The organism is Rhizobium sp. BK591, from assembly GCF_014195045.1.
GTDB classification, from domain to species: domain Bacteria; phylum Pseudomonadota; class Alphaproteobacteria; order Rhizobiales; family Rhizobiaceae; genus Rhizobium; species Rhizobium anhuiense.
In genome coordinates, this window is the sequence record NZ_JACIAZ010000001.1 from 511,023 (window position 1) to 734,583 (window position 223,561).

212 protein-coding genes, 1 tRNA gene and 2 other RNA genes (1 of these 215 running past the window's edge) are annotated in these 223,561 nt (G+C 61.9%); 121 read left to right on the forward strand and 94 right to left on the reverse strand.

The window, feature by feature from the left end; genetic code table 11:
* A protein-coding gene (gene metH / locus FHX10_RS02415) for a methionine synthase (RefSeq protein ID WP_184389085.1) crosses the window boundary here: on the forward strand, positions 1-1,493 show its end. It extends 2,281 nt beyond the left edge of the window; the window shows 1,493 of its 3,774 coding nt (coding positions 2,282-3,774); its start codon lies off the left edge, out of view; its stop codon occupies positions 1,491-1,493.
* Between the two features lie 133 nt (positions 1,494-1,626).
* Here metH and FHX10_RS02420 read toward each other — a convergent pair whose 3' ends face one another.
* Together FHX10_RS02420 and FHX10_RS02425 are read right to left on the reverse strand one after the other, a co-directional pair.
* Positions 1,627-2,391 carry a GntR family transcriptional regulator gene (locus tag FHX10_RS02420; RefSeq protein WP_011652849.1) on the reverse strand — a complete coding sequence of 255 codons (765 nt, stop codon included), beginning with the start codon at positions 2,389-2,391 and terminating at the stop codon, positions 1,627-1,629.
* Positions 2,388-3,272 carry an N-acetylglucosamine kinase gene (locus tag FHX10_RS02425; RefSeq protein WP_047611011.1) on the reverse strand — a complete coding sequence of 295 codons (885 nt, stop codon included), beginning with the start codon at positions 3,270-3,272 and terminating at the stop codon, positions 2,388-2,390. The genes FHX10_RS02420 and FHX10_RS02425 overlap by 4 nt, the downstream gene beginning before the upstream one ends.
* A gap of 525 nt (positions 3,273-3,797) precedes the next feature.
* Between FHX10_RS02425 and FHX10_RS02430 the strand changes: the two genes are divergently transcribed.
* The 5 genes from FHX10_RS02430 to FHX10_RS02450 all read left to right on the forward strand — a co-directional run bounded on the left by FHX10_RS02430 (position 3,798) and on the right by FHX10_RS02450 (position 9,135).
* On the forward strand, positions 3,798-5,057 hold the full coding sequence (locus FHX10_RS02430; protein WP_047611009.1) for an ABC transporter substrate-binding protein: 1,260 nt from the start codon (positions 3,798-3,800) through the stop codon (positions 5,055-5,057).
* 214 nt (positions 5,058-5,271) lie between these two features.
* The gene (locus tag FHX10_RS02435; protein ID WP_028755804.1) at positions 5,272-6,219 is read left to right on the forward strand and encodes a carbohydrate ABC transporter permease; all 948 of its coding nucleotides are present in this window, start codon (positions 5,272-5,274) and stop codon (positions 6,217-6,219) included.
* A 9-nt stretch (positions 6,220-6,228) separates the two neighbouring features.
* Positions 6,229-7,068, forward strand: a complete 840-nt coding sequence (locus tag FHX10_RS02440) for a carbohydrate ABC transporter permease (protein ID WP_028755805.1) — start codon at positions 6,229-6,231, stop codon at positions 7,066-7,068.
* Entirely contained in the window at positions 7,065-8,123 is a 1,059-nt protein-coding gene (locus tag FHX10_RS02445) for a Gfo/Idh/MocA family protein (protein ID WP_028755806.1), read from the forward strand. The genes FHX10_RS02440 and FHX10_RS02445 overlap by 4 nt, the downstream gene beginning before the upstream one ends.
* 10 nt (positions 8,124-8,133) lie before the next feature.
* Positions 8,134-9,135: an ABC transporter ATP-binding protein gene (locus FHX10_RS02450; protein WP_028755807.1), complete on the forward strand. Its 1,002-nt coding sequence runs from the start codon at positions 8,134-8,136 to the stop codon at positions 9,133-9,135.
* Positions 9,136-9,204: 69 nt separating this feature from the next.
* Here FHX10_RS02450 and FHX10_RS02455 read toward each other — a convergent pair whose 3' ends face one another.
* The 6 genes from FHX10_RS02455 to FHX10_RS02480 all read right to left on the reverse strand — a co-directional run bounded on the left by FHX10_RS02455 (position 9,205) and on the right by FHX10_RS02480 (position 14,694).
* Positions 9,205-9,510 (reverse strand): NIPSNAP family protein, encoded by a 306-nt coding sequence (locus FHX10_RS02455; RefSeq protein ID WP_028755808.1) that lies wholly within the window; start codon positions 9,508-9,510, stop codon positions 9,205-9,207.
* 193 nt (positions 9,511-9,703) lie between these two features.
* Positions 9,704-10,765, reverse strand: a complete 1,062-nt coding sequence (locus tag FHX10_RS02460) for an ABC transporter ATP-binding protein (protein WP_028755809.1) — start codon at positions 10,763-10,765, stop codon at positions 9,704-9,706.
* Positions 10,766-10,777: 12 nt separating this feature from the next.
* A complete protein-coding gene (locus FHX10_RS02465; protein WP_029867940.1) occupies positions 10,778-11,566 on the reverse strand; it encodes an ABC transporter permease in 789 nt (262 codons plus the stop codon).
* The gene (locus tag FHX10_RS02470; protein WP_028755810.1) at positions 11,563-12,456 is read right to left on the reverse strand and encodes an ABC transporter permease; all 894 of its coding nucleotides are present in this window, start codon (positions 12,454-12,456) and stop codon (positions 11,563-11,565) included. Before FHX10_RS02470 ends, FHX10_RS02465 begins: the two co-directional genes overlap by 4 nt.
* A 71-nt stretch (positions 12,457-12,527) precedes the next feature.
* The gene (locus tag FHX10_RS02475; protein WP_028755811.1) at positions 12,528-13,631 is read right to left on the reverse strand and encodes an ABC transporter substrate-binding protein; all 1,104 of its coding nucleotides are present in this window, start codon (positions 13,629-13,631) and stop codon (positions 12,528-12,530) included.
* A gap of 190 nt (positions 13,632-13,821) precedes the next feature.
* Complete coding sequence (locus FHX10_RS02480) at positions 13,822-14,694, reverse strand: MurR/RpiR family transcriptional regulator (RefSeq protein ID WP_028755812.1); 873 nt, start codon at positions 14,692-14,694, stop codon at positions 13,822-13,824.
* Positions 14,695-14,871: 177 nt separating this feature from the next.
* Here FHX10_RS02480 and FHX10_RS02485 point away from each other — a divergent pair, with 177 nt between their 5' ends.
* The 6 genes from FHX10_RS02485 (at position 14,872) to FHX10_RS02510 (ending at position 22,546) form a co-directional block, all read left to right on the forward strand.
* Complete coding sequence (locus FHX10_RS02485) at positions 14,872-15,645, forward strand: N-formylglutamate amidohydrolase (RefSeq protein WP_028755813.1); 774 nt, start codon at positions 14,872-14,874, stop codon at positions 15,643-15,645.
* Between the two features lie 112 nt (positions 15,646-15,757).
* Positions 15,758-17,314, forward strand: coding sequence for an amino acid permease (locus FHX10_RS02490; RefSeq protein ID WP_184389086.1), 1,557 nt, complete (start codon positions 15,758-15,760; stop codon positions 17,312-17,314).
* Positions 17,315-17,461: 147 nt separating this feature from the next.
* Entirely contained in the window at positions 17,462-18,826 is a 1,365-nt protein-coding gene (locus tag FHX10_RS02495) for a glutamine synthetase family protein (protein WP_028755815.1), read from the forward strand.
* 244 nt (positions 18,827-19,070) lie between these two features.
* Positions 19,071-20,456 (forward strand): aldehyde dehydrogenase family protein, encoded by a 1,386-nt coding sequence (locus FHX10_RS02500; protein WP_028755816.1) that lies wholly within the window; start codon positions 19,071-19,073, stop codon positions 20,454-20,456.
* Positions 20,453-21,604, forward strand: a complete 1,152-nt coding sequence (locus FHX10_RS02505) for an iron-containing alcohol dehydrogenase (protein WP_029867941.1) — start codon at positions 20,453-20,455, stop codon at positions 21,602-21,604. The genes FHX10_RS02500 and FHX10_RS02505 overlap by 4 nt, the downstream gene beginning before the upstream one ends.
* A 228-nt stretch (positions 21,605-21,832) precedes the next feature.
* Positions 21,833-22,546 carry a ParA family protein gene (locus FHX10_RS02510; protein WP_028755818.1) on the forward strand — a complete coding sequence of 238 codons (714 nt, stop codon included), beginning with the start codon at positions 21,833-21,835 and terminating at the stop codon, positions 22,544-22,546.
* Positions 22,547-22,617: 71 nt separating this feature from the next.
* On the opposite strand, the gene FHX10_RS02515 is transcribed toward FHX10_RS02510, so the two are convergent.
* Positions 22,618-24,018, reverse strand: coding sequence for a L,D-transpeptidase (locus tag FHX10_RS02515; RefSeq protein ID WP_183844621.1), 1,401 nt, complete (start codon positions 24,016-24,018; stop codon positions 22,618-22,620).
* 254 nt (positions 24,019-24,272) lie between these two features.
* Here FHX10_RS02515 and FHX10_RS02520 point away from each other — a divergent pair, with 254 nt between their 5' ends.
* From FHX10_RS02520 to FHX10_RS02530, 3 genes are all read left to right on the forward strand, one after another.
* Complete coding sequence (locus FHX10_RS02520; RefSeq protein ID WP_183844622.1) at positions 24,273-25,112, forward strand: aldose 1-epimerase family protein; 840 nt, start codon at positions 24,273-24,275, stop codon at positions 25,110-25,112.
* A gap of 71 nt (positions 25,113-25,183) precedes the next feature.
* Positions 25,184-25,522 (forward strand): TIGR01244 family sulfur transferase, encoded by a 339-nt coding sequence (locus FHX10_RS02525; protein ID WP_047610991.1) that lies wholly within the window; start codon positions 25,184-25,186, stop codon positions 25,520-25,522.
* Positions 25,523-25,596: 74 nt separating this feature from the next.
* Entirely contained in the window at positions 25,597-25,941 is a 345-nt protein-coding gene (locus tag FHX10_RS02530; RefSeq protein ID WP_028755822.1) for a RidA family protein, read from the forward strand.
* A gap of 39 nt (positions 25,942-25,980) precedes the next feature.
* Here FHX10_RS02530 and FHX10_RS02535 read toward each other — a convergent pair whose 3' ends face one another.
* From FHX10_RS02535 to FHX10_RS02550, 4 genes are read right to left on the reverse strand one after another with little or no spacing between them, the layout of a single operon-like run.
* On the reverse strand, positions 25,981-27,639 hold the full coding sequence (locus FHX10_RS02535) for a thiamine pyrophosphate-binding protein (protein WP_029867943.1): 1,659 nt from the start codon (positions 27,637-27,639) through the stop codon (positions 25,981-25,983).
* 13 nt (positions 27,640-27,652) lie between these two features.
* A complete protein-coding gene (locus FHX10_RS02540) occupies positions 27,653-28,855 on the reverse strand; it encodes a CaiB/BaiF CoA-transferase family protein (RefSeq protein ID WP_183844623.1) in 1,203 nt (400 codons plus the stop codon).
* A 17-nt stretch (positions 28,856-28,872) separates the two neighbouring features.
* Positions 28,873-29,829: a DMT family transporter gene (locus FHX10_RS02545; RefSeq protein WP_183904878.1), complete on the reverse strand. Its 957-nt coding sequence runs from the start codon at positions 29,827-29,829 to the stop codon at positions 28,873-28,875.
* A gap of 32 nt (positions 29,830-29,861) precedes the next feature.
* Complete coding sequence (locus FHX10_RS02550) at positions 29,862-30,791, reverse strand: alpha/beta fold hydrolase (protein WP_183844625.1); 930 nt, start codon at positions 30,789-30,791, stop codon at positions 29,862-29,864.
* Between the two features lie 157 nt (positions 30,792-30,948).
* Between FHX10_RS02550 and FHX10_RS02555 the strand changes: the two genes are divergently transcribed.
* The 4 genes from FHX10_RS02555 (at position 30,949) to metF (ending at position 35,527) form a co-directional block, all read left to right on the forward strand.
* Complete coding sequence (locus FHX10_RS02555) at positions 30,949-31,689, forward strand: ribonuclease T2 family protein (protein ID WP_183844626.1); 741 nt, start codon at positions 30,949-30,951, stop codon at positions 31,687-31,689.
* 98 nt (positions 31,690-31,787) lie between these two features.
* Positions 31,788-33,437: an energy-dependent translational throttle protein EttA gene (gene ettA / locus FHX10_RS02560; RefSeq protein WP_028755828.1), complete on the forward strand. Its 1,650-nt coding sequence runs from the start codon at positions 31,788-31,790 to the stop codon at positions 33,435-33,437.
* Positions 33,438-33,597: 160 nt separating this feature from the next.
* Positions 33,598-34,623, forward strand: a complete 1,026-nt coding sequence (locus FHX10_RS02565; RefSeq protein ID WP_183844627.1) for an ArsR/SmtB family transcription factor — start codon at positions 33,598-33,600, stop codon at positions 34,621-34,623.
* A gap of 1 nt (position 34,624) precedes the next feature.
* Positions 34,625-35,527 carry a methylenetetrahydrofolate reductase [NAD(P)H] gene (gene metF, locus FHX10_RS02570; RefSeq protein ID WP_028756318.1) on the forward strand — a complete coding sequence of 301 codons (903 nt, stop codon included), beginning with the start codon at positions 34,625-34,627 and terminating at the stop codon, positions 35,525-35,527.
* Between the two features lie 462 nt (positions 35,528-35,989).
* Here the strand turns inward: metF and FHX10_RS02575 are convergent, their stop codons facing one another.
* From FHX10_RS02575 to FHX10_RS02595, 5 genes are all read right to left on the reverse strand, one after another.
* The gene (locus tag FHX10_RS02575) at positions 35,990-36,895 is read right to left on the reverse strand and encodes a DMT family transporter (protein WP_183844628.1); all 906 of its coding nucleotides are present in this window, start codon (positions 36,893-36,895) and stop codon (positions 35,990-35,992) included.
* A gap of 130 nt (positions 36,896-37,025) precedes the next feature.
* Positions 37,026-38,243 (reverse strand): lytic murein transglycosylase, encoded by a 1,218-nt coding sequence (locus FHX10_RS02580; RefSeq protein WP_183844629.1) that lies wholly within the window; start codon positions 38,241-38,243, stop codon positions 37,026-37,028.
* An 81-nt stretch (positions 38,244-38,324) separates the two neighbouring features.
* Positions 38,325-39,122 carry a GH25 family lysozyme gene (locus tag FHX10_RS02585; protein WP_047610975.1) on the reverse strand — a complete coding sequence of 266 codons (798 nt, stop codon included), beginning with the start codon at positions 39,120-39,122 and terminating at the stop codon, positions 38,325-38,327.
* A gap of 129 nt (positions 39,123-39,251) precedes the next feature.
* Entirely contained in the window at positions 39,252-39,923 is a 672-nt protein-coding gene (locus tag FHX10_RS02590; RefSeq protein ID WP_183844630.1) for a class I SAM-dependent methyltransferase, read from the reverse strand.
* A complete protein-coding gene (locus FHX10_RS02595; RefSeq protein ID WP_132572603.1) occupies positions 39,920-41,164 on the reverse strand; it encodes a DUF3419 family protein in 1,245 nt (414 codons plus the stop codon). Before FHX10_RS02595 ends, FHX10_RS02590 begins: the two co-directional genes overlap by 4 nt.
* Positions 41,165-41,382: 218 nt before the next feature.
* Here FHX10_RS02595 and FHX10_RS02600 point away from each other — a divergent pair, with 218 nt between their 5' ends.
* Positions 41,383-42,807, forward strand: a complete 1,425-nt coding sequence (locus tag FHX10_RS02600; RefSeq protein WP_132572600.1) for a serine hydrolase domain-containing protein — start codon at positions 41,383-41,385, stop codon at positions 42,805-42,807.
* A 31-nt stretch (positions 42,808-42,838) separates the two neighbouring features.
* Here the strand turns inward: FHX10_RS02600 and FHX10_RS02605 are convergent, their stop codons facing one another.
* From FHX10_RS02605 to FHX10_RS02615, 3 genes are all read right to left on the reverse strand, one after another.
* Positions 42,839-43,780 (reverse strand): lytic transglycosylase domain-containing protein, encoded by a 942-nt coding sequence (locus FHX10_RS02605; RefSeq protein WP_184389087.1) that lies wholly within the window; start codon positions 43,778-43,780, stop codon positions 42,839-42,841.
* Between the two features lie 115 nt (positions 43,781-43,895).
* Positions 43,896-44,531, reverse strand: a complete 636-nt coding sequence (locus tag FHX10_RS02610) for a LysE family translocator (protein ID WP_029867949.1) — start codon at positions 44,529-44,531, stop codon at positions 43,896-43,898.
* 57 nt (positions 44,532-44,588) lie between these two features.
* On the reverse strand, positions 44,589-45,800 hold the full coding sequence (locus tag FHX10_RS02615) for a pyrophosphate--fructose-6-phosphate 1-phosphotransferase (RefSeq protein WP_029867950.1): 1,212 nt from the start codon (positions 45,798-45,800) through the stop codon (positions 44,589-44,591).
* A gap of 409 nt (positions 45,801-46,209) precedes the next feature.
* On the opposite strand from FHX10_RS02615, the gene FHX10_RS02620 reads away from it, so the two are divergent.
* The 18 genes from FHX10_RS02620 (at position 46,210) to murB (ending at position 65,747) form a co-directional block, all read left to right on the forward strand.
* Entirely contained in the window at positions 46,210-46,917 is a 708-nt protein-coding gene (locus FHX10_RS02620; RefSeq protein ID WP_029867953.1) for a J domain-containing protein, read from the forward strand.
* Positions 46,914-47,675, forward strand: coding sequence for an N-acetylmuramoyl-L-alanine amidase (locus FHX10_RS02625; RefSeq protein WP_029867954.1), 762 nt, complete (start codon positions 46,914-46,916; stop codon positions 47,673-47,675). The genes FHX10_RS02620 and FHX10_RS02625 overlap by 4 nt, the downstream gene beginning before the upstream one ends.
* A gap of 263 nt (positions 47,676-47,938) precedes the next feature.
* Positions 47,939-48,466, forward strand: coding sequence for a lytic transglycosylase domain-containing protein (locus FHX10_RS02630; RefSeq protein ID WP_029868443.1), 528 nt, complete (start codon positions 47,939-47,941; stop codon positions 48,464-48,466).
* Between the two features lie 99 nt (positions 48,467-48,565).
* Entirely contained in the window at positions 48,566-49,753 is a 1,188-nt protein-coding gene (locus tag FHX10_RS02635) for an NAD(P)/FAD-dependent oxidoreductase (protein WP_029868444.1), read from the forward strand.
* A gap of 9 nt (positions 49,754-49,762) precedes the next feature.
* The gene (locus tag FHX10_RS02640) at positions 49,763-50,938 is read left to right on the forward strand and encodes an NAD(P)/FAD-dependent oxidoreductase (protein WP_063474583.1); all 1,176 of its coding nucleotides are present in this window, start codon (positions 49,763-49,765) and stop codon (positions 50,936-50,938) included.
* 53 nt (positions 50,939-50,991) lie between these two features.
* An RNA gene (rnpB, locus tag FHX10_RS02645) (RNase P RNA component class A) lies at positions 50,992-51,389 on the forward strand.
* A 427-nt stretch (positions 51,390-51,816) separates the two neighbouring features.
* The gene (mraZ, locus tag FHX10_RS02650; RefSeq protein WP_024320776.1) at positions 51,817-52,254 is read left to right on the forward strand and encodes a division/cell wall cluster transcriptional repressor MraZ; all 438 of its coding nucleotides are present in this window, start codon (positions 51,817-51,819) and stop codon (positions 52,252-52,254) included.
* A 17-nt stretch (positions 52,255-52,271) separates the two neighbouring features.
* On the forward strand, positions 52,272-53,297 hold the full coding sequence (gene rsmH / locus FHX10_RS02655) for a 16S rRNA (cytosine(1402)-N(4))-methyltransferase RsmH (protein WP_063474584.1): 1,026 nt from the start codon (positions 52,272-52,274) through the stop codon (positions 53,295-53,297).
* 1 nt (position 53,298) lies between these two features.
* The gene (locus tag FHX10_RS02660) at positions 53,299-53,817 is read left to right on the forward strand and encodes a hypothetical protein (protein ID WP_063474585.1); all 519 of its coding nucleotides are present in this window, start codon (positions 53,299-53,301) and stop codon (positions 53,815-53,817) included.
* Positions 53,817-55,577 (forward strand): peptidoglycan D,D-transpeptidase FtsI family protein, encoded by a 1,761-nt coding sequence (locus tag FHX10_RS02665; protein WP_047610954.1) that lies wholly within the window; start codon positions 53,817-53,819, stop codon positions 55,575-55,577. Before FHX10_RS02660 ends, FHX10_RS02665 begins: the two co-directional genes overlap by 1 nt.
* 6 nt (positions 55,578-55,583) lie before the next feature.
* Positions 55,584-57,104 carry a UDP-N-acetylmuramoyl-L-alanyl-D-glutamate--2,6-diaminopimelate ligase gene (locus tag FHX10_RS02670; RefSeq protein WP_063474586.1) on the forward strand — a complete coding sequence of 507 codons (1,521 nt, stop codon included), beginning with the start codon at positions 55,584-55,586 and terminating at the stop codon, positions 57,102-57,104.
* Positions 57,101-58,534, forward strand: coding sequence for a UDP-N-acetylmuramoylalanyl-D-glutamyl-2,6-diaminopimelate--D-alanyl-D-alanine ligase (locus tag FHX10_RS02675; RefSeq protein ID WP_063474587.1), 1,434 nt, complete (start codon positions 57,101-57,103; stop codon positions 58,532-58,534). The genes FHX10_RS02670 and FHX10_RS02675 overlap by 4 nt, the downstream gene beginning before the upstream one ends.
* 22 nt (positions 58,535-58,556) lie before the next feature.
* The gene (gene mraY / locus FHX10_RS02680) at positions 58,557-59,657 is read left to right on the forward strand and encodes a phospho-N-acetylmuramoyl-pentapeptide-transferase (RefSeq protein WP_003541415.1); all 1,101 of its coding nucleotides are present in this window, start codon (positions 58,557-58,559) and stop codon (positions 59,655-59,657) included.
* A 7-nt stretch (positions 59,658-59,664) separates the two neighbouring features.
* A complete protein-coding gene (gene murD / locus FHX10_RS02685) occupies positions 59,665-61,077 on the forward strand; it encodes a UDP-N-acetylmuramoyl-L-alanine--D-glutamate ligase (RefSeq protein ID WP_063474588.1) in 1,413 nt (470 codons plus the stop codon).
* 1 nt (position 61,078) lies between these two features.
* Complete coding sequence (gene ftsW, locus FHX10_RS02690; RefSeq protein WP_047610942.1) at positions 61,079-62,233, forward strand: putative lipid II flippase FtsW; 1,155 nt, start codon at positions 61,079-61,081, stop codon at positions 62,231-62,233.
* Between the two features lie 6 nt (positions 62,234-62,239).
* A complete protein-coding gene (murG, locus tag FHX10_RS02695) occupies positions 62,240-63,364 on the forward strand; it encodes an undecaprenyldiphospho-muramoylpentapeptide beta-N-acetylglucosaminyltransferase (RefSeq protein ID WP_047610941.1) in 1,125 nt (374 codons plus the stop codon).
* Positions 63,361-64,776, forward strand: a complete 1,416-nt coding sequence (gene murC / locus FHX10_RS02700; protein WP_063474589.1) for a UDP-N-acetylmuramate--L-alanine ligase — start codon at positions 63,361-63,363, stop codon at positions 64,774-64,776. Before murG ends, murC begins: the two co-directional genes overlap by 4 nt.
* Positions 64,773-65,747 carry a UDP-N-acetylmuramate dehydrogenase gene (gene murB, locus FHX10_RS02705; protein WP_063474590.1) on the forward strand — a complete coding sequence of 325 codons (975 nt, stop codon included), beginning with the start codon at positions 64,773-64,775 and terminating at the stop codon, positions 65,745-65,747. Before murC ends, murB begins: the two co-directional genes overlap by 4 nt.
* Before the next feature lie 3 nt (positions 65,748-65,750).
* Here the strand turns inward: murB and FHX10_RS02710 are convergent, their stop codons facing one another.
* Together FHX10_RS02710 and FHX10_RS02715 are read right to left on the reverse strand one after the other, a co-directional pair.
* Positions 65,751-66,680, reverse strand: coding sequence for a UDP-glucose 4-epimerase family protein (locus tag FHX10_RS02710; protein WP_063474591.1), 930 nt, complete (start codon positions 66,678-66,680; stop codon positions 65,751-65,753).
* A gap of 114 nt (positions 66,681-66,794) precedes the next feature.
* Positions 66,795-68,108: an MFS transporter gene (locus FHX10_RS02715; protein WP_063474592.1), complete on the reverse strand. Its 1,314-nt coding sequence runs from the start codon at positions 68,106-68,108 to the stop codon at positions 66,795-66,797.
* A gap of 210 nt (positions 68,109-68,318) precedes the next feature.
* Between FHX10_RS02715 and aqpZ the strand changes: the two genes are divergently transcribed.
* From aqpZ to ligA, 10 genes are all read left to right on the forward strand, one after another.
* Entirely contained in the window at positions 68,319-69,020 is a 702-nt protein-coding gene (aqpZ, locus tag FHX10_RS02720; RefSeq protein ID WP_280178063.1) for an aquaporin Z, read from the forward strand.
* A gap of 272 nt (positions 69,021-69,292) precedes the next feature.
* Positions 69,293-70,219: a D-alanine--D-alanine ligase gene (locus FHX10_RS02725; RefSeq protein WP_047610935.1), complete on the forward strand. Its 927-nt coding sequence runs from the start codon at positions 69,293-69,295 to the stop codon at positions 70,217-70,219.
* Entirely contained in the window at positions 70,207-71,139 is a 933-nt protein-coding gene (locus FHX10_RS02730; protein ID WP_063474594.1) for a cell division protein FtsQ/DivIB, read from the forward strand. Before FHX10_RS02725 ends, FHX10_RS02730 begins: the two co-directional genes overlap by 13 nt.
* Positions 71,136-72,467 carry a cell division protein FtsA gene (ftsA, locus tag FHX10_RS02735; RefSeq protein WP_047610931.1) on the forward strand — a complete coding sequence of 444 codons (1,332 nt, stop codon included), beginning with the start codon at positions 71,136-71,138 and terminating at the stop codon, positions 72,465-72,467. The genes FHX10_RS02730 and ftsA overlap by 4 nt, the downstream gene beginning before the upstream one ends.
* A gap of 55 nt (positions 72,468-72,522) precedes the next feature.
* Complete coding sequence (gene ftsZ, locus FHX10_RS02740) at positions 72,523-74,241, forward strand: cell division protein FtsZ (RefSeq protein WP_047610929.1); 1,719 nt, start codon at positions 72,523-72,525, stop codon at positions 74,239-74,241.
* A 262-nt stretch (positions 74,242-74,503) separates the two neighbouring features.
* On the forward strand, positions 74,504-75,460 hold the full coding sequence (gene lpxC, locus FHX10_RS02745; RefSeq protein ID WP_047610927.1) for a UDP-3-O-acyl-N-acetylglucosamine deacetylase: 957 nt from the start codon (positions 74,504-74,506) through the stop codon (positions 75,458-75,460).
* Between the two features lie 257 nt (positions 75,461-75,717).
* Positions 75,718-76,587, forward strand: coding sequence for an outer membrane protein assembly factor BamD (locus tag FHX10_RS02750; RefSeq protein WP_174824440.1), 870 nt, complete (start codon positions 75,718-75,720; stop codon positions 76,585-76,587).
* A gap of 5 nt (positions 76,588-76,592) precedes the next feature.
* The gene (gene recN / locus FHX10_RS02755) at positions 76,593-78,266 is read left to right on the forward strand and encodes a DNA repair protein RecN (protein WP_063474596.1); all 1,674 of its coding nucleotides are present in this window, start codon (positions 76,593-76,595) and stop codon (positions 78,264-78,266) included.
* A 91-nt stretch (positions 78,267-78,357) separates the two neighbouring features.
* Positions 78,358-78,894 carry a DUF6886 family protein gene (locus FHX10_RS02760; RefSeq protein WP_063474597.1) on the forward strand — a complete coding sequence of 179 codons (537 nt, stop codon included), beginning with the start codon at positions 78,358-78,360 and terminating at the stop codon, positions 78,892-78,894.
* Positions 78,895-78,996: 102 nt separating this feature from the next.
* Positions 78,997-81,153: an NAD-dependent DNA ligase LigA gene (gene ligA / locus FHX10_RS02765; protein ID WP_063474598.1), complete on the forward strand. Its 2,157-nt coding sequence runs from the start codon at positions 78,997-78,999 to the stop codon at positions 81,151-81,153.
* 34 nt (positions 81,154-81,187) lie between these two features.
* On the opposite strand, the gene FHX10_RS02770 is transcribed toward ligA, so the two are convergent.
* Positions 81,188-81,724: a GNAT family N-acetyltransferase gene (locus tag FHX10_RS02770; RefSeq protein ID WP_063474599.1), complete on the reverse strand. Its 537-nt coding sequence runs from the start codon at positions 81,722-81,724 to the stop codon at positions 81,188-81,190.
* A gap of 281 nt (positions 81,725-82,005) precedes the next feature.
* Between FHX10_RS02770 and FHX10_RS02775 the strand changes: the two genes are divergently transcribed.
* Together FHX10_RS02775 and FHX10_RS02780 are read left to right on the forward strand one after the other, a co-directional pair.
* A complete protein-coding gene (locus FHX10_RS02775; protein WP_047610917.1) occupies positions 82,006-82,596 on the forward strand; it encodes a 3'-5' exonuclease in 591 nt (196 codons plus the stop codon).
* A gap of 76 nt (positions 82,597-82,672) precedes the next feature.
* Complete coding sequence (locus tag FHX10_RS02780; RefSeq protein ID WP_063474600.1) at positions 82,673-83,164, forward strand: CreA family protein; 492 nt, start codon at positions 82,673-82,675, stop codon at positions 83,162-83,164.
* Positions 83,165-83,394: 230 nt separating this feature from the next.
* Here the strand turns inward: FHX10_RS02780 and FHX10_RS02785 are convergent, their stop codons facing one another.
* Complete coding sequence (locus FHX10_RS02785) at positions 83,395-83,862, reverse strand: chemotaxis protein CheW (protein ID WP_017965084.1); 468 nt, start codon at positions 83,860-83,862, stop codon at positions 83,395-83,397.
* A gap of 2 nt (positions 83,863-83,864) precedes the next feature.
* Positions 83,865-85,829: a methyl-accepting chemotaxis protein gene (locus FHX10_RS02790; protein ID WP_063474601.1), complete on the reverse strand. Its 1,965-nt coding sequence runs from the start codon at positions 85,827-85,829 to the stop codon at positions 83,865-83,867.
* Between the two features lie 392 nt (positions 85,830-86,221).
* Here FHX10_RS02790 and FHX10_RS02795 point away from each other — a divergent pair, with 392 nt between their 5' ends.
* Together FHX10_RS02795 and FHX10_RS02800 are read left to right on the forward strand one after the other, a co-directional pair.
* Entirely contained in the window at positions 86,222-86,824 is a 603-nt protein-coding gene (locus FHX10_RS02795; protein ID WP_047610910.1) for an SCO family protein, read from the forward strand.
* Positions 86,825-86,892: 68 nt separating this feature from the next.
* Positions 86,893-87,771, forward strand: a complete 879-nt coding sequence (locus tag FHX10_RS02800) for a 50S ribosomal protein L11 methyltransferase (RefSeq protein ID WP_047610908.1) — start codon at positions 86,893-86,895, stop codon at positions 87,769-87,771.
* A 310-nt stretch (positions 87,772-88,081) separates the two neighbouring features.
* Here the strand turns inward: FHX10_RS02800 and FHX10_RS02805 are convergent, their stop codons facing one another.
* A complete protein-coding gene (locus tag FHX10_RS02805) occupies positions 88,082-88,255 on the reverse strand; it encodes a hypothetical protein (protein ID WP_012758267.1) in 174 nt (57 codons plus the stop codon).
* A gap of 278 nt (positions 88,256-88,533) precedes the next feature.
* On the opposite strand from FHX10_RS02805, the gene FHX10_RS02810 reads away from it, so the two are divergent.
* The gene (locus tag FHX10_RS02810; RefSeq protein WP_063474602.1) at positions 88,534-90,369 is read left to right on the forward strand and encodes an aminopeptidase P family protein; all 1,836 of its coding nucleotides are present in this window, start codon (positions 88,534-88,536) and stop codon (positions 90,367-90,369) included.
* Between the two features lie 31 nt (positions 90,370-90,400).
* Here FHX10_RS02810 and FHX10_RS02815 read toward each other — a convergent pair whose 3' ends face one another.
* Complete coding sequence (locus tag FHX10_RS02815) at positions 90,401-90,709, reverse strand: AzlD family protein (protein ID WP_047610903.1); 309 nt, start codon at positions 90,707-90,709, stop codon at positions 90,401-90,403.
* 3 nt (positions 90,710-90,712) lie between these two features.
* Positions 90,713-91,444, reverse strand: a complete 732-nt coding sequence (locus tag FHX10_RS02820) for an AzlC family ABC transporter permease (RefSeq protein WP_063474603.1) — start codon at positions 91,442-91,444, stop codon at positions 90,713-90,715.
* A 133-nt stretch (positions 91,445-91,577) separates the two neighbouring features.
* Here FHX10_RS02820 and FHX10_RS02825 point away from each other — a divergent pair, with 133 nt between their 5' ends.
* Entirely contained in the window at positions 91,578-91,841 is a 264-nt protein-coding gene (locus FHX10_RS02825) for a DUF2164 domain-containing protein (RefSeq protein ID WP_047610898.1), read from the forward strand.
* A gap of 92 nt (positions 91,842-91,933) precedes the next feature.
* On the opposite strand, the gene FHX10_RS02830 is transcribed toward FHX10_RS02825, so the two are convergent.
* The 3 genes from FHX10_RS02830 to FHX10_RS02840 all read right to left on the reverse strand — a co-directional run bounded on the left by FHX10_RS02830 (position 91,934) and on the right by FHX10_RS02840 (position 94,156).
* On the reverse strand, positions 91,934-92,599 hold the full coding sequence (locus FHX10_RS02830) for a dihydrofolate reductase family protein (RefSeq protein WP_063474604.1): 666 nt from the start codon (positions 92,597-92,599) through the stop codon (positions 91,934-91,936).
* Between the two features lie 95 nt (positions 92,600-92,694).
* On the reverse strand, positions 92,695-93,321 hold the full coding sequence (gene pncA / locus FHX10_RS02835; protein WP_063474605.1) for a bifunctional nicotinamidase/pyrazinamidase: 627 nt from the start codon (positions 93,319-93,321) through the stop codon (positions 92,695-92,697).
* A gap of 331 nt (positions 93,322-93,652) precedes the next feature.
* A complete protein-coding gene (locus tag FHX10_RS02840) occupies positions 93,653-94,156 on the reverse strand; it encodes an EF-hand domain-containing protein (protein ID WP_063474606.1) in 504 nt (167 codons plus the stop codon).
* 397 nt (positions 94,157-94,553) lie between these two features.
* Here FHX10_RS02840 and FHX10_RS02845 point away from each other — a divergent pair, with 397 nt between their 5' ends.
* Positions 94,554-94,901, forward strand: coding sequence for a membrane protein (locus FHX10_RS02845; RefSeq protein WP_047611758.1), 348 nt, complete (start codon positions 94,554-94,556; stop codon positions 94,899-94,901).
* Positions 94,902-94,917: 16 nt separating this feature from the next.
* Here FHX10_RS02845 and FHX10_RS02850 read toward each other — a convergent pair whose 3' ends face one another.
* On the reverse strand, positions 94,918-97,410 hold the full coding sequence (locus FHX10_RS02850; protein WP_047610891.1) for an ATP-dependent helicase: 2,493 nt from the start codon (positions 97,408-97,410) through the stop codon (positions 94,918-94,920).
* Positions 97,411-97,670: 260 nt separating this feature from the next.
* On the opposite strand from FHX10_RS02850, the gene FHX10_RS02855 reads away from it, so the two are divergent.
* The 9 genes from FHX10_RS02855 (at position 97,671) to FHX10_RS02895 (ending at position 111,244) form a co-directional block, all read left to right on the forward strand.
* Complete coding sequence (locus FHX10_RS02855) at positions 97,671-98,147, forward strand: VOC family protein (RefSeq protein ID WP_063474607.1); 477 nt, start codon at positions 97,671-97,673, stop codon at positions 98,145-98,147.
* A gap of 412 nt (positions 98,148-98,559) precedes the next feature.
* On the forward strand, positions 98,560-100,503 hold the full coding sequence (locus tag FHX10_RS02860) for a PrkA family serine protein kinase (protein WP_047610888.1): 1,944 nt from the start codon (positions 98,560-98,562) through the stop codon (positions 100,501-100,503).
* Between the two features lie 12 nt (positions 100,504-100,515).
* Complete coding sequence (locus FHX10_RS02865; protein ID WP_047610886.1) at positions 100,516-101,790, forward strand: YeaH/YhbH family protein; 1,275 nt, start codon at positions 100,516-100,518, stop codon at positions 101,788-101,790.
* A complete protein-coding gene (locus FHX10_RS02870) occupies positions 101,787-103,337 on the forward strand; it encodes a SpoVR family protein (protein ID WP_047610884.1) in 1,551 nt (516 codons plus the stop codon). Before FHX10_RS02865 ends, FHX10_RS02870 begins: the two co-directional genes overlap by 4 nt.
* Positions 103,338-103,497: 160 nt before the next feature.
* Positions 103,498-104,418, forward strand: a complete 921-nt coding sequence (locus tag FHX10_RS02875) for an adenylate/guanylate cyclase domain-containing protein (RefSeq protein ID WP_063474608.1) — start codon at positions 103,498-103,500, stop codon at positions 104,416-104,418.
* 266 nt (positions 104,419-104,684) lie between these two features.
* Positions 104,685-105,896 carry an efflux RND transporter periplasmic adaptor subunit gene (locus tag FHX10_RS02880; RefSeq protein WP_047610881.1) on the forward strand — a complete coding sequence of 404 codons (1,212 nt, stop codon included), beginning with the start codon at positions 104,685-104,687 and terminating at the stop codon, positions 105,894-105,896.
* Positions 105,893-109,048, forward strand: coding sequence for an efflux RND transporter permease subunit (locus tag FHX10_RS02885; protein WP_063474609.1), 3,156 nt, complete (start codon positions 105,893-105,895; stop codon positions 109,046-109,048). The genes FHX10_RS02880 and FHX10_RS02885 overlap by 4 nt, the downstream gene beginning before the upstream one ends.
* Before the next feature lie 269 nt (positions 109,049-109,317).
* Positions 109,318-110,316 carry a flagellin gene (locus FHX10_RS02890; protein ID WP_063474610.1) on the forward strand — a complete coding sequence of 333 codons (999 nt, stop codon included), beginning with the start codon at positions 109,318-109,320 and terminating at the stop codon, positions 110,314-110,316.
* Positions 110,317-110,578: 262 nt separating this feature from the next.
* Positions 110,579-111,244, forward strand: coding sequence for an OmpA family protein (locus FHX10_RS02895; protein WP_047610874.1), 666 nt, complete (start codon positions 110,579-110,581; stop codon positions 111,242-111,244).
* Positions 111,245-111,311: 67 nt separating this feature from the next.
* On the opposite strand, the gene FHX10_RS02900 is transcribed toward FHX10_RS02895, so the two are convergent.
* Entirely contained in the window at positions 111,312-111,719 is a 408-nt protein-coding gene (locus FHX10_RS02900) for a DUF2000 family protein (protein WP_063474611.1), read from the reverse strand.
* A 40-nt stretch (positions 111,720-111,759) separates the two neighbouring features.
* Here FHX10_RS02900 and FHX10_RS02905 point away from each other — a divergent pair, with 40 nt between their 5' ends.
* A complete protein-coding gene (locus FHX10_RS02905; RefSeq protein ID WP_063474612.1) occupies positions 111,760-112,671 on the forward strand; it encodes an AraC family transcriptional regulator in 912 nt (303 codons plus the stop codon).
* On the opposite strand, the gene FHX10_RS02910 is transcribed toward FHX10_RS02905, so the two are convergent.
* Both FHX10_RS02910 and FHX10_RS02915 read right to left on the reverse strand, forming a co-directional pair.
* Positions 112,631-113,725 carry an AbrB family transcriptional regulator gene (locus FHX10_RS02910; RefSeq protein ID WP_063474613.1) on the reverse strand — a complete coding sequence of 365 codons (1,095 nt, stop codon included), beginning with the start codon at positions 113,723-113,725 and terminating at the stop codon, positions 112,631-112,633. The genes FHX10_RS02905 and FHX10_RS02910 overlap by 41 nt on opposite strands.
* Positions 113,726-113,983: 258 nt before the next feature.
* Positions 113,984-114,886 carry a LysR family transcriptional regulator gene (locus tag FHX10_RS02915; protein WP_063474614.1) on the reverse strand — a complete coding sequence of 301 codons (903 nt, stop codon included), beginning with the start codon at positions 114,884-114,886 and terminating at the stop codon, positions 113,984-113,986.
* A gap of 92 nt (positions 114,887-114,978) precedes the next feature.
* Here FHX10_RS02915 and FHX10_RS02920 point away from each other — a divergent pair, with 92 nt between their 5' ends.
* From FHX10_RS02920 to FHX10_RS02930, 3 genes are all read left to right on the forward strand, one after another.
* Positions 114,979-116,013 (forward strand): aldo/keto reductase, encoded by a 1,035-nt coding sequence (locus tag FHX10_RS02920; RefSeq protein ID WP_063474615.1) that lies wholly within the window; start codon positions 114,979-114,981, stop codon positions 116,011-116,013.
* Between the two features lie 264 nt (positions 116,014-116,277).
* Positions 116,278-117,690: an FAD-binding oxidoreductase gene (locus tag FHX10_RS02925; RefSeq protein ID WP_047614158.1), complete on the forward strand. Its 1,413-nt coding sequence runs from the start codon at positions 116,278-116,280 to the stop codon at positions 117,688-117,690.
* A 191-nt stretch (positions 117,691-117,881) separates the two neighbouring features.
* A complete protein-coding gene (locus FHX10_RS02930; RefSeq protein ID WP_063474616.1) occupies positions 117,882-121,592 on the forward strand; it encodes an AsmA-like C-terminal region-containing protein in 3,711 nt (1,236 codons plus the stop codon).
* A gap of 95 nt (positions 121,593-121,687) precedes the next feature.
* Here FHX10_RS02930 and FHX10_RS02935 read toward each other — a convergent pair whose 3' ends face one another.
* The 4 genes from FHX10_RS02935 to ssrA all read right to left on the reverse strand — a co-directional run bounded on the left by FHX10_RS02935 (position 121,688) and on the right by ssrA (position 123,270).
* A complete protein-coding gene (locus tag FHX10_RS02935; RefSeq protein ID WP_047610860.1) occupies positions 121,688-121,912 on the reverse strand; it encodes a ribbon-helix-helix domain-containing protein in 225 nt (74 codons plus the stop codon).
* Between the two features lie 106 nt (positions 121,913-122,018).
* Positions 122,019-122,213, reverse strand: coding sequence for a DUF4169 family protein (locus tag FHX10_RS02940; protein ID WP_047610858.1), 195 nt, complete (start codon positions 122,211-122,213; stop codon positions 122,019-122,021).
* A gap of 50 nt (positions 122,214-122,263) precedes the next feature.
* The gene (locus tag FHX10_RS02945) at positions 122,264-122,779 is read right to left on the reverse strand and encodes an SspB family protein (protein WP_047610856.1); all 516 of its coding nucleotides are present in this window, start codon (positions 122,777-122,779) and stop codon (positions 122,264-122,266) included.
* 128 nt (positions 122,780-122,907) lie between these two features.
* Positions 122,908-123,270, reverse strand: a transfer-messenger RNA (tmRNA) gene (gene ssrA, locus FHX10_RS02950).
* 111 nt (positions 123,271-123,381) lie between these two features.
* Between ssrA and FHX10_RS02955 the strand changes: the two genes are divergently transcribed.
* From FHX10_RS02955 to FHX10_RS02975, 5 genes are all read left to right on the forward strand, one after another.
* On the forward strand, positions 123,382-124,176 hold the full coding sequence (locus tag FHX10_RS02955) for a thymidylate synthase (protein ID WP_063474617.1): 795 nt from the start codon (positions 123,382-123,384) through the stop codon (positions 124,174-124,176).
* 13 nt (positions 124,177-124,189) lie between these two features.
* Positions 124,190-124,708 (forward strand): dihydrofolate reductase, encoded by a 519-nt coding sequence (locus FHX10_RS02960; RefSeq protein ID WP_047610853.1) that lies wholly within the window; start codon positions 124,190-124,192, stop codon positions 124,706-124,708.
* Positions 124,709-124,857: 149 nt separating this feature from the next.
* Positions 124,858-125,940 (forward strand): FtsH protease activity modulator HflK, encoded by a 1,083-nt coding sequence (hflK, locus tag FHX10_RS02965; RefSeq protein WP_047610852.1) that lies wholly within the window; start codon positions 124,858-124,860, stop codon positions 125,938-125,940.
* Positions 125,941-125,943: 3 nt separating this feature from the next.
* Positions 125,944-126,900 (forward strand): protease modulator HflC, encoded by a 957-nt coding sequence (hflC, locus tag FHX10_RS02970; RefSeq protein ID WP_047610850.1) that lies wholly within the window; start codon positions 125,944-125,946, stop codon positions 126,898-126,900.
* A gap of 206 nt (positions 126,901-127,106) precedes the next feature.
* Positions 127,107-128,837 carry a Do family serine endopeptidase gene (locus FHX10_RS02975; RefSeq protein ID WP_063474618.1) on the forward strand — a complete coding sequence of 577 codons (1,731 nt, stop codon included), beginning with the start codon at positions 127,107-127,109 and terminating at the stop codon, positions 128,835-128,837.
* A gap of 93 nt (positions 128,838-128,930) precedes the next feature.
* On the opposite strand, the gene serB is transcribed toward FHX10_RS02975, so the two are convergent.
* A complete protein-coding gene (gene serB / locus FHX10_RS02980) occupies positions 128,931-129,821 on the reverse strand; it encodes a phosphoserine phosphatase SerB (RefSeq protein WP_047610846.1) in 891 nt (296 codons plus the stop codon).
* Between serB and miaA the strand changes: the two genes are divergently transcribed.
* Entirely contained in the window at positions 129,820-130,716 is an 897-nt protein-coding gene (gene miaA, locus FHX10_RS02985) for a tRNA (adenosine(37)-N6)-dimethylallyltransferase MiaA (protein ID WP_047610844.1), read from the forward strand. The two genes, serB and miaA, sit on opposite strands and share 2 nt — an antisense overlap.
* Positions 130,717-130,719: 3 nt before the next feature.
* Here miaA and FHX10_RS02990 read toward each other — a convergent pair whose 3' ends face one another.
* Entirely contained in the window at positions 130,720-132,210 is a 1,491-nt protein-coding gene (locus FHX10_RS02990; RefSeq protein WP_063474619.1) for a PLP-dependent aminotransferase family protein, read from the reverse strand.
* A 141-nt stretch (positions 132,211-132,351) separates the two neighbouring features.
* Here FHX10_RS02990 and FHX10_RS02995 point away from each other — a divergent pair, with 141 nt between their 5' ends.
* Positions 132,352-132,966 (forward strand): LysE family translocator, encoded by a 615-nt coding sequence (locus FHX10_RS02995; RefSeq protein ID WP_063474620.1) that lies wholly within the window; start codon positions 132,352-132,354, stop codon positions 132,964-132,966.
* Between the two features lie 20 nt (positions 132,967-132,986).
* Positions 132,987-133,913 (forward strand): dihydrodipicolinate synthase family protein, encoded by a 927-nt coding sequence (locus FHX10_RS03000; protein ID WP_063474699.1) that lies wholly within the window; start codon positions 132,987-132,989, stop codon positions 133,911-133,913.
* Here FHX10_RS03000 and FHX10_RS03005 read toward each other — a convergent pair.
* On the reverse strand, positions 133,898-135,922 hold the full coding sequence (locus FHX10_RS03005; protein ID WP_063474621.1) for an ATP-binding protein: 2,025 nt from the start codon (positions 135,920-135,922) through the stop codon (positions 133,898-133,900). The genes FHX10_RS03000 and FHX10_RS03005 overlap by 16 nt on opposite strands.
* A gap of 323 nt (positions 135,923-136,245) precedes the next feature.
* On the opposite strand from FHX10_RS03005, the gene FHX10_RS03010 reads away from it, so the two are divergent.
* Positions 136,246-138,036, forward strand: coding sequence for an acetolactate synthase 3 large subunit (locus FHX10_RS03010; RefSeq protein ID WP_047611753.1), 1,791 nt, complete (start codon positions 136,246-136,248; stop codon positions 138,034-138,036).
* 83 nt (positions 138,037-138,119) lie between these two features.
* Complete coding sequence (gene ilvN, locus FHX10_RS03015; protein WP_063474622.1) at positions 138,120-138,692, forward strand: acetolactate synthase small subunit; 573 nt, start codon at positions 138,120-138,122, stop codon at positions 138,690-138,692.
* An 80-nt stretch (positions 138,693-138,772) separates the two neighbouring features.
* Here the strand turns inward: ilvN and FHX10_RS03020 are convergent, their stop codons facing one another.
* Positions 138,773-139,621, reverse strand: a complete 849-nt coding sequence (locus tag FHX10_RS03020) for an aldo/keto reductase (protein ID WP_063474700.1) — start codon at positions 139,619-139,621, stop codon at positions 138,773-138,775.
* Between the two features lie 150 nt (positions 139,622-139,771).
* On the opposite strand from FHX10_RS03020, the gene FHX10_RS03025 reads away from it, so the two are divergent.
* A complete protein-coding gene (locus FHX10_RS03025) occupies positions 139,772-140,365 on the forward strand; it encodes a LysE family translocator (protein ID WP_063474623.1) in 594 nt (197 codons plus the stop codon).
* Here FHX10_RS03025 and FHX10_RS03030 read toward each other — a convergent pair.
* Entirely contained in the window at positions 140,357-140,833 is a 477-nt protein-coding gene (locus FHX10_RS03030; protein WP_063474624.1) for a DUF2269 family protein, read from the reverse strand. The genes FHX10_RS03025 and FHX10_RS03030 overlap by 9 nt on opposite strands.
* Positions 140,833-142,107, reverse strand: a complete 1,275-nt coding sequence (locus tag FHX10_RS03035; protein WP_063474625.1) for an SDR family oxidoreductase — start codon at positions 142,105-142,107, stop codon at positions 140,833-140,835. The genes FHX10_RS03030 and FHX10_RS03035 overlap by 1 nt, the downstream gene beginning before the upstream one ends.
* A gap of 97 nt (positions 142,108-142,204) precedes the next feature.
* Here FHX10_RS03035 and nthA point away from each other — a divergent pair, with 97 nt between their 5' ends.
* The 3 genes from nthA to FHX10_RS03050 are packed head-to-tail and all read left to right on the forward strand — an operon-like array spanning position 142,205 to position 143,869.
* Entirely contained in the window at positions 142,205-142,858 is a 654-nt protein-coding gene (gene nthA, locus FHX10_RS03040) for a nitrile hydratase subunit alpha (RefSeq protein WP_063474626.1), read from the forward strand.
* Positions 142,855-143,514 carry a nitrile hydratase subunit beta gene (gene nthB, locus FHX10_RS03045; protein ID WP_063474627.1) on the forward strand — a complete coding sequence of 220 codons (660 nt, stop codon included), beginning with the start codon at positions 142,855-142,857 and terminating at the stop codon, positions 143,512-143,514. Before nthA ends, nthB begins: the two co-directional genes overlap by 4 nt.
* Positions 143,501-143,869, forward strand: a complete 369-nt coding sequence (locus FHX10_RS03050; protein ID WP_063474628.1) for a nitrile hydratase accessory protein — start codon at positions 143,501-143,503, stop codon at positions 143,867-143,869. The genes nthB and FHX10_RS03050 overlap by 14 nt, the downstream gene beginning before the upstream one ends.
* Before the next feature lie 3 nt (positions 143,870-143,872).
* Here FHX10_RS03050 and FHX10_RS03055 read toward each other — a convergent pair whose 3' ends face one another.
* The 5 genes from FHX10_RS03055 to FHX10_RS03075 form a co-directional block, all read right to left on the reverse strand.
* Entirely contained in the window at positions 143,873-144,655 is a 783-nt protein-coding gene (locus FHX10_RS03055) for an anti-sigma factor family protein (RefSeq protein WP_063474629.1), read from the reverse strand.
* Positions 144,652-145,167 (reverse strand): RNA polymerase sigma factor, encoded by a 516-nt coding sequence (locus FHX10_RS03060; protein ID WP_063474630.1) that lies wholly within the window; start codon positions 145,165-145,167, stop codon positions 144,652-144,654. The genes FHX10_RS03055 and FHX10_RS03060 overlap by 4 nt, the downstream gene beginning before the upstream one ends.
* A gap of 46 nt (positions 145,168-145,213) precedes the next feature.
* Positions 145,214-145,594, reverse strand: a complete 381-nt coding sequence (locus FHX10_RS03065) for a lipoprotein (protein WP_047614143.1) — start codon at positions 145,592-145,594, stop codon at positions 145,214-145,216.
* A gap of 150 nt (positions 145,595-145,744) precedes the next feature.
* Positions 145,745-146,161 carry a VOC family protein gene (locus FHX10_RS03070; RefSeq protein WP_063474631.1) on the reverse strand — a complete coding sequence of 139 codons (417 nt, stop codon included), beginning with the start codon at positions 146,159-146,161 and terminating at the stop codon, positions 145,745-145,747.
* A 45-nt stretch (positions 146,162-146,206) separates the two neighbouring features.
* On the reverse strand, positions 146,207-146,542 hold the full coding sequence (locus FHX10_RS03075; RefSeq protein ID WP_047610811.1) for a cupin domain-containing protein: 336 nt from the start codon (positions 146,540-146,542) through the stop codon (positions 146,207-146,209).
* Positions 146,543-146,685: 143 nt separating this feature from the next.
* On the opposite strand from FHX10_RS03075, the gene FHX10_RS03080 reads away from it, so the two are divergent.
* On the forward strand, positions 146,686-147,258 hold the full coding sequence (locus FHX10_RS03080) for a MarR family winged helix-turn-helix transcriptional regulator (protein WP_063474632.1): 573 nt from the start codon (positions 146,686-146,688) through the stop codon (positions 147,256-147,258).
* Positions 147,259-147,375: 117 nt separating this feature from the next.
* Positions 147,376-147,864 carry an RrF2 family transcriptional regulator gene (locus FHX10_RS03085; protein ID WP_063474633.1) on the forward strand — a complete coding sequence of 163 codons (489 nt, stop codon included), beginning with the start codon at positions 147,376-147,378 and terminating at the stop codon, positions 147,862-147,864.
* A gap of 114 nt (positions 147,865-147,978) precedes the next feature.
* On the opposite strand, the gene FHX10_RS03090 is transcribed toward FHX10_RS03085, so the two are convergent.
* The 4 genes from FHX10_RS03090 to FHX10_RS03105 all read right to left on the reverse strand — a co-directional run bounded on the left by FHX10_RS03090 (position 147,979) and on the right by FHX10_RS03105 (position 151,327).
* Entirely contained in the window at positions 147,979-149,460 is a 1,482-nt protein-coding gene (locus FHX10_RS03090) for a mechanosensitive ion channel family protein (protein ID WP_063474634.1), read from the reverse strand.
* Between the two features lie 93 nt (positions 149,461-149,553).
* A complete protein-coding gene (locus FHX10_RS03095; RefSeq protein ID WP_063474635.1) occupies positions 149,554-149,970 on the reverse strand; it encodes a cupin domain-containing protein in 417 nt (138 codons plus the stop codon).
* Between the two features lie 53 nt (positions 149,971-150,023).
* The gene (locus FHX10_RS03100) at positions 150,024-150,779 is read right to left on the reverse strand and encodes an SDR family oxidoreductase (protein WP_063474636.1); all 756 of its coding nucleotides are present in this window, start codon (positions 150,777-150,779) and stop codon (positions 150,024-150,026) included.
* 68 nt (positions 150,780-150,847) lie between these two features.
* Positions 150,848-151,327: a carboxymuconolactone decarboxylase family protein gene (locus FHX10_RS03105; RefSeq protein WP_047610801.1), complete on the reverse strand. Its 480-nt coding sequence runs from the start codon at positions 151,325-151,327 to the stop codon at positions 150,848-150,850.
* 132 nt (positions 151,328-151,459) lie between these two features.
* On the opposite strand from FHX10_RS03105, the gene FHX10_RS03110 reads away from it, so the two are divergent.
* Positions 151,460-152,386 (forward strand): LysR family transcriptional regulator, encoded by a 927-nt coding sequence (locus FHX10_RS03110; RefSeq protein ID WP_063474637.1) that lies wholly within the window; start codon positions 151,460-151,462, stop codon positions 152,384-152,386.
* 90 nt (positions 152,387-152,476) lie between these two features.
* Entirely contained in the window at positions 152,477-153,604 is a 1,128-nt protein-coding gene (locus FHX10_RS03115; protein ID WP_047610798.1) for an ATP-dependent RecD-like DNA helicase, read from the forward strand.
* 40 nt (positions 153,605-153,644) lie between these two features.
* Here the strand turns inward: FHX10_RS03115 and FHX10_RS03120 are convergent, their stop codons facing one another.
* A complete protein-coding gene (locus tag FHX10_RS03120) occupies positions 153,645-154,337 on the reverse strand; it encodes a MerR family transcriptional regulator (protein ID WP_063474638.1) in 693 nt (230 codons plus the stop codon).
* Between the two features lie 451 nt (positions 154,338-154,788).
* Between FHX10_RS03120 and FHX10_RS03125 the strand changes: the two genes are divergently transcribed.
* Positions 154,789-155,541: a pyridoxine 5'-phosphate synthase gene (locus FHX10_RS03125; RefSeq protein WP_063474701.1), complete on the forward strand. Its 753-nt coding sequence runs from the start codon at positions 154,789-154,791 to the stop codon at positions 155,539-155,541.
* A 246-nt stretch (positions 155,542-155,787) separates the two neighbouring features.
* On the opposite strand, the gene FHX10_RS03130 is transcribed toward FHX10_RS03125, so the two are convergent.
* A complete protein-coding gene (locus FHX10_RS03130; RefSeq protein WP_063474639.1) occupies positions 155,788-156,696 on the reverse strand; it encodes an SDR family oxidoreductase in 909 nt (302 codons plus the stop codon).
* 123 nt (positions 156,697-156,819) lie between these two features.
* On the opposite strand from FHX10_RS03130, the gene FHX10_RS03135 reads away from it, so the two are divergent.
* Positions 156,820-157,236 (forward strand): winged helix-turn-helix transcriptional regulator, encoded by a 417-nt coding sequence (locus tag FHX10_RS03135; RefSeq protein ID WP_028757540.1) that lies wholly within the window; start codon positions 156,820-156,822, stop codon positions 157,234-157,236.
* Positions 157,237-157,245: 9 nt separating this feature from the next.
* Here the strand turns inward: FHX10_RS03135 and FHX10_RS03140 are convergent, their stop codons facing one another.
* The 4 genes from FHX10_RS03140 to FHX10_RS03155 all read right to left on the reverse strand — a co-directional run bounded on the left by FHX10_RS03140 (position 157,246) and on the right by FHX10_RS03155 (position 161,103).
* Complete coding sequence (locus FHX10_RS03140) at positions 157,246-158,454, reverse strand: MFS transporter (RefSeq protein WP_063474640.1); 1,209 nt, start codon at positions 158,452-158,454, stop codon at positions 157,246-157,248.
* Between the two features lie 127 nt (positions 158,455-158,581).
* A complete protein-coding gene (locus tag FHX10_RS03145; protein WP_028757542.1) occupies positions 158,582-159,205 on the reverse strand; it encodes a TetR/AcrR family transcriptional regulator in 624 nt (207 codons plus the stop codon).
* A 59-nt stretch (positions 159,206-159,264) separates the two neighbouring features.
* Complete coding sequence (locus FHX10_RS03150; RefSeq protein ID WP_063474641.1) at positions 159,265-160,182, reverse strand: helix-turn-helix domain-containing GNAT family N-acetyltransferase; 918 nt, start codon at positions 160,180-160,182, stop codon at positions 159,265-159,267.
* Between the two features lie 201 nt (positions 160,183-160,383).
* Positions 160,384-161,103 (reverse strand): aspartate/glutamate racemase family protein, encoded by a 720-nt coding sequence (locus FHX10_RS03155; RefSeq protein WP_028757544.1) that lies wholly within the window; start codon positions 161,101-161,103, stop codon positions 160,384-160,386.
* Between the two features lie 147 nt (positions 161,104-161,250).
* Between FHX10_RS03155 and FHX10_RS03160 the strand changes: the two genes are divergently transcribed.
* The 5 genes from FHX10_RS03160 to FHX10_RS03180 all read left to right on the forward strand — a co-directional run bounded on the left by FHX10_RS03160 (position 161,251) and on the right by FHX10_RS03180 (position 166,959).
* Positions 161,251-161,715, forward strand: coding sequence for an Lrp/AsnC family transcriptional regulator (locus FHX10_RS03160; RefSeq protein ID WP_047610791.1), 465 nt, complete (start codon positions 161,251-161,253; stop codon positions 161,713-161,715).
* Between the two features lie 26 nt (positions 161,716-161,741).
* Positions 161,742-162,287, forward strand: coding sequence for a PH domain-containing protein (locus FHX10_RS03165; protein ID WP_063474702.1), 546 nt, complete (start codon positions 161,742-161,744; stop codon positions 162,285-162,287).
* A gap of 127 nt (positions 162,288-162,414) precedes the next feature.
* Positions 162,415-162,924, forward strand: coding sequence for a BA14K family protein (locus FHX10_RS03170; RefSeq protein WP_080759837.1), 510 nt, complete (start codon positions 162,415-162,417; stop codon positions 162,922-162,924).
* Between the two features lie 366 nt (positions 162,925-163,290).
* Positions 163,291-164,556 (forward strand): NAD(P)/FAD-dependent oxidoreductase, encoded by a 1,266-nt coding sequence (locus FHX10_RS03175; protein WP_063474703.1) that lies wholly within the window; start codon positions 163,291-163,293, stop codon positions 164,554-164,556.
* 447 nt (positions 164,557-165,003) lie between these two features.
* Entirely contained in the window at positions 165,004-166,959 is a 1,956-nt protein-coding gene (locus FHX10_RS03180) for an elongation factor G (RefSeq protein ID WP_063474642.1), read from the forward strand.
* A gap of 137 nt (positions 166,960-167,096) precedes the next feature.
* On the opposite strand, the gene FHX10_RS03185 is transcribed toward FHX10_RS03180, so the two are convergent.
* On the reverse strand, positions 167,097-168,143 hold the full coding sequence (locus tag FHX10_RS03185; RefSeq protein WP_028757485.1) for an NAD(P)-dependent alcohol dehydrogenase: 1,047 nt from the start codon (positions 168,141-168,143) through the stop codon (positions 167,097-167,099).
* A gap of 204 nt (positions 168,144-168,347) precedes the next feature.
* Here FHX10_RS03185 and FHX10_RS03190 point away from each other — a divergent pair, with 204 nt between their 5' ends.
* The 3 genes from FHX10_RS03190 (at position 168,348) to FHX10_RS03200 (ending at position 172,089) form a co-directional block, all read left to right on the forward strand.
* A complete protein-coding gene (locus FHX10_RS03190; protein WP_028757486.1) occupies positions 168,348-169,256 on the forward strand; it encodes an AraC family transcriptional regulator in 909 nt (302 codons plus the stop codon).
* 92 nt (positions 169,257-169,348) lie between these two features.
* A complete protein-coding gene (locus FHX10_RS03195; protein WP_063474643.1) occupies positions 169,349-170,407 on the forward strand; it encodes a glycosyltransferase family 2 protein in 1,059 nt (352 codons plus the stop codon).
* Positions 170,407-172,089 (forward strand): hypothetical protein, encoded by a 1,683-nt coding sequence (locus tag FHX10_RS03200; RefSeq protein WP_063474644.1) that lies wholly within the window; start codon positions 170,407-170,409, stop codon positions 172,087-172,089. The genes FHX10_RS03195 and FHX10_RS03200 overlap by 1 nt, the downstream gene beginning before the upstream one ends.
* 11 nt (positions 172,090-172,100) lie before the next feature.
* Here FHX10_RS03200 and FHX10_RS03205 read toward each other — a convergent pair whose 3' ends face one another.
* Complete coding sequence (locus FHX10_RS03205) at positions 172,101-172,466, reverse strand: DUF4087 domain-containing protein (RefSeq protein ID WP_063474704.1); 366 nt, start codon at positions 172,464-172,466, stop codon at positions 172,101-172,103.
* A gap of 23 nt (positions 172,467-172,489) precedes the next feature.
* Positions 172,490-172,936 (reverse strand): hypothetical protein, encoded by a 447-nt coding sequence (locus tag FHX10_RS03210; protein WP_028757490.1) that lies wholly within the window; start codon positions 172,934-172,936, stop codon positions 172,490-172,492.
* Between the two features lie 174 nt (positions 172,937-173,110).
* On the opposite strand from FHX10_RS03210, the gene FHX10_RS03215 reads away from it, so the two are divergent.
* Both FHX10_RS03215 and ilvC read left to right on the forward strand, forming a co-directional pair.
* The gene (locus FHX10_RS03215) at positions 173,111-173,776 is read left to right on the forward strand and encodes a TetR/AcrR family transcriptional regulator (RefSeq protein WP_028757491.1); all 666 of its coding nucleotides are present in this window, start codon (positions 173,111-173,113) and stop codon (positions 173,774-173,776) included.
* A 49-nt stretch (positions 173,777-173,825) separates the two neighbouring features.
* The gene (ilvC, locus tag FHX10_RS03220) at positions 173,826-174,845 is read left to right on the forward strand and encodes a ketol-acid reductoisomerase (RefSeq protein WP_047611747.1); all 1,020 of its coding nucleotides are present in this window, start codon (positions 173,826-173,828) and stop codon (positions 174,843-174,845) included.
* A gap of 49 nt (positions 174,846-174,894) precedes the next feature.
* On the opposite strand, the gene FHX10_RS03225 is transcribed toward ilvC, so the two are convergent.
* The 6 genes from FHX10_RS03225 to FHX10_RS03250 all read right to left on the reverse strand — a co-directional run bounded on the left by FHX10_RS03225 (position 174,895) and on the right by FHX10_RS03250 (position 178,181).
* Positions 174,895-175,482 (reverse strand): class I SAM-dependent methyltransferase, encoded by a 588-nt coding sequence (locus tag FHX10_RS03225; RefSeq protein WP_047610778.1) that lies wholly within the window; start codon positions 175,480-175,482, stop codon positions 174,895-174,897.
* On the reverse strand, positions 175,472-175,807 hold the full coding sequence (locus FHX10_RS03230) for a type II toxin-antitoxin system RelE/ParE family toxin (protein WP_047610777.1): 336 nt from the start codon (positions 175,805-175,807) through the stop codon (positions 175,472-175,474). Before FHX10_RS03230 ends, FHX10_RS03225 begins: the two co-directional genes overlap by 11 nt.
* Positions 175,791-176,042 carry a type II toxin-antitoxin system ParD family antitoxin gene (locus tag FHX10_RS03235; protein WP_047610776.1) on the reverse strand — a complete coding sequence of 84 codons (252 nt, stop codon included), beginning with the start codon at positions 176,040-176,042 and terminating at the stop codon, positions 175,791-175,793. Before FHX10_RS03235 ends, FHX10_RS03230 begins: the two co-directional genes overlap by 17 nt.
* A gap of 105 nt (positions 176,043-176,147) precedes the next feature.
* The gene (locus tag FHX10_RS03240; protein WP_047610774.1) at positions 176,148-176,525 is read right to left on the reverse strand and encodes a type II toxin-antitoxin system VapC family toxin; all 378 of its coding nucleotides are present in this window, start codon (positions 176,523-176,525) and stop codon (positions 176,148-176,150) included.
* Positions 176,525-176,734 (reverse strand): AbrB/MazE/SpoVT family DNA-binding domain-containing protein, encoded by a 210-nt coding sequence (locus FHX10_RS03245; RefSeq protein WP_047610772.1) that lies wholly within the window; start codon positions 176,732-176,734, stop codon positions 176,525-176,527. Before FHX10_RS03245 ends, FHX10_RS03240 begins: the two co-directional genes overlap by 1 nt.
* 346 nt (positions 176,735-177,080) lie before the next feature.
* A complete protein-coding gene (locus tag FHX10_RS03250; RefSeq protein ID WP_063474646.1) occupies positions 177,081-178,181 on the reverse strand; it encodes a branched-chain amino acid aminotransferase in 1,101 nt (366 codons plus the stop codon).
* Between the two features lie 268 nt (positions 178,182-178,449).
* On the opposite strand from FHX10_RS03250, the gene FHX10_RS03255 reads away from it, so the two are divergent.
* Positions 178,450-179,670, forward strand: coding sequence for a PLP-dependent aminotransferase family protein (locus FHX10_RS03255; RefSeq protein ID WP_047610768.1), 1,221 nt, complete (start codon positions 178,450-178,452; stop codon positions 179,668-179,670).
* Between the two features lie 22 nt (positions 179,671-179,692).
* Here the strand turns inward: FHX10_RS03255 and FHX10_RS03260 are convergent, their stop codons facing one another.
* The 3 genes from FHX10_RS03260 to FHX10_RS03270 form a co-directional block, all read right to left on the reverse strand.
* Positions 179,693-180,736, reverse strand: a complete 1,044-nt coding sequence (locus FHX10_RS03260; protein ID WP_063474647.1) for a DUF2278 family protein — start codon at positions 180,734-180,736, stop codon at positions 179,693-179,695.
* Positions 180,737-181,077: 341 nt separating this feature from the next.
* Entirely contained in the window at positions 181,078-181,533 is a 456-nt protein-coding gene (locus FHX10_RS03265; RefSeq protein WP_244604775.1) for a c-type cytochrome, read from the reverse strand.
* A gap of 323 nt (positions 181,534-181,856) precedes the next feature.
* On the reverse strand, positions 181,857-182,915 hold the full coding sequence (locus FHX10_RS03270; protein WP_063474649.1) for an aldo/keto reductase: 1,059 nt from the start codon (positions 182,913-182,915) through the stop codon (positions 181,857-181,859).
* A gap of 297 nt (positions 182,916-183,212) precedes the next feature.
* On the opposite strand from FHX10_RS03270, the gene FHX10_RS03275 reads away from it, so the two are divergent.
* From FHX10_RS03275 to FHX10_RS03285, 3 genes are read left to right on the forward strand one after another with little or no spacing between them, the layout of a single operon-like run.
* Entirely contained in the window at positions 183,213-184,190 is a 978-nt protein-coding gene (locus FHX10_RS03275; RefSeq protein ID WP_063474650.1) for an ABC transporter substrate-binding protein, read from the forward strand.
* Between the two features lie 7 nt (positions 184,191-184,197).
* Positions 184,198-185,892 (forward strand): ABC transporter permease, encoded by a 1,695-nt coding sequence (locus FHX10_RS03280; RefSeq protein WP_063474651.1) that lies wholly within the window; start codon positions 184,198-184,200, stop codon positions 185,890-185,892.
* Entirely contained in the window at positions 185,880-186,935 is a 1,056-nt protein-coding gene (locus FHX10_RS03285; protein WP_047610757.1) for an ABC transporter ATP-binding protein, read from the forward strand. The genes FHX10_RS03280 and FHX10_RS03285 overlap by 13 nt, the downstream gene beginning before the upstream one ends.
* 21 nt (positions 186,936-186,956) lie before the next feature.
* Here FHX10_RS03285 and FHX10_RS03290 read toward each other — a convergent pair whose 3' ends face one another.
* Positions 186,957-187,313 (reverse strand): DUF4189 domain-containing protein, encoded by a 357-nt coding sequence (locus tag FHX10_RS03290; protein WP_047610755.1) that lies wholly within the window; start codon positions 187,311-187,313, stop codon positions 186,957-186,959.
* Between the two features lie 198 nt (positions 187,314-187,511).
* Here FHX10_RS03290 and FHX10_RS03295 point away from each other — a divergent pair, with 198 nt between their 5' ends.
* Positions 187,512-188,621, forward strand: a complete 1,110-nt coding sequence (locus FHX10_RS03295) for an endonuclease/exonuclease/phosphatase family protein (RefSeq protein WP_063474652.1) — start codon at positions 187,512-187,514, stop codon at positions 188,619-188,621.
* An 8-nt stretch (positions 188,622-188,629) separates the two neighbouring features.
* A complete protein-coding gene (locus tag FHX10_RS03300; protein ID WP_063474653.1) occupies positions 188,630-189,400 on the forward strand; it encodes an NUDIX hydrolase in 771 nt (256 codons plus the stop codon).
* A 149-nt stretch (positions 189,401-189,549) separates the two neighbouring features.
* On the opposite strand, the gene FHX10_RS03305 is transcribed toward FHX10_RS03300, so the two are convergent.
* From FHX10_RS03305 to FHX10_RS03325, 5 genes are all read right to left on the reverse strand, one after another.
* On the reverse strand, positions 189,550-189,852 hold the full coding sequence (locus tag FHX10_RS03305; RefSeq protein WP_097594224.1) for a hypothetical protein: 303 nt from the start codon (positions 189,850-189,852) through the stop codon (positions 189,550-189,552).
* An 86-nt stretch (positions 189,853-189,938) separates the two neighbouring features.
* Positions 189,939-190,235, reverse strand: a complete 297-nt coding sequence (locus tag FHX10_RS03310) for a hypothetical protein (RefSeq protein WP_047610748.1) — start codon at positions 190,233-190,235, stop codon at positions 189,939-189,941.
* Between the two features lie 154 nt (positions 190,236-190,389).
* Positions 190,390-190,465: transfer RNA gene (locus FHX10_RS03315), tRNA-Lys, on the reverse strand.
* 218 nt (positions 190,466-190,683) lie between these two features.
* A complete protein-coding gene (locus FHX10_RS03320; RefSeq protein ID WP_063474655.1) occupies positions 190,684-191,595 on the reverse strand; it encodes a PhzF family phenazine biosynthesis protein in 912 nt (303 codons plus the stop codon).
* 456 nt (positions 191,596-192,051) lie between these two features.
* Positions 192,052-192,360 (reverse strand): hypothetical protein, encoded by a 309-nt coding sequence (locus FHX10_RS03325; protein WP_047610744.1) that lies wholly within the window; start codon positions 192,358-192,360, stop codon positions 192,052-192,054.
* A 284-nt stretch (positions 192,361-192,644) separates the two neighbouring features.
* Here FHX10_RS03325 and FHX10_RS03330 point away from each other — a divergent pair, with 284 nt between their 5' ends.
* Both FHX10_RS03330 and chrA read left to right on the forward strand, forming a co-directional pair.
* Positions 192,645-193,460 carry a chromate resistance protein ChrB domain-containing protein gene (locus tag FHX10_RS03330; protein ID WP_063474705.1) on the forward strand — a complete coding sequence of 272 codons (816 nt, stop codon included), beginning with the start codon at positions 192,645-192,647 and terminating at the stop codon, positions 193,458-193,460.
* A 1-nt stretch (position 193,461) separates the two neighbouring features.
* On the forward strand, positions 193,462-194,883 hold the full coding sequence (chrA, locus tag FHX10_RS03335; protein ID WP_063474656.1) for a chromate efflux transporter: 1,422 nt from the start codon (positions 193,462-193,464) through the stop codon (positions 194,881-194,883).
* 77 nt (positions 194,884-194,960) lie between these two features.
* On the opposite strand, the gene FHX10_RS03340 is transcribed toward chrA, so the two are convergent.
* Both FHX10_RS03340 and FHX10_RS03345 read right to left on the reverse strand, forming a co-directional pair.
* Positions 194,961-196,292: a hemolysin family protein gene (locus FHX10_RS03340; RefSeq protein ID WP_063474657.1), complete on the reverse strand. Its 1,332-nt coding sequence runs from the start codon at positions 196,290-196,292 to the stop codon at positions 194,961-194,963.
* 128 nt (positions 196,293-196,420) lie between these two features.
* Positions 196,421-196,804, reverse strand: coding sequence for a VOC family protein (locus FHX10_RS03345; RefSeq protein ID WP_047611743.1), 384 nt, complete (start codon positions 196,802-196,804; stop codon positions 196,421-196,423).
* Positions 196,805-197,121: 317 nt separating this feature from the next.
* Between FHX10_RS03345 and FHX10_RS03350 the strand changes: the two genes are divergently transcribed.
* Positions 197,122-197,445, forward strand: coding sequence for an RcnB family protein (locus tag FHX10_RS03350; RefSeq protein ID WP_184389088.1), 324 nt, complete (start codon positions 197,122-197,124; stop codon positions 197,443-197,445).
* A 142-nt stretch (positions 197,446-197,587) separates the two neighbouring features.
* On the opposite strand, the gene FHX10_RS03355 is transcribed toward FHX10_RS03350, so the two are convergent.
* The 3 genes from FHX10_RS03355 to FHX10_RS03365 all read right to left on the reverse strand — a co-directional run bounded on the left by FHX10_RS03355 (position 197,588) and on the right by FHX10_RS03365 (position 200,141).
* Complete coding sequence (locus tag FHX10_RS03355) at positions 197,588-197,767, reverse strand: hypothetical protein (RefSeq protein WP_063474659.1); 180 nt, start codon at positions 197,765-197,767, stop codon at positions 197,588-197,590.
* Complete coding sequence (zigA, locus tag FHX10_RS03360) at positions 197,764-198,969, reverse strand: zinc metallochaperone GTPase ZigA (RefSeq protein WP_063474660.1); 1,206 nt, start codon at positions 198,967-198,969, stop codon at positions 197,764-197,766. The genes FHX10_RS03355 and zigA overlap by 4 nt, the downstream gene beginning before the upstream one ends.
* Before the next feature lie 143 nt (positions 198,970-199,112).
* A complete protein-coding gene (locus tag FHX10_RS03365) occupies positions 199,113-200,141 on the reverse strand; it encodes a zinc ABC transporter substrate-binding protein (protein ID WP_063474661.1) in 1,029 nt (342 codons plus the stop codon).
* A 102-nt stretch (positions 200,142-200,243) separates the two neighbouring features.
* Here FHX10_RS03365 and FHX10_RS03370 point away from each other — a divergent pair, with 102 nt between their 5' ends.
* The 5 genes from FHX10_RS03370 to FHX10_RS03390 all read left to right on the forward strand — a co-directional run bounded on the left by FHX10_RS03370 (position 200,244) and on the right by FHX10_RS03390 (position 203,678).
* Entirely contained in the window at positions 200,244-201,179 is a 936-nt protein-coding gene (locus FHX10_RS03370; RefSeq protein WP_063474662.1) for a metal ABC transporter ATP-binding protein, read from the forward strand.
* Positions 201,172-201,987: a zinc ABC transporter permease subunit ZnuB gene (gene znuB, locus FHX10_RS03375; protein ID WP_063474663.1), complete on the forward strand. Its 816-nt coding sequence runs from the start codon at positions 201,172-201,174 to the stop codon at positions 201,985-201,987. The genes FHX10_RS03370 and znuB overlap by 8 nt, the downstream gene beginning before the upstream one ends.
* Positions 201,984-202,382 (forward strand): Fur family transcriptional regulator, encoded by a 399-nt coding sequence (locus tag FHX10_RS03380; RefSeq protein ID WP_047610731.1) that lies wholly within the window; start codon positions 201,984-201,986, stop codon positions 202,380-202,382. Before znuB ends, FHX10_RS03380 begins: the two co-directional genes overlap by 4 nt.
* A gap of 85 nt (positions 202,383-202,467) precedes the next feature.
* Complete coding sequence (locus tag FHX10_RS03385) at positions 202,468-202,866, forward strand: ester cyclase (RefSeq protein ID WP_047610729.1); 399 nt, start codon at positions 202,468-202,470, stop codon at positions 202,864-202,866.
* A gap of 410 nt (positions 202,867-203,276) precedes the next feature.
* Complete coding sequence (locus tag FHX10_RS03390; protein ID WP_047610727.1) at positions 203,277-203,678, forward strand: hypothetical protein; 402 nt, start codon at positions 203,277-203,279, stop codon at positions 203,676-203,678.
* A 287-nt stretch (positions 203,679-203,965) separates the two neighbouring features.
* Here FHX10_RS03390 and FHX10_RS03395 read toward each other — a convergent pair whose 3' ends face one another.
* Positions 203,966-204,496 carry a gamma carbonic anhydrase family protein gene (locus tag FHX10_RS03395; RefSeq protein ID WP_063474664.1) on the reverse strand — a complete coding sequence of 177 codons (531 nt, stop codon included), beginning with the start codon at positions 204,494-204,496 and terminating at the stop codon, positions 203,966-203,968.
* Positions 204,497-204,506: 10 nt separating this feature from the next.
* The gene (locus tag FHX10_RS03400) at positions 204,507-205,202 is read right to left on the reverse strand and encodes a fumarylacetoacetate hydrolase family protein (RefSeq protein ID WP_063474665.1); all 696 of its coding nucleotides are present in this window, start codon (positions 205,200-205,202) and stop codon (positions 204,507-204,509) included.
* 284 nt (positions 205,203-205,486) lie between these two features.
* Between FHX10_RS03400 and FHX10_RS03405 the strand changes: the two genes are divergently transcribed.
* On the forward strand, positions 205,487-206,239 hold the full coding sequence (locus FHX10_RS03405; protein WP_063474666.1) for a nucleotidyltransferase domain-containing protein: 753 nt from the start codon (positions 205,487-205,489) through the stop codon (positions 206,237-206,239).
* A gap of 44 nt (positions 206,240-206,283) precedes the next feature.
* Complete coding sequence (locus FHX10_RS03410; RefSeq protein ID WP_063474667.1) at positions 206,284-206,820, forward strand: GNAT family N-acetyltransferase; 537 nt, start codon at positions 206,284-206,286, stop codon at positions 206,818-206,820.
* A 32-nt stretch (positions 206,821-206,852) separates the two neighbouring features.
* On the opposite strand, the gene FHX10_RS03415 is transcribed toward FHX10_RS03410, so the two are convergent.
* Complete coding sequence (locus FHX10_RS03415; protein WP_063474668.1) at positions 206,853-207,749, reverse strand: DMT family transporter; 897 nt, start codon at positions 207,747-207,749, stop codon at positions 206,853-206,855.
* A gap of 171 nt (positions 207,750-207,920) precedes the next feature.
* On the opposite strand from FHX10_RS03415, the gene FHX10_RS03420 reads away from it, so the two are divergent.
* Positions 207,921-208,811, forward strand: a complete 891-nt coding sequence (locus FHX10_RS03420) for a LysR family transcriptional regulator (RefSeq protein WP_097542209.1) — start codon at positions 207,921-207,923, stop codon at positions 208,809-208,811.
* A 118-nt stretch (positions 208,812-208,929) separates the two neighbouring features.
* On the opposite strand, the gene FHX10_RS03425 is transcribed toward FHX10_RS03420, so the two are convergent.
* The 3 genes from FHX10_RS03425 to FHX10_RS03435 all read right to left on the reverse strand — a co-directional run bounded on the left by FHX10_RS03425 (position 208,930) and on the right by FHX10_RS03435 (position 215,828).
* On the reverse strand, positions 208,930-209,910 hold the full coding sequence (locus FHX10_RS03425; protein ID WP_063474670.1) for an SDR family oxidoreductase: 981 nt from the start codon (positions 209,908-209,910) through the stop codon (positions 208,930-208,932).
* Between the two features lie 159 nt (positions 209,911-210,069).
* Positions 210,070-212,055, reverse strand: a complete 1,986-nt coding sequence (locus FHX10_RS03430; protein ID WP_063474671.1) for an adenylate/guanylate cyclase domain-containing protein — start codon at positions 212,053-212,055, stop codon at positions 210,070-210,072.
* Positions 212,055-215,828 carry a FecR domain-containing protein gene (locus FHX10_RS03435; protein ID WP_063474672.1) on the reverse strand — a complete coding sequence of 1,258 codons (3,774 nt, stop codon included), beginning with the start codon at positions 215,826-215,828 and terminating at the stop codon, positions 212,055-212,057. The genes FHX10_RS03430 and FHX10_RS03435 overlap by 1 nt, the downstream gene beginning before the upstream one ends.
* Before the next feature lie 129 nt (positions 215,829-215,957).
* On the opposite strand from FHX10_RS03435, the gene FHX10_RS03440 reads away from it, so the two are divergent.
* The gene (locus tag FHX10_RS03440) at positions 215,958-216,497 is read left to right on the forward strand and encodes a Pycsar system effector family protein (protein WP_047610710.1); all 540 of its coding nucleotides are present in this window, start codon (positions 215,958-215,960) and stop codon (positions 216,495-216,497) included.
* A gap of 59 nt (positions 216,498-216,556) precedes the next feature.
* Here the strand turns inward: FHX10_RS03440 and FHX10_RS03445 are convergent, their stop codons facing one another.
* Both FHX10_RS03445 and FHX10_RS03450 read right to left on the reverse strand, forming a co-directional pair.
* Positions 216,557-217,045, reverse strand: coding sequence for a RidA family protein (locus tag FHX10_RS03445; RefSeq protein ID WP_063474673.1), 489 nt, complete (start codon positions 217,043-217,045; stop codon positions 216,557-216,559).
* On the reverse strand, positions 217,039-217,764 hold the full coding sequence (locus FHX10_RS03450) for an SDR family NAD(P)-dependent oxidoreductase (RefSeq protein ID WP_047611738.1): 726 nt from the start codon (positions 217,762-217,764) through the stop codon (positions 217,039-217,041). Before FHX10_RS03450 ends, FHX10_RS03445 begins: the two co-directional genes overlap by 7 nt.
* A gap of 194 nt (positions 217,765-217,958) precedes the next feature.
* Between FHX10_RS03450 and FHX10_RS03455 the strand changes: the two genes are divergently transcribed.
* Positions 217,959-218,861 (forward strand): LysR family transcriptional regulator, encoded by a 903-nt coding sequence (locus tag FHX10_RS03455; RefSeq protein WP_063474674.1) that lies wholly within the window; start codon positions 217,959-217,961, stop codon positions 218,859-218,861.
* A gap of 113 nt (positions 218,862-218,974) precedes the next feature.
* Positions 218,975-219,751 (forward strand): DUF1194 domain-containing protein, encoded by a 777-nt coding sequence (locus tag FHX10_RS03460; protein ID WP_063474675.1) that lies wholly within the window; start codon positions 218,975-218,977, stop codon positions 219,749-219,751.
* A gap of 60 nt (positions 219,752-219,811) precedes the next feature.
* Here FHX10_RS03460 and ampC read toward each other — a convergent pair whose 3' ends face one another.
* On the reverse strand, positions 219,812-220,969 hold the full coding sequence (gene ampC, locus FHX10_RS03465; protein ID WP_063474676.1) for a class C beta-lactamase: 1,158 nt from the start codon (positions 220,967-220,969) through the stop codon (positions 219,812-219,814).
* Between the two features lie 125 nt (positions 220,970-221,094).
* Between ampC and FHX10_RS03470 the strand changes: the two genes are divergently transcribed.
* Entirely contained in the window at positions 221,095-221,979 is an 885-nt protein-coding gene (locus FHX10_RS03470; protein ID WP_063474677.1) for a LysR family transcriptional regulator, read from the forward strand.
* 70 nt (positions 221,980-222,049) lie between these two features.
* On the opposite strand, the gene FHX10_RS03475 is transcribed toward FHX10_RS03470, so the two are convergent.
* Positions 222,050-222,418 (reverse strand): antibiotic biosynthesis monooxygenase family protein, encoded by a 369-nt coding sequence (locus tag FHX10_RS03475; RefSeq protein WP_174824441.1) that lies wholly within the window; start codon positions 222,416-222,418, stop codon positions 222,050-222,052.
* Positions 222,419-222,516: 98 nt separating this feature from the next.
* Between FHX10_RS03475 and FHX10_RS03480 the strand changes: the two genes are divergently transcribed.
* Complete coding sequence (locus tag FHX10_RS03480; RefSeq protein WP_063474679.1) at positions 222,517-222,993, forward strand: MarR family winged helix-turn-helix transcriptional regulator; 477 nt, start codon at positions 222,517-222,519, stop codon at positions 222,991-222,993.
* Positions 222,974-223,507 (forward strand): cytochrome b, encoded by a 534-nt coding sequence (locus FHX10_RS03485; RefSeq protein ID WP_082849687.1) that lies wholly within the window; start codon positions 222,974-222,976, stop codon positions 223,505-223,507. The genes FHX10_RS03480 and FHX10_RS03485 overlap by 20 nt, the downstream gene beginning before the upstream one ends.
* Positions 223,508-223,561: the final 54 nt, after the last annotated feature.

Below are 223,561 nucleotides of genomic sequence, written 5' to 3' on the forward strand. Positions count from 1 at the left end.
AGTCGGCCGGCAAGATCCTGATGGCGACGGTCAAGGGCGACGTGCACGATATCGGCAAGAACATCGTCGGCGTCGTGCTGGCCTGCAACAATTACGAGATCGTCGACCTCGGCGTCATGGTGCCGGCGACGAAGATCCTCGAAACGGCGATCGCCGAGAAGGTCGATGTCATCGGCCTTTCGGGCCTGATCACGCCGTCGCTCGACGAGATGGTGCACGTTGCGGCCGAGATGGAGCGGCAGGGTTTCAAGATCCCGCTCTTGATCGGCGGGGCGACGACCAGCCGCGTGCATACGGCCGTGAAGATTCACCCCGGCTACAACAACGGGCAGACGATCTATGTGACCGATGCCAGCCGCGCTGTTGGCGTCGTCTCGGCGCTGCTCTCGCCGGAGACCCGCCAGGGCTATGTCGACGATATAAGAGCCGAATATGCCAAGGTGGCGGCCGCCCATGCGCGCAGCGAGGCCGAGAAGGTGCGCCTGCCGTTGCCCCGGGCTCGCGAGAATGCGCACAAGATCGACTGGTCTGCCTACCAGCCGGTGAAGCCGCAATTCTTCGGCACGCGGGTGTTCGAGGATTACGATCTGGCCGAACTTGCCAAATATATCGACTGGACGCCGTTCTTCCAGACCTGGGAACTGCGCGGCCGTTACCCCGCCATTCTCGAAGACGAGAAGCAGGGCGAGGCAGCGCGCGCGCTCTGGACCGATGCGCAAGCCATGCTCAAGAAGATCATCGACGAGAAGTGGTTCCGCCCGCGCGCCGTCATCGGCTTCTGGCCGGCCGGCGCCGTCGGCGACGATATCCGGTTGTTCACCGACGAGAGCAGGACGCAGGAGCTTGAGACCTTCTATACCCTGCGCCAGCAGCTTTCGAAGCGGGACGGGCGGCCAAACGTGGCGCTCTCCGACTTCGTCGCGCCTGTCACAAGCGGGGTTCAGGATTATGTCGGCGGCTTCGTGGTGACGGCCGGTATTGAGGAAATCGCCATTGCCGAGCGTTTCGAACGGGCGAACGATGATTATTCTTCGATCCTGGTCAAGGCGCTGGCCGACCGTTTCGCCGAAGCTTTTGCCGAGCGTATGCATGAGCAGGTGCGTCGAGAATATTGGGGCTATGCCAAGAACGAGACGCTCAGCAAAGAGGATCTCATCACCGAAGCTTATGCCGGCATCCGCCCCGCGCCCGGTTATCCCGCCCAGCCTGACCACACCGAAAAGGCAACGCTCTTCAAGCTGCTCGACGCTGAAAAAGCGGCCGGCGTGAAGCTGACGGAAAGTTATGCGATGTGGCCGGGTTCCTCGGTCTCCGGCCTCTATATCGGCCACCCTGACTCCTATTATTTCGGTGTCGCCAAAATCGAGCGCGATCAGGTGGAAGATTATGCCAGGCGCAAGGGCATGGAGGTTTCCGAAGTCGAGCGCTGGCTCGGACCGGTGCTGAACTACGTGCCGCGCAAGGCGGATGAGGAGATCGACGACGCGGCGTAACCAGCCGTTTGGCGTCTTCCGCTGATAAAATAATTCAAGAAAGGAGGGAGCCGGAAGTGAATCACTTTCCGGCTCCATGCTTTTGAAAATCAAGAAGATTTTTCTTTTGAGCCGATGATGTCGGCCTTGCGGTTCAAGTCACCGCGATCGTCAGCTCCGCGACGAAATCATAGGCGTCGCCGCGATAGAGCGAGCGGGTGAATTCCACGGCGCGGCCGGAGCCAAGATAGGAGATGCGCTCGATCGACAGGCCGGCCGCACCGACCGAGACGCCGAGAAGCTGGGCGTCGGCTTCCTTCATATTGGTTGCCGAGATGCGCTGCACCGCGCGTACCGGGCGGACCTGGAGGCGTTCGAGTTCAGCATAGAGCGAATTGGTGACGGCCGAGGGATCGGGCAGGAACTCGCCGGAAACGCTGGCATTCTCGATCGCCAGCGGCTGGTCGTCGGCGATGCGCAGGCGGGAGAGGCGCGAAACCTTGACGTCGGTGCCGAGGCCGAGAATCATCATCTCGTCGGGCGAGGGGGTGTGGATGCCCTTGTGCAGCCATTCGGAGCGGGAGGACATGCCGCGGCGCGCCATATCCTCGGTGAAGGAGGTCAACTGCGACAGGCGTTGCTCGACCTTGGAGACCGGCTTGGCGACGAAGGTGCCCGAGCCGTGGCGGCGCACCAGCAGGCCGTCGGCGACCAATTCGTCGATCGCCTTGCGGACGGTGACGCGGCTGACGGCGGCGAATTCGGCGATGTCGCGTTCCGGCGGCAGCGCATCGCCGTGGCCGAGCGTGCCGGTGCGCACGGCCTCTTCGAGCATGCGGCGCAGCTTGACGTAGAGCGGGCCGGTACCGGCAGCCTGCAGGCGCTCCAGGGATAGGATGGTAGCGAGGTCGTCGCTCATGCCGCACCTCTCTGCCTGTTGTTCAGGAGCTTCACCGCAAGTCCCACCGCGCCCTGCAGGGCATCGCCCTTCGGTTTGGCGAGCAGCAGCCTGTAACGTTCGGCAAGCCAGGGTTCATAGGCTTCGGCAAGGCCGCCGAGCAGGCAGATCGACGGGCATTCGGGCCAGAGCAGCGCCTCGAGGCTTTCGCCGATCGCGGTCGCGGCGTCGGTGACGATGCCAACCGCAACAGTATCGCCCTTGGCCGCATGTTCGAAGACAACAGGTGCGTAGCGGGCAAAGTCCTTCGGTCTTGCCGAATGCGCGAATTCGACGATGCGCTCGGGATCGTTGCCGTATTCGGCCATGACCGCTTCGGTGATCGGCGATGCCGGCCGCACCCCGTCATGGGCGAGCAGCGATCGTTCCATTAGGTCGCGGCCGAGGCGGGCGCCGCTTGCCTGGTCCCCAACGACGAAACCCCAGCCGCCGATGCCGTTCAGCCGGCCATCCCTACGGGCATTATAGACCGAGCCGGTGCCGAAGGCGCCAACGATACCGTCGGCATCGCCGAGCGCACCCTGCAGGGCAATCAGCGCATCGGTGACGACGCGACCTTCGGTAAAGGGCAGGGCCGTTTCGATTCGTCTGCCGTAATCGCCGACGTTGGCACCGGCGACGCCGACGACGGCTGCGACGGAGGAGATGGTTTCAGCAGCAAGCCCGGCATCGCACAGCGCCTGCCGGGCGGATTCGACGATATTGAGAAGAGAGTTTTCGAGATCCGACAGAATGTTGGCAGGGCCTGATTTGCCGCGGCCGATGACATTGCCGTTTCCGTCCGCGACTGCGGCCCGGCAGCTCGTTCCGCCGCCGTCTATGCCGATTGCAAGCTCCGTCATCGGGCCTCCGAATATACCGTTCCCTATGTTTTTTAATACAATACCAAAAAAATACCATTTACCAAGTGGGAATGAGGGAGAAAATCAATCTTTTTATCTCATTGATTTCACTGGATTTAATTTTTTAACGAATTTTCTCAGGCCGAAAAGTTAAATTCGGCTGGACAATTGGTATTTTTTTGGCATTAATTCCGCAAAAGGGAACAGCACTTCGAAGCCCACGAAAACCGGCAGTTAAGCCAAGCCGGAACCGCTACGAAGGTGATCGAGATGACGACCCACTGGCCTATCGGGCTTGTGGCGAATTCGGGCATTCATCGGCTTTCCCCATCATTTCGCCGCCCCGGTGTAGCCGCTGGGAAGGTGCGCAGTCCGGCCGCAGGCGATCCGCCTTCGTGTCCGTCGAGCTTTCGGGACCGGCATTGCTGGCGGTCCTCCAAGGGGCGTTGGGTGTTGCCTCAGGCACGCCAATTGCTTGTTTCAGATCGAAAACAGCGCCTCGCGGCGCTTAAACAGGAGAGGGAAATGAAAAACACTGCTCTGAAAAGCTTCCTGCTTGCATCCAGCCTGCTGACGTCAGCAGGCCTCGTCCATGCCGCCGACGTCACGCTGACGATCGAAAGCTGGCGCAATGACGACCTGCAGATCTGGCAGGAGAAGATCATCCCGGCCTTCGAAGCCAAGAACCCGGGCATCAAACTCGTCTTCTCGCCGACAGCACCGACCGAATACGATGCTGCAACGTCTGCCAAGATCGATGCCGGCAGCGCCGGCGACATCATCACCTGCCGTCCCTTCGACAAGTCGCTGGCCCTGTTCAAGAGCGGCAACTTGACGAGCCTGAATGATCTGCCGGGTATGGAGAACTTCTCGCCGGTCGCAAAGGCCGCCTGGACGACCGACGACGGCAAGTCGACCTTCTGCGTGCCGATGGCTTCGGTCATCCACGGCTTCATCTACAACAAGGATGCCTTCGACAAGCTCGGCATCTCGGTGCCGAAGACGCAGGACGAGTTCTACGCAGCGCTCGACAAGATCAAGGCCGACGGCACCTACATCCCGCTCGCCATGGGCACGAAGGACCTCTGGGAAGCCGCCACCATGGGCTACCAGAACATCGGCCCGAACTACTGGAAGGGTGAGGACGGCCGCGCCGCCCTGATCGCCGGCAAGCAGAAGCTGACCGACGCCGACTGGGTCAAGCCCTATGAAGAGCTTGCCAAGTGGAAGCCCTATCTCGGCGACGGCTTCGAAGCTCAGACCTACTCCGACAGCCAGAACCTCTTCACGCTCGGCCGTGCCGCGATCTACCCGGCCGGCTCGTGGGAAATCGCGCTGTTCAACAGCCAGGCACAGTTCAAGATGGGCGCCTTCCCGCCGCCGGTTCCAAAGGCTGGCGACACGGGCTACATCTCCGACCATCCTGACATTGCGGTCGGCCTGAACGCGAAGAGCGCGCATGCTGAGGAAGCCAAGAAGTTCCTCACTTGGGTTGCTTCGCCTGAGTTCGCCGATATCTACGCCAACGCGCTGCCGGGCTTCTTCAGCCTGAACTCCAACCCGGTCAAGATGTCCGATCCGCTCGCTCAGGAATTCGTTTCCTGGCGCGGCCCGTACAAGTCGACGGTGCGCTCGACCTATCAGATCCTGTCGCGCGGCACGCCGAACCTCGAAAACGAGACCTGGGTCGAATCGGCCAACGTCATCAACGGCACGGATACGCCGGCGGTTGCTGCCGAAAAGCTCCAGAAGGGCCTCGACAGCTGGTACAAGCCGGCCAAGTGATGTGATCAGGGGCGGCGTTTGCTGCCCCTCATCCAGCCTGCCGGCCACCTTCTCCCCGCGTGCGGGGAGAAGGAGATTCGCAGCGACCTCCCAGCCCGACATAGCATCCCAGCAGGGCGTTCCTTTCTTCCCAGGTGGTGGAGAGTCCGGGTGAGGCGCAACGTTTTCCACCTGTGCTGCCCTTGCAGCCAGTCGACATGAACAGGCAAAAGCCATGAGCGAAACCAACAACGCGGCCGATATCGTCCCGCTCAAGCGCCCGGTGCGCTGGCACATTTTCGTCTTCATGCTGCCAGCCCTGATCGTCTATTCCGCCGTCATGGTGCTGCCGCTCATCGAAACCCTCCGGCTGTCGCTTTACAATATGGTCGACGGGCAGCCGGCCTTCGTCGGACTGGCGAATTTCAAGGTGCTGTTCGGCGATGCGCGCTGGGCGCGCGATTTCTGGAATGCCCTTGTCAATAACCTGATCTTCTTTGCCATCCACATGTGCGTGCAGAACCCGATCGGCGTGGCGCTTGCCGCCCTGCTTTCGGTGCCGAAACTGCGCGGCGTTGCCTTCTACCGCACGGCGATGTTCCTGCCGACGCTCTTGTCCTTCGTCATCGTCGGCTTCATCTGGAAACTGATCCTCTCGCCGATCTGGGGCGTGGCGCCCTGGATGCTCGATCTCATCGGCTTGAAATTCCTGTTCGCGCCCTGGCTCGGCAAGTCCGGTTCGGCGCTGATCGCGGTGTCGCTGATCTCGAACTGGCAATATATCGGCATTCCGATGATGCTGATCTATGCCGCACTTCTCAGCATCCCTGAAGAGGTGATCGAGGCGGCCGAATGCGACGGCATTACCGGCTGGGCGCAATTCTGGAAGATCAAGCTGCCGCTCATCCTGCCGGCGATCGGCATCATCTCGATCCTGACCTTCGTCGGCAATTTCAACGCCTTCGATCTGATCTACACCGTGCAGGGGGCGCTCGCCGGGCCTGACATGTCGACCGACATTCTCGGCACCTTGCTCTACCGCACCTTTTTCGGTTTCCAGCTTCAGCTCGGCGACCGCTCGATGGGCGCGACGATCGCTACGGTGATGTTCCTCATCATTCTCGCCGGCGTCTCGCTTTATCTCTTCGTCATCCAGCGGCGCATGCGTCGCTACCAGTTCTGAGGAGCGCGCATGTCCAAGGCACGCACATCTCCCATCCGCACCGGCCTCGTGCATCTGGCGCTGAGCGCCTATACGCTGGTCGCGTTGTTTCCGGTGTTTCTGACCATCGTCAACTCGTTCAAGGATCGCGCTTCGATCTTCCGCGAGCCGCTGATGATCCCGACGCCGTCGACCTTCAGCCTTGTCGGCTATCAGACGGTGCTGGGGCAGGGCGATTTCGCCACCTATTTCCAGAACAGCTTCATCGTCACGATCGTCTCGATCCTGCTGGTGCTGCTCTTCGGCGCCATGGCGGCCTTCGCCCTGTCGGAATATCGTTTCCGCGGCAATACGCTGCTCGGGCTCTATATGGCGATCGGCATCATGATCCCGATCCGTCTCGGCACGGTGGCGATCCTGCAGGGCATGGTGGCGGCCGGCCTCGTCAACACGCTGACGGCGCTGATCCTCGTCTATACCGCGCAGGGCATACCGCTGGCGATTTTCATCCTGTCGGAATTCATGCGCACGGTTTCGGATGACCTCAAGAATGCCGGGCGCATCGATGGGCTTTCCGAATATGCGATCTTCTTCCGGCTGGTGCTGCCACTGGTGCGCCCGGCCATGGCGACGGTCGCCGTCTTCACGATGATCCCGATCTGGAACGACCTCTGGTTCCCGCTGATCCTGGCGCCGTCGGAGGCCACCAAGACGGTGACGCTCGGCTCGCAGATCTTCATCGGCCAGTTCGTCACCAACTGGAATGCGGTGCTGGCGGCGCTGTCGCTGGCGATCCTGCCGATCCTCGTCCTCTACGTCATCTTCTCGCGGCAGCTGATCCGCGGCATCACGTCAGGAGCCGTCAAGTGACCGTAAAACCGATCCGCGTCCTCGTTGCCGGCCTCGGCAATATGGGCCGCAGCCATGCGCTCGCCTATCACAACAATCCAGGCTTCGAGATCGTTGGTCTCGTCAACCGCTCGACGCCGAAGCTGGAGCCCGAGCTGCAGGGCTATACGATCCATCCCGACTTCATGACGGCGCTCGCCGAGCTGAAGCCGGACCTCTGCTCGATCAACACCTATTCCGACAGCCATGCCGATTATGCCGTCGCCGCCTTCGAGGCCGGCTGCGACGTCTTCGTCGAAAAACCGCTGGCGACCACCGTCGCCGATGCCGAGCGCGTGGTCGCGGCGGCTGGGAAGGCCGGGCGCAAGCTGGTGATCGGTTATATTCTTCGCCATCACCCTTCCTGGATGAAGCTGATCGAGGAGGCGCGCAAGCTCGGCCCGCCTTACGTCTTCCGCATGAACCTCAACCAACAGTCCAGCGGCCCGACCTGGGCGACGCACAAGTCGCTGATGCGCACCACCTCGCCGATCGTCGATTGCGGCGTGCATTATGTCGACGTCATGTGCCAGATCACTGATGCCAGGGCTGTCGAGGTGCGCGGCATGGGGCTGCGCATGTCCGACGAGATTGCCGCCGACATGTATAATTACGGTCACCTGCAGGTGCTGTTCGAGGACGGTTCGGTCGGCTGGTACGAAGCCGGTTGGGGACCGATGATCTCGGAGACCGCCTTCTTCGTGAAGGACGTGATGTCGCCGAAGGGTGCGGTTTCCATTGTCATGGATCCGAACGCCAAGTCCGACGATATCGACACGCACACCAAGACCTCCGTGATCCGTCTGCACACGGCCGAGACCGGCGCGGACGGCAAGTTCATCCGGCCCGACCAGGATATGAGGATGACCGGCGAGCCCGGCCATCAGGCGCTTTGCGACCTGGAACAGGCCTTCATGCTGAGGGCGATCCGCGAGGATCTGAACCTCGACCGCCATATGGCGGATGCGGTGGCATCGCTGCGCATCTGCCTTGCCGCCGACGAGAGCGTGCGTACCGGCCAGCCGGTCAGATTGTAAGGGAAAGACAGTGGGATCGCTTCAACTCAAATCCATCCGCAAGACCTACGGCACGCATGAAGTGCTGAAAGGCATCGACCTCGAAGTCAAGGACGGTGAATTCGTCATCTTCGTCGGTCCGTCGGGCTGCGGGAAGTCGACGCTGCTGCGCAGCATTGCCGGTCTCGAGGACGTCACGTCGGGCGCCGTCGTCATCAACGGCCGCGACGAGACGCTGACGCCGCCGGCCAGGCGCGGAATCGCCATGGTGTTCCAGTCCTACGCGCTCTATCCGCATCTGACGGTCAAGGACAATATGGGGCTCGGCCTCAAGCAGGCCGGCACCGCAAAGGACGAGATCGAAAAGCGTGTCAGCAAGGCATCCGGCATGCTGTCGCTGGAGCCATATCTAGCGCGGCGGCCGGCCGAGCTCTCCGGCGGCCAGCGCCAGCGTGTCGCGATCGGCCGCGCCATCGTGCGCGAACCGGAACTCTTCCTGTTCGACGAACCGTTGTCGAACCTCGATGCGGCGCTACGCGTCCAGACCCGCCTCGAAATCGCCCGGCTGCACCGCAGCCTGAAGGCGACGATGATCTATGTGACCCACGATCAGGTCGAGGCGATGACGCTTGCCGACAAGATCGTCGTGTTGAATGCCGGCGCGATCGAACAGATCGGTTCGCCGATGGAGCTTTACAACCGTCCGGCCAATGTCTTCGTCGCCGGCTTCATCGGCTCACCGCAGATGAATTTCATCGCGGCCGAGAAGGTTGGCGATCACAGCGCCAAGACGATCGGCGTGCGGCCCGAACACATGACGCTGTCGCGTGAGCAGGGGAGTTGGGCGGCGAAGGTCGTGCATGTCGAGCATCTCGGCGCCGATACGATCATCTATCTGGAGTCCGACCAGTGCGGCCTGCTGACGGCACGCCTGTTCGGCGAGCATCAGTACGAGCCCGACGAGATCGTCTATGCGACGCCGGATCAGGCGCGTGTCCACCGCTTCGATGTCGACGACCAGGCGATCCGCTGAGGGCATGATAGAACGAAAAAGCCCCGTGTTGCGGGGCCTTTCACTTCCCGTTGGCGTGCAAGAGTTCGATCAGCCAAGCACGGGCCGCATGAAGCTACGTTCATAGCTGACGATACTGCGGTTGCGTTTGTCGAGTTCGAAAGCGGCCTGACATTCCGGATCACTCGCCATGCGCGTGCGATAGTCCTCATAGGCGGCAAGGCTCGGGAAGGAAAACAAGGCAACGGCAATGTCGTTGGCGCCTTCGGATGGCAGGAAATAACCGTGATGGGTGCCGCCCATCCTGTTGACGATCGGAATCCAGAGCCGGGCATATTCCTCGAATTCGGCAAGCTTGTACGGATCGATCACATAACGCAGGTGGCAGGTAATCATTGACATATCCCATTGCGTAAAACACCGAGCGGAGGGGTGCGGCTCATTTGGTTTGCTCACCTTCTGGCATCGCGTTGAGAGAGTTCAAGTGCTTTGCAGTGATGACAGCATCACGATTGCTGACGTGTCGGCCAGCCTGAAATGAAAAAGGCGCCGTTTCGCGGCGCCTTTTGCGTGAACGGTATCGGCGAAATCAGTCGCGGATGATCAGCAGGTCGGCCGCCATGAAGCGCAGCGTCACCGTTTCGCCGGCCTGCGGCGGGGTGATGCCCGGGCTGTTGAACATGTCGAAGGAGATGACGTTGCCGCCGACATTCATACGGGTGCGGATGACCGATCCCAGGAAGTGGGCCGAGACGACCTGGCCGGTTAGCGCCGTATCGCTTTTGACGTTGTCAGAGAGGGAACCGGCTTCCGGACGCAGCGCCAGCGAAATGGTTTCGCCAGCCTTGTGGGCGGCGACCGACTGCTTGAGCGTCACGCCCTGATCGCCGATCTGGATGCGGTTGGCGCCGGGGTCGATGACCTTGGCCTCGATGAGGTTCAACGTGCCGACGAAGGAGGCGACGAAGCGTGTCGCCGGCGTGTTGTAGATCTCGAAGGGCGAACCGATCTGGTCAGCCTTGCCGGCATTCATGACGACAATGCGGTCGGAGATCGACAGAGCTTCTTCCTGGTCGTGGGTGACGAAGACCGTGGTGATGCCGAGCTGCTGCTGGATCTGGCGGATTTCCTCGCGCAGCGACACGCGGATCTTGGCGTCGAGCGCGGAGAGCGGCTCGTCGAGCAGCAGCACCTGCGGCTTGACGGCAAGCGCGCGGGCAAGGGCGACACGCTGCTGCTGGCCGCCCGATAGCTGATAGGGGAAGCGGTCGGCCAGGTGATCGAGTTTGATCAGGCCGAGCATTTCCTTGACGCGGGCGTCAATCTCAGGCTTCGGCGCGCCGGCGACCTTGAGGCCGAAGGCGACATTGTCGTGCACGGTCATGTTGGGGAACAATGCATAGGCCTGGAAGACCATACCGATATTGCGCTGGTTCGGCTTCAGGGCGCTCTGGTCCTTGCCGTTGATGGTCAGCGTGCCGCCGGTCGGTGTCTCGAAGCCGGCGATCATGCGCAGAACAGTCGTCTTGCCGCAGCCTGACGGGCCGAGGAAGGAGATGAACTCACCCTTCTCGATGTTCATGTTGAAGTTCTTGACGACCTGAACCGGGCCGAAGGATTTCTGAATGTTGGTCAGTGTGAGAAAGGACATGAGCCAGTTACCTTAAGCCTTTGCCGGGCGGGCTTTACCGAAGCGGGAAACGAGGTTGAGCAGGCCCATGCTGAGCCAGGTGATCGAGAAGGCGATGACGGCGAGCGCCGAAGGCTCATAGGCCTTGTTTGCACCGACGAGCTGCAGATAGGGACCGAAAGCCGGACGGTTGAGCAGCGCGGCGAAGGTGAATTCGCCCATGACGATTGCCAGCGTGATGAAGGCGCCGGAGAGCACGCCGCTCATGACGTTGGGGAAAATGCACCTGAACATGATGGTCGTCCAGCGGGCGCCGAGACTTTCGGCCGCTTCCGTCAGCGTGCGGACGTCGATGGCGCGCATGGCGGTATCGACGGCGCGGTACATGTAGGGCAGGGACAGCGTGATATAGGAGAAGACCAGCAGGGCGTTGGTGCCGGTCGTCGAACCCGTCAGGGGCAGGTAGGACGACGAATTATACATCCTGAGGTAACCGAAGACGATGACGATCGCCGGAATGACAAGCGGCAGCAGCGTGATGAATTCGACGACGGGACGCATCTGCGGCAGGCGCAGCCGCACCCAATAGGCCGTCGGCACGACGAGCAGCATGCCGAAGACGATGGTGAATAACGCCATCAGCATGGAATAGCCGAAGGTCTCGCGGAACTGAATGTCTGAGAAGACCGATTCATAGGCATCGAGGCTGTATTCGCCGCGGCGCATGCGCAGCGAAAATTCGATCGTGCCGATCAACGGAATGACGAAATAGGATGCGCCCAAGATGACGGCGATCCAGGCCCCAAGACGTTGAGCTTTCATTTCTGCCACCGTTCGGCGCGCATGCGCAGCATGAGATAAAGGACGTTGGAGACGCCTGTAATGACGATCATGCCGAGCGCGATGGCGTAGCCGAGGTTGGCATTGTGCAGAACGTCGCCGCGGATCTGCGCATAAAGCAGGATCGGCACGATGTTCAGCGAGCTGCCGGTCAGCGCAAAGGCGGTGGCGATGGCGCCGAAGGCATTGGCGAAAAGCAGCAGCGTCGTGCCAAGCAGGCTCGGCCAGAGGATCGGAAGGGCAACCATCGTCCAATATTGGCGGTTGGTGGCGCCGAGGATCTGCGATGCCTCGCGCCATTCCTTCTTCATGCCGTCGAGGGCCGGCGTCAGGATCAGCACCATCAGCGGGATCTGGAAATACATGTAGGTGATGGTGAGGCCAAAGAAGGACAGCAGGTTGAAACCGGTGCCGTAGAGATTGAAGCCGAACCATTCGCGCAGGAAGATCGTCACAAGGCCGGTACGGCCGAGCGTTGCGAGAAAGGCGAAGGCGAGCGGCACGCCGGCGAAATTCGAGGCGACGCCGGAGAAGGTCAGCAGCGTCGAGCGCACGGAGGCGGGCAGGCCGCCGAGCACGACGGCCCAGGCGAGGAAGAAGCCGATCAGCGCGCCGCCGAGAGCGGAGGCGACCGAGACGCGGATACTGATCCAGTAAGCGCTCATGATCGATGGCGTAAAGAGATCGCCGATATTCTTCAGCGTGAAATCGCCCTCGGGCGTCAGGAATGCGCCCGCCACAAGATAGAGCGTGGGGATGATCAGGAATAGCAGGGAGAAAATGATGAAGGGTGCAATGCCCAGCCAGTCGATCACACGGTCTTTGTTGATCAAGGGGGCACTGCTCGCCATCGGCGTAGAAACGGTGCTCATGGAAAAGCTCATCCTGGGGCGTCGGAGTAACAAAACCTCCCCGCCTTGCGGCGGGGAGGCAGGAGCAGAGATTACTTGACGTTGGCGCCGACGACGGAATCCCAGTTCTTGGTGATGGCTTCCTTGCCGGCGGCCTGCTCTTCGAGCGTCGGGAAGACGGCCTTTTCGTAGGCCGCTGCCGGCGGCAGCTTGTCGAGCAATTCCTTCGGGATCTTGTTGTTCTTGGCAAGATCGTTGAAGCGGATCGGGTGGCAATAGCCCTTCAGCCAGCCGAGCTGACCTTCGTCGGAATAGAGGTATTCCATCCAGAGCTTGGCAGCGTTCGGGTGCGGAGCGAAGGCAGAAATCGCCTGAACGTAAACGCCGGCAACGACGCCGGTCTTGGGAACGACAACCTCGAACGGAGGATTGCCCTTCAGGCCTTCGCCCCAGGACATCGCGTTGTAGTCCCAGGCGACGATGATCGGCGTGGAGCCCTGCGCGAAGGGAGCAGCCTTGCCGACGACCGGCACGAAATTGCCGTTCTTGTTGAGCTCGGCGAAGAACTTCAGACCTTCTTCACCTGCCTTGGCTGCGTCACCGCCAGATGCGGAAAGACCGGCGGCATAGACGCCCTGGACAGCCTGGTTGGCCGTGCGCGGGTCGCCTGCCAGCGCGACGCTGTTTGCGTAGTCGCTCTTTTTCAGATCGGGCCAATCGGCCGGCGATTCCTTGACGAGATCCTTGTTCACGAGGAACGAGAGAACGCCGTAATAGTCGCCATACCAATAGCCTTCGGCGTCCTTGGCGGTATCCGGGATGGAATCCCAGGTAGAGACCTTATAAGGCTGGATCAGGCCGTCTTTCTTAGCGGACGGGCCAAAGGAGAGGCCGACGTCGATGACGTCAGGAGCCTGCGGGCCGGTATTGCCCTTGTTGGCCTTGATCGCTTCGATTTCGTCGCCGGAGCCGGCATCCGGGTTCAGTTCGTTGACCTCAAGACCGTATTTGGCCTTGAAGCCGGCAATGACGTCGCCGTAGCCGCACCAGTCGTGCGGAAGTGCGATGGTCGTCAGGGTGCCTTCCTTCTTGGCGGCGGCGATGAGTTCAGCGCTCGGCTCAGCGGCGGCAATCGCGGTCGAAGCCACGATCATCGCAGTAGAAAGCGACAGCAGTCGAGAAATGTTAGAGATCACTGTTGTTCTCCTTCGGGTTTTCAGTGTCTGGCGATGCTGTTAATGAGCTTACATGAAGCTTGTATGACGTTTGGATGACGTTCATTTCACCCTGAATATCAGGCCTTTGCGACAAATATTCTATTTGCGACAGCGCGGTCTGTTTCCGTGAAAATCCGTCATTGTCTTTCTTCTGTTTAGTCTTGTCCTCCTAACCCGGTTTACGGAAAAGCCTGGTCTGCTCAAACAGGCCTTCCAGCGTCTTCATGCGCTCCTTCGTCTCGTCCCAGGTCGAATTCTGAACGGCCTCGATCAGCGCTTCGACGATGAACAGGGTGACGACGGAGGAATCCCAGGCCGATGGCGCTTCGATCCGGACGCGGAAGGTATGTCTGGCGAGCTTGGCCGCGGGCGAGCCCCACTGGTCGGTGAAGACGACGATCTCGGCGCCGCGTTTGCGGGCGGCGGTGGCAAGGCTCACCATTTCCTGCTCGTAGCGGCGGATGTCGAAGATGATCAGGATGTCGCCGGCATTCATGTTGAGGACATATTGCGGCCAGCTGCTGGAATTCGACGACAGCAGCGTCGTTGCTGGCCGGATCACCTGCATGTGGGTGAAGAAATACTCGGCAAGCGCGCCGGTGATGCGGCCGCCGACGAAATAGAGGCCGCGTTTGCGGTCGGAGAGCAGCGAGGCGACGCTGTCGAAAGTCGCGGTGTCGAGATCGGTCAGCGTCTGGCGCAGATTGCCCATGATGGCATCGGCAAAGCGATTGAGGATATGGGTGCCCGGCGCGTTCTGCGCCCAGCGATCGTGCTTGGCGATGGGGTTCGAGATCGTCGCCTCGACCTCCTGATGCAGATGCGCCTGAAAGTCCGGATAGCCCTTGAAGCCGAGTTTCTGCACCATGCGCACGACGGTCGGCGTCGAGACGCCGGCATTCTCGGCGATCGTGGTGATGCTGCCGAGACCGGAAACCGGATAATTGTCGAGAAGGCTTTCGGCCAACTGCTTCTCGGCGCGCGTCAGCACCCCCAAATGCGAATGTATGACGTCCGAAACCGTCTTCGACGCAACTGTCACGTAACTATGCTCCCCGGGATGGTCTGGCGCCACTTTCCCACTCAAAGTTAACAACGCTGTCATAATCCATGTCAACTACTGTCATGAAAAGAAATTTTCAGTCGATGCTTGACAGTCATCGAAACCTGAAGAATTCTTTTCTTATAAGAATTTATTAATGGATAAGGAGTGGCGCTTTTGGTGCTGGCTCGACCGAACATCCTCAGCGAAGCGGACGGCGACTGCGTCGGGATCGAGCGCATCCGTGGCGGGAGCCCGGTGCTCTTCGTCTGTGAGCATGCCTCCAGCACTCTTCCTGAACGTTTCGGTGATCTCGGTCTTTCGCGTGAAGCGCTCTCCAGCCATATTGCTTGGGATCCAGGCGCACTTGCGGTTGCCCGCATCCTATCCGACGCCCTTGACGCGACGCTCATCTATCAGCGGTTTTCACGGTTGATCTATGATTGCAACCGCCCACCCAGCTCGCCGGGGGCGATGCCCGAGACAAGCGAGATCTATGCCATTCCCGGTAACAAGGATTTGACCGCGGAAGAGCGGCTGGCGCGCACCGAGGCGCTCTACGTGCCTTTTCACGATGCCGTTCGTGGATTGATCCGTGACCGTCGGGCGCGGGGCCAAGACAGCATCATCGTGACGATGCACAGTTTCACGCCGGTCTATCACGGCCGAGAGCGGGCCGTCGAACTCGGCATATTGCACGACAAGGACAGTCGGCTGGCCGACGGCATGCTGAAAGCTGCCGCTGAGGCACCGCTCTTCAGGACGGAACGCAACGAGCCTTACGGACCCGAGGATGGCGTAACCCACACGCTGATCCTGCACGGGCTTTCGAACGGGATTCGCAATGTTATGATCGAGGTCCGAAACGATCTCATCGCAAACGATGCCGGCCAAAGGGTCATGGCCGACTATCTAAAGGGGCTGCTCCAGCAAAGCCTGGACGCCCAATAAAAAGACCCGAGGGAGCAGTCTAACTGCGAACGTCTGTACGGCGCAAATGCCGCGGACAATTGGCACTGAACCGGCCCGCAATCCCGCGGCCGATCGTGAACAGGGGGAAGTCATGTCGGATTATACCGAACTGGACAAGAAGCAGGATGTGCACATCCTGCATTCCATGGGCTATGCCCAGGAACTCGAACGACGCATGAGCTCGTTCTCGAATTTTGCCGTATCATTCTCCATCATCTGCATTCTGTCCGGCGGCATCAATTCGCTGGCGCAGGCGACCTCCGGTGCCGGCGGAGCGGCCATCGGCATCGGCTGGCCGATCGGGTGCTTCATCTCGCTGGTCTTCGCCGTTGCCATGGCGCAGATCAGCTCCGCCTATCCGACGGCCGGTGGGCTCTATCACTGGGGTTCGATCCTCGGCAACCGCTTCACCGGCTGGCTGACCGCATGGTTCAACCTGCTCGGGCTCGTCACCGTGCTCGGCGCCATCAATGTCGGCACCTACTATTTCTTCATGGGCTCCTTCGGCACCACCTATCTCGGGCTGACGGATTCGACGGTAGTACGCATCGTCTTCCTCGTCATCATCACCGGTGCGCAGGCGCTCGTGAACCACATGGGCATCGGGCTGACAGCGAAGCTGACCGACTTTTCGGGCTATCTCATCTTCGCGAGCTCGATTGCGCTGGCAGTCGTCTGCCTTCTCGCGGCACCCTCGTATGAATTCGGCCGTCTCTTCACCTTCGCCAACTATTCCGGCGAAGTCGGCGGTAACGTCTGGCCCTCCACCTCGGGTACCTGGGTCTTCCTGCTCGGTCTGCTGCTGCCGATCTACACCATCACCGGCTATGACGCCTCCGCGCATACGTCGGAAGAGACCGTCAAGGCTGCTGAATCGGTCCCGCGCGGCATGGTCGCGTCGGTGCTGTGGTCGGCGCTTTTCGGTTATATCATGCTGTGCGCCTTCGTCCTGATGCTGCCGAACATGGACGATGCGGCAAAGCAGGGCTGGAACGTGTTCTTCTGGGCGATGGACAGCCAGGTCAACCCGATCGTCAAGGACATTCTCTACCTCGCCATCCTGGTCAGCCAGTGGCTGTGCGGTCTTGCGACCGTCACCTCGGTCTCTCGCATGATCTTCGCCTTCTCGCGTGACGGCGGTCTGCCGGCATCGAAGGCATTGTCGAAGGTCAGCCCGCAGTACCGCACGCCGGTAGCTGCGATCTGGACAGGCTCGATCTTATCGGTCCTGTTCGTCTGGGGCTCTTCGCTCGTTTCGATCGGCGACACGCCGGTCTACACGATCGTCGTCTCGTGCACCGTCATCTTCCTGTTCTTCTCCTTCGCGATTCCGATCACGCTCGGCCTCTTCGCCTGGGGTACATCGAAGTGGGACAAGATGGGTCCGTGGAACCTCGGCGAAGGCGTCTTCAAGCTCTTTGCCGTGCTGACGATCATCGCGATGATCCTGATCTTCATTCTCGGCATTCAACCTCCGAATGAATGGGCGCTCTATATCACCGTCGGCTTCCTCGTGGTCACCGGGATCGTCTGGTTCGGCTTCGAAAGCCGGCGCTTCAAGGGGCCGCCGATCGGCGCCGAAGTGGCAAAGCGTCAGGCCGAGATCGCGGCCGCCGAAGCGGCGGTCGGCGAGAGCGGCGAAAAGTAAGCATCGAGGCTTCCCTCTCAAATGGCGGGGCCGCATCCTGCGGCCCCATCACCGGTTCAACGAAAAGGCATCGGGCTGGGAGGTCCGGCCGAGCGTATGCGATTTCGTTGCCCCGATTTTCTCAATCCCAATTCAGGCGGATCAATCATGAGCAGCTACACGATCGACGATCTCAGGAAGGATGTTGCCGAAGGGCGCATCGACACGGTTCTGGCCTGCCAGGTGGACATGCAGGGCCGGCTGATGGGCAAGCGGTTCCAGGCGGAGTATTTCATCGAGAGCGCCTGGAAGGAAACGCACAGCTGCAACTACCTGATTGCCACGGACATGGAGATGGAGACGGTCTCCGGCTACAAGGCGACGAGTTGGGAGAAGGGTTACGGCGACTACACCATGAAGCCGGATCTGGCGACGCTGCGCCGCATTCCCTGGCTCGAAGGCACCGCGCTGGTGCTCTGCGACGTGCTCGACCATCATACGCATGAGGAGGTCGCCCACTCGCCGCGCGCGATCCTGAAGAAGCAGGTGAAGCGCCTCGAAGATATGGGCATGAAGGCCTATATGGCCTCCGAACTCGAGTTTTTCCTGTTCGACCAGACCTATGAGGCGGCACAGGCCTCGGGCTACCGCAACCTCAAGCTCGCCAGCGCCTATAACGAGGACTACCACATCTTCCAGACCACCAAGGAGGAAGAGGTGATGCGGGCGATCCGCACCGGGCTGCAAGGCGCCGGCATCCCGGTCGAGAACTCCAAGGGCGAGGCTTCGGCCGGCCAGGAAGAGATCAACGTGCGCTACGCCGATGCGCTCGCCATGGCCGACCGGCACGCGATCATCAAGAACGGCTGCAAGGAGATCGCCTGGTCGAAGGGCAAGGCCATCACATTCCTCGCCAAGTGGAACTACAACGCCGCCGGCAGTTCCTCGCACATCCACCAGTCGCTCTGGAGCCTGGAGGAGAAGCCGCTTTTCTTCGACCATACCGGCAAATATGGCATGTCGCCGCTGATGCACAATTACGTCGCCGGGCTTCTCGCCCATGCGAGCGAGATCACCTATTTCCTGGCGCCCTACATCAACTCCTACAAGCGCTTCATGGCCGGTACCTTTGCGCCGACCAAGGCGATCTGGAGCAAGGACAACCGTACCGCCGGCTATCGGCTCTGCGGCGAGGAGACCAAGGGAATCCGTATCGAGTGCCGCGTCGGCGGCTCCGATCTCAATCCCTATCTCGCCTTCGCCGCGCTGCTTGCGGCCGGCATTGACGGCATCGAGAACAAGCTGGAGCTCGAAGCCCCCTTCGTCGGCGACGCCTATGGCGGCAAGGGTGTCCGCGAAATCCCGCGCACGCTGCGCGCAGCCACGATTGAGATGACGGAATCGGCAATGCTGCGCAAAGCCTTCGGCGACGACGTTATCGACCATTACACCCGTACTGCCGAATGGGAGCAGGAAGAATACGATCGCCGTATCACCGACTGGGAAGTGGCGCGCGGTTTCGAAAGAGCTTAATAGGCAATCAGAGGCGGCTTGCCCCTCACGCTAACCGTTGCCGGGGTCGAGCCACTGGTCTCGACCCGTCCTTCGGACCCCCGCTTGCGGGGAGAGGGGACGTGCCCTGTGCGGGGTTTGCGGTTGGGGAAAACGGTGCTGTGTATTCCCTTCTCCCCGCGAGCGGGGAGAAGGTGCCGGCAGGCGGATGAGGGGCTATGGCCCTCGACGAAATTTTTGATCAATACGAGGACGGAAATCGATCATGGCAATGATCCAATGCATTTCACCGGTTGACGGGTCGGTCTATGCCGAACGCGCCGCACTTTCTCTCGATGCCGCCAAGGATGTGGTGGCGCGCGCCCGCAAGGCGCAGAAAGCCTGGGCGAAACGGCCGCTCGAAGAGCGCGTGCAGCTGGTGCTGAAGGGTGCTGCGCGGCTGAATGAGATGTCTGATGTCGTCGTCCCGGAGCTTGCCTGGCAGATGGGCCGGCCGGTCAAGTATGGCGGCGAATACAAAGGCTTTAACGAGCGCTCCAACTATGTCGCCTCCATCGCGGCGGACGCGCTGGCGCCTCTCGTCGTCGAGGAGAGCGAGCGTTTCGAGCGCCGCATCGAGCGCGAAGCCCATGGCGTCGTCTTCGTCGTCGCGCCGTGGAACTATCCCTATATGACGGCGATCAACACGATCGCGCCGGCGTTGATGGCCGGCAATACCGTGGTGCTGAAACATGCCTCGCAGACGCTTCTTGTCGGCGAACGGCTGGTGCAGGCCTTCATCGAGGCCGGCGTTCCCGAGGATGTGTTCCAGAACGTCTTTCTCGACCATGAGACCACGTCGGCGCTAATTGCCGCCGGCAGCTTCAATTTCGTCAATTTCACCGGATCGGTCGAAGGCGGGCGGTCGATGGAGCGGGCGGCCGCCGGCACCTTCACCGGCCTCGGTCTCGAACTCGGCGGCAAGGATCCGGGTTATGTCATGGAAGACGCCGATCTTGATGCGGCCGTCGATACGCTGATGGACGGCGCGACCTACAATTCCGGCCAGTGCTGCTGCGGCATCGAGCGCATCTATGTGCATAAATCGCTCTATGACGCCTTCGTCGAGAAATCGGTTGCCTGGGTGTCGAACTACAAGCTCGGCAATCCGCTCGATCCCGATACGTCGCTCGGGCCGATGGCAAATAAGCGCTTCGCCAAGGTGGTGCGCGAGCAGATTACTGACGCGGTTTCCAAGGGCGCCAAGGCGCTTGTCGATCCCAAGCTTTTCCCTCAGGATGACGGCGGCGCCTATCTCGCACCGCAGATCCTCGTCAATGTCGACCACTCCATGGCCTTCATGCGCGAAGAGACTTTCGGTCCGGCAGTCGGCATCATGAAGGTGAAGGGCGACGAGGAGGCACTCGCTTTAATGAACGACAGCCAGTACGGGCTGACGGCCTCGCTCTGGACCAGGGATGTCGAGCGGGCAGCGCGGCTTGGCCGCGCAATCGAAACCGGCACCGTTTTCATGAACCGCGCGGATTATCTCGACCCGGCGCTTTGCTGGACCGGCGTCAAGGAGACCGGCCGCGGTGGCTCGCTGTCGATCATCGGCTTCCAAAATCTGACGCGTCCGAAATCTTTCCATCTGAAGAAGGTCACAGCATGAGCAGCAACATCACCGCAAACTGGAGCTATCCGACATCGGTCAAGCTCGGCCGGGGCCGCATCACGGAACTGGCCGACGCCTGCAAGAGCCTCGGCATCAAGAAGCCACTGCTCGTCACCGACCGCGGCCTCGCCTCGATGGCGATCACCAAGACTGCGCTCGATATCCTCGAAGATGCCGGTCTCGGCCGGGCGATCTTCGCCGATGTCGATCCGAACCCCAATGAGAAGAACCTCGACGCCGGCGTCAAGGCTTTCAAGGACGGCGGACATGACGGTGTTGTCGCCTTCGGCGGCGGCTCCGGCCTCGATCTCGGCAAGTGCGTCGCCTTCATGGCCGGTCAGACGCGGCCGGTCTGGGACTTCGAAGATATTGGCGACTGGTGGACGCGTGCGAGCCTCGAGGGCATCGCCCCGATCGTCGCGGTGCCGACAACGGCCGGCACCGGTTCGGAAGTCGGGCGTGCCAGCGTCATCACCAATTCCGAAACCCATGTGAAGAAGATCATCTTCCATCCGAAGTTCCTGCCTGGCGTCGTCATCTCCGATCCGGAACTGACGGTCGGCATGCCGAAGATCATCACGGCCGGCACGGGCATGGACGCCTTTGCCCATTGCCTGGAGGCTTATTCCTCGCCCTTCTATCACCCGATGTCGGCCGGCATCGCGCTTGAAGGCATGCGGCTCGTCAAGGAGTTCCTGCCGCGCGCCTATAGGGAAGGCACAGACCTCGAAGCCCGTGCCAATATGATGTCTGCGGCCGCCATGGGCGCGGTTGCCTTCCAGAAGGGGCTCGGCGCCATCCACGCGCTGTCGCACCCGATCGGCGCCGTCTACAACACCCATCACGGCATGACCAATGCAGTCGTGATGCCGGCAGTGCTGCGCTTCAATCGCAAGGCGATCGAGGAGAAGATCGGCCGCGCCGCCGCCTATCTCGGCATTTCGGGCGGTTTCGACGGCTTTTACGACTATGTGCTGAAGCTCCGCTCCGAACTCGGGGTGCCGGAGACGCTGTCGGCGATGGGAATCGCGCCTGATCGTATCGATGAATTGTCGGCCATGGCGATCGAAGATCCGAGCGCCGGCGGCAACCCGGTCGCAATGACGCTCGAAAATACCAAAACTCTGTTCAAGGACTGCTTCTGACAATACGAGCGGACCAACTGACTGGCCGGAAAACCTTGGTTTTCCGGCCTTTTTTCATTCCGGCGGCATCCCCAATTTTAGGGATGTGAAAAATACCGGCTGCAATTTCGCCGCGCGTGTTTGGAATTTGTTAACCATGATTAGAAAGGATGGATTAACCGCACGATGCTCCCGAGGGTGCGTAAAAGAGCGATTCCGGCTCGCACCATCTCCTTCCGAGGACCGAACATGCCTGTCATCACATTCGCAAATACCAAGGGCGGCGCCGGCAAGACGACCGCTGTTCTCCTGCTCGCCACCGAGCTTGCCCGCAAAGGCTATCGCGTCACCATTCTCGACGCCGATCCGCAGCACTGGATTTCGCGCTGGCACGAAATATCGGGTCATGTTCCCAATCTTTCGGTGATCGATTTCGTGACCACCGCCTCGCTGCCGCAGCATATCAGCGAGAACAAGCACAATACCGACTATTTCATCGTCGACCTGCCGGGTGCGCGCAATCCGCTGCTTGCGACAGCCGTCGGCCTTTCCGACCATGTGCTGATCCCGATCCAGGGCTGTGCGATGGATGCACGCGGCGGCGCGCAGGTGCTCGAGCTGCTGCAATATCTGGACGAGAAGGCCGGCATCAAGATCGGCCATTCGGTGGTGCTCACCCGCGTCAACTCGATGGTGACGACGCGGGCGCTGCAACTCGTCAAGTCGCTACTCAGCGAACGGCATGTGCCGGTGCTGGACACCGCAATTATCGAACGCTCCGCCTTCCGCGACATCTTCGACTGTGGCGGCACGCTGCACACGATCGACCCCACGCGCGTCAGCAATCTCGACAAGGCGCGTGAAAACGCCACCTGTTTTGCCGAGGAAATGATGCGCAAGCTGCCGGTCAGGCTGACCGCCTCCGCCCGCATGGGAAACCCGCTGGTCCGCTCGGCGGCCTGATTTCCCCGTGATGAAACGAAAAGGCCGCCGGAGCGATCCGGCGGCCTTTTCTATCAGCGAAATGAAGCGGCTCAATCGACGAATTCGACCGTGACGCCCGGCTTGACCATCTTGGCCAGTTCGGTGGCATCCCAGTTGGTCAGTCGGATGCAGCCGTGGCTCTGGGTGCGGCCGATCTTCGAAGGCTCGGGCGTGCCGTGGATGCCGTAGGTGGGCTTGGAAAGCGCCATCCAGACGGTGCCGACGGGGCCGTTCGGGCCGGGCGGGATGTTGAGGATCTTGTCGTTTGCGCCCTGTTGGAAATTGATCTTCGGATTATAGGTGTAACCGGGATTGAGGGCGACACGCTCGACATTTACCAAGCCCGACGGAGAGGGAGTGTCGGTGGAGCCGATCGATGCCGGATAGGCGGCGAGGAGATTGCCGGCGCCGTCATAGGCGAAGACCTGCTTGCGGCCCTTGTCGGCGATGATGCGAGCGACTTCACCGGTCTTCGGCTCGCCGGGATTGACGACCTTGATCACCGTGCCTGGAACGCTGAAATCGGCGCCGGGGTTCATCTCCTTGAGGAAGGCTTCATCCATATGGAAGCGCTCGGCCAGCATTTCGGTGGTCGAGGTATAGGCAAGCGACGGCAGCAGCGCCTTCTGCGAATAATCTTCCGGGATCTGGGCGACGAAGGGACCGGCGGCATCGGCCGGCGTGATCGTGTAGCTGACGACGGGCAGGCCGCCGTTCAAGCGCAGCTCTTCGAGAATGGCATCGGTGTCGTTGGGATCGAGCTTCGACCCGGTCATCTGGTCATAGGCATAGATGCCCTTGGTGACGTTCGAGCCCATATGGCCGTCGATGACGCCGGGGGAGATGCCGGCGCGATCGAGGAAGACCTGCAGCGCGACGATCTCCGGCTTCGACTTGTTCTTCAGCGTGATGACGGGCTCTTCGGGTGCGGCCTTCGGCTGATCGGCAGGCGGGATCTGCTGGTCGGGGTCGATCGAGGCGTAGTCGTCGCCGGGCTGCGGATTGCCGATGCTGTTGTCATCAGGATAGGGCTGGTCGTCGAGCGGCTGCCGTTCGATCGCGGCATCGCGTGGAACGCCGCCGGTCACGGCGCCGCGCTCGGAATAACGCGTATCGCCATAGGGATTGTTGTCGGAATAATAGGGGTCGTTGCCGCCCTGGTCGTTATAGACTTCGCGCGGGCCGGGTCGCGGCGGATAATAGCCGCGGGCGCGCATCTCGGTGGCAACGACGTTGCCGTAGTCGTCGATCAACACACGATTGCCGCTGCGGTCGCGAGCATAGATATAACCTGCTGGTACATAGTCGAGGATTTCGCCGGTCGGCGTCACGAGCACGATATCGCTCTGGCGGCGATCGCGGAATTGCTGCGCGCCTGCCTCCGGCGCTGCAGCTGCAAGCGCAGCCAGGACGGCCGTAAGGCAAAATGCCGATCTCAAAAAGCGATTCACGTCTCACACCTCGAACAGTGACTGGGCAGACACACACCTGCGAATTTTGACGCTAGTGTGGAATTTATGAAAGCGTACTGAACAAAATATGAAAATCACTAAGATTTCCTTTTACTCATAAACGTTTGCGCCCTTCTGTCCGTTCCGCAAAATCCACGGTTGCTGCAAAAACACAAGATGAGAGCGGCGGCGATTGACGAATGGAGGCGTGAAACCTAACGCTACAGGCCGATAATTCCCTCAAGGAGACCGTGATGATCGAATTTGCCGCCGCAAGCGGGCCGCGCCTGATGCTGGACCAAACATCGGTGCTGGATATCGGCGGATGCATCGTCGACGGCGTCGATATCGCGCCGAAACGCGCCATTCCCGACGACGGCGATCCGCGAATCGATCACTCGCTCGAAGGCTTCCTCTTTACCTGCGGGCCGGATCACATCCGCCACCGTCAGCCGATTCCCGACCGGGGCGACGGCAAAGTCTATCCGCTGCACGGATCGGCCTCTGGCCATGCGGCAAAGGTGCTGTGGACGAAATTCGAGAACGGCAATGCCGAATGTCGCGCCGATATCGACATCACCACTGTCGAAGGACTGCCGCAGCGCATCGAACGGCTGTGGCGGATCGACGGGGCGACGGGCGAGGTGCTGCTCGAAGACCGGGTCGTCAATACCAGCGATCGGACGGTGCCGACCTTCCTGATGTATCACATGAACGTTGGCGGCAAATGGCTGGACGACGGCACGCGGCTCGAAGGCCGGATGCTGGAGAATGGTGGTTTCCCCTGGGCATTCGGCGAGGAGCCGGGCGGCATCTTCTGCGTCGCGGCGCCGGCGGTGGAGGAAGGTTTCGCGGAGGTCCGCCTCGGGCCGATCGCCGCAATCGGCGGCAGGACGCTCAGCGTGCGTTTCCGCGCCGACACGCTGCCCTATCTTCAGGTCTGGCGGAACCAGAAGCCGCCGGCCCATATCATCGGCATCGAGCCGGTGTCGCATCGCTGGGTGCTGCGCGACGAGCTCGAGGCAGCCGGTGAGTTCAACATGCTGGCGCCAGGCGAGAGCCGCAGCTATGCGCTGACCTTTACCTTTCTGTGAGCGAAGTGTTGTTGACGCTGGCAGACCTCCGTCGTAGACCTTCACCCCACGATTTTTGAGGAGACAAGACGATGGATATTCGCCAGATCGACGATGAATATTCGGTTTCGGGCCAGATCACGCTCGAGGAACTCGACGAGATCAAGGCGCTGGGGTTCAAATCGATCGTCTGCCACCGTCCCGACCACGAAAGTCCCGACCAGACGTCGTTTTCCGTCATCGAGGCGCGCGCCAAGGAGATCGGCCTCGAGATCGCCCACGTGCCTGTCGGGCCGATGGGCGTGACCGAAGAAGCCGTGCAGGGCATGGTCGACGCGCTCGACGAATTCCCGCGGCCGATGTTGGGCTATTGCCGTTCCGGCGCACGCTCGACGGCGATTTACCAGAAGACCCACCATATCCGTAACTGAGCCCCATTCCCGGGCGCAGATTTTCCGGCGCTGACCTTCAGCGCCGCCACCTTCCATTCACTCAGGAGACTATGATGAGCATTAAGCGTATCGACGTCGGCGCGCGCATGAGCGGCGCCGTCATTCACGGCAACACGGTCTATCTCGCGGGCCAGGTCGGCGAGGGCGAAAGCGTCACCGATCAGTGCAAGTCCTCGCTTGCCGAAGTCGACCGCCTGCTGGCTGCATCAGGCAGCAACAAGTCGAAAATCCTGCAGACGATCATCTACCTTGCCGACATCGCCGATTTCGCCGAGATGAACGCCGTCTGGGAAGGCTGGATCGATCCTGCCAATCCGCCGGCCCGCGCCACCAGCGAAGCCAAGCTCGCTGCGCCGAAATACAAGGTCGAGTTCATCGTCACGGCGGCCATCGACTGAAGTCGCAGCGTCCCTATCCTTCAAGGCCGGTGAGTTTTCTCACCGGCTTTTTGTTTGCGCGATTTCCGAGAGCGTACGCGTCGGCGTGATCGCCTCAGGATCGAGCTTGACTTCGATGATCGAGGGTTTGCCGCTGGCGCGCGCCCGCTCGAAGGCCGGGGCGAATTCGTCCGTCCTTTCCACCGTCTCGCCATGGCCGCCATAGGCGCGGGCAAGGGCTGCGAAGTCGGGATTGGTCAGATCGGTGCTGCTGACACGACCCGGATATTCACGCTCCTGGTGCATGCGGATGGTGCCGTAGATGCCGTTGTTGACGACCACCGCGATGATCGGCAGATCGTGGCGGATGGCGGTGGCGAATTCCTGGCCGTGCATCAGGAAGCAGCCGTCGCCGGCAAAGCAGATGACCTCGCGCTCGGGAAAGAGACGCTTGGCGGCAACGGCGGCCGGCAGGCCGTACCCCATCGAGCCGGAGGTGGGGGCGGCTTGAGTGTTGAAGCGCCGGAAACGATGGAAGCGATGCACCCAGGTGGCGTAGTTGCCCGCACCATTGGTGAAAATCGTCTCCGGCTTCGTATTGGCCTCCAGCCATTCCATGATCGGCCCCATGTGGACGGCACCTGGCCCGGTCGCCGGCGGGGTCGACCAGGTGAGATAGGCCTGGTGCAGGCGCGCGGTGCGCTCGGTCCAGTGCGGTTCGGCCGGCGCTTCCAGGTCGGCGAGTGCTGCGACGAAATCGGCCGGCGCGGCGCAGATGGCAAGATCCGGGCGGTAGATGCGGCCAAGCTCGGAAGCGTCGGGATGGATGTGCACCAGCGATTGCTGGGGGTAGGGGATATCGATCAGCGTATAGGACGAGGACGGCATTTCCGACATGCGGCCGCCGAGGAGGATCAGCAGGTCGCTCTCCTTAATCTCCTTTGCCAATGCCGGATTGATGCCGATGCCGACATCGCCGGCATAAGAGGGATGGAGGTGATCGAACAGCATCTGCCGGCGGAAGGAGCAGCCGACGGGGAGCTGGAAACGCTCGGCGAAGCTCTGAAAATCGGCGACGGCATCGGCATCCCAGCGCGTGCCGCCAAGGATCACCATCGGCCGCTCGGCCTTCAGCAGCCTTATATAGAAATCGTCGATCTGCCGGCGGCCGGGATGGGCCTCGACATTGGCATAGTGCCTGGCGCGGGGTGCCTCGACCTCGTCGCGCAGCATGTCTTCCGGCAGCGTCAGCACGACCGGGCCGGGACGGCCGGAGGTGGCGACCGCAAAGGCGCGGGTGACGAATTCGGGAATACGGGCGGCATCGTCGATCTCGCCCACCCACTTGGCGAATTCGGTGAAGGCGCGGCGGAACTCGACCTCCTGGAAGGCCTCGCGCTCGCGTGCTTCCCGCTGCACCTGGCCGATGAACAAGATCATCGGGATCGAGTCCTGCTTGGCGATGTGCAGGCCGGCGGAAGCGTTGGTGGCGCCGGGGCCGCGAGTCACCATGCAGATGCCGGGTTCGCCGGTCAGCCTGCCCCAGCAATCCGCCATCATCGCCGCGCCCCCCTCCTGGCGGCAGACGAGAACGTCGATATCGCTGTCACGCAGCGCATCGAGAACGGCGAGGAAGCTCTCGCCGGGAACGCAGGAAAGCCGCTTGACGCCATTCGCCTTCAGCGCCTCGACGATCAGTTCTCCGCCGGTCTTCTTCATGACAATGCCTTCTTCATGATGATCTCTCCCCATCACGCTCAGCGAGTTCCGCCAGAATTTCCGCCTGGTGTTCGCCGAGGCGCGGGCTCGGCCTGTCATAACGCAGCGGCGTCTCCGACAGTACGACAGGCGTCCTCACTCCGGGGATCACGGTGCCGGCGGCGTCCGCAAGATCGATGCGCAGGCCGCGGGCCTGCACCTGCGGATCGGCGAACATTTCCTCGATCGTGTTGATTGCGCCTGATGGAACGGCATTCTCCTCGCAGGCCTTCAAGAGATCCGCCTTCTGCCATTTCAGCGTTTCGGTGGAGATGAGGCGGCGCACCTCGCCGCGATTGCCGACCCGAGCCTTGTTGGTGGCGAAACGCTCGTCGCAGGCCACGGTCTCCAGGCCGAGGAGGGTGCAGAGGCGACGGAACTGGCCGTCATTGCCGACCGCGAGGATGAGATAACCGTCCGCCGTCGGCACGACCTCATAGGGCGAGATATTGGGATGGGCATTGCCAAGGCGGGTCGGTGCGGCGCCGGAGACGAGGTAATTCATGTTCTGATTGGCGAGCACGGCCGATTGCACATCGAGCAGGGCCATGTCGATCAATTGGCCTTCGCCCGATTTGAGGGCGTGGATCAGGGCGGCTTCGATTGCCGAGACGGCATAGATGCCGGTGAAGATATCGGCGATGGCGACACCCGCCTTCATCGGCTGGCCGCCCGGTTCGCCGGTGATCGACATGAAGCCCGACATGCCCTGGACGATGTAATCATAGCCGGCGAGGCTGGCATAGGGGCCGGTCTGGCCGAAGCCGGTGATCGAACAATAGACGAGCTTCGGGTTGATCTTGCGCAGGCTGTCGTAATCGAGCCCGTATTTGACGAGGCCGCCGAGCTTGAAATTCTCGATCAACACATCGGCGGTGGAAACGAGGCGGCGGACGAGATCCTGGCCTTCGGGGCTTTTCAGGTCGGCGGTGACGGAGCGCTTGCCGCGATTGGCGGCGTGGTAATAGGCGGCCGAGAGGTTCTCGCCATCGGCGCCCTCGACGAAGGGCGGCCCCCATTGGCGCGTGTCGTCGCCGCCCTCGGGATTTTCGACCTTGATGACGTCGGCGCCGAGATCGGCGAGCATCTGTCCCGCCCAGGGGCCGGCGAGCACGCGGGCAAGCTCGATCACCCGGATTCCGACAAGCGGCGGCTTCTTCGTCACGGTCTCTGTCATGTTCCTCCCGGCAATGTCTACGGCGCCATCGTCACCTCAGATGTATCGGATACAGGCTTTGAAGCAAAGCGGCGCTCGCGCCAGAGGATGTAGATGCCCGATGCCACGATGATGGCAATGCCGAGCCATTTGACGGCATCCGGAAAGTCGCCGAAGACCAGCCAGGCGAAGATCGTCGCCGAGACGATCTCGAAATATTGCAGCGGCGCCAGCGTCGAGGCCGGTGCTGCGCGATAGGCGTAGACGCCGACGATGCCGGTGATTGCGGCCATGGCGCCGACGCCGGCGACATAGAACCAGGCGCGGCCTTCCGGCATGACGGGATCGAAGAGGTCGGAACCGGTTCCCTGACCGAGGAAAAGCAGGAGGACGCAGAAGAGCAGGCCCCAGATGCTCATCTGGAACTGCATCGACCAGGGGTCTTCCCTGCGCGAGAGGGCGCGGGTCATCAGCACGAAGATGGCGATGCAGAGCGCGCTGACGACAGGCAGAAGCGCGATGTAGCCGACCTCTTCGAAACTTGGCTGAATGATCAGCATCGCCCCGAAGAAGCCGACGCCGCAGGCGGTATAACGTCGCCAGCCAATCGTCTCCTTCAGGAAGATGCCGCCGAGGATCGTCACCATGATCGGCTCGACGAAGAAGATCGCGATCGCGTCGGCGACCGCCATATATTTCAGCGTGGTGACGAAGGAGATCATCGAGATGGTGATGATCGCGCCGCGGATGGCATGGAAGAGGCTCTGGCGCCAGGCGAAATCGGCGAAGCTGCGCCGCCATATCACAAGCGGCAGCATGCAGAGCGCCTGGACGACGAAACGGCCGGCGGTGATCTCCCCGGATGGCACGGTGGTGATGGCAAGCTTGGCGAAGATATCGATGAGCGGCGAGACCATCACCGAAAGAACCATCAGCGCAAGCCCCGTCGTCACGTCGGAGGCGGACGAAACGGGGCGGGCGGAGGTGCTGCTCATGATGAAATCCCCGTACTCAGCATATTGGTCGCTCAGGATCTTGCGACCACCTCGTCGCACCAGTCGGCGAAAGCTGCGATCGCCGCATCCGCGCCGATCTCATTCAGCGTCTCGTGTCGCAAGTCCTGATATATCTGAGTGCTGATACGGGAGAAGCCCAGGCCTTTCAAATGGTTTGACAGCCAGAGCACGGCTTTTCCCCGCTCCGTCGCCGGGTCTTCTCCGCCGCCGACCAGATGAACCGGCATATCGCGCGGCAGCCGGTCGAGATGGATTTTCTGCGGTCCGCGGAAGGTCAGCTCGAAGAGATCGAGCCAGAGAGAGACCGACGCGTCGAAGCCGCAAAGCGGATCGGCGACATATTTGTCGACTTCATCAGGTCTGTGCGACAGCCAGTCGAACTCGGTGCGGCGGCCGGGAATGGATTTGCCCCAGGCGCCGAAGGTGAGCTTCGGCAGCAGGCCGCTCGGCACGTCGGAGCCCTTCAGCATGCGCTCGGCCAGCAGGATCGCCTGGGCGGCGCGGCCGGCGAGGCCGACGGCGAAATTCGAATTCCAGACGGCGACGGCGTCGAAGTCGGCCGGAGCGGTGACGGCTGCATTGAGGGCGATGAGGCCGCCCATCGAATGGCCGAAGAGGATGATCGGCAGGCCGGGATGGCGGGATGCCGCATGGCCGCGCATGGCGATGAGGTCGCCGATCACCCTTTCGACGCCACCTCGTCGGGCGAAGCGGCCGATCGGCGCATCGGGCGCCGTCGTTTCGCCGTGGCCGCGGTGATCATGGGCATAGACATGATAGCGGCGCGCCGCCATCGTCTCGGCAAAGGCGCGATAGCGTTTCGAATGTTCGGCGAGGCCATGCGATATCAACAGGATGCCGCGGGCCGGACCAGCAGCTTCAGCATGGTGATAAGCCAGCGACGCCCCCGCTACGGCGAGCTTCTGCGTTTCAGCAAACATATGGATCCTCCCTGCGGCAACAGACCAGATTGCCTGATAAAAGCAACATGGGGGTTTGGTTTATCCGATAACAAAATACGACGTTGCTGCGATTCAGGGTTGCGCCCGTTTGAGCTTCATGCTTATTTGTTCCCGTATTGTTCTTTTGGGGGTTGAAATGAGCAGCATGCAATTGCGTACCCTGGCGTTTGCCTTGTCGATGGTTGTTTCCGGCGCCGCTACGGCCCAGGAGGGCGGTGGGCGCACCCGTTTCATTCTGGCGGCGAGCTGGCAGCCCACCTTCTGCCAGACGAACCAGAAAAAGGCCGAATGCGCGACGCAGGCCGTGGAGCGCCATGATGCGACGAACTTCTCGTTGCACGGGCTCTGGCCGATGCGCCAGGATTATTGCGGTGTCAGCGCCGACCAGAAGGCCGCCGATAAGGATGGCAACTGGAACACATTGCCGGAGGTCGTGCTTTCGGCCGAGACGAAGACGGCTCTGGCAAAAGCGATGCCCGGCACGCAATCCGGCCTGGAACGGCATGAATGGACGAAGCACGGCACCTGCACGAAAATGAGCGCGGACGACTATTTCGGCGTCGGCGTGCATCTGGTCGGCGCGCTCAACGCCTCGGCGGTGCGCGAGCTCTTCGCCGCCAATATCGGCAAGCCTGTCAAGGCCGAGGCGATCAAGGCGGCTTTCGACAAGAGCTTCGGGCCTGGCGCCGGCGACCGCGTTAAGATGAGCTGCCGGCGGGCCGGCAATATCCGGATGATCAGCGAGCTGACGATCGGGCTTTCGGAAGCCGCCGGGGCGGTATCGGCGAAAAGTGCCGGGCTTGCCGATCTGATCCAGGGCGCGGGAAAAACCTCCTTCGGCTGCGACGAAGGTGTGGTCGACGCTGCGGGCTTTTGACCGGAAATCCGGAGTAAACCGGGTTTCGGCGTTGCCCGCAGGCGCTGTTTCGCCTACATAGCGGCACAATCGAAGTTTCCCGCCCGGAGCAGCGCAGTATGGCACGTCAGTTCATCTATCATATGTCCGGCCTCAACAAGGCCTATGGCAACAAGAAGATCCTGGAGAACATCCATCTTTCTTTCTACCCCGATGCCAAGATCGGTATCCTCGGACCGAACGGCGCGGGTAAATCCACCGTGTTGCGCATCATCGCGGGCCAGGACAAGGAGTATACCGGCGAAGCCTGGCTCGCCGAAGGTGCGACGGTCGGCTACCTCGAGCAGGAGCCGCACCTCGATCCCAACAAGACGGTGTTCGAGAACGTCATGGAGGGCGTTGCCTCGAAGACGGCGATCGTGGATCGCTACAATGAATTGATGATGAACTATTCCGACGAGACCGCGGAAGAGGGCGCCAAGCTTCAGGACGTCATCGACAGCCAGAACCTCTGGGACCTGGAAAGCCAGGTCGAAATGGCGATGGAAGCGCTGCGCTGCCCGCCGCGCGATTCCGATGTCACCAGCCTATCCGGTGGTGAGCGCCGCCGCGTCGCGCTCTGCCGCCTGCTGCTGTCGCAGCCGGATCTGCTGCTGCTCGACGAACCGACCAACCATCTCGACGCCGAAACCATCGCCTGGCTCGAAAAGCATCTGCGCGACTATCCGGGCGCCGTGATGATGATTACCCACGATCGCTACTTCCTGGACAACGTCACCGGCTGGATCCTCGAACTCGACCGTGGCCGCGGCATTCCCTACGAAGGCAACTACTCGGCCTATCTGCAGGCGAAAGCCAAGCGCATGCTGCAGGAAAATCGCGAAGAAGCATCGCGCCAGAAGGCGATCAGCCGCGAGCAGGAATGGATCGCTTCCAGCCCGAAGGCCCGCCAGGCCAAGTCCAAGGCGCGTATCAAGTCCTACGAGCAGCTGGTGGATGCCGCCGAAAAACAGCGTCCCGGCGATGCACAGATCATCATCCCGGTCAGCGAGCGCCTCGGCCAGGTGGTCATCGAGATGGAAGGCATCACCAAGGGCTTCGAGGGCCGGACGCTGATCAATGACCTGTCGATCAAGCTGCCGCCGGGCGGCATCGTCGGCATCATCGGCCCGAACGGCGCCGGCAAGACGACGCTGTTCAGGATGATCACCGGCCAGGAAAAGCCGGATGGCGGCTCGATCCGCATCGGCGAGACCGTGCATCTCGGCTATGTCGACCAGAGCCGCGACGCGCTCGCGGCCGACAAGACGGTCTGGGAGGAAATCTCCGGTGGCGCCGAAATCATCAAGCTCGGCAAGTTCGACATGAACTCCCGCGCCTATTGCGGCGCGTTCAACTTCAAGGGTGGCGATCAGCAGCAGAAGGTCGGCAATCTCTCCGGTGGTCAGCGCAACCGCGTTCACCTCGCCAAGATGCTGAAGGCCGGCGGCAACGTTCTGCTGCTCGACGAACCGACCAACGACCTCGATACCGAAACGCTGGGTGCGTTGGAAAACGCGCTGGAGAATTTCGCCGGCTGCGCCATCATCATCAGCCACGATCGCATGTTCCTCGACCGTCTGGCGACGCATATTCTCGCTTTCGAAGGCGATGGCCATGTCGAATGGTTCGAAGGCAACTTCGAGGATTATGAACAGGACAAGGTGCGCCGCCTTGGTCCCGATGCCCTCAACCCGGGCAGCCAGGCCCATAAGCGCCTGACGCGCTGATCCATCTTTTTTCCTTGCGAAAGCCCCGGTTCGGCCGGGGCTTTTTCATGTCGATCTCTGTCGCAATTTGAGCAGGCAATTTCGCGGAGAGTGCGAATTGTCGCTTGCCACGGCATTTCAAATCACATAAAGATATCTTTATATCTTGATTGGATCGAAGATGAGCGAACCTCTGAAGCTTGGACTGGATGCGCTGGTAGACGTCTTGAAGGCGGCTGGCGAACCCACGCGCCTGCGTCTTCTGGCTCTTCTTGACGGTGGCGATCTGACGGTGACCGATCTTACCGAAATTCTCGGCCAATCCCAACCGCGCATCTCCCGTCACCTGAAGCTGCTCGGCGAGGCCGAACTGATCGAACGATACCAGGAGGGTGCCTGGGCCTATTTCCGTCTCAAGCAGGACGGCAAGGCGGCCTTGCTGGTGCGGGCGCTGCTGAAGCATGTCTCCGAGAACGATCCGACCATCCTTCGCGACGGCGAGCGGCTGTCGCAGGTCAAGCGCCAGCGGGCCGAGCGGGCGCAGGCCTATTTCAGTCGCAACGCGGCCGAATGGGACGAGCTTCGCCGCCTACATGCCGCCGATGAGGAAGTCGACGCCGCCGTCATCCGGCTGCTCGGCAACCAGCCGATCGATTCGCTGCTCGATCTCGGCACCGGCACGGGCCGCATCCTCGAACTGCTGTCCGGGCTTTACCGCCGCGCCATCGGTGTCGATGCCAGCCGCGACATGCTGAGCGTGGCGCGCGCCAATCTCGACAAGTCCCGCATCACCAAGGCCACCGTGCGCCATGCCGATATCCTGAACCTGCCGTTCGAGGGGCAGGATTTCGACCTGGTGACGATCCACCAGGTGCTGCATTTCTTCGATCAGCCGGAAATTGCCATCGCGGAAGCGGCGCGCATGCTTCGGCCGGGCGGCCGGCTGGTGGTCATCGACCTGGCGCCGCACACGCTCGAATATCTCCGCGACGAACATGCGCATGTCCGTCTCGGCTTTTCGCACCAGGCGATGTCCGACTGGCTGCGCAAGGCCGGGCTCGACGTCGAGCAGGCCGTCGATCTTCATCCGGGTCAGCAAAGCGGGCAGGGCTTGACGGTCACCGTCTGGCTCGCGCGCGATCCGAGGCGCCTCATGGCTTCGCAGACGAACGAAGGCGCCGAACCTACATTTGCCGGGAGGATATGACATGGCTTTGAAAAACGAAGCACGCGGCCGCAACATCAGGATCTCGTTCGAATTCTTCCCGCCGAAATCGGAAGAGATGGAAGGGCAGCTCTGGCATACTGTCAGCCAGTTGCAGGATTGGGACGCGGATTTCGTGTCGGTGACCTATGGCGCCGGCGGCACCACCAAGGCGCCGACGCTGTCGACCGTCACGCGTTTCCTGTCGCAGACGCCGTTTGCCACCGCCTCTCATCTCACCTGCGTCGGCGCGACGAAGGAGGAGACGCATCAGGTGGTCGACACCTTCCGCAAAGTCGGCGTGACGCATTTCGTGGCGCTGCGTGGCGATGCGCCCGGCGGCGCCGGCGCGCCCTACCAGCCGCATCCCGGCGGTTACGCCAATGCGGCGGAGCTGGTGGCCGGCCTCAGGGAAATCGGCGATTTCGAGATTTCGGTCTCCGCCTATCCGGAAAAACACCCGGAAAGCCGCGATACGGCCGCCGATATCGACATGCTGAAGCGCAAGGCCGACAATGGCGCCAACCGGGCGCTGACGCAGTTCTTCTTCGACAACGACAATTTCGAGCGTTACCTGGAGCGGGTGCGCGGCGCCGGCATCTCGATCCCTGTTGTGCCCGGCATCATGCCGATCCAGAACCTGACGCAGTTGAAGCGTTTTGCTGGGGCCTGCGGCACGATCATCCCCGCCTTTCTCGACGAGCGCTTCGCCGGCTTTGACGACAAGCCCGAGGAGCGGGCGAAGGTGGCAGCCGATGTCGCTGCCGAGCAGATCGAGGATCTCGTCCGGCGTGGCATCCATGATTTCCATCTCTATACGATGAACCGTGCGCCGCTGGTTTCCGCCGTGCTCGACAATCTCGGCGTGTCGCGCCGGGAAACAAAAAGTGCGGGCGCAGCCGCCTGATCCTTTCGGGATGTTCAAAAGTAAAAGCGCATGTCGGGCGGGACATGCGCTTTTTCGTTGGCGGATTGATCAGCTACTGGGGAGTTTAGGCACTATCAGTCGTTACGCTTTCGTCGGCCGGCTCAGATGAAGAGCATGGACAAAACGAAAGCAAACGCTGCACTGACCAACAGAACATTCAAGGATTGCGTGAGTCCCATGTCTGTCTCCTCGCGTTAACCGGCCAATAATATGTCTGAAATATGTCGGTTGGAAAGCGGATTTTATGCTGCGCTGCAGAAGGGATCAGTGGATAAGTCGAGTGCAGTTTCGGTAAGCCTCTGAAATAAATCGATAATTTTCGATGAATTTTTGTTCACAGATTTTAACATGCCGTTAAATCAGGCGATTTCGGATTTACTTATGCGCCCAAAACATGGCGGACCGGCAACCGGTTGAAAACATGCGGAATTCGCAACCGGTTCAGGCGGTTCTCAGCAGCAGGCGATAGGCGCGGCCGTCGAGAATGACGAGGCCGAAACCGATCAGCGCCATACCGGCAAATTCGCCAAGTGCAAGCCTTTCGCCAAGGAAAAGCACGCCGAGCAAGATGGCGCTCGGCGGCACCAACAGGGTGACAAGCGAGGCGTTGGTGGCGCCGGCCGCCGCCATGATCCGGAAATAGAGGATATAGCCGAAGGCGGTCGACAACAGCGCCAGCGCCAGGATGGCAAGCAGCGCTTCAAGCGGCGGTGCGGCCAGCGCCCAGGGGCGATCGGTGAGCAGCGACAGCGGCAGTGCAATCAGCGAGGACGCGGTCAACTGGCCGGCTGCGGTGACAGGGGCTGGAACATCCCTGAAGCGTTTGCCATAGGTGGCGGCGAAGCCATAGGAGATGGCGGCAAGCACGGGAAGCATCAGCGCCCAGAGCGGCGCTTCGCCACCAGCCGAGATGCCGGGGCCGATCAGCACGATCGTGCCGAGGAGGCCGACGAGGCAGCCGACGATCTTTGCCGGGGACAGTTTCTCGTCCGAGGTGAAGTGGTTGGCGATGAGCACGGTCCAGATCGGCGTCGTCGCATTCAGGATCGCCGCAAGGCCGGCGCCGATGCGGGTCTGGCCGAAGAAGATCAGCGCGTGCGGCAGAGCATTGTTGATGAGCCCGAGGATCAGGAACTCGCGCCATCGGGCCTTCAGGATCGCATAGAGGTCGAAACGGCCGGCGACATAGACATGCAGCGCCAGCGCTGCCAGCAGCAGCCTGAGGAAGACGAGGGTCAGGGGCGGCACGTGCTGGACGGCAATGCGGGCAAAGAAGAAGGAGGCGCCCCAGATCAGGCCGAGCAGGACCAGCAGGCCCCAGGTCCAGGCATTCATTCTGCTGTCCACGCCGGTTCCTCCACCGCAAGCCGTTCGTTTCGCCGAAAACCGGCACCGGTTTTCGGCGTGAAGCTTTAGCGCAGCAGGCGGATCGCGCCACCCGTTTCTTGCGAAACGGGCGGCAAGGTGTCAGCGGGGATCAGAGGGCGTTGAGAAGGGCAGGCGTCGCCCAGCCGTCGGCCGGCATGCCGAGGCGCTGCTGTTCCTTCTGGATCGCGACACGCGTGCCGGAGCCGAGGATGCCGTCGATCTCGCCGACATCATGGCCGAGCGACTGCAGCTTGGTCTGCAGCGCCTTCATCTGGTCGCTGGCGAGCCCCTGTTCCGGCACGCCCTTGAGATAGGGCTCGGCGCCGGAAAGACGCGTGCCGAAATAGGCGGCAGACGTCGTGTAGATAAACGACTTGTTCCATTCGAGATAGATTTTGAAATTCGGATAGGCGATGAAGGCCGGCCCCATGCGGCCCTGCGGCAGGACGAGGTCGCCTTCGAGGTTGCCGAAGGCGGTATTGCCGTCACGCGGCTTGACGCCGAGCGCAAACCATTCTCCCGCTTTCATCGTGCCGCCGAGGCCGGATTTCTCCCAGGGCAGGTTATCGGGCAGGGTCACTTCCTGCAGCCAGGGCTGGCCGCGCTCGAAGCCGAGATGCTGGATGAATTTGGCCGCCGTCAGAATGGCGTCCGGGCTGCTCTGCTTCAGGCGGATATGGCCATCACCATCGCCGTCCATGCCATAGGCGATGATGTCGCGCGGCAGCATCTGCACCTGGCCGATCTCGCCGGCCCAAGCGCCGGTATTGGTGGCGGGGTCGAGGTCGCCGTGTTGAACCATCTCGACCAGGGCGATCAGCTGCGGGCGAAAGAGTTCCGGGCGGCGGCAGTCATGCGCCAGCGTCACCAGGGCGTTGCGGGTGTTGAAATCGCCTTGGACGGCGCCGAAATCGGTCTCCATCGCCCAGAAAGCGGTGATGACGCCCGGGGGAACGCCGAATTCCTGCTCGGCGCGGGCAAAGACGTCGGCATATTGCTTCATCTTCTGGCGGCCGATGTCGAGGCGGCCCTGGCTGACGGTGCGCTGGGAGAATTCGAGGAAGGTCTGCTTGAAGACGCCCTGGGCGCGATCCCGGCTCAGCACCTTGGGGTCGATCTCGGCGCCGGCAAAAGCCTCGTCGGCGGCCGCCGCGCTGGCGCCGGCTGCGACCGCATCTTTCTTGACACCTTCGAGGAAGGCGGAGAGATCGCCGCCGCAGGGCGCTGCCGGGGCTGCGTCCGTGGCCTGCTGGGCGGCCGCGCCGCCTGCGAGGGCGAGGACAAACAGAAGGGCGAGTGCAGAGCGGCTTGCGAGCGAGCGGTGCATGGATACGGTCCTTATATCAAAAAGATTGCCGTCGCTTTCACAGATGAATGTGACGGAAGCAAGAAACATCGCAGGACGTTACTAAGAATTTCTATCCTTGGAAACGGCCGCGACCCAGTTGTTCCAGTTCTTTGCGCTGCCGGCAAAGACATTGATATCTGTGGGACCGCTGATGCCGGGGATAACGCCGGTGGAGGTATATTGCCAGAAGGCCCAGCGGCGGTCGGTATAGGTCACCTCAGGGTGTTTTGCCACCGAACGGACCCAGAAATGATAATCCTGGAAGTAGCCGGCGAGATTGTCGCGGTGGAAATCGACCGAGGTGTAGATGATCGGGCGCTTGCCGTAATAGGCCTCCAGCCGGTCCATGAAACGCTGCATTTCGGCGCGTACGGTTTCCGGATCGGGACGGTAGCGGCAGGTCTTCGATTCGGCGTTCCATTCGACGTCGAGCACCGGCGGCAGGCGCATGGCCTCCTTCGGCACGTTGCGGATGAACCAGTCTGCCTGCTGATCGGCCGAAGAGCAGAAATAATAGAAATGATAGGGAGCGTGCGGGATGCCGGCGGCGCGGGCTTCGCGCCAATATTCGTCGAAGCGCGGATCGACCCTGTCCTTGCCTTCGGTCGCCTTGATGAAGGCGAAGGCGACGCCGGAATTCTTGACCGTGCCCCAATCGATATCGCCCTGCCATTTGGAGATGTCGATGCCGTGGATCTGGTTCTGCTGCGGATGCTTCGGGCCGAAATCCTGCGGATCGGTGTCCTTGAAACGCGTCTTCGGCTTGATCGACGCCGTTTCGAGATAGTCGTAACCGGAAGAGGTGCAGCCGGCCAGCATGATAGCCAGGGGCAAAACGCAAAACAAAAGCCGGCGCATGGGCGTCCCGTCGTAACTCGAATGATCTCTTTGCCCCACAGCCTGACCTTCGAAAAAGACGAGTCGGCAGAGGAATAACCCTCTTTTCACCATATCAACGTAAAAAATCGGTTAGTTTCAAGCGAATTATCAGCGCTTGCTGATAATGGCCGCCCGCCAGGCATAACCGCCGCCAACGGTATCGAACAGCAATCTCGCGCTGTTTTCATGGGCTTGCGCTTCCAGGACCTCGCGCAAATCGGGCCGTGGAGTGACGTGGAATTTCGCAAGCCAGGCCTGCAGCATGCGCCGGAACCAGCCCGGCAGGCCTTCCTGCTGGCCGAAATCGACGATGTGCAGCTGGCCGCCGGGATTGAGTGCGGCGATTGCTGCATCGACGGCGCGTTCCCAGTCGGGGATCATCGACAGGGCATAGGAAATCAGGATGCGGTCGAAGCCGCTGACACCGAATTCGCGCGGCGTGAACGCCGTGGCGTCGGCGACGCGGAAGTCCGGGATCGTCGCCTTGGTGGCGAAGGTCTTGCGGGCCGAAATCAGCATTTCCTGAGAAATGTCGAGGCCGAACAGCTTGGCGGTCGGGAAATGCCGATGGGCGAAGGCCATGTTGCGTCCGGTGCCGCAGCCGACTTCGAGCAGCGTGCCGCCCTCCGGCACGTCGAGCTTGCGGATCGTGCTGTCGCGGCCGAGAAGGTAATATTTGCGGGTGAGGTCGTAGATATGGCGCTGATAGCGGTACATGCCATCCATCAGGCTGGCATGTTCGTCGCTCTTTCCTGCCGTCTCAGTGCCGACCTTGCTCACGCCTTCTTCCCGTAAATGTGGAAGCCGCCATAGATTGCCGAGCGATCGAGCGCCGTCAGCTCACGCGACTTCTCCTCGAAATAATCCCACTGGTCGCGGATCACCGGCGCCAGGCGGCCTTCGATGATGCTCTTTTCAGCGGCGGTGCGGAAAATCACGCGGGCGCCTTCGCGCGCCGTGCGAGTGATTTCCCGCCAGACGTCGTTCAACTGCTCGTCCGTCATCCAGTCCTGTGCGTCGAGCAGGATATAGCGGTCGCGCGAGGCGGCCGGCTCGCGGGCGAGCAACTCGGTGAAGCTGGCGTGGTGGACGTTGACGCGGTCGACATTGGCGCGGATCACCTGATAGTGTTCCGACTTCAGATAGGTCGGCAGCGGGCCTTCCTCTTCGGTGCCGTAGCGGCGGCCGAAGGCCTGCCAGGCGAAATAGTTGTCGCTCATCGGGAAATGACAGGCGAGCTTTTCCAGGCGGTGCTTCAGCACCGGCGCGATCGAATGATCGGCGGCAAGGCTTGCGAGTTCGTCATATTGCTGCGGCGGAATGCCGAGGCCGAAGAGCGAGCTCTTGCGGCCGGTAATCCAGCGCACGACCGGCTTTTCGAACAGCGGCGCGATCTGCTCGTCGAAGAACTGGCGCTGCTCGCGGATCGAGCGGGTCTTGGTCATCTCGCGCAGCTTGACGCCGTGCAGGCGGGCAAGAAGATGGGCCGCGCCGATGAAGCGGCCGAGCAGGCCGGTTTCGTAGATGTTGCGGTCGAAGACGGTGACGCGGCGACGGCCGAATTTGCGGCCGTTCCAGTAGCTGCGGGTCGCCTCATCGAGGCGGGCAGCGAGATGCTGGTCATAGGCGCGGCTGTTCGACTTCTCGTTCGGCATGGCCAGGAAGCGGACGAGATCGGCGTGGCCGGGAAGATGTTTGAAGGCCGCAAGCTTCAGGCGGTTCAGAGCGATATGGTGCGGGTTGAGGTCGACGACGTCGATCGAGGCCGGCGCCTTGGAGAGATAGGCGAGCATGTTGCAGCCGCCGGAGCCGATGGTGACGATGCGATGGTTGGGCTTCAGCTCCATCGCCTGCATGTCAAGATCCGGATCCTCCCAGATCTGCGGGTAGACGAGGCCGGAGAAGAGAAGACCGAAGAGACGTTCGGAAAAGCCGTCCTTCGAAAAAGCCTTGTGGCGGAGAAGGGCGTCCTTGAGTTTCCGGTTCTTGCGGAAGCCGGCATCCGGTGCAAATTCTGACATGAGTCTGTCACCTTTTTAGCGTTCAGGGCGTGTAGCGCGCCTCTGCTACAGTTTGATGACGTGGGCTGTGGGGCGCCGTTCTTCGGAGACTTCGACCGGCTCGGAAGACCGACCGGGATGGCTCTCCTGGGAAAGTGATCGGGACGACAGGCCTTCTTGGCTTTGGCCCCTTTTCGGCGCCTGCGATTCCTGCTTCTCTCCCGGCATGGAGGAATGCCATGCGATTTGTCCTGCGTATCCTGAAGGCGCTTGCTCTCCTTGTCGTTCTCGTCGTCTTCGTCGCCGCCGGCTGGCTTTTTATTCAGCCGCCGGAACTGCTGCGTGTCGGTGACGGTTACGCCGCCAAGATCGTCTGCTCCAACGTCTTCATCGCCGGTCGCGGCGCCGAGGATGTGCTCCATGACGACGTTCAGGCGCCCGGAAATCCGCTGCTGCGGCTGATACGCGTCAGCGTTGACCACGACAAGGAACGGGTGACGGCGCGCTTCATGGGGCTGTTTGCGCCAAGTTATGCGCTCTATCGCGGCGCCTTCGGCTGTACGAGCGTGCCGGACGGCGATTTCGAGGCGGCGGCGAAGGCCGTGCCCTTCGATGCGCCTGTTAAAATGGAGACGAGCGACGCCTTGTGGCCGGAGGGCGAGGGCACCGGCAATCCGGCGGACGGGAAGATTGCCGCACTGCTTGCCGATCCCGGAATTGCCGGCCCGGCAATGCGGGCGATCGTGGTGGTGCACAATGGCCGCGTCGTCGCTGAAGCCTATGGCCCCGGTTTCTCGGCGAAGACTCCGCTGATCGGCTGGTCGATGACGAAGACGGTGAACGCTGCGATTCTCGGCCGGCTGATGCTCGACGGCAAAATCTCCTTCGACGACGACGAACTGCTGGCGCAGTGGCAGAAGGATGCGCGCGCCAAGATCAAGGTGTCCGACCTGCTCGGCATGGAGAGCGGCCTTGCCTTCAACGAGGATTATGGCGATGTCGCCGATGTGACGCGCATGCTCTATCTCGATCCAGACATGGTGTCGCTGCCGGCCAATGCACCGATGGAGGCGCCGCCCGGCCAGCGCTTCCGCTATTCGAGCGGCACGGCCGTGCTGTTGTCGCGCATCTGGATGGACAGGGTCGGCAATCCACAGGCGGGCTTTTCCTATCCGCACGACGCGCTGTTTTCGCCGCTCGGCATGACGAGTGCGGTATTCGAACTCGATGCGCGCGGCACGTTTGCCGGCAGCTCCTATCTCTATGCGACGGCGCATGACTGGGCGCGCTTCGGGCAGTTCCTGCTGCAAGACGGCGTGTGGAATGACCGGCGACTGTTGCCGGAAGGGTTCGTCGGCGCCATGCGCACTCCGACGGTGGCTTCGAACGGACGTTATACGCAGGGCCAGGCCTGGCTCGCTCCTGGCGGCTCAAGCGCGGCGTTCGGACTGCCGGAGGATACGTTTTGGTTGACGGGGCATGACGGGCAGAGCATGGCGATCGTGCCCTCCGCCAATCTGGTCGTCGTCCGGCTCGGCCTGACGCCGAGCTGGCTCGGCTATCAGCCGCAGGTGCTTCTCAAGAAGATCCTGGCGGCCTTGCCGCAAGCGGGGGAGCCACAACAGCAGGCTGGGTCGCAGCAACAGGCGCAGCCGCAGCCATAGGCTGCGATCGCCGTCTCAGCAATGCTCGATGTCAGTAATTACCCTGGGCGATGTCGGTCATGCCCTTGCGCTTGGCGTCGTAATAATAGCCGCGCGCATAGAGGCGGACGGCATCGTCTTCCTTGCTGTCGGAGACGAGCCAGGCGCCACGCAGATATTTGGCGGCATATTTGATGTTGGTTTCGGCATCGAAGAGCCCGCCCGGGGCGCCGTCATAACCCATTGATTTGGCGGTGTTGTATTTGATCTGCATCAGGCCGAAATAGCCGCGCTTGTTGTAGGCCTTCGGATTGTAGCGGCTCTCGCGATGGACGATGCGGTGGAGCAGCGTCTCGGGAATTTCGTAGATCTTCGAGTATTTCTGGATGAGCTTGGTGACGAAGCTCTTCTCCACTGTCGGCGCGTCGTCTTTGTCGTCGTCGCTGAACATCGGGGGTGCCGTCGGCGGATCGATCGGCCCGGATTCGTCGAAACCGTAGTCCATGCTGGCACGCGGCGTGGTGTCGACGGCGGCAAGTGCTGCAAGCGCGCTGTTCTGCGGTGTCGCGGCAAAGGCAAGCTGCGTCGTCGGCTGTGCCGGCGTTCCCGGACGCGGCGTCGGCACGACGGACTGGATTGCCGTCATCTCGGGCGTCAGCGGGATCTGCGCATAGGCTGCAGGCTGTATGCCTGCCTGCATGGCGAGGTCGGTAGACTGAGAGCCTGTTACGGTTGGCATCGCCGTCGCAGTCAGGGAGGGGGATGGCTGGGGAATGGTGGCGCCGGCAACCGCCTGACCGGCAGCACCTTCGGCTGTCGGGATCGCGGCGAGTGTTTCATCTTCGCCGGGTTTCGGCATCGGCACCACGGTCTGGGCGGCAGTCAGTTCGGCCTGCGATGTGTATTCGACGCTCGTGCATCCCGTCATCACACCGCAGAGTATCGTGGAAACGACAAGACTGCGTTTCAGGCCGGATAATCCGATCGCTACCATTCCGCCACTTTCGTGAAATCGCGCCGCCCCGGCTGCGTATAAAAGTTACCAAAAACCTTAAGCCCTGGTGACCCCATTAACCTATTCGTGGCATTCCGGCAACCACGCAATATTTCTATGCTGCAATACGGCGATACCCGGCGGTTACGGCGCCTGCAGCGATCAGCAGGGTGCCTCCCGTTCGGTTTACGGCGCGCTGGATGCTCGCCTTGCGAATCAGTCCGCGCGCGGTATGGGCGAGAAACGCGTAGGTGGAGGCGTTGAGGATCGCCAGCACGAGGAAGGTCGCTTCCATGATCGCCATCTGGCCGACGAAGGGCAGGGCCGGATTGAGGAACTGCGGCACGAAGGCGACGAAGAAGATGATGCTCTTCGGATTGAGGGCGGTGACGACATAGGCGTGGAGGAAGATCTTGAGCGACTTTTCCTCCGGCAGATTGTCGTTGTCGGCAACCGGTTCGCCGATGATGGGAGCCCGCCAGAGCTTGACTCCCAGATAGATCAGGTAGGCGCCGCCGATCCACTTCAACACGGTGAAGAGGGTGGCGGAGGCGGCCAGAACGGCACCGAGACCGAAGAGGGAAGCCGTCATCGCGGTGAAGTCACCAAGCGCCACGCCGCTCACCGTCGCAAACGCCGTCCTGCGCCCATGACCGAGCGCATAGGAAACGACGAGCAGTATCGTCGGCCCCGGTATGGCCAGCATGATGGCCGATGCCGCCGCAAAAGCGAGCCAGGCTTCAAATGACATGGTGTCTCCTCCTATTCCTCAGGAACAAGCAAAGACATCATATTAACCATCCGTCAATCACGCTTCTTTGTATTTCTGACCTATATTGTCCATGACTTCGGCAAACCATGCCGTCGACAGGTCAAAAGCCTTGCCGCCCTTGATGCGCGGGAATTCTATAGTGCGCAACTTACCGTTCTGCGCTTCGTCATGGCCGGTGACGCCGGAGACTTTATTGAGCGCGCTTTCGACGGCGAGATCGACCATGCTCTGGATCAGCCTGAGGTCGTCGCCGTTGGCCGGCGCCGAGCGGGCGAAATAGCCTGATTTCTGCACAAGGGAACGTTCGGCATTCAGGAGGTTGGCGAACTGCTTCTGGAACCAGGCGCCGACATTGATCGTGTCGATCTTCACATGGCCGAAGGCGTCACGCTTGACGGTTTCGCCGGCGGCTTCCCGCTCGGCGACGATGGCGTCGAGGCAGGCGCCTTCCGAGACGAAGACCGTGGCGTGGCCGTTGCGGTCCATGCTTTCCTTCAGGCGGGCGGCCTCGGCGTCGAGGTCGAAGGCCATCTCAGGCAGGTAGACGGCGTCGATGCTCTTCAGATGCGCATCCATCATCAGGCCGTCGACATACTGGTTGCGGCTGGTGCGCTGGAGATAGGCGCGGGCGGTGGCGGCCGTCAGCCAGCCGCAATGGCGGCCCATGACTTCGTGGATGACGAGGGTGCGGGGTGCGGCCGTCTGCTCGTTGCTGACATTGTCGAAGAAATGCGCGCCGACTTCGGCGGCCGTCCAGGCGCCGAGCGACTGGCGGATCGGGACGACGTCGTTGTCGACCGTCTTCGGCAGGCCGACGACGGTGAGATTGTAGCCGTTGGCGGCGAGGTAGGCGGCAAGGTCGGCGGCTGTGGTGTTGGTGTCGTCGCCGCCGATCGTGTGGAGAATGGTGATGCCGTCATTGGCAAGGCGTTCGGCGGCGACCCGCAGCGGGTTCTCGCCTTCCTTGACCAGGCCGCGCTTGACGCAGTCGGCGGCATTGGTGAGCTTGACGCGGCTGTTGCCGATCGGCGAGCCGCCGTAACGGTGCAGCAGCGGCGCCTTTTCGCGCATCTCGCGGGTGATCGCGATGCTGTCGCCGGTGAGCACGCCCTGGTATCCGGACTTGTAGGCGACGATATCGAGATCGGGCGCGACGTCGCTATAGCGTTCGATGAGACCGCCGACGGCGGAAGAAAGACAGGGTGCCAGGCCTCCGGCGGTCAGCATTGCGACTTTCTGCTTGGCCATGATCCCTCCTATGGCGTTTCGGTGCGGTGGCGTTAGCTAACGCATGGATGCGGCAGGGAAAGGGGCCTGTAAAGTAAAGAATTTACGAAAAATGCGCCTTTATGCCGAGTTGGGCCGCGAAGATGGCAGGAAGTAATGATATAATCGTTTCAAGCCCGATCTGCGTGTCGGGAACTGTTGTGGAAATTTCCGTCGCGCACTCCGGATTCACCTGCACGGGCGATGCGCCGGCGATCGTCAGCCGTTGCCATACGAGATGAAAGCGGGCGCCGTGAATCGTTTGCTGCGGTGCGACAATTACCAAATCGTGAAAACTGTGTTCGGCCCTACGACCAATAGTCGCCTTGCAAAGGCTGCGATTCTTTGGTCAAGCTGTTTGCTATAAGTTGACAAGTCTGTGAGATTTTCGATGTCCTTCTGGGAAAAACTGTTGAATGCCATTGGCAATACCGCGGGCAATGCGTTGTCTGCGGTGGTCGAGGCTATCCGTACGGTTTTCGAAGGCGATCCCGAGACCCGGCGTAAGGTGGCTTTCTCCGTGGCGATCATCGCGCTGTCGGCCAAGATGGCCAAGGCCGACGGCATCGTCAGCGAGAAGGAGGTCGAAGCCTTCCGCGAAATCTTCGAATTCCCTGAGGATCAGGCCAAGAACGTCGCCAGGCTTTACAACCTCGCTCGCCAGGATGTCGCCGGCTACGAAGCCTATGCCGAACGGCTCTCCACGCTCTGCGTTACCTGTGCGGCCAATTGCCCGGTGCTGGAAGACGTGCTCGACGGCCTCTTCCACATCGCCAAAGCCGATGGGCTGATCCACGAGAAGGAACTGAATTTCCTGCACCATATCGGCGAGATCTTCCAGATGAGCGAAACCCGCTTCGAGCAGATCGCCGCCCGCCACGTCTCGTCCGGCGGCGATCCCTATAAGGTGCTCGGCGTCTCGCCTTCGGATGATTTCCCGACCATCCGCCGCCGTTACCGTGGCCTCGTCAGCGAACATCATCCCGACAGGCTGATCTCGCGCGGCGTGCCGAAGGAATTCCATGTCATCGCCAATGAACGCATGGCGGCGCTGAATGCGGCCTATGCGGCGATCGAGAAGGAACGCCGCGCCGCATGACCTCTTTCGAGGCCGATTGCAGGAGCGCCCGCGTGCAGCCTTCGCCGAACCACGGCGAGCGGGCAGACGGGCGCCGTCCGGATATGATCCTGCTGCATTATACCGGCATGCCGACGGCAGATGGTGCGCTCGACTGGCTCTGTCGCGCCGAGAGCCAGGTTTCCAGCCATTATTTCGTGCATGAGAACGGCGAGGTGGTGCAGCTCGTGCCGGAAATACGGCGTGCCTGGCACGCGGGAAAAAGTAGCTGGCACGGCGAGACGGATATCAATTCGCTGTCGATCGGCATCGAGATCGCCAATGCCGGCCATCCCGGCGGGCTCCCGGATTATCCAAAAGAGCAGATCGCCGCGGTGATTGAATTGTGTCGCGACTGTGTCAAACGTTGGTCGATCGCGCCGGAACGGGTGCTTGGGCATTCCGATGTCGCCCCGATCCGCAAGGTCGATCCGGGCGAGAAATTCCCCTGGGCCGAGCTCCACCGGGCGGGTGTCGGGCACTGGGTCGAGCCGGCAAAGATCACCGGTGGACGGTTCTTCCAATGCGGCGATGCCGGCCAGCCTGTCGAAGCGCTGCAGTCGATGCTGTCGCTCTATGGTTACGGCACTGAAATTACAGGCGAATTTTCCGAAAAAATGGCGGGCGACGTGGAGGCTTTCCAGCGCCATTTCCGGCCCGAAAGGGTGGATGGCATCGCCGATTTCTCGACGATCGACACGCTGCACCGGCTGCTATCGACGCTGCCGCGTTATTCCTGATCGGAACAGCCTGATATCAGGAGCGGATTCCTCGCGGCCGGCGAGAAAACCGCCTCGCCACATCATTTCCCTATTATCTCCTCATTGCGATGGTCTAAGGACGCCCGCTGAACGGCGCTCACGGCTGTTTTCAAGTGTAACCATGAGCGCCAAATGAAACGATAAGAATTGCTACGGAACGCGATCAGTCCTTGCTCGCGTGTGACCGAATGACGGCGAGGCGCGCAGTCCTGCAATTCTTTGGGTCGGAGTGAAGAGACTATATGAAGAAGTTGATTGTTGGCGCTGCGGCGTGCTTCGGCATGCTGCTGGCGGGGTATAACTTTGCCTCGGCGAATGATGATTGGGGCGTCAGGGCGCAAACCATCCCGCTGAAGACCGTCGACCGCCAGAGTGGCTATGCCATGCCCGACTTTTCCGCCAGCATTCCCTATGCCGCGCTGATCAATAAATATGCCGCCGAATACGACGTGCCCGTCGCACTCGCCCAGGCTGTCGTACGCGTCGAGAGCAATTTCAATCCGAATGCCCGCGGCAGTGCCGGCGAAGTCGGCCTGATGCAGATCAAGCCGGCGACGGCGCGGATGATGGGATATTCCGGCACGAGGAAGGGCCTGTTCGATCCCGAGACCAACATCAAATACGGCATGAAATATCTGGCGGCCGCCCATCAGCTCGGCGGCGGGCAGACCTGCAACACGATCCTGAAATACAATGCCGGCCATGCCGCCACGCGCATGAACCCGGTGTCGAAGACCTATTGCGGCAAGGTCCTGGCGATGCTCGACTGAGCATAGCTCGGCGCGTCCCGGCAAAATTGCCTTGCGGCAATTTTGCCGTATGATGGAGCGCACTTGCCGTGATATTCCGCCTTGAAAACAAGGTGGGACATGGCAGTCGATTTCAGCTTCATCATCATCGGACGCGGCATGATGGGTGCCGCCGCCGCACGGCATCTCTCCTCAATGGCCGACGGCATCGCGCTGATCGGCCCGCGCGAGCCGGAAGAGCGCAAGGCCCATCATGGCGTCTTCGCCAGCCATTACGACGAAGCCCGCATCACCCGCACCTTCGATGGCAATCTGGCCTGGGGAAGCTTCGCCGCCCGCGCGCTCGACCGCTACCGCGAGATCGAGGCAAAGAGCGGCATTTCCTTCTATTCTGAGGTCGGCTGCCTTTTTGCCGGCCCGACCCCGACGGATGAGCAGGACTATATCAACCGGGCGCTGTCCGTCAGCCGGACGCTCGGCAGCGATATCGAGACCATCGCGCCGTCGGAACTTCGCCAACGTTTTCCCTATCTTGCCATCGATCCTGATTTCACAGGATATTTCGAGCGCAGACGCGCCGGCTACATCAACCCACGGGCGCTGGTGCGGGCGCAGGTTACGCTTGCCGAGCAGGGCGGCGTCTCGCTGATCGAGGCAATCGCGACATCCGTGCGTGATGCCGGTTCCCATGTCGAGGTGACAGCCGGCGGCAGATGCTACAGCGCCGAGCGCGTGCTGGTGGCCGCCGGCGGTTTCAGCAATTTCCATGCCCTGCTGCCGCGTCCGGTCGATACCAGGGTCATGGCGCGCACGGTGGCCTTCTACGAGATCGGTGAACGCGAGATGGCTGTTTTCGCGGACATGCCGTCGACGATCGTGCTCGGTGACCGGGAAGAGGATCACATCTATATCCTGCCGCCGGTGCGTTATCCCGATGGCAAAACCTATCTGAAACTCGGCGGCGACACCGAGGCGCTTTCTTTCGAGCGGTTGGAGGATGCCGGCGCGTGGTTCCGTTCCGACGGCAGCGCCGCTGAGCGCGATCATCTCTCGCGTGTCGCCTTGCAGTTGATGCCGGAGCTTGCCGGCTGCCGCGTGACCTCGGCGCCCTGCGCGGCGAATTTCACGCCGACCGGTTATCCCTATGTAGGATATACGCAGTCGCCGCGTATTGCGGTGCTGACCGGCGGCAATTTCGTTGCAGCCAAATCCTCCGACGAACTCGGGCGCCTCGGAGCGGTGCTGCTGGCGGAAGGGCAGCTCGGGGATGAGGATTTCGGCCGCGAACTGACGCCCGTTTTCGCCTAGGAGGACATGATGGCAGTCGATTTCAAATATATCGTCGTCGGCCGCGGGCTGATGGGGGCGGCGGCGGCGCGGCATCTGGCGCGGCAGGCGGACGGCGTCGCGGTGATCGGCCCGGACGAGCCTGGTGATCGCAAGGCGCATCAGGGCGTCTTCGCCAGCCACTACGACGAGGGGCGCATCACCCGCACCATCGATCCCGACCGCAATTGGGCGCTGCTCGCCAACCGCTCGATCGGCCGTTATGGCGAGATCGCCCGCGACAGTGGCGTCGACTTTTATCGCGAGGCAGGCTGTGTTGTCGTCGCGCCGAGGGCAAGCGATTATCTCGAGAGAACCCGGCAGGCGGCCGTCTCGCTCGGCGTCGAGACCCGCCTTCTCGATGGAGCGGGCCTGAAGGCTGCCTTTCCCTTCTTCGCCTTTCCTGATGATGGCGCCGGTGTCTTCGAGGTGAGAGGGGCCGGCCATATCAGCCCGCGCAAGCTGGTGAAGGCGCAGTCGCTGCTGGCGGAAAAGGCGGGCGCCACCATCATTCGCGACCACGTCGTCTCGATCCGCAGCGAGGGCGGCTTTGCCGTCGTCAAGACATCAGGCGGCCTGACCTATCGTGCTGAAAAGGTGCTGCTGGCGGCGGGCGGATTTTCCATTGCCGAGAATCTGTTGTCGCGGCCGGTTGCCCTGACGGTTTATGCCCGGACCGTGACGCTGTTCGAGGTGAGCGAGACGGAGGCGGCGCGCCTAGCCGCCATGCCGTCGCTCATTGTCGATACGCCCGACATCCATATCTACCTGCTGCCGCCGATCCTTTATCCCGACGGCAAATTCTACCTGAAGATCGGTGGCGACCCTGACGATGTGACACTCAGCGACGATACGGAAATGCGTGCCTGGTTCAAGACGGAAGGGCGCGACAGCGTGCGCGCGCATCTTCAACGCATCGTTGCCGGTCTGGTGCCTGATCTGGCGCCGCTTTCGATATCGACGGCGGCCTGCGTCGTGTCGCAGACGGAAAGCGGCTATCCGATGATCGGCTACACCTCGTCGCCTGAGATCGCGGTGTTGACGGGCTGCGCCGGCACGTCGGCCAAGAGCTCCGACGAAATCGGCCGGCTTGGGGCTGAGCTGCTTTTGTCGGGCAGAATCAGCGAACAAGGCTACTCCACGGATTTCACACCGCAATTTCGATAAATAATTTTTGATTTCGATAGCAATTGCCATCTCTCTCGTTTATGGGACCCCTGCCAGTTGGCCGGGCAGCCGCGCTTTACCAATGCCGAAAGGCGGTAGGGTGAGGAAAGTCCGGGCTCCACGGAAACACGGTGCCGGATAACGTCCGGCGAGGGCGACCTCAGGGAAAGTGCCACAGAAAGCAAACCGCCTGTCATGACAGGTAAGGGTGAAAGGGTGGGGTAAGAGCCCACCGCATCTCCGGCAACGGAAATGGCACGGTAAACCCCACCGGGAGCAAGACCGAATAGGGATGACGCGGCGGGCCGAAAGGCCTTCCGGCCGGTTTCCAGGCCAGTCATCCGGGTGGGTTGCGCGAGGCAGCGTGCGAGCGCTGTCCCAGAGGAATGGCTGCCACGTTCCGGTTCACGCCGGAGCCATACAGAACCCGGCTTACAGGCCAACTGGCGATTAACTTTTGTGGCGCGGAAAACCCACGATTTCAGACATCACTTCCATATAAGCCTCTGAAATCGAATGATTTCAAGCGGATGCTCATGCAACCCCGCGAGTGGAAATTCTTTTTGCGAAAGTGTGGTTGCGCGCCTCCTGCGGGAGGGTGATCCTAACCCTTTGTTAAACTTAACGGCTTATAAATTTTTGATCATGCGTCTATTGCAAAACGGGCGCATCCCATTGACGCCCATATGGTCCCATGCTATCCCAAATGCGCACTGCACCAGGGCAATCATTTGCCCATTCATCGCAAAGCAAAGGCGTCTTCCTCTCCGGAAGCGTCGGACGGGTTTTTGCTCATCCGGCTTGCGAAGCTGTGTCTGATATTGGGAGTTTCGGGCGTCTTTTTGTCCGGATCCCTGCGGGAACGGATGTTTCGTGTAATGAGCCGCTTCCTATCGAACGCGACCAACAGGATCGATGCCAAGGGCCGGGTTTCCGTGCCGTCGGCGTTCCGTTCCGTGCTGGCGCAGCGCAATGTCCAGGAGCTCTATTGCTTTCAGGATTTTGTGTTTCCGGCGATCAGCGTCGGCGGTCCGGATCTTCTCGAGAGATTCGAACGGCAGATTGCTGCGGAGGATCCGTTTTCGCCGGATGCGAACGAGATGTCGCTTCTCATTCATGGAGGCGGGGTCTTCATGAAGCTCGACGCCGAGGGGCGGCTGATGGTCACGGATTTCATTCGCGGCTTTACCGGCATCTCGGACGAAGTGACTTTCGTCGGTCGGGCGGATCATTTTCAGCTGTGGCAGCCGCAGGCTTTTGTGGCTGCGCAGGCGCAGGCACGAGGGGAACGCAAGCTGGCGGGCAAGCGTTCCTGAAAGAACGAGGAAACGGAATGGTGGCGAATCCTGGCGGAGGTTCAACTGATGCCGGTGGCGGATCGGTTCGTCACATTCCCGTTCTTCTCGAAGAGGTCCTTGCGGCGCTGGCGCCGGCTTCCGGCAAACTCATCCTCGACGGTACATTCGGTGCGGGCGGTTACAGCTCGGCCATCCTGGCGGCCGGCGCCGAGGTGATCGCGCTCGACCGCGACCCCACGGCGATTGCGGCTGGCCAAGCAATGGTCGCCGCCCATGGCGGCCGTCTCAAGCTTATTCATTCGCAGTTCTCGCATCTTGCCGATCATGCGCCGCGAGGCGGGCTCGACGGCGTCGTGCTCGATATCGGCGTCTCCTCCATGCAGATCGACGAGGCGGAACGCGGCTTCTCCTTCCAGAAAAACGGACCGCTCGACATGCGCATGTCGGCGACAGGCGTTTCGGCCGCCGATGTCGTCAACCGCGCCAAGGTCGCCGATCTCATCCGCATCTTCCATTTTCTCGGCGAGGAAAGCCAGGCGCCGCGCATCGCCCATGCGATCGAGAAGCGCCGCGCCGAAAAGCCGTTCGAAACGACACGCGATCTCGCCGGTCTCATCGAGCTCGTCACGCCGCGCAAGATGAAGGACAAGATCCATCCGGCAACGCGCGTCTTCCAGGCGCTGCGCATCTTCGTCAACGACGAGCTTGGCGAGCTGGCGCAAGCGCTGTTTGCGGCGGAGACGGCGCTGAAACCCGGCGGGCGGCTCGTCGTCGTCACCTTTCATTCGCTCGAAGACCGCATCGTCAAGAAATTCTTCTCCGACCGCGCCGGCAAGGCGTCGGGTTCGCGGCATCTGCCGGTCGCGCATGAACGGGCGGCAACCTTTGCGGCCATCGGCAAGCCGATGGTTTCGGCAAGCGAGGCGGAGGCGGAGATCAATCCGCGCGCCCGCTCCGCCAAGCTGCGCGCCGGCCTGAGGACGGACGCTGCGGCCGAGGCCGCGGATATGTCGCTCTTCGGGTTTCCCAATCTTGCCAGCCTCGGAAAGCTTGGTGGTTGATATGCTGAAAACCTTCGATCTCGTGCTCATCGGCGTCATGACGGCCACCGCCGCCGTGACCTACACGATCAAACATCGCGCCGAATTGAAGCTCGAGGAGGTTCATCGCCTCGAAGCCGAGATCAAGCTCGAGAAGGATACGATCGACCTCCTCAAGGCCGACTGGGCGCTGCAATCGCAGCCGAACCGGCTGGAGCGGCTGGTCAAGGCCTATAATGACGAATTGCAGCTGCAGCCGACGGCGTCGACGGCGCTGGTGCATGCCAAGGAATTGCCGATGCTGAAATCCGAGGTTCCCGTGCCCGACGTGACGGAGGCCAAAGCCAACGGCGCGGCCGGAGCGGGCGCCAAGGGCGCGACCGTGGCCAGCGCCAAAGGCGCGACTGGTACCTCCAAGATACAGCCCATTCCCCAGCCTGCGCCGCGTGGCGCGGCGGAGCCGCACGGCGCAGTGGCGCCTGATGGCGGGGCGGAGGACGACGCAGGCGCAGACGAGATCGAAACGGGGTCGGTGGAATAATGTCGTTTCTTTCCCGCATCATGGTTTTGAAGAGCCAAGCGCATTTCTCCGCCGGCGTCTATAACCGGTTCGGCGGTCCTTCGCCCGCCGGCCTGGCGATCGAGGGATCGCGCAAGAAAAAATCAGGACAGGCGAAAAGCCGCGTCGGCCTGCTGATTCTTGGCTTCATGGGTGTCTACGTCATTATCGGCGGACGTCTCGTCGAATATGCGATGAAGGATCAGGAGGTCGTCTCCAGCATCCTGCCGCCCGACCGGCTGATGGCCTCGCGCCCCGACATTCTCGACCGCAACGGCGAGGTGCTGGCGACCGACATCCGTACCGTCTCGCTGTTTGCCGAGCCCAACAAGATCGTCGATGCCGATGAGGCGGTCGAGAAACTTGCAACGGTGCTGCCCGAACTCGACGTCAGGGACACCTATAAGAAGCTCTCGGTCAAGACCTCGCATTTTGCCTGGCTGCGCCGGCAGCTGACGCCGAAGCAGCAGAGCCAAATCCTGGCGCTCGGCATTCCCGGCATCGGCTTCCGTCCGGAGAAGCGCCGTTTCTATCCGGGCGGCTCGACCGCCGCGCATATCCTCGGCTACGTCAACATCGACAACCGCGGCGTCGCCGGCATGGAGAAATATATCGACGACCAGGGACTTGCCGATCTCGCCTCGGTCGGCATGACCAGTGACCAGCCGCTCGAGCCGGTGCGGCTTTCGATCGACCTGCGCGTGCAGAACATCGTCCGCGACGCGGTCGTCAACGCCGTCAACAACTTCCAGTCCAAGGGGGCGGGAGCCGCCGTCATCGACGTGCACACGGGAGAAGTGCTGGCGATGGCGTCGGCGCCGGATTTCGATCCGAACGATCCGCAGGAAGGCGCCAAGGAAGGTTGGCTCAACCGGATGACCAACGGCACCTTCGAAATGGGCTCGACCTTCAAGACCTTTTCGCTGGCCATGGCGCTCGACACCGGCAAGGTCAAAATGACCGACAGTTTCGACGCCAGCAAATCGATCTATATCGGCGGCTTCACCATCCACGATTTTCACGGGCAGCGCCGCTGGCTGACCGTCCCCGAGATTTTCCAGTATTCTTCGAATATCGGTACGGCGCGCGTCATCGACATCGTCGGCATCGACGCGCAGAAGGACTACCTGACCAAGTTCGGCCTGTTGACGAAGATGCAGACCGAGCTGCCCGAAGTGAAGATGCCGAGCCAGCCGCGTGTCTGGAAGAAGATCAATTCGATCACGATTTCCTTTGGCCACGGCGTCTCGACGACAGCGCTGCAGACAGGGGTCGCCGCCGCCGCCCTCGTCAACGGCGGCAAGCTGATCGAGCCGACATTCCTGCCGCGCACGCGCGAACAGGCCGATCAGATCGCCACGCAGGTGATCAAGAAGTCGACCAGCGACAACATCCGCTATCTCCTCGACTTCAACGGATACAAGGGATCCGGACGTGTCGCCCGCGTGCCGGGCTTTGCCGTCGGCAGCAAGACCGGTACCGCCGACAAGGTGGTGAATGGGCGTTATTCGGCGACGCTGAATTTCAATTCCTTCATTGCCGCATTCCCGATCAATGATCCCAGATACGCCGTGATCACCTTCTGCGACGAGCCGAAGACCGGTGAGAAGCAATATGGCGGAACGATCTCTGCCGGTACGGCCGGCCCGATCGCTCGTGAGATCATCAGCCGCGCAGCCCCCATTCTCGGCATCGAGCCGAAATTCGGGGAGGGCGGTTCGGCCTTGCTGGTGTCTTATTGAGTGTGAATGAATATCGACGCCGATTCGCGAGGGGTGAACCGGCTTCAAGAGAGAAAAGTGCATTCGATGAAATTGCGAGACCTGGCCGGAGATCAGTTTCCGGAACTTGAAGCACAGCTCGAAGGCCCGGCAGGCTTGATTGATATCTCAGGCCTGTCTTCGGATAGCCGCAAGGTGACGCCGGGCAATGCCTTCGTCGCAGTCGCCGGCACCAAGGCGGACGGCGTGGGTTTCATCGCGGATGCCGCCGGCCGCGGCGCTGTTGTCGCGATCGCCTCTCAAGCTATCGATGCTTCCATCCCGGTGCTTGCGGTCAAGGAACCGCGCCGCTTCCTTTCCATCGCCGCCTCGCGTTTCCACGGCAGGCAGCCCGATACCATGGTCGCCGTCACCGGCACGGCGGGCAAGACTTCCGTTGCCTCCTTCGTCAGGCAGATCTGGGCGCATGCGGGCCATGCGGCCGCGATGATCGGTACGACGGGGGTCGTCTCGCCGACGCGCAACGAATATGGCTCGCTGACGACGCCCGATCCGGTGTCGTTGCACGAGCTGCTGGCGGAACTCGCCGAAGAAGGCGTGACGCATGCCGCGATGGAAGCTTCCAGCCACGGCCTCGACCAGTGCCGTCTCGACGGCGTCAAGCTTGCCGCCGCCGCCTTCACCAATCTCGGCCGCGACCACATGGATTATCATCCGACCGTCGAAGCCTATATGGCCGCCAAGATGCGGCTTTTCGATACGCTGCTGCCGAAGGGGTCGCCGGCGGTGATCTTCGCCGACGATCCGTGGTCGGCGCAGGCGATCAAGTCGGCGACCGATGCCGGTCACGACGTTCGTACCGTCGGGCGAAAGGGCAATTATCTTTCCTTGAAGCGCGTCGAGCACTTCCGCCACAAGCAGACGGCCGAGATCCATATCGGCAGCGAGATCTTCGAGGTGGACATTCCGCTGGCCGGCGATTTCCAGGTCGCCAACGCGCTTGTTGCGGCAGGGCTTGCCATGTCGACTGGCGTGGCCGCGAAGGTTGCGATGGCGGCGCTGGAGAAGCTCGTCGGCGCCTCCGGCCGTCTCGAACTCGTCGGCCATACGAAAGATGGCGCTCTCGCCTATGTCGACTATGCCCACAAGCCGGATGCTCTGGAAAACGTGCTGGGCTCGGTGCGACCCTTCACCACCGGCCGCGTCGTCGTCGTCTTCGGCTGCGGCGGCGACCGTGACCGCGGCAAGCGGCCGATCATGGGCGAAATCGCCTGCCGGCTTGCCGACGTCGTCATCGTCACCGACGATAATCCGCGTTCGGAGGAACCGGCTTCGATCCGGGCGGAGATCATGGCGGCAGCAGGCTGCGCCTCGGAAATCGCCGATCGCGCCACGGCGATCCGCGAGGCTGTGGGCATGCTGAGATCCGGCGATACGCTGATCGTCGCCGGCAAAGGGCATGAGGAAGGGCAGACGATCGGCGGCGTCACCTTGCCGTTTTCCGATCATGCGGAGGTGCGCAAGGCCTTGGAGGAACTGAAATCTTGAGCTGGCTCTGGACGACCGAAGACATGATCGCAGCGATGGCGGGGCGCCCCTTCGGCACTCTGCCCGAAGGCATCACCGGCATTTCCATCGACAGCCGCTCGATTACTCCAGGAGAGGCTTTCTTCGCGATCAAGGGTGATCGTGTCGACGGTCACGATTACGCGTCGATGGCGATGGCGAACGGTGCCTCCCTTCTTGTCGTCAGCGAGGCGAGGCTTCCGGCCATGGGTCGGCTGACGGTGCCGATGATCGTCGTGGAAGATGTGCTTGCGGCACTCGGCCGTCTCGGCCTTGCCTCGCGCGAGCGCTCGAAGGCCCGGATCATCGCGGTGACGGGATCTGTGGGCAAGACGACCACCAAGGAAATGCTGCGGCATGTGCTGTCGCCTTCCGGCAAGGTGCATGCTTCCGTCGCCTCCTTCAACAATCATTGGGGCGTGCCGCTGACGCTGGCGCGCATGCCTGCGGATACGGATTACGGCGTCTTCGAAGTCGGAATGAACCATCCCGGCGAGATCCGGCCGCTGGTGGCGATGATCCGTCCCGATGTCGCCATCATCACGACGATCGCGCCGGCGCATCTCGGCAATTTCAAGAACATCAAGGAAATCGCCGCCGCCAAGGCCGAGATCTTTGAGGGACTTGAACCCGGCGGCCATGTTGTGCTCAACCGCGACAACGACCAGTTCAATTTCCTCGACCGCACGGCGCAGTCGCTCGGCATCGAGCATATCCATTCCTTTGGCCAGCATGCCAAGGCCGAATTCCGGCTCGCAGAGTTCAATGGCTCCGACGAGAATTCGACGCTGTGGCTGACGATCGGCGGCGAGACGCTGGAGGTCGCGATCGGCGCGCCCGGCCGCCATATCGCCGAGAATGCGCTGGCAGCCCTCGGGGTCGTCAGGATCGTCGGCGCCGACATGGAGAAGGCGATCGAAGCGCTTGCGACGCTGAAGCCGGAAAAGGGCAGGGGCAAGCGCCACCGGCTTTCGATCGGCGGCGGCAGCTTCACGCTGATCGACGAGAGCTACAATGCCAATCCGGCCTCGATGCGTGCGGCGATCGCACTCTTGGCTGCCTCCGAGCCGACCGGCCGCGGACGCCGTATCGCCGTGCTCGGCGACATGCTGGAGATGGGCGACTATGCGCAGAAGGTCCATACCGACCTCGCCGTGCCGCTGCTTGCTGCCGGCATCGAATATGTCTGGCTCGCTGGAGCCGAGATGGCTGCGCTCAAGGAATCGCTGCCGGAGAGCGTCCATGTCGAATATCGCGAGAACACGAGCGAATTGACGGATTATGTATTGAACTCGGTCGCGCCAGGCGACGTGTTGATGGTGAAATCGTCTCTGGGCATCGGTTTCGGCAAGATCGTCGCCGCGCTCCTTGACAAGTTCCCGTCATTTGCCGACACGCAACGCGAACTTTGATCGGGTAAACAAGGGGCCCTGAATGCTGATCTGGCTTGTCGAACTGTCGGAATATTTCAAGTTTCTGAACCTGTTCAGATATATTACCTTCCGCACAGGGGCCGCTCTCTTCACCTCAGCGCTGATCGTCTTCCTGTTCGGACCGACGATCATCAACTCGCTGCGCATCCGGCAGGGCAAGGGCCAGCCGATCCGCGCCGACGGGCCGCAGACGCATTTCAAGAAGGCCGGCACGCCGACCATGGGCGGGCTGATGATCCTCGCCGGCATCGTCGGCGCGTCGCTGCTCTGGGCCGATCTTTCCAACGTCTACGTCGTCGCCACCTTGCTGGTGACGCTGGGCTTCGGTGCGATCGGCTTCTACGACGATTATCTGAAGGTGACGAAGCAGAGCCATATGGGCTTTTCCGGCAAGGCGCGCCTCGGCATCGAATTCGTCATTGCCGGCATCGCCGTCTATTTCATGATGCGCACCGCTCTTGCCTCGGGAATTGCCGGTTCGACCTTCGGCTCCTCGATCGCGTTTCCCTTCTTCAAGGACTTCATGATCAATATCGGCATCATGTTCGTCGTCTTCGGCGGCTTCGTCATCGTCGGCGCCGGCAATGCCGTCAACCTGACGGACGGCCTCGACGGGCTTGCCATCGTGCCTGTCATGATCGCCGCCGCCTCCTTCGGCGTCATCGCCTATCTCGCCGGCAACGTGGTGTTTGCCAACTACCTGCAGATCAATTTCGTGCCCGGCACCGGCGAGCTTGCCGTCGTGCTTGGCGCCGTCATCGGCGCCGGCCTCGGCTTTCTCTGGTTCAATGCGCCGCCGGCCGCCATCTTCATGGGTGACACCGGGTCGCTGGCGCTCGGCGGCACGATCGGCACCGTCGCCGTCGCCACCAAACACGAGATCGTCATGGCGATCATCGGCGGCCTTTTCGTCATCGAAACGCTTTCGGTCATCATCCAGGTCGGCTTCTTCAAGATGACCGGCCGGCGCGTCTTCCTGATGGCGCCGATCCATCATCACTTCGAGAAGAAAGGCTGGACCGAAAGCCAGGTGGTGATCCGCTTCTGGATCGTCGCCGTCGGCCTTGCCATGCTCGGCCTCTCGACGCTGAAGCTGCGGTGAGGCGGCGATGATCCCGGTCACGACGCTCAAGGACAGGAAGGTCGCGCTCTTCGGGCTCGGCGGCTCCGGCTTTGCCACCGCCCGGGCTCTGATATCAGGCGGCGCCGATGTGACCGCCTGGGACGACAATCCCGACAGCGTCGCCAAGGCCGCGGCCGAAGGCATCCGGACGGAAGACCTGCACACCATCGATTGGAGCCAGCAGGCGCTGTTCGTGCTGTCGCCCGGCGTGCCGCTCACCCATCCGAAGCCGCATTGGACCGTCGATCTTGCGCGCGCGGCGGGCGTCGATATCGTCGGCGACGTCGAGCTCTTCGTGCGCGAGCGCCGCGCCCATGCGCCGGATTGCCCCTTCATCGCCATAACAGGCACCAACGGCAAGTCGACCACCACGGCGCTGATCGCCCATATCCTGAAATCATCAGGCTACGACACGCAGCTCGGCGGTAATATCGGCACGGCCGTGCTGACGCTCGATCCGCCGAAGACCGGGCGTTACTACGTCGTCGAATGCTCCTCCTACCAGATCGATCTGGCGCCGACGCTGAACCCTTCGGCCGGAATCCTGCTCAACCTGACGCCCGATCATCTCGACCGTCACGGCACGATGCAGCATTATGCCGATATCAAGGAACGGCTGGTCGCCGGCAGCGATGTCGCGATCGTCGGTGCCGACGACAGCCATTCTGTCTTGATCGCCGACCGCGTCGAGCGGGCGGGTGTCAAGGTGGTCCGCATTTCGCGCCGGAACGTGGTGGCTGACGGCATTTATGCCGAGGGCACGAGGCTCATCCAGGCCGCCGGCGGCGCCATGCTGCCTTTCGCCGATCTCGACGGCATCCAGACGCTGCGCGGCAGCCATAATGCGCAGAATGCCGCCGCCGCCGTCGCCGCCTGCCTTGCCGTGGGAGTTTCCGCCGCCGACATCCGCGCCGGGCTCACCTCGTTTCCGGGACTGAAACACCGCATGCAGCCGGTCGGCCAGCGTGGCCGCGTCGTTTTCGTCAACGATTCCAAAGCCACCAATGCCGATGCCGCCGCACCCGCGCTCTCGAGCTACGATCGCATCTACTGGATAGCCGGCGGTCTGCCGAAGGCAGGTGGCATTACGACGCTTGCTCCCTATTTTCCACGCATCGCCAAGGCCTATCTGATCGGTGAGGCGGCGGCGGAATTCGCTGCGACGCTCGGCGAGGCCGTGCCTTACGAGATCTCGGGTACGCTGGAGCGCGCCGTCGCGCACGCTGCAGCCGATGCCGAGCGCGACGAAAGCGGTGCTTCGGCCGTGATGTTATCCCCGGCTTGCGCAAGCTTCGATCAGTATAAGAATTTCGAAGTCAGGGGCGATGCCTTCGTCGGCCACGTGGCAGCGCTTGACGGGATTGCGATGCTGATCGGTCCGGCAACAGGAGAGAAATGACATGGTAAGCCGTGCGGAGCGTGGGCCTCTGGCCGATTGGTTCTGGACCATCGACCGTTTCTTCCTGGCGATGTTCATCTTCCTGATGGGCATCGGTTTCATGCTGTCGTTCGCGGCTTCTCCAGCGGTTGCCGAGCGCATCGGGCTCGAACCCTTCCATTTCGTCAAGCGCCACGCAGCCTTCATGATCCCCTCGATCGCCGTCATGCTCGGGCTGTCGTTCCTGACGCCACGCCAAGTGCGGCGAACCGCGATCCTGATCCTGATCATCTCGATCGCCATGATGGTGCTGGTGCTGTTCGTCGGCCAGGAGGTCAAGGGCGGCAGGCGCTGGATCTGGATCGCTGGCCTTTCCATCCAGCCGTCGGAATTCATGAAGCCGGCCTTCGTCGTCGTCTGCGCCTGGCTGTTTGCCGAACATGCGCGCCAACCGGAAATCCCCGGCAATCTCTTCGCCATCATCCTGTTCGGCATCGTCGCCGCCCTTCTCATCGCGCAACCCGACCTCGGCCAGACCATCCTGACGACGGCCGTCTGGGGCGGGATGTTCTTCATGGCCGGCATGCCGTGGATCTGGATCATGCTGCTCGGCATCGGGGGCGCCGGCGGCCTGCTCAGCGCCTATTACGTCTTCCCGCACGTCGCCGGCCGAATAGACAAGTTCATGACCGGCGAGGGGGACACGTTCCAGATCGATACCGCCCGCGAAGCGATCATCCGCGGCAGCTGGTTCGGCCAGGGACCGGGCGAAGGTATCGTCAAGCGCATCATCCCGGATGCCCATACCGACTTCATCTTCTCGGTCGCGGCCGAGGAGTTCGGCATCGTCTTCTGCATGGCGCTCGTTGCGCTGTTTACGGTGCTGGTCTTGCGCGGCCTCTCGCATGCCTATCGGGAGCGGAACGATTTCAACCGTTTCGCCGTCGCCGGCCTGGTGCTGCAGATGGGCATCCAGTCGATCATCAATATCGGCGTCAATCTCGAACTGCTGCCGGCCAAGGGCATGACGCTGCCGCTGATTTCCTACGGCGGCTCGTCCATGGTGGCGATCTGCGTCACTGCCGGCTTCATTCTGGCGCTGACGCGCCATCGACCGGAAAAGCGTGCGCAGGACCGGAGCCTCTTCCGCGTCCCGCACGGCATGCCGGCGGAGTAGAGGACTATGAGCAAAGGCATCGTGCTGCTTGCCGCCGGGGGAACCGGCGGCCATGTATTCCCGGCTGAGGCGCTGGCCTTCAAGCTGAAGGAGCGCGGCTATTCGGTGCATCTCGTCACGGATAGCCGGGCCGAGCGTTACGCCGGCAAGTTCCCGGCCGAGGAAATCCATGTCGTGCCGTCGGCGACGATCGGCTCGAAGAACCCGGTTGCCGTCGCCCGTTCGCTGTGGACGCTGTGGAGCGGCATGCGCGCGGCGAAGAAGCTGATCCAGCGGCTGCGGCCTGTGATCGTCGTCGGTTTCGGCGGTTATCCCACCGTGCCGCCGCTGCTTGCCGCCACCCGGCTCGGCGTGCCCTCGATGATCCACGAGCAGAACGCCGTGATGGGCCGCGCCAACAAGGCCTTAGCAACCCGCGTGCAGGCCATCGCCGGCGGCTTTCTGCCCGAAGGCGGCGCCGCTTTCCCGGACAAGACGGTGACGACGGGCAATCCGGTCCGCCCGGCGATCATCGCCGCGGCCGAGGTACCTTACACGCCATCGCATCCCGGTGAGGCCTTCAACCTCGTCGTCTTCGGCGGCAGCCAGGGCGCGCAATATTTCTCCAAGGCGCTGCCGACGGCGATCAGCCTGCTCGACGATGCGCTTCGCGTGCGGCTGCGTATCACCCAGCAGGTGCGTCCCGAAGATATGGAAATGGTCAGCGGCTGCGTCGCCAAGCTGGAGATGGGGGCCGATATCGCTCCCTTCTTCACCGACATGGCGGAACGGCTGGCGAAAGCGCATCTCGTCATCTGCCGTTCGGGCGCCTCGACGGTTTCGGAAATCTCGGTCATCGGCCGGCCGGCGGTGCTCGTGCCTTACCCGCATGCTCTCGATCACGATCAGGCGGCCAATGCCGCAGCACTCGCTGCGACCGGCGGGGCGAAGGTGATTGCCCAGTCGGAACTATCGCCGGAGAAAATCGCGGCGATCCTGACGGCTGTCATGAACGATCCGGAAAAGCTTTCGCACATGGCAGCGGCGGCGAAACTCGCCGGCAAACCCGATGCCGCGAACTTGCTTGCCGACATGGTTGAGGCTATTGCCGCCGGACGGACAATTGCGGAATTCAAGAGGACACGCGCATGAAACTGCCAAAGGCGATCGGTCTCGTCCATTTCATCGGCATTGGCGGCATCGGCATGAGCGGCATTGCCGAGGTGCTGCACAATCTCGGCCACAAGGTGCAGGGATCGGACCAGGCCGACAGCGCCAATGTCCAGCGCCTGCGCGAGAAGGGCATCGAGGTGTCCGTCGGCCATCGGGCGGAAAACCTGGGTGACGCCGAAGTCGTCGTCGTCTCGACGGCGATCAAGAAGAGCAATCCGGAGCTCATCGCCGCGCGCGAAAAGCTGCTGCCGGTGGTGCGCCGCGCCGAAATGCTGGCAGAGCTCATGCGCTTCCGCAATGCGATCGCCATCGGCGGCACGCATGGCAAGACGACGACCACCTCGCTGGTCGCGACGCTGCTCGAAGCCGGCGGGCTCGACCCGACCGTCATCAATGGCGGCATTATCAACGCCTACGGCACCAATGCCCGCATGGGCGAGGGCGAGTGGATGGTGGTCGAGGCCGATGAATCGGACGGCACCTTCCTGAAGCTTCCGGCCGATGTCGCCGTCATCACCAATATCGACCCGGAACATCTCGACCATTACGGCAATTTCGATGCGGTGCGCGCCGCCTTCCGGCAGTTCGTCGAGAATGTGCCGTTCTACGGTTTCGGCGTCATGTGCCTCGACCATCCGGAGGTGCAGTCGCTGGTCGGCCGCATCGAGGACCGCAAGATCATCACCTATGGCGAGAATCCGCAGGCCGACGTGCGCTTCACGAATGTGCGCATCGACGGCACGCGCTCGATCTTCGACGTCGAAATCCGCCGCCGCCGCACCGGCCAGGTGATCGAGCTCAAGGGGCTGGTCATGCCGATGCCCGGCCGGCATAATATTTCCAACGCCACGGCGGCGATTGCCGTTGCCAACCGGCTCGGCATATCGAGCGCCGATATCGCCAAGGGGCTTGCTTCCTTCGGCGGCGTCAAGCGGCGCTTCACGCTGACCGGCGAATGGAACGGAGTGCAGATCTTCGACGATTACGGCCACCATCCCGTCGAGATCAAGGCGGTGCTGCGCGCTGCCCGCGAAGCCTGCAAGGGGCGCATCATCGCGGTTCACCAGCCGCACCGTTATAGCCGTCTTGCCAGCCTCTTCGAGGAATTCGCCGCCTGCTTCAACGATGCCGACAGCATCTTCCTCGCGCCTGTTTACGCAGCGGGCGAGGATCCGATCGAGGGTATCGATTCCGTGTCGCTGGTTTCGCGCATAAAATCGGGCGGCCATCGCGACGCCCGCTTTCTCACCTCGGCGGAACTTCTGCCTCAGATGGTCTCGGAGGTTGCAAAGCCTGGCGATTTCGTGGTTCTGTTGGGGGCTGGGAGCATCACATCCTGGGCAGCGGCGCTGCCCAAACAACTGGAAGGCCTTTCGGGAAAGTCCGTATGAAACAGGTGAATGGGGAAAAGCTTCTCGCGTCTCTCGGAGACGGTGTAAAGGATATCCGCGGCCGTATCACGCCGGATGCCCCCATGGACCGCGTCACCTGGTTCAGGGCCGGCGGCCTGGCCGAATTGATGTTCCAGCCGCATGACATCGACGATCTCATCGCCTTCCTGAAAATATTGCCGGAAGAGGTGCCGCTGACCGTGGTCGGCGTCGGCTCCAACATCCTGGTTCGCGACGGCGGCATTCCCGGCGTCGTGCTGCGCCTGTCCGCCAAGGGGTTCGGCTTCGTCGAGCTTGCCGGCGAAAACCGCATCCTGGCCGGCGCCATCTGCCCTGATAAACATGTGGCGGCGATGGCGATGGATAACGGTATCGGCGGCTTCCATTTCTTCTACGGCATTCCGGGCAGCATCGGCGGCGCGGCGCGAATGAATGCGGGCGCCAACGGCGTGGAAACGCGCGAGCGGCTGATCGAGGTCCATGCATTGGATCGCAAAGGCAACAAGCATGTGCTCAGCAATGCCGAGATGGGCTATTCCTATCGCCATTCGACCGCATCCAGCGAGTTGATCTTCACCTCCGTGCTGTTCGAGGGCTATCCGGAAGAGCGGGCGCAGATTCGTGCCGAGATGGATGCTGTGCGCAATCACCGCGAGACGGTGCAGCCGGTGCGCGAAAAGACCGGCGGCTCGACCTTCAAGAACCCGCCTGGCCATTCGGCCTGGAAGCTGATCGACGAGGCAGGCTGCCGCGGCCTCGTCATCGGCGGAGCGCAGATGTCGTCGCTTCACTGCAACTTCATGATCAATATGGGGCAGGCGACCGGCTACGATCTCGAATATCTCGGCGAACAGGTGCGCCGCGAAGTCTTCGAGAAAGAGGGCATCAAGCTCGAGTGGGAAATCAAACGCTTCGGCGTCTTCATGCCCGGCCGGGAAGTGCGCCCATTCCAGGGTGTCACGAGCGAATAACGGTTAATTCACCGCAAGCTTCAGGCCCTCGCGCGGCGTGACGACGGGCGACCAGCCGAGCACGTCGCGGGCATGGGATATGTCGACCTGCAGGGAGCCGCAAAGACGCTGGTAGACGGCGCTCTTTCCCGTCACTCTCGCCCCCATCTGCAACAAGGCGGGAGGGAAGGGAAGCAGCATCGGCTCGACGCCCAAGCCTGCGGCAATTCCTTCGATAAGCCCCGGGGTCGACAGATCTTCCCCATCGCCTGCAAGAAAGGTCTGGCCGGCAGCGTCCGGATGCGTCATGCCCGTGACGATCAGATCGACGAGATTGGGAAGCGCGACCAATGTCCGGCGGTTCTTCAGCGAGGCGAAGGGGAGCGGTATCTTCTTCCGGACAAGTCCGACGAGCAGGGCGAAGTTGCCCCTGGCACCGGGCCCATAGACGAGCGGCGGTCGAATGACGACAATTTCGATGCCTGTTCGGGCGGAGATTTCCTGCAGCCCGATTTCGCATTCCAGCTTCGAAATACCATAGGGATCAACCGGCATCGGCGTGTCGTCGTGCCGGAAAGGCCGGTCGTTCTCTTCACCATTGACCTTGATGCTGCTGATGAAGACGAGCCTTTTTACGCCCGCGCGGGCGGCTTGCTCGGCGAGATTCAGCGTGGCGGCAGTGTTGATTTGGCGGAATTCCGTCAGAGGATCGGCCGCGCGGTCATCCATGATGTGAACGCGGGCAGCGAGATGGACAATGACATCGACACCGTCGAGAGCTGCCGTCCAGTCGGTTTCGCTGGTTATCTCGATGGGAAAATGCCGCACATCCGCCGGGAAGCTGGCGGCGGCCGAGCGGGTGGTTACCGCAAGCTCCCATATCCGCTCTTTATGCAGCCTTTCGACGAGGGGGCCACCGACAAAGCCGGCCGCGCCGGTAATGAGGCATCGCATCATCTGTTCCCCGTTTTGCCGTGACTGCTCCGGTTAGCCTGAAGTGCCCACGGTATCAATAAAAAAGCCGCGACGGTGGCCGTCGCGGCTTTTCGTTGATTGGTTATCCGAGGCTCAGACTTCTTCGCGGCCCGACAGCAGGATGCAGACCAGCGAGATCACAGCCGAGGCGGCAAGGTAGTAACCGACATAGTTCAGGCTGTAGTGGGTGGCGAGCCAGGTGGCGATATAGGGGGCGAGCGAGGCGCCGAAGATGCCACCGAGGTTGAAGGTCATCGAGGCGCCGGTGTAGCGCACCATGGTCGGGAAGGGCGCTGCAAGAGCCGCGCCGATCGGACCATAGGTGAAGCCCATCAAAGCGAGGCCGATGATCGAGCACAGGAAGGCGCCTGTGAGACCGCTGGTCAGCAGCGTCGCGTAGAAGAAGCCGAAGATTGCGATGGCAATCGTCGTCAGCGACAGAATGATGCGGCGCGAATAGAGGTCTGAAAGCCAGCCGGAAAGCGGGATCGTCAGGCCAAAGAAGACGACGCCGACAAGCTGGACGACCAGGAACTGCTCTCTGGTATAACCGAGCCCGCCCTTTTCCAAAGGTGTCGTGCCCCAGGAGAGCGTGAAGACCGTCATCAGGTAGAACAGCACGAAGGTCGCCACGGCGATGAAGGTACCGAGGATCAGGCTGCGCAGATGGCCGCGGAAGACCACCTCGATCGGCACGGCGACGCGCTCGTGCTTTTCGACGGCTTTGCGGAACTCCGGCGTTTCGGCGATCTTCAGGCGGACATAGAGGCCGACAGCGACAAGGGCGAGGCTGGCGATGAAGGGAATGCGCCATCCGTAGTCGAGGAAATCCTCGTTGCTCATCGTTTCCGCCAGGATGAGGAAAAATCCGGAGGAAAGAATAAAGCCGATCGGCGCGCCGAGTTGCGGGAACATGGCGTACCAGCTGCGCTTGCCGGGAGGAGCGTTTTCGGTGGCGAGCAGAACGGCGCCGCCCCATTCGCCGCCGAGGCCAAGCCCCTGGCCGAAGCGGCAAAGCGCCAGCAGCAAGGGTGCTGCGATGCCGATCGAATCATAGCCCGGCAGCATGCCGATCAGGACGGTCGAAAGCCCCATCGTCATCAGCGCGGCGACGAGCGTTGCTTTGCGGCCGATGCGGTCGCCGAAATGGCCGAAGACCACGGCACCGATGGGGCGGGCGAAGAAGGCTATCGAGAAGGTGACCAGCGACTGCAGCGTTGCGGCGTTCGAATCGCTTGCCGGGAAGAAGAGATGCGGGAAGACGAGGACGGCTGCCGTCGCGTAGACGTAGAAGTCGAAGAATTCGATGGTGGTGCCGACAAGGCTGGCGATGAGAACGCGAGCCGGAGAATTGACTTGCGCGCTGTTCGAGGCAGGTGTCGGCGATGCGGAGATCGCGTCTGTCATTTTCATTCCAATCAGTCTGTCTATGGAACGCCTTGGGAGGCCGGCGGGTCTTAACGCAATTTCAGATCTAAGAAAACGTCTCCTCGCGTCGCAAGCATCGCGTCTCGAACCTGCGGTTTCTCGCTCCTTGCGTGAAGCTTGCTGCGCGCATGCCGGCGCGCTTGACCGGAATCAAATTGTGGCTGAAGCATTATTAACCCTTTGGTTGAAATGGAGGAGGCGCGCATGCAAAAGAGTCTTGTTGCCGAGTTTCTTGGCACATTCTGGCTGGTCTTCGGCGGATGCGGCAGCGCCGTGCTGGCAGCGGCCTTTCCCGAACTGGGGATCGGTTTTGTCGGCGTGGCCTTTGCGTTCGGCCTGACCGTGCTCACCATGGCCTATGCCGTGGGCGGCATTTCGGGCGGTCACTTCAATCCCGCCGTTTCCCTCGGTCTGACGGTCGCCGGCCGGTTTCCCGCCGCGCGCCTGGTTCCCTATATCGTCGTCCAGGTTGTCGGCGCCGTCGCCGCGGCCGCAGTGCTCTATCTTATCGCCAGCGGCAAGGCGGGTTTCGAGCTCGGCGGTTTTGCCGCCAACGGTTATGGCGATCATTCTCCGGGCGGCTATTCAATGCTTTCGGCGCTGCTGATCGAAGTGCTGCTGACCATGTTCTTCCTGATCATCATCCTGGGATCGACCAGCAGCCGGGTGCCTGCCGGCTTCGCGCCAATTGCGATCGGCCTCGGGCTGACGCTGATCCATCTCATTTCCATCCCGGTGACGAACACCTCGGTCAATCCGGCACGTTCCACCGGCCAGGCGCTTTTCGTCGGCGGCTGGGCGCTGCAACAGCTCTGGCTGTTCTGGATTGCGCCGCTTGCGGGTGGTGCGCTCGGCGGACTGGTGTGGAAATTCCTCGACGACGCCGACTGACTGCAAGATATCGAACTATCCCATTGAGCCCGCGTGGTTTTTCCGCGCGGGCTTTTCTCTTTCCGCGGATCGGCGGGCATCCTCGCTCGACATTTCCGAAGAGGTGAAAGTTAAAAAATGAAGGGCGCAGCAAGACGGAGTTAACGAAAGTAAACACTTCATTAACCATAATGATGCTCTAATGCGTGCAGGTCGGACAAAGGCCTGAAACGGAGCAGACAGCTTCGCGCAAGCGTCGCTTTCGAGAATGGAAGTTATTTTTGGGGGTGTTGATGAGTCGCAAGCATGTCGCTGTCCTGATGGGCGGATTTTCCTCGGAAAGGCCGGTCAGCCTTTCCTCGGGAAAGGCTTGCGCAGAAGCCCTCGAAGCTGAAGGCTTCGACGTGACGACGATCGACGTCGCGCGCGATGTTTCCGAGAAACTCGCCGCGCTGAAGCCCGATGTCGTCTTCAATGCGCTTCATGGCCCGTTTGGCGAGGACGGCACCATCCAGGGCATCCTCGAATATCTGGAAATTCCCTATACGCATTCCGGCGTGCTTGCCTCGGCGCTGGCGATGGACAAGGACAAGGCGAAGCTTGTTGCAGCCGCCGCCGGCATTCCGGTCGCCGAATCGCAGGTGGTCAATCGTTTCGCCTTCCCCGCGACGCACCCGATGAAGCCGCCCTATGTGGTGAAGCCGGTCCGCGAGGGCTCGAGCTTCGGCGTCGTCATCGTCACCGAAGACCAAGCGCATCCGCCGCAGGTCGTCAGCTCCCCCGAGTGGCGTTACGGCGAGGAAGTACTCGTCGAGCGCTATGTCTACGGCCGCGAGCTCACCTGTGGTGTCATGGGCGAAACGCCGCTCGGTGTCACGGAAGTGGTGCCGCAGGGACACAATTTTTATGATTACGACTCCAAGTACGCGGCGGGCGGTTCAAAACACGTCATCCCTGCGAAAATTTCACCGAATATTTACCAAAAAATACAAACATTGGCCCTAAGGGCGCATCAGGCAATCGGTTGTCGCGGCGTCAGTCGGTCCGACTTTCGTTACGACGATCGTTTCTCCGAAGACGGCGAAATTATCTGGCTGGAGGTCAATACCCAGCCAGGCATGACTCCAACTTCGCTCGTGCCCGAAATGGCCGGTCATGCCGGCTATTCCTTTGGTCAGTTTCTCCGGTGGATGGTGGAGGACGCGTCTTGTTTGCGTTGACGGTCAAGAGGTTAGGGCGTCCCAGCCATCATGCCGTGCTTCCGATGATGGAAGCCGAAGAGCGGTTCGTGCTGCCGCGCCCGCTGCGCCGGGTCACGCGCTTCCTGATCAGCCTCTGCAGCGGCCGCATCTACATTCCAGCCCATACCGGCACGGTCTCGGCGCTGGCTTTCCTGGCTGCGACAGGGCTTTACGGCATGTCGCTCGGCGGCCACACCGAAGCCGTCGCCCAGGCGACAACGACGGCGGCAGGCTTTGCGATCGAGGACGTGAAGGTCTCCGGCAATTCGGAGACGTCCGAAATCGAGATCCTGCAGCTGATCGGCCTCGACGGCACGACCTCGCTGGTCGCTCTCGACGTCGATGCCGCCCGCCGGAAAATCGCGCATCTTCCCTGGGTCGAAAATGTCGAGGTTCGCAAGATCTATCCGAAGACGATCGAAGTGAAGCTCAAGGAGCGCCAGGCCTATGCGATCTGGCAGCACGGGCAGGAGCTTTCCCTGATCGAGAAGAACGGCAGCGTCATTGCGCCGCTGCGCGACAACAAGTTTTCGGCGCTGCCGCTCGTCGTCGGCCGCGATGCGGAAACGGCGGCGGCATCACTCGACGACGCCTTCTCGAAATGGCCCGACGTAAAGGCCCGCGTGAAGGCCTACGTCTGGATATCCGGCCGTCGCTGGGACCTGCATATGGACAACGGCGTCGTCGTCAAGCTGCCGGAAGACGGTATCGACCAGGCACTGGCGACGCTTTCGACGTTCGACAAGGAGCATCAGCTGCTCGAGCGGGACATCGCTGCGGTCGATCTGAGATTGCCTGACAGAACCGCGATCCAGCTGACGCCGGAAGCGGCGGTTCGCCGGCAGGCGGTTGTGACGGAGCGTACGAAAGAATTGAAGAAGGCGGGGCAGAATATATGAGCTTGTTCGGTTCGTCCCATTTCGGATTGCCGCGCCTGAAGCCGCTTTCGTCGAAGCGGTCGCATATCGTTTCGGTGCTCGACATCGGCTCGACCAAGGTCGTCTGCATGATCGGCCGGCTGACGCCGCGCGAGGAAAGCCAGATCCTGCCGGGCCGCACCCATAATATCGAGATCATCGGCATCGGTCATCAGCGTTCCCGCGGCATCAAGACCGGCGTCATCGCCGATCTCGACGCGCTGGAAGGCGTCATCCGTCTTGCCGTCGACGCGGCCGAGCGCATGGCGGGGCTGACCGTCGAGAGCCTGATCGTCAATCTGACGGCCGGCCGCCTCGGCAGCGACATCTACACCGCGACCATCGATCTCGGCGGTCAGGAAGTCGAACTCAACGATCTGAAGAAGGTGTTGTCGGCCGCCTGCCAGCAGTCGCTGCGTCAGGACCGTTCGGTGCTGCATTCCCTGGCAACCGGCTTCTCGCTCGACGGCGAGCGGGGCATCCGCGATCCGCTGGCGATGTACGGCGACGCGCTCGGTGTCGACATGCATGTCGTCACGGCGGAGCGCTCGGCGCTGAAGAACCTCGAACTCAGCGTCAACCGCGCGCATCTGTCGGTCGAGGGCATCGTTGCGACGCCCTATGCATCCGGCCTTGCGGCTCTCGTCGACGACGAGGTCGAGCTCGGCTGCGCGGCGATCGACATGGGCGGCGGCACGACGACGATCTCGGTCTTTGCCGAAGGCAAGCTCGTTCACACGGATGCCGTCGGCCTCGGCGGCCATCACGTGACCACGGATCTCGCGCGCGGCCTTTCGACCCGCATCGAGGATGCGGAGCGGCTGAAGGTCGTGCATGCCACGGCCCTCTCGAATTCTTCCGACGAGCGAGAGCTGATCTCGATCCCGCCGATCGGCGAGGACGATCGCGACCAGCCGTCGCAGGTGCCGCGGGCGCTGGTTTCGCGCATCGTATCGGCCCGAATCGAGGAGACGATGGAACTGATTCGCGACCGTATCCAGCGCTCCGGCTTCAGCCCGATCGTCGGCAAACGCGTCGTGCTGACGGGCGGGGCGAGCCAGCTGACCGGTCTTGCCGATGTGGCGCGGCGCATCCTTGCCCGCAACGTCCGCATCGGCCGCCCGATGGGCGTCTCGGGGCTGCCGACGGCGGCCAAGGGCCCGGCCTTTTCGACGGCCGTCGGCCTGATGATCTATCCGCAGGTCGCGGACATGGAGACACATGCGTCACAGAGCGGTCTGCTCATGTCGCTTGGGGGAAATAACAGCCGGATAGCCCGCATGGGCCAGTGGCTGAAGGAAAGCTTCTGAAATTGAGTAATTGGCCGGCGTGGCGATGCGGCCAGAGAGAGAAGGAACAGGTACCATGACCATCAAGCTGCAAAAGCCTGACATCACAGAGCTGAAGCCGCGCATCACCGTGTTCGGCGTTGGCGGCGGTGGCGGCAATGCCGTCAACAACATGATCACCGCCGGCCTCCAGGGCGTCGACTTCGTCGTCGCCAACACGGATGCGCAGGCGCTGACGATGACGAAGGCCGAGCGCATCATCCAGCTCGGCGTCAACGTCACCGAAGGCCTCGGCGCCGGCTCGCAGCCGGAAGTCGGCCGCGCGGCTGCCGAGGAGTGCATCGATGAGATCGTCGATCACCTGAACGGCACGCATATGTGCTTCGTCACCGCCGGCATGGGCGGCGGCACCGGCACGGGTGCGGCTCCCGTCGTCGCGCAGGCAGCCCGCAACAAGGGCATCCTGACGGTCGGCGTCGTCACCAAGCCGTTCCATTTCGAAGGCGGGCGCCGCATGCGTCTGGCTGAGATGGGCATTCAGGAACTGCAGAAGTCTGTCGATACGCTGATCGTCATTCCGAACCAGAACCTCTTCCGCATTGCCAACGACAAGACGACCTTTGCCGATGCCTTCGCCATGGCCGACCAGGTTCTCTATTCCGGCGTTGCCTGCATCACCGACCTGATGGTGAAGGAAGGCCTCATCAACCTCGACTTCGCCGACGTCCGCTCGGTGATGCGCGAGATGGGCCGCGCGATGATGGGCACCGGCGAAGCCTCCGGCTCCGGCCGCGCTCTCCAGGCCGCAGAGGCTGCAATCGCCAATCCGCTGCTCGACGAAACCTCGATGAAGGGCGCTCAAGGGCTGCTGATCTCCATCACCGGCGGTCGCGACCTCACCCTCTTCGAAGTCGACGAAGCCGCGACCCGCATCCGCGAGGAAGTCGATCCGGACGCCAACATCATCCTCGGCGCCACCTTCGACGAATCGCTCGAAGGCATCATCCGCGTCTCGGTCGTCGCAACCGGCATCGACCGGGCGATGAACGAAGCCGCCGAGCGGAACCTCCAGCCGGCAGCAAGGCCCGCTATCCGTCCCTCCGCGGCTGTTGCTCCGGCAGCGGCCGCAGTTCAGCCTGCCCCCGTGATGCAGGCACCGAAGGCCATGGATCCGATCGCGCAGACCATCCGCGAAGCCGAGATGGAACGCGAGCTCGAAATTCCGGCCCCGCGTGCTGCCGCACCGCTGCAGCAGCCGGCTCCACAGCAGGAAACCTTCCGTCCGCAGAGCAAGATCTTCGCGCCTGCGCCGGAAGCTCCGGCAATGCGTCCTGCCCCTGTGCAGCAGCAGGCTCCGGCACCCGTCATGAGCCAGCCGGTGATAAGCCAGCCGGTTCAGCAGCAGCCGGTCCGGCAGGAGCCGATCATCCGCCAGGCGCCCGAACCGGTGCGCATGCCGAAGGTCGAGGATTTCCCGCCGGTCGTCCAGGCCGAACTCGACCACCGCACGCAGCCGGCCTCCGCGCATGCGGCGGAAGAGCGCGGTCCGATGGGCCTGCTCAAGCGAATCACCAATTCGCTTGGCCGCCGTGACGACGACGCCGTTGCCGCCGACATGACCGCCGCACCGCCGGCTGCTTCGCAGCAGCGCCGTCCGCTGTCGCCGGAGGCAAGCCTCTACGCACCGCGTCGCGGCAACCTCGACGACCAGGGCCGCGCGGTTCCGCAGGCCCGGATGATGCAGGAAGACGACCAGCTGGAAATCCCGGCATTCCTGCGTCGCCAGTCGAACTGATACCGTGCTTCGGCACCGTTCATGCCCGGGATCAAGGTCCCGGGCATTGCCGTTTTTCTGGCTGCGATTCGCAAGTGATTTCAATTGCGTGACTTCGTAACAAAGCGAAAGAAACAGTGATTTGGATTGGAGCGCCGGCGCACGTAAGTATGGTGCAAGGAAACTGCCCTAGGAGACCTTTCGACAGGCTCCTGCTGCAGAATGAACGATGACCGTGCCGATCGGACAGGCCGCCGGTACGGAAGAATAAAAGGCAGAATTTATGGCAATTGGCTTGCTGGGTTTTCAAACGACGGTATCGCGTCCCGTAACGCTCTCAGGCATCGGAGTGCATTCGGGCGCTGATGTCTCGATCACCCTGAACCCGGCCGAATCGGGCACCGGCGTCGTTTTCCAGCGCCTGCATGACAATGGCGACATCACCGAACTCAAGGCCGTCTCCTCGCAGGTCGGCAATACCGACCTCTGCACCGTGCTCGGCTTCTCGCCCGCCCATTCGGTCGCGACGATCGAGCATGTCATGGCCGCCATCTATGCGCTCGGCCTCGACAATGTGGTGATCGAGGTGCAGGGCTCCGAAATGCCGATCATGGATGGCAGCTCGCTGCCCTTCGTCGAGGCAATCGAGCAGGTCGGTCTCGTCTCGCTCGGCGTCAAGCGCCGCTATATCCGTATCACCAAGCCGGTCAGAATCGAGCATGGCGGCTCCTGGAGCGAATTCCGTCCCTATGACGGGACGCGCTTCGAAGTCGAAATCGATTTCGAGTGCCCGCTGATCGGCCGGCAGAAGTGGGCCGGCGACATGAACGCCGCCGTCTTCAAGGCAGAGCTTTCCCGCGCCCGCACCTTCGGTTTCATGCGCGATGTCGAGCGTCTCTGGGCGTCGGGCCACGCGCTCGGCTCCTCGCTTGAAAATTCCGTCGTCATCTCGGACGACAATACCGTCATCAATGTCGAAGGGCTGCGTTACGCCAAGGACGAATTCGTCCGCCACAAGACGCTCGATGCCGTCGGCGATCTGTCGCTTGCCGGCGCGCCGTTCATCGGCTGCTACCGTTCCTATCGCGGCGGTCACAAGATGAACGCCAATGCGCTGAAGGCGCTGCTCGCCGACCCCTCCGCCTACGAGGTCGTGGAGACGTCGACGCCGCGCCAGCGCGTCGCTGCCCGCGAATTGATCGCAGTTAGCGCTTCGGAATTCGCTCCCTGGTCGGCATGACCTCCAGCACATTCTTAAGACCAGGCCGCCTCTTTCCCAGAGGCGGTTTTTTTATATCCGCCGCGTCGTCGGCAATAGGCAGATGCATGACTGCCACAGGTCGGGAAGAAGATGAAAAGCCCGGTCATTCTGCGGCGGCTGCCACAAAAATGCGTTAATGCCTTATCATTGCGTTGCTCTTGATGCACATTTGTGGCTAGAAACGCCAGCGAGGCGTGGCTGCCGTGGAGCGAGCGGCGGCAGTGGGGTTCTTTCGAATGGGTTATGCAGGATCTGAAGGTATGATGAAGACAGCGCGTGCTTTGTTCGCATCGCTTCTGGTGCTCAGCGCAGGCGCCGCGATCTCCGGTTGCCAGTCGGACCCTGATATCGACATCACCAAGCTCGGCCTCGAAACCGATCCGCCTGATGTGCTCTACACCCAGGGCCTTGCCAATATGAAGGCCGGCAACATGGCGGAAGCGGCGCGCAAGTTCGACGCGATCGACCGCGAGAACCCGTTCTCCGAATGGGCGCGCAAGGCGCTTGTGATGAGCACCTTCGTCAAATACCGCCAGGGCCGTCTGGACGATGCGCTTGCGTCGGGCAACCGCTACATGTCGCAATATCCGAAGTCCCAGGATGCCGCCTATGTGCAGTATCTCATCGGTCTCACCTATTCCAAGCAGATCGTCGACGTGACGCAGGATCAGCGCGCCTCGGCCAAGACGATCGAGGCGATGCAGGCTGTCATCGACAACTATCCGAACTCCGAATATGTCGACGACGCGCAGGCGAAGATCCGCTTCGCGCGCGACCAGCTCGCCGGCAAGGAAATGCAGATCGGCCGCTACTACATGGAGCGGAAGGAATATCTCGCCGCGATCTCACGCTTCCGCATCGTCGTCGAGAAATATCCGAACACCAACCAGATCGAAGAGGCCCTAGCGCGTCTCGTCGAAGCTTATTACGCCATGGGCATCGTCGACGAGGCGCAGACGGCGGCTGCCGTTCTGGGTCACAATTATCCCGACAGCCAGTGGTACGCCGATTCCTACAAGCTGCTGCAGACCGGTGGTGCCGAGCCGCGTGAGAACAAGGGCTCGTGGATCGCTGCGGCAGGCAAGAAACTTCTTCTCGGTTCCTGAGGCCAATGCTGATCCAGCTTTCGATCCGCGATATCGTCCTGATCGAGCGGCTGGATCTTGCCTTCGAGACCGGCCTCTCCGTGCTGACGGGGGAGACCGGGGCGGGCAAATCCATCTTGCTCGACAGCTTGTCGCTGGCGCTCGGCGGGCGCGGCGACGGCGACTTGGTGCGCCATGGCGAGGACAAGGGCCAGGTGACGGCGGTGTTCGACGTCGGCATGGATCACGGCGCCCGCACACTCCTGCGCGAAAACGGCATCGATGACGAGGGCGATCTGATCTTCCGTCGCCAGCAATCGGCGGACGGGCGCACCAAGGCCTATGTCAACGACCAACCGGTCAGCGTGCAGCTGATGCGCCAGGCCGGTCAAATGCTGGTCGAAATCCATGGCCAGCACGACGACCGCGCTTTGGTCGACACCAATGCCCACCGCACTCTGCTAGATGCCTTCGCCGGCCTCACCGACGAGGTTTCGGAGGTTTCCCGGCTCTATCGCCTGTGGCGCGACAGCGAGCGGACACTGAAGAAGCACCGCGAGAAGGTGGAAAGTGCGGCGCGCGAAGCCGACTATCTGCGCTCTTCCGTCGAGGAACTCGAGAAGCTCTCGCCGCAGGATGGCGAGGAGGAAGAACTCGCCGACCGCCGGCAGAAAATGATGAAGGCCGAACGAATCGCCGGCGATATCGCCGAGGCCTCCGAGTTCCTGAACGGCAATGCCTCGCCGGTGCCTCACATCGCCTCGCTGGTGCGCCGGCTGGAGCGCAAGAGCCATGAGGCGCCGGGACTGCTCGAAGACACGGTGGCGCTGCTCGATGCCGCGCTCGACCAGCTTTCCAACGCGCAGATGGAAGTCGAGGCGGCGCTGCGCAAGACCGAATATGATCCGAGGGAACTGGAGCGCGTAGAGGAGCGGCTTTTTGCGCTCAGGGCCGCCTCGCGCAAATATTCCGTGCCCGTTACCGAGTTGCCTGCGCTTGCCGTCCGCATGATCGCCGACCTTGCCGATCTCGACGCGGGTGAGGAGCGGCTGGCGCGGCTCGAAGCCGAGGTCGGCCTGGCCCGTGAAAACTACGATACGGCGGCGCGCTCGCTCTCCGACAAGCGCCATCATGCCGGTATTGCCTTGGCTGCGGCTGTCATGGCCGAGCTGCCGGCGCTGAAGCTCGAACGCGCCCGTTTCATGGTCGAGATCACCACGGATGCGCACGAGGCCCTGGCTGAAGGCATCGATGTGGTCGAGTTCCATGTCCAGACCAATCCCGGCACGCGGCCGGGCTCGATCATGAAGGTTGCCTCCGGCGGCGAACTCTCACGTTTCCTGCTGGCGTTGAAGGTGGCGCTGGCCGATCGCGGATCTGCTCCGACGCTGGTCTTCGACGAAATCGACACCGGCGTCGGCGGTGCGGTGGCCGATGCGATCGGCCAGCGGCTGAAGCGGCTGTCGGAGCGGGTGCAGGTGCTGTCGGTCACGCATGCGCCGCAGGTCGCAGCAAGGGCGGCGACGCATCTGTTGATCTCCAAGGGACCGGCGGCCGAGGGATCCGAAAAGATCGCTACGCGCGTCGCGACGATGGCGCAGAAGGACCGAACCGAGGAGATCGCCCGCATGCTGGCCGGGGCATCGGTGACCGAAGAGGCGAGGGCCGCGGCGAAGCGGCTGCTGGCCGGCAACGGCTGATCGCAACTCGGCTGTCGGTAAGGCCGACGGCGGTGACGAACATCTCGCTTTGCGCTATCCGTAACATTCCGATCCGCGCCGATCTGTTGCCATGCGCCTTTTCCATTTCAGCGACGATCCCGACATTGCGGTGTTCGAACCGCACCCGGTTCGCGTACCCTCGATTCGCCCGGCGGGCCGGGAATGGCTGAACGGTCCGCTCGTTTGGGCAATCGATGGCGACCATGACTTCATGTATCTCTTTCCGCGCGACTGCCCGCGGATACTGATCTGGGCCACACCCGAGACGCCGGAGGCCGAGCGACGGCACTGGCTCGGGGATTGCAGGGCCGCGGCCTATGTCGAGCGTCACTGGTTGGAAAGGCTCTCGGCGGAGACGATCCATCGCTACGAGCTGCCGGCTGGGGATTTCGAGGATCTGGATGATGCCGGCATGTGGGTGGCCCGCAGACGCGTTGTTCCCATCGAGCGCACCGCCGTCTCGCGGCTCGACCGGGAGTTTGCCCCGCGCGGCGTGGAGCTCAGGGTGGTCGATAGTCTTGCGCCGTTGAAGAGCCTTTGGGACACGGGCTTGCATGTCAGCGGCATCCGGCTGCGCAATGCGCGGGATTGGGAACAGGATGGGTAGATCGATCTTCGCAGCGCGGCATGCGCGGCCTCCCTTTTCATCCGGAATTTTTGCTCTAAAAACAATCCAGATTTCTGGCCAGATTCCCTGGAGTGTTATTCCATGTCCATCGAAGGTTCCGCCGTCGACACGTTGACGATCGAAGAGGCTGCCGCCGAGCTCGAACGGCTGGCAAAGGAGATCGCGCATCACGATGCGCTCTATCACGGCAAGGACCAGCCGGAGATTTCGGATGCCGATTACGACGCGCTGAAGCGCCGCAATGATGCGCTGGAAGCACGCTTTCCCGAGTTGATCCGCGAAGACAGCCCATCGCGGCATGTTGGTGCAGCGCCCTCCGTGACGTTTTCGCCTGTCGTCCATGCGCGGCCGATGCTGTCGCTCGACAACACCTTCTCGCAGGAGGACGTGCAGGATTTCGTCGCCGGCGTCTATCGCTTCCTCGGCCGTCTGCCGGACCAGTCGATCGCCTTTACCGCCGAGCCGAAGATCGACGGTCTCTCGATGTCGATCCGTTACGAGAACGGCAGGCTGGTGACGGCTGCGACGCGCGGAGACGGGACGACGGGGGAGAACGTCACCGCCAACATCCGGACCATCTCCGAGATCCCCAACGAGCTGCCGAAGGGCGTGCCCGCCGTCGTCGAGATCCGCGGTGAAGTCTATATGGCCAAAAGCGATTTCCTGGCGCTGAACCGGCAGATGGAGGCGGAGGGCAAACAGACCTACGTCAATCCGCGCAACACCGCGGCCGGGTCGCTGCGCCAGCTCGACGCCAAAGTGACGGCGAGCCGCAAGCTCAAATTCTTCGCCTATGCCTGGGGCGAGATGTCGGAGATGCCCGCCGATACACAGTTCGCCATGGTGCAGACCTTCAGAGACTGGGGTTTTCCGGTCAACCCGCTGATGAAGCGGTTGAATTCGGTCGCCGACATCCTGGCGCATTATGACGAGATCGGCCTCGAGCGCCCGGATCTCGACTACGACATCGACGGCGTTGTTTATAAGGTTGACAGTCTCGAACTGCAGCAGCGCCTCGGCTTCCGCTCGCGTTCGCCGCGCTGGGCGACGGCGCATAAGTTTCCGGCCGAACAGGCCTTCACCGAGGTCGAGAAGATCGAGATCCAGGTCGGCCGCACCGGGGCGCTGACGCCGGTGGCGCGGCTGAAGCCGATCACGGTCGGCGGCGTCGTCGTCACCAATGCGACGCTGCACAACGAGGATTACATCAAGGGCATCGGCAATAGCGGCGAGCGCATCCGGCCGGAGGAACACGATATCCGCGAAGGCGATACCGTCATCGTCCAGCGCGCCGGCGACGTCATTCCGCAGATCCTCGATGTCGTGATGGAAAAACGCGCGGCCGACGCCCGGCCCTACGAATTCCCGAAGACATGCCCGGTCTGCGGTTCGCATGCGGTGCGCGAGGTCAACGAGAAGACCGGCAAGATGGATTCGGTGCGCCGCTGCACCGGCGGCTTCATCTGCCGAGCGCAGGCGACGGAGCATCTGAAGCACTTCGTTTCGCGCAACGCTTTCGATATCGAAGGGCTCGGTTCGAAGCAGATCGACTTCTTCTTCGAAAATGAAGATCCGTCGCTGCAGATCCGCACCGCGCCCGACATCTTCACGCTGGAGAAGCGCCAGCAGCAATCGCTGACCAAGCTCGAAAATATCGACGGCTTCGGCAAGGTCAGCGTCGGCAAGCTCTATGCGGCGATCAACGAACGGCGCAGCATTGCGCTCCACCGCTTCATCTACGCGCTCGGCATCCGTCATGTCGGCGAGACCACGGCGAAGCTGCTGTCGCGCTCCTATGGCACCTATGCGGCCTTCGAGACGGGGATGCGGGAGGCCGAGACGCTAGCCGGCGACGCCTGGAACGATCTCAATGCCATCGAGGGCATCGGCGAGGTCGTGGCGCGGGCTATCGTCGAATTCTACAAGGAGCCGCGCAATGTCGAGGTGATCACCCGGCTTATCGAGGAGGTGACGCCCGAGGAGGCCGAACAGCCGGTGACGGCGGGCAGCCCGGTCGCCGGCAAGACCGTCGTCTTCACCGGGTCGCTGGAAAAATTCACCCGCGACGAGGCGAAGGCGAGGGCGGAAAGCCTCGGCGCCAAGGTGGCGGGATCGGTCTCCAAGAAGACCGACATCGTCGTTGCCGGCCCCGGCGCCGGCTCCAAGCTCGACAAGGCGCGCGAGCTCGGCGTGCAGACGATGGACGAGGATGAATGGCTGGCGTTGATCAGCGGGTGAAGGGCTGAGGGCAGGCCGCCAGCCTCCCGCTCGCTCATAGCCTGAGCCGTGCCATCGTATAGGCGTCGACATATTGACCGGCGCGATATCCGAAAGCCCTTAGCAGGCCTTCCTGTTCGAAGCCGAATTTGCGGTAGAGACCGATGGCGACATCGTTGTCGGTATAGACGGTCAGTTCCAGCCGTCTGATATCGAGCCAGTCATCGGCAGCGTCGACAAATGCCCCGAGCAGGATCCGTCCGAAGCCGCGGCCGGTGAAGTCGTCATGCACGCCCATGCCGATGCTGGCGACGTGTTGCCTGCGGCCGGAAAGACGGTTGAGGCCGCCACTGCCGACGATCTTGCCATTCAGGGTGACGACAAGGTTGAGCGCGCCCGGGGAGGGATTTTCCATGTGCTTGCGAACCTCCTCGACTGCCTGGTATGGCGGCCGCAAGGTACCTGCCCGGTAGCCCGGCAGATTTATGAGATCGGTGATCTCCTCGGCATCGGAAAGGCGGACGGCACGCACCAGGACGCCGTCCGGCAGGGGCGCCCGGCCGCGCGGTTCATTCTCTTCGTTTTCGGACATTCATGCTCTCCATCGGTTTTACGAGGAGAGCCGGTTTCCGAAAACCCTGCTCGCCTCGGCAGGGTTTCGGGATGATCGGATCGCTGCTAACGCGCCATCGCTCCCGCGTACCCTTCCAGGGTCGTGGTGTGATGAATAAGCGTTGCCATGGTCACGAAGCCGATCATGGCAGGTAGGTTTCGATATGCGGGTTAAAAAGTCAACCATGCGTCGTGCCGAATTTGCGCGGTGGGAAGCGGGGCGGTATTCCTGTGCCTGGAGAAACGATTCGGGTTGCTGCATTGAAAACCATCGCGATTGACTTCGAGACGGCGAACGAACAGCGCGGCAGCGCCTGTTCGGTCGGCCTTGCCTGGATCGAGGATGGCAGGGTGACGCGCGTCGAAGAGCGACTGATCCGGCCGCGAGACATGCGTTTTTCCGGAATGAACATCGCAATTCACGGCATCCGGCCGGAGCATGTCGAGGATGCGCCCGAATTTCCCGAGGTGATGGACGAGTTCCACGAGGATTTTCGCGGTGCCACGATGATCGCGCACAATGCCGCCTTCGATTTCAGCGTCTGGCGGGCGTGTCTCGATCTCTACCGGCAATCCTATCCGGAGCTTACCTATCTCTGCAGCCTGAAGATGGCGCAGCGGATCTGGCCGCACTTCCTCTCGCACCGGCTGAACCTGATCGCCGAGCATCTCGGCCTGCGTTTCGTGCATCATAACGCCGCCGAGGATGCAGCGGTCTGCGCGGCGGCGGCGATCGAAATGGCGAAGGCGGTCAAGGCGAACGCCGTTCACGCCATACCGGCGCTGATCGGCATGAGGCCCGGCCGGCTGACGGCGCGGGCCTACGAGCCCTGCACCTGCCGGAAAGGCTGAGCGTTCTCGCAACGGCGATTTCTTGCAAAGCATGAGTGCATGCTTATCTAGAATCCGGATCATTCAGGGAGCCGCCATGTCCAAGCTGCGCAATCTTCTCCTCGCCGCCTTCTCTTTCTCCGTTCTTTCCGCCGGGGTCGTCTCGGCCGAGGTGGTCGGCAAGGTCGGGGTCGACTGGATCGGCAACGACATCATTGTCGAGGCGGTCTCCGACCCTGAGGTCAAGGGCGTTACCTGCCACGTCACCTATTTCGACCGCAGCCTGATCGACCGGTTCAAGAACGGCAACTGGTTCGAAGACCCGTCCAACAATTCCATCGCCTGCCGGCAGACGGGGCCGATCGAGATCGGCAATATCGACCTGTCCAAGGACGGCACCGAGGTGTTCCGCCAGGGCATGTCCCTGATCTGGAAAACGCTGGTCGTCAACCGCATCTACGACAAGACCAACGACACGCTGATCTATCTCGCCCATTCGCGCGAACTGACGGACGGTTCGGCGAAGATGTCGATCTCGACCATTCCGCTCTATGGGCAGAATGTTGTGTGGAAGAACGGGAAGCCGTAGGGGCGGGAAGGTTCCTGGATTTTTCGCGTTCGTTATTGAAAAGCCCGCCCCACAAGGGGGAGGGGCTTAACTTGTCGCACCCGCTTTCCAGATCTTTGACGTTTCGGGAGGAGCGAGGCGGGGCCTGAGCTTAGTCCCTCCCTAAAGCTGATCCGATGCTGGCTTATGCTCCACACCAAACGGAAAAGGCCCGGACGAGCCGGGCCTTCCAATACGCAAACGGAGAAATATCAAGCCGCCTGCGTCAGCTCGTCGGCAATGACCGTGTCGAGGTTCAGGAAGCAGACCATGGTCTTTTCGAGCGCGACGATGCCGCGGCAGAAGGCGCGCTGGGCTTCCGGGATGATTTCCGGCGGCGGCTGCAGGTCTTCGCTCTTGATGGTCATCATGTCGGAAACCTGCTCGACCAACAGGCCGACCAGTTTGCCGGCGATGTCGGTGACGATGATCGCCGAGCGCTCGGAGGGCTCGGTCATCTTCATGCCGAGGCGGCAGGCCATGTCGATGACGGGGATCACCGCGCCGCGCAGGTTGATGAGACCCAGCACGTAGGGCGGGGTGTGCGGCATCGGCGTCACCGGCGCCCAACCGCGGATTTCGCGGATGGCCATGATGTCGATGCAGAACTCCTGGTCGCCCAGGTGGAACGAAACGATTTCGAGATAGGCGCCCGATTGCTTGATGGCGTTGTTGTTCATGGTCAGAATTCTTCCCAGTTGTCCCCGGCGGGAGAGGCGATGACTTTGGCGGCAGAACCGCCGTTGAATGCGCCCGCGACTTTGCCGATCAGGTTGCGCGCGGGAGATGGTCTCGAATGCGAGGCGGCATTTGCCTCTCGCGGCGTTTGCCGGGCGCTCATGCCCTCGCCGGTCTTGAACTGCTTGACCAGTTGCGTCAGGTTTTCCGCGTCGATGGCGAGCGTATGGCTTGCAGCGTTCGTCTCTTCCACCATGGCCGCGTTCTTCTGCGTGACCTGATCCATCTGGCTGATGGACGTATTGATTTCATTCAGTCCCACTGATTGTTCGCGCGCAGAGGTTACGATTGATTTAACATGTTCGTCGATGCGCAGAACATCTTCGCCGATCTGGCGAAGCGCTTCGCCGGCGGCCGTCACCAGTTCGCCGCCGATCTTCACTTCGTCGCCGGATTTTCCGATCAAGGTCTTGATATCCTTGGCAGCGCCGGCGGCGCGGCCGGCGAGTTCGCGTACTTCCTGGGCAACGACGGCGAAACCCTTGCCGGCTTCGCCGGCGCGTGCTGCCTCGACGCCGGCGTTGAGCGCCAGAAGGTTCGTCTGGAAGGCGATCTCGTCGATGACGTTGATGATCTTGCCGATCTCGCGGGACGCGCCTTCGATTCGCTGCATCGCCGCCATTGCGTCGCCGACGACGATATCCGACTTCGCCGTGTTCTCACGGGTATGGGTGACCATATGGCCGACTTCCTCGGCGCGGTTGGTCGCGTTGCGGACGGTGGCGGTGATCTGGTCGAGGGCGGCTGACGTCTCTTCGAGCGACGCGGCCTGCTGCTCGGTACGCTTGGCGAGGTCGTCGGCGGCAGCGCGCATCTGGCGGCTGTTCGCCTCGATCGAGCTGCTGTTGACGGCGATGTCGCTCATCGCCTTGCGCAGCGTTGCCGTCGTCTGGTTGAAGTCGCGGCGCAGGCGCTCCAGTTCCTCGCGGAAAGGCTGGTCGATCGTAACGGTCACGTCGCCTTCCGACAGGCGGGTAAGGCCGTGGCCGAGGGCGGTGACGGCGGCGTTCAGAGCTTCGGCGTCGGCGAGCTTTGCGGCTTCGCGCTCACGGTGCTCGGCATCGCTGCGCTGCCTGTCGGTCTGGTTCTGCGTCTCGAGGTTACGCTTCTCGATGGCGGCGAGACGGAAACTGTCGGCGGCGCGGGCCATTTCGCCGATCTCGTCGCCGCGGCTCTTTTCGGCAACGTCGCTGGCGAAATCGCCGTTCATGATGCGCTGCATGCTTTCGCGCACGGCGCCGATGCCGCGGCGGATCGAGCCGCCATGGACATATTGCAGAATACCCATGCTGAGGATGGCGAAGATGCCGAGGCCGATCTGGAGAACAAGGGCTTCCCGCGATACGGCATTGGCAAGATCGACATGCTGCTGGGCAAAGACGGTGCCGTCAGCGGCGAGCTTGTCGAGCGTTTTGGTCAGCTCCTCGCCGGCGCCGTCAATCGTGTCGTCGATCTTGTCGAACTCGGCATCGGGCGCACCCTGTTGAACCAGAGCGACGAGATCGACCTGGATCGCCTTGCCCATTGCGGCGACGTCGGCGTCATAGCTTTTCAACAGACCATCGTCATGCATTTCTTCGGCAAGCCGGCGCATTTCCTTCGAGCCGCCGGAAAGGGCGGTGAGCGAATCGCCGATCAGCTTGATGCGCTCCGGCTCCACCGCCTTGTCGTCCTTGTCGACGATGATATCCATGGCGGCCAGCACCATCGTCAGGTTCGCAAGGCGCATGTCGTCGATATGGTTGACGCTCGTCTGGATCTCGCTGGCGCTACGCAGGCTGGCATCGACCCGCATGTTCTCGTACCAGCCGACGCCAAGCATCGTTCCGAAACCGAGGAAGGCCGCGCCACCGAGCGTCCAGAGCCGCTGGCTGACTGACAGGCTCTTGCGCACTGCTGAATTCGTCATGAAAAGACCCCTCCACAAACCGCTCGGGTTTATGTTCTCCTACCCTCATGCGGACGTCCGGGGTTTTTGCCACTCGGCAGACTTCATGTCAGAACGGCTCGATGGAGCCGCACGCATTGCTAAATATAGATATGACGGCTTAAGTCTTTCCTAACGATATGTGCCTTGAGACTGTCTGTTCGCTTCAAAAGCAAATTATTCAAAACACGATGTTTTTCGATCCATGGCAATTTCGACGGGCAGATTTTCCGCTGTGGATGGCCTCTATCAGTGAGACAATCAATCACGGGTCAGAAAACATATTGTTGAATTGCGCGCGTCCGGTCGGGGCTATAATCACGCGGGGCACAAGGGGTGGGCGGCAGATATCCGCCTGGATCGAGGATCATCCAATGAAGACTTTCCGCATCGCCGTCTGGGTCGGTGTCCTGATACTGGCCGGGTTTCTCGGCGGGTTCTCGTACTATCTCAGCAGATCGGGGAATGTAGTGGCGGAGGCTCCCTTCGGCGTGCCCTTTACCCTGGTCTCCCAGACGGGCCAGCCGATCACCGAGCAGGCGTTGCGCGGCAAGCCGACGGCGCTGTTTTTCGGCTTCACCCATTGCCCGGAAGTCTGCCCGACGACGCTTTTCGAGCTGAACGGCTGGATGGAGAAGGTCGATCCGAAGGGCGACAAGCTCCAGGCGTATTTCGTCACCGTCGATCCGGAGCGCGACACGCCCGAGATCATGAACCAGTACGTTTCCAATGTTTCCAAGCGGATCACCGGCATATCAGGTGCGCCTGACAAGGTCGCCGAGGTCATCAAGGGATTCCGCGTCTACGCCAAGAAGGTGCCGGTCGACGAGAAGGATCCGAATGGCGACTATACGATGGATCACACCGCCTCGGTCTTCCTGCTCGATTCGGCCGGGCGGTTTTCAGGAACGATCGCCTATGGCGAAAACCCGGACACGGCGGTAAAGAAGCTGGAGAATCTCGTCAGCAAGGGGTGATGGTTTCAGCGTGATGGGGCGTTGGCCCGACCGGCGGCGGGCAACGGAAACGGGAAAGACCGCCTATCGTGAGTGAAATCCGCCTTTACGTGACGACGACCGAAAGCAAGGCCGAAGAGATTCTCGACCTTCTGAGCACGGTCTTCGGCGAAGAAGACTTTGCCATCGGCACCACCGAGATCGATGAGAAGAAGGATATCTGGGAAGCCTCGATCTATATGATGGCCGAGGACGAGGCCGAAGTGCGTTCCCGCGTCGAGGATGCACTGAAGACCTCTTTCCCCGATGCCCGGTTGGAGCGGGAAGTCATCCCCGAGGTCGACTGGGTGGTGAAATCGCTGGAGGGGCTGAAGCCCGTCAGGGCAGGGCGCTTCCTGGTGCATGGTTCGCATGATCGCGACAAGGTCCGCCCCGGCGATATCGCCATCGAGATCGATGCCGGCCAGGCCTTCGGCACCGGCCATCACGGCACGACTGCCGGCTGCCTCGAAGTGATCGATGCCGTGGTGCGCTCACGCCCGGTCCGCAATGCCCTCGATCTCGGCACCGGAAGCGGCGTGCTGGCGATTGCGGTGCGCAAGCTCAAGAATATTCCGGTGCTGGCGACGGATATCGATCCGGTCGCGACACGGGTGGCGGCCGAGAACGTGCGCCGCAACGGCATCGCGTCGGGCATCGTCACCAGGACCGCGCCGGGCTTTCATTCAACGGCCTTTTCCGAACACGGTCCCTTCGATCTGATCATCGCCAACATTCTCGCCCGCCCGCTGATCCGCATGGCGCCGAAGCTCGCGACGCATCTTGCGCCGGGTGGATCGGTGATTCTTTCGGGCATTCTAGCCGCGCAGCGCTGGAAGGTGATTGCCGCCTATAGCGGCGCACGGCTTCGCCATGTGCGGACCATATGGCGCAATGGCTGGGTGACGATCCACTTCGATCGACCGTAATTTTGCTGGGTTGTTTCTGAGTGGGGTTAGGGCCTTAGCCTACGTCACGCTTGCTTGGGGCACCAGGTTCCTTCCCCGCCCCAATGCTGTGCCTGTCACAGGAATGAGCGAGGAGGGGCTTGCGCTCCATCCCCACGACGCCACGACTCGCACTCTTCCTAAGACAAGAAAAAAGGCGGTGCCGATGGCACCGCCTTGGACCGGTCTATCCGGCCAATGCCCGCGAGCTCAAGGGGAGGAGCGCTCAAGCGGGCTCTACTGCATTCCAATAGGCCGGTCCGGGAGGGAGGAGACGGACGGGCTTTCAGGCTTAGAACGCGTAGCTGAGGGCGCCCTTGTGGCGCGTAGCGCGCTGGCCGGCTCCGAGCAGCTTGAGGCTGTCCTCGTTCTGCGGGCGGCGGGCGCCGATCACGTGACGCACGGTCTGGCGTTCGCCAGCCTGCACCGGGCTGCTATATGCGAAGCGCGAGAGAGAGGCGGTCATTTCAAGAATTCCTTTGTTTCGGGTTCATCGCGAACCGTTCGATGGCGTCTATATAGCTATTCTGAAATGCGGAGGCAGAGGGTTTTGCTCATGGGAGCCATGCGGCCAATGCATAAAGCGTGCCAAATTACGATTTCGTGTCACAGTTCTGCCAAAATGTTGAGCGGCCCCAAGGGTTTCGACTCGTTTCGTCGCTTTTTCTCCCCATCGGTTGAAATTCCGCTAACATGGCAGCTATCCCATTAACCGGATTCGTCTCAACCATTCGGATTTCCAGCATGTTCCAGTCTTTCGAGGTCACTTCCACGCCGCAATTCGGCAGGGATCGTGTATCGGCGTTGCGCGCCGGTTTCGATTCGCTCGGCATCGACGCCTTCCTCGTACCGCGCGCCGACGAGTTCAACGGTGAATACGTTCCCGCAGGTTCGGAGCGTCTCGCATGGTTGACGGGCTTTACCGGGTCGGCGGGTATTGCGCTGATCCTGCGCACGCAGGCGATCGTTTTCGTTGACGGGCGCTATGTGACACAGCTTGCCGAACAGGTCGACGGTTCGGTCTTTTCGGGCGGCGATCTTGTCAATGAGCCGCCGCATGTCTGGCTGGCCGCAAACGGCGCCAAGGGCCTGCGGCTCGGCATCGATCCCTGGCTGCATGCGGGTGCCGAGGTGCGTCGTCTGGAAAAGGCGCTTTCGCAGATCGGCGGCACGCTGGTCTTCCTGCCGCACAATCCGCTCGACAGGCTTTGGAGCGACCGGCCGGCCGAGCCGCTCGGCGCGGTCAGCATCCAGAACGTCGCGCAGGCCGGCGTGCTGGCCAGAGAGAAGATCGCGACAGTTGCGGCCGATCTTTCGAAGAAGAACCTCGCTGCGGTGCTGATCGCCGATCCCTCTTCGGTCGCCTGGATCTTCAATATCCGCGGCGCCGACGTGCCGCACACGCCGCATCCGCTGGCGCGCGCCATCATTCATGCCGACGGCCGAGCCGAGCTCTTCCTCGACAAACGCAAGACGGGCATCGAGCCGGAGGCCTATCTCGGGCAGATCTGCACGCAGCTGCCGCCCTCGGCGCTGGAGGAGAGACTCGCTGCCGTTTCCCGGAATGGCGGCCGCGTGCTGATCGACCCCGATATCGCTTCCTATGCGCTGGCGGAAATCATCCGCCGGGCGAGCGGCGAAGTGGTGGAGGGCGCCGATCCCGCCAAGCTGCCGCGCGCGGTGAAGAACGACGTCGAGATCAACGGCTCGGCCGCCGCGCATCTGCAGGACGGGGCGGCGATGGTGGAATTCCTCTACTGGCTGTCGCAGGAAAAACCCGGCACGGTGAGCGAGATTGTCGCGGCCGAGCGTCTCGAAGCGGCGCGCGCCCGTGTCGGCCAGAGCATGCAGAACCCGCTGAAGGACATTTCCTTCGACACGATTTCGGGTGCGGGCGAACATGCGGCGATCATGCATTACCGCGTGACGACCGAGACCAACCGGATGATCGAGGCCGGCGAACTCTTCCTGATCGATTCCGGCGCGCAATATATCAACGGCACGACCGACATCACCCGCACGGTCGGCATCGGCAGGGTAACCGAAGAGCATCGGCGCTTCTTCACGCTGGTGTTGAAGGGCATGATCGAGATCAGCACGGCGCGTTTCCCGAAAGGCACGCGCGGCTGCGACCTCGATCCGCTGGCGCGCATCGCGCTGTGGCGGGCAGGCGCCGATTTCGCCCACGGCACGGGCCATGGCGTCGGTTCCTACCTCTCGGTGCATGAGGGCCCGCAGCGCATCTCCAGGCTTTCGACACAGGAACTGCTGCCCGGCATGATCCTTTCGAACGAGCCGGGCTATTACCGGCCCGGCAGCTTCGGCATTCGCATCGAGAACCTGATCTATGTGCGCGGCGCCGAAGAGATCGAGGGCGGCGATACGGCGATGCTCGGTTTCGAGACGCTGACCTTCTGCCCGATCGACCGCAGCCTCGTCATTCCAGAGCTTCTGACCCATGACCAGCTGCATTGGTTCAACGACTACCACCGCCGCACACGCGAGGCGCTGATGCCGCTGATCCACGATCACGATGTCAGGGCATGGCTCGAAAACGCGACGCTGCCGCTGGAATATTGAGAACGGCGTCGACGCGCCGGCGCTGCAGCCCTCAGGCGCCGATCGTGTGGCGCCAGGTCATCACGACGATCCAGGCGGCGACCAGCATCCATGTATGCGAAACGCGCAGGCCGACGAAGAGGGCGACGATCAGCGCCAGTTTCGACTCCCAGCCGCCGATGAAGAAGGCGGGGGCGACCAGCGTCGTCAGCACGGCGGCCGGCACGGCATTCAGCGCCGCCTCCATGCGCGGCGGAATGCTCTTCATTCGGGTGATGAGGATGTAGCCGCCGATGCGGGTGGCGAAAGTGGCGACCGCGGCGGCGAAGATGACGAGCGCCATGTGAAGATCGAATTCCATGGCTCAAACCTCGTGCACTTCGGATTGCAGGGCGTCGGCTTCGAGATCCGGCGCTTGCGGCGGCAGCGGCAGCAGGGCGGCAAGCACGATGCCGACGGCGGCGCCGAGGCTGACATGCCAGGGCGAGCCGACATAGCGATAGGCGAGGACTGATGCGACGGCGCTGACGAGCGCCACGGGCAGAAAATTGTCGCGCTTGCGGAAACCAAGGACGATGCCGAGGAAATAGGCCGGCAGCAGGATATCGAGGCCGATCGCCTTGGGATCGCCGATGAAGCCGCCGAGCATGCCGCCCAGGACGCTGATCAGCACCCAGGGAACGTAGATGATGATGCCGAAACCGAAATACCAGGCGAAGCTGACCGGCAGACCCGACTCGCCGCGTTTCACCGCTGCGGCAAATTGCGGATCGACGAGCAGGAAGAAGGTGAAAAATTTCTGGACCGGCGTGAACTGGCCGATATAGCGCGCCATCGCCGCCGAATAGAGCACGTGGCGGAAATTGACGGCGAGGATCGACAGCACGATCAGCCAGGCATGGACATTGTGGCCGAAGAGTTCGATGCCGACCATCTGGCTGGCGCCGGCATAGACGGTGGCGCTCATGAAGGCGGCTTCGGAAAGCGACATGCCGTTTTCGACGGCCAGCGCTCCGAACAGGGCGCCAAAGGGCGCCGATGCCAGCGCAACGGCAAAGCCGCCCCGCAAACCTTCAACAAAGTCGGCGCGATTCATGTGATCTTGTCCGGTTGGAATTCAGGTTTCCCCTTATGGTCTATGGCTTGCAACGGCAATTGAATTTCCTTGATTGACCAATCGATTTCGCTGAACCATCAAACTTCCGAGTGCATTCGGCCAAGAGGAAACCATGAAGAAGATCGAATTTTCCAAGGAGGCGAAGGCGGCGATCGTTTCAAGCATCCGCCGCTATTTCGAGGCGGAGCTCGACCAGCCGATCGGCGTGCTGCCGGCGGAGTTCCTGCTCGATTTCTTCGCGGACGAGATCGGCGCCCATTATTACAATCAGGGTCTTCGCGATGCGCATGCCGCCCTTCTGAGGAAGATGGAGGACCTGGCGGAAGACATCTATCTGTTGGAGCGCGAGGAGAAGAACAAGGGCACTACCGCATAGTTCTACAGCGTTCCCTACGCATCTGAGAAGGAGCACGGCGCTGTCGCCATAACGGGACGCGGCGGCGCCGCGGCCCGCAAGATCGCAGAGGATCAGCCCTCGCGCTTCATCCGCTCCCGGCGAGCGATTTCGGCCTCCGAGGGCTGCGCCAGCTCGAACGTGCCTGTCTTGATTGCGCCCGCACGCTCATAGACGCTCATGATGACGCCCGTCGTCGATACGCTATTGGCGGTCAGCTTCAGCGCCTCCGGCTTGGCGCCTTGACCGAAGAGGCGTTTGCCCGGGCCAAGCACGAGCGGGAAGGTCTGAAGCCGGAATTCGTCGATCAGGTCGTGCGCCAACAGGGTCTGCAGCAGGCCGCTGCTGCCCTGCGTCAGGAGGGCGGGACCGTCCTCCTGCTTCAGCCGGGCGATTTCGGCAGCGACGTCGCCACGCAAGGCGATAGAATTCTCCCAGTCGAGCGGTTCCGTGGAGCTGGTCGCGACATATTTGGTCACGGCGTTGAAGACCTGGCCGATCGGATCGTCCTTCTCGACGAAGGGCCAATGCGCGGCAAAAATCTCGTAAGTCCTGCGGCCGAGCAGCAGTTCGAAGGGGTCGGTAAAGATCCCGCCCATGAACTGGCTCATCGGCTCGTCCCAATAATTGACGGTCCAACCGCCAAGCGTGAAGCCGCCGGTCGGATCCTCCTGTGGCGCGCCCGGCGCCTGCATGACGCCATCCAGGCTGACGAAGGCTGCAGCAACAAGCTTTCTCATCTCTCAACTCCCATTGTTGGTGTGTTCAGAGCCAAGGACGGATCGGCTTGCACCGATCCGACATTCGACGCGTGGTTTTTTAGGCGCGATCTGACTTAATCTGACAAGACCTTGGCGCTGTCGATGATCGCGATGCCATGCGCCCGCATCTCCTCGATGGCGGCGGCGACACCTTCGGGCGTGATGCCGCGGCTTGCATCCTCGATGAAGCGCACGCGGACACCCGGCATCATCTCCAGCGCGTCGAGCGCGGAGAATTTGACGCAATAGTCGGTCGCGAGCCCGCAGACGTCGAGGTCGGTGATGCCCTGGTCCTCGAGGAAATCGGAAAGGCCGGTCGAGGCATCGCGGTCATTGTCGCGGAAGGCCGAATAGCTGTCGATATAGGGATGCTCGCCCTTCTGCTGGATCAGATCGATCTCTTCCGATCTGAGCGCAGGATGCAGTTCCGCATCGAGCGTACCCTGAATGCAGTGGTCGGGCCACATCATCTGCGGCTTGCCCGAGAGTTCACCCATCTCGAAGGGGGCCGCGCCCGGATGGGCGGAGGCGAAGCTGCCGTGGCCCGGCGGATGCCAGTCCTGCGAGGCGACGATCAGATCGTATTTGCCGCTATCGATCAGCCTGTTTGCGACGGGAATCACCTTGTCGCCATCAGGTACCGGCAGATTGCCGCCCGGGCAGAAGCCGTTCTGAATGTCGATGAGCAGCAGCGCTTTCATCAAGCCCAATCCCTTCGCTTTATTGCAGTGTAAGACGCCAAGCACACTCAATGCATCAACTAGTGGATTTCCAGGCGCGGCGGCGCAAGTGTTAATTCTGGTACTAGCGGTAGTAAGTCGTCAAAGTAGAGAGCTCTAATGCAATCATCGCGATAGTTGGCGGCGGCTCTCGTGTTGAAATGGAATGGAGGGAAGGTTCGTGGATAATCTCCGGATCGCAGACGCGGCCAAAGACGGCGGCGATTGCCGGCAAATCGCTTTGACCGCTAAGACGCTTTTGCGCGGCATCGGTGGATCGAGGCTCCCCCGGCAGAGCCCGGATCTCGGCCGGCTAGATCGCAACCGCGGTGTCGGCTGCGGAATCACCTGCCGCGGCGGAAGCGCCGTAGGTATTGCGGTAGGCCTGAAGCGCCGTCTGCATGTCGCTCAGCACCTTGGTGAGCAGCGGATCGCTATCGCCGGATGTACTGATTTTGCTCGGATCGGCGGCGAGGAATTCCGACTCGGTCAACTTGCCGTCGCCATTCGTATCCATCGCGGCGAAGACACCTTTGGAAGTGTCGTCGCTTTGATCGCTACCGTCGCCCTGATCGTCGCTGTCGTCGGTTTTCTGCATGGACAGCATCAGCGACAGGATGTCGGCGGTGATCTTCTTGACGATGTCGGTACTGCTGTCGTCGCTATCGCCGTCGGTCGCGACCGTGCTTGATGTCGAGGACTGCGATGCGGCGGCGAGCTCGTCCGCCGAAATGACGCCGTCACCGTTCTTGTCCAGGCTTGAAAGCGGAGACTGATACTGTGTCAATGTGCTGCCGAGAGATGAAACACTGGTCACTTGAACCTCCTTTGAAAAGTTCGTCGTGAAGCCCGCCTTTCATGGACGGGCAGTCTCCGGGCTAAGCTGATTTGCGCAAAGCGTCAAAGCGACGTTTTGACAGGGAAGAAGGTGCGATTGACGGCGTGGGGCAACGCACGTTAACCTTTCGGTTACCAAAGCTGTTTCATTGAAATGATTGGCGTTTTTAGCGATCGACGGGTTCGGGCGAGCGAAAGTCCATCTCTGCGAGCGCACGCGATGGCGCCATCGCGGCTTGTTGAAGGGGCAATGGGCGGTGCGCCGGGTCTCCGCCCACTGCGGCATTTCGTCCAGCTTCCCGGAGCGCGATGCCAGATCGATCTTGCTCAGGACTGCGATTTCTGCCTTTCTTGCCTCAGAAGCAGGAACCGAAGCCATGTCCGAAGCGGACCCCGACGAAAAGATCGATGCGACCTTCCGCAACGGATCGCTGACGGCGACCGGGATCATCCTCGGTTTCTCCCTCAATTTCATCAGTCTCTGGGTATCCAATCCGAATGACTGGAGTCGCATCGATCTGCTGCCGATGTCGTTCCTGACGGTCGGCATCGCCATTCAGGTGAAGGTGTTTGCCGATCTTCTGGCGCGGGACTCGCTGGTGGCTGTCAAATATGACCGGGCTCGCCGGCTTTTCCTGATCGGATTGTCGATCGTCGCCACCGGGATGGGAATTGCCCTGATGAACGATATTCTCGGGCTTGGAAGCATGCGGATGCTCGGCTGAAGGTGCTGACGCAAGGTCAGACGCGTTCGACGAACCCGTCCAGCACCCGCTTCTGTCCGGCCCGGTCGAACTCGATCGTCAGCTTGTTACCTTCGATGCCGGTGATGTTGCCGTTGCCGAATTTCAGATGGAACACGCGATCGCCGAGGGTGAATCGCGACGGTTCCGACGAGGTCGATTTCGCCACCAGCTCGCCGTCGATCGTGCGCCCCTTCGGGCCGCTTTCGCCATAGCCGATGCGTTCGACGGCGTGGCCGGAGCGGGTGCCCCAATTGTCGCGGGTGGCGTCGGTCTTGTTGGCCTGGGCGCGTTTCCAGCCTGGGGTGGAATAGGAGTTGGCGAAGGGCTCGGCCTTGTCGAAGCGGGACTGGCCGTAGCCGCCGCGGCCGTAACCGCCATAGCTCTGCTCCATTTCGGCGACCTCGACATGGGTTTCCGGCAGTTCGTCGAGGAAACGCGAGGGCAGGGTCGACTGCCAGAGACCGTGGATGCGGCGGTTGGAGACGAACCAGATATGGCAGCGGTGCTTGGCGCGGGTTATGCCGACATAGGCGAGGCGGCGTTCCTCCTCCAGGCCGGCGCGGCCGCTCTCATCCAGCGAGCGCTGGTGCGGGAAGAGGCCTTCCTCCCAGCCGGGCAGGAAGACGGTGTCGAATTCCAGGCCCTTGGCCGAGTGCAGCGTCATGATCGAGACGGCGTCGAGGTTCTCGTTGGTCTCGGCATCCATGACGAGGGAGACGTGTTCAAGGAAGCCGCGCATCGACTCGAAGCTCTCCATCGAGCGGATCAGTTCCTTAAGGTTCTCAAGGCGGCCGGGCGCTTCGGCGCTTTTGTCGTTCTTCCACATGTCGGTATAGCCGGACTCTTCGAGGATCTGCTCGGCAAGTTCGGTATGCGGTGTGTTTTCAAGCAGTTCCTGCCATCGGCGGAAAGATTGAATCACGTCGAAGAGGGCCTTTCGCGCCTTCGGTTTCAGCTCGTCGGTCTCGATGATGTCGGCCGCTGCCGCAAGCATCGGGATGTCGCGAGCGCGCGCGTAGTCGTGCAGCGCACGCACCGTCGTATCACCGAGGCCACGCTTTGGCGTATTGATGATGCGTTCGAAGGCGAGGTCATCGGAGGCTTGAGCGACCAGGCGGAAATAGGCCATGGCATCGCGGATTTCCAGGCGCTCGTAGAAGCGCGGGCCGCCGATGACGCGGTAATTGAGGCCGAGGGTGACGAAGCGGTCTTCGAATTCGCGCATCTGGAAGGAGGCGCGCACGAGGATCGCCATGTCGTTCAGCAGATGCTTGCTGCGCTGGAGCTGTTCGATCTCCTCGCCGATGGCGCGGGCTTCCTCTTCCGAATCCCAGGAGGCGTGGACCTGAACCTTGATGTCGTCCGGATCGGAGCGATCGGTGAACAGCGTCTTGCCGAGCCGGCCTTCATTATGGGCGATCAGATGGGCCGCGGCGCCGAGAATATGTTCGGTCGAGCGGTAATTGCGCTCGAGCTTGATCACCTTGGCGCCGGGGAAATCCTTCTCGAAGCGCAGGATATTGTCGACCTCCGCGCCGCGCCAGCCGTAGATCGACTGGTCGTCGTCGCCGACGCAGCAGACATTCTGCGGCTCGCCCTTGGCGCGCTGGGCGAGGAGCCTCAGCCACATATACTGGGCGGTGTTGGTGTCCTGGTACTCGTCGACCAGGATATAGCGGAAGCGGCCGTGATATTCCTTCAGGAGATCGGGATTCTTGCGGAAGATCGCGATCGGATGCATCAGCAGGTCGCCGAAGTCGCAGGCGTTCAGCGTCGTCAGGCGGTTCTGATAGGCAAAATAGAGATCGCGGCCGCGGCCATTGGCAAAGGCGCGGGCGTCGCCCTCGGGAATATCGGCAGGCCCGAGGCCTTTATTCTTCCAGGTGTCGATCATGCCGGCGAACTGCTTGGCCGGCCAGCGCTTGTCGTCGAGGCCTTCGGCCTGGATCAGCTGCTTGATCAGGCGGACGACGTCGTCGGTATCGAGAATGGTGAAATCGGAGCGCAGGCCGACGAGCTCGCCGTGGCGGCGCAGCAGCTTGACGCCGATCGAGTGGAAGGTGCCGAGCCAGGGCATGCCTTCGACGGCGCCGCCGACGAGCAGCGCAATGCGCTCCTTCATCTCGCGGGCGGCCTTGTTGGTGAAGGTGACGGCGAGGATCTGCGAGGGGAAGGCGCGGCCGGTGTTGAGAATATGGGCAATGCGGGTGGTGAGCACCCGTGTCTTGCCGGTGCCGGCGCCGGCGAGCACGAGGACCGGGCCCTCCAGCGTTTCGACGGCATCTGTCTGCTCAGGATTCAGCCCGGCAAGATAATCCGGCCGCTTGCCGCCGTCGCGGGCCGCCATGGCGCGCGCGGCGAGGCCTCCAGCTGCAATGCTCCCTGTTGCAGGCGCCTTTCCCAACGAAGCCTGAGGCGGCTGCGGCTTGCGCGCCATCTCGCCCGGCTCTTCATCAAAGAAGGGAATATCGTCGAAACTATTGCTCATGGCGCGTAATGTAGTGATTCGGGAAGGAAAGACCAGAAAAGATGTTCTGCTTTCATTCCCAAGTGGCCGCTATCCCAAGCGGGATGCTCTGGGCAGTAAGGGCGCCGCGAGCGCGGCTGCGATCGCCACGCCGGCGAACCGGGCGAAAAAATTCAGATCGCAGCCTGTCGGAAGCGATGCCGGCGCGACGTCCTTGAAGCATCGGGCTTCGATCATCGGACGGGGTCCGGATCAATACTCGTCAACAAGGAGGCCGTTTCATGCCGAAGGTCGTTTCAAATCTCTGGTTCGCCGAGCAAGCGCGCGAAGCCGTCGAATTCTACACGTCCGTTATCCCCGACTCCCGGATCGGCCGCATCACTATATTGCCGGCGGAAACGCCGAGCGGGCCTCCCGGCAGCGTCGAGCTGATCGAGTTCACGCTCGGCGACCAGGCCTTCCTGGCGATGAAAGCCGGGCCGCTCGATAGCTTCAACCATTCCTTCTCGATCGCGATTCTCCTGGAAAGCCAGGCCGAGATCGATCGGATATGGGAGGCATTCCTCGCCAATGGCGGCACGCCGGAGGCCTGCGGCTGGCTGAAGGATCGCTGGGGCCTTTCCTGGCAGATCGTGCCGCGCATGCTTTCCGAGATGGTCGCCGATAGCGACCGCGAGCGGGCGAGGCGCGTGACCGAGGTGATGCTCGGCATGATCAAGATCGATATCGCCACGCTGGAAAAGGCGTTCAACGGCTGAGTCGCGCCGGTGGCATATCGTTACGAAAAACGGGCGGATGGCTGTGATGCGCCCGTCTTTATCATGTCAGGTGCGGATGGGTATGCGCTGTCCAGCATCGACTTTGCGCAGATTGGCTGCCAAGCGTCGATTTTTCCAGGGCTCGAATCACGGGCGACATTGCACACCCTTTTCATCTTTCTGTCACGTCGCGAAATGTGCTGATACCGCAAAAGCCCTTTTCTCAACTACAATAAGAAACAGTTTCGTAGAGTAAAAAAATAACCGGTGCATGCACGTTTTTGTGCATTGCCAGAAACAGCCGGTGAGCGTGGAATATACCTGCGAAACTATTGATTCTTAGGAATGTCGTGGCCATCTCCTTTGGTATGACGACCTAGAGCCTGTGGCAGTAACCTTGAATGGAGGGCCCATGCTGAGCGAATCCGTATTTGATGCGTTCACCCGCAGTTATGATGCGCGCCGCGAGACTGATATGTCGATCGCGGAGTATCTCGACCTTTGTAAAAAAGAACCGCTTGCCTATGCCAATGCGACCGAGCGGCTGCTCGCCGCGATAGGCGAGCCGCAGATGGTCGATACCGCCAGGGACGCGCGCCTCGGCCGGATCTTCATGAACCGGACCATCCGGATCTATCCAGCCTTTGCCGGCTTCCACGGCATGGAAGAGACAATCGAACGCATCGTTTCCTTCTTCCGGCACGCAGCCCAGGGGCTCGAAGAGCGCAAGCAGATCCTCTATCTGCTCGGCCCGGTCGGCGGCGGCAAGTCATCGCTGGCGGAGCGGCTAAAGCTGCTGATGGAGGTTCATCCGATCTACGTGCTGAAGGCCGGTGACGAGATCAGCCCCGTTTTCGAAAGTCCGCTCAACCTCTTCGACCCCGACACGATGGGATCGCTCCTGCAGGAGCAATACGGCATTCCCCTGCGTCGCCTGAACGGACTGATGAGCCCGTGGTGCCTGAAGCGACTCGACGATTTCGGCGGCGATATCTCCCGCTTCCGCGTCGTCAGAGTTCAGCCTTCGCGGCTGCGCCAGATCGCCATCGCCAAGACCGAGCCTGGGGACGAGAACAATCAGGATATCTCGTCGCTGGTCGGCAAGGTCGATATCCGCAAGCTGGAGACCTATTCCCAGAACGATCCCGACGCCTACAGCTATTCGGGCGGCCTCAACCGCGCCAATCAGGGCGTGCTCGAATTCGTCGAGATGTTCAAGGCGCCGATCAAGATGCTGCATCCGCTGCTGACGGCGACGCAGGAGGGGAACTATATCGGCTCCGAGAATATCGGCGCCATACCCTTCTCCGGCATCGTTCTTGCGCATTCGAACGAGGCGGAATGGCAGACCTTCAAGGCCAACAAGAACAACGAAGCGTTCATCGACCGTATTTGCGTCATCAAGGTGCCCTATTGTCTGCGCGTGACGGAAGAGCAGAAGATCTACGAGAAGCTGATCGAGGGATCCGAACTCGCCGATGCGCCATGCGCCCCGGCGACGCTCGAAATGCTGGCCCGTTTCTCCGTGCTTTCACGCCTGCGCAAGCATGAGAATTCGACGTATTTTTCGAAGATGCGCACCTATGACGGCGAAAGCCTGAAGGAGACGGATCCGCGCGCCCGCAGTGTCCAGGAATATCGGGATGCCGCCGGCATCGACGAGGGCATGGACGGCATATCGACCCGCTTCGCCTTCAAGGTGCTCGCCTCCACCTTCAATCACGACACCACGGATATCGGCGCCGATCCGGTTCATCTGATGTATGTGCTGGAGCAGTCGATCCGCCGCGAGCAGTTTTCCGACGATGTCGAGAAGCGCTATCTGGAATTCATCAAGGCCGATCTTGCGCCGCGTTACGCAGAGTTCATTGGAAATGAAATCCAGAAGGCCTATCTTGAATCCTATGCGGACTACGGACAGAACCTGTTCGACCGCTACGTGGACTATGCCGATGCCTGGATCGAAGATGTGGACTTCAAGGATCCCGATACTGGCCAGCTTCTCGACCGCGAGCTCCTCAACCAGGAACTGACGAAGATCGAAAAGCCGGCGGGAATCGCCAATCCGAAGGATTTCCGCAACGAAATCGTCAAGTTCTGCTTGAGATCGCGGGCAGCCAACGGCGGAAAGAATCCGTCATGGACGAGCTACGAGAAAATCCGGGAAGTCATCGAAAAGCGAATGTTCTCGCAGGTCGAAGATCTTTTGCCGGTCATTTCCTTCGGATCGAAGAAGGATTCCGAAACGGAAAAGAAGCACAGCGAATTCGTCTCGCGCATGGCCGCGCGAGGTTACACCGAGAGGCAGGTTCGACGCCTTGTGGAATGGTACATGCGCGTCAAACAGGCAAGTTAATGCGGAGCCATTATGCACATTGTCGACCGGCGGCTGAATCCGCGCGGTAAAAGTCTGGAAAATCGGCAGCGGTTCCTTCGACGCATGAAGGGCGCCGTGCAGCAGGCGGTAAAACGTTCTCTGCAAAACCGCAACATTCGCGATGTGCTCGACGGCGGGGAAATCAGCCTGCCGATCGATGGGATGGCCGAACCGAACTTGCGAAGGGGCGACGGCGGCATCCGCGATCATATCCTGCCTGGAAACAGGGCCTTCGTCGAAGGCGACATTCTCCCGCGCCCGCCGGGGAGCAGGGGCGGAAAACCCAAGGATGCGGGCGAAGGCGACGGCGAGGACGGCTTCCGTTTCGTGCTCACGCGCGAGGAATTCCTCGATGTGTTCCTGGACGATCTGGAACTGCCCGACCTTGCCAAGCGGCGCCTGGCCGAAACCGAGGAGGAAACGCCCTTCCGTGCCGGCTATTCCGTGTCGGGATCGCCGTCCAACATCGCCGTCGGCCGCACGACCAGGCTCGCGATGATGCGCCGTGTCGCGCTTGGCCGTCCGCGCCGCGAAGAAATCGAAGCCCTGCAGCGGCAGATCGAGGAATGCGAGGACGACGAGAGCCGCCTGACGCTTGAGGCAAAACTCAAATCCCTGACGGAAAAAAGCCGGCGCATTCCCTATATCGATCCGCTCGACGTGCGGTATCGCCGCTTCGAAAACGAGCCGAAGCCTGTGGCGAAGGCCGTGATGTTCTGCCTGATGGACGTCTCCGGCTCGATGTCGGAACACATGAAGGACCTGGCGAAGCGTTTCTATCTGCTGCTCTACCTCTTCCTGTCGAAGCGTTACAAGAAAGTGGAGATCGTCTTCATCCGCCATACCGACAAGGCCGAGGAAGTCGACGAGGAAACCTTCTTTTATGGCCCGGCAACGGGCGGCACGCTGGTCTCCAGCGCGCTGGCGGCAATGCGGGCGATCATCGCGGCGCGTTTCGATCCGGCAGAATGGAATATCTATGGCGCCCAGGCCTCGGATGGCGACAATGCCCATTCGGACGGGAACCTGAGCGGGCAGCTGCTGCGCGAGATTTTGCCGCTGTGCCAGTATTTCGCCTATATCGAGGTTGGCGAAGAGGGCGGCGACTCCTCCGTATCCCGCTCACCGCTTTGGATGCTCTATGACGGGATCCGTTCCGAGCTGCAGCCGCTTTCGATGCGCAAGGTCTGCCGGCGAAACGAAATATTCCCGGTTTTCCACGATCTCTTCCAGAAACGTGACGCACAGTCGAAGGTAACGCCATGACCATGACGATGAGGCCACGAGAGCGGCTATTGTTCGAGGGGGCCGACTGGGACTTTTCAACACTCCAGCGCATCCACGACGCCTGCGAGGACATCGCGCTTAACGAACTCGGCCTCGACGTCTATCCGAACCAAATCGAAGTCATCACCTCCGAGCAGATGCTGGATGCCTATTCCTCAACCGGCATGCCGCTCTTTTACCGCCATTGGTCCTTCGGCAAACACTTCGCGCATCACGAAACTTTCTATCGCCGGGGGATGCGCGATCTTGCTTATGAGATCGTCATCAACAGCTCTCCCTGCATCTCCTACCTGATGGAAGAGAACACGGCGACGATGCAGACGCTCGTCACCGCGCATGCGGCCTTCGGCCACAACCATTTCTTCAAGAACAATTATCTCTTCAAGCTCTGGACCGATGCGGAGGGCATCCTCGATTACCTTGATTTCGCCAAGGGTTATATCACGCGCTGCGAGGAGCGTTACGGCGAGACGGCCGTCGAGCGCACGCTCGATGCAGCCCATGCGCTGATGTCGCACGGGGTGCATCGATACGCGGGCAAGACCACCATCGATCTTCGCCAGGAGGAGAAGCGGCAGCAGGAGCGCCGCGCCCACGAGGAACAGATGTTCAACGACCTGTGGCGCACGGTTCCCGTCGGCAAGGCCAAAAAGGCGAGCGACAGCGGCCTGGATAAGCGCCGCGCCGCCCTCGGTCTTCCGCAGGACAACATCCTTTACTTTCTCGAGAAAACGGCGCCGCGGCTGCAGCCGTGGCAGCGCGAGATCCTTCGCATCGTCCGCCACGTCGCGCAATATTTTCATCCGCAGCGCCAGACCAAGGTGATGAACGAGGGAACCGCCACCTTCGTCCACTACCAGATCATGAACCGGCTTCACGAGCGAGGGCAGATCAGCGACGGAAACTTCCTGGAATTCCTGAAGTCGCACGCCAATGTGGTGTTCCAGCCGAGTTATGACGACCGGCGGTTCTCGGGATTCAACCCCTATGCGCTTGGTTTTGCGATGATGCAGGATATCGAGAGGATCGTCACGGCGCCGACGGAAGAGGACCGCGCATGGTTTCCCGATATCGCCGGACGAGGCGATGCGATGGCGGTGTTGCGCGACATCTGGGCCAACTACCGGGACGAGAGCTTCATCAGCCAGTTCCTGAGCCCGAACCTGATCCGGCAGTTGCGGTTGTTCCATCTCTACGACGATCCGGAACAGACCGAGGGGATACTGGTTTCGGCGATCCACAATGAGCGCGGATATTTGCGCATCCGCCGCCAGCTCTCCCGCGAATACGATATCGGCTGGACCGACCCGGCAATCGATATCGTCGATGTCGACCTCGCCGGCGACCGCCGCCTGTTGCTGCAGCACATCGTCGTGAATGGCTGCTACCTTCAGGAAAATGACACGAAACTCGTCCTGCAGCATCTCGCCGATCTCTGGGGCTACGACGTCTTGCTTCAGGAAATCGACAGCTCCAGCACGGTGGCGAGAGAACACACGGCGAGCCCGCGCAAAATCGTTCAATAATCAGCCGTTATGCTGACGGGCGATAATCAACAATTATCGGTGGCAACAAACACAAAGCCTTAGTAGTTTATCGCCGTTGCAATCGCCCACCTGTTCTCGGCCAGTTTCACCCTTTGCAGCGATCTTTCCCGGCGGGCGGATAGCGCGGAGACGAGAGACCATGAGTGAAACGCGGCGCAAGCTGACGACGATCTTCTGTGCTGACGTGCAGGACTATACGCGGCTGATGGGGGCTGACGAGGAGGGCACGCTTGCCAGCCTGAAGCGCTGCCGCGAGGCGATGGGGCGCCTGATCGAAAGCCATGGCGGCCGCGTCATCAATACCTGGGGCGATGGGCTGATCGCCGATTTCCCGAGCGTGGTCGAAGCGGTGCGCGCGGCCGTCGACACCCAGAACGAACTCGCGGGCTTCAACGCCCGCCGCCCGGCCGACGGGCGCATGCTCTTCCGCATCGGCATCAATCTCGGCGACGTCATCGTCGAAGGCGACGATATTTATGGCGACGGCGTGAATATCGCGGCGCGGTTGCAGGCTTCGGCGGCGGCCGGCGGCATCGTCATATCGAGCACCGTTTACGACCAGGTCCGCAACAAGGTGGCTGTGGGTTTCGAGTTTCTCGGGCCGCTGATGGTGAAGAACGTCGATGAAGGCGTGCCGAGCTATGCGGTGAAGATCGGCGACGCCAGGGATGAGACGCCGCCTGCTGGAAGATCCGGTCCGGCGCGACCGCAGCCGGCGGCGGTTATGCCCGCTGATATGGCCGAGGTAAGGCCGGCACCGGGCGGACGCAGGCTGTACGGGGTGCTTGGCGTCATCGCCGTGGTCCTGATCGGCATCAACCTTCTATCGTGGCAGGGCGTTTTCTGGGCGCGCTTTCCGGTGCTTGCGCTCGCCGTTGTCGCGGCACTCGCCTGGAATCGCGACCAGACCCGGTTCCACCGGAAGATCACCTTGCTGGCGATCCTGGCGCTCGGCTTTGTCAGCATCAACCTCTTCACCTGGACGGGGCAGTTCTGGGCGGTGTGGCCGATCCTCGGGATTGCCGCCGCAATGGGCCTGCGATGGTCGATGCGCCGATAGGCACCAACCCGCATCGCCAGAGATTGGATACGGCATCTCGCCCGAAATCGACGGCGTCAAAGACATGCGTGAGTGTCCGTTCAAGCAAAAGTGAGCGGCCGGGTTATTTCCATTCTTTGCTGATATTACAAATCGGTAATGCCGGCTGCTTATGCTTGCCGGTAAACTGTAAACGCGCGATATTGTCGCATCAGACGGGACTCTCGATCCCGCGGCGCCTCTTTCGACCGACCCTGGTCCAACCTCGAGTCCCTCTGGAGACGTGAATGGCCTTTTGGAAGCAGTTTATACTGTCGCTCGTCGTCATTATTGCCGGCTTTGCCGCGTGGGTTTTCCTTGTGCCCGGCGCCGGCGATACGATGCGCGATGCAGGTATTCCAGAGAGCATCGTTTCCAAGATCGCGCCGAAGGCCGAGGAGACGGCGGATGCCGATGCTCCCGGCCGGGCGCAAAGTCAGCAGCGCGGTGAGGGACAAGGCCAGGGCCAGAACCGCCGCAATGGCGGCGGGCGCAACAGCGCCATCCTCGTCGCGACGCAAGCCGTCGTCCAGGGCGTCGTCAACGATCGGCTGAATGCCATCGGCACGGGTGACGCGATCCGTTCGGTTGCGGTCACGCCGCAGGCATCGGGCACAATCCGCGAAATCCTCATCAAGTCGGGCGACAGGGTGAAGGCCGGGCAGGTGCTGGCCAAGCTCGACAGCGAAGAGCAGGTGATCGCCCGCGGCCAGGCGGATGTGGCAGTCAAGGCCGCCGTCGAGAAATCCAATCTCTATCACAACATCAAGTCCAGCGTGTCGCGCATGGATGTCTTCGATTCCGAGATCGCCGAGCAGGGCGCGCGGCTGCAGCTGCAGGCTGCCGAGCTCAATCTCGCACGGCGCAACATCACAGCGCCGATCGACGGCATCGTCGGCATCGTGCCGGTCAATATTGGTGACAACGTCACGACGAGCATCCCTATCGTCACCCTCGACGACCGTTCGGAAATCCTCGTCGACTATTGGGTGCCGGAGCGCTTCGCCAATACGGTGTCGGTCGGCCAGCCGGTCGAGGCGATGTCGGTCGCAAGGCCGGGACAGGTGTTTTCCGGTGTCGTCGAAGCCGTCGACAACCGCATCGACGCGGCAAGCCGCACGCTTCGCCTGCGCGCCCGGATCGACAACAGCTCCGATGAGCTGCGTGCCGGCATGTCCTTCAGCGTCAGCATGAAATTTCCCGGCGACAAATATCCGGCCGTCGACCCGGTCGCCGTGCAGTGGGATTCGCAGGGTTCCTTCGTCTGGCAGGTGACCGACGACAAGTCGCATAAGGTGCGTGTCAGCGTCGTGCAGCGCAATCCCGATTTCGTGCTCGTCAAAGCCGACCTTAAGGACGGCGACAAGATCGTAACGCAGGGCCTGCAGCGCGTGCGGGAGGGCGGGGCGGTGCGTATCAGCGCCGATGTCGCATCCACTGCGGAGGTCGCGACCCAATGAGCGTGACCGAGATTCATCAGGACAGGGCCTCGGGCAAGCAGAGCTTCACCGCACTTTTCGTTCGCCGGCCGATCCTGGCGCTGGTGTTCAACACGCTGATGGTCGTAGCCGGCCTTGCGGCTTATGTCGGCGTCGAGGTGCGCGAACTGCCGGATGTCGACCGTCCCGTCGTCACCGTGCGCACCACCTTCGACGGCGCATCGCCGCAGACGATCGACCAGGAACTGACCAAGGTGATCGAGGGGGCGGTTGCGCGCGTCAGCGGCCTGAAGTCGATCTCGTCGACCTCTTCCTTCGGCCAGAGTCGGGTGACGCTGGAATTCTCCGATGCGATCGATCTGGCGGTCGCCGCCAACGACGTGCGCGACGCGATCGGCCGCGTCACCCAGAACCTGCCGGATGAGGCGGATGCGCCGCAGATCGTCAAGGCGGATTCGGATTCCTCGGCGATCATGCGCCTTGCCGTCACCTCCACCAAACTCAACATGGACGACCTGACACAGCTCGTCGAAAACGAGGTGATCGATCGCCTCGCCTCCGTCGATGGCGTTGCCGATGTCGAGGAATATGGCGACCAGGAGAAGGTTTTCCGCGTCGATGTCGACCAGGGCGCGCTGGCCAGCCGCGGGCTGACCATCGGCGACCTGACGAAGGCGCTCGACAATGCGGCCCTCGACGTGCCGGCCGGCTCGCTGAAAAGCAAGACGCAGGATATCGTGGTGCGCGCCACCGCCAATCTGCAGACGCCGGCGGATTTTTCCAACGTCATGCTGCAGGATCGTATTCGGCTCGGTGATGTGGCGACGGTGACGCTTGGGCCGCGCGACGGTGAAACGGCGCTGCGCTCCAACGGCAAGCCGGGCATCGGCCTCGGCATCATTCGCCAGGCGCAGTCGAATACGCTGAACATCTCGACCGGCATCAAGGCCGCTGTCGACCAGCTATCGAAGACGTTGCCCGAGGGCACGAGGATCGCCATAACCAGCGACGACGCCGTCTTCATCCAGGGCGCGATCCACGAGGTGGTGCTGGCGCTGGTGCTCGCCGCCGTCATCGTCACCGCCGTCATCTATCTCTTCCTGCGCGACTGGCGCGCGACGCTGATCCCGGCGGTCAGCATGCCGGTGGCGCTGATCGGCACGCTGGCGGCGATCTATATGGTCGGCTTCTCGATCAACATCCTGACGCTGCTTGCCATCGTGCTGGCGACCGGCCTCGTCGTCGACGATGCGATCGTCGTGCTCGAAAATATCGTGCGCCGGCGCGCCGAAGGCATGGGGCCGCGCGCGGCCGCCGTGCTCGGCACGCGCGAGGTGTTCTTCGCCGTCATCGCCACGACGGCGACGCTGGCGGCGGTGTTCATTCCGCTCTCCTTCCTGCCGGGACAGGTCGGCGGCCTTTTCCGCGAATTCGGCTTCGTACTCGCCTTCTCGGTCGGGCTGTCGTCGATCGTGGCGCTGACGCTGTGTCCGATGCTTGCCTCGCGCATGCTGACCAAGCCGGTTCTCGAGGATCACGGCGCGCTCGGCCGTTTCGGCGGGGCGCTTGCCGATCTCTATAAATGGGCCCTGCACGGCTGCCTCAACGCGCCCTTCGTCGTCATCCTGTTCTCGGTAATCTTTGCAGGCGCGGCGGTCATCGCCTTTTCCACAGTCAAGAGCGAGCTGACGCCCGAAGAGGACCGCTCGATGGTGATGATGCGGCTGACGACGCCGCAGGGATCGAGCCTCGAATATACCCGCGACAAGATGCAGCTCGTCGAGGAATATCTGCAGCCGCTGGTCGACAGCGGCGACATCCGCAACGTCTTCTCGATCTCAGGCCAGGGCGGTTCGCTGAACAGCGGCTTCATGGTGCTGACGCTTGCTCCCTGGGGAGAGCGCCAGAGGACGCAGGCGGAGATCGTCGGCGACATCAACCAGGCGGCATCAAGGGTGCCGGCGCTGCGCGGCAATGCCATCTCCTCCAACAGCCTGCGCATCCGCGGCGCCGGCAGCGGCGTGCAGATGGCGCTGATCGGCAATGATCACGAGGCGCTGACGGCGGCAGCCGCCAAGCTGGTTCAGGCGCTCGAGGCCACCGGCCAATACGATACGCCGCGCCTGACCAACGAGCCGAGCCAGGCGCAGGTATCGGTGGCGATCGACCGCGAGCGTGCCTCCGACCTCGGCATCGACATCACCGGGCTTTCGACGGCGATCCAGTCGCTGCTCGAAGGGCGCTCGGTGGTCGACGTCTTCGTCGACGGCGAATCCTATCCCGTGCTTCTGACCTCGACGACGCGGCCGATCGACGATCCGACCGACCTCGAGAACGTGTTCCTGAAGACCGGCGACGGCAAGATCGTGCCGATGTCGGTCATCGCCACGATGAAGGAAGGTTCGGTTGCGCCGCAGCTCAACCGCGAGCAGCAGCTCGCTTCGGTCGCGATCACGGCCGGCCTCAGGAACGGCATGTCGCTCGGCGATGCGGTCAAGCAGGTCACAGCGCTCGCCGAGCCGCTGTTGCCGGCAGGCTCCCGCCTGTTGCCGCTTGCTGAAGCGGCGACGCTCGAGGAGAATTCGAGCGGCATGGCGCTGACCTTCGGCTTCGCCATCGTCATCATCTTCCTGGTATTGGCCGCGCAGTTCGAAAGCGTGCTGTCCTCGCTGATCATCATGTCGACGGTGCCGCTCGGCCTTGCCTGCGCCGTTTTCGCGCTGGTGATCACCGGCTCCAGCCTCAACATCTACAGCCAGATCGGTCTCGTGCTGCTCGTCGGCGTCATGGCCAAGAACGGCATCCTGATCGTCGAATTCGCCAATCAGCTGCGCGACCGCGGCGAGGACGTGCGGTCCTCGATCGAAAAGGCCTGCGCGCTACGCCTTCGCCCGGTGATGATGACGATGATCGCCACCATCCTCGGCGGCGTGCCGCTGGTTTTTGCCCATGGCGCGGGCGCCGAAGCGCGCGTTGCGCTCGGCTGGGTGATCGTCGGCGGTCTCGGTTTCGCGACGCTGGTGACGCTGTTCATCACGCCGGTCGCCTATCTGCTGCTTGCCCGCTTCGCCAAGCCGCACGCCCATGAGGAAGCGCGCCTGCACGAAGAGATGGCGGTCGCCACACGGTCGCGCACTGCCCCCGATGATGAGCAGCTACAGGCTGCCGAATAAGGCTTCCATCCGATTTTGCAACGCCGCCGTACCTCGTTCGGCGGCGTTTCTTATGGTGTACGAAACCTTGAAAAATAAGATGAATTACTTCTGAAGTTTAGCCGTTTGTTAAGCATAAACGGCAATGATTGCTCCAGACACCGACTGGTCTTCTTCGTTTCTTGAAGGCCGCAGCGCTGAAGCGTCAGCGACCCCGGACATGAGCGTCCGCGCGGCACGGTTCATTTTTGTACAGTTTGCGTCTGTTGAGTTTTTGGAGTCTAGTTCCCGTGAGTATTTATCAGCGCGTTTCCGTGGACGCGGCGCTTCATGTGCTGCGCGATATCAATCGGAACATGGCCGTCACTCAAAATCACATCACGACGGGCATGCGTGTTGCAAAAGCCAGCGACAATGCCGTCTACTGGTCGGTCGCCACAACCGCGCGAACCGATAACAAGGCGATTTCAGCGATCCAGGATGCGCTCGGTATGGCGGCGGCGACGATGGGAACGGCCTATACCGGCGTTCAGGACGTCATCGACGTCGTCTCCGAGATCAAGGCGAAGCTGGTCGCCGCAACGGAAGATGGTGTCGACAAGAACAAGATCAACGAAGAGCTCAAGCAGTTGCAGGAGCAGTTGCGCAGCGTCTCGGAAGCGGCGACCTTCAACAGTGACAACTGGGTGGTCCTCAATAACGATGCGACCCCGACGCAGCCGCGCCAGATCCCGGCTTCCTTCATTCGCAATGCCGACGGCACTGTCTCGGTCGGCATGCTGAGCTACCATATCGATACGACGCCGAGCGGAAGCACGTCCTCCAAGGATGCGCGCTATCTGATCGACGATCGCGCCACCGGTTCGGGTGAATACGGTGTGCTGACGTCGGCCTATTTCGCCACCGAACTCGGCGCCTCGCAGAACTACGTGCTGATGACGAGCAAGAATGGCACCACCACCGGCCAAGTGGTGATCTCGCTTTCGGACACCACGACGAAAGGACAGGTCAGCGAAATGATCAGCGTCGTCGATGCAGCGCTGACGCAGCTGACGACGGTCGGCTCGGCTTTCGGCGCGCTGGAGAAACGCATCAACCTGCAGAACGATTTCGCTGGCAAACTGCACGATAACATCACCGCCGGCATCGGCCGGCTCGTCGATGCCGACATGGAAGAGGAGTCCAGCAAGCTCAAGGCGCAGCAGACGCAGCAGCAACTCGGCCTGCAATCGCTGAACATCGCCAATGCGACTTACGATACGGTCAGGCAGTTGTTCCAGAATTTCTAAGAGTGCGATCCCACTCTCCCTCATTCCGGTGACGAGCACAGGAATGAGGGAGGAGAAGTGGCGGCTCCAACAACGCACTATGCGACGGCCGATGACGGCAATCACAGGCGCGCTACTCGCTAAAACTGGTGATATCCGCGCATTCCCGCAACATGGCTTCTGTTTCGGCGCCTGAAATTCCCCTATCAAGAGAGCATCTTCATTTTCTTGCCGCAATCCTTGCCATTTGCTCGCATCAGTTCGAACGGAGACCGTCCTGTCCATGATCAAGAAATTCATACTTCTGGCTGTTGCAGCAAGTTATCTCAGTGCCTGCACGACGACCGATCCCTATACCGGTGAGCAGAAGGTTTCCAATACGGCCGGCGGCGCTGCGCTTGGCGCCCTCGGCGGTGCCCTCGTCGGTGTGGCTGTTGGCGGCGGCGGCCACGGCAAGCGCAATGCGGCATTGATCGGCGCAGGCGTCGGGGCTCTCGCCGGTGGCGCGATCGGCAATTACATGGACCAACAGGAAGCCGAGCTTCGTGCCCAGCTCGAAGGCACGGGCATTTCGGTGACCCGCAACGGCGACAACATCATCCTCAACATGCCCTCGAACATCACCTTCGACGTCGACCAGGATGCGGTGAAGCCGGGCTTCTATCCGACGCTGAATTCGGTGGCGATCGTACTGCGCAAGTTCAACCGGACGCTGATCGACGTCAACGGCCATACGGATTCGACCGGCAGCCTGCAACACAATCAGGACCTGTCGCAGCGCCGCGCGCTTTCGGTTGCCGATTATCTCGGCGGCCAGGGCATCGACCAGCGCCGCGTCTCCGCCGTCGGTTTCGGCCCGTCGCAGCCCGTCGCCTCCAATGCGAGCGAGGCCGGCCGCGCACAGAACCGCCGCGTCGAAATCCAGATCGCGCCGATCACGCAGGGCTGATCGCACGCTTTCCCAGACAACACGAAGGCCGGGTCATTGCCCGGCCTTTTTCATTCCAATCTTTACGTCAGTGCTGCATCGTCGCGCCCTTGGTGATCTTGTCGACGATCTTCTTTTCGGCGCGCAGCGCGATACCGACCACCTTGGCATCTTCGGGCGCGAATTCGGCGAAGACGGCGCGGTTGGCGGCGTCGTGGCCGGTTGCAAACATTTCCTCGATGAACAGCGAGGCGGTGACATCGCGCTCCAGCGCACGGCGATGGATGGCTGACATCGTCGCCTCCTCGGCGGAGAGCACGATGATCGGTTGGATCGACAGCGGATTATAGAGATTGCCGGCGCGGTCCTTGTAGGGTTCACCGATGATTTCGGGGTGTCCGCCGGCGATGCCTGTCATCAGGAAGGCGGTGACGTTCAGTTTCTGCCAGCCGGCAAGATTGTTTCGCAGGACGACGGCAATTTTGGTATCAAACATCGGATGGTCTTTCACCTCGGGTTAAGGAGTATCGGGCGCGTTGAGCCAGGATTTACATCCGCAGGCCTTCGAAGGTCTTGAACGTTTGTGCGCGGGACCATCCGGCAACGCCATCCTGGCCGCGCCGGCCTTTCCCGGCATCGAGCGCATCGAGGCGCAATTCTCGGGCAATGCCTTCGAGCCGCACCGGCACGACACCTATGCACTCGGGGTCACACTGAAGGGCGTGCAGACCTTCCGCTACCGCGGCGAACAGCGCTTCAGCCTGCCGGGGCAGGTGATCGTGCTGCATCCCGACGAGGAACACGACGGTGGGGCGGGGACGGAGGATGGGTTGCAGTACCGCATGCTTTACCTGGAACCATCGCTGCTTCTCGAATGCCTGGAGGCGGATGGCGCCGGCCTGCCTTTCGTCGACGAACCTGTCATCGGCGATCCGGCGCTGGCGGGTGTGCTGCTCGCGGCGCTCGGCGAACTCGATCGCGAACTGGACGAACTTTTCGTTGACGATTTCCTGTCGCGGGTGACGGGCGGGCTGTCACGGCATGCGCGTATGCCGCGCCGGCCGCTCGGCCTCGTCGCCTGGCGGCAGGCGCGGGCGGCGCGGGATTATCTCGAGGCGCATGCGACCCGGGCGGTGCGTTCAGGCGAGCTGGAAGCGGTGACGGGGCTCGACCGTTTCGCGCTGTCGCGGCATTTCCGGGCGGCCTTCGCCACCAGCCCGCATCGCTACCTCTTAATGCGGCGGCTGCAGCAGGCGCGGGCGATGATCGGCGCAGGCGAGGGGATTTCGGACGCGGCGGCGGCGACCGGCTTTGCCGACCAGAGCCATCTCAATCGCCATTTCAAGAAGGCCTACGGCATGACGCCCGGCCAGTGGGCAGCGCTCGCGCATAATTCCGCGCAGCGTTCTATGCGGGATTTTCCGCAAGGCCGGAACGGCGTGCGATGAAGCGGGCGAGCATCGGCCCGATCATCAGGATCACCAGGAAACGGCCGGTCTGCATCGCCATCACGAAGGGTACGTCGACATCGCTGGAGGCGGCGATAATGGCGACGGAATCGGCGCCGCCAGGGCTGGTGGCGAGATAGGCGGTCAGCGGATCGATGCCGGCAAAGACATGCAGTGCCGCCGCCATGCAGCCGCAGAGCGCCATCAGCAGCACGATGCAGGCCGATACCCTCGGCAGGGCGCGCGCCACATGCTTGAGGATCGAGCGGGTGAAACGCAGGCCGATGCTCCAGCCCACCAGTGCATAGGCGATGGCGAGCAGCCACACCGGCAGCTCGATCTTCAGGAGACCCATGCCCTGCAGCAAGGCACCGAGAAAGAGCGGTGCCATGATCGTGCCGCCCTGGAGGCGCAGGCGCCGGATGCCATAGGCACAAAAGGCGGCAAAAGCCATCGTCGCAGCGAAGGCCGGCCAGTCAATCTCGGGAAAGAGGACAAGCGGCGGCGGCTCGCCGCCGTCGGCCGCCACCCACAGGCGCGAGATCACCGAGGCGCCGACGGCGACGAAGACGACGCGGAGATATTGCATGAAGGCGACGAGGCGGGCATCGGCGCCATAGGCTTCCGACATGATGACCATGGCGGAAGCGCCGCCCGGCGAGGAGCCCCAGACGGCAGTCGTTCCCGGTAGCACCTGCCAGCGCGTCAGCAGCCAGCCGAGGCCGGTGGCGATGGCGATCACCGAGAAAATGAACAGCAGGAAGAGCGGCGCGTCCTTCGCCATGGTGCCGAGAATATCGGCGGTGATGGTGCGCGCCATCATCAGGCCGACGAGGACCTGGCCGAATTGCAACGGCCAGAAGGGCACGCGAAGCTTTCCCTTGCCGACGGTCAGCGCCAGAAGAATGGCCGCAACCATCGGCCCGATCAGCAGCGAGGCGGGCAGAGCGAAGAATTCGAGGAAGATGACGAGAGCTGTGGAAAGCGCCAGCAGCAGCGCCCATTTCGGCAGGCCGGCATCCCGCAGCAGGCGGCTCGCGTCGCTCAATGACATGATCCCCGTGTCTTTTTCTGGCCGGCGCCAAGCCCTGAGGCTGAAGATGGGAGGGGGCTCCGGCATGACGAAGAGAGGCCGGCTGCAAGAGCCGGCTGGCGCGGGTCCGATATAGGCGGGTGGAAGACGAACGGTCAATTGCGAAATCTGGCTTCTCGGCGCCTGGGAATGCGAAATTGATTCATATAGCTTTTGTAAGCTATTGTTTTCATGGAGGTTGACTTCCGAAGCCACTGAGCGGTTTCGGTTGATCTGCCCTCAAAAACGCACGTGGCTGACGAGGAAATCGAGCAGTGCGCGGACCCGTGCCGGCAGCGGCCCACCCTGGCCCATGTAGAGGGCGTAGAATTCCTCGAGATCGCCGGGATTGGCCTCTTCGAGCACCGGCACCAGACGCCCGGCATCGATATCGGCGCGCACGGTGAAGGCGGCGAGGCGGGCAAGGCCGGCGCCTGACAGAGCGAGGTGCCGCATGGCTTCGCCGTCTGTCACCTGCACGCCGGGGGTGATCGGGATGGTTACGGTCTCGCCGTCTTCGTGCAACGGCCAGCCCTCGACGGCGCGGGCGTAGGAAAAGCCGATGCGGCAATGGCGGCGGAGATCGGCGACAGTGCGTGGTTCGCCATGACGCGAGAGATAATCCGCCGATGCGACGATGATCTTGCCGGTGGCGCCGAGCTTTCGGGCGATCAGCCTGGAATTCTTCAGGGGGCCGGCGCGGATCGCGACATCGGCGCGCTCCTCCATCAGGTCGACTATTCTGTCGGTATGGGAAATATCCAGCGTCACGGCCGGATGAAGCGCCATGAAGGCGGGCACCAGCGGCGCCAGCACATGATTGCCGAAGGAGCCGCTGGTGTTGATGCGGATGCGGCCCGAAGCCTGCTCGCCTGTCGAGGCCTGACGTTCGGCCTCGGCGATATCGGCAAGGATGGCAATGCTGCGCTCGTAGAAGGCGCAGCCTTCCGGCGTCAGCTGCAGCTTGCGGGTCGAGCGGTTGATAAGGCGGGCGCCGAGGCGCGTCTCCAGCCGGGCGACGAGCTTACTGACGGCCGACGGTGTCATGCGCCGGGCCGTGGCGGCCGCGGAAAAATCGCCGCGCTCGACGACACTGACGAAGACTTCCATTTCGCCGGAGCGGTTGATGTCCTGACGGCTCATGATGAAATCAATTCACAGATGATTTTCTTTCAGGCAATCTATATCACAAGCTGGCCAAGGTCTATCTCAGAGGAAATACAGGAGACAGATCGATGGATTACAGAAATCTCGGTGCATCCGGCCTCAGGGTGCCGGTGTTGAGCTTCGGCGCAGGCACATTCGGCGGCAACGGTCCGCTGTTCGGCGCCTGGGGCAATACCGATGCGGAAGAGGCGCGACGGCTCGTCGACATCTGCCTCGAAGCCGGCGTCAATCTCTTCGACACGGCCGACGTCTATTCGGCCGGCGCTTCCGAAGAGGTGCTCGGCCAGGCGATCCGTGGCCGGCGCGACGCGGTGCTGATCTCGACGAAGACGGCGCTGCCGATGGGCGAGGGGCCGCAGGACTGGGGAACGTCGCGGGCGCGGCTGATCCGCGCGACCGAGGATGCGCTGCGCCGGCTCGGGACCGACTATATCGATCTCTTGCAGCTTCACGCCTTCGATGCCTCGACGCCGGTCGAGGAGGTGCTGTCGGCGCTCGACGGCCTCGTCGCCGCAGGCAAGATCCGCTATGTCGGCGTTTCCAATTTTGCCGGTTGGGAGCTGATGAAGTCGCTTGCTGCCGCCGAGCGCTATGGCTATCCGCGTTATGTCGCCCATCAGGTCTATTATTCGCTGGCTGGGCGCGATTACGAATGGGAACTGATGCCGCTTGGCGCCGACCAGGGTGTGGGGGCTCTCGTCTGGAGCCCGCTTGCCTGGGGACGGTTGACCGGCAAGATCCGCCGCGGACAGCCGCTACCCAAGGCAAGCCGGCTGCACGAGACGGCGCAATACGGCCCGCCGGTCGATGATGAGAAGCTGTTCGACATCGTCGAGGTGCTGGACGCCATCGCGGCGGAGACCGGCCGGACGGTGCCGCAGATCGCCATCAACTGGCTGCTCGGCCGGCCGACGGTATCGAGCGTCATCATCGGCGCCCGCAATGAGGAGCAGCTCCGGCAGAACCTCGGCGCGGTCGGCTGGAGCCTGTCGAAAGACCAGATCGAAAGGCTCGACGCCGTCAGCACTGTCACTGCGCCCTATCCCTATTTCCCCTATCGGCGGCAGGAGGGTTTTGCGCGGCTCAATCCGCCGCTCGTCTGAGGTGTCGGAAGGCGAACTTGGCTATAACAGCCGGCCTATAACAAAAGGGGAATGAAATCTTCTGCCAATCTTAACTGGACAGCCGCTTTGACTTGCCGCATACCCAGCCTGCTGCATAATTCCTTAAATCGGAATCGAATTAAGGATGAAATTATGCAGCAATTTTAAAGTCCTACAGCGTCCTTTGCGCGTCTGAAATGACCGCGGCGCTGTAGCCTGCGAGACATGATAGGGTTTCTGCGGAATAGCAGGGAGATCAAAGGAATGGCGCTGAAGGACGCGAAGGCCGGCACACGCAACGAGGCGGGCATAGCTGCCGTGCTCGGCATTCTCAAACAGAGCTTCGGCGAGCGCTTCCAGACCGGCCAGTCGTTCCGCGAGCAGCATGCCCACACGACCACCTATATCCCGTCGCAACTGCCGGACGGGGTGCTCTTTGCGGAGAGCGCCGAGGATGTGAAGGCGGCGGTCAGGGCGTGTGCGACCCACAAGGTGCCGGTGATCGGCTTCGGCGTCGGCACCTCTCTGGAGGGGCAGGTCAACGCCGCCAATGGCGGCATTTCGATCGATTTCAGCCGCATGAACCGGGTGCTCGAGGTCAATCCCGAAGATCTCGACTGCACCGTCGAGCCGGGTGTGACGCGCGAGGCGCTGAACATCCACCTTCGCGATACCGGCCTGTTCTTCCCGATCGATCCCGGCGCCAACGCCTCGATCGGCGGCATGGCCTCGACGCGGGCTTCCGGCACTAATGCCGTGCGCTATGGGACGATGAAGGACAATGTCCTTGCCGTCACCGCGGTCACCGCCAGTGGCGAGGAAATCCGCACGGCCCGGCGCGCCCGCAAATCTTCCGCCGGCTACGACCTGACGCGGCTCTTCGTCGGCGCCGAGGGCACGCTCGGCATCCTGACCTCGGTGACGCTGCGCCTGCAGGCGATCCCGCAGAAGATCGCCGGCGGAGCCTGTGCCTTCCCGAGCATCAAGGCTGCCTGCGATGCCGTCATCATGACGATCCAGATGGGCATTCCGGTGGCGCGCATCGAGTTGCTCGATACGGTGCAGATGCGGGCCTGCAACGCCTATTCCAAGCTCTCCTATGCCGAGAGCCCGACGCTGTTCCTCGAATTCCACGGCACCGACGAGACGGTGCCGCTGCAATCGGCGGCCTTTGCCGAGATCGCGGCGGAATGCGGTGGCGGCGAATTCCTGTGGACCGCCAATGCCGAGGAGCGGACGAAGCTCTGGAAAGCGCGCCACGACGCCTATTGGGCTGCAAGGGCCCTGGCGCCCGGGCTTGCCGCACTTTCGACCGATGTTTGTGTTCCGATATCGAAGCTCGCCGATTGTGTTTCCGAAACGCAGGCGGATATCGAGGAACACGGGCTGCTGGGGCCGATCGTCGGCCATGCCGGCGATGGCAACTTCCATGTGCTGCTGCTGTTTGACGACAGTAGTGCCGAGGACATCGCCAGGGCCGAGAGCTTCGTGCAGCGGCTTAACCGGCGAGCGCTCGACATGGATGGGACATGCACCGGTGAACACGGGATCGGGCAAGGCAAAATGGCGTTTCTGGAACAGGAGCTCGGAGGCGCGGTGGATCTGATGCGACAGGTGAAACAGGCGCTCGATCCGGACGATATCTTCAATCCCGGCAAGATTTTCCACCATGGCTGAAAACGGAATATTCTCATGAAGTTGGGCCTTGCCCCCGGCATGAACGGCGCTAGAGCATTTCCGTTTTTTTCCAAGCTGCGGAAATGCTCTATCTTTTTGTTTTTCCGCAACTCCGGACGCAAAACCGCTGTGCACTTGTGCTGGAATTGCTCTAGTGTCGGCAACAGAATCCCGAATGGAGACTCCTTGCATTGGTAGGCCGGTTCCTCGTCTTTCTGGGGGGAGTGATCGTCGTAGTGCTGTTTGTGGCGCTGCTTGCGCCACTGTTCATCGACTGGACGGATTTCCGCAAGAATTTCGAGGATCAGGCAAGCCGCATCATCGGCAAGAAAGTCACCGTCTACGGCACGGTGGACGCGCGCCTGCTGCCGTTTCCGTCGGTCACGCTGCACGACGTGCGCGTTGGCCAGGAAGTGGACGGCACGCCGATCGTCAAGGTCGAGCAGTTCTCCATGGATGCGGAACTCGCGCCTTTCCTGTCGGGCGAGGCGCTGATCTTCGACATGCGTGTCGTCAATCCGAAGGTGCGCCTGAGATTGCTCAAGGATGGCACGCTCGACTGGATGCGCGGCAGCCGCGCTGAAATACCGGCAAAGACCGTCGTTCTCGAAAATGTGCATGTCAGCGGCGGTGAAGTCGAGTTCGTCGACGACCAGTCGGGCCGCTCGCGCCGCATCACCGGCCTCAATGCGGAAATGTCGGCGAAGTCGCTGGCCGGACCCTGGCGCATCGAAGGCGATGCGGCACTCGACGGCGAGCACGGCAGTTTCTCGATCTCGAGCAGCCAGCCGGATGAGAAGGGCGTGCTGCGCATGCGCACGAAGCTTTCGCCGGACAAGCACCCCGTCAGCGTCGATCTTGACGGCGAGCTAAAGCTCGTCGACAGCAAGCCGAATTATCAAGGCCAGCTTTCGGCGGCGATCGAGACCCGCAACAGCGCCAGGCCGGCCGACAAGAATGAGCAGCCGCCGCGCGTCAAGGGCCGCTTCGAGCTGACCAACGAACGCATCCGCATTCCCGAATACCGGATGGAGATCGGCCCGACGGACGATCCCTATGTCATAACTGGCGAGGCGACGCTCGATACCGGCAATGCGCCGGAATTCCTGTTGACCGCCGACGGCCAGCAGATTGACGTCAACCGTATCGGCAATCAGGGCGCGGCCGGCAAGACGACGCGGGATGCGGCGGTTTCGGCGCGCCAGCGGCTGAATTCGCTGATCGATATCGTCGGGCAGGTGCCAATCCCGCAGGTGCCGGGCAAGGCGAGCGTCAAGCTGCCGGCCATCGTCGCCGGCGATACGACGCTGCGTGACGTGCAGCTGGAGCTGGAGCCGGCCGGAACAGGCTGGATGATCGACAGCGCCACCGGCACGTTGCCGGGGCGCACGCAGGTGGAAGGCAAGGGCAAGCTCCAGCTTCAGGGCGAAGCCTCCTTCAACGGCCAGATCGTGGTGGCTTCGAGCCAGCCGACGGGACTTGCCTCCTGGCTTGCCGGCTCGGTCGATCCGGCCATCCGGCAATTACGGCAGGCGGGCTTTTCCGCCAATGTCAGCCTGACGCATGAATTGCAGCGTTTCGAAAATCTCGAGATCGCCATCGGACCGGCGACGCTGAAGGGTCGACTGGAGCGCCAGGCGATTTCCGGCCAGACGCCGACGCTGTCTGTGGCATTGAATGGCGATACGCTCGATCTCGACGCGCTGCAGGCGCTGAGCGGGCTGATGACCGGTCAAGACGCCGGCGACAACGTGCTCGACCACAAGATCGCCGCCCAGCTCAAGGCGGACAAGTTCACCGCCTTCGGCGTCAATGCCGAGAATGTCGAGACCACCTTCACGATTGCCGATGGGGAGCTTGCCGTCGACCGGCTGTCGATCAAGAATATCGCAGGCGCCGAGCTGACGGCGACGGGCAGGGCGGAAGGTTCGCTGCTCGATTACAAGGGCGCGGGTGAGATTACCTTCAAATCCGCCGATCCCGGCGGCTTCTTCACTATGCTGCGCGAGCATCTGCCGCATCACCCGGTACTCGACCGGTTGGTGCGCAATGCCGGCTGGTACGGCAATACCGCGCTTCGCGGGGCGCTGACGCTCGGCGGCGACGAGGGCGACGCGCTGACGGTGACGCTTGCCGGCGTCTCGAACGGCAGCCGCGTCAATCTCGATTACCGCATGTCCGACCTCTTGGCGCTGACCGGCAACGGCACGACGAGCCTGGAGGCGACCCTCGAAAACGCCGTGCCGTCCATCCTGTTCGGCCAGGCCGGGCTCGACCCGCTGCCGGTCGATGTCGGCGCCAACGGCCGCCTGACGCTGAAGGTGAAGGCATCGGGCAACGATCCCGCCGATGCGGCGCTGACCTTTGCGACCGACCGGACCTCGTTCACCGCCAACGGCAAGGTCGATGTCCGGCCGGAAACCTTCATGAACGGCCGGATCGCCCTTTCGCTCGACAGCGCCGATATCGACCCATATCTGATCATGAACGGCATCGCCCTGCCGCAGACTGGGACGGGGCTGCCGTTCGGCCTGCAGGTCAATGCCGCCGTCGACAGCGACAAGATCGTCTTTTCCGATCTCAAGGGTCATGCGGCCGACAACGAATTTTCAGGCGGGCTGAGCTTCGACCGGAAGGCTACGAAGACGACGGCGAGCGGCGGGCTGACGCTTTCGAAGGCCGATGCCGGCTGGCTCGGCGAGGCAGTGTTCGGCCAGATCGTCGATCCGGCCAACGGTCAGCTGACGACGGCGCCGCTGGGACTGCCCATCTTCAAGGATCTCGACGTCAACGTGAAGCTGACGGCCAAGGAGTTCTGGCCCGGCCTGCCGGAAACTGCGGTGTCCGACTTTACCAGCAACGTCGCCTACAAGGGCGATGAGCTGCAGCTCAACGACATGGCCGGCAACTGGGACGGCGGAAAACTCTCCGGCAACCTGCTCTTCACCAATGCCAACGGCACCGGTTTCCTGCAGACGAAGCTTGCGCTTGCCGATTCCGATCTTTCCGGCATCGTCTGGCTGCGCGATGGCGCGCCGATCGCCAACGGCAAGTTCGGTTTGTCGCTGTCGATGGAGGCCTCGGGCAAGACGATCGGCGAGATCGCCAGCTCGCTCAATGGTTCGGGCGAATTGAGGCTCGGCGATACCAGCATACGCGGGCTGAACCTCGCCATCCTTCCGCCGCTGCTTGCCGCAACCGACACGATGCAGGAGCAGATCAATGCCGGGAAGGTGCATCCGATCGTCGAGACTTTGCTCAGCAACGGCGAGGCGAAGCTGCCGCCGCTCGGTATTCCCTTCAACATCACCGACGGCACGCTGAGGGTGCAGAATGTCACCGTCGCCAACGATCTCGCCCGCATCACCGCCGATGCGCAGATCGCGCTGCCGGAGGAACGGATCAGCGCGACGCTGGCTGTTGGCCTTAATCCCGGCACGGAAGCGCTTTCCGGCGCCGAGCCGGCGCTCAGGCTGAATTTTTCCGGCATGCTGCCATCGCCCGGCAAGACGATGGATGTGACCGATATCACCAGCTATCTGTCGCTGCGTGCCTTTGAGCGCGAGCGCCGGCGGGTCGAGCGGCTGCAGGCGATCGTGCTCGAAAAGCAGCGGCTGCGCCGCGAGGTGGCGCTCTACCGGTTCAACGACGCGGAGCGAGTCCGGGCAGCCGAGATCGAGCAACAACGTCGGGCGGAAGAAGAGCGGCTGCGCGCATTGGCGCAGGCGGCAGCGGTACAGAAGGCGGCTGCCGAGGCGGAGGCCGCGCGTGTGGCGGAAGCCAAAGCCAAGGCGGATGCGCAAGCAAGGGCCGCTGCCGAGGCGGAAGCGGCGCGCCGTAGCGGGCAGGCGCAGCCCGGTCCGCTCAATTTCGACCAGCTGCCGGGCGTTCAGGCGCAGTGACGGCGGATAGAATTTGATTCATGCAACGCGCCTCAGCTCTTTGTTTTCATTGATGTCGCCGTCACAAAGCGCCATGCGATCTTAAGCAATATGTATCAGGTCCGGCGGTCGCCGCCGGCCTTCGCCCAGGCGAGCACGTGGAGCCGCAGCGCCGAGGACAGGTTGCTGTCGGCAGGACGGTGGTCGTCGATCTCGGAGATCAGCGCGGCAAGCGGCATCGAGCGGCATGCGGCGATGGTCTTCAGCTCGGCCCAGAATTCATCCTCCAGCGAGAAACTGGTGCGATGGCCGTGCAATGTTGCCGAATGCTTGCGGATCATGAAGGCTGTTTCGCGTTTCGATCGGGTTCGAAGATCGATTCAAGGCGGCCGTGCAAGTGGTTGATTGCGGAATCCATTCCGGCTCTTCAAGCCGTCGGTGAAAGCGTCACGCGCCGTCGTCATCCGTTTCGATACGGCCGTCGCGATGGGCCTTGTCGGCCTTGTCGTTCAAGCTGCGGGTCAGCTGCTTTTCGACCTTGGTGCGGCCGAAGGAAATGCGGTTCTGCTCAGCCTGCTTTTCCTTTTCGGAGCGGGCCTGCTTCTTGCGGAACTGGCGCAGATTGATGATTTCGGCGCTCATGCGGTTGCCTGAATTCCCTATGAAAAAGGGAGGCTTGGCCTCCCTTCAAATCACTGCTTCTTGCGGAAGGAGTCGAGCGAGACGACGGAGCCCGGCTTCTTCTCTTCGCCGTCGGCAGGTTTCGCGCCCGCCGCGTCATCGGGCTTTGCAGCCGCATCGACAGGATAAGCGGTGATCTCGCCTGATGGCAGCTCCTCGCCATCGGCCAGCGGCACGTCGAATTCGAGTTCGAAATTGACAGAGGGATCGTAGAAGCCGCGGATCGCATTGAACGGGATGACCAGCTTTTCCGGAACGTCTGAGAAGGAAAGGCCGATCTCGAAATGCGTCTCGGTGATCTTCAGGTCCCAGAACTGGTGCTGGATGACGATGGTCATCTGCTCGGGATATTTCGACTTCAGGTGCTGGGAGATGCGTACGCCGGCGGCACCCGTGAGGAAGGTGATGAAGAAGTGATGGTCGCCAGGCAGACGGCCGGTCGCGCCGACTTCCGCCAAAACCTTGCGGATGACGCCGCGAAGTGCATCCTGTGCCAGAATGTCGTAGCGGATATGATCCTGCCCCATGCTTTTCCTGTCTTTCGTCGGTTCGGAAGTCTTTTCACAAGGTTATATGCCACGTCCGGGCGCCTTGGGAAAGACCGGAGCCGAGTCACGTTTTGAAGCAGCATACATGATTTCGGCGGCAGGGAGAAGGTGAAGGCTTCTGTTGCCAGGTGCCTTCGGACCCCGCCTAGAGGTGCGAACCACTAGGACTTTGATTGAAGTGTCACACCGCGATTAAGCAGCGAGACGAGCTTCCGCATAGTTGTCGTTTGCAACTACAATTTTAGCCCGATAACGGCGGTACAATGCCGAGCAAAAAGACGATCTTTACACCCTTGTCGATCCTGTTTCGCCCCCATCAAAAGCCGGCCTTCGAGGCCGCCGGTTTTTGGTGGAGGCGCCGGGTACCGCCCCCGGGTCCAATAGGTTTATTACACCGCTCATTTATCGCCATAGCCGACCCGAAAGCCGGCAAGGGTGATATAGTGGTTTCCTCAGCCCAAGGAAAGGGCAAACGTCATAAAAGCGTTATGCAGCCCATCAGAAACATTGGGAAAATGCCCGGTGGCGATTGGTTTCCCGCCGCTGAGGGCTTAAATTGGGGCAAACGGAATCAGCGCGACATGAAGCAATATCTCGATCTCCTGAACCATGTGATGGACAAGGGCTCCGACCGGGGCGACCGCACCGGCACCGGCACGCGCTCGGTCTTCGGCTACCAGATGCGCTTCGACCTCGAAGAGGGCTTTCCTGTCCTCACCACAAAGAAGCTGCATCTGCGCTCGATCATCCACGAGCTTCTCTGGTTCCTGAAGGGCGAGACGAATATCCGCTATCTCAAGGAGAATGGCGTTTCTATCTGGGACGAATGGGCCGACGAAAACGGTGATCTCGGGCCTGTCTACGGCGCCCAGTGGCGCTCCTGGCCGGCGCCGGATGGCGGCCATATCGACCAGATCGCCAATCTCGTCAAAGGCATCGTCAACAACCCGAATTCACGCCGCCATATCGTCTCGGCCTGGAATCCGGCCGAAGTGGATGAAATGGCGCTGCCGCCCTGCCATTGCCTGTTCCAGTTCTATGTGGCCGATGGCAAGCTTTCCTGCCAGCTCTACCAGCGCTCGGCCGATATCTTCCTCGGCGTGCCGTTCAACATCGCTTCCTATGCGCTGCTGACGATGATGGTGGCCCAGGTGACCGGGCTGAAGCCCGGCGATTTCGTCCACACGCTCGGCGACGCCCATCTTTATCACAATCATTTCGACCAGGCGAAGCTGCAGCTGGCGCGCCGGCCGAAGCCGCTGCCCTTCATGCGCATCAATCCTGATGTGAAGGACATTTTCGGCTTCACCTTCGACGATTTCGAGCTGATCGGCTACGAGGCCGATGCCAGCATCAAGGCGCCGATCGCCGTCTGATCCGGGACATTCCATGGCCGACATCCGCAGGACCATCTTCGCCGCCGTTGCCCGCAACGGCATTATCGGCCGCGACGGCGATATGCCCTGGCGGCTTTCGAGCGATCTCAAGCGCTTCAAGGCGCTGACATTGGGCAAGCCCGTCGTGATGGGCCGCAAGACCTACGATTCGATCGGCAAGCCGCTGCCGGGGCGGCCGAATGTCGTCATCTCGCGGCAAGCGACGATAAATCATCCCGATGTCAGCATGGCGCAGTCGCTGCCGGAGGCGATGACGGCGGCTGAAAGGCTGGCGCTCGAAACCGGCGTCGATGAGATCTGCATTCTCGGCGGCGGTCAGGTCTATGCGCAGGCGATCGGCCTTGCCGACCGGATGTGCATCACGCATGTCGAGGCCGATCTCGATGGGGACGCCTCATTTCCCGCCATCGATCCCGATATTTGGCAGGCGGGGGAGTCTATCGCGGTTCCGGCCGGCGAGAAAGACAGCTATCCCACGCGTTTCGTCGTCTATGAACGCCGACACGCCTGAAAATGAACTATTTTCCAATTAAATTGACCAAGTTTCCCACGTTGCGTTGAAAGCCGATGCGGCGATACCTATAACGGTCACCAACGCATCCGCCGGTCAGCCCCCACGGTTCCGGATGTGTGGAAGACTTAACGAACAACGAGGTTTTGATGCCCTGGAGCAATCAGAATGGCGGCGGCGGCCCTTGGGGCGGCGGCGGCGGTAATAATCAGGGACCATGGGGCCAGGGGCCGAACCGCCCGCGCGGCGGTGGCGGCAAGGGCGGACCGCCCGATCTGGAAGATATCATCCGGCGCGGCCAGGACCAGCTGCGCAACATCGTTCCCGGCGGTTTCAACGGCGGCGTGGCGGTGATCGTCGTGGCGATCCTCGCGGTGTTCTGGCTGATCCAGTGCATCTACGTGGTGCAGCCGGACGAGCGCGGCGTCGAGCTGCGGTTCGGCAAGCCGAAGGAAGAGATCTCGATGCCCGGCCTGCATTTCCATTTCTGGCCGATGGAAACCGTCGAGACGGTCAAGGTGACCGTGCAACAGCTGAATATCGGGGCGACCTCGGCCTCGTCTTCGAACGGCCTGATGCTGTCCAGCGACAAGAGCGTCATCAACGTGCAGTTCGCCGTCTTCTACACGGTCAGTGATCCGAAGGCCTATCTCTTCAACGTCGAAAATCCGGCAGAGACCCTGCAGCAGGTTTCCGACAGCGCCATGCGCGAAATCGTCGGCCGGCGTCCGGCCCAGGACGCCTTCCGCAGCAATCGCCAGCCGATCGAAGTGGATGTACTCAACATTCTGCAGGATACCATGAACCGCTATGGCGCCGGCGTGACCGTCACCGGCGTGACGATCCAGAACGTGGCGCCGCCGCGGGAAGTCGCCGATGCTTTCGAAGAGGTGCAGCGTGCCGGCCGTGACCGCGATAGCACGATCGAAGAGGCCAATCGCTACACCAACCAGAAGCTTGGCCAGGCGCGAGGCGATGCGGCCAGAATCCGTGAAGATGCCGCCGCCTACAAGGACCGTGTCGTGAAAGAGGCGGAAGGTGAAGCGCAGCGTTTCACCGCGATCAACGACGAATATTCCAAGGCGCCTGACGTGACCCGCAAGCGGTTGTACCTCGAAACGATGGAGCAGGTGCTGAAGAACTCGAAGAAGGTCATCATCGATGAGAAGCAGGGCGTGTTGCCCTATCTGCCGCTCAACGAGCTCGGCAAACCGGCGCAGCAGGGAGGTTGAGTCATGACATCGAACAGACTTCCCATCATTCTCCTCATCCTCGCCATCGTGCTGGTCGGGCTCTATTCGTCCATCTTCGTGGTGAATGCGCGCGAGCAGGCCATTGTCGTCCGTTTCGGCCAGATCCAGTCGGTCAAGACCGAGCCTGGCATTTATTTCAAGCTGCCGTTCGGCTTCATGGATGCCGACCGCGTTCAGTTGGTCGAAAAGCAGGCGCTGAGGCTCGATCTCGACAATATCCGGGTTCAGGTCCAGGACGGCCAGACCTTCGACGTCGATGCCTTCGTGATCTACAACATCTCGGATGTCCGCCGTTTCCGCGAGACGGTATCGGGTGATCGCGAGGCCGCGGAAGCGCGGCTGAGGGCGCAGCTCGATTCATCGCTTCGCCGCGTCTACGGTCTGCGTGACTACAATGCCGCACTCTCGGAAGAGCGTGTCGCGATGATGCTGGAAATTCGCGACGACCTGCGCACAGATGCCGAAAATCTCGGCCTGCATATAGACGACGTTCGCATCCGCCGTACCGACCTTTCGCCGGAGGTTGCGCCGAACACCTATAATGCCATGCGTTCGGAACGCCTTGCCGAGGCCGAGCGTATCCGTGCCGAAGGCAATGAGGAAGGCCAGCGGCGCCGGGCCGTCGCCGACCGCCAGGTTGTCGAGCTCACCGCAGGCGCCCAGCGCGATGCGGAAATCCTTCGGGGCCAGGGCGATGCCGAACGCAACCGCGTCTTCGCCGAAGTGTTCAGCAAGGATCAAGCCTTCTTCGAGTTCTATCGCTCGATGGCGGCCTATTCCTCGGCCCTTTCGTCGCAGGACACGACGCTGGTGCTGTCGCCGAATTCGGAATTTTTCCGCTTTTTCGACAATGCCGCCGGCACTCTGCAGCCGTCGCCGGCAAATCCGGCCGCACCGGCTGCGGCTGCTCCCGCAGCACCCGCCCAGCCGGCGAACTGACGGCAGGGATGCCGATCGCATCCCGACAATCCTCGAAGGGCCGGCCCGAGTGCCGGCCCTTTTTTCGTGGGATGATTGAGATGATCCGGCATTTGCGAGGCCACGTCACATTGCACGGGGATTTCGCGAAAAGGTGATTTCACCCTCCATCATTCCGCCTTATGCTGGTGCTCAATGTGCGCATTTACCCCTTATGAGGAAGCTTGATGGCCCCCACGAAACGCTCGCCCTTCAGACGAACGCTCGCGCTTATGGCCAGCGCTGCAATTCTTGCGCATGCCGGCATGAACGGGATTGCCTATGCGCAAACCGCACCTGAGACGACCGCTCCCGGGGTTGTCACGCCCGCTCCGGCTGCTCCGGAGGCGGCTGCTCCTACGCCCACGCCGCCCGCACCCGGCGCGCCACAGCAGATCGCCCCGATCCAGGCCGTCACGCCAAACAACGGCCCGGCTTCGGTCGCCGATCTCGCCGAGGGGCTGCTCGATGCCGTGGTCAATATCTCGACCTCGCAGAATGTGAAGGACGACGAGGGGGCCGGCCCGGCGCCGCGTGCACCCGACGGCTCGCCGTTCCAGGAGTTCTTCAACGATTTCTTCAACAAGCAGCAGGGCAACAAGGGCGGCAATCACAATGTCAGCTCGCTCGGCTCCGGCTTCGTCATCGATCCGGCCGGCTATATCGTCACCAACAATCACGTGATCGAGGGCGCCGATGACATCGAGATAAATTTCGCCAATGGTTCGAAACTCAAGGCGAAGCTGATCGGCACGGATACGAAGACCGATCTTTCCGTGCTGAAGGTCGAGCCGAAGGCGCCGCTGAAATCCGTGAAATTCGGCGATTCCAGCACGATGCGCATCGGCGACTGGGTGATGGCCATCGGCAATCCGTTCGGCTTCGGCGGTTCGGTGACGGTGGGCATCATTTCCGGCCGCGGCCGCAATATCAATGCCGGCCCCTATGACAACTTCATCCAGACGGATGCGGCGATCAACAAGGGCAATTCCGGTGGACCGCTCTTCAACATGAAGGGTGAAGTGATCGGCATCAACACGGCGATCATCTCGCCGAGCGGCGGTTCGATCGGCATCGGCTTCTCGGTGCCGTCGGAGCTTGCGTCCGGCGTCGTCGACCAGCTGCGCGAATATGGCGAGACGCGGCGCGGCTGGCTCGGCGTGCGCATCCAGCCGGTGACCGACGATATCGCCGACAGCCTCGGGCTCGACAGCGCAAAGGGCGCGCTGGTCGCCGGCGTCATCAAGGGCGGGCCCGTCGACGACGGCTCGATCAAGGCGGGCGACGTCATCTTGAAATTCGACGGCAAGACCGTCAGCGAAATGCGCGACCTGCCGCGCGTCGTGGCGGAAAGCACGGTCGGCAAGGAAGTCGACGTGGTGGTGCTGCGCGACGGCAAGGAGCAGACCGTCAAGGTGAAGCTTGGCCGGCTCGAAGACAGCGATCAGGCGGCCGCATCCGGCGATGCGGCGCCCGATGGCTCGCAGGACGACGGCGTAATCACGCCGGATCCCGGCGAAAACAATGACATGGACCAGCCTGACAGCGGCGATCAGGTCCAGCCCGAACCCGGCACGCCGGACCAGCATAAGGGTCAGGTGGCGCCGGATGCGGCAACGCCGAAGAACGTGCTCGGCCTGTCGCTGTCGCTTTTGAGCCCCGAGACGCGCAAGGCTTTCGGCATCGCCGAGAGCGTCGACGGCGTCGTCGTGACAGAGGTGACGCCCGGCTCCGCCTCGGCCGAAAAGGGGCTGAAGCCCGGCGATGTGATCGTCGAAGTGGCGCAGGAGTTCATGAAGTCGCCGGATGCGGTCGCCGCCAAGGTGCAGGCGCTGAAACAGGAAGGCCGCCGCAACGCCCAGCTTATGATCGCATCGGCGAATGGCGATCTCCGGTTCGTGGCGGTGCCGATGGAATAAGAAAGTTGCGGCGGTGGTGAATTACCGCCGTCGTCTCCAACTCTCGCCCATTCCTGTGACGAGCACAGGAATGAGGGTGTGCCACGTCGGTCTTCAAGCCGTCACGAAATCCGTCTTCCGGTAGCCCTGGATATAGAGCAGGGCTGTGAGATCACCGTGGTTGATGCGCATCTCAGCTTCCGCGGCGACGGCGGGCTTGGCGTGGAGGGCGACGCCGGCGCCGGCGAGGTGCAGCATGCCGAGGTCGTTGGCGCCGTCGCCGACGGCGATCGCTTCTTCCGGCGAAATGCCGAGGCGAGCCGAAATTTCGTTCAGCGCATCGACTTTCGCCTGCTTGCCGAGGATCGGTTCGGCGACGAAGCCGGAGAGTATGCCGCCGTCTTCGAGCAGCGTGTTGGCGCGGTTCTCATCAAAGCCGAGGGTGGCGGCGATGCGGCTGGTGAAGACCGTGAAGCCGCCGGAGACGAGGGCGGTGTAATGGCCTTTCGATTTCATGGTGGCGATCAGTTCCGGGCCGCCAGGGGTAAGTGTGATGCGCTTGGCGATCACTTCGTCGACGACCGACAGCGGCAGGCCCTTGAGCAGGGCGACACGCTCACGCAGGGCAGGTTCGAAGGCGATCTCGCCATTCATGGCGCGGGCGGTGATGGTGGCAACCTTTTCCTTCAGGCCGACTTCGGCGGCGAGTTCGTCGATGCACTCCTGGCCGATCATCGTCGAATCCATGTCGGCAATCAGCAGCTTCTTGCGGCGGGTCTCCTGCTCCTGGATGACGAGGTCGATCGGCGCGCCTGATATGAGCGCAAGGATATTGGCCTCGGCCGCCTGCGCATCCGTGCCGTCGCGCAGCGCGATGTCGCAGGCGATGCCGTCGGCCAGCCAATAGAGGCCGGAAGCCTTCACCACCTCGGCCGCCTGTTCGGCGATTGCGGGTGTCAGCACGGGATTTGACGGATTGGCAACAAGCGTGGCAACGAGGGCCATGATGGAAAACCTTCTGAGCACAGTGAACGCGATCCTGATAACCGGGCCGACCGCCAGCGGCAAGTCCGCGCTCGCCGTCGAATTGGCCAAACGCCATGACGGTGTCGTTGTCAACGCCGACAGCATGCAGGTCTACGATACGCTGCGGGTGCTGACGGCGCGGCCGTCGGAGGGGGAGATGCAAGGCGTGCCACATCATCTCTACGGCCACGTGCCGGCGGGGGCGGCCTATTCCACAGGCGCCTGGCTGCGCGATGTCTCGGCGCTGCTGCCGATGCTCAAGGCCGAAGGACGGCTGCCGGTCTTCGTCGGCGGCACGGGGCTTTATTTCAAGGCGCTGACCGGCGGACTCTCGGATATGCCCGGGATACCGGAGACACTGCGGCAAAGCCTCAGGGCACGGCTGCTGGAGGAGGGGCCGGACGGGTTGTATGCGGAGCTCGCTGACGCCGATCCCGCCACGGCGGCAAGTCTCAACCGCCAGGACGGACAGCGCATCGTCCGGGCGCTGGAAGTGATGAAGGCGACGGGGCGGTCGATCGCCGATTTCCAGGGCCAGTCGGGACCGGTGGTGATCGACGCGGGTGAGGCCCGCAAGATCGTCGTGCTGCCGGACCGGGCGGTGCTGCATCAACGCATCAACGGCCGTTTCGAAAAAATGCTGCAGCAAGGCGCCGAAGACGAGGTGAGGGCGCTGCTTGCGCTCGACCTGCCGGCCGAGGCGCCCGTGATGAAGGCAATCGGCGTGTCGCAGATCGCGGCGATGCTGAGGGGCGAGATGACACGCGACGAGGTGCTGGAGAAGGGTGCTGCGGCGACGCGGCAATATGCCAAGCGGCAGATGACATGGTTTCGCAACCAGATGGACGACAGCTGGGAACGGCTGATCGCTTAAGTGTCAGACCTGACGCGTGCCTTCCGCTCCAGTCATCTGCAGGCTCAGCAGTTTGGCGAGTTCGCCGACCGCCGCCCGCAGTTGGTCCGGAAGAAATCCGCCGAAGCCCAGCATCAGGCCGGGGCGCGTAGGCTCCGCAGCATACATCGGGGAGATAGCCCGCACGGCGAGGCCGGCCGATAGGGCGCGTGCCGCGAGTTGCACGTCGTCGGCCTGCTCGGGCAGCCACAAAAGAATATGCATGCCCTGGTCGCTCGGCTGAACTTGGAATCCCTTGGGCAAGGCCCGCTCGAGCGCTGCGAGCAGGACAGCGCGGCGTTCGGCATAGAGGCCGCGGATGCGCCGGATATGCGCCTCGAAATAGCCTTCCCGCATATAGGCCGCCAGAACATGCTGTTCTGCGATCGGCGAATGCCGGTCGAGAATGGCGCGGGCGCCGGCAAAGGCTTCTACGAGCGGAGGAGGGGCGATGACGTAGCCGAGGCGCAGGGAGGGGAAGAGCACCTTGCTGAAGGTGCCGAGATAGATGACGCGTGACGGACGCAATCCTTGCATCGAGGGAAACGGGTGTCCGGCATAACGCAGCTCGCTGTCGTAATCGTCCTCGACGATCCAGGCGCGATTCTGGTCGGCCCAGGCGATCAATGCATTGCGCCGCGCCATGCTGAGCGGCATGCCGATCGGATATTGGTGCGAAGGGGTGACGAATGCGGCGCGCGCCTGCGGACAGAGTTCGAGGCCGCGTTCCACGTTCATCCCCTGTGCATCGACGGGCAAGCGGTGCGTCCTTACGCCGAGATCGTCGAGCACTGCCGTCAGGCCGGGATAGGCGGGGTCCTCGGCCCATACCGGATCGTCACGCGAGAGAAGCACCCGGCCTGCCATATAGAGGCCTTGCTGGGTGCCCGATGTGACGATGACCTGTTCCGGCTCGCAATGAACGGCCCGCGCGCGCCTGATGTGGTCGGCAATGGCAAGCCTGAGCTCGTGCAGACCCATCGGGTCGTGGTAACCCGAGGGTGCGGCCTGTCTCGACGCGCGCACGCGATTGCCGAGGCGGCGCCAGGTGTCGTCGGGCGCAATACCGGACGCCGGGACGGCAATGGCGAAGGGAACCGGCGGGTGCGGGGTGAGCGCACGGGCAACGGCGATCAGCCGGGCAGCCGGGGGAGGCAGATCGACAGCATCAACGATCGGCGGTGCTGCCGGCGCCGGCATCGCGTCCAGGAGATGGGCGGCAACCCGAGTTCCGGCTCCGACCCGCGCTTCGAGATAGCCTTCGGCGACCAACTGATCGAACACCTCGACGACAGTGCCGCGCGCGATCTTCAGCGAAGCCGCAAGGCTGCGCGTCGAAGGAAGGCGTTCGCCTGGCCTCAGTTCGCCGCCGGCGATTGCGCTGCGCAGGCTCTGGGCAAGCTGGCGGCCGACATTGGCCGTTCGATCGATCGTGTTGAGCGACGGGATTTCGATGGTGCTGCGCCGTTTGGACATCGCAAAATGGTCTAGAGATTTTCTTCAAAAATGGTGCTTTATGGTGGACCAGTTTTCGAGGAAAAGGAAGCGGATTGGCTGCTCCCCGTATTCTTCGTTTCTGGGGGCCGTCCGTGGGCGCAAACTTCTGGAAATACGCAAATGCAGGATCTTCTCGTCGTCTATATCGCCTATGCAATTGCTGCAGGCAGTCCCGGACCAAGCAACATGGCCATCATGAATGTGGCGATGCGGCAGGGGCGTCGACCGGCGTTAGCCTTGGCCGCCGGGGTCATCACGATGTCGACATTCTGGGGGCTGATCGCGGTCACCGGCATTTCGACACTGCTGGTCCGTTATGCCCATGCCCTGCTGTTCCTCAAGGTCGCAGGCGGGCTGTACCTCCTCTGGCTCGCCTGGAAGGCGGCCCGCTCGGCAGCCGCCCCGGACAGGCCGGCAGGTGAGCTCGTCCGGCCTGACGCGCAACTCGGCATGCTCTATCGCCGCGGCGTTCTGATGCATCTCGGCAATCCGAAGGCGGTTCTGGCCTGGGTCGCGATCATGTCGCTCGGCCTTAAGCCCGGCGCTTCGCCAGAGATGGCCGTCACGGCGTTCGGCGGCTGCGTGCTTCTCGGGATCTCGATATTTGCCGGCTATGCCGTGCTCTTCTCGACGGCGCCGATGGTGCGCGGCTATGCCCGCGCGCGGCGGTGGATCGAGGGAAGTCTCGCCGTCTTCTTCGCCGGCGCCGGATCGCGCCTGCTGTTTTCACATTGACCGTTTTTCAGGATCGCATCATGTCTGTCGCTTCTCCGTTTCATGGTCTTTCGGCCTTTCCGCCAACGCCCGCCGATCGGGATGGCAGGGTCGACACCGAAGCTCTTAGCCGCCTGCTGGAGCGCCTGTGCGATGCAGGCGTCGCCTCGATAGGTCTTCTCGGCAGCACCGGGATCTATGCCTTTCTTGCACCTGAGGAGCGGCGGCGAGCCGTCGAGGCTGCGGTCGAATGCGTTCACGGCCGTATTCCCCTCGTCGTCGGCGTTGGCGCTTTGAGGACAGACCAGGCCCAAAACCTTGCGAGGGATGCCGAGGCCGCTGGTGCAGATGCGCTTCTGCTGGCGCCTGTATCCTATACGCCGCTGACCCAGGAAGAAGCCTATGGGCATTTCCTTGCGGTCACGGAGGCGGCGAAGCTGCCGCTTTGCATCTACAACAATCCCGGCACGACCCACTTCACCTTCAGCCGCGAGCTTCTGCAACGCCTGTCCGACCTCGAGACGATCAAGGCGGTAAAGATGCCTCTGCCTGTTGACGGCGATCTCGCAGGCGAACTGGCGGCATTGCGGGAGAAGACCGAGCTTGCGATCGGCTATAGCGGCGACTGGGGGGCGGCCGAAGCGCTGCTTTCAGGCGCCGATGCCTGGTACAGCGTCATCGGCGGCTTGCTGCCGCGCGTCGCCCTTGCGCTCAGCAAGGCCGCGATTGCGGGCGACAGTGGCGAGGCGCGCCGGCTCGATGCTCTCCTTCAGCCGCTCTGGAAAACGTTCAAGGAATTCGGAAGCCTTCGCGTGGTCTATACGCTGGTCGACATTCTTTCACTCGCTCGGGCAGAGCTCCCACGGCCTCTGTTGCCACTCGCATCGATGGACCGGCAACGGGTGCTCGACGCCGTCGGACCTCTAATGACGCTGGAGAGTGAGCTGAAGCGTCAATCCTTGTTGTAGAGGCTGCTCAGCGGTTTTTTCAGGATGCTTTCGCGCAGCGACGTGCCAGGCTCCCGGCGGGTGATCGCTGGCTGATCCGCCGGCGGCGCCGGCCGGGGAAAGACCGGCTCCTCGCGGCGCATCTCGCGGCGGAGCGCGTCCAGCCGGGGATCGATCGCCGGCACTGCAGCCGGATCCAGTCGCGGCGTTTGCGGCAGCAGTTCGCGTCGGTAGGATTCGAGCGGCGCGGCCGAAGAGGTTGGTGGTACGTAGGGCTTGGCGTCGAGATCCTCGTCGGCTGCATCAGCCTCGTCCAAGCTTGCCACGGATGCGGCATAGTTCTGCTGAAAATTCGAAATGTCGGGTCCGACGGTCACCGCCCGCATACGGGTGACGATCTTGCGCAGGTCGACCGTATCCGGATCTTCCTCGCTGTGCTTGCTATTGGCGCTGCTCGCCTTCGGCAGCAGGTTCTCCTCGACGCGGGAAAAGCGCATGCGCATCGGCACGCTGATCGCCTCGCCGAAAGCGATTGCCTCGCCATTGCCGATCGAGGAGATGAAGCTCGTCGTCGAGATCGACGAATTCGGGATGGCCGAGCGGATGATTTCCTGGTCTCGGTCGTTGGCAAGGCGCATGGCAAAGAGCGTCGAACACTGCGACAGGATCGTCTGGTCGAGCTCGCCCGGCCGCTGGGTGATGATGCCGAGCGAGACGCCGTATTTGCGGCCCTCCTTGGCGATGCGGGCAATTGCCTGGCGTGTCGGCACGAAGCCGAGGCTCGGATCGGAGGGAATGTAGCGGTGAGCTTCCTCGCAGACGACGAGCATGTGGATGGCGCCGTCGCTCCACAGCGCCACTTCGAAGGCCATGCGGCAGAGCACAGAGGCGACCGAATTGACGACCTCGGAGGGAATGCCGGCAAGCTGGAAGGTGCAGATCGGCCGGTTCTCGCCGGGGATGCGGAAGATCTGCGCGATGGTTTCGGTGATCGTGTCGCTGATCGTGTTGTTGGAGAACATGAAATGATAGCGCGGATCGTTGATCGCGGCGATGAGGCGCATCTTCAGCGACCGCAGGAAGGGCTTTTCCGAGCGGCCTTCCAGGCGGCCGATGCGTTCGTCGATCAGCGCCAGCAGATCGGCCATGCGGTAGGGAACCGGCGTATCGGCGGTGATCGAGCTTTTTTCCGTGGTGCGGCGCACCAGCGAGTTGTCGCTGCCGCGGAAGGCGCGTTTGGCTTCCGGCAGGATATCGCGCAGCATGTCGAGCTCTTCGGGCACCGGCGGACGGCCGCGAAAAACGACCTCGGCGAATTCCTCCAGCCGCATCAGCCAGAAGGGCAGGTCGAGTGTATCGGTATCGATGGTGACGGCGTGCTTGGGGAAGGCGGCGGCAAATTCATTATGCGGATCGAGGATCAGTACACGCAGCTTCGGATCCGCCTCGATCGCCTTGTGCAGGAGCAGCGAGACCGCGGTCGACTTGCCGACGCCGGTGGAGCCGACGACGGCGAAATGCTTGGAGAGCATCGAGGGGATGTGGATCGCCGCATCGATGCTTTCGTCCTGCGTCAGCTTGCCGATGACGGCGGTCGTACCCTCGCCGGCATCATAGATGCGCATCAGGTCGGCGGAACGGATGCGGTGGGCGATGGCGCCGAGATAGGGATAACGCGAGATGCCGGTCGAGAACTCCTCGGTGCCGTCCTCATCCACACGGACTTCGCCGAGCAGTTCGGTCTCGATCCGGAACGTGTTGTCTTCGCCTTCATCCCAGGCATGGCTGCCGGTGTTCATCTGATAGACGAGGGCGACGACACGGTTGCGGCCGACGCTGATCGAAATCAGCCGGCCCACGGACCAGAGTTCGGTAAGATCGGTGCCGCCCTGTTCGGCGACGGCGGCAATCGTCGCCCTGGAGCCGCTGCATGCAACGACGCGGCCGAGAAAGCGATTCCCCGGCGCATGGCCATCGCGGCGATCATGCTCGCCTACCTTGCCAGACGTGCGCAAGTCGTTGTTGAGCAAAGGGCTACTCCATGCGGTAGCGTATAAGAATAAAGTCGATCCTTTAACAAATCCTTCATCCTATCGATTTTCGGGGATACGGGCGCCGGGCAGTTTTTTATTGCGGCATGCGTTGACGCTGCGAAATTTTCTGTCTATCACTGCCGACCATGAAAATCGCAACGGCTCTTATCGTGGTGGGAAAGCGCATGGGCAGGATGGTGTAACCATCCGGCGATAGCCACCCATGCGCTAGATGACAGGCTCCTCCGGGGCCTTTTTTTATGCCCGAAATCAGGGCTTCCGGCCACAAACGCAAATCCCAGCATAAACGGAACAGACAGATGAGCACGGACAATCAGGCGGCAGGCAATCGGATGACGGGAGCGGAGATCGTTCTCAAGGCGCTGAAGGACAATGGCGTCGAACATATCTTCGGCTATCCCGGCGGCGCGGTCCTGCCGATCTACGACGAGATCTTCCAGCAGGAGGAGGTCAAGCACATCCTCGTCCGCCACGAGCAGGGGGCAGGCCATGCGGCCGAAGGTTACGCCCGCTCGACCGGCAAGGTCGGCGTCATGCTGGTAACCTCGGGTCCGGGCGCCACCAACGCGGTCACGCCACTGCAGGATGCGCTGATGGATTCGGTCCCGCTCGTCTGCCTGACCGGCCAGGTTCCGACCTCGCTGATCGGCTCCGACGCCTTCCAGGAATGCGATACGGTCGGCATCACCCGGCCCTGCACCAAGCACAACTGGTTGGTCAAGGACGTCAACGAGCTCGCCGCCGTCATTCACGAGGCCTTCCGCATCGCCCAGTCCGGCCGTCCAGGCCCTGTCGTCGTCGATATTCCGAAGGACGTGCAGTTTGCGACCGGCACCTACACACCGCCGGCCGACTACACGATCCAGAAGAGCTACCAGCCGAAGACCCAGGGCGACCTCAACCAGATCCATGCGGCGATCGAGCTGATGGCGAATGCACGCCGTCCCGTCATCTATTCCGGCGGCGGCGTCGTCAATTCCGGTCCCGAGGCTTCCAAGCTGCTGCGCGAGCTGGTCGAGCTCACCGATTTCCCGATCACCTCGACGCTGATGGGCCTCGGCGCCTATCCCGCTTCCGGCAAGAACTGGCTGAAGATGCTCGGCATGCACGGCTCCTACGAAGCCAACATGGCGATGCACGATTGCGACGTCATGGTCTGCATCGGCGCGCGTTTTGACGACCGCATCACCGGCCGTCTCAATGCCTTTTCGCCGAATTCGAAGAAGATCCATATCGATATCGATCCGTCTTCGATCAACAAGAACGTCCGGGTCGATATCGGCATCCGCGGCGATGTCGGCCACGTCCTCGAAGACATGGTCCGCCTGTGGCGGGCGCTGCCGAAGAAGCCGGAAAAGGGCCGGCTCGACGATTGGTGGACCGATATCACCCGCTGGCGGGCGCGCAACTCCTTCGCCTATACGAAGAGCAACGACGTCATCATGCCGCAATATGCGCTGGAGCGGCTCTACGCCCACACCAAGGACCGCGACACCTACATCACCACCGAGGTCGGCCAGCATCAGATGTGGGCGGCGCAGTTCTTCGGCTTCGAGCAGCCGAACCGCTGGATGACCTCGGGCGGCCTCGGCACGATGGGTTACGGCCTGCCGGCCGCACTCGGCGTGCAGATCGCCCATCCCGACAGCCTCGTCATCGACATTGCCGGCGATGCCTCGATCCAGATGTGCATCCAGGAAATGTCGGCAGCGATCCAGCACGATGCGCCGATCAAGATCTTCATCATGAACAACCAGTATATGGGCATGGTGCGTCAGTGGCAGCAGCTGCTGCACGGCAACCGCCTGTCGAACTCCTATACCGAGGCGATGCCCGACTTCGTCAAATTGGCGGAAGCCTATGGCGCCGTCGGCCTGCGCTGCGAAAAGCCGGATGAGCTCGACGACACCATTCTGGAAATGATCGAGGTCAGAAAGCCCGTCATCTTCGACTGCCGCGTCGCCAATCTCGCCAATTGCTTCCCGATGATCCCTTCAGGCAAGGCCCATAACGAGATGCTGCTGCCGGATGAAGCCACCGACGAGGCGGTCGCCAATGCGATCGATGCCAAGGGCCGCGCGCTCGTCTGACATTTTTAATTTGCGCATAATCCTTTCCGGAAATCGTTCCCGATTTTCGGGGGTATGCGACAGGGAAGAGGAAACTCAGGACCATGAACGCACATCTACAGCCCACGGGCTCCGCCTATTTCATCTCGCCGGAAACGGCGGCCGTCGAAAGCCACACGCTTTCGGTTCTCGTCGACAACGAGCCGGGCGTTCTTGCCCGGGTCATCGGCCTGTTCTCCGGCCGCGGCTACAATATCGAAAGCCTGACGGTCTCCGAGACCGAGCATCAGGCGCATCTTTCCCGTATCACCATCGTCACACGCGGCACGCCGCACGTGCTGGAGCAGATCAAGGCGCAGCTGGAGCGGATCGTGCCGGTGCATCGCGTCGTTGACCTGACGGTGCGCGCCCGCGAACTCGGCCAGGACCGGCCGATCGAGCGCGAGGTGGCGCTGATCAAGGTGATCGGCGAGGGCGACATGCGCGCCGAGACCCTGCGCCTTGCCGATGCCTTCCACGCCAAGGTGGTGGATGCGACGGTCGGTCACTTCATTCTTGAGATCACCGGCAAGTCGTCGAAGATCGACCAGTTTGTAGCGATCATGAAGCCGCTCGGCCTGATCGAGGTCTGCCGTACCGGCATTGCGGCGATGAACCGCGGTGTCCAGGGCATGTAGAGACTACAGCCCGGGCATGTAAAGATTACAGCCCGGGCATGTAAGCCCGCTGCTGAAATAATTGCGAAAGCCGCTGGAGATCAGAGCATCTCCAGCGGCTTTTTCTTTGCCGGCGGCGGGAAGGCGGCGTCCAGCGCCTGCCAGTCCTCGTCGGTGATATCGAGCGAGACGCAGTCGCGGTTTTCGGCCGCGCGTTCGGCATTCGAGGTCTTCGGGATGACGATGACGCCGTCGTGTTCCAGCAGGAAGGCGAGCGCCAGCTGGGCGGGCGTTGCCTGATAGGCCTTGGCAATACGGATCAGCTCGGGATGATGCAGGATATTTCCCTGCTCGATCGGCGAATAGGCCATGATGGGAATCTTGCGGCTCTGACACCAGGGCAGCAGGTCGAATTCGATGCCGCGGCGGGAGAGATTGTAGAGCACCTGGTTGGCGGCGACATTGGCGCCGTCGGGCACTCCAAGCAATTCCTGCATGTCGTCGGTGTCGAAGTTGGAGACGCCCCAGGCGCCGATCTTGCCGGATGTTTTCAGCATTTCGAAGGCGGCGACGGTTTCGGCGAGCGGGTAGTTGCCGCGCCAGTGCAAGAGATAGAGATCGATGCGGTCGGTGCCGAGCCGTTCGAGACTGCGCTCGCAGGCTTCGATCGTGCCTTTCAGGCTGGCGTTCCAGGGATAGACCTTGCTGACGACGAAGACCTCGTCGCGCCGTCCCCTGATTGCCTGGCCGACGATCTCCTCGGCGCCGCCGTCGCCATACATTTCGGCGGTGTCGATCAGTGTCATGCCGAGATCGATGCCTGCCTTGAGGCTTTCGATCTCGGCCCTGGCGTGGCCGGCATCCTCGCCCATGGCCCAGGTTCCCTGGCCGAGCGCCGGCACCGCCGTGCCGTTCGGGAATGTGATCAATGGAATCGGGTCGTCTTGCATAATTTTCTGTCCCTTCGGCAAGAGATTGGGCCGGCTCGCCATCTTTCAAGTAATCCTGTCACCATGACAATGATGTCATGGCATCGGCAGTTTAGGGCAGCTATGCTGACCTAAATAAGCAGGCCGCAAAAAGCTGGCTGGGGAGGTCGCATGCCGCTGGATACGTTTCTCGCCCTCGTTCTCTTTGCCTTCACGACATCGATCACGCCGGGACCGAACAATATGATGCTTTTCGCATCGGGCGTGAACTTCGGCTTCCGCAGGACGATCCCGCATATGTTCGGCATCGGCGCCGGTTTTTTCTCGCTGCTCATCGGCGTCGGCCTCGGGCTCGGCGCGCTTCTGCATACGGTGCCGGCCGTCTATACGGCGCTGAAATTTGCGGGCGGCGCCTATCTCGTCTGGATCGCCTGGAAGATCGCCACGTCGCGCTCGCTCAGCGAAGGCAAGAGCGGCGTCGAGCCGATGTCCTTCTTTGCGGCTGCCGCCTTCCAATGGGTCAATCCAAAAGCCTGGGTGATGGCGGTCACCGCGATGGCCACCTATACCAATCCGCAACTCTATCTCGTCAGCGTGCTGATCGTCGGTCTCGCTTTCGCGGTGGTCAATGTCCCCAGCGTTTCGACATGGGCAGGCTTCGGCTCGGCGCTCAGGGAATGGCTTTCCGATCCGGTGCGGCTGAAATGGTTCAACATCAGCATGGCAGTGCTCTTGGTGCTAAGCCTCTGGCCGATGTTAAAATAGAGCGATCGACGGCTTCATCAGCATCAGCCAGAAAATGCCGAGGACGGCTGAGAAGGCTGGAAAGCCGAAAGCAAACCAGATGCGGTAAAGGCTGAAATAGGCTGGCGGCAGGGCTTTTCCCGATGCCGCGGCAGCGCGAGCGAGATTGCGCAGCCGGATCTGGATCCAGACGACCGGCAGCCAGAACAGGCCGGTGACGACATAGAGCAGCAGCGACAGCGCAATCCAGCCCTCCGACAGGTCCCAGCCGATCGATCGCGCCAGCAGAGTGCCGGTCACCGGCTGGAGGATGGCCGCGGTGGCGGTGAAGAGCGTATCGGCGATGACGACGGTTGCTGAGACATGGGCGATCAGTGCGGGATCGCGTGTGCGATGCGCCATCGCCATGAAGAAGGCGATACCGGCGCCGGTACCGAAGAGCACGGTCGCGCCAATGACATGGGCGAGCAGCAGCCATTCTTCAAGCATCAGCGTTCATCCAGGATGGCAAGGGCTACCAGCGTCAACAGGATCGACGGCAGCACCTTGACGAGAACCCCGAGCGGATCGAGCCAGAGCACGGGTTCGAGCAGGCTGGCGCCGGCGAGATAGGCGATCGACACTCCAAGCATGCCGAGAAGGGCGCGTTTCGCCAGGGGACGGACAAGGACGGCGGCACCGAGGACGATGTCGACGAGGCAGGTCGCCAGCGTCAGCGCCGTTGCGGCAGCGTGAGGCATGAATGGCAGGAAGTGAGCGGATGTCCTCTCGAGCGCCAGCAGCGGGATCAGGCCGGAAAGCAGCCAGAAGACGGACAGGCCCGATATGACAAGCGACTTCAGGAGATAGAGCCGGGCAAACCAGAGATCCTGGACGCCGGAGGGATTGGCCGAGAGCGTCGCAGCCGCTGATGTCGCGACGAGGCCGCTTCCTGCTTTCGAGCTTTGCACGCCTTCCGACATGACGGTCATCGCTGTCGAACGCAGCGGCGAACGCCAACCGAGCAGGCCCGACAGATCGGCGAGCCATGTCACCGGCCGGGCAAGCCAGGGGGCAAGGGCAAACACGCGGGCGGGAGGGAGGCCGAGCCATTGCCGGTGCAGGCGGACGAGATCGGCGAGCGTCAGGGTCTCGGCGGCGGCAAGATCGACATCGCCGGAGATGTCGCCGGAAACCGCCCGCGACACGGCTTCCGCCACATCGTCGACAGAGAGTGTTTCGACGAGGCTTTCGGCATGGACCAGGGGCAGCACCAATGGAAAGGCTGCGAGTGCGCGCAGCAGCGCCGAACCGCCATGGGCATTGCGGCCGAGAACCAGGGCAGGGCGCAGGATGAAATATGGCAGGCCGCTGGCAGCAAGCGCCTCGTCGGCCCGCCGTTTGGTGGCGAGGAAGGGAAGATCGCCGGCCGCTCCCGCCGTCCTTGCCGATATCTGCACGATCAGCGGGCGCGACGAGGCTTTTGCGGCGGAATATAGCGCCAGCATCGCCTCTGCCTGGGTGGCCGACAGATCGTCCGAAAGGCCGTCCTGCAGGGCGCCGGCGCAATTGATGACGGCATGCTGGTCCTTGAGGATGTCGTCCCAATCCGCCGGTTTCGTCATGCGCGAGAGATCGGCGCGCCGCCAGTCGACCTTCGACTGTTTCAGGCGGGCACGCGCGGGATTGCGGCCAAGCCCGGTCACTGCGTGGCCATCGGCAACGAGCCGGGCCGCGACCACGGAGCCTATGAAGCCGGTTGCGCCGAGAATCAGAATGTTCATGGCGGGAGATTAGCGGAAAAGCTGAGGGCGCATAGAAGGGCTTGGCGGACCTGCGGCATATGGTAAAAATAGGAGAAAGTTTCGGGAGGACAGTGTCTTGCACGACGATCATGACGCGCATAGCCATGACCACGATCATGCCCACGGGCATGATCACGACAATCTCTATTCCGACATGCAGGCACGTGTGAAGGCGCTGGAAACGTTGCTGACGGAGAAGGGGCTTATCGATCCGGCGGCGATCGATGCGATCGTCGAGACCTATGAGACGAAGGTGGGGCCGAGAAACGGCGCGCATGTCGTTGCCAAAGCCTGGGGCGATGCCGATTTCGCCGACTGGCTGAAGCGTGATGCGACGGCGGCGATCGCCAGTCTCGGCTACATTGGCCGGCAGGGCGAGCACATGCGTGCCGTCTTCAACACGGCCGAGACCCATAATCTCGTCGTCTGCACGCTCTGCTCTTGTTATCCGTGGTCGGTGCTCGGCCTTCCGCCGGTCTGGTACAAGGCGCCGGCCTATCGCTCGCGCGCCGTCATCGATCCGCGCGGCGTGCTTGCGGAATTCGGGCTGACGCTGCCGGAGGACAAGAAGATCCGCGTCTGGGATTCGACGGCAGAGCTGCGTTACCTCGTCATTCCCGAGCGGCCGGAAGGCACGGAAGGAATGGACGAACAGGCGCTTGCCGGTCTCGTCAGCCGCGATGCGATGATCGGCACCGCGGTTGCTGCCAGCCCGGAGAGCACACCATGAACGGACCGCACGATCTCGGCGGGCAGATGGGCTTCGGGCCGGTCGCGCCCGAAAAGAATGAGCCCTATTTTCATGCAGCATGGGAAAAGCGGGCGCTCGGCATCACCATCTCCTGCGGCGCTTTCGGCGCGTGGACGATCGATGAAAGCCGGCATGCGCGCGAGAATATTCCGCCGGCCGATTACCTCGCCGCCAGCTACTACGAGATCTGGATCCGCGGCATCGACAAGCTGCTGGAGCGGCACGGCTTTGCGACGCGCGAGGAGTTGCTGTCCGGCCATGCATTGCAGGACGGCGCGGTGCCGAAGCGGGTGCTGAAAGCGGACATCGTGCCCGCCGTTTTGGCAAAGGGTGGGCCTTGCGATCGTCCTGTTAAGACCGCTCCGCTCTTTGCGGTCGGCGAGACGGTGAAGACGAAGAATTTCAACCCGCCGACGCATACGCGCCTACCGCGTTACGCGCGCGCCAGGACCGGTGTGGTCGAAGCTGTACAAGGTTCGTTCGTCTTCCCTGACGACAATGCGCATGGCAAGGGCGAAAACCCGCAATGGCTGTATACCATCGTCTTCGACGGCGCGGAGATCTGGGGCGCGGATGCCGATCCCACGCTGACCGTGTCGATCGATGCATGGGAGAGCTATCTTGAGCCGGCATGAGACATCGCCGTTGAGGCAATCGCCCAGCCTGCCGAGATCGCCGGAGGGAGAGCCGGTCTTTCCCGAGCCATGGGCGGCCGAAGCCTTTGCCATGACCGTGCACCTGCACGCAAAAGGGCTGTTCAGCTGGAGCCAATGGGCTGAAACGCTGTCCGCGCAATTGCACAGGCCTGGCCGGGCCGAAGATGGCAGCGACTATTTCGACTGCTGGGTGGCGGCTCTCTCGGATCTGATCGTCGGCAACGGCATCGCCGATGCGAAAACGATCCTGGCACTGCAGCACAGCTGGCAGCGGGCGGCGGAAGCGACGCCGCACGGACGGCCGATCGAGCTCAGCAACGATCCCTCGCGCTGATCCTCACGACGGAAACTGCTTATAGCATTCCTCAGCCACCTTCCGTAGCGTCTCGCGGGAGATTTCGCCGGTGACGGCATAGCCGAGTTCGCCGTCGATCCAGTAAAAGGTCTCGACATTGCCCGACGAGGCGAAGCGGAAGCTCGTCGTGCGGTTGTCCGTGTTGCGGCCGACCAGGACAGTCAGGCGCTCGCCGGCCTGGTTCTCGTACATGAACATGGCGCCCGGCCTGCCGTCGACCGGCAGCAGGCGGCCGCCGACCAGCTTGAAGCCGAGCGGCTGCAGGTTCGGGATCTTGAGATTCTGGATTGCCAGGCGCTTGCCGAGCCAGGTGGCGAGATGGGCCTCCTCGTCTGCGAAGACCTCGACGGGGTGACGAACCTCGGCGGCATAGACCGCGAAGGCGGTCTCAGCCTGTTTCGGCAGCGTTTCGTCGCCGGCAAGCTGCAACTCCGGCTTTTCCAGAAGTGCTGGGCCATAATGGCCGCTGACGGCGCCGAGCGCGAAGACGACGAGGGCGGCCGCAGCGATCGCCCAGCGTTTCGAGCCTGATGGAATGGCGCGCGGGGGGACGACCAGCAGGGGGTCGGTGTCCTTCGCCTGCTCATAACCTGCAAACATCGAGCGGATCGCCCCATTTTGCGCCTGCCATGCGGCGACCATCGCCGCTTCATCGGGATTGTCGGCCAGGAAGGCCTCGATGCGGGCACGCGCCGTTTCTGGTAGTTGGCCGTCGGCATAGGCGTGGAGATCGGCTTCGGTGACGCTCGGATTGGTCTCGTTCATTTCGGTCTCCGAAGCGTAATGATGTTGTCGGCCTTTAGCCGCTCGGCGATGCGCCGGCGGGCGCGCGACAGGCGGGACATGACGGTGCCGATCGGGATGTCGAGCGCGGCGGCGACCTCGCCATAGGTATATCCCTCGATGACCACGAGCATCAGCACGGCGCGGTGTTCTTCCGAAAGGCTGTTCAGCGCATCGTCGAGCCGCGCGCGCTCCAGCGGATCGGCCGGTGGTTCGGAAGAGGCCATATCCTCAGCCGCGTCGAGTTCGATCAGGCCGTCGCGCGCCTTGCCGCGCCGGCCGTTGCGATAGAGATTGGTCATGATGGTCAGGACCCAGCCGCGCAGGTTGAGGCCGCGCCATTGGCCACGGCGCGTGAGAACCTTCTCGACGCAATCCTGGAGCAGATCCTCGCCATCGGCATCCGAGCGCGTCAGGCTGCGCGAATACCGCCGGAGCGAGGGCAGGAGGGCCAGGATCTGGCCCTCGAAGGTTTCGGGTGCGGGTATCTTCACGCCGGCTCTCTGGTGATTTGGGTCTGGGCGATCAGGGCCGCCACAATCAGGGTTTGGCGAGATCCCAATTGCCGCCGACGCCATCGCCGGTGATGTCGCCTGCCTTCTTGTCTTTGACCCAGAAATAGAGCGGCATGCCGTCCTTGGCCCATTGTTTCGTGCCATCCTTGCGATCGATGATCGAATATGCACCATCGGCCTTGGCGTCGCCAGCGGCCATCAGCGGTGGCCAGTTCTTGGCGCAGTCGTCGTTGCAGTTGGAAACGCCCTTGACGTCCTTCTTGAAGGTGTAGAGCGTCATGCCGTTTTCGCCGGCGAGCACCTTGCCCTTGGCGGAATCGACGGTCTTGACGGGAGCGGCGGCGAAAGCAGCGGTCGCGGCAAGGGCGGCGGCCGCCACGACGGACAGAAATTTCACGGACTTCATGATGTCTCTCCTCAGATTGGGCACGCAATCTTGCGATGCCTGAGATGAGACACGAGGCGAGGCAGTTTTATTCCCAGGTGGCGAAATTTTTACGGGCGAGGCTGGCCGAAACCCGCTTCGCCCGTGCGGTCGCGTCGGGTGGCTTGTCGGCTATTGCCCCGAGGCGGACGCCGCCGCCATATCGACCCATACCGCTTCGAATATATGGCCGTCGAGATCCTCGAAGGCGCGGTTATAGAGCCAGCCCATGTCTGTCGGGGCGCGCGGATCGGCCTTGCCGCCGGCGGTTGAGGCCGCCTCGACGATGGCGTCGACGTCTTCACGACTGTCCATCGTCAGTGCGATCAGCATTTCGCTCGCCTTCTCCGCTTCGGCAACAGGTTTTGGCGTGAAACTCGCGAAGAAATCGCGCGTCAGCAAATGGAAGATAATCGCCTCGGACCAGACCATATTCGAGGCCTGGTGATCGCTGAACTGTTCGTTCTTGCTGCATCCGATCGCTTCGTAGAAGCGGGTCGCAGCAGCAATGTCTTTTACCGGCAGGTTCACGAAGATCATCTTGGACATTGCGGTTTCCTCCTCTTTGGGGTGTTTTTCGGGGGCAGTCTCGCCTCACACAAACTCCTGCACGATAGTGTCGCTGGCATGAATGCAGACGATTTCGAGCCGTCCCGTGCCGACATTTTCGAAGCGGTGGGGAATGTTGGCGGCCACGACGACGATATCACCGGGAAAGGCCCGGGTTTTGGCGTCACCAACGGTGAACTCGGCTTCGCCTTTCCGGACGGCCCATGTCTCGGAATAGGGATGGACATGCAGATCGGGGCCCTGGCCGGGCTCGTTGTCGACGAGGAAGAGCGATATCTCGCCGCCGTAATCGTGGCCTTCGAAGCGGACCGTCCTGCTCTGATCCGGCCGTGGTTCCTGGTGTCGAAGAATCCTGAACATCACGTGCCTCCTGCTCGTGCCGTCTGCGAACGCAAACTATCTTTGCGAGAAGATATATCTCTGAAAATTATCTTCCCGTCAAGATATCTTCCGTGAATCGAGTGAAAGGTGTATGTCTCGCCCGTGGTGATATGAGGCAGAGAATGATGGATGGAACTGAAGGGAACGGTGACCGCCCCGAGGACGAGGGCCGCCCGAGCGAGGACCATGTCGACCGGCTGCGCCGGCAATGGACGCTGGAACTGCCCGACCTCGACACGGAGCCGATGGCGATCCTGGGGCGGGCCTTTCGGCTGTCCAACCTGGTGCGCCCCAGCATCGAGGCGACCTTTGCCGATTTTGGCCTCGACCGAGGCGAATTCGACGTGATCGCAACGCTTCGCCGTTCCGGGCCACCTTACCGGCTGACCCCAACGGACATGTATTCGGCGCTGATGATCTCGTCGGGAGGCATGACCCACAGGCTAGACCGTCTGGAGAAAGCGGGCTTGATCTGCCGGGAGAAATCGCCACGTGACGGGCGCAGTGTGCTGGTGGCGTTGACAGAAGCCGGCGCCGCACTCGCCGAAAAGGCCTTCCGCACCGATATGGCGAGCGAATCCTCGTTTCTGCAGGCTCTTGACGGACAGGAGCGCGAGGCGCTCGCGGCGCTGCTGCGCAAGCTGATTGCCGGGATTGAGAATGATCAGGCGAGGGGCGAGAGCGAGGCCGGCTGAGGTTCACGGCTCAGGCGGCAACACGCTGCTTATGCAGGTCGTTTACATCATACCGGTTTTCGGATATGATATATCCTTAATTCCAATGGCCGAGCCAGCCATCACAAGAGTTGCCGAATGATCCTGAAAAGCCAGGTCGAGTGGGCGTTGCATTGCTGCGCCATTCTCGCGGGCCTGCCAGAGGGCAGGTACCTTTCCACCAAGGCGCTCGCCGAGCTTCATGGTTTGCCGAAGGAATACCTCTCCAAGGCGCTGCAGAGCCTTTCGCAGGCATCGCTGGTCAACACCACGCTCGGCCCGAGCGGCGGCTACCGGCTTGCAAGACCCTCGTCCGAGATCAATTTCCTCGACATCGTCGAGGCGGTCGAGGGAAGCGCGCGCAGCTTCACCTGCACGAATATCCGGGAAAACAATCCATGCCGGGCGGAAGGCTATTGTGACAGCAAGCCTTGCGCGGTCGCCCGCATCATGTGGGAAGCCGACGAGGCCTGGCGCAATACGCTGAGGCGCGTCCGGCTTTCCGATCTCGTCGGGATCCTGTCCGAGGAGGTTCCGGCCGAACTCTGGCAGAGCACCTTCGCATGGGTGCTGAAGCGCGCCGGCTGAGGGGAAGACCGCGCTTGAGGGCATTTCCGCTTTTCTTTGAGCCACGGAAATGCCCTGTATTTGTTTTTCGCAATTCCGGACGCAAAACTGCTGCGCACTCTTACTGGAATTGCTTTATGCCCTGAAGATGGTCCTGATGGTTTTCAGAATGGCGCGCGCGCTGCCGGCATGTTCCGGGGGCAGGGCGGCGCCGTCGCGAAAGCGCTCGGCGCGGCTGGCGAGGTCGTCGGCGATCTCTTCTGCCAGTGTGGGACGTTCGTTCAGCAGCGGCGCGAAGGCCTCCTGATCGATTTCATAGGCGATAACCGGGGTCAGCGCCTCCAGGGTGCAGACTTCCTGCATGCCCGCGAGCAGCCCGGTCTCTCCGAAGAAATCACCTGGTGCCAGCCGCCCACGCTCCTGATCTCCGTGGCGCGCCGCGATGATGCCCGCCCGCACCATCATCAGCGATGGCAGCATTTCGCCCTCCCGCACGATGACATCGCCCTTGCGGAATTCGCGCACGGCCGTGGTCTCGGCGAGTTTCTGCTTTTCATCACGCGTCAACGTCGCAAAGATCGGAATGGCCTCGATCAATTCGAGCGGCGTCACGCGGGGCGGCCGTGCGCTCTCTTCGGTCGGCAGTTCGCCGGTCAGGACGGAGGCCGCGGCTGGAACGGCCAAAAGCAGGCCGGCCGATTTGCAGTGGCGATAGACGAGGTCGAGCACCTCGTTTCGCGCCGGCACACGCTGGCTGGGGCTCGTTACCCGGAACTGCAGCTCGACCTCCAGCGCCGTGGCATCCAGCCCCTTGAGCGCCACAACCGGCGGCGGTTCGCGGACGATCGAATTGCAGCTCGCCAGCGCTGTCGCCATCACGTGCCGGACCGAGGCGGGCATCCGCGTCGGGGCGATGCGGATGGTGAGGATCAAGAGATGGGTCTCGTCCGGCCGGCTTACATTCGTCAGGCCGAGCTTTGCCAGAAAACTGTTCGGCAGAACGACGATATTGTTTGCGCTGGTCAGGATATGCGTCGCGCGCCAGTTGCTTTCGACGACACGCCCCTCCGTGCCGTCGCTGAGGAGGATCCAGTCGCCGATGATGTAGGGCCGGCCGAGCGTCAGCGCGATGCCGGAGAAGACGTCGGCGAGGGTGTTCTGGAGCGCCAGGCCGAGAATGATGGCGACGACGCCCGAGGTCGCGACGAGCGTACCGATCGGCACGCCGAAGACGAAGGCCAGGACCGACAGAGCCATGCCGATATAGACGACGCCGATGACGAGATCCTGGAGCAGGCGGGCCTCTCGGGGGCTGCCCTCCAGCACCAGATACAGTCTGATGAAACCGATGACGGCCCATGCCAGATGGATCCACCAGAGCGATTTCGCGACGATGACGAGCAAGGCCTGCGGATCCTCGGACTCATATCCGTGAAACCGGTGAGGTTCGATACCGCTGCCGACGAGGATCAGTGTCATCGCCGCAAAGAAGAGAATCTGCACCACCAGTCGCGTCGTCGGCCGATGGCTGGAGAGCAGATGCCAGACGACGATACCGGCGAAACCTATCGCAATGAGGGATATCAGAGGCTTGCCGAAGAGCACGTCGTAGATCATCTCTCTGTCTCCGGGATAGGGCGGGCCGCACATGATTCAGCATCTCGGCCGCCCGCGCAAGCATCGGGCTTGCACGGGCGGTATCGGCGGATGTCACTTCTTGAGCGGGTAGGTGAGTTCTTTCTGATTGGTGTCGACGACGAAAACGGCGAGCAGACGGGCGGGCTTGGTCTCGCTGTCGTTGGCGCTGACGCCGTGACGATCGCCCGGCATTTCGGAGAAACTCTCTCCGGCATGATAGACCTTGACCGGGCCGTCATTGACCTGGCTGCGGATCGCTCCTTCGAGCACGGTGGCATAGATGAAGGCGGTGGTGGGATGGGTGTGGCCTTCGGAGAAGCCGCCCGGACCGTATTCGACCAGCACGCCCTTGATGCTCTTGCCCGGCACGTTCGGAAGCTCGTGCTCGTAAACGAGGGTGACCTTCGAGGCCTTGTTTGCGTCGTGCGCGCCGGCGCCGGTGGCTGCAAGGCAGGCGAGGGCGGCGGCGAGGAATGATGTTCTGATCATCGGAATCTCCATGGGATCGTGGTGCGCAGGGCGCGCATGGCGCCCTGGCAAGATCACTTCGGCTGCGCGGTCTTTGCGAACCATTGCTCGAAGGTGATCGAGCCGAGCCGCGGGTTATTGTCGGAAACGAGCGACTGGTCGTTGAGCCTGGCGCCGAAATATTTTGCTTCGGCATCAGCCTCGACGGTGCGCGGATCCTTCATGGCCTTCAGATATCTGGCGACGAGCTCGCTCAGGCGCGCCCGTTCCGGACCTGATATCTCGATCGTCGCGTTGGCGGGCGGTGAGAGCGCCACATCCGCCATGACATCGGCGACGTCGTCGGATACGATCGGCTGCACATAGGCCGGCGACAGGCGAACCGTCTGGCCGACAGTGCCCGATTGGGCGATGCCGCCGAGGAATTCCATGAACTGCGTCGAATGCACGATGGTGTAGGGAATCCCTGACGCCTTGATCAGCTTTTCCTGGGCGAGCTTGCCGCGGAAATAGCCGCTTTCCTGCAGATGCTCGGTGCCGACGACGGACAGCGCGACATGATGCTTCACGCCGGCCACCTTTTCGGCGGCGAGAAGTTTGCGGCCAGAGGTCTCGAAAAATTCGAGCACGGCCTTGTCTTCGAAGGATGGCGAATTGGCGAGATCGAGCACGACTTCGGCGCCTGCGAGCGCCTCGGCCAGTCCTTCTCCCGTGATCGTGTTGACGCCTGAGTTCGGCGATGCGGCTACCACGTCATGTCCCTGCTTGCGCAGACGTTCGACAGTCTTCGAACCGATGAGGCCGGTTCCGCCGATGACAACGATTTTCATAACAGATCTCCGTTCACTGCCGAGATGCGGCAGCGTTAAAATTGAATCTTCTCAATGAATTGCGAAGCTTAGTTCAGTCCTGCCTTGTCGAGGCCGTAAGCCTTGTCGGCCGAGCCGGGCACGGTCTTGAAGCCGACATTGACGCGGTTCCAGGCATTGATGGCCATGACGACGAAGGTCAGGTCCGAGATTTCCTTCTCCGAAAGCTGGCCGCGAACCCGTTCGTAGATCTCCTCGGGAACGCCGCCTTCCGGCAGCTTGGTCAGGGCTTCGGTCCAGGCAAGGGCGGCGCGCTCGCGGGGAAGGAACAGGTTCGATTCCCGCCAGATGGCAACGTGGTGGATCCGTAATTCGCTCTCGCCATAGATCTTCGCCTGCTTCACATGCATGTCGAGGCAAAAGCCGCATCCATTGATCTGCGAAGCGCGGATCTCGATGAGAGCCTGCAGCTTTTCGTCGATCACGCTGTTCTTCAGCGCCATGCTGAATTCCATGAATTTCTTGAAAAGCTCGGGGGACTGCTGGGCGTAGTTCAATCGCTGGGTCATATCGTTTCTCCTCTAATTAAGGATACAAAATATCCTTATGGATATAAGATATCCTTAATTGCTGGACTGTAAAGCCATTCTCGCTTAGTCTGGCTGCATAAGGCCTATGCGCAAAAGTATGAGGGGGCGGGGATGGATATCGTATCGGCATTGCGGACCTTTCTGCGCGTCGTGGAGACGGGCTCGTTCTCGGCGGCGGCGCATGATCTTGACGTGACGCAGCCGGCGGTCTCGCGGCAGGTCGCGGCCCTTGAGGGGCATTTCAACACCCGCCTGCTGCATCGCACGACGAGTGGCCTCTCGCTGACGGCGGAGGGTGAACGGATGCTGCCAATGGCGATGAGGATTCTCGAGGCGGTGGAGGAGCTCGGCGATGCCGCCGGACCGGAAGGTGCCATGGCCTCCGGAAAGGTCAGGCTCAGCGTTCCAGCGCCACTCGGCCTCTATCTCAGTGATCGGCTGGGCGATCTTCTCGCCGCCCATCCGAAACTCTCGGTGGAACTGATGTTCCGGGAACAAAGCTCCGACATGATCGAGGAGCGCCTCGACCTCGAGGTGCGTCTGGGCTCCGTCGCCGACAGCAGCCTCGTTTGCCGGCGGATCGGCTGGACGACGGCCTTCCTCGTCGCCTCGCCCGCCTATCTCGCCCGCAGGTCGCCGCCGCGGACGCCGAAGGACATCAAGGACCATGAATGCCTCTGCTACAGCAGGGCCGGCGATGCCTGTTCATGGTCGTTTTCGAACGGCTCGGAAGACATATCCGTCAGGATCTCGCCGCGGCTGACGGCGTGCAGCGCCGTCGCCATTCACAGGGCGGCCCTTGCCGGCGCGGGCCTAGCTGTGCTCTCCCACATCATCGCCGTGCCGGATATCGCCGCGGGTCGGCTGATCCCCGTCATGAACGACTTTCAACCGACCCGGCTGCCCATTTATGTCGTCTATCCCTCCCGCAGAAACATACCGCTGCGGGTCAAGACGGTTCTGGACTTTCTGACTGATGCCATCGGGCAGGATCCGTCGATGTCAGCAAGCGGAGCGGATCGGCGGTGGGAGGGATGATTGTCGGCCGGGCGGATTTGGCGTCATCGGCCTTGCCGCGTCAGTTTCCGCCTTGCCTAACGCCCGCGAATCCTGCCAAGTCGTGCAATCATGCAATTTGCGCCGCAACAAGACGAAGCCCTCAAGGCTGTTTCGAAATGGCTGAATGAAGGGCGCTCGCCGCTCTTTCGCCTGTTCGGCTATGCCGGAACGGGAAAGACGACGCTTGCCAAGCACTTCGCCGAGAATGTCGATGGCGATGTGCTGTTTGCCGCTTTCACCGGCAAGGCCGCGCAGGTGCTGCGCTCGCGCGGCGCCTCCAACGCCCGGACGATCCATTCGCTGATCTACCGGCCGCGCGGCGAGGAGGCGGTGGAGGACGAGGAAACCGGCAAGACGTCGATCGCGCCGATGTTTTCGATCAACCGGCAAAGCCCGGTCGCCAAGGCTGCGCTGATCATCGTTGATGAATGCTCGATGGTCGACGAGGCGCTCGGCAAGGATCTGATGAGCTTCGGCACACCGATCCTGGTGCTCGGCGATCCCGGCCAGCTGCCGCCGGTCAGCGGCGGCGGTTACTTCACCAATCAGGACCCGGATTACCTGCTCACCGACATTCACCGCCAGGCGCGTGACAATCCGATCATCAAGCTTGCCATGCAGGTGCGCGAAGGCAATGAGGTGATGTATGGCGATTACGGCACGGCCAAGGTGATCTCGAAGAACGAGGTGACGCAGGATCTGGTGATGAAGGCCGACCAAGTACTCGTGGGCACCAACCGGACGCGCCGCCGCTACAATCAGCGCCTGCGCGAGCTGAAAGGCTTCAATGCCGATTATCCGCAGACCGGCGACAAGCTTGTCTGCCTGCGGAACGATCCGGCCAAGGGCCTGCTCAACGGCTCGCTCTGGCAGGTGATGACCTCGTCGAAGGAAACGACGAAGCCCGGCATCAATCTGCTGGTCCGCCCCGAGGACGACGACATGGACCGCGGCGCTGCCAAGATCAAGCTGCTGAAGCAGGCCTTCGAAGATGTCGAGGGCGAGATCCCCTGGAACACCCGCAAGCGCTACGACGAGTTCGACTATGGCTATGCGCTCACCGTGCACAAGGCGCAGGGTTCGCAATGGAACGATGTCGTGCTGTTCGATGAGAGCTGGGCGTTTCGCGATACGCGGGAGCGCTGGCTCTATACCGCGATTACGCGCGCGGCGGAGACGCTGACGATCGTCCGTTGACGTTTGGCGGGCAGGAGACGGTGGCGGCCGTCGTGTGTGTTCAGGCCTGCACAATGCCGAGCAGAACCGCCTTGGCGATGGCCTGAAAGCGGTTGTTGGCGCGGAATTTCAGGATGATCCCGGCCTCGAGATCCTTGGTCTCGTCATGTTTCAGGTCGAGCGCCCGGGCGATGCGCTGGGTGGAATAGCCTTCCGCCATCAGTTCGAGGCAACGCCGCTCCTGTGGACTCAGGCTGGCGCTGTCCTGATTGTCGTTCAACGGCGGCTCCTCGATGGTGCCGTCGTAATCCAGGAGGTCGCCGACCTGTTGGAGCTGGCGGTGCAGCGTCGACATCTCGGCGGTCAGCTCGCGCTTGCGTACCTGCAGGGCCTCGCGGAACATTGCCTCGGCCGATTCCTGCGAATCGGCGCTGCGAAGCTCGTCCATCAATTCCTGGATGACGGCGATCGCCATGCCCGTCTCACGGCAAACGGTGATGACGGCCATGCGCATCACGTCGTCCTGCCCGTAGACCCGCATCAGGCCGATGCGATTGGCCGAAATCAAGCCCTTCTCTTCGTAGAAATGCAGTGTCCTGTGTGTCACCCCGAATGCATTGGCCATATCGGCGATGGGCACGGGACCATCAGATAGATCCGGCGGCAGCGCGGCTGAAGGCAGGAACCGATATTTCGATCGGGCCTCCGAAGCGATACCGGCGGTGGCAAACAGGCGTTTGGAACCGTCTGGCATGAACCCTCCTAGGGCATGTTGTTGCACCTCATGCGGATTTGCCAGTTGCTTCCCATGCGCGGCGAGTGGGGTTTCCTCTAAGCGTTCTTCTCAGTGGGAAAGAAGCAGTACGCGGCGTACTCTACGCGATACGATGTCCACGTTATGCGTGAACGATCTTTTTTATAAGTGCTAAAAATAATCTCTTTTAAATGGGATAGCAACTTTACCGGCATATTTTGCCGGGTTCTTGGGTGTGTCGCACAAAAACATGTGCTGCACTGCGGAATCTCGCGGTCCTCTTCAAGGGTGACGGGATTTACTATCTGCGGTACGCGTGCGGCAAATGCTCAGCGCAATTTCGGTGTCCATCAGCGATTGGCATCGCATCCATTTGTGAATCTCGTTGGCCATCACGGAGCACATGGCTTAAAAGCAGGGCCTCCCATTTTCATGACCGATGGATTTCGCCATGCCCGCCAAGCTCTCCGTGAACCTCAACGCCATCGCCATGCTGCGCAACCGGCGCGATCTGCCCTGGCCAAGCGTCGAAGCGCTCGGGCGGATCGCACTCGCCTCCGGCGCCAGCGGCCTGACGGTGCATCCGCGCCCCGACCAGCGGCACATCCGCTTTTCCGACCTGCCCGTGATCCGCAACCTGATCGACGACGAATTTCCCAAGGCCGAATTCAATATCGAGGGCTATCCCACCGAGGAATTCTTCGAACTCTGCGCCGGGGCGGCGCCCGAGCAGGTGACGCTGGTGCCCGACGATCCCGCGCAGGCGACATCCGATCACGGCTGGGATTTCCGCAAGCACCGGGCGTTTCTGACTGATGCCGTCGCCCGTTTGAAGAAGATGGGATGCCGGGTGTCGCTGTTTGCCGATGGCGACGGGGATGCCGAAGCAGTCGAGATCGCCAAGGCAGTCGGCGCCGACCGGATCGAACTTTATACCGGCCCCTATGGCGGCTGTTACGGCGCGCCGGAACGGGCGGCCCCGATCCTCGAAGCACTCGGACGGACGGCGGATGCGGCCCTTGCAATCGGCCTTGCCGTCAATGCCGGCCATGATCTGACAGTTGAAAACCTGCCAGCGCTGGTGAAACGCATTCCCGCGCTTGCTGAAGTTTCGATCGGCCACGGGCTGACCGCCGATGCGCTGGAATACGGCATGGCGGAAACGGTACGGCGCTTTTGCCGCGCCTGCGGGCAGGCAGTTTGATCGGGGCGTTGCCTTCAACGCTTTGACTGGAAGCGGGTTATTACGCTTCTGTCTGTGAGTCACACAATGCGTTTTGAAGCAAGAGTCTCCCGCGCCCAAGGACCTGGGCGCGCTGGATTCCTGTGCCTGTCACAGGAATCCAGCCACGGCGCGCCCTGGCCGTGCGTGACTCATCTGCCCTGATGAGGGATCCAGAATCGGAGTTCGCTCATCCCTGCGACTAGCGCAGGAACACAGCGAAAGGCTTCAATGGCCTCCGGCATTGCCTGACGCCGTCAGGGCCGCCTTGTGTTCCACGAAGAAATCCTTCAGCGGCTGTGGTTGTTTGCCGGTCAGCTTGGTGAAGTCTTCGGTGACGATCGCGAAGTTGCCGGCGCGGATGTTGGCGTCGGCCGAAACCAGCATGTCGGCGACGAAGCCGGGAAGACCCGCGCCGCGGATGCCCTGGCCGAGCTGTTCGTCATTGACGTCGACGACTTCGAGCGGCTTGCCGGCGGCTTCGGAGACGATGGCGGCGATCTGCCGGTTGTTCAGCAATTGCGCGCCGGTTAGCGTATAGGTGGCGCTCTCGGCGGTGCCGGAGGCAAGGGCTGCGGCGATGGCCAGCGCGCAGTCGTCACGCGAGATGGTCGAGATCTTGCCGTCGCCGGTGGCGCTGTACCATTTGCCGCCCTGCAGGTTGTGCGGCATGCCGTGCAGGTAATTGTCGTGATACCAGGCGTCGCGGATGATCGTGTAAGCGATGCCGCTTGCCTTGATGGCGTTCTCGCTGCCGAGATGATCGGGCGCGAAGGAAACGAGCGAATTGTCCGGCGCCGGCATCGAGGTGTAGGCGATGTGCTTGACGGCGGCTTTGACGGCCGCTGCAACGGCGCCCTTGTGCTGGGCGATACGCTTGCCGGGCGTGTCGAGCGCGTCGGTGCTGATGATCAGCAGGCGGTCGATGCCGGCAAAAGCCTTTTCCAGGCCTGCCACATCGTCGAAATCGGCCTTGCGGGTGAGAACGCCCTTCTTTTCCAGCTCGGCGAGCTTTTGCGGGCTGCGCGTTGCCGCGACGATGCTGCCGGGCGCGACCCTGTAGGTCTCGATGAGGTGGTGGATGACACGCTGGCCGAGCTGCCCGGCAGCGCCGGTGACCAGGATGGTTTCGCTCATAGGTCGTTTCCTTCTATGTTTTGGTGGCGGTCTCAAAAAGAGAGTTACACTAGAATAGGAATTGACTTGGCGGTGTAAAGGAGGCAGTTTTTCGGCTCTACGTTACCAAAAAGGAACCAGCAGATGACCGGCGCGGTCCTCAGTCTGAAGAACAGAATGCCGGGGATGCGGCGCGAGATCGATCTCGCCAGTCTCGATTTTTCGAATTGCCCGGTCAGGGACATGATGCAGCAAATTGGCGGCAAATGGTCGACGCTGCTGCTCGAAGTGCTGGCGGCTCGGCCCTGTCGCTTCGGCGAGCTGCGGCGGATGCTCCCCGATATCTCGCAGCGCATGTTGACGCAGACACTACGTGACCTGCAGAGGGACGGGTATATCCATCGCGAAGTGTTCCCGACCAAGCCGCCGAGCGTCGAATATTCGATGACCGAACTCGGACGCTCGCTCTACCAGCCACTGTCGCAGCTGCTGAACTGGGCGGAGGCAAACCACGACGCCGTTCGCGCCGCCCGTTCGCATTTTGATTCCACCGACAAATAGGCTGGCTTCCTACCGGCCGCGCCCTTCCGTCAGGAACAACAGGAAGGCTAGCGCCGGAAAGCAGAAGCCGATCCAGGCTGTCATCGTCCAGCCGCCGGTGGCATAGGCCCAGCCGCCGAGCGCCGAGCCGAGCGCGCCGCCGGCAAAGAAGGTCGCCATGAACAGACCGTTGAGCCGGCTGCGGTGTTCCGGGTTCAGGGCATAGATGGCGCGCTGGCCGCAGACCAGATTGGTCGTCACGCCGAAATCGAGAAGGATCGCCGCGGCCGTCAAAAGCAGCAGAGCGGTGAGCGAACCGTCCGTGGCGAAATGGCTGATCACGAAGGAAGCCATTCCGAGCAGCATGGCAATCGTCGAGGCGATCCTCGTCATGCCGCGGTCGGCAAGCCGGCCGGCGATCGGCGAGGCGATGGCGCCGGCAGCGCCTGCAAGCGCAAAGAGGGCGATGCCGTTCTGTGTCAGGCCGAAAGCCGGGCTTGCAAGCAGCAGCGGCGTCGTCGTCCAGAACAGGCTGAAGGCGCCGAACATACCGGCCTGGTAGAGCGCGCGGCGCTGCAGCACGCGCGAGGTCAGCGCCAGATGACCCATGGAGGCGAGCAACTCGCCGTAGCGCAGCTTCGTCTTCGGCAGCCGAACCGGCAGGTTGAAGCGCAGCACGACGGCAAGCACGAGCATCAGCGCCGCGGTGAGGTAATAGACCACATGCCAGGAGGAAGCTTCGGCGACGAAGCTTGCAAAGGGGCGAGCCAGCATGATGCCGCAGAGCAGGCCGCTCATGACATTGCCGACGACCTGACCGCGCGTTGCATCCGGCGCCATGTTGGCGGCGAAGGGAACCAGGACCTGAACTGCCACCGACGAAAGACCGATGCAGAGCGAGGCGATGAGGAAGGCCGTCGGCGTCGACGACAGCGCCGCGCCGATCAGCGCAACGGCGGAGACGGCGATCAGCAGCAACACCAGACGGCGATTTTCGGTGAGGTCGCCGAGAGGCACGATCAGCAACAGGCCGAGCCCGTAGCCGATCTGCGTCAGCGTGACGATCAGGCCGGTGGCGGCAGGCGTGAAGCCAAGATCGGCGCTGATCGGGCCGGCAAGCGGCTGGCCGTAATAGAGATTGGCGGCCACCAGTCCGCAGGCGGCGGCAAAAAGGAAGGTTAGCCAGGGGGATAGCGCCCTGGGAATGGCCTTATCCGGCGTGGTGGCTGAAATGCTCATCGGGAACTCCGGTATTCAAAGATTGAAAGGAATGATTTCAAATGGTCTTGCCGCCGGCCACCCGCTTCCGGCTGTGCAACAGCTTGCCGCTCCTCCGAGAGAATGGCTTGCCTTTCTCCGGGGGATGTCAGGTCACCAACTTCATCGCGGCTTCGGCGACGGCCGCCATTTCTTCACCGCTGCGCTCCACCTTGCCGATGACGCGCATGCCTTTGGTGAGGCAGAGAAGCGCAAGCGCGGTCGCTGATATATCGAGGTCTGCAGAAATCGAGCCGTCGGACTGGCCGAGGCGGATCAGATCGGCCAGCAGTGTCTCGTCGGTCATGAAGGCGGCGGCGACACGTTCGGCCGCTTCGCTGTCGAAGAGAGCGAGATCGCCGGCGCTGCCGACCACCAGGCAGCCACGCCTGCCGGTTTCGCCGTGGGAGGAGGCCGCAAAGAAGGCGATCAGCGCATGCAGCTTATCCCGGCCGGTCTCTGCCTTGGCGAGTTCGGCATCGAGCATGCCACGGCGCACGGCGCGGTAGCGGTCGAACGTTGCAAGGAAGATGCCACGCTTATCGCCGAACGCCTTGTAGACACTGCCGGCGGCAAGACCCATGGCCTCGGTCAGTTCGCTGATCGAGGCGGCGTGATACCCGCGCTCGGAAAAGACGCGTAGGGCAGCGTCGAGCGCTGCCTCCACGTCGAATTCGCGCGGCCGGCCGCGGCCCCTGGTCTTTTCTTGATGTTCAATGGTCGCCGTATTCATGGCATCTAATTAGGAAATGTTTGTTTCCAAATCAAGCGAAACTTTTGCGACGCAGCAAATCACAGAGCCAGAACCCAGTTCTGGCCGTTCGCCTCGGGGCCGAACATGCGGTGTCTCTCCTCGGAGACAAGCCGGAAGCCGGCCTTGATATAGATGGCGCGGGCGGTCTCCAGCATGTCGTTGGTCCAGAGCGAGAGTTCGCGGTAGCCCTTCTGTCTGGAGAAGCGGATGCATTCGTCGACCAGCATCTTGCCGAGCCCGAGGCCGCGGGCTGATTTGTCGACATAGAGCAGACGGAGCTTGGCGATGCCGTCGCCGCCATTGGTGACGAGGGCCGAGCCGACATTGACGCCGCCGCGCTCGGCGATCCAGCAATATTCCTTGGCCGGATCGAAATTGGCGAGGAATTTCCCGGCAACTTCGGCGACCAGCGCTTCGAAGCGCAGGTCCCAGCCATACTCCTCGGCGTAGAAACGGCCCTGGCTCTGAACGATCCAGCCGATATCGCCGGCGCGATGGGCGCGGATGACGGCCGGTGCGGGTTTGGCCGTAGGGTCGAGGAGGGCGCGGATGGTGTGCATGGCCGAGACTGCCGCCTCCGGCTCGCCGGCCGCGAGATTGTCGAAACGGGCGGCGATCTGCGCATTGGCGCGCCGGCCGAGTTCTTCGAACTGCTCACGTCCCCGGTCGGTGACAATGATGACCTGGCTGCGCAGATCGGCCGGATCCGGACTGGTCTCGATCAGTCCCTCTGCGCGGAAACGCTTGAGGATACGGCTGAGATAGGCCGGGTCGAGATGCAGGTCGCGGACCAGCGCCACGGCGCTGACACCGTCATGCGAGCCGATCTCGAAGAGGATGCGGGCATCCGTGAGCGTGAATGCGGTGTCGAGATAGGCCTTGTTCAGGAGGCCGAGGAAGTTCGTATAGAAGCGGTTGAAATCGCGCGCGGTTTCGATGAGGGCGATATCGGACATGGCAAAGATCTCCAGATGGAAACCTTGTCAGACTGCTGACAAGTCGGCCCACTCATCTTTCGTTTATCCTCGGCACAAGGCCGAGGATAACGCCGAGGAGAGAACGAGCCTTGTCAACAACTCAAGAATCTCCAAATAGAGATCTTGTCCTGTATTTAATGGACTGAGTCAACTAATTTGGCAATCCGAGGCGAGACACTTTCAGGCCGCTTCCTCTTCCGCGATCTCGTCCGCGCCAAGCGCGAAATCGACTGCCGCTCGCGCATGAATCGCCGTGGTGTCGAAGCCGGGCAGCGGCAGATGGTCGGGATCGAGGATCAGGCAGATCTCGGTGCAGCCGAGGATGATGCTGTCGGCGCCGTTGTCGATGGCGCGTGATATGACCGCCATGAGCTTGTCGCGTGAGCTGTCGAGTACCTTGCCGGCGCAGAGTTCATTGAAAATGATGTCGTGCACGGTGGTGCGGTCGCCGGCATCGGGAACCATGATGTCGAGACCGAGGTTTTTCATGCGGTCGCTGTAGAAGCCGTGTTCCATCGTGTAGCGGGTCGCAAGCAGCAACGGGCGCTTCCGGCCGCCGGCATGCAGCGATTTCGCCGTCTCGTCGATGATGTGGATCAGCGGCACGGAGATCTTCTTGGCAACCTCGTCGGCAATCAGATGCATGGTGTTGGTGCAGATGAGGATGCAGCCGGCGCCAGCAATCTGCAGGCGCAAAGCCACGTCGGCAAGGCGACGGGCGGCCATATCCCAGGCGCCGGCCTTCTGAAGGGCGACGATCTCCTCGAAGTTCACCGAATGCAGGATGAGTTCGGCCGAGGCAAGGCCACCCTTGCGGTCTCGCACCATCTCGTTGACGAGACGGTAATAGACCGCCGAACTTTCGAAACTCATGCCGCCGATCAGGCCGATCGTTTCCATGTCTTCACGCTCTCCATGATTCTGAACTTTCGAAAATGATGCCGTAATCCCGGCGCGGTGTGTTTGCGTTATTTGTTTCCATGGTGGGATATGTGCTATAATTTTGCGCCATTTGATGAAATCGTGCAAATATTGGGCGGAGGATACATGCTTGATGATCGCGACAGGCGCATTCTCGACATGCTGCAAAAGGATGCAGGCATATCCGTGACCGATCTTGCGGAGCGCGTGGCGCTTTCGGTGTCGGCCTGTTCGCGGCGTATCCAGCGGCTGGAAGAAAGCGGCCATATCGCCCGGCGCATCTTCGTGCTCGACCGGGAGAAAATGGGCGTGCCGACGACGGTCTTCGCTCTCGTCAAGACGGCTCACCATTCCGACGAATGGACGGAAAGCTTTCGCCGGATCATCGGCGACATTCCCGAGATCGTCGAGGCGCACCGACTGACCGGCAATCACGATTACATTCTGAAGATCGTGCTGCCGCGCGTCGAGCATTACGACGTGATCTACAAGCAGATCGTGCGCAAGCTCGAACTCTTCGACGTCTCGGCGTCGATCTCGATGGAAGAATTGAAACATGGAATGGCAATACCGGTGGGCTACGCCCGGTGAAAAATCATTTGAAGGGGCATGACAGTATGAGCGATAGCGATATTCGTAGCTTTCTCATGCCGGGGGAAAAGCTTCTTTGGTCAGGGCATCCCGGACAAGGATTTCTTTTGACATCGCGGGATTTCCTCCTCGTTCCGTTCTCGCTTTTGTGGGGCGGCTTTGCGATCTTCTGGGAAATTACTGCCATCAGCACGGAAACGCCGGTATTCACAAAATTATGGGGTATTCCGTTCGTACTCATGGGCCTTTACCTAATGGCCGGACGCTTTTTCGTCGATGCGGCTGCCCGGGCTCGGACGGAATATGTACTGACCAACAGACGTGTGATCATTCGCAGAAGCGGGCTCTTTCGACATTTGTCCACCAACCAGCTCGAACTCCTGCCGTCGATCAGTCTTGAAGAGGGCAGCCGCGGCAAGGGTACGATCAAATTCTGCGTGCCGTCCAACAGGAGGATGAGCGGCTGGACGCCAAGTCTGGCCAACGAACCTCAGCTTCTGGGGATCGAGGATGCGCGACACGTTTACAGCCTCCTGGAAACAGCAAGGTCGGATTGCACCAGCAGCCGATAATTCGCAGTGCCATCGATAGGGATTAATGTGTCTCTATAAGGAACGTTTTTGGACATATTGCGTTCACCTTTGGTTCAGGAGGAGGGGAAGATATTTCCCTCACTTGGAGGAGCAGAGGAGAACAGTCATGAGAAAGCTGACCGTCGCCGCGTTGTGCTTGATCATAGGTGCCCCCGGCATCACGCCGGCTCAAGCGTTTCCGGCTATCAACCCACCCAGGATCGAAGCGCAGCAGCAGATAGAGCATGTGCAATGGCGTGGCCGAGGCGGCCACTGGGGTGGCGGCCATTACCGAGGCGGCTATTACAGAGGTTACCACCATAACCATGGAGCGGACTGGGGCTGGGCCTTGGGTGGCCTAGCCGTCGGCACCATCATTGGCGGCGCATTGGCACAGCCCTATTACGGCTCGTATTACGGTTCACCCTACGGCTATTACGGCTCGCCCTACCGCTATTACGGTTCGCCGTATCGCTATTATGGCCGGCCCTATCGGGCCTATGCGTCGTCTGGCTATTATGGACGGGGCGGCAACCACGAGAGTTGGTGCTATGCGCGTTATCGGTCGTACAGGGCGTTCGACAATACCTTCCAGCCCTATCATGGACCCCGTCGCCAGTGCGTCGGTCCCTATTGATTGCTGCGCCGTGAACTGTTCCGGGCCGACTACCCGTTCGAACGCTATGTCTGTGTCGCACCTCGACCGAGGCTCTGGGCAGTTATAATTCTGCCCGACGTCCGCTTCACAAGCGTCGCCGGGTTGGATTGCAGGAGTTGCCGATAATCTCGGCGCTAAAGCGCGCCGCGATCGGACTCGTTTGTCGCGCTTTGGTCTAGGCCTTTCAATTCCAGCATGTCGTTCTCGCAAAACCGCTGCACACTTTTGCGCGACATGCTCTTTCGACTGCGGGTGACGCAGGGGAGACATGCCGAAACGGCGGTTGCAACCTTTGCGGCGAGGGCCACATTGGCTTTCAGCGAAATGGCGCAGAAGGGGCAGGTCATGGGCGATCATCATGTCGTCGTTGTCGGCGGCGGTTTTGGCGGGTTGCAACTCGTCAACGGTTTGAAAGGCGCTGGCGTCAAGATCACGCTCGTTGACCGGCGCAACCATCATCTCTTCCAGCCGCTGCTCTATCAGGTGGCGACGACCATTCTCTCCACCTCGGAAATCGCCTGGCCAATCCGCCGGCTCTATGCCGACCGGCCTGACGTGACGGTTCTGCTCGGCGAGGTCACAGGCGTCGACAGCGGCACAAAGACTGTTTCCCTCCGTAACGGCATGACTCTTGGTTACGATACGCTGGTGCTGGCGACCGGGGCGACGCATGCCTATTTCGGCCATGATGAATGGGAGCCGGTGGCGCCGGGCCTGAAGACGTTGGAGGATGCGACGACGATCCGCCGGCGCGTGCTGCTTGCCTTCGAGAGGGCGGAGATGGAGGCCGATCCAACCGTGCGCGATGCGCTTCTGACCTTCACCATCGTCGGGGCCGGGCCGACCGGTGTCGAGCTGGCCGGCATCATTGCCGAACTCGCGCATTTCACGCTGCCCAAGGAATTCCGCAACATCGATACGCGCAAGACCCGCGTCGTGCTGGTCGAGGCTGGTCCGCGGGTGCTGCCAACCTTCGCCGAAGAGCTTTCGGCCTATGCCCAGAAGGCGCTGGAGAAACTCGGGGTCGAGATCCATCTCGGCAGGCCGGTGACGGAATGCAATGCCGACGGCGTGAAGATCGGCGACACCTTCGTTGCCAGCCGGACGATCGTCTGGGCAGCCGGCGTCACCGCCTCGCCGGCGGCACGGTGGCTCGGCGTTGCGGCCGACCGGGCAGGGCGCGTCGTGGTCGAGAAGGATCTGGGCGCGCCGGGGCTACCCGACGTCTTCGTCGTCGGCGATACCGCATCGGTGATGCGCGAGGACGGGAAGCCGGTGCCGGGCATCGCGCCTGCCGCCAAGCAGCAGGGCGGCTACGTCGCCAAGGTGATCCGTGCCCGTCTGTCCGGCAAGCCGGCACCGGCGCCCTTCCGCTACTGGCACCAGGGCAGCCTCGCCACGATCGGCAAGAGTGCGGCCATCATCGATTTCGGCCGGATCAAGCTGAAGGGCTGGATCGCCTGGTGGATCTGGGGTCTTGCCCATATCTACTTCCTGATCGGCACCCGCTCGCGCTTCTCCGTCGCCTGGAGTTGGTTGTGGATCTATCTGAGTGGCCAGCACAGCGCCCGGCTGATCACCCAGAAAGAAACGATGCGAGAGGAGGAGTAGGCCTCCTTTGCCCGTGAAAGCTGTCCGGGAATGCGCCGTCTCTCCTGCCTCATTCTGAGGTGCACCCGGAGGGCCTCGAAGGATCGGGGACGGCCACCGGCGCTTCACCCAGCGACATCTGCATGCAGCATGCACCGCTTAGCCACCCGCCCTCGTAGTTCGAGACGGCCCTGCGTTTGTCGCTGCAATCGATCACTGGATCGATTGCTTCGCTCCTCACCCTCACCATGAGGGCTGATTGTCGTGCCCTGCGGCACACATGTCGGAGCCTTTAGACAACGCGATACGCCCAAGCTTGACACATCTCCCCGCACACCCTTAGCATTCCATCCGCGTCTCCCAACCACCGGGAGGTGCGCATCCAGCCGTAGCAACGGGTAGAGGTTCCAATGCGCCGATTCACTTCTCACGAAAATCACATTCGAAATTCTGAGAAGTTGGTGGTTCATGCGCACTTTGAATCTGGGCATTCTCGCCCATGTAGATGCAGGCAAGACTAGCCTTACCGAAAGACTGCTTTTTGACGCCGGCGTCATCGACAAGCTCGGCAGCGTCGATACCGGCAATACACAGACGGACACTCTCGAACTCGAACGACTACGCGGCATCACGATCAGGGCGGCGGTGGTGTCGTTTGCGATCGGCGACAGGATCGTCAATCTCATCGACACGCCCGGCCACCCGGATTTCATCGCCGAGGTCGAGCGGGTGCTGGGATTGCTGGATGCCGCGGTCGTCGTCGTTTCGGCGGTCGAAGGCGTGCAGGCCCAGACACGGGTGTTGGTGCGAGCGCTGCGGCGGCTTGGCGTTCCCTTCATCTTCTTCGTCAACAAGGTCGATCGTCTTGGGGCCCGATATCAGGAGGTGGTGGAGGCCCTAGCCGCGCAGCTGGCGGTCCGCCCCATCGCCATGTCGTCGGTCATCGATGCCGGAGCCAAGCTTGCCCGGGCGGAGACGCTCGCGCCGGGAGACGAGCCGCTTTTCACGCCGCTCTGCGAGGCACTGGCAGAAAACGACGAGGCCCTGCTTGCCGATTATATCCTTGCTCCCGGTCGCCTGACCGAGGAAAGGCTTGGGCGCTGCCTGGCCGATCAGGTGGCGAGCGGCCTCGTCCATCCGGTCTTCGCGGGCGCAGCGATGACCGGTGTCGGCATGCCCGCCCTGGCATCGGCCATTGCGACGATCTTGCCCGGCCGGTGCTCCAATCCGGATGGCCCGGTCGCGGGCAAGATCTTCAAGATCGAACGCGGCTGGGGTGGGGAAAAGCTCGCCTATATCTACCTCGCCTCAGGCACGGTGCGGCTTCGGCAATATCTGGACCTGCCCAGAGGCCCGGAACGGGTGACTGCGATCCACCTGTTCGAGGCCGGCCGGATCGAAGGCGCCGAGAGACTTCGCGCAGGGCAGATTGCCCGCGTCGCCGGCCTTGCCGGCGCCCGGATCGGGGATGCGGTGGGCGGAGATCCCGCGGGCGGGCGGGCTCACTTTGCGCCGCCGACGCTCGAAACCCGGGTTCTTGCGCGGCGGCCTTCCGACAAGGCGGCGCTCTGGCTGGCGCTGAACCAGATGGCCGAACAGGATCCCTTGATCAATTTGCGCCGCAACGAGGAGACGGACGAAGTCTTCGTTTCACTCTACGGCGAGATGCAGAAGGACGTTATCCAATCGACCCTGCTGACGGATTTCGGACTTGAGGCAAAGTTCGAGGAAAGCACCGTCATCCTGGTCGAGAGGCCAGTCGGGACCGGGGCCGGCCTGCAGATCCTCTTCAAGGAGCCCAATCCCTTCCTGGCAACCGTCGGCCTGCGCGTCGAACCACGCCCTCCCGGGGCGGGCAACAGCTTTGCGCTCGAAGTGGATGTCGGCCAGATGCCCATCGCCTTTTATCGAGCGGTCGAGGAGACCGTGTTCGAAGCGCTGAAACAGGGGATTTTCGGCTGGCAGGTCATCGATTGCCACGTGGCGATGACGGCGGCCCGGCACAGTTCGCCTGCAAGCACCGCCGCCGATTTCCGGCAGTTGACGCCATGGGTGCTGGCAACGGCGCTATCGGCCGCGCGGACCGTGCTCTGCGAGCCAATCGACCGCTTTTATCTCGAAACGCCCGCGGAAAATTTGAGCGGCGTGGTCACCCTGCTTGCAAAATCGGCAGCAACGACGACGGATTCGGTCATTGCCGATGGCGTCGCCCGGCTCGAGGGTACCATGGCGTCTCAGATGGTCCGCGGTGTCCAGCAGCAATTGCCGCGCCTGACGAGCGGGGCGGGGACCATGGAAAGCAGCTTCGATCATTATGCCCCAGTGGCTGGCCCGCCGCGCTCGCGCCCGCGATCAGGTCCTGATCCGTTCAACGGCGTCGAATATCTGCTGCGCCTGCATCGACTTGCCGGAGGCATATCGTGACATCCGAGTGTCGCATTTGATCGTGGGTGGCAGACGGTGCGGCTGCGCCCAAGGGCGGAGATCTTGACAGCACCGCCACAGTTGAAATCGCCCGACATTGAAAAAGGCGGCCCCCGAAGGAGCCGCCTCTCGTTTTCTTATGCTGCCAGCGAGGCGATGTCGATGACGAAGCGGTAGCGGACGTCGCTCTTCAGGACGCGTTCATAAGCTTCGTTGACCTGCTGGATGTTGATCTTCTCGATCTCGGAGACGATGTTGTGCTTGCCACAGAAGTCGAGCATTTCCTGGGTTTCCTTGATCGAGCCGATCATCGAGCCGGAAATACTCTTGCGGCCGGGGATGATCGAGAAGGCGTGCACGGGGATCGGATTCTCAGGCGCGCCGACCACCACGAAGGAACCATCCACCTTCAGAAGGCCGAGATAGGCATTCCAGTCGATTTCGGCGCTGACGGTGCAGATGACCAGGTCGAAAGTGCCGGCGAGCTTCTTGAAGGTTTCCGGGTCGTTGGTGGCATAATATTCCTTGGCGCCGAGCTTCAGCCCATCTTCCTTCTTGGAAAGGCTCTGGGAAAGAACGGTGATATCGGCGCCCATGGCCGCACCCAGCTTGACGCCCATATGGCCGAGGCCGCCCATGCCGACGATCGCGACCTTCTTGCCGGGGCCGGCATTCCAGTGGCGCAGCGGCGAATAAAGCGTGATGCCGGCGCAGAGCAGCGGCGCGGAGGCATCGAGCGGAAGGTTGTCCGGGATGGACATGACATAGCCTTCCTTGACGACGATCGAGTCGGAATAGCCGCCCTGGGTGCGTGTCTTGCCGTCGGCTTCGAAATCATTGTAGGTGCCGCTGAGACCCGGCATATACTGTTCGCGATCGAGGTCGCGCTCGGCGCAGCCGATACAGGAATCGACGAAGCAGCCGACGCCGACGCGGTCGCCGACCTTGAACTTGGTCACGGCGGAACCGACGGCCGAGACGATGCCGGCGATCTCATGGCCCGGCACGATCGGATAGACGGCGTTCTTCCATTCGTTGCGGACAGTGTGGATGTCCGAATGGCAGATGCCGGCAAACTTGATGTCGATCACGACGTCATCGGGGTTGGGGTTGCGGCGTTCGAAGGTGAAAGGGGTCAGCGGTTTGGAAGCGTCGGTTGCGGCGTAGCCTCTTGCAATAGGCATGGGAACCTTCCTTTTCGATTGTGGTGGGGGTTGAACGGGATGGCGGACTATTGCCCGGAACTGCGTGAGAGGGTTAGAGCGATCCTCTCAGCTTTTTGCACGATCCTGCAAAAGTGAGGCGCCGGCCTGTTTGCGAAATGGCGAAGGCACTCTAGATAAGGGCGGTATCACCGGCGTCAGCCAGTTGACAGAAAGAGTTGCCGCATGACTTTGCCCTTCAGCCCCTATCAGGAAATTGTCGACATCGCGATGCGCTTCGCGCCTGGCGACGGCGAGTTCTCAACTGATATCGGCAATCTTCACGTCAGCCGTCGGTCCAAGCCAAGCGATCCGCTTCACAGCAGCTACCGGCCCTGTTTTGCCTTCGTCCTGCAGGGGGCCAAGAGCCTGCGCCTCGGCACCGAACTTATCAGCTACGGGACAGGAGACTATCTGCTGACCTCGCTCGACCTGCCGGTCGCCTGGCAGGTCACCGAGGCAAGCCCTGAAGTGCCGCATCTCTGCCTGGGGCTGGCAATCGATTCCGAAAAGCTGCTTGAGCTTTTGAGCCGTATCGATATTCCGCGTCCGGCGGCCCATACCGACGGGCAGCGCGGGATGGCGGTGAACGTCGCTCCGCCGGAGCTCCTGGATGCCGCCGTCCGCCTGCTGCGCTTGCTCGATCGTCCAGGCGACATTCCTGCCATGGCGCCGCTGATCGAGCAGGAAATCCTCTACCGGGTGCTGACCGGGCCGGATGGCGCGCGGCTGATCAACATCGCCACAGCAGACAGCCACAGCAACAGGATCGCCCGCGCCGTCGCATGGCTGAAGGAGAATTTCGCGCGGCCGCTGCGCATCGAAGATCTTGCCGTCCGCGTCAGCATGAGCGTGTCGTCCTTCCATCATCACTTCAAATCGGTCACGGCGATGACGCCGGTGCAATATCAGAAGCAGCTTCGCCTGCACGAGGCGCGTCGCCTGATGCTGGTGGAGCGCCTCGATGCCGGCACGGCCGGCCACCGCGTGGGCTATCAAAGCCCGTCGCAGTTCAGCCGCGAATACAGTCGCCTCTACGGCGCTTCGCCGGCGCGCGATATCGATGGCGCGCGCGAGGTCATGGCGGCGGAGTAGTCTGTCGCGCATCCCGGGCATCCGATCATTAAAGGATGTTTGACGTTTCGTGGCTAGTCTGGCGCCAACCATCCAGCAGGCCCGAAGTCCGTATGACGCAAGAACCATTTCTGTCCATCGTCGCGCCTTGTCATAACGAGGAAGAGGGCCTCCGCGAATTCTGCCGCCGAGCCGTCGCAGCTGCTCGGAGCGTTGCTGGGGATGCCTTCGAGCTCATTCTCGTCGATGACGGCTCGTCCGACCGCAGCTGGGAGATCATTTCCGAATTGGCGGCTGATGTGCCGCAAGTGCTCGGCGTTCGTCTTCTTCGCAATCACGGCCACCAATTGGCATCGACGGCGGGTCTCTCCGCGTCGCGGGGCGAGCGTGTGCTCCTGATCGACGCTGATCTTCAGGATCCGCCCGAACTGCTTTTGATGATGATGCCGATCATGGAGCGTGGCGCCGACGTCGTTTATGGTCAGCGCACGCGCCGCGAGGGTGAAACCTGGTTCAAGGTTGCCTCGGCTTCGCTTTTCTATCGTGCGCTGTCCAGGCTCGCCTCGGTGACCATTCCGCGCGATACCGGCGATTTCCGGCTGATGAGCCGGCGCGTCGTCGATATCCTGCTGGCGATGCCGGAGCGCGATCGCTTTATCCGTGGCATGGTCAGCTGGATCGGCGGCAGGCAGGTTGCTCTCCCTTACGAGCGTGACGCCCGTTTTGCCGGCGCGACGAAATATCCGCTGCGCAAGATGATCAATTTTGCGCTCGATGCGATCACCAGCTTTTCGACGACGCCGCTGCGTATAGCCACATGGCTTGGCATGATCAGCGCCTGCGTCGCGATCTCGTTGCTCGTCTACACCTTCGTTCGCTGGCTGGAAGGCGAAACGGTTACCGGCTGGTCGTCGATCATGGCCGCCGTCAGCGCCTTCAGCGCCATCCAGCTGATCTGTATCGGCATCATCGGCGAATATCTCGGCCGTCTCGTGCAGGAGAGCAAGAAGCGGCCGATGTTCATGATCGAGACGATCCTGCGCGGCGGCGAACACGCCGAGCTGCCGACTGCTTTTCCGGAGATGAACGCCAGCGATAAGCGCGCCGCACTCGATGTCGCCTTTACATCCGGGGAGTTTCCGCGAGCGCAAAAGAGCAGTCGGATCGGATAATGGACCAGATCGACACGCCTGCTGTGGTCGCAGGCGAGCCTCAGGGATTGGCCGCCAGACAGGATTCCGCCATTGCGGTCGCCGCTTTCGTCGCGCTTGCCGCGGCGCTGGTGGTGCTGTTTCGTTTTCCGCCGGTTCTCGATTACCCCAATCACTACGCCCGGATATGGCTCCTTTCGGGCGGCATCGGCGAGCAGCCGTTTCCTGAGATTTATGCGGTCGATTGGAGCCGCACCTTCACCAATGTCGGGATCGACATTCTCGCCACCTGGCTGGGACCGCTTGTCGGCGCCGACAGGCTTGCGCGGACTTTGCTTTTCCTGGCGATCGTGCTGCCGCCGCTCGGCGCGATCGGCTTGCATCGCGCGCTTTTCGGCGGCCGGCACCACTGGCAGACCGCCATGCTGTCGCTCGGCTGGTGCGCCACCATGATCGGCGGCTTCATCAATTTCCAGATCGGCCTCGGCATGGCGCTCTTCTTCGCCTGCGTCGACCTCCGGCTGCAGGGCAAAAATCCCGCGCTGGTTTTTGCCTGGCGGCTCGCCGCTTCGCTGCTGCTGACGGTGATGCACATCTTCTCGCTCGGCTTCTATATGGCGATCGTCTGCGGCCTCGAATTTTCGTGGCGCATCGACATACTGCGATCGAAGGCGGGTCTCACGAGGCTCGTCGGCCGGTTGGCGTTGGCGATTGGCGCCTGCGTCTTGCCACCGCTCGCGCTCTACCTTCACACGGCATCTTTGCCCAACGCCGGTGGCAACGGCCTTGGGCTTGCATGGAACGACAGCGTCGTCCTGATCGTCCTCAATCTGCTCTCCGCCATCACGACCTATGTCCCGGTGGTGGATGTCTTACTGGTTCTGCCGCTGATCCTCATCTGCACACGTGCCGCACGAGCGGGCGACATCCGCATGCATGCGGGGCTTGCCGTCGCCGCTGGCGGTCTGCTGCTGCTCTCCTGTATTTCGCCTCGCCACATGCTCGGCACCGGATGGATCAGTTGGCGCTTTCCGATCATGACGGCGCTCGTCGCCATGGCGATGGTATGCCCCTTCGCCAATCTCCCGCGCCGGCAGGCGCTGTTGCTTTCGCTCGTCATCAATCTTGCGGTCTTCGGCCGTACCGGCTGGATCGGCTGGAACTGGTGGCTGGCGCAAAAGGATGTTGCCGCTGTCGAGAGCGTGCTGAAAAGGGTGCCGGCCGGTGCAGCCGTGCTACCACTTGGGCATGAACCTGAGACAGTGAGCTACCTTGCCCACTCCAACCGGCATTTTTTCTGGGGACTGGATACTTTCCGGCATCTGCCGACGCTTGCCGTGCCCGTCTCGCATGCTTTCGTGCCGACGCTCTTCACCGCAAAAGGCAAGCAGCCACTTTCCGTTCTGTCGCCCTGGTCTGAGATCGCGGTTCCAGAGGGCAATCTGCTGTCGGTGGGTGTGCTTTCATGCCCGACAATGTTGCAGCAATATCGAGACTTCACGCCCTATCTGTCGGATTGGCGCAGTCGTTTCGATTTCGTCCTGGTCGCCAATGCCGATATTCTCGATCGCTATGTCGGCACCTTCATGCCGTCGGGCCTGACGGTCATCGAGGATGCCGGTTTCGCGAAGCTTTACGCGATCGATAAGACGATGCCGGCAGAGCCTTTGGCTATCCCGGCGGGTTGCGCCACGGCGTTATAAGCCGCGGCTCATCAGCCGGGGAATTTCAGCGCCTTGTCGGCACGGCATTTGGCGAGCTTGAGCTGGCGGAAGGAGAGGATTTTCGTGATGCGCTCCTTGCCATCCGTCTCCACACTCATGCAGGCGCAGGCATAGCCGTAATTGCCGTTGGTTCTGACATACTCACGTTCGGAGATGTCGGAGATCAGCTCCATGCCTTCCACCTCGCCGGCATCGTCGCCCTGGGTCATGATCGTCCAGGTGTTTTCCGCATCTTCCAGCCACCAGTTGGCGGGCGTCGGATTTTCAATCCAGCCGCAGCGCGTTTCGGCCGCCTGTGCATTTGCGGCGATGGCAAGGGCTGCGGTGATGACTGCGGCAGCGATCCGGTATTTCATCGGCTTTTCCTCATCGCCAGATTTCAGTTGTTGATCGCGATGATCGCCCAATGGCTTTCCTCGCAGGCGTCGTCATCGCAGACCGCGCCCATCCAGAGGGCGCCACCCGCGAGCATGACGCCGTCGCTATTGACGAAGAGATCCCCGTATTGCTGGCGCCCGACGGCGCGGCGCGTTTCCGGCGTCACCAGATCGTCGAAATTGTCGATGAAATCTTCGGCGCTCTCGACGTCGTAAGTCTCGCCCCTGGCCTCGACCGTCAGCGGGTATTCGGCAAGCCCGGCAATGGTTTCGGCGTCGCCCGAGCGCATCGCCCGAACGAGTTGGCGCAGCGGCCGGTCGAAGCCTGCGGCGTCGCCGTGCAGTTCTTCGATGCGGTTATAGACGTCGCTGTCGGACTGCGCGAGAGCGCTTGAGCCGCCCAGGAAAATTGCTCCGAGCAGGAGAAGAGCTGCAGACAGGCGTGACATCGAAGCCTCCAGGCGCAAACGGGTACCGCGACAATATGCGATCACCAAGGATTCGCGCCTATCCAATTCTGGTGTTTGATCGCGGTTTCCCGTATTAAAAAAATGATCCGGGCTTCTTGACGATCTGATCGGTTTATCGCATAAACCTCGCGAACCGTACCGTACGGTACGTACATGGGAGCTACGACCTTGTCTGTCGATACCGCAGAGCCGAGCGAATTTTCGCCGCGCCAGAACGCCGTTCTGGAGCAGGCGTTGCGGTTGCTCGTCGATGGCGGCGAGAAGGCGCTGACGACCTCGGGTGTGGCGCGTGCCGCCAATTGCTCGAAGGAGAGCCTCTACAAGTGGTTCGGCGATCGCGATGGGTTGTTGTCGGCGATGATCGCCTATCAGGCGAGCAAAGTGCGCACCTTCGAGCGCAACGGCGAGCGACTGACGGCGGCAAGTCTGCACGACCATGTGGTCATTTTCGCGCGTGATCTGCTGGAGGTGCTCGCCGGCGACGTCTCGCTGGCGCTGAACCGGTTGGCGATCGGCCAGTCGAACCGCGACGGCTCGAAGCTCGGCAAGCTGCTGCTCGAGCGCGGCCGCCGCCAGATCGACCGGCGCGCCATGGCGTTGATCGATGCCGGAAAGAGGGCAGGGCTCCTGCGTTTTTCCGATGCCGACGAGGCTTATCACACGCTTTACGGCCTTGTTGTTTCCGATCTGCATGTGCGCATGCTGCTCGGCGAGCCGGGCCTCAAGGATACCGCGCGCCAGGCGGAGAGGGCGGTTACCGCCTTCCTCCGGCTCTACGGCACGGACAAGGTTCTGGTGGAGATGCCGGTTCTCGGTTGATTCCGCTTTAATGACAGTCAACAAGACAAGCAAAGGGAAGGAACTTCAAATGCGCGTCTATTACGATCGTGATGCCGATCTCAACCTCATCAAGGCCAAGAAGGTCGCCATCATCGGCTACGGTTCGCAGGGCCGTGCCCATGCGCTGAACCTCAAGGACAGCGGCGCCCAGAACGTCGTCATCGCGCTCAAGGCCGGTTCGCCGACCGTCAAGAAGGCTGAAGCCGACGGCTTCAAGGTCATGACGGTTGCCGAAGCCGCCGGCTGGGCCGACCTGATGATGATGGCAACGCCCGACGAACTGCAGGCCGACATCTACAAGTCGGAAATCGCTGCAAATATCCGCGACGGCGCGGCGATCGCCTTCGCCCACGGCCTCAACGTGCACTTCGGCCTGATCGAGCCGAAGGCCACGGTCGACGTCGTCATGATCGCGCCGAAGGGCCCGGGCCACACGGTTCGCGGCGAATACCAGAAGGGCGGCGGCGTTCCCTGCCTCGTTGCCGTTCACCAGAACGCTTCCGGCAATGCGCTTGAACTCGCTCTCTCCTACGCCTGCGGCGTCGGCGGCGGCCGCTCGGGCATCATCGAAACCAACTTCCGCGAAGAGTGCGAAACCGACCTCTTCGGCGAACAGGTCGTTCTCTGCGGCGGTCTGGTCGAACTCATCCGCGCCGGTTTCGAAACGCTTGTTGAAGCCGGCTACGCGCCTGAAATGGCCTATTTCGAATGCCTGCACGAAGTGAAGCTGATCGTCGACCTGATCTATGAAGGCGGCATCGCCAACATGAACTACTCGATCTCGAACACGGCCGAGTGGGGCGAATATGTCTCCGGTCCGCGCATCATCACCGCTGAGACCAAGGCCGAGATGAAGCGCGTCCTCAAGGACATCCAGACCGGCAAGTTCACTTCCGACTGGATGCAGGAATACCGCGCTGGCGGCTCGCGCTTCAAAGGCATCCGCCGCCTGAACGACAGCCACCAGATCGAGGAAGTCGGCGCCAAGCTGCGCGGCATGATGCCCTGGATCGGCAAGAACAAGCTGGTCGACAAGAGCGTGAACTAAGCGGTTTTCAGACTGTAGGAATCGAGGGCCGGGGCGAAAGCTCCGGCCTTTATCGTTGTGCGCTGACGGTCAGCCAGCGCGTCGGCTTGCCGTCATATCCGCCGCCGTCGTATTCGCTTAGGGCGATATTCCTCCAACCGCCTTTCGTCAGAAGCTCCGAGAGCCATTCGGCGGAGGGATAGTTGTAATAACGCCCGAAGCCGTCATGGCCTTCTGCTTCCCCGGCCTTGAAGCTTGCGTGAAGGAGGCCGCCGGGCCTCAGGGCGCGGCGGATGCGGGCGAAGACGTCGGGCAGTTCGGATCGGGGGACATGAAGAAGGCTCGCATGCGCCCAGACGCCGTCGAAGGCGCTGTCGGCGTCGAGTTCCTGGAACAGCATGACCCTGACCGGCCTGCCGATCAGCGCTTCGGCCTGTGTTGCAAGCTCGGCAGAGCCATCCGTCGGCGTCACGTCGAAACCCTGCGACAGCATGTAGACGCTGTCCTGTCCGCCACCGCAGCCGAGTTCGAGGATTGCCGCACCCCGCGCAAGCCCGGCGAGGAAGGCATCGAGCTGCTGCTTCGGCAGGCTGCGCGCCCGGTTGGCGTAGGTCTCGGCGTTTTGCCTGTAGAAGTCAGAGGTATTGTCACGAGGCATGCGGATCGGCCGTTCGGGAGCGTCGGTTGGATTGAAGGTGCCTTTCGGGGAGCCGATCGGCGCCGATGATGTCGATGACGAGGATGCCGTCCGGTATTTCACGATAGAAGGCGACGTGGCGCATGTGAAGAAGGCGGCGAAGGCCGACGCCAAGCTCTTCGCATTCGTCTCCCATGGAGGGCGCGCGCGAAAGAAGCACGAAAATTCTGTCCCAGTCGAGAAGATAGGCATCCGCCTGTGCCTCGCCGAAGTGCAAGCTGGCATATTCGTCGATGCCCGACAGCACGGCATCTGCGGTTCGGGTCAGCCTATAGGTTGATGTCACGCAGCTTTGCCTTCGTTTCCAACAGGATATCGGCAATGCGCCGGTCGCTGATGCCGCTCTCTTCGGCCAGCCTCAGAATCTCACGCAATTCTTCGTCATCGAGCTTGCGATGGTCCTGGTCCCTCAGGACGAGTTCCGCCAGATATGTGCTGGCATTGGCGTATCTGCCGCTTGCGACACGGCGTGCGACGTAATCCGCCAGATTATCCGGAAGAGAGATCGTCATTTTCGCCATTGAATTCGGTGCAGTCCGTCCATGCCGGTTGATGCCAGATTACCATTTCCCACGTTGTGATAGAAGCGTTGCGCTCCGCCGTCGAGCACTTGGGTCACATCCAGGTCAGTCTTTTTTATCGACATAGATGACGCGTTCGAGATCCTTGAAATGGGCGTCGCAGGTCAGGATGTCGGCATCATGGCGCTCCGCGGTCGCATAAATGATCGCATCGGCGGTGGCGAGTTTGTGGATCGTCGAGATTTCGGCAGCACGGCGGGCAAGCGTCGTGTCGAGAGAGACAACCATGCATGTCGCGGTATAAGCGATGAAGCTGTCGACGGCTTCCTCGTCCTTCTCGCGTGCCAGCCATTTGGAGAGCTCGAGCTGCACGATCGTTGGAACGATGCATTGATCGCGCACCGGGATATTGGCCTGCAACCGGGTTCCGGCGGCACTTTTCGTCAGCCATTCTATCCATGCGGAGCTGTCGACCACGCGCATCAGAAACGGTCGTTCCGGTCGCGGTAGTTTTCCTTGTCAGCGCCTTCGGCAATGCCGCGAAGATCGGCAAGCGTCGGGACCGGCATCAGCAGCACGCCTTTCCCTTTGGGGATGAACACGAATTCCTGCCCCGCCGACCAGTGCTGCTGTTCGCGCACTTCCTTGGGAATGGAGATCTGGAATTTTGTGGAGAGGGTTGCGGTTGTCATTCTTACCTTTCCTCCATCGATAGATGAATGGTAAGAATTCATCTGACATCCGTCAATGACGAAGTGTTTTCGGCGTTAGTGCTATTTTGGTCGCCAAAGGAGAAGTAGCGATGATTCTTCCCGCTGACTCGGCCACAAAAGACCGGGCGGCGCGCGGTTTCGAAAGAGATCCGCGGATTGCTTGGTGGCCGTCCGCTCGAAGAGCATCGTAGCGTATCGTGCAGCTCGACACGAACTCCGGCGAGGGCGGAATAGGGTCGACAGCCCGGCGGCTTTGCGCGCGAGGCGGAGAGCGGCGCCCACCATGTCGGTGTTGACGCCGCCGTTTGCGTGGAACGTCGGGAATTCAGGCCGGGATAAGGCGGGTCCAGCCGCGCTCATCGTTCGTTACGCCCTTCTGCAGACTGACGAGCTGCTGGCGCAGTTCGCTGGTCAATTTGCCGGTCTGTCCGTCTCCGACCAGAAACTCGCCGCCGGCATGTCGAACCAGGCCAATGCCCGCCAGGACTGCGGCAGTGCCGCAAGCGAAGGCTTCGACGAGCTTGCCGCTGGCAGCGTCGTCTTGCCATTCCGCGAAGGAGTAGGGACGCTGCTCGACGCGCAAGCCTCTTTCTTCGGCGAGTACGATCACGGAGGCCCGGGTGATGCCCGGCAGGATCGTGCCGCCAAGGGGCGGGGTCACCACCGATCCGTCATTCATCAAGAAGAAGACGTTCATGCCGCCGAGTTCTTCGACCCAACGATGCTCTGTTGCGTCGAGGAAGACGACCTGATCGCAATTCTTCTTCGCCGCCTCGGCTTGCGCCACGAGGCTGGCTGCGTAGTTTCCGCCGCATTTTGCAGCGCCGGTGCCGCCGGCAGCCGCACGGGTGTATTCGGTCTCGACCCACAGGGAGACGGCCTTCGCGCCGCCCTTGAAGTAGGCGCCGACCGGAGAGGCGATGATGCAGAAGATATATTCCTGAGCCGGACGAACACCGAGAAACGCCTCGTTGGCGAACATGAAGGGGCGAAGGTAGAGGCTGGCGTCGCCGGACGGAATCCAAGCCTTGTCAATGCGGACCAGTTCTTCGACGGCCTTCAGGAAGAGTTCTTCGGGCACAGGAGGCATCGCCATGCGGGCTGCAGACTGCGCGAAGCGGCGGGCATTCTCTTCAGGCCGAAAGAGCAGAATCCGGCCATCGTCTGCCTTGTAGGCTTTCATGCCCTCGAAGATTTCCTGAGCATAATGCAGCACGGCGCTCGCGGGATCGAGCTCCAGCGGCCGCCTGGGCGTAACCTTCGCATCGTGCCAGCCCTTGTCGGCAGTCCATCGTGCCAGGACCATATGATCGGTGAACACCTTGCCGAAGCCGGGTGTCTCCAGTGCCTGGATGCGATCGGCGTCGGAGACGGGAGACTGGTGGAGTTCGATTTTGATTTCAGGAGAGGCCGACGTCACGGTCATTGCTGGCACCTTGATAGTAATTTGAATAGTGGCGGCGACACTACTGCCGCCGAGCTGGTCTTGGAAAGGTCTGAATCAGCCGGTTTCGACTTTGATCAGAGGAATAATCGCTTGGAGTGGCTGACGTCGAGCAGCAAATTCGGGATCGAGCGTCTTCGATATCGGATGGCGTCTACGCTTGTCACCATGACAAGAAAATAGGTCAGTATTATTGACATAATTTCCCTGGCATGGTTTGTCGGCGGTATAGAAAATATGAGGAAACCCCATGCTGAACTGGGACACCATGTTTGCGTCGCGCTCGTCGCGCATGCGCGCATCCGAGATCCGCGAGTTGCTGAAGCTTCTCGACCGGCCCGACATCATCTCCTTTGCCGGCGGCATCCCTGATCCGGCGCTGTTTCCGGATCGGGAATTCAAGCAGGCCTATGCCGATATCTTCGACGGCGCCGCCGTCAACTCGGCGCTGCAATATTCAGTGAGCGAAGGCTACAAGCCGCTGCGCGAATGGCTGGTCAAGCAGATGGCAGCTCTCGGCATCCCCTGCGAACTCGACAACGTCTTCATTGTATCAGGCTCGCAGCAGGGCCTGGATTATCTCGGCAAGCTATTCCTGTCGCCTGGTGATACCGCGCTGGTGACATGGCCCACCTATCTCGGCGCGCTGCAGGCCTTCAACGCCTATGAACCGGCCTATGACCAGTTGACGCCGAACGGCAACCGGACGCCGGAATCCTATCGGGCGGCCGCAGCGGCTGCCGGCGGCAAGGTGAAGTTCGCCTATCTCTCCGCCGATTTCTCCAACCCGACCGGCGAGACCGTCGATCTCGATGGCCGCAAGAAGGTATTGGCATTAGCCGAAGACCTCGACATCGCCGTCATCGAGGATGCGGCCTACCAGTCGTTGCGTTACGACGGCGATCCGATCCCACCGATCCTGGCGCTCGAGATTGCCGAAAAGGGCCATATCAACGATACGCGCACCATCTATTGCGGCAGCTTCTCGAAGACGCTGGCGCCTGGCCTTCGCGTCGGCTTCATCGTCGCCAATGCGCCTGTCATCCGCAAGCTGGTGCTGATGAAGCAGGCGGCCGACCTGCATTCCTCGACGATCAACCAGATGGCGATATCAGATGTCGCCGAGCGCGGCTTCGACGCGCAGGTCGCCAAGATCAAGGCCGCCTACAGCAAGCGCCGTGACTGCATGCTGACGGCACTCGAGAAATATATGCCCAAAGGCACGAGCTGGACGAAGCCGGAGGGCGGCATGTTTATCTGGATCACGCTGCCGGAGGGGATGGATGGCGCCAAGCTCTTGGCGAAATCGCTGGAGACCGCCAAGGTCGCCTTCGTACCCGGCAAGGCATTCTTCGCCGATGGTTCCGGCGCCAACACCTTCCGCGTCAGCTTCTCCTGCGCCAACGAGCAGATGATCGAGGACGGCATCGGCCGCTTGGGCGCGCTGATCTCGGCCGAAATCGGCGGCTGATCCAGGCTGGCGAGGGCGTCGATCAGAAGATCGTCGTCCAGCCTTCGTTCGCCGTCTCGCTCTTGCCGTAGCCGACCCGGTCGGCCACGGCGCCGTCGGCGTTGCGCAGGATGATGTCGCCGCCCCTGTTGGCAAGCTGCGGGCCGCCGGCCGCGGCATCGAGTGCCACGGTGCGCAGCTCGCCTGCGCCAAGCGACCCCGACAGTGTCTGGGTCCTGCCGTTTTCGTCTTCCAGCTTCCAGCCGTCGAGCGATGCGGTCATGTCGGAGCGGTTGATGATCGTGACCGTTTCGGCCTCGGTGCCGCCTTCGCCGTTCACCGGGTTGATCAGCGCGGCGACGATGCGCAGCGACGAGGCGACGATCGGCTGCGGTCGGCGCGTGCCTTCGCCGCGGCCCTGGCCGCCACGGCTGTCGGAAACCGGATGGCCGGTCGCCGCATCGGTGTTCCAATTCTGCGACTGGAAGCAGAGGAAGATCGCCGCCCATTCGTCGGTATCGTTGAAGTGGACGAGAAGGGCGCCGTCCTGGTTGGGGCCGTTGGTCGCCTTGAAGCTGCCGCCGTCGCCCTGGTTCATGTGAATGTCGTGGATGCCGTTGCCCGGCTCGAAACGGAAATATTGGTCCGGCTTGTTGTGCTCAGGACCCCAGGCCTCGCCGAAGGCGTAGAAATGCACGTCGGAATCGGCAATGCCTTCCTGGACGATCGGCTCGATGAAGTCGCGCAGGTCGTTCTTCGGGCCGGATAGCTGGAAGGGTGCGACATTCATATCCTCGCGTTCGATCAGCCCGCCGCGAACATAGTCTATCGCAAGCTCCGGACGGTCCTTGCGGATGTCGATCAGCCCCATCGGCAGCGCTTCGAGCGCCTCCGTCAGCGCTGAGTGCTTGAAATCGACGATATTGGCGTAGAGCAGATCGTGCGGCGTTTCCTTGGAGCGGACATTGAGCGCGATGCGATAACTGACGCCGTTTGCCTCGATGCGGATCTCGATATGAGGATCGTTGTCGTCGTCGAGGGCAAGTGCGCTCGCCGTGCCCTTCAGGACCTTGTAATTCTTCAGCATGGAGAACCTCGCGGGAGTGGCGGGGTCTGACGATAACACGGCGAAAGTGCATCTTTTGTGACGACTAAAGTATGGCGCGATCCTTCAGATTCGCCTGCCACGCTTTAGGTCTTTGATTTACCCATGTCGTGGTCGCAAAACCGCTGCACACTTTTGCGGACTTATGTAGCAATTGCCATAAAGGTCACGCAGTGCAATCAGAGCGGTTGTTAAGCAGATAAACGGCCAGAAATGACCGGCGCACGGATAGCTTGTTCGTGGGCAAGAGGTGCCAATCGCCGTAACGCAGTGATCGCTATTCGTCGGCCCTATTCGGTGCATCGCCGACCCCGAACTGATCGTCAGAGGCCGGCAAGATAGTGAGCCATGGCAGCGATGTCGTCGGCCGAAAAATTGCGCACCAAGGCCGTCATGCTGGGCATGTTCGGGCGCTTGTTATCGCGAAAGTCGGAGAGGGTTTTGATCAGGTAGTCCAGCTTCTGATTTGCGACGCGCGGAGTGTTGGCGTATCCGACGAAACCCTCCCGGTGGCACGAGGTGCACTTCTTCCCGGCGTCGAGCGCTCGGACGCGGGTAATGCTCGCTGCGTCGGCCGGCTCGCGGTAGGCGGGCCAGGGCAGTGCGGAGAAGTAGGCCGCAAGCGCCTTCATGTCGTCGTCGGAAAGATTCTTCGCGATCCGGCCCATGAGGTCGTCGGTGCGCTCTCCATTGCGATATTCCTGCAAAGCTATCAGCAAAGAGGACTCGTGCTGGCCGGCGATGATTGGCGTGTTCTTAACAGTCGGCATACCTTTCATACCGTGACACATCCCGCAAAGCTTGGCCCTGTGGGAGATTGCCGCCGGCGGTGGCGCAGCATTGTTCTGCGCTCTAGCCGGCAGCGGACCGAGGGCCACGAGAGCGGCGATGACGAACGGAGCGAGCGCGCTGCTGCAAGGCATGCGAGGCCTCCAGATCGGGGCTTAATTTAAGCTGAAGTGTGATGCTGAGCTTATCAGGAGATGCAACCATTGGCGAGCGGACCCCCGTCGCCTCCATGCGACTATGGCTGCGTTTTTATGAGTTCACGCCCTAGTTGACTTGGAGTTTTGTGGCGGCCGTGCAGTGCTTGATCCGCTGCCTATTGTTGCAGATGCGGGGCGAAAAGCTCGAGATCGGCCTCGCCAAGCCTGTCGCTGACCGTGTTCAGTTGGTGCCAGTAGGGATAGATCACCAGTGGCAGGCTGACCGCGTCGAGGCGCTTGCGCTCCTCGTCCGTCAGCTTCAGCTCGGCGGCGGCGATGTTGTCGCGGAACTGGGCTTCGGTGCGGCCGCCGATGATGACCGAGGTCACGGCTTTGCGGCCGATTAGCCAGGCGAGCGCCACCTGAGCCGCCGAAACGCCGCGTTCCTGGCCGATCGCGACCAGTGTCTCGACGATGTTCCATAGACGGTTTTCGTCACGGATCGGCGGCTCGGTCCAGCCGGCGAATTGGCGCGTGCCTTCAGGGGCTGCCTGGTTGCGGCGATGCTTGCCGGAGAGCAGGCCGCCGGCGAGCGGGCTCCAGACCAGCACGCCGAGGCCCTGGTCGATCGAGATCGGTAGCAGCTCATATTCGGCATCACGGGCTTCCAGCGTATAGTGGATCTGCTGGCTGACGAAACGCTGGTACCTGTGCTCGTTGGCAATGCCAAGCGCCTTCATGATGTGCCAGCCGGAATAGTTGGAGCAACCGACGTAACGCACCTTGCCCTGTTTGATCAGGGTATCGAGGGCTTCCATCGTCTCTTCGAGCGGCGTCTGGCCGTCCCATTCATGCACCTGGTAGAGGTCGATGACATCGGTCTTCAGGCGCTTGAGGCTCGCCTCGCATTCGCGGACCAGGTGGTAGCGCGACAGGCCTTGGTCGTTCGGGCCGTCGCCCATGCTGAAGCGGGCCTTGGTGGCGAGCAGCACACCCTGCGGCCGCTTGCCGGAAAGCACCTCGCCGATGATGTTTTCGCATTCGCCTGATGAATAGGCATTGGCGGTATCGATCAGGTTGATGCCGGCATCGATGCACATATCGATCATCTTGCGAGCCTCGGAAACGCCGAGGTCCCCGACGGTCTTCGCCCAGCCGACGCCGCCGAAGGTCATCGTGCCCATGGTCAAAGTCGAAATCTTCAGGCCGGAACGGCCGAGCAGACGATATTCCATAGAAATTCCTCCTTCATTGAAACGTGAGTGACGTAGCGCAAAGCCCGGCAATGGCAATCTCCGAGTGTTCACGCCTGGGTGAGATTGCTTGGCGCCAGGATACCAGATGATCGGATGTTTCACAGGGTTGAAGACGACGCCTGCGAGATTGCGCCACAGCTATCGCCCCGATTGTCGGCAAAGCCGGGGGAGGTCAAGGAAGGTTGTGAAGCCTGGGCCTGGCGGCTGCGGCGTGCTGTCACATCGCTGTCAACGACCCCTAATAAGGGAGGGGTATCGAAATCGAGGATCCTTCCCATGAAAACGATCGTTTCTGCCGCAGCACTTGTCGCCGCGAGCCTCTTTGCCCTTCCGGCTTCGGCCGCAAACCTCGTTCTCTACACCAGCCAGCCGAACGAAGATGCGCAGGCAACGGTCGATGGGTTCATGGCCGCCAATCCTGATATCAAGGTCGACTGGGTGCGCGACGGCACGCCGAAGATCATGGCGAAGCTCCAGGCCGAGATCCAGGCCGGCAACCCGCTCGCCGACGTTCTGCTGATCGCCGATGTCGTGACGCTGGAGCGCCTCAAGGAAGACGGCAGGCTCCTGGCCTACAAGTCGCCGGAAGCCGCAGGGTACGATGCTGCCCTCTATGATGCCGACGGTTACTACTACTCCACCAAGCTGATCACGACAGGCATCATGTACAACACGTCGGCTTCGATGAAGCCTGCGAGCTGGAAGGATCTGACCAAGCCGGAAGCCAAGGGCCTCGTCACCATGCCGAGCCCGCTTGCTTCGGGTGCGGCACTCATCCACGCCCAGACGCTTGCCGCCGTTCCCGGCCTCGGCTGGGATTTCTACAAGTCGCTCGCGGAAAACGGCGCGATCGCGGCCGGCGGCAACGGCGCCGTGCTGAAGTCGGTCGCCTCGGGCGAGAAGGCCTATGGCGTGGTCGTTGACTATCTGCCGATCCGCGAGAAGGCCAAGGGCGCTCCGGTCGATTTCGTGTTCCCGAGCGAAGGCGTTTCTGTTGTCACCGAGCCGGTCGGCATCCTCGCCAGCACTGAGAATGCCGACGCCGCCAAGAAGTTCGTCGACTATGTGCTCTCCGAAAAGGGCCAGGAAGGCTTTCAGAAGCTCGGCTACATCCCGGCCCGCAACGGCATGAAGGTGCCGGAAGGCTTCCCGGCGCGCGACACCATCAAGGTCCTGCCTATCAAGGCGGCCGAAGCGTTGAAGAATACCGACCAGGACCTGAAGACCTTCTCGGGCATCTACGGTTCGAACTGATACTTTCATGCACGGATATGTCAAAACAGGAAACAGCCAGCCCGCCTGGCTGTTTCCTTTTGTCGTCATCGTCGTCCTGATCCTCAGCGTGCTGCCGCTCGCTCGTCTTGCCATGGTCGGGATCTCGGCCTTCGCCGATGGCGGCGTGATGACTGTTTTGAGCGAGGCGTCGCTGTGGTCGGCAACCTATTACACGGTTGTCACCGCCATCCTCGGCACGATCATCTCGCTCGTCATCGGCTGCCTCTTCGCCTTTCTGCTGACGCTGACCGATATCCGCGCCAAGGGGCCACTCAGCTTCTTCTTCGTGCTGCCGATGATGATCCCGCCGCAAGTGACGGCATTGGCCTGGGTGCAGATGTCCGGCCCCTCCAGCCCGATGTTGAAGGCGCTTTCCATTGCCCCGCCGCTCGGCTCGCCGCAGCCGCTCTATTCGGTGGGTGGTATCGCGCTGCTTTACGGCGTCCAGCATGCGCCGCTGGTCTATCTGGCGCTTCGGGCCGGCTTGATGACGCTGCCGCGCGACGGTGTCGAGGCCGCACGGCTTTCCGGCGCCTCCAGCCTGCGGGTGTTCCGCGACATCATCCTGCCCCTGTCGCTGCCCGGCATCATCGCCGGGGCGGCAATTTCCTTCGTCTCCTGCACCGGCAATTTCGGCATTCCCGCCATTCTCGGCATTCCGGCCTCGATCTTCACGCTGCCGACGCTCATCTTCACCAAGTTTTCCGCCTTCACCAGCCGGACCTTCGGCGATGTCGCCGTGCTCTCGGCGATCATCGCCATCATCTCGGTCGTCGGCCTGATGATCCAGGACCGGGCACTGCGTGGCCGCGACTACCGTGTCATCGGTCTATCCGGAGCGAGCGCCGCCTTCGAACTCGGTGCCTGGCGATTTGCCTTGGCGCCACTCGTCTGGGTGATCCTGTTCTTCATGCTGGCGGCGCCCTTCTTCGCGCTCCTTGCCGGCGCGCTGGTGCCGGCCTATGGCGTGCCGCTCACCTTCAAGACCATGTCGCTGCATGCTTTTGAGGAGATCCTGTTCCGGCAGGCGGTGACGCGCACGGCCTTTGTCAATTCGCTGTCGCTTGCCGGCGCCACCGCGCTTGGTCTCCTGGTGGTGACAATGCTTGCAGCCTATGCGCTGACGCGGCGCAAGGATGCGGCTTCCCGCATCGTTTCCGGCCTCATCGAAATACCCTATTCGCTGCCCGGCATCGTCATGGCTGTTTCCTTCATCCTGGTGTTCGCTGCACCCATCCCATTCCTGCGCGTCTCGCTCTACGGCACGATCTGGATCATCCTGATTGCCTATTTCTCCTCCTTCTTCGCCGTCAGCCTGAAACCGGTGGTCAGTGCCTTTCATCAGCTCGATCCGGCGCTCGAAGAGGCGGCACGGCTTTCCGGGGCCGGCTTCTTCCGCCGGCTTGCCGATATCATCGTGCCGCTGATCGCGCCGGCCGCTGGCGCCTCCGTCATCCTCGTCTTCCTGATCGCCTGCAACGAGCTGACGATCTCCGCACTTCTCTGGTCGGCCGGCACGCAGACGCTCGGTGTCGCCATTTATAATCTCGATGACAGCGGCAGTTCCGACCTTGCTTCGGCGCTTTCGGTGCTCGTCGTCGTCATGGTCGTCATGCTGATGCTGCTGCTTGAGCTTCTGGCCAAACAGCTGCCGAAAGGAGTGGTCCCATGGCGAGGCTGATCCTCAATCAGCTCGGCAAGGATTTCGGCACCGGACGGGCTGTCGTCAGCGGGTTTTCGCTCGATGTGCGTGAGGGTGGCTTCCTGGCGCTGCTCGGGCCTTCCGGCTGCGGCAAGACGACGGTGCTGCGCATGATCGCCGGTTTCGAGACGCCGACCGACGGGTCGGTCCATCTCGGCGAGCGGCTGCTTGCCGATGCCGCGCAATCGCTGCCGCCGGAAAAGCGAAACATGGCGATGGTGTTCCAGTCCTATGCGCTCTGGCCGCATATGAGCGTCGCCGACAATGTCGGTTATCCCCTCAAGGTGCGCGGCATTTCGGGCGAGACCTATCGGACGAAGGTGCGCGATGCGCTCGGCATCGTGCGGCTTGCCGAATATGCCGAACGGCGGCCGGCCGATCTTTCCGGCGGCCAGCGCCAGCGCGTGGCGCTTGCCCGCTGCCTGGTCACATCGCCCGACGTCGTGCTGCTCGACGAGCCGCTCGCCAATCTCGACCGCCACCTGAAACAGGAGATGGAGGAAACGTTCCGCGATTTCCATCAACGCTCGGGCGCGACGATGATCTATGTCACCCACGACCAGAGCGAGGCGATGGCGCTCGCGACCGACGTTGCCGTCATGTCGGAAGGGCGACTGCTGCAGGTGGCGTCACCGGCCGAGATCTACGCCCGGCCGGAAGGCCGCGTCGTCGGCGGGCTGATCGGGCGAGGGGCGATCGTGACGCTGCCGCGGATTGCCGGAAATTGCAGGGCGTTTGACCGGCCTGTGCTGGAGCCGTTGTTTGCCGGTGCTGTCGCCGGGACCGCCAGCGGCGACCGGATGGATGTCCTCGTCCGGCCGGAGGATGTGATGGTCTCCGGCGAGAATACCGCCGCCGGCGAGGGGATCGCGGCGGCGGTCGAATCCGTTCTCTTCGAGGGCGAGCGCTATGCATTGAAGCTCACCCTCGCCGACGGGCAGGCGCTGCGGGCCTATTCCCGCTTTCCAGTCCGGACGGGTGACAGTCTCAGGTTATCGGTGCGCGCGGCATGGCGGCTTTGAGACGCCCGCGCCCTTTCGGGATCACTCGCTGCCGGAACATTGCCAGCGGATGACACGGCAGGTTCCGGTCTGACGTCCACAGCTGCCGATCGCCTGACGCTGGGCCTCACGGTTGTCGTAACCCCAGCCGCCGCGATGGCCGACGGCCACCGCGCTGCAGCCATTGCGGAACCAGATGGCGATGCGGCAGTCATCGGCGCTGCTGTCGCAATTGCGCCGGGCGACGGTTTCGGCGTCGCCGCGATTGTCATTGGCATTGGACCAACCCAGAGCGCCCGTTGATGGCGAATAGGTGATGGCACCGTAGCTGTCTGCAAGTGCCGGGCCGGTGCCGGCGAGGGCAGTCAAAACCGCAATCGATGCAGAAATCCGTTTCATGAAATGCTCCCGCCCCGGAACCGGTGAATGTCGTCCGGGACGAATTATTCGGAGCCTGCGGGAGCATGTCAGCGGCCTAAGTCACTGGCAATCGCCTCCGGGGCCGCAAGAGGGGTGGTTGTCCGCATATTTCTTGGCCGGCCATCTTTTCCTGCGGCTTCTGCTGGTTAAGGTACTCCCCGCAACCGGATCCTTCCCATGTCGCTTCGCCTCGCCACCTTCAATGTCGAAAATCTCCTGACCCGTTTCGATTTCACCGGCTTCCGCAATCAGCTGCGCCAGGACCGCGTCATCAAGCTTTTCCAAGTGTCGAGCGAGGGCGTCTACCAGCAACTCGAGCAGGCTCGGGTGATCGCTGCGACCGACGATACGCGGCAGATGACGGCGCTCGCGATCGCCGATGCGGATGCCGACATCCTCTGCCTGCAGGAAATCGACAACATGGCGGCTCTTCAGGCCTTTGAATACGGCTATCTCTTCCGCATGGTCGGAAACGGCTACCGGCAGAAATATCTGGTCGAGGGCAATGACAGCCGCGGCATCGATGTCGCGGTGCTGATGCGCGAGGAAACGCGCGACGGCCAGAAGATCGAGCTCAGGGACATCCGCAGCCATGCAATGACGACCTATCGCGATCTCGATCTGTTCGACGAGGAACTGGGGCTCACCAACCGCATCGACGACAAGATCTTCAAGCGCGATTGCCTGGAGCTCGACCTTCTGATCGGCGGCCGGCCGTTTTCGCTCTATGTCGTGCATTTCAAGTCGATGGGCAATCCGCGCGACGGGCTGGACGGGCGGCAATCGACCATGCCGATCCGCCGTGCCGAGGCGCGCGCGGTGCGCCGTATCATCGAGGATCGTTTCGGTGCGGATCACGCGGGCACCAAGAGCTTCGCCATCTGCGGCGACATGAATGATTATCAGGAGCGCGTCGACGTCATCGGCCGGCGGGGCGCCGGCTATCGTTTCGAGCATCAGGACGAGGCCGAAAGCGCGCTCGACGTTTTCAGCCGCGACGGCTTTGCCGAAAACGTCGTACGCCGCCGCGCGGCGCTGGACCGCTGGACGCTCTATCATGCGCGCGGGCCGCAGGAGCAGTGGCTCTGCCAGCTCGACTATCTCTGGCTTTCACCAGCGCTCGCCGCCCATAATGCCGGTCGCCTGCCCGAAATCATCCGCAGCGGCCAGCCCTACCGCACCATCTTCCCGCCAGGGCAGGAGGTGGAGCGTTATCCGCGCACCGGTTGGGACAGGCCGAAGGCGTCCGATCATTGCCCCGTCGTCATGACACTGGATCTCCCCTGAAAGCGAACATGAAAACGAATTTGAACATGAATTTCACCAACGCCAATTTCTCCGATGATTTCGCCGGCTGGCCGCCGTCGGCGACGGTCTTCCCGATTGCCGGCGTGGATCTGCGCGTCCTGCCCGGCCCCCATCCCCTCGTCGCCACCGAAGAAGCGGCGATTCGAGAGAACTGGGCACGAGAGACCGCTGCCAACCCGGCGCTATTCGACGGGCGCATGGTGTTCCAGCGACTGATATCGCTCAGCGAAGACGGGATTGTGGGCGAGGGCCATGTTATTCCCTTTTCCGCGTTCATGTGGTGGCGCCGGCAGCCGCAGCGTCAGGGCGGCATTCACGTCTTCGCCTATCCGGTGCTGGAAAGCTCCGACGGCGCGCTGGTGGCGATCCGCATGGGCGCCCATACCGCCAATCCCGGCCAGGTCTATTTCGCCGCCGGTTCGCTCGAACCGGAGGATATCGTCGACAACAGCTGCGACATCGAGGCAAACATGCGCCGCGAGGTCCACGAAGAGACCGGGCTCGATCTTGCCGATGCCGTCGCGGGGCAGGGACTGTTCGCCACCCATAACAAGCGCACGGTAACGCTGCTGCGGCTCTTCCGCTTCGAGATGACGGCGGACGAGATGATCGAGCAGATCGAGCGCCACATGCTGGTCGCCGACGACCAGGAGATCGCGGGCGCCGTGGCCATCCGCTCGGCTGATCCCTCGGCCTATCCCTATAACATCGCCATGCTGCCGGTGATCGACTGGTATTTCGGCAAGGCCGGCGCATAGGCGATCAGTTCGTCCGCGTCACGCCACACCAATCAGCCCTCATCCAGAGGTGCTCCGGAAGGGGCCTCGAAGGAAGAGGGCGGTGGTTCGTGCCTCCCATGAGATTCGAAGCCGATGCCTGGAACCGTATTGGGCGACGCTTCAGGATATTATTTGGGGATCCTGTTATAGAAGGACTGGGGATCGTAGACGCATTCGTAGTCGAGAAGGCAAAGCTTGCCGTTGGCATCCCTTACCCTGGCGGTGTCGTACTTGTCGCCCAGATTGCACCTGGCCGGCGGATAACGGAAGCTGCGGCCGCCAAAGCCCATGCGCACAAAAACAGCCTTGTCCTTCCTGATGATCTGCGCAAGCTCCTCGCAGCTGTGATCGCGGGCATTGACCTCCACCGCCTCGACGGCAAGGGCTGCGGACGGAAACAGCAATGCGACGGCTAGAACAGTGCTTTTCATGGAAACTCCTGCATGTGAGAAAGAGGCGGCTGGCGCAATCAGAGTGTTAGAGCGTCCTTTGTGCGTCCGAAAGGACGAACGGCGCTCTAGGGGAAATTATAGGGCGATGCCGGGTCGAAGACGCAGGCATAGTCGAGAATGCACTGTTTCCCCTTAGCATCGCGAAAACTGGTGGTGGTGCGTTTGTCGCCCATGCTGCATTGGGCGGGCGGATAGCGGAAGCTGCGGCCGCCAAAGCCGACGCGGACAAAGACCTTTTTATTCTGACGGATGATCTGCGCAAGCTCGCCGCAGCTGTGATCGCCCGCATTGACCTCCGTTGCACCGGCGGCAAAGGCCGGCAAGGGCAGAGACAAGGCGACGGCCAAAATAACGCTTCTCATGCACCCCTCCCGTCTGTGAGAGGGAGATAGGGCGCGCGGATCGCGGCGGCCAGCCTTGAGGGCAAGACGAACCATGCCGCCGGCGTCCAGAACGGTTCCCGGCAGGCCGGAAAATCCGGCCTGAATTCAGAAACATCAATCTTTTCAAGAGATTTGGTGGGTGATGTAGGGCTCGAACCTACGACCCGCTGATTAAGAGTCAGCTGCTCTACCAACTGAGCTAATCACCCGTTCGCGCTTGGCTGCGCGGTGTGACGGGGCGTATAAACAGGATCGGCAGGCTTGTCCAGCGCATAGGCGAAATTTCTTTGGTTAATCGCGAAGATTTTTCGGCATGGCTGAAATGCAGCGCATAACCCCGAAAATCGGAAGCGATTTTCGGAAAGGATTATGCGCCGATTCAAAGTGATAGGGCGCGTCCTGGCGGACGCGCGGCGCTCCGGTGAAATCAGAGGTCGAGCGTGCCGCTGGCCAGCCGCACCGCCTGGCCGCCGATGCGCGCGTTGGAGATCGTCCCGCCGTCGACATCGATATGAAGGTGGATAAAGGATGGACGATCCATCTCGACGCCCTGCTCGATCATGATTGGATGATGTCCGTCCGTCAGCCGGTCGAAATGGTGGATCGCTCCGGAGAGCGCCGCCGCTGCCGCCCCGGTAGCCGGGTCTTCGACGATGCCCATGCCGCTTGCAAACATGCGCGCATGGAACTTCGCCACGTGGTTGACGCCGCCGCGACAATAGACATAGGCCGAGGCGAGCGCACCGTCGACGAAAGGCACGATCTTTTCCCAGAGCTGCGGATCGAATTCCACCCGCTGCGTGGCTCCGACATCGTGCACCGGAATGAGCAGGAAGGGGACACCGGCGCTCCAGACCGATGGGACATGATTTTCGAAGCCGATTTCGGTCACCTTCAGCGACAGCGCATCGGCAATGCCGAGCTTGTCGAGCGGCATGATGGCCGGCTGCGACTTACGCGGCAGGTCAAATTCGGCAAAGCTCGCTTCGCCCTCCCTCAGCCGCACCGCACAGCGCACTGGCCCGACATTTTCCTCGAGTACCGAGACGAGATCGCGGGTCGTCGCGCCATGAGCCCGCTCGGCCAGCGCCACCGCCGTGCCGACCGTCGGATGGCCGGCAAAGGGCAGCTCGCGCCCCGGCGTGAATATCCTCAGCCGCGCTGCATAGGCGGGGTTGCTCGAAGGCTGCACGAACACCGTCTCGGAGAGATTAAGCTCCCGGGTGATCGCCTGCATCGCCTCGTCGCTGAGATCGTCTCCGTCGAAGATCACCGCCAGCGGGTTGCCCGCAAGCTTTCGATCGGTGAACACGTCATAGACGCTGTAGCTTCGCGCCACATCAGCCTCCTTGAATCGTCATCGCGCCGCCAACCTGCCCGACCAAGCGGTCGAGTGCAAGGCGCTAGCGCATCGGCCCGAAAATCGGAATCGATTTTCGGAAAGCACGATGCGTAAATTCAAGGTGTTAGAGCGTCCATTGTGCGTTCGAAAGCACGCATGGCGCTTTAGGTCGGCCTGGAGCGCCGCGACAATCGCTTTCGATTTTCGGGTAGCGCTTTGGCAGGAGCAGGCATGACTGCCCCATTCGGCATCGATGACGAGGTCAAGAAAAAGGCCGGGCGAAACTCGCACCGACCTTCCTCGATCAGTCTCGATAACGGCTGCCAGTACATCCGTGGTCAGCCGTTAGAGACAGATATGATATCCCTTAAGTAGGGTTTGCTTAATAATCTTCAAGAGCCCACAGCGGTCAGGAAGCCGGCATCCGGCCGGCTTCCTTTGGCCGAGCAGCGGTTACTGCTGGGCAGGGGCAGCCGGCGGAGTGGCCGGTGCCGGTGCCGGTGCGGGCGTTGCGCTGTTGTCGGTCGGAGCGATCGGCTTGGCCGGCGCCGGCTCGGATTGGGTCGTGGAGGCTGTCGTATCCGGCGATGTGCCGGGGGTGCTCCACTGCGAATAGGCGAATGCAGCGACAGCGATCACGGCCAATGCAGCGACCCAGACAACCCACGTATTATTGTTGCGCGCGCTCGGCGTGGTGCGCAGATCCAAATTTGGGTTCAGGGGGCGGTTGGGGTCGTTGGCATTATTGGGGTCGTACGTCATGGTACTTTCTCCTCTTTCGGTGACAGAAGAATGCCGAAGTGGGCATTTTGTTCCGTTCTGGGCCGAAGCGCCTGTGTTGATTGAGTTTTCGTCCTCTTCATTCTTGTCCCGGAGGACGAGATGCCGGCCGATCGGGTGCCCTGCGGACAGCAGCCGCCGCGACCCAATGCCCTTGACATGGCGGGGGCACTTTTGCATGGTTTTCCCATGGGGTCGCGATCACCCCACGAGGCGTCATGCTGAAGAATCGCGTCCAACAGAACCGATCAACGGAGGGACGCGTCATGCCGTCATTTCTCGAAATTTCTCCCGACAAGCTCAGCCGCCTCATCGGAACTCCCGGTGCGCCTTGCATTATCGACGTTCGCACGAAGGAGGACTTCGGGCTCGATCCGCGCCTGGTGCCGGGCTCGATCCGGCGCGACCATACCGAGGTAGCGTCCTGGGCCGGCAGCGTCGATGCCGATTCCGTCGTCGTGGTCTGCCAGAAGGGCAGCAAGCTCAGCCATGGCGTTGCAGCCTACCTGCGCCATGCCGGTATCGATACCGAGAGCCTCGAGGGCGGCTTCGAAGCCTGGATCGCAGGCGGACCGGCGGTCCCCTGGGAAAAGCTGCCGCGCCGCGACGCGGAGGGACGGACTGTCTGGGTAACGCGCGCGCGGCCGAAGATCGACCGCATCGCCTGCCCCTGGCTGATCCGGCGCTTCGTCGATCCGAGCGCTGTCTTCCTGTTCGTGCCGGCGCCGGAAGTTATCGCCGTCGGAGAACGCTTTGGGGCGGCGCCCTTCGATATCGAAGATGTGTTCTGGAGCCACCGCGGCGAATTCTGCACTTTTGACGTCATGGTCGAGGAGTTCGGACTGGCGTCGGAACCGCTTCTGCGTCTGGCGCGGATCGTCAGGGCGGCGGATACCGCAAGGCCCGACCTCGCGCCCGAGGCGCCTGGCTTGCTTGCGGCGTCGCTCGGCCTCTCCAGGATGTATTCCGACGATCTGGAGCAACTGGAAGCCGGGATGCTGCTCTACGACGCCTTCTTCCGCTGGTGCCGGGATGCGACCGAGGAAACCCACAACTGGCCAGCGCCGAAGAAGAGGGCATGAGATGGCCGAGATGACGGATGCTGCATCCGGCGGCAAAATGGCGGGGGAGGACGCGAATGGGGCGCATCATCACGGCGTCTCGTTTGGTGACGCCTTCAGGGTGTGGCTGCGCGTCGCCGCCTTGAGCTTCGGCGGTCCCGCCGGCCAGATCGCCGTCATGCACCGGATCATTGTCGACGAGAAGCGATGGATCGGCGAGCATCGTTTTCTGCATGCGCTGAATTATTGCATGCTGCTTCCCGGACCCGAGGCGCAGCAGCTCGCCGTCTATATCGGCTGGCTGATGCACCGGACAGCGGGTGGTCTCGTCGCCGGCTTGCTGTTCGTGCTGCCGGGGTTTCTATCGATCCTCTGTCTCAGCTATATCTATGCGGCTTACGGTAACGTCGCCATCGTCGCCGGTCTGTTTTTCGGGCTGAAGGCGGCGGTGCTCGCCGTCGTCGTGCAGGCGGTCATCCGCATCGGCAGCCGCGCGCTGAGGAATAACGTCATGGTCGCTATTGCGGCCGTGGCCTTTATCGCCATCTTCTTTCTCCATATGCCGTTCCCGCTGATCGTGCTCGCGGCCGGCATCGCCGGCTTTGTCGGCGGCAGGTTCGGGCTTGCGGCCTTCCGGACGGGCGGTGGCCACAAGGCCGGAAGCGGCCCGGTGCTGTCGGATGCCGAGTCGGCGCTCGGCGAGGGCATACCGGCGCATGCGCGCCCTAATCTTGCCTGGTCGCTGCGCATGTCGGCCGCGCTGCTCGCCCTCTGGCTCGCTCCGCTCGCCGTGCTCTACGCAACCTTCGGTGCCGACAGTGTCTTTACCCAAATCGGCCTGTTCTTCAGCAAGATGGCGGTCGTCACCTTCGGCGGCGCCTATGCCGTGTTGGCCTATGTCGCGCAGGAGGCCGTGCAGCATTTCGGCTGGCTGAAACCCGGCGAGATGCTGGATGGTCTCGGCATGGCCGAGACGACCCCGGGGCCGCTGATCATGGTCGTGCAGTTCGTCGGTTTCATGGGCGCCTACCGCGATCCAGGAGCACTGAACCCGATGCTTGCTGCCACGCTTGCGGCGATGCTGACGACGTGGGTCACCTTTGTGCCCTGTTTCCTCTGGATCTTCCTCGGCGCGCCCTTCATCGAGAAACTGCGCGGCAACATCGCGCTTGCCGGCGCGATGTCGGTCATAACGGCGGCGGTCGTCGGGGTCATTCTCAACCTCGCCATCTGGTTTGCCCTGCACACGCTGTTTGCCGAGGTCGCGACCGTCGGCCTTGGCGGCTTGCGGCTCGATATCCCCGTGCTGCAATCGGCTGTGCCGGCGGCTATGGCGCTGTCGGCCGCTGCTGCCGTCGCCATCTTCCGCTTCAAGGCTTCCGTGATCGCGACGCTGCTCGCCTGTGCTGTTGCAGGGATGATCTGGACGCTGGCGGTGAACTAGAGCCGTGCGTCCTTTCGGACGCACAAAGGACGCTCTAATACTTCAGACCTCCGCATCGTGCGGGACGATCCGCTAGACTAGGCTTCCGCCCCATCCGCGGGAATGCGCGTGGCGAGCATCTTGTCGATGCGCATGCCGTCCATGTCGAGCACTTCGAAGCGCCAGCCGTCGAAGAGAAAGGTTTCGCCGGCTTCGGGGATGTGCTGGAGCTGATGCAGCGCGAAGCCCGCAAGCGTATGGAAATCGGCATCCGGACGATCGCGCAGGCCCAGCCGTTCGAAGGCGTCGAAGGCCGGCATCATCGCATCGATCAAGAGCGAGCCGTCTTCCCTGACGACGATGTCGGGCTCTTCATCGGATCCCGGCAGGTCGCCGGCGATGGCTTCGAGCAGATCGGTCTGGGTGACGATGCCTTCGAGGCTGCCATATTCGTCGATGACGATGGCGAGGCGAACGGGCGAGGCCTTGAAACTGTCGAGCACGCGGACGACCGAGGTGCCCTCATGCAGCACCAGCGGCTGCTTGATCACCTCCATCGGCCGGACCTTGCCGCCGTCCAGAACCTGGTCGAGAAGGTCCTTTTTCAACACCATGCCGATCGGTTCGTCGATCGAGCCACGCGCGACCAGCAACTGCTCATGGCCGCATTCGCGGATGGTCTTCAGGATCTCGGCGTCGCTGTCGTCGGCGTCGAACCATTCGATATCGAGACGCGGGGTCATGATGTCGGAGATCGGTCTGTCGCCGATGTTGAACACCCGCTCGACCAGTTGCTGCTGCACCTGGTTGAGAAGGCCGGCCTCCTGGCTCTCGGCGACCAGCAGCTTGAGCTCCTGCGGCGAATGGAACGACGATTCGCCGGTTCCGGCGCGAAGACCCACACCGCGCAGCACGAGGTTGCCCATGCCGTTCAGGGCAAAAATCGCCGGCTTGAACAGCAAGAGGAAGAACCCGAGCGGACGCACCACAGCAAGCGAGGTGGCCTCGCTGCGCTGAAGCGCCAGGCTTTTCGGCGCGAGCTCGCCGAGCACGATGTGCAGCGCCGTGATGATGACGAAGGCAATGACGATGGCGACGGTATGCGCGCCTGTCGCCGCCCATTGCCCGGGCAGCCAGGACAGCAGAGGCTCGATCAGGTGCGCAAGCGCCGGCTCGCCGACCCAGCCAAGGGCGAGCGACGAAATGGTGATGCCGAGCTGAGTGGCTGCGAGGTTGGCATCGAGATTGTCGACGGCGCGCTGAAGTGCGGAGGCATTCATGCGGCCTGCCGCGGCAAGTTCCGTGACACGGCTGCGCCGCACCGACACCAGTGCGAATTCGGCGGCGACGAAGAAGCCATTGGCGGCCACGAGAAGCAACACGGCTAGTATCCCGACATAGTCGAAGAGCCCGCCCGCGGATTCGGACATGTTTCCCTACCTCTGAATTGATGCGAGTCCGAAACTACACGCTCGGACAGAGGTAGCAAGGCGCAGCCGCATTCTTGCTGCACGCGATGTGGATGTCGGGTTGCCGTCATCGGGTGACCGCTGCCGCGTCATCTCTTCGGTGCTTCGAAGAGTTCGATCGGGTTTCCGGCCGGGTCTTCGAGGAGGATTTGCTTGCCGCCCATGCCCTGCACGATCTCGTTGCGAAAACGCGCGCCGGCCTGGCGCAGCGTGGCGACTTCGGCTTCCAGATCCGCGACTTCGATCTGGATGCGATTCCATCCGCCGGGCTCGGGCTTTCGTCCGTCTGGCATCGCCTGAGACGCTCCGCCCGGTCCCGTTACGCCGCTGACGAGCAGACGAAAGCCGTCCCTGGTGAGGATGGCGAAGCTGGGCGCGGGATGAAGCGCGATCGAGAAGCCGAGATGTCTCGTGTAAAATTCCAACGCGACGTCGACGTCGTCGACGATATAGCGCACGCTGATGCCGGGCATGATTTCCTCCACTGTCTCTAGAGCGATCCCGCACGACAGTCCCGACGGCGCCAAGCGCTCGTTCGGAGGCAGGGACACGCTGCATTATTTGAATCTGCGCCCAATTCTTCCGAAAATCGAATCCGATCTTTTGGGGCTATGCAGCGATTGTGCCGTGTCGGGTAAAACGGCTCTTCGTCATAGTGTATAAGACTAACCTAAAATATTAGCCGCAACCCACAGCCATCGGATTCTATTACGAAAATTTAATTTATATTTCAGTTTCGGTTCATCTTTTCAGCCCTAGTTTGTTCCCGTGCCAACACGAGGAACCCGACATGAAAAAGATTCTTGCAGCTCTTTTTTCCGCCTCCTTTCTTCTGTCTCCGATGATTGTCTCCCAGGCCAGTGCTGACGATTATCGCCGTCCGCCTGTCGTGCAGAAGCGGGTGATCGTTGAGAAGAAGGTCATCCGGCCGCATTGGAAAAAGGGATACCGCGTCAATGCCAGCGAGCGTCGCCGGTTCTCCGATGTCAACGACTACCGCCGCTATCGGCTGGCGCCTCCGCCGCGCGGTTATCGCTGGGTCCGCGCTGACAATGACTACCTGTTGATCAGCGTCACCAGCGGCATCATCTCCAGCATCATTACCGTCCGTTGATCGCAGATGGATGAGGAAAGAGGACGGATTTGGCTGCCCTCTTTCCAACTGAGGGCAATGAGTATCGATAGGTATCCTCGTTCTCTCCGTCAGTCCTGCGACAGGCGCAGGTGAGGGAGGGGTTGCTCTCGCCGGTGATCGGTTAATCCTGCCGGCGCAAAGGCATTACCCGGTCAGCGATGATGCCGAGAAATCCCTTCGGTTTGCGGGTTTCAGTCTCAGGGTCCGGTGGATACGTCAGCGGATGAAGTCCTTCGATTGTTGGCAAGGGATCGCATTCCTGGCAGATGCAGCGGTAGGATTTGATCGCCGTCGCTTTCATGCTGCCTGCCGGCTCCAACTGGCGAAGGGATCAGGCAGTTTGCGCCAGCGTTCCGGTGCAAACACCGTGGTGTCGACCAGACAGGCGTCGAGTTCCTTCCTGATCCAGGCTTCGTCCATCGGATCGGCGCCGATGAAAACGATTTCCTGGCGGCGGTCGCCCCAGACCGGGTCGAGATAGGGGCCGATGGCGCGCATGAAGCCTGGCTCTTCGGGCCATTGTTCGCGGGGTACGGCCGCCCACCACAGACCCATTTTGCCGGTACGAACGATCGCGCCCGCCTGGCTGATCTCGCCGACATGATGCGGCCGGGTCGCCAGCCAGAAGAAGCCCTTGGCGCGCACCACGCCCGGCCAGCTTCTGTCGAGGAAGGCTTGCAGCTTTGCCGGATGGAAGGGCCGTTTTTCGCGATAGACGAAGGAGCGGATGCCGTATTCCTCGGTCTCCGGCACGTGATCGCGGAAGCCGTGCAGCTCCTTGTACCAGAGTGGATGGGTCTCGGCCTTGTCGATGTCGAAGCGGCCGGTGCCGAGCATTTCGTTCAGCGCCACCCTGCCGAAATCCGCCTCGATCAGCTTGGCATCGGGGTTGAGGCCGGTGACGATCTTGCGGGCGGCGTCGCGCTCTTCCTCGCTGGCCGTGCCGACCTTGTTCAGCACCACGACATCGGCGAATTCGATCTGCTCGACCAGCAGGTCGACGATGGTCCTGTTGTCGCCGTCACCCGCCGTTTCGCCGCGGTCGGCGAGGAAATCGGCTGAGGCATAATCGGCAAGCAGGTTGGCGGCGTCGACGACGGTCACCATGGTGTCGAGCCTTGCGACGTCGGAAAGGCTTTGGCCGTTCTCATCTCGAAATTCGAAGGTGGTGGCGACGGGCAGGGGCTCGGCAATGCCGGTGGATTCAATCAGGAGGTAATCGAAGCGGCCCTGGTCGGCGAGCTGGCGCACCTCGTTCAACAGGTCGTCGCGCAGTGTGCAGCAGATGCAGCCGTTGGTCATTTCGACAAGCTGCTCCTCGGTGCGGGAGAGATTGGCGCCGCCGTCGCGCACCAGCGCCGCGTCGATATTCACCTCGCTCATGTCGTTGACGATGACGGCGACGCGCAAACCTTCGCGATTGGCGAGCACATGGTTGAGCAGCGTCGTCTTGCCGGCGCCGAGGAAGCCTGAAAGCACGGTGACGGGAAGTCTATTGTCCATGGGAACCTCATCGAATTATTAATGTTATATCATTACATGGATTGCGCTGAAAAAAGGCGGAACGGGGGTGTCCGCCTTCTTCCGCTTCAGCTTTCTCCAAAACGTCGCGTGTCCGGCAGGACGCGCAGCGCGGCGCATGACAATCATGCGCCGGAGAGGCAGCCCTTAATGCTGTTGGCGATGCCGCGCATGAGGGTGAAGTAGAGATCGGGGCCGGCCTTCAGCGTCGCCGCTTCGGGGTCGAGCACGCCTGATTTGGCGTGCGTGCCTTCGATGACCACATCGACGAGGCGCGGTTCGAACTGCGGCTCGGCAAAGACGCAGGTGGCGCCGAGTTGCCCGACCTTGCTGTGGATTTCCGAAACACGCTCGGCGCCGGGAATGGTTTCCGGGCTGACGGTGATCGAGCCGGCGACCCGGATGCCGTAGCGATGCTCGAAATACTGGTAGGCATCGTGGAAGACGATGAAGGGCTTGTCCTTGACGGGAGCGACAATGCCCTTGATCTCGGTATCCAACGCATCCAGCTTGTCGTCGAGAGCCTTGGCGTTGCCCTGATAGGTCAGCGCATTGGCGGGATCGGCGGCGACCAGCGTCGTGGTGATCATGGCGGCCATCGCCTTGGCATTCATCGGGTCGAGCCAGAGATGGGTGTCGAAGGCGCCGTGGTCGTGGTGATCGTCGGCAGCATGCGTGGCTTCGGCATCGTGATGTTCGTGACCGGAGGCAGTGTCGTGCTCGTCGCCGTCATCGTGCGCTTCAAAGGCGCCGCCCTCGCGGAAGGGGAGTTTGACGAGGCCGGGCGCTTCATCGAGTGCAGCGATGCTGGCATCCCGGCCGAGCGCCTGCAGTGGCTTTTCGAGAAAGGCCTCGAGGCCGGGACCGACCCAGAAAATCACCTTGGCGTCCTGCAAAGCGCGGGCATTCGACGGCTTCAGACTGTAGGTGTGCGGGGAGGCGGCGCCGTCGACGATCAGTTCCGGTTCGCCGACGCCCTGCATGATCGCCGAAACCAGCGAATGGATCGGCTTGATCGAGGTGACGACGACAGGCGCATCGGCGGCCCGCATCGTTCCGGCAAAGAGCAAGGCGGGGATTGCGACGCCCATGATTGCGAGAGCCGGTATTTTGAAGGCCAAGACTTTGAGAAATGGCCCCAGGGCACGTTGCATCAGTGTGCTTCCCTTGAATTACAATTGTTATGTTATTACATCAATTGCGTTATGCTATAACGTGTGCAATAGCAGGACGCAACAGCACTTTCGGAAAATTTGATGCTCTCTCCCGCAAAGACCCTCGGTAGTGTCAGGGCCGAACCGCTGGTTTCGCTTGAAAATGTCGGCGTTCTCCGCAATGGCCGCTGGCTGGTGCGCGGCGTCGATTTTTCCGTCTCGCGCGGCGAGATCGTTACCCTGATCGGGCCGAACGGCTCCGGCAAATCGACGAGCGCCAAAGCGGCAATCGGCGTGCTGAAGCCCGACGAGGGCAGGGTGGAGCGCAAGGCCGGCCTCAAGGTCGGCTATGTCCCGCAGAAGCTGTCGATCGACTGGACCCTGCCGCTTTCGGTGCGTCGGCTGATGACGCTGACCGGCCCGCTGCCCGAGCGCGACATGCTCTCGGCGCTCGAATCCGCCGGCATCGCCCATATGCTCGATGCCGAAGTGCAGCATCTTTCCGGCGGCGAATTCCAGCGGGCGCTGATGGCACGCGCCATTGCCCGCAAGCCGGATCTGCTGGTGCTCGACGAGCCGGTGCAGGGGGTCGATTTCTCCGGCGAGATCGCCCTCTACGATCTCATCAAATCGATCCGCAACGCCAGCGGCTGCGGCATTCTGCTGATCTCGCACGATCTCCACGTCGTCATGGCCGAGACCGACACCGTCATCTGCCTCAATGGTCATGTGTGCTGCCGCGGCACGCCCGAATCCGTCAGCCGCAGCCCGGAATATGTGCGCCTGTTCGGCAGCCGGGCGGCGCAGACGCTGGCCGTCTACAGCCATCATCACGATCATACGCATCTGCCGGATGGGCGCGTGCAGCATGCGGACGGCACGGTCACCGATCATTGCCACGCCGATGACGGGCATCACGCGCATGACGGCGGCCATGCGCACGACCACGGGCATGACGGGCATGACCATGGGCATGCCGGTGATGGCCACACGCATCCGCACGCCCATGAGCATGCGGCGGGAGATCGCCATGCTTGACGATTTCTTCGTGCGCGCCATCCTTGCCGGCGTCGGGCTGGCGCTGACGACGGGGCCGCTCGGCTGCTTCATCATCTGGCGGCGCATGGCCTATTTCGGCGATACGATCGCCCATTCGGCGCTGCTGGGCGTCGCATTGTCGCTGCTCTTCGAACTCAATCTGACACTGGCCGTGTTTGCCGTCGCCGCCCTCGTATCGGTGCTGCTGCTGTTCCTGCAGAAGCGCCAGGCGCTGTCGGCCGATGCGCTGCTCGGCATCCTCTCGCATGCGACCCTTGCGATCGGCCTCGTCATGGTCGCCTTCATGAGCTGGGTGCGGATCGATCTCATCGCTTTCCTGTTCGGCGATATCCTTGCCGTTTCCACGACCGACATCGCGCTGATCTGGGGCGGTGGGCTCTTCGTTCTCGTGGCAATGGCCTGGCTGTGGCGGCCGCTGCTGGCGGCGACCGTCAATGCCGAGCTCGCCGAGGCCGAGGGGCTGAAGCCGGAGCGGGCGCGGCTGTTCTTCATGCTGCTGATGGCCGTCGTCATCGCGATTGCCATGAAGATCGTCGGCATCATGCTGATCACCTCGCTGCTGATCATTCCGGCGGCTGCGGCGCGGCGCTTCTCGTCGACGCCTGAGGTCATGGCGGTGCTCGCCTCGCTGATCGGGGCCATCGCCGTCGTCGGCGGGCTGTTCGGTTCGCTCACCTACGACACGCCCTCCGGCCCCTCGATCGTGGTTGCGGCGCTGATCCTCTTCATGCTCAGCCTGCTTCCCCTCAGGCGCCATCGCGCGGTCATGCAAGGACAAGGCTCATGACGACACCGCAATTGACCAAGAACCAGTCGCTTGTTTTCGATGTGCTCGAAAAGGCCGATGGGCCGCTCAGCGCCTACACCATTCTCGACAAGCTGCGCGATCACGGTTTTCGCGCGCCGCTGCAGGTCTACCGGGCGCTGGAGAAGCTGCTCGAATATGGCGTCGTGCACCGGCTTGAAAGCATCAACTCCTTCGTCGCCTGCGCCCATCCCGGCGACGACTGCCACAGCCACGGCATCGTCGCCTTCGCGATCTGCGAAAGCTGCGGCCAGGTGATGGAGTTCCACGACCATGAAGTCGACCATCGGCTGATGGCCTGGGTGCGCGGCCAGAAGTTCAAGCCGGAAAAGACGACGATCGAGATCCGCGGATTGTGCGAGGCCTGTGCGGCCTGATTGGAGCGGGTTGCGGCCGTTTCCCGATGCGCCACGTCTGGTGAGAACGCCACCCACCTCATTCCTGCAACACAGGAGCAATCGCGTGACGAAAACCGACCTCTCCGACCGCTACCGCGATTACATTGCCTGCCTGAACAGCCAGGACTGGCAGAAGCTAGGGCAATTCGTCGACGACGGCGCGATCCATAACGGCCGGCGGCTTGGGCTGTCGGGTTACGTCGCCATGCTCGAGCGGGATTTCGATGAGATTCCCGATCTCCATTTCAATGTCCTGATGCTGATCGCCGACCCGCCTTACGTCGCTTGCCGGTTGGGCTTCGACTGCACGCCGAAGGGAAAATTCCTCGACCTCGAGGTCAACGGTAGGCGCGTTGCCTTCAGCGAGAACGTGATCTACGAATTTCGCCACGGAAAGATCGTCGAGGTCTGGTCGGTGATCGACAAGGTGGCAATCGAAGCTCAGCTTCGAGGCGAGAGGTGATTGCACGGTCTTGCGGTTTGCCGACCTTGGTGGGTTCTGACGGAACGGTGGCGGAGATGGGTTGATCGCGTCGACCATAAAATTCTTCTGCAGGTGGCAAATTGGCGAAACGAACCGGCCGTTTCCCGGGATGAAAACGGCGCGGTCTTCGGGCCAGTCAGAAAGAGATATCGAGCCCTGACCGAGAAACACCAGGGGACATTGACGTCGCCGCCAGCTCGAGCAAGGGCAAAATCGGTGGCAGGTTGCGGTAAATTCGACGAAGAATTGTGTGCCCGACGGGCAGCTCCGCGAGCGTTTGGTGTAAGAATCGGAAACACTTTGTGACTAAGTGTCTCCAAAAGCAGCGTTTTTCGACTTGCTGCGCGCGACGACATGACGGATATTGTTTAAACGTTGAGGAAGCCGTCATGATCAGAATGATTGAAAACCCTGCCGAGCTGGCGGGCGAAGATATCACCGGCAAATATATTCTCCGGAAGCTGAACTATCATTGGTTCGCTTACGGCAAGGCAGCTATCGTGACCGCTTGCAAGGGAACGATCCTGCATCTCGAACGGGAAGAGACGGTCTATTCCGAGCGCTGGGGTCGCCGCGCCTATACGGGCAGCGGCAAACGTTATCCCGGCGGCATCTGTCCCATTTCGGCGGTCGCTTGCGTCTGCGATACACCTGACGACGTCAATGCCGTCATCCAACTGGATGTCGAAGCGCAGGACGAATTCTATCAATTGATCGCCAAGGCCGAAGCCAGGGTTCAGGCTCTTGCCTCTTCCTCACGGAACAGCCAGTTTCTCGAAGCCGCCGAATAAGGCACTCTTCCGCGAAATCGGGCTGGGCCGTCATTTCGAGGCGTCGGGGATCGATGCGAGGTCTCCACTGGAGTGGCTACGGCAGCTATTGGCCCGGCTGCGATTAGTCGATGCCGGCAATACCCGACCAGACTCTATATAGCACTTCGGAATCCCGAAATTGGTTGCGGCATTGAAATCATTGGCTGTTTCTCTCCGTCCACACCTCACGAAACGCCGCGAATTTCGGAATCCCGAAGCGGCGTTTTTCTTGATTGGATTGCCAATGGCAACAACTCTGTGGCGCGTCACCCGATCTGCTTGAGATCGCGGGCGAAGCGTTGCCAGTTGGCGACGTAGTTTTCCGCCGAGCGGCGGATGGCTCCGATTGCCGCTTCGTCGAGCGTGCGCAGGACGCGGGCGGGTGCTCCGACGATCAGGGAGTTGTCTGGGAATTCCTTGCCTTCGGTGACCAGTGCATTGGCGCCGACGAGGCAGTTGTTGCCGATTTTCGCACCGTTGAGGATGGTGGCGCCCATGCCGACCAGCGCGTTGTCGCCGATGGTGCAGCCGTGGAGAATGGCGTGATGGCCGATGGTGCAGCCTTTGCCGATCGTCAGCGGGAAGCCCATGTCCGTATGGGCCATCACGCCCTCCTGGATGTTGCTGCCTCCGCCGACGGTGATCTTCTCGTTGTCGCCGCGCAGCACTGCGCCGAACCAGATGCCGACATTCTCGCCGAGCTCGATTCGGCCGATGATGTTGGCATCCGGTGCGATCCAATAGAGGCCGGCGGCGGGCAGTTTCGGCGTCGATCCGCCGAGCGCATAGACGGGCATGACTCTCTCCTCAGACGACCTCGACCGATAGGGTGGCGATACCGTCGATGCCGCAATAGATATGATCGCCCCTGGCGACTGCGCCGACGCCGGCGGGCGTGCCGGTCATGATGATATCGCCGGGCGCCAAGGTGAAAAGCTTCGACAATTCGGCGATGATCTCCGGCACCTTCCAGATCATCTGGTTGAGATCACCGTCCTGAACGCGTTTGCCGTTCTGTTCCAGCCAGATCTTTGCCTGCGTGGGGTGGCCGAGGCGACTGGCCGGAACGATCGACGAAACGGGGGCGGAATGTTCGAAAGCCTTGCCGACTTCCCAGGGACGGCCGAGCTTCTTTGCCTCGCCCTGCAGATCGCGGCGGGTGAAATCGATGCCGACGGCATAGCCGTAGATGCAGTCGAGCGCATCCGCGGCCTGAATGTTCGCGCCGCCGGATTTCAGCGCCAGCACACATTCGACCTCGTAATGCACGTCTGATGACAGCGACGGATAGGGAAAGGCGTGGCCCGCCGGCAGCAGGTTGTCGGCATTCTTCTGGAAGAAGAAGGGTGGCTCGCGGCTGGGATCATGGCCCATCTCGATCGCATGGTCGGCATAGTTGCGCCCGACGCAATAGACGCGGCGCACCGGAAAACGCTCGGCGCTGCCTTCCACCGGCAGCAGTACCGGTGCGGGACGCGGAATGACGGTGGCGGGATGGGGCATGGGCGGGCTCTTCCTGTTTTCGACTCTTGCGCCATCTTAGACGGAAAACGTCGCGCCGGGAAAGCATCCCTGGCGCCCGGATCGGGTGCATTGACGCCGTCACGGTCGCGGGTTAACCTTGGCCATGAGCAGGATTTTTGCAGTTTCGACCAAGTCTACGACCACCGCGCCGCGGTGGGTGGTGGACGCGTGAACTGAATTCCGTTCATCGCTGCTGAGACCAACCCGCCGGAAACGAGCGGGTTTTTTGTTCCCGCCCGTGTCCCGCATTCGAGGACGAGATCGTGGACGATATCCAGAAACATATTCTCGCGGAGCGGGCGCTGGCCGCTGCCCGCCGCTGTGTCGCCAGCCGCTTTGCCGGGGCTGCTTTCACCTATGTGGCGGGTTCCATCATGCGCGGCGAAGGGACTGCGTTTTCCGATATCGATCTGGTCGTCGTCTTCCCGTCGCTGGAAAGAGCCTGGCGGGAATCGTTCACTGAGGACGGCTTCCCGGTCGAGGCCTTCGTCCACGATGCGCAGACGCTAGCGCATTATCTTCATCGGGATGCTGACAGCGGCTATCCGATCATGGTCAACATGGTGATGACAGGCTGCATTTTGGGACCGGATATCGACAGCGCCCGCCTCATCCAGGCAAAGGCGGCGGATATTCTGGCGGCAGGGCCCAAGCCTCTTGCCGGGGCAGACTATGACATGCTGCGCTATCAGGTCACCGATCTGGCCGATGACCTGCGCGGCGCCCGCCCGCCCGAAGAGGTCGCCGCTATCGCCGCACTGCTCTACCAGAAGCTCGCCGATCTGATCCTGCTCGGGCGCGGCGCATGGAGCGGCCGCGGCAAGTGGGCGCCGCGTGTCCTGAAGACGCTCGATGCGCAACTGGCGGCCGAATTCGACGCGGCGTTCAGGCTGGCGGGGCAGGGCGACGGCGCCCGGTTGCTGGCCCTTGCCGACCGCGAGCTCGCCCTGCATGGCGGCCGCTATTTCGACGGGTACCGGCAGAACGCGCCGCTGGAAGCGCGCCGCCTGGAATAATTTGGTATCGGTCACGTTGCCGCATTTTGAAAATTGGATGAAAGATGTTTGAGAATGAGTTCAAAGGTGTCTTGCAGTCTGCCGTGAGGCGCACCGCCAGATTGCTTCTCAGACCTCCGGTGGAAGGGGATGCCGATTTCCTGATCCGGCTTTTTTCGCGGCCGGAACTGGTCGCACACCGACCGGTGCCCCGGCCTGATACGCCGGAGGAAAGTGCTGCGCGGCTCGCGCGCGATATCGGGCATTGGAAAGATCACGGGTTCGGGCGTTGGGCTGTTGAGTCAGACGGCGCGCTGATAGGGTTCGGCGGCGTCACTGTTTCCACGGAATTCGATGGCCTCAACCTTTCATATCATCTGCAACCTGAAAGCTGGGGCCATGGCTATGCCACGGAATTGGTCAGGGAATCCCTGACATTTGCATTCGACGATCTGCAGGCCGATCGCGTGATCGGATTGGTTCGCACCGCCAACACCGCGTCAAGACGCATTCTCGAAAAATGTGGCTTCGCCTTCGAGTGCGAGGTGATGTTGCACGGCGCGCCGACCAACATGTACGCCTTCGGCAGTTTCCGGACTTAAGCGGCAAGCGCCGATCGCATCCGCACAAGCGTTCACGCTCGCGAGGTCATCCAGACACCCACCATTGTCACCGCCAATCCGACGAACATCGTTGCCGTCAGCGGCTCGGAAAACAGGGCCCAGGCCCATAACATGGTGACGGGTGGGCTGAGGTAGATTGCGGCGCTGACCTGCGCCACCGGGAAAAGTCGAAGACTGGTGTAATAGACCGAATAGGCGGTAAAGGTTGCGATCAGCACGAGCCATGTCATGCCGATGGCGAAATCGATGGTCATCGGCGGGATCATATTGCCCTGCATGAAGGCGCAGAACGAAAACAAGGCCGAGCCGGTCAGGGTCTGGATGCAAAGGCTCTGATGGACAGGCATGTGCTCGTCGCGCCGCCGTCTGTAGAGAACCGAGGCGAGGGCGAAAATCAGCATCGAGCCGGCCGTCAGCCCATAGGCCCAGAGCGGGGCCTGGCCGAAGCTCAGGCTTTCGAGCGAAACGAGCAGAACGCCCACCACGGCGATCGTCGTCCCCAGCCATTGCCGCAATGTCAGCCGTTCGCCCAGGAGCGGTTGCGACAGGCACGCAATCGCCAGCGGCAAGAGGTCGGAAATCAGTGCGACCAGTCCCGTCGGCACGCGCTGCTCGATGGCGAGAGCGAATCCACCGAGATAGAGGAAGACCGACATCACGCCGAACAGCATTTGCCCCAGCACACTGCGCAGATGCATCCTTGGCCCGATGGTCAGCGCGAAGGGCAGCAGTATCAGTCCCGACAGAAGGGTGCGCCAGAACAAGACCAGAATGACGCTTGCCCCCTCGCTGGCGTAGCGGATGCCGACGAAACCGGAACTCCAGCTGATCACCAGAAGTGCCGCGAGCACGGGCCAGAGGAGAGGGTGTCGTCGCGGCTCGGGCCGGACGATTGATTGATCTGTCATGGCATACTCATTTCGATAACGTTCTGCTCTGACATAGGTCAGGCCAGGTGTCATCGCACATGACAAATTTCGATCGTGACATGACAAGACGCTCGCTTTATCGATGGCGACTTGTCAGGCCGACCAGCTCCATGCATAGATTTTGCGACACAGTGAGCAGAGGGCGCCGCCGTGACCGAACTCAACAGCCGACGATTGGAAATAGACGCGTTGCGGGTCCTGTGGTCCGTTCGCCGTCATGGTGGAGTCACCCGCGCCGCCGAGGCGCTCGGTCTGTCGCAATCGGCCGTCAGCCATAAGATCAAGCGGCTCGAGGTCAGCCTCGATTGCGATTTGCTCAGCCGCAAATCAGGCTCGGCCATGTTCACCGCCGCCGGAGAGGACTTGCTGGATTATGCCGAACGTATCCTTGGCCTTCATGACGAAGCGCTTCTCAGCCTGACGAAAACGCCGCTCGCCGGGCGCATCGCGCTGGGGCTGACCGAGGACACGACCTGCACGGACCTTGCCCGCATATTGGGCCGGTTTCGTCGTCTCCATCCTGATGTCGCGGTGCGCACCAAGGTCAGAATGAGTCTGGTTCTCAGGGGGATGCTGGAGCGGGGCGAGCTCGATGCTGCGATCGTGCAGATCTTTGCCCACGAGGTTCGCCCGACCGATATCGTCCTTTTCCGGGAGCAGCTCTACTGGGTGAAGCATGCGGACTTGCCTCTGCCGCCGAGTGGTCCCATTCCATTCCTGTCTTTTGACGACGAATGCTTCTATCGCCAATGGGCGCTTGATATCGGGCAGGACGGCGACACGCTGCTCGAGACGGTGTTCGAATGCGCCAGCGCCGCCGGAATCGTCTCGGCGGTCACATCCGCCCTGGGTGTGGCGCTTCTGAACGGGCGCCACCTGCGCCCCGAGATGAATATCATCACCAACCGCCTGCCCACACCTCCCGCCCTGGCCTATGTGGTGCGCCGCGCCCGAAAGGCGCGAAATCCGGCGCTCGATACGCTGGTCGCCGAAATCGAGAATGAAGTCAGCCGTTACGGCGGCCTGACTTTGGCGAGCTGACGGGTCGGGACATGCCCAGCGCATCGACCCGAAAATCGGAATCGATTTTCGGAAAGCACGATGCGAGGATTGAAAGTGCTAGAGCGTCCTTTCTGCGTCCGAAGGGGCACGCGGCGCGCTAGCCGAGAGCGCTTTGCGCGGCGCATATCCTGTCGATCAGGGCATCAAGTTCACCTTTTGGCGGACGGCTTTTGGCCAGGCGCTGTTTGAGGTGCATGATCGGCTCAGCCAGGATTTTATCCAGGCTCTCGGCACAGGTGAAGTCACCCGCCACGCGCTTGACCTTCGAATTGTCGAAGATGGCCGTCCAGGCCTTGTCGCCGACCAGCGGGCCTCTCCAATCCGGATTGTACCTGATCAGGGTGTCGGTCGGTACGTGGACGATCTTGGCTTCTACGCCCAGCAATCTTGCAATCGTCTTCTGGATATCGTCCCAGATGTGGGCGCGATCGGAGGTGATGTGGAAAATCTCGCCGAGCGCTGCTTTCTTGCCGAAAAGCCCGACGAAAGGCACTGCGAAATCGACGGAGCGGGTCAGTGTCCAGGGCGTGTGGCCATCGCCCGCCACGATGGTGGGTTCGCCGTCCAGCATGCGTCTCGCCATGACGTCGCTATCGCCCATCATGATCGGCAGGCCGGTGCGAACGGTGTGGCTGGGGCGGATGATCGTCCAGGCCAGATTGCTGGACTTCTTGAGCAATTCCTCGCAGGCGATCTTGGCCTGGCTGTAGGGCCAGTAGGGATTGATCGCCGGCGTCTCCTCGGTGATCACGTAGTGACGCGGCGGCTTTTCATAGACCGAGGCCGAAGAGATGAAAATATACTGACCGCAATTGCCCGCAAACAGCTCGATGTCGCGCGCCACCTGATCGGGCGTGAAGGCGATGAATTGGCATACGACATCATAATTGGCCCTGGCGAGATCCGCATAGGCGGTCGACCCAAGTTCACCGACGATCGAGGTCACCCCCGCAGGCAATGGGTCGCTTCTCAAGCCGCGATTAAAGACGCTGACATGATGGCCCTCAGCAACGGCGCGGTCGACGCAGGGATAGGAAATCTGGCCGGTGCCGCCAATGAAAAGAACTTTCAAAGCCATGAGTGACCTCGGGGTCTATGGGCGGGATCTGGTGATCACCCTTCATAGCGCGAAAGAACGTAATCGTCTCCCGCAAATCTCGTGCACCGAAGATTGCGCCGCGAGCGGGGTCGCGTTGAGCCGAAAGCCGTCACTGATCGCCTGCCGTACAAGTGGCCATCATTCCCCACCATCGCCCACCAGCGCATCCCGCACGATCGCGTAGTAGGCGGCAAGCTCGGGGATATCAGCGGCCAGCCTGTCGAAGGCGGGGTCGGCTGGCGCAAGTGTGCCGGCATATTTCGTCTCGATGAAAGCCTGGTGGGCGGCAAGCGCTTCAGCATCGGCTTTGTGCACGACGGTATAGACCGGTGAGGGCACGGTGCGGCCCTTGACGATGATGCGGTCGAGTTCGACGACGGTGTAGGTATCGGCGACCAGCCTGGCGGTTTCCTCGCCGAGCAACAGGGCGACGCCATAATTCTTCGAGGCGCCTTCGAGGCGGGAGGCGAGGTTGACGCTGTCGCCGAGGCAGGAGTAGTCGAAGCGGCGGGTCGAGCCCATATTGCCGACGATGCATTCACCGGTGTTGATGCCGACGCCCATCTTCAGCACATGCGGCTTGTCGCCGCGTATCGCCGCCTCCCGCTCCAGCTGGCTGTTCAGCCTCGATATCGCCGCCTGCATGGCAAGCGAGGTGCGCACCGCATGGAGCGCGTGGTCGGGATCGTCGAGTGGCGCGTTCCAGAAGGCCATGATGCAATCGCCCATATATTTGTCGATCGTGCCGCCGTGATCCATCACCACGTCGGAGAGCGGCGTCAGCAGCCGGTTGATCAGGCCGGTCAGTTGCTCCGGATCGTCCTTCAGCGTCTCGGCGATGGTGGTGAACCCCCGCACATCGGAAAACAGCACCGAGAGCGTGCGCCGCTCGCCGCCGAGCTTCAGCTGCGAGGGATCGTTCGACAGGCGGCGGACCAGATCGGGCGAGATATATTGGGCGAAGGCGCGAATGATCTGCCGCTTGTTGCGGCGCTCCTCGGCATAATCGAAGGCCGCCTGGCCGAAGGCGACCGAGACATAGGCGACGACTGGGCCGAGCGGCGAGACGAAGACATGGGCAAAGCGCATGCCGGCAAAACTCGCTGCCGCGAAGGCGATGAGTGCGGCGGCGCTGGCGACGATCGTCAGCCATCCCGTCGAACGCCAGACGGTGGCGGCGGCCAGCAGCACCGAGATCAGAATGCAGGCGGCGACCAGCGGCAGACGAGCCTCCGTGATCGACAGGCCACGGCGGATATTGTCGTAGATCGTCGCCTGGATCTCGACGCCGGAGACGAGCTTGCCGGTATGCACGGTATAGGGCGAGGCAAAGGCATCGACGCCGCCCTTGTCGATCGCAGGTGCATTCTGCAGGCTGAGGCCGACGAGCACGACGCGGTCCTTGAAATAACCCGGCGGCAGCAGATTCTCGGGGTCGAGCGCCTGGTAGTAGGAGACCGTCGGATAGGAGCGGGCCGGGCCGAAGGACTGGATGAGCCGGCCGGAGGGCAAGGCTATGTTTGCTGCTCCCGACGCCGTCTTCATCAGCATGGCGGCAAAACCGTCCTCATAGCCTGGAATGCGCCGGAACGTGCCGTCGCCGCTGAGATCGATGGAGGCGATGCCGGTCACCGCACCCGCTTCGGTCAGCTGCGGCAGCGGCGTGGCGCGGATCAGCTGCGAGGCCTGCGGCGTTTCGATCAGCGTTTCATCGCCGGCGAGCACGACATCGGGGCCGACGGCCTCGGTGATTGCCGCATCATTGTCGGGGTTCGACGGTTCGGCCATGATGATGTCGAGGCCGATGACACGGGCGCCGGCCGCGCGCAGCTGCCTGACGAGTTCGGCATGCAGGCTGCGCGGCCAGGGCCATTGCGCATTGATATCGGCAAGCGATGGCTCGTCGATGGCGACGATCACGGGTCCGCCGGGTGGCGGGCGCGGATCGTCGACGGTCGAGAGATAGTCGAAGCTTCTGAGCTCGAGCAGCGACCAGGCGGGCAGGCGCGACAAGAGCGAGATGGCGACCAGCGTTGCAAGCGCCAGCACCAGCAGCCTGAGATGACGGCTTTCGGCTTGCCGGCTGGCGGGTCCGACCTGCCGAGGCTTGTCCTGCGCCTGCATCAGAAGCGGACTTTGAGCGTGCCCTTGAAGGCGCGGCCCCAGCCGGGTACGCCGGGCGTCAGCTCGAAATCCTCGTCGAGCAGGTTATAGGCGGCCGCCTCCAGCGCGATGCGCTTGTCCAGGGGTTCCCAGATCAGGTGGGCGTCGAGGCTCCAATAGTCGTCGAGCTTGGTGCCGAGATCGTCGCCGTCGCGTTCGCCGATATAGTTGGCCGCCACCGTCGCCTTGACCTTGGCCTCATTGACCCAGGTCAGGGCGATCTGGCCGGAATTTTTCGGAATGAATGGAAGCGAGCCGCCGTAGTTCGGCTCCAGCGGGTCCTTGTTCTCCGACTCCATGTAGGCATAGGTGGCGGACAGGCCGAAGCCATAGCCGAGGGCGACGTTGGCGGTGACGGCGGCGCGGTCGATGCTGCCGCGTGACAGCGGCAGGCTGTCGGCTGCCGGAAGCGAGATCAACGGAAAATCGATCGAGAAATCATGCAGTTCCTGGTGCTGGTATTCGACCGAGGTGAAGAAGCGGTCGGTCCACTCTGCATCCCATTGCAGCGCCACCGTATCGCTATAACCTTCGATGCCGACCGAAAACTGGTTCGGCTGCAGGCCGAGGATGCCGACCGGGGCAAGGGTCGGAACGCCGGTGTCGACGCTCTGGCGCATGAAGGCGGCGCGCAGCCAATGGTTCTGGACGGGCGCCCAGGCAAGGCCGAAGCGCGGCTCCAGCCGGCTGACATCGACGCCGTCGCCTGACATGCGGGTGCCGAACAGCGCATATTCGCCCTTCAGATCAGGCGTGATCTCGTGCAGCACGTCGAGATAGGCGCGGGCAATGTCGACGCGGTTGTCGGCCTCCGTGGGGCCGAGCGTCGTGCCGTCGAGGAAGCCCGGAACGATATCCTCGATGTGGAGGAAGCTGCTGTTGTGGGTATCGATCCAGCCGCCCTCGATGCCATAGCGGAAGGTCATGGGTCCCGCGCCGATATCGTGGTTGAGGGCGGCGACATAGGTCTTCGAGCTCTGGTCCTGGCTGATCTGTCCGAAAGGGCGGATATCGGTGCCGGGACCGCCAAGGAACGGCACCGTCTCCCAATCGAACGCTAGTTCGTCGGTGGTCTTCGTTCGCGTGCCGGAATAGAGCAGCGCTGCATTCAGCACGTTTTCATAGCCGAATGTGTGGCTCCAGCCGATGCCGGCATTGGTCGTCGTGATGATGTCGCGCCGGGTCTGATAAAGCGGCAATTCGTCGGGTGCCAGAGGGAAGCCGAGCAGGGGAATGAACAGGCCGTCGTTCAGAATGGTCGACAGCTGGGAATTGCTGCTCAATGTGTCGAGGTCGAAATCGCGTTTGGCGCCATTGAAGTAGGCGACGACGCGGTCATCCGGGGTAATCGTCGCTGTGAGATAACCGTTGCCGCTGAGGATCTTGTTGTCGGTGGAGAAGCCGCCGAAATCCGTATAGTCGCCGTCGCGGGCGATCTCCTCCCAGTTCAGGTTGCCGTAGAAGCTGAGCGGGATGGTTTCGTTGGAGAAGCCCTGGATTTCTGCCTCGCCGATGCGTCTGGTATGGCCGTCGACGCTGTTGATGCCGCCGCCGAGCGAACCTTCGATGAAAGGAGTGCGCAGAAGCGTGGCCGAGCGCGAACGGCCCGACAGCATATGCGGATCGAGCAGCAGGCCCTGGAAGAGCGAGGAGAAGCTCGACGTGTTGAGGCGGTACTGGCTGATATTGTCGTCGCCGAAATCAGTCGCATTGCTGAAGGGAAAGATGCTGCCCTTGATCGACTGGTCGGTATAGCCGCTGCCTTCGAAGGGACTGAAGACCGCATCGCCATAATAGCGGCCCCAAGCGTCCAGGCCCTGGAGGCGGAAGGCGTTGTTCAGGGTCGAGCCGGCGTCCTGGTTGGCGCCGAGCGCGCTGTAATCGCCGCCGCGCGCCCTTGAGCGGCGGAGAAACTCCTGGGCGTTGCGGATCGCGCCGTCGGCGTCGTAATCGTCGATATCGACGGCAGTGCGGAAGGAAGAGATGACGGGATCGTTCTTGTCGAGCCTGTCGGCATTGTCGACCGCTTGCTCGGAGGGGAGACGGTCGCCCTTTTCGTAGTGGGCGGCGGCAAGCATCAGCTGCGACTGCGAATGCGCCGGATTGGCGGTGCTGGCCGCCAGCAAGTCCGCCAGCGCCTTGTCGCGCTCGCCGGTCTGCAGGTAGTAGCGGCCGCGGGCGAGGAGAGCGATGTCGTAGGACGGATCGACGGCGAGCGCTGTGTCGATCTCGCGCTTGGCATCCTTCATCCTGGATTGGTCCAGGTACAGGATGGCAAGATTGCCGTGGGGAACCGGGTCCTGCGGATCGAGCGCGATCGCCTTCAGGAAGGCCGCCTCGGCCTCGCCATTGGCATCGCGGGCGCTCTGCAGCAGGCCCAGCGAGTTCAACGATCCCGATGCCCCGGGCGCAAGCTCGATGGCGCGGTTCAGATCGGCGAGGGCGCCGTCGATATCGCTTTCATAGCTCGCCTTGTAGGAGGCGCGCGCGGCAAGGGCGATCGGATGGTTGGGATCGAGCGAGAGGGCGCGGTTCACGGCCTCCTGCATCTGGGCGCGGTCATCGATCAGCTGCGCCAGTTGGGCGCGGATTGCGGGTAGGGTGGGATCGTCGGGAAAACGCTTCTCTGCTTGGCTGATCACATCGAGAGCGGCGCGCGGGTTTTCTAGGAAGCCGGCGGTGTAGGCCTTCATGATCGCGCCATAGGGACCGACGGCAGCCGACGGCGGTTTTTCGACATGGGCGGGATCGGCAAGCGAGCGGGCGAAGTAAGCGCCATACTGCGCCATGTTCCGGCGGTTGGCGTCGAGATGCGGCAGTGCCGTCGCAAACAGCCTTGCGGCTTCGTCGTAACGTTTTTCGGAGCCGGCGATCGTGGCATCGATCAGGTCGACGCGCGCCTTCTGGGCGGTCGTCAGCTTGCGGCTCCGAACCTGCTGAAGCGTCTCTGCGGCGACCTGCCGGCCGTCGAAGGCGCTCTGCACTTCGGCAAGCTCCAGCCAGTCCTCGGTTGTGCGACGCTCCGGCGGCAATGCCAGCAGCCGGCGGCGCTCGTCGGCCATGCGGCCTGCCGGCAGCGGCGAGGTCGGCATCAGGCCGAAGCCGTCTCGCAGGTTCAGGTAAAACAGCATCTGCTCGCGATCGTCGGGCGTGACGATAACGAGCTTGCGCGGCGCCTGACCGATGGTGGCGACGGCGCCTTCACCTTCGCTCACTTCGACGCTGCCCTGTGGGTTGCTGAGCGCGACGCGGCCCTCGAGCACGATCATCGAGGTCTTGTCGCCCTCGACCGTCATGGTCCAATCGGTGCCGCGGATGGCGGCTGCGGCCGCCGGCGTTTCCACCGTCAGGCCTTGGCCGCCGCGCTCGGCGCGCGCCCAGATCGTTCCTGATTGCAGCTCCAGCGTCGTGTCGCCGCTTGCGGCCATCTTCTTGACCTGTAGCGAGGAATTGCGGCCGAGGCGAACCTGGGTGTGATCGGAAAAGACGATGGCGAGCTGGCCGTTGGCATTGGTGCGCAGCACGTCGCCAGTCAGCAGATCCTGATGGATGTCGACGACGCGCCAGTTCGACACGTCGATGAAGCGGACCTCCTCGCCGGTCTTGCGGGCGATGACGGATCCGGCGACCGGTGTTGCACGTTGCACCGGGTCGGCCGCCGCCGGGGAAAAGCCCGGCACGACAAGCGTAAGCGCCACCCCGGCGCGACAGATGTTTTTCCAGCGACCCAGCATGACCCCAACCCCAAACCCCACTTCCCCTTTGTCCATGTAGAAAAGAAAAGTCAAGCGCGTTGCACACGTGTTCTTGAATTCGCTGTGAAGTGTAATATCAGGGAAACACTTTTGGGGTGGAGTATTCAGGTGAGTGAATTCGAGAGTGCAACTGAACTTATGCCAAGCGAACCGTCGACAGGTGACATTGGCGCCGGTTATTTCGACCACATCAAGAAAATCAATGATATATTCTATGATCAGATCAAGATCTCCGATCAGAAGGCTGCCTATATCTTTACTTTCATGCTGGCCTTCCTGGTGAGCTCTAGCGAGGTGAGGGCAGTCTTCAGCCCGGCTCGCTACGCGAATGGGGCGCCAGGGAGCATGTTGTTCTCGGGCCTGCTTGCTGCCGCTTCGGTCTTTTCCATCCTGTCGGCGATCCTCGTCGTGCTGCCTCGCCGTTTGGACAGCTCGACCTCGCTGTTCTGGGGCGCATGGCACAACCACCGCGATCTGTTCTTCGAGGCGGCGCTGCGGCGAGACGAACGCTATCTTTTCGACCAATATCTCGAAAACGCCAACATCCTCTCCGCCATCGCCCGCAGCAAATACCGCTGCGTTACCTTCGCGTTCCGCGGGCTGATGGTGAGTGTGATCGCCTATGTGCTGCTGTTGGTGGCGGTGTGAGCGCATCAAGTCTGATGCGGACGCTTTGGCCGGGCATGCCGCAACATGCCCGGCTGCTTTCAGCCATCAACTTCGAGGACGAGCTCCAGTTCGATCGGCAGGCCGAGGGGCAGGCTGGCGACACCGAGCACGACGCGGCCTGAGAGCTTTTCCTCGCCGAAGACAGCAAGCAGCATTTCGGATGCTCCGTCGGCCACCTTCGGATGGTCGCGGAAATCACCTTCGGTCGCGATGTAGACGCCGAGCTTGACGACTCTGGCGACCCTTTCCAGCGAGCCCAGATAGTCCCTGGCGGCCGCAAGCGCGCTCAGCGTTGCCGTTTCGGCCGCCTTCCTGCCGTCTTCGACCGTCAGGGCACCGCCGACGCGGCCGATATAGCGGGGCTCATGACCGACGACGGGCAGCATCCCGCTGAAGAAGACCAGATTGCCGGTCCTTGTCGCTTCGACATAGGCGCCGAAGGGCGTCGGCGGCGGGGGAAGGGTGATGCCGAGTTCCTGCAGCCGTCGTTCCGCGCCGGCTGCCTGCGCTTTTGCATGGTTTACCATTTGCCCAGATGTGCGCCGCCGTCGACGTGCAGCACCTCCCCGGTTACGCGCGGCGCTTCGGTCAGGAAGATGACAGCGTCGACGATCTCCTCGACGTTGGATATGCCTGTTATCGGCGACAACGTCTTCAGGAAATCCTTCGGATTGTCCTTGTGCAGCGGCGTGTCCACCACGCCGGGAGCCACAATGTTGAAGCGAATTTTCTCGTTTGCATATTCCATCGCCAGGTTCTTGGAGATGGCGTTGATGCCGCCCTTGGTCATCATCGACACCGAGGCGGAGAAGCCGGCGATCGGATGATCGGTCAATGGCGTGGTGATGCTGACGACGCTGCCGCCGGTTTTCTGCGCGAGCATCTGCCTGACGACCAGTTGGGTCAGGTGGATGAAGCCTTCGAGATTGGTCGAGGACAATTTATTGAAGTCGGCCATTGTGAAATCGACGAACGGCTTGGCTAGGAAAATGCCGGCATTGTTGACGAGGCCGTCGATCGAGCCGAACCGGTCGATTGCGGTTCTTGCTACCCGCGCTGCGGTTTCGGCATCGCCGATGTCGCCGTCAACGAGCGCCAGCTTGTCGGAGGCTTGGAACGCCTCTGAGGCGCTGACCTGGCGCGAGGTGGCAACGACATTGTAACCGCGCTCGATGAAGGCGTTGACGAGCCCGGCTCCGATACCCTGGGAGGCGCCCGTGACGATGACTGTTTTTCCCGTAGTCATGCTGATCTCCATAAACTGGTTCGGGCAACGCGGGCCTTGGCTTTGCGAAGGCGGGGTCGCTCGAGATGGGGCTGCTGCGAATGCGCCTCCATCGGGTTGTGATTGTTTTCGCAGGGTGAATATGGCGAAAACTCCATTACTCGATTAGATGGAAATATCTGGATTCTCTTTTGCACATATGCAAAAATCCCGGCATGGTCGATCTGAATGACATCGCCGTTTTCGTGAAGGTGGCGCAGTATGGCAGCTTCAGCCGTGCGGCCCATTCACTTGGCATGCCGGTGTCGACCGTCAGCAGGAAGGTGACGTCGCTGGAGGAGCAACTCGGCGTGACGCTGCTGCAGCGGACGACCCGCAAGCTGAGCCTCACGGCGCAGGGAAGGGCCTATTTCGATCAGTGCAGTGAACCGCTTGCCCATCTCCTCGACGCCGAGGAGGTGCTGACCGAGACCCAGAAAAAACCTGAAGGTCTGCTGAAGATCTCCGTGCCCGTCATTTTTGGACAGGAGGCCTTCTACGAATTCGTCTCGGCCTTCCTGAAGACATATCCGAAGATTCAGGTCGATCTCTTCGTCACCAACCTGTTCCTTGATCTGATCGCGGAGAACATTGATCTCGGCATCCGCTTCGGCGATCTCAAGGATTCGACCATCGTTGCGCAGCGGCTCGGGAAGAGCGTACGCTATCTGGTCGCCGCGCCGGACTACCTGAAGGGCAGGGTGCTTCCCTTAAAGCCCGAAGACCTGAAGGACCATCAGTGCGTTCTGCTGAACGGTCGCAACGGCGAAGCGGAATGGCATCTCGTCAGCGGGCGCAAATCGGTCGACGTGCATGTATCGGGGCCGGTATCGAGCCGGGATTTCGATGCGGTGAGCGCCTTCACCTATCGCGGACACGGGATCGGGTTGTTGCCTTCGACCTATTGCGACGAGCAGATCAAAAGCGGCGAGCTTATCCGCCTGCTGCCGGACTGGTCGTCCGAAGAAATTTTCGTGCATGCCGTCTATCCCACGCGCCGCTTCCTGCCCTCCCGGTTGCAGGTCTTTCTCGAGGCGCTGAAAACATGGAAGAGCCCCTTGTGGCTTCCCTTGCATTGACGGCTTTCGATTCCATCACCGAAAATTGAAGCTGGGCGCACGGCCGGGCATCCTGCGTCGGCCAAGCTGTGTTAGAGTTCGCTGGCCTGGATGGTGCGGGGATTGGATTGCCAATGCTGACGACACTTGCGGTGCTTATGGGTCTTTCCGGCCTCGTCCCGGCCGCGCAGGCGGGGGGAAGCGAGGTCGACGTGACGCTGGTGCTCGCCGTCGACACCTCGCGGTCGATGGATTTCGAGGAGATCGGCATCCAGCGCGAGGGTTATGTCGAAGCGCTCAAGCACAAGGAATTCATCGACGCGGTGAAGGGCGGGCTGACCGGCCGCATCGCCATCAGCTATTTCGAATGGGCCGGTTATGTCGTCCAGGATTCGGTGATCGACTGGCAGGTGATCGAGACGGAAGAGGATGCGATCGCTTTTGCCGACAAGCTCGAAGCCCGGCCGATTGCCACGCAGCGGCGCACATCGATCTCCACCGCGATCGCCCAGGGCGCCAGCATGATCGTTTCCAGTCCCTTTCAGTCCAGACGACAGGTGATCGATGTCTCCGGCGACGGGCCGAACAATTCGGGCAATCCCGTCAGCCCCGCCCGCGACAAGGCGGTGGAAGCAGGCATGATCATCAACGGCCTGGCCATCATGCTGCGACCTTCCGATGCGCCCAACGGGCTCGACAAATATTATGCGGACTGCGTGATCGGCGGGCCCGGCGCCTTCGTGCTGCCGGTCCGCAAGATCGAGGATTTTGCCGTTGCCGTGCGCCGCAAGTTGGTGCTGGAGATCAGCGGCCTTTCCCCGCCGGCGACGGTGCAGAAAACAGCCGGCGGCGAGACGGGTGCCGACTGCCTGATCGGTGAGAAGCAATGGCGGGACATGTTCGACCGCTGATGCCAGAACCGGATGTCGTCCGAAAACCGCGCACACTTTTCGGCATCATGCTCTACCGGGTCAGGGCGCCGAAATTATATCAGTCAGTATTCGGTAAGCGGCAGAGACGCGATCCTCGTTGGGATAGTTTTTGTTGGCCAGGATGACGATGCCAATCCGCTCTTTCGGGATGAAGGCTACATAGGCGCCGAAACCATTCGTCGAGCCGGTTTTGTTGATCCATTGATCGTCGCGCGGCTCCGCTGCAGGCGTCAGTTGCTTGACGGGAATGGTCTTCAGCATCGCGCTGGAATTGTTGTCCATCAACGTCGTCAGCGTGGTGGGATAGGAATACTGCTCCCAAATAAGGTCTTGGGTCATCGCGCCGACATCGAAGTATTCCCGATGCGTATTCGTGATCGCCCGCTGGAACGTCTCGTCCAGCTTGACCAGGCCCATGTTCGCGTCGACGAACCGGATCATGTCGCTCGCTGTCGATTTGACACCATAGGCTTCCGATGAAAGAGATGCCGACGTCATCCGGGCGGGATCGCCGCTCCGCTTGTAGCCTTGGGCATAGTCCGCCATTCGCGATTTCGGCACATCGATGAACGTGCTTTTCAATCCAAGGGAGGGAAACAATTTGCCTTCCATCAAAGCGACGAAACCCTCATCCATGCTTTTCGCCGTTATATATCCAAGCATTCCAATGCTTGGATTGGCGTAAGTTCGATGGGTCCCAGCCTCGTATGAGGGGCGCCAGGTTTTAAAATAGTCGATCAGTTGTTTTTCGGTTTTGATGTCATCGGGAACCTGCAGCGGAAACCCACCAGCCGTATGCGTGGCCAAATTCATCAGCGCGACTTCGCCGAAAGGCTTTCCCTTCATCGACGGAAGATATTTGCTGACCTGATCCGACAGTGAAAGTCGGCCGATCGCTTCCGCGTAGGATGTCAGGGTCACCGTAAATGTTTTGCTGATCGATCCCAGTTCGAACATGGTGGTCGCAGTGACCGGCCTGCCGGTGTCCTTCGAGACGACACCGTAATTGAAGATGTGGTTCTCGCCGTCGACGGTGATGGCAACGGCCATGCCGGGGATGCCGTATTTGTCCATGACCGGTTTGATCGCAGCGTCCGAGATGGCTTTGAGCTTCATCTCGTCGGCCGCAAAGCCACTTGTAGAAACGCATGTCGAGACCAATGCGGCCGATAGAATTCCTAGCCAGTCACACTTCATTTTTTCATCCTCTGGAAGCAGCTTTCTCAGCGCCAAAGGGCGCATGAGCATGGCATTTAGCGGCACTGTTTTGTGGCGGCAAACGATGATATCTCGGAGGAAACACAAGAAAATCTAGGGCTAAAATGGTTCGGCAATTCCTTCCTTTGAATGGCTTGAGGGCCTTTGAAGCTTCGGCGAGACATCTCAGCTTCACCCGCGCCGCGATCGAGCTTTGTGTTACCCAGGCCGCTGTCAGCCAGCAGGTCAAAAGCCTGGAGAAGCGATTGGGCGTTGCCCTTTTCCAGCGCCTTCCAAGGGGCCTGAAAATCACCGCAGAAGGTGAAGCTCTTTTGCCGACGTTGACCACTTCCTTCGATCAAATGGCAATCACGCTGGACAGGATTGAAGCCGGTCAGGTTCGGGAATTGCTGTTTTTGGGCGTCGTCGGAACCTTTGCTGTCGGCTGGTTATTGCCAAGGCTTCCGGATTTTCAACAGCGTCATCCCTTCATCGACGTGCGCATTTCGACAAACAATAATCGCGTCGACATGGCCGCTGAAGGACTGGATCTCGCCATTCGCTTTGGCAGCGGCTCCTGGCACGGCACGGAAGCCTCGCGTCTGTTCGACGCTCCGCTCTCTCCACTCTGCACCCCCAAATTGGCGGAGCGTTTAAGGTCGCCCGCAGACCTGCTCGAGGCGACGCTTTTGCGCAGTTACAGGGCCGACGAGTGGAGCACCTGGTTCGCGGCAGCGGATGTTCCTCCTGCGGCGCAGGTCAACGCAGGCATCGTTTTCGACTCTTCCGTCGCCATGACGGAGGCGGCGCTGCAAGGATTGGGAATCGCTCTGGCGCCGCCGTCGATGTTTTCCAGGCACCTGTCGTCAGGGGCTCTAAACCAACCCTTTCCCACGACGATATCATTGGGGAGCTATTGGCTGACCCGACTTCAATCAAGGCCGCCAACGGCAGCCATGCTCGCATTTTCCGATTGGATAATGTCGCAGATGTCTTCCACATCTCAATGAGACCTTCTGGCGCGGAGTCGAGGGACCGGACCGCGAAGATCCATGTGCCCGCTCTCAGGGAACGGGCTTCCTAGGCGACGCAGATGCCCGGCACGGCGACCTTCTGGAAGAGGTGCGGGGAGGCAACGGCCGAGGACGGGTAGGAGGAGAGCTTTGCCCTGAACTCTGGATGCGAGAATGCCGCCCTGAAGTCGGCGGTCGATTCCCAGACGGCATAGTTGAGATAGGCAGGACTTTCGCCGATAGCCCGGTGAAGCTGGGTCGAGATGAAGCCCGGCTGGCGTTTCATGAAGGCCGCATCGGCCTGCCAGGCTTCAAGGAAGGCCTGCTCGTCGGCCTTGTCGAGCGTGAAGAGATTGATGAGGACGATCGCGGAAGCATCGAGCGCGATTTGACGATCGATCGGGAAGGCGGGGTCCATCGGACGCATGAGTGACATGGTCGGCTCCATCTGAATTGGTTACATGATGTCAATCTGGTGATAAGGATACATATTTCCTTTGACACCATAATGTCAATATAGGTACATGGTGACAAATGCAAAAACCTCAGCGAAGCCCGGCTGGAACAGCCTTGACCGACCTCATTCTGGATCTCTTCCGGCTCAACAACCGGATGATCAACGCGGGCGACAAGCTCGTCGAGGGGCTCGGTCTGACGAGCGCCCGATGGCATGTCCTCGGCACTGTGGCCACGGCAGATCGGCCGCAGCCAGTCGCGTGGCTGGCGCGCGACATGGGGGCCAACCGCCAGAACGTCCAGCGCATCGTCAACGATCTGGACAAGGAAGGGCTTCTGGCGTTCCAGCCCAATCCGCATCACCGGCGGGCACAGCTCGTCGTGCTGACGGACAAGGGAAAACAGGCATATGAAACCGCCATGCACCTGCAGGCGCCGTGGGTCGATATGCTCTCCGAAGGGCTTCAGGTCGAGGATCTCAAAACCACGCACGCCGTCATGAAGGCGCTGCGCAGCAAACTGGAAGGAAATGGAGATGTTGAAGAGCAGGCCTGATCGCTATGGCGCAATAGCGGTCTCGATCCACTGGCTGAGCGCGGTTCTGATCCTGGCGCTGCTCGGCTCCGGCTTCCGGGCCGCCAACGCCGTGGACGCGGTGACCAAGGCTGGGCTGCTGCGCTTCCACATTCCGGTGGCGGTCATCGTCCTGCTTCTCACGGCTCTTCGCCTTGTCTGGTGGTGGCGTTTCGATCGCAAGCCTGCGCCGGTTAAGGCATCGCCTCGCTGGCAGGCGCGCCTCGCGCGCTTTGTCCACGTCGCCTTTTACGTCTTCATTCTCGGCATGGTCGCCAGCGGCATCGGGATGATGATCCTCAGCGGTGCCGCCCCCGCCGTCTTCGGGACACCCGGCGCCATGCTGCCTGATTTCACTGCCTATCCGCCGCGTGGCCCGCATGGGTTAGGCGCCTTGCTGCTTGTCGGCCTGCTGGTCTTCCATGCCGGCGCTGCGCTCTTTCACCAACTCGTCCGCGGCGATCACCTGCTGCGGCGGATGTGGTATGGCGGCTGAGGTCGGCTGACGAGGCGGCGAGGGTGTCTGAACCGAGAGCCGCTACGAGGAAGG

What these genes read in the sequence shown, in the direction of transcription:
- FHX10_RS03100 (WP_063474636.1), bottom strand. Translation starts at nt 150,779, where the DNA reads ATGAAAATCGTTGTCATCGGCGGAACCGGCCTCATCGGTTCGAAGACT.
- FHX10_RS02855 (WP_063474607.1), top strand. Translation starts at nt 97,671, where the DNA reads ATGCCGAAGGTCGTTTCAAATCTCTGGTTCGCCGAGCAAGCGCGCGAA.
- FHX10_RS03010 (WP_047611753.1), top strand. Translation starts at nt 136,246, where the DNA reads ATGAGCACGGACAATCAGGCGGCAGGCAATCGGATGACGGGAGCGGAG.
- FHX10_RS03250 (WP_063474646.1), bottom strand. Translation starts at nt 178,181, where the DNA reads ATGACCGTGACGTCGGCCTCTCCTGAAATCAAAATCGAACTCCACCAG.
- FHX10_RS03085 (WP_063474633.1), top strand. Translation starts at nt 147,376, where the DNA reads ATGATCCTGAAAAGCCAGGTCGAGTGGGCGTTGCATTGCTGCGCCATT.
- FHX10_RS02960 (WP_047610853.1), top strand. Translation starts at nt 124,190, where the DNA reads ATGGCCGACATCCGCAGGACCATCTTCGCCGCCGTTGCCCGCAACGGC.
- FHX10_RS03115 (WP_047610798.1), top strand. Translation starts at nt 152,477, where the DNA reads ATGCAATTTGCGCCGCAACAAGACGAAGCCCTCAAGGCTGTTTCGAAA.
- FHX10_RS02760 (WP_063474597.1), top strand. Translation starts at nt 78,358, where the DNA reads ATGCGCCTTTTCCATTTCAGCGACGATCCCGACATTGCGGTGTTCGAA.
- FHX10_RS02595 (WP_132572603.1), bottom strand. Translation starts at nt 41,164, where the DNA reads ATGTCAGAATTTGCACCGGATGCCGGCTTCCGCAAGAACCGGAAACTC.
- FHX10_RS02550 (WP_183844625.1), bottom strand. Translation starts at nt 30,791, where the DNA reads ATGTTTGCTGAAACGCAGAAGCTCGCCGTAGCGGGGGCGTCGCTGGCT.
- FHX10_RS02920 (WP_063474615.1), top strand. Translation starts at nt 114,979, where the DNA reads ATGGATTACAGAAATCTCGGTGCATCCGGCCTCAGGGTGCCGGTGTTG.
- FHX10_RS03105 (WP_047610801.1), bottom strand. Translation starts at nt 151,327, where the DNA reads ATGACCCAGCGATTGAACTACGCCCAGCAGTCCCCCGAGCTTTTCAAG.
- FHX10_RS03030 (WP_063474624.1), bottom strand. Translation starts at nt 140,833, where the DNA reads ATGCTTGAAGAATGGCTGCTGCTCGCCCATGTCATTGGCGCGACCGTG.
- FHX10_RS03455 (WP_063474674.1), top strand. Translation starts at nt 217,959, where the DNA reads ATGGTCGATCTGAATGACATCGCCGTTTTCGTGAAGGTGGCGCAGTAT.
- FHX10_RS03425 (WP_063474670.1), bottom strand. Translation starts at nt 209,910, where the DNA reads ATGGCTTTGAAAGTTCTTTTCATTGGCGGCACCGGCCAGATTTCCTAT.
- FHX10_RS02885 (WP_063474609.1), top strand. Translation starts at nt 105,893, where the DNA reads ATGAGCGTGACCGAGATTCATCAGGACAGGGCCTCGGGCAAGCAGAGC.
- FHX10_RS03135 (WP_028757540.1), top strand. Translation starts at nt 156,820, where the DNA reads ATGACCGGCGCGGTCCTCAGTCTGAAGAACAGAATGCCGGGGATGCGG.
- FHX10_RS03235 (WP_047610776.1), bottom strand. Translation starts at nt 176,042, where the DNA reads ATGGCGAAAATGACGATCTCTCTTCCGGATAATCTGGCGGATTACGTC.
- FHX10_RS03035 (WP_063474625.1), bottom strand. Translation starts at nt 142,107, where the DNA reads ATGAACATTCTGATTCTCGGCGCAACCGGCTTCATAGGCTCCGTGGTC.
- FHX10_RS03200 (WP_063474644.1), top strand. Translation starts at nt 170,407, where the DNA reads ATGGACCAGATCGACACGCCTGCTGTGGTCGCAGGCGAGCCTCAGGGA.
- FHX10_RS03290 (WP_047610755.1), bottom strand. Translation starts at nt 187,313, where the DNA reads ATGAAACGGATTTCTGCATCGATTGCGGTTTTGACTGCCCTCGCCGGC.
- FHX10_RS02600 (WP_132572600.1), top strand. Translation starts at nt 41,383, where the DNA reads ATGCGATTTGTCCTGCGTATCCTGAAGGCGCTTGCTCTCCTTGTCGTT.
- FHX10_RS03350 (WP_184389088.1), top strand. Translation starts at nt 197,122, where the DNA reads ATGAAAAAGATTCTTGCAGCTCTTTTTTCCGCCTCCTTTCTTCTGTCT.
- FHX10_RS02620 (WP_029867953.1), top strand. Translation starts at nt 46,210, where the DNA reads ATGTCCTTCTGGGAAAAACTGTTGAATGCCATTGGCAATACCGCGGGC.
- FHX10_RS02955 (WP_063474617.1), top strand. Translation starts at nt 123,382, where the DNA reads ATGAAGCAATATCTCGATCTCCTGAACCATGTGATGGACAAGGGCTCC.
- ilvC (WP_047611747.1), top strand. Translation starts at nt 173,826, where the DNA reads ATGCGCGTCTATTACGATCGTGATGCCGATCTCAACCTCATCAAGGCC.
- FHX10_RS02555 (WP_183844626.1), top strand. Translation starts at nt 30,949, where the DNA reads ATGAGCAGCATGCAATTGCGTACCCTGGCGTTTGCCTTGTCGATGGTT.
- FHX10_RS02845 (WP_047611758.1), top strand. Translation starts at nt 94,554, where the DNA reads ATGTCCGAAGCGGACCCCGACGAAAAGATCGATGCGACCTTCCGCAAC.
- serB (WP_047610846.1), bottom strand. Translation starts at nt 129,821, where the DNA reads ATGGCCCTCGTTGCCACGCTTGTTGCCAATCCGTCAAATCCCGTGCTG.
- FHX10_RS03215 (WP_028757491.1), top strand. Translation starts at nt 173,111, where the DNA reads ATGGGAGCTACGACCTTGTCTGTCGATACCGCAGAGCCGAGCGAATTT.
- FHX10_RS02975 (WP_063474618.1), top strand. Translation starts at nt 127,107, where the DNA reads ATGGCCCCCACGAAACGCTCGCCCTTCAGACGAACGCTCGCGCTTATG.
- FHX10_RS03265 (WP_244604775.1), bottom strand. Translation starts at nt 181,533, where the DNA reads ATGAAAGGTATGCCGACTGTTAAGAACACGCCAATCATCGCCGGCCAG.
- murD (WP_063474588.1), top strand. Translation starts at nt 59,665, where the DNA reads ATGATCCCGGTCACGACGCTCAAGGACAGGAAGGTCGCGCTCTTCGGG.
- recN (WP_063474596.1), top strand. Translation starts at nt 76,593, where the DNA reads ATGCTGATCCAGCTTTCGATCCGCGATATCGTCCTGATCGAGCGGCTG.
- rsmH (WP_063474584.1), top strand. Translation starts at nt 52,272, where the DNA reads ATGGTGGCGAATCCTGGCGGAGGTTCAACTGATGCCGGTGGCGGATCG.
- FHX10_RS02500 (WP_028755816.1), top strand. Translation starts at nt 19,071, where the DNA reads ATGGCAATGATCCAATGCATTTCACCGGTTGACGGGTCGGTCTATGCC.
- FHX10_RS02710 (WP_063474591.1), bottom strand. Translation starts at nt 66,680, where the DNA reads ATGCGATGCCTCATTACCGGCGCGGCCGGCTTTGTCGGTGGCCCCCTC.
- FHX10_RS02630 (WP_029868443.1), top strand. Translation starts at nt 47,939, where the DNA reads ATGAAGAAGTTGATTGTTGGCGCTGCGGCGTGCTTCGGCATGCTGCTG.
- FHX10_RS02425 (WP_047611011.1), bottom strand. Translation starts at nt 3,272, where the DNA reads ATGACGGAGCTTGCAATCGGCATAGACGGCGGCGGAACGAGCTGCCGG.
- FHX10_RS02440 (WP_028755805.1), top strand. Translation starts at nt 6,229, where the DNA reads ATGTCCAAGGCACGCACATCTCCCATCCGCACCGGCCTCGTGCATCTG.
- FHX10_RS02615 (WP_029867950.1), bottom strand. Translation starts at nt 45,800, where the DNA reads ATGGCCAAGCAGAAAGTCGCAATGCTGACCGCCGGAGGCCTGGCACCC.
- FHX10_RS03475 (WP_174824441.1), bottom strand. Translation starts at nt 222,418, where the DNA reads ATGTCACTCATGCGTCCGATGGACCCCGCCTTCCCGATCGATCGTCAA.
- FHX10_RS02605 (WP_184389087.1), bottom strand. Translation starts at nt 43,780, where the DNA reads ATGGTAGCGATCGGATTATCCGGCCTGAAACGCAGTCTTGTCGTTTCC.
- FHX10_RS02945 (WP_047610856.1), bottom strand. Translation starts at nt 122,779, where the DNA reads ATGGGGCAGGATCATATCCGCTACGACATTCTGGCACAGGATGCACTT.
- FHX10_RS02910 (WP_063474613.1), bottom strand. Translation starts at nt 113,725, where the DNA reads ATGTCATTGAGCGACGCGAGCCGCCTGCTGCGGGATGCCGGCCTGCCG.
- FHX10_RS03145 (WP_028757542.1), bottom strand. Translation starts at nt 159,205, where the DNA reads ATGAATACGGCGACCATTGAACATCAAGAAAAGACCAGGGGCCGCGGC.
- FHX10_RS03240 (WP_047610774.1), bottom strand. Translation starts at nt 176,525, where the DNA reads ATGCGCGTGGTCGACAGCTCCGCATGGATAGAATGGCTGACGAAAAGT.
- FHX10_RS03125 (WP_063474701.1), top strand. Translation starts at nt 154,789, where the DNA reads ATGCCCGCCAAGCTCTCCGTGAACCTCAACGCCATCGCCATGCTGCGC.
- FHX10_RS02580 (WP_183844629.1), bottom strand. Translation starts at nt 38,243, where the DNA reads ATGCACCGCTCGCTCGCAAGCCGCTCTGCACTCGCCCTTCTGTTTGTC.
- FHX10_RS02525 (WP_047610991.1), top strand. Translation starts at nt 25,184, where the DNA reads ATGGATATTCGCCAGATCGACGATGAATATTCGGTTTCGGGCCAGATC.
- FHX10_RS02660 (WP_063474585.1), top strand. Translation starts at nt 53,299, where the DNA reads ATGCTGAAAACCTTCGATCTCGTGCTCATCGGCGTCATGACGGCCACC.
- FHX10_RS02430 (WP_047611009.1), top strand. Translation starts at nt 3,798, where the DNA reads ATGAAAAACACTGCTCTGAAAAGCTTCCTGCTTGCATCCAGCCTGCTG.
- FHX10_RS02770 (WP_063474599.1), bottom strand. Translation starts at nt 81,724, where the DNA reads ATGTCCGAAAACGAAGAGAATGAACCGCGCGGCCGGGCGCCCCTGCCG.
- FHX10_RS02790 (WP_063474601.1), bottom strand. Translation starts at nt 85,829, where the DNA reads ATGACGAATTCAGCAGTGCGCAAGAGCCTGTCAGTCAGCCAGCGGCTC.
- FHX10_RS03110 (WP_063474637.1), top strand. Translation starts at nt 151,460, where the DNA reads ATGGATATCGTATCGGCATTGCGGACCTTTCTGCGCGTCGTGGAGACG.
- FHX10_RS02495 (WP_028755815.1), top strand. Translation starts at nt 17,462, where the DNA reads ATGAGCAGCTACACGATCGACGATCTCAGGAAGGATGTTGCCGAAGGG.
- nthB (WP_063474627.1), top strand. Translation starts at nt 142,855, where the DNA reads ATGAACGGACCGCACGATCTCGGCGGGCAGATGGGCTTCGGGCCGGTC.
- FHX10_RS02725 (WP_047610935.1), top strand. Translation starts at nt 69,293, where the DNA reads ATGAGTCGCAAGCATGTCGCTGTCCTGATGGGCGGATTTTCCTCGGAA.
- FHX10_RS02785 (WP_017965084.1), bottom strand. Translation starts at nt 83,862, where the DNA reads ATGAACAACAACGCCATCAAGCAATCGGGCGCCTATCTCGAAATCGTT.
- FHX10_RS03435 (WP_063474672.1), bottom strand. Translation starts at nt 215,828, where the DNA reads ATGCTGGGTCGCTGGAAAAACATCTGTCGCGCCGGGGTGGCGCTTACG.
- FHX10_RS03460 (WP_063474675.1), top strand. Translation starts at nt 218,975, where the DNA reads ATGCTGACGACACTTGCGGTGCTTATGGGTCTTTCCGGCCTCGTCCCG.
- FHX10_RS02995 (WP_063474620.1), top strand. Translation starts at nt 132,352, where the DNA reads ATGCAGGATCTTCTCGTCGTCTATATCGCCTATGCAATTGCTGCAGGC.
- mraZ (WP_024320776.1), top strand. Translation starts at nt 51,817, where the DNA reads ATGAGCCGCTTCCTATCGAACGCGACCAACAGGATCGATGCCAAGGGC.
- FHX10_RS03345 (WP_047611743.1), bottom strand. Translation starts at nt 196,804, where the DNA reads ATGCCCGGCATCAGCGTGCGCTATATCGTCGACGACGTCGACGTCGCG.
- FHX10_RS02780 (WP_063474600.1), top strand. Translation starts at nt 82,673, where the DNA reads ATGTCCAAGCTGCGCAATCTTCTCCTCGCCGCCTTCTCTTTCTCCGTT.
- miaA (WP_047610844.1), top strand. Translation starts at nt 129,820, where the DNA reads ATGATGGAAAACCTTCTGAGCACAGTGAACGCGATCCTGATAACCGGG.
- FHX10_RS02935 (WP_047610860.1), bottom strand. Translation starts at nt 121,912, where the DNA reads ATGATCCGCAAGCATTCGGCAACATTGCACGGCCATCGCACCAGTTTC.
- FHX10_RS02830 (WP_063474604.1), bottom strand. Translation starts at nt 92,599, where the DNA reads ATGAGAAAGCTTGTTGCTGCAGCCTTCGTCAGCCTGGATGGCGTCATG.
- FHX10_RS03415 (WP_063474668.1), bottom strand. Translation starts at nt 207,749, where the DNA reads ATGACAGATCAATCAATCGTCCGGCCCGAGCCGCGACGACACCCTCTC.
- FHX10_RS02420 (WP_011652849.1), bottom strand. Translation starts at nt 2,391, where the DNA reads ATGAGCGACGACCTCGCTACCATCCTATCCCTGGAGCGCCTGCAGGCT.
- FHX10_RS03285 (WP_047610757.1), top strand. Translation starts at nt 185,880, where the DNA reads ATGGCGAGGCTGATCCTCAATCAGCTCGGCAAGGATTTCGGCACCGGA.
- FHX10_RS03355 (WP_063474659.1), bottom strand. Translation starts at nt 197,767, where the DNA reads ATGAAAGCGACGGCGATCAAATCCTACCGCTGCATCTGCCAGGAATGC.
- FHX10_RS03140 (WP_063474640.1), bottom strand. Translation starts at nt 158,454, where the DNA reads ATGAGCATTTCAGCCACCACGCCGGATAAGGCCATTCCCAGGGCGCTA.
- FHX10_RS03020 (WP_063474700.1), bottom strand. Translation starts at nt 139,621, where the DNA reads ATGCAAGACGACCCGATTCCATTGATCACATTCCCGAACGGCACGGCG.
- FHX10_RS02715 (WP_063474592.1), bottom strand. Translation starts at nt 68,108, where the DNA reads ATGACAGACGCGATCTCCGCATCGCCGACACCTGCCTCGAACAGCGCG.
- FHX10_RS03450 (WP_047611738.1), bottom strand. Translation starts at nt 217,764, where the DNA reads ATGACTACGGGAAAAACAGTCATCGTCACGGGCGCCTCCCAGGGTATC.
- FHX10_RS03260 (WP_063474647.1), bottom strand. Translation starts at nt 180,736, where the DNA reads ATGCTGAAGAATTACAAGGTCCTGAAGGGCACGGCGAGCGCACTTGCC.
- FHX10_RS03370 (WP_063474662.1), top strand. Translation starts at nt 200,244, where the DNA reads ATGCTCTCTCCCGCAAAGACCCTCGGTAGTGTCAGGGCCGAACCGCTG.
- mraY (WP_003541415.1), top strand. Translation starts at nt 58,557, where the DNA reads ATGCTGATCTGGCTTGTCGAACTGTCGGAATATTTCAAGTTTCTGAAC.
- FHX10_RS02815 (WP_047610903.1), bottom strand. Translation starts at nt 90,709, where the DNA reads ATGGAATTCGATCTTCACATGGCGCTCGTCATCTTCGCCGCCGCGGTC.
- FHX10_RS03280 (WP_063474651.1), top strand. Translation starts at nt 184,198, where the DNA reads ATGCACGGATATGTCAAAACAGGAAACAGCCAGCCCGCCTGGCTGTTT.
- murC (WP_063474589.1), top strand. Translation starts at nt 63,361, where the DNA reads ATGAAACTGCCAAAGGCGATCGGTCTCGTCCATTTCATCGGCATTGGC.
- FHX10_RS02805 (WP_012758267.1), bottom strand. Translation starts at nt 88,255, where the DNA reads ATGACCGCCTCTCTCTCGCGCTTCGCATATAGCAGCCCGGTGCAGGCT.
- FHX10_RS02795 (WP_047610910.1), top strand. Translation starts at nt 86,222, where the DNA reads ATGAAGACTTTCCGCATCGCCGTCTGGGTCGGTGTCCTGATACTGGCC.
- FHX10_RS02880 (WP_047610881.1), top strand. Translation starts at nt 104,685, where the DNA reads ATGGCCTTTTGGAAGCAGTTTATACTGTCGCTCGTCGTCATTATTGCC.
- FHX10_RS03210 (WP_028757490.1), bottom strand. Translation starts at nt 172,936, where the DNA reads ATGTCACGCCTGTCTGCAGCTCTTCTCCTGCTCGGAGCAATTTTCCTG.
- FHX10_RS02625 (WP_029867954.1), top strand. Translation starts at nt 46,914, where the DNA reads ATGACCTCTTTCGAGGCCGATTGCAGGAGCGCCCGCGTGCAGCCTTCG.
- FHX10_RS03225 (WP_047610778.1), bottom strand. Translation starts at nt 175,482, where the DNA reads ATGCCTCGTGACAATACCTCTGACTTCTACAGGCAAAACGCCGAGACC.
- FHX10_RS03330 (WP_063474705.1), top strand. Translation starts at nt 192,645, where the DNA reads ATGCCGTCATTTCTCGAAATTTCTCCCGACAAGCTCAGCCGCCTCATC.
- FHX10_RS03275 (WP_063474650.1), top strand. Translation starts at nt 183,213, where the DNA reads ATGAAAACGATCGTTTCTGCCGCAGCACTTGTCGCCGCGAGCCTCTTT.
- FHX10_RS03310 (WP_047610748.1), bottom strand. Translation starts at nt 190,235, where the DNA reads ATGAGAAGCGTTATTTTGGCCGTCGCCTTGTCTCTGCCCTTGCCGGCC.
- ftsW (WP_047610942.1), top strand. Translation starts at nt 61,079, where the DNA reads ATGGTAAGCCGTGCGGAGCGTGGGCCTCTGGCCGATTGGTTCTGGACC.
- metF (WP_028756318.1), top strand. Translation starts at nt 34,625, where the DNA reads ATGGCTTTGAAAAACGAAGCACGCGGCCGCAACATCAGGATCTCGTTC.
- FHX10_RS02540 (WP_183844623.1), bottom strand. Translation starts at nt 28,855, where the DNA reads ATGACAGAGACCGTGACGAAGAAGCCGCCGCTTGTCGGAATCCGGGTG.
- FHX10_RS02825 (WP_047610898.1), top strand. Translation starts at nt 91,578, where the DNA reads ATGAAGAAGATCGAATTTTCCAAGGAGGCGAAGGCGGCGATCGTTTCA.
- FHX10_RS03400 (WP_063474665.1), bottom strand. Translation starts at nt 205,202, where the DNA reads ATGCCCCATCCCGCCACCGTCATTCCGCGTCCCGCACCGGTACTGCTG.
- ampC (WP_063474676.1), bottom strand. Translation starts at nt 220,969, where the DNA reads ATGAAGTGTGACTGGCTAGGAATTCTATCGGCCGCATTGGTCTCGACA.
- FHX10_RS02895 (WP_047610874.1), top strand. Translation starts at nt 110,579, where the DNA reads ATGATCAAGAAATTCATACTTCTGGCTGTTGCAGCAAGTTATCTCAGT.
- FHX10_RS02665 (WP_047610954.1), top strand. Translation starts at nt 53,817, where the DNA reads ATGTCGTTTCTTTCCCGCATCATGGTTTTGAAGAGCCAAGCGCATTTC.
- FHX10_RS03120 (WP_063474638.1), bottom strand. Translation starts at nt 154,337, where the DNA reads ATGCCAGACGGTTCCAAACGCCTGTTTGCCACCGCCGGTATCGCTTCG.
- FHX10_RS02545 (WP_183904878.1), bottom strand. Translation starts at nt 29,829, where the DNA reads ATGAGCAGCACCTCCGCCCGCCCCGTTTCGTCCGCCTCCGACGTGACG.
- FHX10_RS03055 (WP_063474629.1), bottom strand. Translation starts at nt 144,655, where the DNA reads ATGAACGAGACCAATCCGAGCGTCACCGAAGCCGATCTCCACGCCTAT.
- hflC (WP_047610850.1), top strand. Translation starts at nt 125,944, where the DNA reads ATGACATCGAACAGACTTCCCATCATTCTCCTCATCCTCGCCATCGTG.
- FHX10_RS02530 (WP_028755822.1), top strand. Translation starts at nt 25,597, where the DNA reads ATGAGCATTAAGCGTATCGACGTCGGCGCGCGCATGAGCGGCGCCGTC.
- FHX10_RS03430 (WP_063474671.1), bottom strand. Translation starts at nt 212,055, where the DNA reads ATGCAGGCGCAGGACAAGCCTCGGCAGGTCGGACCCGCCAGCCGGCAA.
- FHX10_RS02520 (WP_183844622.1), top strand. Translation starts at nt 24,273, where the DNA reads ATGATCGAATTTGCCGCCGCAAGCGGGCCGCGCCTGATGCTGGACCAA.
- FHX10_RS02940 (WP_047610858.1), bottom strand. Translation starts at nt 122,213, where the DNA reads ATGAGCGCCGAAATCATCAATCTGCGCCAGTTCCGCAAGAAGCAGGCC.
- FHX10_RS03130 (WP_063474639.1), bottom strand. Translation starts at nt 156,696, where the DNA reads ATGAGCGAAACCATCCTGGTCACCGGCGCTGCCGGGCAGCTCGGCCAG.
- FHX10_RS03270 (WP_063474649.1), bottom strand. Translation starts at nt 182,915, where the DNA reads ATGGAATATCGTCTGCTCGGCCGTTCCGGCCTGAAGATTTCGACTTTG.
- FHX10_RS02505 (WP_029867941.1), top strand. Translation starts at nt 20,453, where the DNA reads ATGAGCAGCAACATCACCGCAAACTGGAGCTATCCGACATCGGTCAAG.
- zigA (WP_063474660.1), bottom strand. Translation starts at nt 198,969, where the DNA reads ATGGACAATAGACTTCCCGTCACCGTGCTTTCAGGCTTCCTCGGCGCC.
- ftsZ (WP_047610929.1), top strand. Translation starts at nt 72,523, where the DNA reads ATGACCATCAAGCTGCAAAAGCCTGACATCACAGAGCTGAAGCCGCGC.
- lpxC (WP_047610927.1), top strand. Translation starts at nt 74,504, where the DNA reads ATGGCAATTGGCTTGCTGGGTTTTCAAACGACGGTATCGCGTCCCGTA.
- FHX10_RS03075 (WP_047610811.1), bottom strand. Translation starts at nt 146,542, where the DNA reads ATGTTCAGGATTCTTCGACACCAGGAACCACGGCCGGATCAGAGCAGG.
- FHX10_RS03090 (WP_063474634.1), bottom strand. Translation starts at nt 149,460, where the DNA reads ATGATCTACGACGTGCTCTTCGGCAAGCCTCTGATATCCCTCATTGCG.
- FHX10_RS03410 (WP_063474667.1), top strand. Translation starts at nt 206,284, where the DNA reads ATGTTTGAGAATGAGTTCAAAGGTGTCTTGCAGTCTGCCGTGAGGCGC.
- FHX10_RS03000 (WP_063474699.1), top strand. Translation starts at nt 132,987, where the DNA reads ATGTCTGTCGCTTCTCCGTTTCATGGTCTTTCGGCCTTTCCGCCAACG.
- murB (WP_063474590.1), top strand. Translation starts at nt 64,773, where the DNA reads ATGAAACAGGTGAATGGGGAAAAGCTTCTCGCGTCTCTCGGAGACGGT.
- FHX10_RS02820 (WP_063474603.1), bottom strand. Translation starts at nt 91,444, where the DNA reads ATGAATCGCGCCGACTTTGTTGAAGGTTTGCGGGGCGGCTTTGCCGTT.
- FHX10_RS02565 (WP_183844627.1), top strand. Translation starts at nt 33,598, where the DNA reads ATGAGCGAACCTCTGAAGCTTGGACTGGATGCGCTGGTAGACGTCTTG.
- hflK (WP_047610852.1), top strand. Translation starts at nt 124,858, where the DNA reads ATGCCCTGGAGCAATCAGAATGGCGGCGGCGGCCCTTGGGGCGGCGGC.
- FHX10_RS02870 (WP_047610884.1), top strand. Translation starts at nt 101,787, where the DNA reads ATGACCATGACGATGAGGCCACGAGAGCGGCTATTGTTCGAGGGGGCC.
- FHX10_RS03205 (WP_063474704.1), bottom strand. Translation starts at nt 172,466, where the DNA reads ATGAAATACCGGATCGCTGCCGCAGTCATCACCGCAGCCCTTGCCATC.
- FHX10_RS02455 (WP_028755808.1), bottom strand. Translation starts at nt 9,510, where the DNA reads ATGATTACCTGCCACCTGCGTTATGTGATCGATCCGTACAAGCTTGCC.
- FHX10_RS03170 (WP_080759837.1), top strand. Translation starts at nt 162,415, where the DNA reads ATGAGAAAGCTGACCGTCGCCGCGTTGTGCTTGATCATAGGTGCCCCC.
- FHX10_RS02810 (WP_063474602.1), top strand. Translation starts at nt 88,534, where the DNA reads ATGTTCCAGTCTTTCGAGGTCACTTCCACGCCGCAATTCGGCAGGGAT.
- FHX10_RS03165 (WP_063474702.1), top strand. Translation starts at nt 161,742, where the DNA reads ATGAGCGATAGCGATATTCGTAGCTTTCTCATGCCGGGGGAAAAGCTT.
- FHX10_RS03025 (WP_063474623.1), top strand. Translation starts at nt 139,772, where the DNA reads ATGCCGCTGGATACGTTTCTCGCCCTCGTTCTCTTTGCCTTCACGACA.
- FHX10_RS02585 (WP_047610975.1), bottom strand. Translation starts at nt 39,122, where the DNA reads ATGCGCCGGCTTTTGTTTTGCGTTTTGCCCCTGGCTATCATGCTGGCC.
- FHX10_RS02860 (WP_047610888.1), top strand. Translation starts at nt 98,560, where the DNA reads ATGCTGAGCGAATCCGTATTTGATGCGTTCACCCGCAGTTATGATGCG.
- FHX10_RS03325 (WP_047610744.1), bottom strand. Translation starts at nt 192,360, where the DNA reads ATGACGTACGACCCCAATAATGCCAACGACCCCAACCGCCCCCTGAAC.
- FHX10_RS02750 (WP_174824440.1), top strand. Translation starts at nt 75,718, where the DNA reads ATGGGTTATGCAGGATCTGAAGGTATGATGAAGACAGCGCGTGCTTTG.
- FHX10_RS03445 (WP_063474673.1), bottom strand. Translation starts at nt 217,045, where the DNA reads ATGGTAAACCATGCAAAAGCGCAGGCAGCCGGCGCGGAACGACGGCTG.
- FHX10_RS02915 (WP_063474614.1), bottom strand. Translation starts at nt 114,886, where the DNA reads ATGAGCCGTCAGGACATCAACCGCTCCGGCGAAATGGAAGTCTTCGTC.
- FHX10_RS03070 (WP_063474631.1), bottom strand. Translation starts at nt 146,161, where the DNA reads ATGTCCAAGATGATCTTCGTGAACCTGCCGGTAAAAGACATTGCTGCT.
- FHX10_RS03065 (WP_047614143.1), bottom strand. Translation starts at nt 145,594, where the DNA reads ATGAAGTCCGTGAAATTTCTGTCCGTCGTGGCGGCCGCCGCCCTTGCC.
- FHX10_RS03470 (WP_063474677.1), top strand. Translation starts at nt 221,095, where the DNA reads ATGGTTCGGCAATTCCTTCCTTTGAATGGCTTGAGGGCCTTTGAAGCT.
- FHX10_RS02435 (WP_028755804.1), top strand. Translation starts at nt 5,272, where the DNA reads ATGAGCGAAACCAACAACGCGGCCGATATCGTCCCGCTCAAGCGCCCG.
- FHX10_RS03245 (WP_047610772.1), bottom strand. Translation starts at nt 176,734, where the DNA reads ATGACAACCGCAACCCTCTCCACAAAATTCCAGATCTCCATTCCCAAG.
- FHX10_RS02610 (WP_029867949.1), bottom strand. Translation starts at nt 44,531, where the DNA reads ATGTCATTTGAAGCCTGGCTCGCTTTTGCGGCGGCATCGGCCATCATG.
- FHX10_RS03185 (WP_028757485.1), bottom strand. Translation starts at nt 168,143, where the DNA reads ATGCCTATTGCAAGAGGCTACGCCGCAACCGACGCTTCCAAACCGCTG.
- pncA (WP_063474605.1), bottom strand. Translation starts at nt 93,321, where the DNA reads ATGAAAGCGCTGCTGCTCATCGACATTCAGAACGGCTTCTGCCCGGGC.
- FHX10_RS02925 (WP_047614158.1), top strand. Translation starts at nt 116,278, where the DNA reads ATGGCGCTGAAGGACGCGAAGGCCGGCACACGCAACGAGGCGGGCATA.
- ftsA (WP_047610931.1), top strand. Translation starts at nt 71,136, where the DNA reads ATGAGCTTGTTCGGTTCGTCCCATTTCGGATTGCCGCGCCTGAAGCCG.
- FHX10_RS02865 (WP_047610886.1), top strand. Translation starts at nt 100,516, where the DNA reads ATGCACATTGTCGACCGGCGGCTGAATCCGCGCGGTAAAAGTCTGGAA.
- FHX10_RS03485 (WP_082849687.1), top strand. Translation starts at nt 222,974, where the DNA reads ATGTTGAAGAGCAGGCCTGATCGCTATGGCGCAATAGCGGTCTCGATC.
- FHX10_RS02535 (WP_029867943.1), bottom strand. Translation starts at nt 27,639, where the DNA reads ATGAAGAAGACCGGCGGAGAACTGATCGTCGAGGCGCTGAAGGCGAAT.
- FHX10_RS02510 (WP_028755818.1), top strand. Translation starts at nt 21,833, where the DNA reads ATGCCTGTCATCACATTCGCAAATACCAAGGGCGGCGCCGGCAAGACG.
- FHX10_RS02460 (WP_028755809.1), bottom strand. Translation starts at nt 10,765, where the DNA reads ATGTCCTTTCTCACACTGACCAACATTCAGAAATCCTTCGGCCCGGTT.
- murG (WP_047610941.1), top strand. Translation starts at nt 62,240, where the DNA reads ATGAGCAAAGGCATCGTGCTGCTTGCCGCCGGGGGAACCGGCGGCCAT.
- FHX10_RS03150 (WP_063474641.1), bottom strand. Translation starts at nt 160,182, where the DNA reads ATGTCCGATATCGCCCTCATCGAAACCGCGCGCGATTTCAACCGCTTC.
- FHX10_RS03095 (WP_063474635.1), bottom strand. Translation starts at nt 149,970, where the DNA reads ATGATCAGAACATCATTCCTCGCCGCCGCCCTCGCCTGCCTTGCAGCC.
- FHX10_RS02465 (WP_029867940.1), bottom strand. Translation starts at nt 11,566, where the DNA reads ATGAAAGCTCAACGTCTTGGGGCCTGGATCGCCGTCATCTTGGGCGCA.
- FHX10_RS03180 (WP_063474642.1), top strand. Translation starts at nt 165,004, where the DNA reads ATGCGCACTTTGAATCTGGGCATTCTCGCCCATGTAGATGCAGGCAAG.
- FHX10_RS02470 (WP_028755810.1), bottom strand. Translation starts at nt 12,456, where the DNA reads ATGAGCACCGTTTCTACGCCGATGGCGAGCAGTGCCCCCTTGATCAAC.
- ligA (WP_063474598.1), top strand. Translation starts at nt 78,997, where the DNA reads ATGTCCATCGAAGGTTCCGCCGTCGACACGTTGACGATCGAAGAGGCT.
- FHX10_RS03195 (WP_063474643.1), top strand. Translation starts at nt 169,349, where the DNA reads ATGACGCAAGAACCATTTCTGTCCATCGTCGCGCCTTGTCATAACGAG.
- FHX10_RS03365 (WP_063474661.1), bottom strand. Translation starts at nt 200,141, where the DNA reads ATGCAACGTGCCCTGGGGCCATTTCTCAAAGTCTTGGCCTTCAAAATA.
- FHX10_RS02635 (WP_029868444.1), top strand. Translation starts at nt 48,566, where the DNA reads ATGGCAGTCGATTTCAGCTTCATCATCATCGGACGCGGCATGATGGGT.
- chrA (WP_063474656.1), top strand. Translation starts at nt 193,462, where the DNA reads ATGGCCGAGATGACGGATGCTGCATCCGGCGGCAAAATGGCGGGGGAG.
- FHX10_RS02990 (WP_063474619.1), bottom strand. Translation starts at nt 132,210, where the DNA reads ATGTCCAAACGGCGCAGCACCATCGAAATCCCGTCGCTCAACACGATC.
- FHX10_RS03380 (WP_047610731.1), top strand. Translation starts at nt 201,984, where the DNA reads ATGACGACACCGCAATTGACCAAGAACCAGTCGCTTGTTTTCGATGTG.
- FHX10_RS02900 (WP_063474611.1), bottom strand. Translation starts at nt 111,719, where the DNA reads ATGTTTGATACCAAAATTGCCGTCGTCCTGCGAAACAATCTTGCCGGC.
- aqpZ (WP_280178063.1), top strand. Translation starts at nt 68,319, where the DNA reads ATGGAGGAGGCGCGCATGCAAAAGAGTCTTGTTGCCGAGTTTCTTGGC.
- ettA (WP_028755828.1), top strand. Translation starts at nt 31,788, where the DNA reads ATGGCACGTCAGTTCATCTATCATATGTCCGGCCTCAACAAGGCCTAT.
- FHX10_RS03480 (WP_063474679.1), top strand. Translation starts at nt 222,517, where the DNA reads ATGCAAAAACCTCAGCGAAGCCCGGCTGGAACAGCCTTGACCGACCTC.
- FHX10_RS03395 (WP_063474664.1), bottom strand. Translation starts at nt 204,496, where the DNA reads ATGCCCGTCTATGCGCTCGGCGGATCGACGCCGAAACTGCCCGCCGCC.
- FHX10_RS03190 (WP_028757486.1), top strand. Translation starts at nt 168,348, where the DNA reads ATGACTTTGCCCTTCAGCCCCTATCAGGAAATTGTCGACATCGCGATG.
- FHX10_RS03295 (WP_063474652.1), top strand. Translation starts at nt 187,512, where the DNA reads ATGTCGCTTCGCCTCGCCACCTTCAATGTCGAAAATCTCCTGACCCGT.
- FHX10_RS02875 (WP_063474608.1), top strand. Translation starts at nt 103,498, where the DNA reads ATGAGTGAAACGCGGCGCAAGCTGACGACGATCTTCTGTGCTGACGTG.
- FHX10_RS03300 (WP_063474653.1), top strand. Translation starts at nt 188,630, where the DNA reads ATGAAAACGAATTTGAACATGAATTTCACCAACGCCAATTTCTCCGAT.
- FHX10_RS03160 (WP_047610791.1), top strand. Translation starts at nt 161,251, where the DNA reads ATGCTTGATGATCGCGACAGGCGCATTCTCGACATGCTGCAAAAGGAT.
- FHX10_RS03340 (WP_063474657.1), bottom strand. Translation starts at nt 196,292, where the DNA reads ATGTCCGAATCCGCGGGCGGGCTCTTCGACTATGTCGGGATACTAGCC.
- FHX10_RS02640 (WP_063474583.1), top strand. Translation starts at nt 49,763, where the DNA reads ATGGCAGTCGATTTCAAATATATCGTCGTCGGCCGCGGGCTGATGGGG.
- FHX10_RS03305 (WP_097594224.1), bottom strand. Translation starts at nt 189,852, where the DNA reads ATGAAAAGCACTGTTCTAGCCGTCGCATTGCTGTTTCCGTCCGCAGCC.
- znuB (WP_063474663.1), top strand. Translation starts at nt 201,172, where the DNA reads ATGCTTGACGATTTCTTCGTGCGCGCCATCCTTGCCGGCGTCGGGCTG.
- FHX10_RS02670 (WP_063474586.1), top strand. Translation starts at nt 55,584, where the DNA reads ATGAATATCGACGCCGATTCGCGAGGGGTGAACCGGCTTCAAGAGAGA.
- FHX10_RS03390 (WP_047610727.1), top strand. Translation starts at nt 203,277, where the DNA reads ATGATCAGAATGATTGAAAACCCTGCCGAGCTGGCGGGCGAAGATATC.
- FHX10_RS03080 (WP_063474632.1), top strand. Translation starts at nt 146,686, where the DNA reads ATGATGGATGGAACTGAAGGGAACGGTGACCGCCCCGAGGACGAGGGC.
- FHX10_RS03175 (WP_063474703.1), top strand. Translation starts at nt 163,291, where the DNA reads ATGGGCGATCATCATGTCGTCGTTGTCGGCGGCGGTTTTGGCGGGTTG.
- FHX10_RS03255 (WP_047610768.1), top strand. Translation starts at nt 178,450, where the DNA reads ATGCTGAACTGGGACACCATGTTTGCGTCGCGCTCGTCGCGCATGCGC.
- FHX10_RS02490 (WP_184389086.1), top strand. Translation starts at nt 15,758, where the DNA reads ATGTCGGATTATACCGAACTGGACAAGAAGCAGGATGTGCACATCCTG.
- FHX10_RS02850 (WP_047610891.1), bottom strand. Translation starts at nt 97,410, where the DNA reads ATGAGCAATAGTTTCGACGATATTCCCTTCTTTGATGAAGAGCCGGGC.
- ilvN (WP_063474622.1), top strand. Translation starts at nt 138,120, where the DNA reads ATGAACGCACATCTACAGCCCACGGGCTCCGCCTATTTCATCTCGCCG.
- FHX10_RS03155 (WP_028757544.1), bottom strand. Translation starts at nt 161,103, where the DNA reads ATGGAAACGATCGGCCTGATCGGCGGCATGAGTTTCGAAAGTTCGGCG.